Genomic DNA, 230,686 nt, shown 5'->3' with positions numbered 1-230,686 from the left:
AGTACCTTTCATGTCCTCGTAGTCGAGAATAAGGCAATCAAAACCGCGCTCGGTGGCCAGGACTTTGGCCTGCGGGGTGATCGTCTGGGCGGCGAACATACCACGGACCGGAGCGAGCAACGGATCCTTGTTGAGCAGTTTCACATAACGGGTGAGCTGTTCGACACCGTCGATGCCGCCATGACGCTTGATCTCGATGGCGACGTGCTGGCCGGCCCCGTCGATGGCCATGATATCGACCGGGCCGATAGGCGTCGGATACTCACGGCGCACCAGTTTCGCTCCCTTGCCGATCCGCTCGATCTGAGCGGCCAGATAATACTGGAGATGGTCTTCCACACCATCCTTGGTCAGGCCCGGATCCTCTCCCAGATCGTAGGTCTCGTCGGAATAGACGTGCTGCACCGTCACTTCGAGCACGTCGGTCGACTTCTGCGAGGCGACGCGAAAGACCTTTTCGGGCAATGGTTCGGCAGCTACATCAATGTTTATCGCCGCGTCGACGGTGGTTTGCACGGCGCTATCCCCAACAGCGCCTTCATCCGAATCCGCCATCGCTTCGGTTTCAGTCGCTTCTTTTGGTGTAGTCGAAGCATTTCCTTCCTCGCCGTTCTCAGCCTCATTTTCCGGCGTCACCTCACGGATCGTACAGGGCGCTGCCATCCAATTGAGCGGCTTGTAGGAACCGAGTTCGGAGAAAATCAGCAGGCTCTGGTCGGCCTTGATCATGAGCACCCGCTTGGCCATGGGCAACGAGGCGTTGAGCCGCCCGGAGTAGACGGCGGAGCAGTCAGCAACAATAATTCGCACGCTGGCTACCTTACCCGAGCCTCTAGGCGAAAAGGGCTCACAATAAAGTGTCGTGAGTTCCGGTGCGTGTGAGAACTATGGTAATCGTCTCTTTTATTTTCTTGTACACCAAAAGCCAATCGCCTTCGATATGCAATTCACGATACCCTTGCAAAGCCCCGGTAAGTTTATGGTCACGGTAATGCCCCGCCAATAAATCTATGTCATTGCTTGCCAAAGCATCGAGAGCTTTATCTATCTTCGTCAAGTCTCGATGCAGCTTTCACATCTTGTTGATATCACGATCGAATTGTTTCGTGGTACGAAAGCTATACATGGCGTATCCTCGACTTCACTTCCTCGAGACTCATCGGTTCACTCAGCGGCTCATCTTCAGTTGCCAACACAGAACGCTCAAACGAAGTCTGAGCCGAGGGCTGGAATGGTATACGCTGTTCACGCACGGCCTGGGCCACAAACATGTTGACTGCACTGCTGAAATCAAGGCCCATGCTGCGGAAAAGGCGCTCACCTTTTTCTTTGAGTCCTGAATCCATACGCAATTGCACACGAGATACTGGAGATGATGCTGCGTTGCTCATTATTGCCTCACTTTGTTTATTTAGCTCTAAAATTACAGCAAAGAACAATAATAAGCAAATTAAGACAATAAAATCACCAGAGAATATGCAAAAACGGAGGCACCGAACGTATCGATGCCCCCGCTTTATTGACGAAAGTTGCCGACGAACCAGACGAACTACTCTGCCGCTTGCGTCGGATCCTTCTTGGTGTCGACGCCGGTTTCGACGGCGATAGTCAGCTTGTTGGAATCGAAGGACGCGAATCCGTCGGTCACCTCGAAGCTGTGACGGTTGCCGTCAACGTCAATGGCCGAAACCGTGCCCTTGTCGATCACCGTCAGAATCGGCTCGTGGTCGGGCAGAAGGCCCATGCCACCCTCGCTGGCGGGGATGGAAACGGACTTCGCGACGCCGCTCCACAAGGGACGGTCGGAAGCGACGATATTCACTTTCATCTGCGAGCCAGCCATCACGCATATTCCTTCTGCATGTCGTGCCACTTGTGCTCGAGGTCGTCGATACCGCCGATGCCGCTGAACGCCTGTTCGGGCACGTCGTCATACTTGCCGTCGCAGATGCGCTTGAACGCCTCGACCGTTTCGTCGGCCTTGACATAGGAGCCTTCCAAGCCGGTGAATTTTTTCGCGACATAGAAGTTCTGGCCCAGGAACTGCTGGATCTTGCGGGCGCGGTTGACGGTGGTCTTGTCTTCCTCGCCGAGCTCGTCGATGCCGATCAGGGCGATGATGTCCTGGAGCTCCTTGTTGCGCTGCAGAATCGCCTTGACACGGTTCGCGGTGTCGTAGTGCTCCTGGCCCACGTAGCGCGGATCGAGGATTCGCGAGGTGGAGGAGAGCGGGTCGACGGCCGGATAGATGCCCTGGGAGGCGATGTCACGAGAGAGCTCGGTGGTCGCGTCCAAGTGAGCGAAGGTCGTGGCCGGGGCCGGATCGGTGTAATCGTCGGCGGGCACGTAGATGGCCTGCAGCGATGTGATCGAGTGGCCGCGGGTCGAGGTGATGCGCTCCTGCAGGGAGCCCATCTCGTCGGCCAGGTTCGGCTGATAGCCCACAGCGGACGGCATACGGCCGAGCAGCGTGGAGACCTCGGAGCCCGCCTGCGTGAAGCGGAAGATGTTGTCGATGAAGAGCAACACGTCCTGGTTCTCGACGTCGCGGAAGTACTCCGCCATCGTCAGGGCCGTCAGCGGCACGCGAAGACGCGTCCCCGGAGGCTCATCCATCTGGCCGAAGACCAACGCGGTCTTCTCCAAGACGCCTGCGTCGCCCATCTCGCCGATCAGGTCGTTGCCCTCACGGGTACGTTCGCCGACACCGGCGAATACGGAGACACCGCCGTGGTTCTGCGCCACGCGCTGGATCATCTCCTGGATCAGCACGGTCTTGCCGACGCCTGCGCCGCCGAACAGACCGATCTTGCCGCCCTCGACGTACGGGGTCAGCAGATCGATGACCTTGATGCCCGTCTCGAACATCTTGGTGCGACTCTCGAGCTGGTCGAAGGCCGGCGGATTGCGGTGGATGGACCAACGCTGCTTGATTTCGATATGCTCATCGGGCTTCGCGTTCAGAATGTTGCCCGTGACATCGAACACATGTCCCTTGGTCACGTCGCCGACCGGCACCTCGATGGGGCCGCCCGTGTCGGTGACCGTTGCGCCACGCACGAGGCCATCGGTAGGCTTCAAGGCGACGGCGCGCACCGTGGAATCACCGATCTGCTGCTCGACCTCAAGGGTGATCTTCTTGACGGTCTCGCCTTCGGTGTCTCCCTCGTTGCCGATCTTGACTTTCAGGGCATTGTAGATGTCGGGCAGGTGCCCCGCCGGAAACTCGGCGTCGATCACCGAACCCTGGACGCGCGTCACGCGCCCGGCATTCAGATCGTTCGCCTTGTCGGCGGAGGTCGCGCTGGACTGAGCCGTTGACTCGTTTTGTGCCATAAGCGTTCCTACTCTTCCTCTTTGTTCAGCGCGTCTGCGCTGCTGATTATCTCAGTAAGTTCCTGGGTGATCGAAGCCTGGCGAGAAGCGTTGAGCTGGTGCGTCAGGGTATCGATCAGGTTGTTGGCGTTGTCTGTCGCGGTGTGCATGGCGTTCTGCCGGCTCGCCGTCTCGGAGGCGGCCGCGGTCAACAGGCATTCATGGATACGCGACTGCACGTACTTCGGCAGAATCGCATCCAAGACCTTGTCGATGTTCGGCTCGAACGTGTAGAGCGGTGACATCTGATCGCTTTTCGCTACAGCTGTCACATCCCCGCCCGTAGTAGCCGCCGAGGAATCGGACTGCCCGCTTTCGGTTTTGGCGTCGGGCTCGGCAGTGATATTGACATCTGCCTGATTGTCGCCGTTCCTGACCAGTTCGACCGGCAGCATCCGCAGCACACGGACCTTCTGCACCACCATGTTCACAAATTCCGTGAAGACGATATACAGCTCGGAAACACCGCCCTGCGCAGCCGTTTTCATATAGTCGTCCAACAGCCGGTTGGCGATTTCCCTGGCGGTCTCGGCGCCCGGCTGGTCGGTGTTGCCTTCCCATGTCGCCGCGATCTGACGATTGCGGTATTGGTAATAGGAAACTCCACGGCGACCGTAAACGTACAGCAGAGGCTGCTTGCCCGCTTCGTCGAGGCGAGCGAGCAACGATTCCGTCTCGCGGATGATCGACGAGGTATAGGCACCGGCCATACCGCGGTCCGACGTCAAGGCGAGAACGGCGACCCGAGGGTTGTGTTCCGTGGACTTGACGATCGGATGATCAATATCGGTATGTGCGGCCAGCGCCTGGACGGCATCGAAAATCGCGTCGCTGTATGGCTTCGCGTTGAGCGCGACAGAGCGTGCCTTGGCGATATGCGAAGAAGCGATCATCTCCTGCGCGTTGAAGATCTTGCCCAACGAAGTGGTGGAGGTGATGCGTGATTTCAATCCGAGTTGCGAAGCCATGGGTTACTTATCACCCGCCACAATCTTTTCCTGCTCAATCTTGGTGGCAGTGGTGGCAACCGGCGACTTTACGACCAACGGCTTGCCAGCCTTGGTCACATAGTTCTCACGGTATTTCTCGACAGCTTCATCCAAAGCCTTCTCCGTGTCATCGGTGAAGTTCTCGGTGTCGCGGATCGTCTTCAAGATATCGGTGTTGTGCTCAAGATAGCCCAACAGGCCATGCTCGAACGGCAGCACGTCGGCGATCTCGAGATCATCGAGCTTGCCGTGGGTGCCGGCCCACACGGAGACGACCTCCTGCTCCATCGAATACGGCGAGAACTGAGGCTGCTTCAACAGCTCGGTCAGGCGCGCGCCACGCGTCAGCTGCGCCTTGGAAGCCGCATCCAGGTCGGAGGCGAACATCGCGAAGGACTGCAACGAGCGGTACTGCGCCAGCGAGATCTTGAGCGTGCCGGAAACCTTCTTCAACGCCTTGGTCTGGGCCGCGCCACCGACGCGGGAGACCGAGATGCCGACGTCCACTGCGGGGCGCTGGTTGGCATTGAACAGGTCGGACTGCAGGAAGATCTGGCCGTCGGTGATCGAGATGACGTTCGTCGGGATGTAGGCGGACACATCGTTCGCCTTCGTCTCCACAATCGGCAGACCGGTCATCGAACCGCCGCCAAGATCATCGGAGAGCTTGGCGCAACGTTCGAGCAGACGGGAATGCAGATAGAAGACGTCTCCCGGGTAGGCCTCGCGCCCCGGCGGGCGACGCAGCAGCAGGGAAATCGAACGGTAGGCCTCGGCCTGCTTCGACAGGTCGTCGAAGACGATGAGGACGTGCTTGCCGTGATACATCCAGTGCTGGCCGATGGCCGAACCGGTGTAAGGGGCGATGTACTTGAAACCTGCGGAATCGGAAGCCGGGGAAGCCACGATGGTCGTATATTCCATCGCGCCCGCCTCTTCAAGGCTCTGACGCACGGAGGCGATCGTGGAGCCCTTCTGGCCGACGGCCACATAAATGCAGCGCACCTGCTTCTTCGGGTCGCCGCTCTCCCAGTTGCTCTTCTGGTTCAAAATCGCATCGATCGCGATGGCCGTCTTGCCGGTCTGGCGATCGCCGATGATGAGCTGGCGCTGACCACGGCCGATCGGTGTCATCGCGTCAATGGCCTTCAACCCCGTGGAAAGCGGTTCCACAACGGGTTGACGATGCATCACGTCCGGGGCCTGCGCCTCGAGAATTCTGCGGCCTTCGCTTTTGATTTCACCCAAGCCATCGATCGGTTTGCCCAGAGGGTCAACCGTACGCCCGAGGTAGCCGTCGCCGACCGGCACGGACAGCACCTCTCCGGTGCGCCGTACCTCCTGGCCTTCCTCGACACCTGCGAAGTCGCCGAGGATAACCACGCCGATCTCACGGGGATCAAGGTTGAAAGCCAGGCCGAGCGTGCCGTCTTCGAACGTCAGCAGCTCGTTGGCCATGCAACCAGGCAGTCCCGTTACGTGTGCGATGCCATCGCCGGCCGTCGCGACATAGCCCACCTCTTGGGTGGGAGTGTCGCTGGGCTTGTACGAATCGACGAAATCGTCGAGGGCCTTTCGCACATTCGCAGGATCAATGGTAAGTTCTGCCATGATCACTCCTTATTGATTAATTTGTTGACTGATAAGTCTTTGGACAGGCGCTTTATTCAAACGCCCTGTTTTCTTCTGCGATGTGCCATTCACATCTCCGTACTCACTTTTCGTCGCAGCTGCAACAGCTGGGCGGCAACGGTGTTGTCCGTGACGTCCGCCCCGATCTGCACACGCATCCCGCCCAAAACCGAGGGGTCGACCGATGAATTGATATGCACCGGGCGGCCAAGCCTGGACGAGTAGATTGCGGCGAGCCGCTTGATCTGGGTCTGGTTCAACGGCGTGGCCGTGGTGACGGTAACCATCGATTGCCCCATATGACGGGTGAACTTGGCGATAAGCCACTCAAGAGTCACAAGGAAACGACGATGACGCGGATTGGCAACGGCATGTTCGGCCAACCTCATGGTCACCCTGTTGAGCTTCGAGCCCTCGAAAACCGTGTGAAGGAGGTCCAGACGCGCCTTGGCCGGTGCAAATTCGTCGGAAAGTTTGGAACGCAGCACCGACATCTTGAGCAACGCGGAACGCATTTCCGCCAATTCGATGGAGACCGTTAAAGTACAATCGGTCGCATCGGCGTAATACATCATTGCGTCAACGGCAAAATCCTCAACGGCGTTGGCGATATCTCTGACCCGGCTCCAATTACGCGAGACCAGATCGTCGAGAATATCCACCGTCAAAGGATCGGCCTGGTCGGCAAGAATCGCATTGATCAACGCCTTCTTGTCGGCGGTGGGCCGAGAAGGATCGGTAAGTGAACGCTCCACCCGGGCGTCATGGTCGAGCAGATTGGTGACGACGAACAGCTCCTCGCCGATTCTCCACGCGCCCGTCCCCTTGTCCCGCAATTTCGGAGCCAGAGAATCGCGCGAAGTGCGATCAGCGCTGAGTGACGCTTCTCCTCGCATTGTTCACCTCACCTTCTTTGGATGAATACTGCTTCAAATCCATGTGCCGCAACATATTCCGTTGGTTGATGGAACACATCACTTCGTATTGTCTGTTTTCTTGTCGAGATCGTCGATCATACCGTCGAGCATGTTGGTCTGCACGTCGCTGTCCTCGAGCTTGGCACCCAGGATTTTGCCGGCAAGAGCCGTGGCCAATGTACCGACCTCGCTCTTCAACGTCACCATCGCCTGCTGTTGCTGCGAGGCTATCGAACGCTGGGCGTTCGCGGTGATCTGCTCGGCTTCCTTATCCGCACGGGTGTGGGCGTCGGAAATGATCTTCGTCGCCTCGCCACGGGCGTCGTCGGTGATCTTGGAGGCATCGACACGGGCATGGTTGAGTTGGTCCTCATACTTCTTCTTGGCCAAGTCCGCATCTTCCTTGGCCTTTTTGGCCTTGGCGATGTTGCCTTCGATCTTTTCGGCGCGCTCGTCGAAAATGGCGTTGAACTTCGGCATGAAGAATTTGTAGAAGAACACAGCGACTATGGCAAGAATGATCAGGGACCATACGATGTCATAGACCTTCGGAATAAACAGGTTGATGCCCTTCGAGGCAGCAAATGTCATCGTGATCTCCTTTCATCGTTCGTTTTCGTCATTGTTTTCGCTTGCCGCTGGTTGTCTTTTTCAGAGCACCAGAGCGGCGACGAAGCCGAGCAGGCCGAGAACCTCGACCAGTGCCAAGCCGATGAACATGATCATCTGGATCTTGCCGCTGACTTCGGGCTGGCGTGCCGTGGACTCCATGGCCTTGCCGAAGAGAATGCCGAGACCGAGGCCCGGGCCGAGGGTGGCCAGGCCGTAGCCGATAACGCTCAGGTTGCCAGAAACCGCTGCGAGAGTGATGATATCCATTTGTTTTCCTTTCCAGTGCCGTGTCGGCATTAAAAAAAACCGGTACAACTTTGGTTACTGCTTTGTTCAATTGTAAAAATTTATTGTTCGCGTCCTGTGCCGTTCTTTCGGCAAGGCCGCCTTATTGTCGTTGTCTTGATCTGACTGTTTTCGGCTATTCCGCCTCCGGGTAACTCAGGTTGATATAGACCGTCGCAAGAATCGAGAAGACGTAGGCCTGCAGGAACGCAACGAAGACCTCGAAAAGCGTCATTACGATGCCGCCGAGGAACCACGCGGCCCCCACCGGGATGCCGACCATCTTGTTGGCCGACTCGATCATCCAGAACTGGGCGAACGCCAGGCAGGTGGCAACTGTAAGGTGGCCAGAGATCATGTTGGCGAAAAGTCGAATCGTCAGCGATGCCGGGCGGATGATGACCAACTCGAGCAGCTGAATCGGAGCCAGAAGGATGTAGACCGGCCACGGCACCCCAGGTGTGAAGCACTCGTCGCGGATGTAGCCCCAAAGTCCCTTTTCACGGCACGCAGCGACCCAATACTGCACCAATACCCAGATGGCGAAGACCAAAGGCATGGTGATGGTGGCCGTCGCGGCCATATTGGCCCCGGGAATGACACCGAAAAGGTTGAAGAAGAAAATCGTGAAGAACAGGGTGGTGATCATCGGCACGTAACGCTTGCCGCGCAACTCGCCCATGGTCTCGTAGACCACGCTGTTGCGTACGAAATCCATGCCGAATTCGATCAGACCCTGCCAACGGCCGGGAATGAGCTTGGCACGTGCCGCGGTCAGGCCCAAAATGATGAGCAAGAGAATCGTAGCGACGATGCGGATGAGAATGATGCGATTGATAGCAAATGGCGTGCCCTGGAAAAGGATTTCCGGAGGCAGGAAGTCGTTGACACCCGGCAAATCCGCACCGGACGCCGACGCCAACACCATATTCGCGCCAACAGCTTCGATCATGTGCCCTCCCCGATTTATCTTGAGGCTACCAGTCTATTCCATCTAAAGGAAATGAAAATGCATCGTTCCGCGATTCGACGCGAATTGGCGACAATTCCACTTCTTTTGGTTTTCCAGCGACGAGAATCATGCGGGGCTTGACGCATCCGGCACGACCCTCAACTCCGAATGGCCGCTGATGATTGTACGTCGTTTACCCGAAAAATGTAAATATCGTCACAATTAATTTCGATATTAGCATTCATAGATAGGTATCAACACCAATAAACAGCATATGTCGCATATCTCACTTTTCTGTCGTATCCGGGACAACCCCATACCCATCATTTACCAGCGGTTTGAAACAATCGTTGCGCGGCATGCCGGGCTCATGTCGAATGGAACGATCGGTACCCAATTTTTTCTCTGCGCGAAGTTTCGGAACCTCTTTGAGGTCATATGGGGTGGTTTCGTAAACCCAGTTGAGCCAGTTGCGCCAGAGCAGATTCGCATGGGCGCGCCACGAGAACAGCGGCTCCATCGTGGGGTCATCGTGCGGGAAATAATTGGCAGGGAACGGCACGTTCGTAAGGCCTTTGGCTTTGTCACGCTCGTATTCGTCACGCAAGGTGTACTTGCCATACTCCCAATGGCCAAGCACAAAGACCTCGGAAAAATCACGGGCGGCGATAAGCCCGGAACCGGTCTGCGGCCCCCAGGTGAGCACCTGCAAATCCTTGTTCGCCGCGATATCGTCCTCGTTCATGCCGGCGACACGCGAATGAGGCTGCAACGAAATCTCGTCGAACCCGTTGGTGATAAAGCAATACTCATCCTGCAGAAATTGCGGGAACACGCCAAAAAGTTTTTCTTTGAAATTTTGCTTGCGGATTCCGTAACGGTAGTTGAGGCCTGCCATCGCGCCCCAGCACAGGTACATCGTGGAGAAAACGTGGGTCTGTGCCCAGTCGAGGATCTGCGTCAACTCATCCCAATAATCGACCTGTGCGAAATCCAGCTGCTCCACCGGCGCGCCGGTGACCACCAAACCGTCGTAATAATTGTCTTTGAACGCGTCGAAATTCTCATAGAACTTGAGCAGGTGATCGGCGCTGACGTGGGTGGACTCGTGGGTCGAGGTCTTCATGAAATCGATGTCGACCTGCAGCGGGGACTTGGAAATCAAACGCAGCAGCTGCGTCTCCGTCTCGATTTTCTTGGGCATGAGGTTGAGAATGACCAACTTGAGGGGGCGGATTTTCTGCTGTTCCGCCTCGGGCTTTTCGATGGCGAATATCCGTTCGCTCTCGAGTATTTCACGCGCAGGCAGTCCGCTGGCAATCTTGATAGGCATGATTCCATTATGGCCGCAAATCTCCCCTCATAGCAAAAAACTCGCCGAAAATTTGACATTTGCGTCATTATCCGTAATCTAGATTATTGCTGTCTTAAACAGCCGTCGCGGGGTGGAGCAGTTCGGTAGCTCGCTGGGCTCATAACCCAGAGGTCTCAGGTTCAAATCCTGACCCCGCTACCAATAAGCCCGGAATCTCAAGGATTCCGGGCTTTGTCATTTCCGTTTTTTCTTGAGTTCAGAGACTTATCCGAATAGTTGCGGATTCAACAGGCCTGAGGATACGGTATCCGGGACTTCCATTTTTTTCTAGGGAGACCCCGGAAACAGACGATATCGAGGCCATATCACCGATGCCGAGGGCTGTAGCGGTTTCGAGACAAGCTCATGAACACCAGAGCTCCGAAGAGGAACACGCCAGCCAACAGCAGCACCAGCATGACGGATGTGCCGGTAGCCACCAACGGCTTTTCTCTCTTGCCGTTCCAATCGTCGAGGTTGGAAGCGACCGGCTGCATCTTGCTCATGGTCCGCCCTTCGATGTTGACAGTCTCGAGTTGGGCACCGTTACCTGAATCCGGACACGAGGCAACGGGACCGTCAGTCTTTTGCTCCGGAAGCATCCCGGAAGCGCTGGAAGTGCCAGAGTCCGGGCCATCAACCTGACCGTCACCGGTCTGTGCACCATTCTGATTGTCACCAGCCCCGGGAGTCGAAGACGCAGAGCCCCCAACACTATGGCCTGCATCCCCGTTGCCGTTACCATCTGCCCAGGGATTCGTATCTACGCTCTCATAGGCGATAAGAGGAATCCCCGTGACCTTGGCGCGGTCCATGTGACTAGCCGTGACGTCTTTCAGCGTGCCGACCACATCGACATGATCCCCGGGCTTCAGCACCAGTTTCGACCATCCGGCCGGATATTTGAAACCGGTCACCGCGCCATCGCCGGCGAGGGTGGTATCGCTGATTTTCAGGTCGCTGGCCTTGAACAGCGCCCCATGCCCGCCTTCATCGTCGCTGGTGTTGGTGATGGTGAAGACGATTTCGGTGTCACCTTCGATGTTGAGCGCATCATCCGGATCGTCACGGTCGCCCTTCGACCAGCCGCTCGGCTTGTCCCATTTCTCGATATGCAGCGAAGGGATCAGGTCAGGCGTGCGGGTCCAGACAGTGTTCGACTCGTTCGTCCTCCCGTTGAGGGTCTCGACGAACGTGTTGTCGTGATGCTCGGTCGGCTTTATCCTTTCAACCTGAATGTAGGCCCGCCAGCCCTGCTCGTGCGCACCGTCACGAGAGACAAGCCGGCGGTAGAACTCGGTTGCGGCGACGGTGATCCGCATCCCTGAACCGTTGCCTTCGGCACCATCAACGCCGTTTGCGCTATCGATGCCGTCAGCGCCAACGCGCGCAGAGATGCCTCCGTCATCGGCTACGAGAGTAAAGAGATCGTCACCGAATCTGCCGATCGCGTCGAACCCGTTGCCGGCAATTCTGTCGCCTCGATGAGCAATCACCTTGCCATCTGCGCCTCGCAAATCATGCGTGGCATATACGGCCCACTGGCCGGTGTATCGGTCGTAGTTCGGGTCGAGGTCATCGACGATATTCCATTCATCGACTTTCGGATAGGCCCGATTCGCCGGCAGCACGGAACTGTCCAACTGGTAAAGGAACGCGCTGTTCTTATATACGTTGGAGCCGTTCACGGATTCGCCGCCGACCTGAACGACCACGTCTTTGCCCGGGTTGATCGGCTTGAGCGGGTTGCTCACCTCATTGGTCTCCTTGCGTACCGTGTTTTCGATCTGGACGGCTTTGTTTTTCACCACATAACCGTCGCTGACTTTTTGGACCGTGTACGGCAACGCAATATGATAGTGCTGGCCGAGCAAGGTCTGGTCGATCGCGGGATCGGCAAGCGGGTCATGCTCGTCGTTTGCCGCATACGCCTTGAGGTCTTGGGGCTGCGGATCTCCCTTCACTGTCTGTGCAGAAGCGGCTATGAACGTGTCGACCTGACGCGCGAAAGCGTAAAGCACGCCGTCGTGAATGTCGATATTGAATTTCCTGGTATAGTCGCGGCCATCATCGCCCGTCACGGCAATGCCCGTGGGGTCGACCTTGAGGTATTCCTCATCGAAGTCGTCGACGATACCGAGCTTCCATACGTTGTAGGCCTGCCCGACCTGCGTGGCGTCCAGATCGATGACGTAGCTGCCGCTATCACCCAGAAGCAACGTCTTTCCGTCGATGGAGACGGTGGAGTCACCTTGCTTCGAGCTCTGGAAATCATGCTTGGAAGGATTCAGCTCGGGAGGGATATTGAACACCTCATTGCTCGGCGTCAGGGAGTTGTTCAACGTAAGCATCCACTGGTTGCCTACCTTGTGATCACCCGGAGCATCGGCTGAGACAGTACCTTCGAATCGCAACTGCAAACGTGGTGTGCCTCCGGCCTGCCACAGGGAGATAAGTGCCGTATCAGTGATGACAACGGCTACCTCGTGCTCGGCGTCGTTCCACTTGGTCACGTATTTCGACTTGGGAATCATACGTCCGCTGTTGAGATTCATGAGTTCCAGCGTCTGTTTGTCAGGCGTTAAATACTCGTCATAACGATCCGTGAGCACGATGGTCTTCACCGGATAAGCCAAAGAAGGAAGACGCGGCTGGGTGTCCAGATCGTATTCGACCTTCTGGCCCGGATAGACGACCTTGCCATCCACCGACCCCTGGTCCCCGCCTTGCGAGGCCTCGCTGACCACGTCCTTTTTCACGGGTGGAACATAACCGTAGATCTTCGGCAGGTTGGTCTCCTTGCCTTGGCGGTTGACGAGAATCGAACCCTTGTTCAGCAGATCCGTTCCGCCGGGATCGGTTCCAAAAGCAAGCTCCTCACCGGTGCCTTTGCCGAAATCCTCACGGACTTTCGCGGCACCCTTCCCGTTGGCATAGTTGGCGAGGAACGGAACAAACATAGTGATCTGCACAGCGCCGACATGGCGCGAAAGATAGGCAAGCCAATCGGACCTGGCCTTGGCGGTAATCCTCGTCCCTTCTTGCGAAATGTTGAATTCCTTGGTGACATCCGAACCCGCAATGGTATTGATGGCGTCGACGCTCGACTGGCTGCTCGAGGCAGCAGGCGCCATATACACGCGCACCTTGGAAATCGCCTGCGGGTCGACGAGATAGTCGGCTTTTGCGTAGTCGTCGGTCAGCAAAAGCTTGCTGATGCCATATTCCAGCACACTGGGGTCGCTGATCGGAAGATTGACTACCGCCCCCAGCTGGTCGCCATCGAGGAACGTGAGGTTGTCGGCCCCGGTCGCGTCGCTTTTGTTCGGGTCGATCACCAGCTTCCATTTGCCGGTTTCGTCGAGCCGCACCCAGCTTTTGTCGGGATTCGGGCTCCACACATGCACCTGTGGCGTGTTCGTCGCGGCCGTTTTGCCATTCCATTGCTCGCTGCCTTTGTTGACGATCGTGGCCGTGGTATGCGCGTCCACGTCTTTGAGCATCGTTCCGTTCAGCACCAGCTTCATCTTGCGGTCTTTAAGCTGTTTGCCGCTGCCGCTCAGTATCGCCGGTTTGGCCTCGGCCGTGGTGACATGATCGCTGACCCCAATGCTGAAATCGTCGCTGCGATCGACACCATCGACATAGACCTTGGCCTTGCCGGCCGGAAAATCAACGTATTGTGCCGCCTGCGACCAATCATCGCTCAGGACATATCGGTCAAGGTCTCGGGCGAGATTCTTGGGCAAAGTCCCGTTGACGACCACTACTGCATTGTCTCCGGTTACGTAGGTTTTATTGTCGGCAGCCACATTGTTGGCATGCGTCTTATCGGCGGTATTCAACGCCTCCTGCGTGTCCTTGACCCATGCCTTGTCAGGGTTGGGGCTACGCACGAGCACTGGCGGCGTATTCGTATCGACTCCCTGGCCGTTGAATTGCTCTTCACCGGAATTGGTCATCGACACCGCGTCCGTGGCCGTCGTCTCCAACTTGAACGTGCCGTCAAGTACCAGTTTGACCACACGGTCATTGGCTTGGTGAGCGCTACCGGCGAGAATCGAGCGTTTGGCGCTGGCCGTTGTCACAGAACCGGTCGTAGTGATGTCGAAATCTCCGGTACGGTCGACACCGTCCACATAGACCTTGGCTTTTTCGTTGGGGAAGTCGACATAGCGCGATGCACCCGACCAGTCGTCGCTCAACGAATACTGTGAAAGGTCTTCTACCAAGTCTTTGGGCAACGTACCATTGACCACGCTGGAGACCCTGTCGCCCGGTACAAAGGTTCTGCCGTCCGCGCCCACCTGATTGGTATGGCCTGGATCCGATACATCAAGGGATTCATCGGGATTAGTGGTCCATGCCTTGTCAGGATCCGGATCGCGCGTCGGAAACTGAAAATGCGCGGTTTCGACAAAAGGATTCCGGTTCCACGACACCTCAGCGAGGTCTCCGACCACAGTGGTGGTCGGATTGTGCACCGTCACTTTGAAGGTGAATCTGAAAATATGGTTGAGCGGCAGTTCGCCCAAACTAGGGGAACGATCGGCCGTAACGACATTCGCAAGCCGGTCCCAATTCATCGCGAATTGACTTGACACATCCGACCCATCACTGGCATCGGTGACCTTCATATCGGAAACGTCATAATCGACACCGTTGGGCGTAATCGAATCCTTGAAATGCATCTCATAGCCGCCACGCCCGGTATCGGATTCGATTGTGGTCGTATTGGCCATGTCATTGACGCTGGTTCCTTTCTGCACCTTCTTTGTCGGTGCCGGAGGAGCCAGCGAAGAGACGTCCCACTGCTCGGCGGAATCGCCAGACCCCTCGTGCGAAGCGGCTGCGCTCATCTTGCCTTGTTTGCTGACATCCACATCGAACCAGTATCGACCCTCCTGCCAATGCGTCATCGATAGGTCAGAGGGCGAGAACGAAGGCGAGGAGGAATCGCCGTTGTTGTGGATTCCGCCGGTCTTCGTCGATTGGCCAGCTGGAACGTACCCGTCGGGCTGACCCTCGTAATGTAAGGTCACATCCGCATTTACATCCTCTTTAATCGGCGAATTATTGTTGCTGGCGTGAATCGTATCCCGTGCCGCATTCTTGGCGCCGACGGCCATACCGGTCGGTGCCCGTTCCGAGGTAGACAGCGACAGATCATAGGTCGGAATCATCGGCTCGAATCTATTGAGCATGATCACTACAATCGACACGTCATCCGAAGCGTACTTGTCCACTATGGAATCCACCGACGTATCAGGCTGATCGGCAAAAGCAGTTCCAGTGGTGTATGAGACTCCGCTATTACTGTAAGTGCCGCCGGAAACCTGCGCGATCCAATTATCTATCCATATTTGTTTAGGGTTATGGACCTGCCCGCTGAATTCTTTGCTCAGACCGGTCATGGTGCCCACTCCGACTACGCGACAGTCCCCGTCACCCTTCCCGGGATGTGCCTCGTGGAACCGGTTGGTGCAATTGGTATTCGCCTCATCCAACGCCTGCTGGGCCACATTGGTGCCGATGCCCATGGTAACGCCCATTTGTTTGAACGCTGCGGTGATGGATGACATGTCATGCCCGCCGAAACCGCCATCGTTGTTGTCCTTGTAGGCCCATTGTTGGGAGACATTCATGCTTCCCCCGCCGCCGCCACCGGCCGACCCGCCGTCACCGCCCGCATAGGCGGTGCCAGGAAGCAACGTCGCCAAAGCCATGGCACCGGACAATGCACAGGCCAGGAATTTTCCAACCTTGGATTGCTTTCTTTGCATCCTCATATAGCCCTCCGCTATCATTGAGGAAGAGGACGGTTTGCCCTCTTCCAATTATTGGAGCCGTCGCCTTTCGTTCCGATCCGCCAAGAAAGAGACGAAGGGTGACGGTAAAACTTTTAAAATCAGCCGATGGCACAAAACCCTGCAGCATTGCAGCCATTACCCAATGGCTCATGATGAGCCATCCACTCCTTAAAACTGCTATAACCGCCGTTGTGAATCCTCTCCGGCTGCTGATTGCCTTGCGCACTGCCACCAGCCGCTTGCCCCTGCCGGTTTCGCGCTTGTTGCTGCGCCGCCCGAGCCTGAGCCGCCGCAGCAGCCGCAGCAGCCTGCGCATCGGCCTCTGCCTTCGCCTGCACGCTCGCGTTGACCCCATTGACCGCATCGTCCAACGCCTGTGAAGTCTGTTGCAAATCGGCGACCTTGCCCTTGTGACTGCCAAGCAACCCGTTCGCCGCGTCAATCCGCTGCGAAAGCGCCGTGCGCGTCGCATCGTCGGCCACGTTGCCTGCCGACGAATCCAACAGCTGCTTCGCCTGCCCGACTTTCGCGCTCAATAAGTCCTGAGTATCCTTCAAAACTTTTGTGTCTCTGCTGGCCAATACCGCCTTCGCCGACTTTTCAACATTGGCGCGGGCTTTCTCCATCGACTTCAGTGATGCAGCAGCCTTGCTTTTCTGCCCTTGAGCCGCCACGCGTGAAGTTGCGTCGCAAGCGGGCACTCCCTCACGCACCAAACCAGCCAGCTTCTTTTGGCTGGTCTGCAGCGCTTCCCAAGTCTTGGCGTCGGCGACATCCTTCTTGCCCACTTTCCCGGCCTCTATCGCGTCCTTGCCAAGAGACGTACCTGCAAGATGCCGAATCTGCCCCGCTTGTTGCCGACAGCCCGAAAGCGCTTCATCCTTGACATGCCTGCTCCATACCATCCCGCCAACGACAGCGGCGACCACGACAACGGCCACCGCAACCACCACCATCCACACCACACGCCTCTTCCAAAACGGCGATCTGCCCTCAGCCGCAACAACGTCATGCTCGTTGGGGGCCTCACCCGCTCGCGGCGAGCCAGTCTGACAGCCAGGCCCGGCAGGAGGTGGCACATCCTTCTCACCTCGTTCGTCGGCAGTCTGTTCCGATTTCGCTTCGTCATTCATCATTTTCTCACTTTCCCGTTCACAACCTGATATCGCTATGGTTGCATAATTCTTCAGATTTCCGTGCCGATTTCAGGCACTGTGGTCGAATGATCGGGGTCTCGGCGTGTTGTGGATAACTTAGTTTTCACTATCCACATTTCGCCGTTTTCAGGTCGTCCTCGACCAAGTTGCCCACATGGTTATCAACTATTTTGCAATACAAGAAAATAGTTATACACAAATTTTATCATTCCGTCTAAAAACGCCAAAAGCCACCAAACGTGCCTTTACAATGAGACATACAAAACAATTCAGCGACGCGAAAATAAGGCGGGAATAATTATGGCAGCCAACACCACAAACCAGGAATTCAAGGAACCGGCCACACCCAGCATTCCCATTGCCGCACCTCACCAATTCGGACGAATCGTCATCATGTCGGTCACGCCGTGCGAACAGCGCGGAATCTTCCCGGCTCGCATCGAACTGGGCGAGGCGTTCACCGTGACGGCGCAAATCTTCATCGAAGGCCGCAGCCATACCGGAGCCACCGCGGTTCTGCGCGACCCGCACGGCGAGGTCAGGCAACGCGTCGCCATGACCTGCACCAATCCAGGCCTCGATTTATGGAAAGCCGAACTCGCCGCCGGCATTCCCAGCGACCTCAAACCATGGAACAAGGACTTCGGCAAAGTCCGGCAACAGCTTGGCGAGTGGACGGTCGTGCTCGAAGGCTGGGAGGATGTGTATGCCTCCTGGCTGGCCGACGCACGCATCAAAGTCGACGTCGACGATGACGCCGAAAACGCCTTGATTTCAGGCTCCCAGCTCCTCGCACGCTGGTCGGAGAATACTGATTGCAACCTCGACGACGCCCAGCGCAACGCCTTGCAAAAAGCCGCCCAACTGCTTGCCGACGATTCCTTGGATATCAAGGAGCGGCTTGCTGCTGCCGACAACCCGGCCATCTCGGCCCTTCACCACTCGAATCCGTTGCGGGATGGACTCAGCGCGAGCGCCCCGCAACGTTTCAGGGTCGAACGCCCCGGATCGAGCTTCACCGCGTGGTACCAGTTCTTCCCGCGCTCCGAAGGCGCGAACCGCGACCCGCAAACCGGCGAAATCACTCAGGGGACGCTGAAAACCGCATTGTCCGGGCTCGACCGCGCCAAGGCCGAAGGTTTCGATGTGGTCTATCTGCCGCCGATTTTCCCCATCGGCGTCACCAACCGCAAAGGCCGCAACAACGCCTTGGTGGCGGGACCGGACGATCCGGGCTCGCCGTTCGGCATCGGTTCGCCGCTCGGCGGTCATGATACGGTCGACCCGCTGCTCGGCACGATGGACGATTTCAAGACGTTCTGCGCCCACGCGCACAAGCTCGGACTCGAGATCGCGCTGGACTTTGCGCTGCAATGTTCGCCGGACCATCCGTGGGTTCGTGAGCATCCGAACTGGTTCCGCCACAAGCCGGACGGCACCATCGCGTTCGCCGAGAACCCGCCGAAGAAATATCAGGACATCTATCCCATCGATTTCAACATCGACATGCCCGGCATCGAGCGCGAGACCGAGCGCATCATGGACCTGTGGGTCGCCGCGGGCGTCACCATGTTCCGCATCGACAACCCGCACACCAAGCCGGTGCGTTTCTGGCAGGACGTCATCGAGGCGGTGCAGCGCAAGCACCCCGAAATCCTCTTCCTTGCCGAAGCCTTCACCCGCCCGGCGATCATGCGGGCGCTGAGTCTGGCCGGATTCACGCAATCGCACAGTTACTTCCCCTGGCGCAACACCAAGGACGAAGTGAGCGAATACCTGCAGACCACCAACAGCGACGAGGCCTACTACCAGCACAACACGTTCTGGCCCACCACGCCCGACATCCTCACCGACTATCTGCGCGACAACGGACCGGTTGGTCATAAGGTCCGCGCTGTCCTGGCCGCAATGGGCTCGCCGTCCTGGGGCATCTACAACGGCTACGAGCTGGTGGAGAACCGGCAGCAGGAAGGCCGCGAAGAGCAAGCCGACAACGAGAAATACGAAATCAAGGTGCGCGATTGGAGCGAGGCCGATAAATATGGTATCGCTACGCTGCTCACCGACCTCAACCACATCCGCCGCGCGCACCCTGCCTGCCGCAGCTATCACGATGTGACCATGCTCTGGACCAGCGACCCAAACGTCGTCGCCTTCGCCCGCCATATTCCGCCGATGACAACCGGTTTGGCGGATAAGCAGAACAGCGACGAGACCAGCAGCGCAAACGACGGAGCCGAAAACGCAGCCTTTGCAGCCCCTGGCGACACCCTCATCGTCGTGGTCAACCTCGATGGCAAGGCCGCCCACACCTCGGAGGTGAACTTCGATCCGGCACTGCTCGGCCTGCCCCGTGATCATACCTTCGACGTCCACGACGAACTCGGCGGCGGCAGTTTCACCTGGTCGAGCAACAACAAGGTCACCCTCGATCCCGCCGAGCGCCCGGCCTATATTTTCAGCATCGCGGGAAGCAAGCAAGAATAAACAGGAATGAAGACCCAACCGGAATAGGCCAAACCCAGCCCATCCACCGGCAGCCAAAAGCAAAATAAAACCGATAACCGCATCGGCGAGTATCTGCGCTAGACTTGAGTTCGGTAACAAACACTACGTTCAACAGACGTTCAAAAGGAGCAAACATGGCAGAGACATTCAACGTTCTCGTCGAGATCCCGCGTGGATCGAAGAACAAGTACGAAGTGGACCAGGAGACCGGCCGCATCACGCTCGACCGCACCCTCTTCACCTCCTTCGGCTATCCGGACGACTACGGCTACATCGAGGGCACCCTGGGCGAGGACGGCGATCCGCTCGACGCCCTGGTGATGATCCCGAACTCCGTGTTCCCCGGCTGCGTCATCGAGTGCCGCGCCGTGGGTCTCTACCACATGGAGGACGAAGAGGGCGGCGACGACAAGGTGCTGTGCGTGCCCGCCGACGTGCGTTTCGACGACATCAAGGACATCGACGACGTCAACGAGTACCACAAGGCCGAAATCAAGCACTTCTTCGAGCAGTACAAGGCCCTGGAGCCCGGCAAGGAAGTCAAGCCCGGCGATTACTGGACCAACGTGGCCGAGGCCGAAAAGCAGATCAAGGCTTCCCGCGAGCGCCTCGCCGCGTCCAAGAAGTGAGCACTGGTTTAAGCCAGGTACTTAATCCATGGTGATGTTGTTCATCACATGAGAATTAAACGCTGATGGGTGTTGGAATCCATATACTGGTTTCCAACACCCTGTTTTTTAAGCATTGAGCAGCTACCATCCAAGGAAGTGCCGATGATCGTCGAAATCCTGCTTATCGCGGTGTCCGTCTCCATGGACGCCTTCGCCATCGCCATCGGCAAGGGATTAGCCACCAAACACGTCAGGCCGGTCAACGCACTCAAAACCGCACTGTGGTTCGGCGGCTTTCAAGCACTCTTCCCCATTCTTGGCTATTTCTTCGCCTCATTATTCGGCCGTTATGTCGAGGCGGTCGACCACTGGATCATCTTCGGATTGCTCGTGCTAATCGGCGGCAACATGATCCGCGAGGCACTCGGCGAACCTGAGGAGGATGCCAAGGAAACCGCGCAATTCGACTGGCGACACATGGCACCGCTGGCCGTGGCATGCAGCATCGACGCCTTTGCAGTCGGCGTGAGCTTCCAGTTCATGCCACTCAACATCTGGGCTGCCGCCGCCATCATCGGCGTCATCACGGGAGCCTTCTCCATCGCCGGCCTCTACCTCGGCCACACCATCGGCGTGCGCTGGCAGCAGACCGCCCAAATCGTCGGCGGCATCATCCTCATTCTCATCGGGCTGAAGACCCTGCTGGAGCACCTCGGCATCATCGCCTGATCCCGATCGAGACAGCCCAGCCAATCACGTTGTCATGAGAAAACGGCAAAGGCATTCGCAAGATCGGGCTACCACACTAACACGCGCATCCAAACGTATACAAAACGCACATTATTCACAGACTCGGCAAAAATGTGCATTTTACGCCAGCTAAAACGCACTTTATTCACAGATGCGGTAAGAATATGCGTTTTAGACCAGTTAAAACGCACTTTTTACGCAGATAGATAGCAACCTCTCAGCCAACGAAAACGAGCAGCGCGACCAGAGCAAGGAACACGACGAAGCCGCCATACATCACCGGCATCAATCCCAGAGAATACAGCGCATAACTGCGGAAATTACGCACATCCTTCCCATTGCCGGCCTCGAGCTTGAAGCGCGGCAAGGGACTTCCGGAGGCACGATAATCCTTCGCCCACCTGGTCGAGGCCCATGACAACGCAGCCAGCAGAGCCACGGCGATCACCACGACAATCGCGACCACATACGGCTTGCAGGCACCCAACGTGCCGACGCCGAAATAGCGCAGCAGAGCCGGAGCGAACACCCAGCCCGAAGCCCCCGCCATCGCGACGTCGAACATCAGTCCGCGCGAAAGGGAAAGCACCATATTCGTGCGCTCACGACGCAGCATCTGATGCAGGAAACCGAGGATGACGAACGCCGCCAGCACAATCAGCAATGCGCCCGCCCAGAGCGTACACCAATGCAGCAATTCGCTGCCCGACATCGCGTCGAAACGTGCGGATACGTGGCGGCGCAGCCTACGCGGCCCTGTCATACCAGCGGTTTTCGGCAACGCCTCCGTCAATGATGTCTCGGTGCCGTATATCATGCCGAATCCGCCGAAAGCTCCCACCAAAGCGTCAAAAACGCTGGTGTGCAACGGCCAGGAAACCCCTACGAAAATCGCCAGCGCCCCGGCAACCGCCGTAAAGATGGCCACTTCCATCCGGCCTTCGACAAAGCACGCTGCAATCAACAGAACAGCAATGACCACATACGCGCCGACCTCAAGCGCCACCATTCCCCTGGTAGAACCTATCGAAAGAGAATGCCTCTTATCATTGCCGTCGCCATTCGCCGCAGCAGCCATCCGTAACCCCGTTCCGTCTCGTATCGCTCGCTTTTCATGCCATCAGGCACGAAATACCGTCATACAAAAACCTCGCGGCCAAACCGTTGAACGCTGCCAAAACGCGGAACTCCGGCGTAACAATGCCGAAACCAACAAGGTTTTCTATAAGAAATATGGTAGCCGCCAGTGTCCACAACCAACAGGTACAATGGTGACAATCGCATAAACCCCAATGACGTCGTACACTCGATGTCGATTTATGCTTGGGACCGTCCGAGCGAAACGGCAAAGCCGGTAGTCAAGCGGGGATGCGCCTGGGAGGGAGGGCTCGATGACCGATCTGACATTGATGACGATGGCCCCCAATCCCGCGAGCGTTCTGCCAAGTCTCGCCCTGCTTTCCTACCGCGTGCGAGTCCTGCCGATGGATGCCGCGAGCCTGGTGAAGCTTCCCGAAAACACCATTCTATTCCTCGATGCGCGCGACGATCTGGCCAACGCCAAGACGCTGTGCAATCTCATCCACGCATCCGGGCTTTCCATTCCGATTATTCCTATTATTACGGAAGGTGGTTTTACCGCCATCAACATCCAGTGGGGCGTGGCCGACGTCGTGGTGAGCAACGCCTCCCCCGCCGAGGTGGAAGGCCGGCTTCGGCTGGTCTGCGAGCGCGGTCAGGCTGCTCCCGCCACCGCCCGCACGTCCGTGGAACGCGACAATTACAGCGACGACGGGCAGATTCGTTCCGGCGATCTGGTGGTGGACACCAAGGGTTACACGGCGACGCTCAACGGCGAACCGGTGAATCTGGCCTATAAGGAATTCGAACTGCTGAAATATCTCGTCGCGCATCCGCATCGCGTCTTCACCCGCGCCCAGCTGCTGCAGGAAGTGTGGGGCTACGACTATTACGGCGGCACACGCACGGTCGATGTCCACGTCCGCCGCCTGCGCGCCAAACTCGGCGGCGAGTACGAGCATATGATCGGCACCGTGCGCAACGTCGGTTATCGTTTCGATCCGCCGGACGACGATGACAATAACCATGACGTCTCCGATGGCCACGCACCAGCTCCAGGCACTTCAGGCACCGATACCGACAACGACTGACGTAAACGCGCAAGCAGGCACATCCGAAACGTCATTCAGGATTACGGCTTAATTACGGATAAACTCCGTCTAAACCCTGTCCAAATCACGGCTCAACTCCGGCTCGCACCATACGCATCACACACGACATAAATAGGCCTCTGAACCAATCTCAGCGATACAAAATGGCGGAACCTCAACGTTGCGCTAGAATCGAGCCTGACGTTACACCAGATTTGAGCCACCTAACAAACACCGGCAGCGCAAAAATTGCACAATTCACCATCAGCATCACGTGCGGTATCCCAGCCATCTATAATCGCTGCTATGCCAAAGGAAACGAAGAAACAACGCCTCGAGCGCATGCACGGCGAATACGAGATCCTGCGCGAGCTCATCCCCGAACCCGCGTGCGCATTACATTTCAAGACGCCGTTCCAGCTGTTGGTCGCCACCGTCCTAAGCGCCCAGACCACCGACGTGCGCGTCAACAGCGTCACCCCCACGCTGTTCAAGGATTACGGCACGCCGGAGCGGCTCGCGGCGGCCAACCCGGAAGTCATCGAAGACATCATCCACCCGGTCGGTTTCTACCACGCCAAAGCCGACCACATCATCACCCTTTCCGGCCAGCTCATGGAGCGCTACGACGGCGTGGTGCCGCAGAAGATGGAGGAACTGACCAAGCTGGCGGGAGTCGGCCGCAAAACGGCGAACGTCGTGCTGGGCAACGCCTTCGGCATCCCCGGCTTCCCCGTCGACACCCACGTCATGCGCCTGACCGGCCGCCTGCGCTGGCGCACCGACTGGCGCAGCACGCATCCCGACCCGGTGAAGATCGAAAAGGAGATCACCGGTTATTTCGCACCGGAGGAATGGACGAACCTTTCGCATCGTCTCATCCTCTTCGGCCGTTCGACCTGCCACGCGCGCAAGCCGGCGTGCGCCGACTGCCCGCTCAACGACACCTGCCCTTCCGCAGGGCTGTTCGGCTGACGGGCTGTTCGGTTGACGGGCTGTTCGGTTGCGTGTATCGGGCATCGGCGCCCATCCAAAATCCCGGCACTTCAGGCTTCACACCTTTTTCAGGAATCATTCAGCACCGGATAGTAAACTTTGGAGTCATGTCACGTAGTAAGCCGCAAACGAGCGGACCAGTAAGAGGTCTTGCCTTCCTTGGTGCTGCGGTAGTGCTTTTCGCTCTTGCGGGTGTCGGCTGGGCCCATTTCAGCCACGGTTCCGTTGACGCGACGTTGCTCCATTCCGGTTCGGAGGTCACCGTAGGCCTCGACTCGCCCGCGCCGCAATCCCTTGACATCCGCACCGTGCAGGGCAAAGAACTCGATCAGGCGCTGATTGGCAACGTCTACGAAACCCTCGTCGCCCGCGACGAGAACAACAAGCCCGTCCCGTCCATCGCCAAAAGCTGGGACGTCTCCAAAGACGGGCTCAACTATACGTTCACCCTCAATACGGATATGCGTTTTGCCAACGGGGACGCTCTGGATTCCACCGATGTGGTCTATTCCCTGCAGCAGGTCATCAATAAGGACTATGTGGGCTCCGTCGATCTGACCGGACTGAAATCCGTCAAAAATCCCGACACCTCAACGGTGCAGATAAGCCTTTCCTCCCCCAATCCGCGACTTCTGCGCGCGCTTTCCTCGCGGGCCGGAATCGTCTATGATTCGACTTCCAACGTCAACTATGCCAAACAGGCCAGCGGCAGCGGGCCCTTCACCGTACACAGTTTCGACCCCGGCAATTCCATCGTTTTCACGCGTAATCCTCTCTATTGGAAGCAGCAATCGGCCAGCTCGCAGATGACCATGCGTTATTTCGACTCGGCGGGATCATTGAACAAAGCCATGAAAGACGGAACGATCCAGGTTGCCGTGTTGCGCCCGTCGGATTCCCCGAAGCCCTTCCAAAACAGCAAAAAATACAACGTCTCCAAAGGACTGACAACCTCCAAGGTCACGCTTGCTCTCAACAACAACGCCGACTCGATCTTTTCGGACCAACGTGCGCGCGCGGCCGTGCGCTACATCCTCGACAACGAGTCAATCACCAAGGCGCAGCCGAACGCCGCCTCCGTGCTCAACGGGCCCATCAGCCCTCTCGAACCGGGCTACGATGACCTTTCCGTCATGTTCCCGCACAATCTTGACGAGGGCAAGAACGACATCAACTATTTCGGGCCCAACTATATCGGTGACATCACCTTCCTGGTACCTTCCGAATACGCGACACTGGGCCAGCAGATCGTCGAGCAGTTCAAGACGACCCGTTTCAATCTTGTCATGCAGGTGGTCGACGACAGCACGCTTGCGCAACGAGTCGCCAACGGTGATTACAAAATGGCCATCGTCGCCATGCAAGGGCCCGACGACCTCGGCGCGTTCGCCGACGGCAGGTTCGGCTATCAGGGCAGCCAGGCGCAGGAGGATTACCGCAACGCGCTCGCCTCACCCAACGACATCGACTACCAGCAGAACCTGCGCGCCTACGCCAAGGCCGTGAGCTCCGATGCCGGCAGCGCCTGGCTCTACACCGAAAGCAGCATGGTCGTCGCCGATGACAACATCGCCGGTTACCCCAAAAATATGACCGATGAATACCTCCCGTTGCGCGACGTGAGGACGAGATAGCCGGCCTAAAGCTCATATGTCAGCCCACACGGCCCCTATGTCACCATTGCTTTCTAAAATTGGTCGTTATGACTGATCAGGACAATAGCATTATCCACGCAAGCCTTTCGCCGCTGCCCGACCGGGTCGGCGTCGACGGCCTGGAAGACAAATGGCGCGCCGAGTGGGACAACGACGGCACCTACGAATTCGAGATTCCGCGCGATGGAAACGGCGCACCCGACCGCAAGGCCGTCTATTCCATCGACACCCCGCCGCCTACCGTTTCCGGCAGCCTCCACGTGGGCCACGTCTTCTCCTACACCCACACCGACGTCATCGCCCGCTACGAGCGTATGCGCGGCAAGCACGTCTTCTATCCGATGGGCTGGGACGACAACGGCCTGCCCACCGAGCGCCGCGTGCAGAACTACTACGGTGTGCGCGTCGACACGTCGCTCAAATACGACCCTGATTTCAAGCCGCCGTTCGAAGGCACGCAGGGCAAGAAAATCGAGGCCCGCGACCAGGTGCCGATCAGCCGCAAGAACTTCGTGGAACTGTGCGAGCGCCTGACCGCGCAGGACGAGAAGCAGTTCGAGGCGCTGTGGCGTTCCCTTGGCACGTCCATTGACTGGCGTCAGACCTACCACACCATCGGCGAGCACCCGCAGCGCGTGGCGCAGAAGGCGTTCCTGCGCAATCTCGAGCGCGGCGAGGCCTATCAGAAGGACGCACCGAGCCTTTGGGACGTCACCTTCCAGACCGCGGTGGCGCAGGCCGAGCTGGAGAGCCGCGAATACGACGGCTTCTATCACCGCGTCGCGTTCCGCTTCGAGGACGGCACGCCGATCTACATCGAGACCACCCGTCCCGAGCTCCTGGCAGCCTGTGGCGCGCTGATCGCCAACCCTGACGACGAACGCTATCAGAAGTACTTCGGCCAGTACGTCTACTCCCCGCTCTTCAAGGTCAAGGTGCCGATCATGGCGCACCCGGCCGCCGAGATGGACAAGGGCGCCGGCATCGCGATGTGCTGCACCTTCGGCGACCAGACCGATATCGAGTGGTGGCGCGACCTGAACCTTCCGCTTCGCCCGATCATCCAGCGCAACGGCCGCATCATCATGAGCGTGCCGGATTGGATTTCCGATGAGGGCGGCAAGGCCATCTTCGAGGAGACCGAAGGCAAGACCACCTTCACGGCCCGCAAGATCATCGTCGAGCACCTGCGCGAATCCGGCGATCTCGACGGCGAACCGAAGCCCACCAAGCGCATGACGAACTTCTACGAGAAGGGCGACAAGCCGCTCGAAATCGTCACCTCCCGTCAGTGGTACCTGAAGAACGGCGGCACCGATATGAAACTGCGCGCCGAGCTGTTGGAGCGCGGCAAGGAGTTGCAATTCCACCCCGATTTCATGCGCGTGCGCTATGAGAACTGGGTCAATGGCCTGAACGGCGACTGGCTCATTTCGCGCCAGCGCTTCTTCGGCGTCCCGTTCCCGCTGTGGTACCCGGTCAACGCCGACGGCGAGCCGGATTACGATCATCCGATCACCCCGAGCGAGGACCAGCTGCCCATAGACCCGACCAACGACGTGCCTGAAGGCTACACGGAGGACCAGCGCGACGTGCCCGGCGGTTTCACGGCCGAAAAGGACATCATGGACACCTGGGCCACCTCGTCGCTGACCCCGCAGATCGTCACCCACTGGGAGGAACCGGATCAGGAGAGCAAGGACCTGTTCAAGGCCACCTTCCCGATGGATCTGCGCCCGCAGGGTCAGGACATCATCCGCACCTGGCTTTTCACCACGATGGACCGTGCACACCTCGAAAACCATTGCCTGCCGTGGGCGCACACCGCGCTCTCCGGCTGGATCCTCGACCCCGACCACAAGAAGATGTCGAAGTCCAAGGGCAACGTCGTGGTTCCCAAGGAGCCGATCGAGAAGTACGGCGCCGACGCGGTGCGCTATTGGGCCGCTTCCGCCAAGCTGGGTCTCGACGCCACCTATGACGAAGGGCAGATGAAGATCGGCCGCCGTCTGGCCATCAAGCTCCTGAACGCTACGAAGTTCGCGCTGGCCATCGGCCGCGAGGACGACAACCACCACGTTGGCGCCGCCTCTAGTGCCGATTGGGATCCGGCCGACGTCACCGAGCCGCTGGATCGCGCGGTGATGGCTCGCTTGGCCTCCGTGATTCGCGAAGCCACCAAGTCGATGGACGCCTACGAGCACTCCAAGGCCCTCGAACTCATCGAGACCTTCTTCTGGCAGTTCTGCGACGACTACATCGAGTTGGTGAAGAACCGCGCCTACGGCACCGCCGACTCCACCGGCAAGACGCCGACGGCCGCCGCCGTGAAGTCCGCGCACACCACGCTGGGCCTCGGCCTTGAGGCGTTCGCACGTCTGCTCGCGCCGTATATGCCGTTCGCCACGGAAGAGGTCTGGCACTGGATGCATGCAGGCGAGGGCTCCGTGCACACCTCCTCCTGGCCGACCGCCGAGCCTTACGAGGCCGCTGCGGGCGACGCCGACCCGGACATGCTCGTTTGGGCAGGCAAGGCGCTGGCCGAGCTGCGCGGCTTGAAGTCGCAGGCCAAGGTCTCGATGAAGACCCCGATTCTGAAGGCGACGCTTAACGCGGCCAACGAGGCCGGCAAGACCGCCATCGACTTGAGCCTCGTCGACATCGCCGAAGCCGGCAAGGTCACTGGTCCGCTCACGGTTGCGGTCGAAGATTCCGCCGATAGTCCGGACAACGAGATTATCGTCAAGGTCAGCGATTCCGAGCTCGGCGAGCCACCGGCCAAGAAGCCCAAGAAGAAATGACCGAAGCGTTGCGGCTGAAACGCTGAAAGCAAGATACACGAAATGCCAAGAGGGTTGCGCTGCTTAATGACAGTGCAACCCTCTTGGCATATCTTCCCGTTGTTATATCCGTTTTAGCTCTCCTTGCCCAGATCGAGCCGCTTGAGTTCTGGAATATCCGTCAGCGAATCGTCGCCTCGAGCGTGCTTTCCATGGATCTCACGACTTTCAACGCCTTGACTTTCAACATCTTGACTTTCAGCGTCATCACTTTCGGATAATCCCTCCGCCGCCGCGGATTCATTCAACGGTCCGGTTTCACCCAGAACTCCGACGTCCTCGGCGGTCTTGGAATCCAATGGCCCGCCTTCGAAATCGTCAAAGCTGTCGACATCACCGATCCCGTCATCGATATCATCGACGTCATCCAACGCGTCCGGATCGGCGTATTCCTTGGCGTCCTCGAACGCGACGGCCCCGGGAGAATCGGGATCGTCCCTACGGCCGTTCTTTGCCTCGCGCTCTTCCTCGCGCGCGGCGATGCTCTGCAACGTGCGGGCGAAACGCATCACCTGTTCGTCGGTGATGGCTTCAAGCTTCTCCTTGGTCATCACCGAACGCATGACCATGCGGATATGCGCCACGTCAAACGCGGGCCCCTTCTCCCGCTTCGACTTGTTTTTCCTGGCGTAAATCTCCAAACCGTGCTTGCCCTGGCGCGCGTGTACGAACGGCGTCCATTTGTGCCCGCTCTGCGAGGCGTCGAGCAGAGTCGCCAGCCTTGCGATCAAAATCGCACTCTGCATGGTCGAAAGCCCGTACCACGAGCACATCAGATACCACGAAACCGAACGTTCCAACGTTCCGCCCAGATACTCGTCGTATTCGTCCATCGCCATCTGCATGAGGAACAGCCGGTCCTCAAGCCGCTTTTCTGCAGTGTCCAGATTGTCGACGATCTTGAATTTCTTTGCGCTGATGATTTTCTTACTGTGTTTCTTACCGTGTTTCTTGCCCATAGCAGCCTCCTTGCCAGCAAACGTAAAACTTATTATAAAGTAATAATATCATCGATGACCACGCATACAATCAAAGACGAATCGTACCGGCCCACCATAGAGGGCGAATAAACAGCTCATCGAAAGCAAGAAGTATTACAAGCCGTCCAATACGGACGCCCATTCAAGACACCTATTCAATCGGATAGACAACAAAAGAGTGCCACGATCGCCATAATGATGCATTATGGAATCGTGGCACCCGTAATCGGGACGCCAGGCAACAGATATAGCTGCTAACGGCGCGCCTTAGACCTCAATGACCGTTCACTGTTCTCCACGGCGGATGGTGCGAGCGATGATAGTCGTGAATTCTCCCCACAACGCACGCGGAATCTCATGCGCCATTCCCGGGTAAACGTGCAATTCGGAATTCTTCAAATGGTCGGCTATAAACCAAGTGGCGGCGTCGTTGAAGAACGGATCGTTGCGGCCGTGGATCACGACGGACGGAACCGTGCTGGCCTTGAGCTTATCGGCGTCAATGGCGAAATCAGACATCGCCGCCTGCTGCCGGCGCCAGCCGTCAACACGATAACAACGGTCGTAGGTGATGCCACCGAGCTCACGGGCCCACTGCTCGTCGAACCCATAGACGGAACCTTCGTGGCAGGCGCGTTCGCGCGAGATAAAAATCTCAATGGCTTCATCTCTTGAATCCGCCGCTTCAAGGCCTTTGGTCTCGCTGTCGCCGGACGAATTCGATTCGGACATCCACTGGGGCTGGTTGGCCGGAGCCGTAAACAGGATGCTCGCGGATTTGAGGCGGTCAGCGTGGGAGACAAGCAGTTGCTGGGCGATCATACCGCCCATCGACTGACCGAGAACATGGAACTTCTTCAGCCCGCAGGCATCGGCCACGGCCACGACGTCATCGGCCATGTCGGCAACCGAATAGCATTTGCCGGTTTCATCGGGACCCGCAACCTGCGAGGAAAGCCCGACGTCACGGTTGTCCATCAGGATGGTCCGAATACCGGCGGCGTTGAGGTTTTCCACAAAACCACGCTCCCAGCCGACCATCTGTGCGGTATAGCCCTCGATCATGATCAGCGACGGACCGTTTTGCGGACCGTACGATTCGTAATACAGTGATACATCTTTGTTTTTTGCGTATGGCATACATACCCCTTTTATTGAGATTCTGTTATCAGAAATTTTTCAGGCAGCACCTGCGTCTGCCCACAAGCGGATTGCCGGTTAGCGCACCGACTTGATCATGAACGCGAACAGGCCACCCAACAGGGCCGTGACGCATCCGAAGATGAAGATGGAAGCGTAGGTGCCGAAGATATCGAGCAACGTCGAGCCTACAAGCGGGGCGACGGCGGCAGGAACCGAGGTCGCAATCGCGAGGATGCCGAGATCTCGTCCCTCATCCGCCTTGCTGGGGAGCACCAGCGACATCACGGCGATATCGACCGCGAAGTAGACGCCGGAAGCCGCGCCGCTGATGACGGCGTAAATCAACATCCCGATCCACGTCTTGGAAACCAGCGGAACGATGAACGAAACCATGTAGATAATCGAGGAAAGCGCCACGATCATCTTCCTTCTGTCGAGCATATCCGCGAGCTTGCCGAAAACGATGATCGCGATGATCTGGGCTATGGTGGAGAACGTCGACACCGTCGCGACGTTGGCGGCGACATTACCGCTCGGCAGGTTCTTCACGCCGATGTAATCGCTCAAAATATAGAACGTGAAATTGGAGACCGCGAAGTTGGCGAAGAAGAACGAGAAACGAGAGAGGAACGCCATAGTGAAATCACGATGCAGGAACGCGGAGAAGAACGCGGTGTGTTTGCCTTGCGCCTCTTCGGTTTTGTCGGCTTCCCGGATTTCGGCCTTCGCACGAATCGAGGAATCCTCGCGGGCGAAGACGCAGAACAGGATCGTGGTGACCACGATGAAGACGCCCACAACGGCATAGCCGACGAACCGGCTGGTACGGGCTGCGATATTGACGAAAATCAGGATACCGAAGGGGAGCCCCAAGCCTGCGGCGGATGAGGCCATACCACGATAATTCTCGGGAATGCGATCGGGGATGACCGCATAGATGACGCCCTGATACCAATTGGCGAAGAACCATACGAAACCTGCCATGACGACGACAACAGGAATCGATTTTGCGGTAGCCATAATCAGGCAGGTGATCAAAGTACCCACCGCCGAGAAGAGCAACCATGGCGTACGCTTGCCGAGCTTGGTCTGAGTACGGTCGGAAATCGCCGCGCCAACAGGCAGAATGATGGTACCGACCACCGATTCCACCAAGGAGGCGATGGCCATATAATGCACCTTGCCCGACGGCGAGATTTGAGCAAGTTGGGCAGGCAACAGCACCTGATTGATGGCCTGATAGACACCATAGAGCGCGATGATGGTCGGCATCAGCAGACCCAAAATGCGCGTTACACTCATTTTATGTTTCACAACCGGCGACGTTGCTCCAGTTGATTGAATATCTGAACTCAAGTTAGATCTCCTTCGGTCTCACTTACCAGTATGACTGGCAATCTTCAGTAACACGTGTTAGTAATTCGTGTCAGTAACACGTGTTACCAGATACTATAAGCCAAAATTCCCATTTGTCAAAACGTTGTCAATCCTGCATATGCAACTACTGCTTTCCAACGGATTGAATCGCAATTTGCACAGGCGTTCCGGTATACTGACCGGGAGATAACGATGTGAGGGTTGGACGGGAATTGCATATTCATAAGACAACAAGCGCCGACGTGGCCAAGGAAGCCGGCGTGTCACGTACGACCGTAAGCATGGTGATGAACGAAAAGGCGGGTTCGATTCCCGAGCGTACTCGCCAACGCGTTTTGCAGGCTGCGAAAAAACTGGGATTCGTGCCATCCGCCGAGGCGAGGACCCTGCGTAACGGCCATGGCAGCACCGTTCTCTGTCTCGCCCCCGGCTGGATGCCGTCCGGACGAGCCGACAGCATGTGGAATGCGCTGAGCAAGCAACTTACCAACGCGGGACTGTCCTGCGTGTTTTCGCGTTCCGCAGGCACGACAACGCCTTTGCGGCAATTGCTTTCCGACATGACCCCCGGTGTGGTCGTTCCGTTTTTCGAACTTTCGGATGATGATCGCAGGCTTTTGAAGAATCAGGGAATACCAATCGTCGAATTCTGGTCACCTGACATCGATCAGCAACCAATGCCTGTTTTTTCGCGGTTCCAATACAATCTGGGAGCCACCCAAGGCAAATACATTACTTCACTCGGCTGCAAACGAATCGGCTATATCGGGGCCAACGACCCTCTCGGCTTCGGCTTGCGGGCTTTCCGAATCCGTGGTGTCGAGGACGCGCTTGCGCAATCCGGACAAAAGCTGACATGCAATCTCGAAATCGATTTGACCGATTTCGATTCCGTGCATAAGGCGCTCAAAGTTGCAACAGAAAAACGAAGCGACGCCATTTGCTGTTTCAATGACGATTGCGCGGCCGCTGTTTTGGCATGCTGCAAGGAAACAGGCATTGAAGTGCCTAAAGACGTCAAGGTGATCGGCGTCGATAATCTATCGATGGGCCAATATTTCGAGCCGTCATTGACCACAGTCGATTTCGACCACGATATGTCGGAATATGTTGCTGAAATCAAAGATGCGATTGACGCGAGACGACATGACCGCCAGCGCGAAAACAGCGGAACACCGGACGAAGACGATGCGGAACTCGGCCCGCAGAACGTATGGGTCGTCAAACGTCAATCAGCTTGATTCCGGTCAGGTTCCTGAGCTGCTGGTAAGCCGATGGTAAGCCCGCCGATGAACCACCGATGAACCGCTGGTAAGCCGTCGATGAACCGTCGGCTGCCTGCTTGCTGCGACGCCTTGCTGCGACGCTATTAATCACAGTCATCAAATTCACGCGTAGACGTCGAGCACACCGGGGTCTCCGCCGGCTTCGGCGATGCGTTGGTGGCGTTTTTTGGCTTCGGTGACTACGAACTCACGGTAGTTTTCCTCGATGCTCGGATCGAGCCCGGCGTCGAGAGCGACCTTTTTGAGACGCCCGGCCTGCCGACTTTCGCGTTCCCGATCCTCCGGGGCGAACCCGGCCTTGGCCTTCAACACCCCGACTTCGGCGGTGTATTTGAAACGTTCCGCAAGCAGCGAGACGATGGCCGTGTCCACATTGTCGATGGACTGGCGCAGCTGTTTGATGCGTTCGACGGCCTGGGCGGTTTGCGGGTTGGTCCGCTCCTGCGCGTCGTCGATGGTGGTATCGCGCCATTGGCCGGCAGCCTGGGTGCTATCTGCGGTGTCATCTGCGGTGTCGTCTGCGGTATTGAAAGTCATATCCCTTACCATACGACACGAGCTCCACTTCCATCATTGCGTTCGTGCGCAAAACGTGGCCGCAACGTCACCAACGCAACCAAACCATGCAACCATTGCAAATGTGACGCCAGACAGCAAAAGGGGACCTCCAACAGGAAGTCCCCTATAGCACGGTACAAACCGAATCAGTTGTTGCCGCTGTTCTGCTTGATGATGGCCTGCAGGAAGTCACGGTTCGTCGCCGTCTTCTTCAGCCTTGGCACGATGGTCTGGTAGGCCTGCTCCGGCTCGAGGCCGCCAAGCAGACGACGCAGGCGGTAGATGACCGCGAGCTCGTCGTTGGGGGTGATGAGCTCCTCGCGGCGCGTGCCGGAGGCGTTGATGTCAACGGCCGGGAAGAGGCGCTTGTTGGCCAGATCGCGCGAAAGGCGCAGCTCCATGTTGCCGGTGCCCTTGAACTCCTCGAAGATGACCTCGTCCATCTTGGAACCGGTTTCCACCAGTGCCGAAGAGATGATGGTCAAGGAACCGCCGTTTTCGATGTTGCGTGCCGCACCGAAGAACTTCTTGGGCGGATAGAGCGCCTGCGCGTCGACACCGCCGGAAAGCACACGGCCGGAAGCCGGGGCCGCGATGTTGTAGGCACGGGCGAGACGGGTCATGGAATCGAGCAGCACGACCACGTCCTGGCCCAGCTCCACCAAACGCTTGGCACGTTCGATGGCGAGTTCGGCGACGGTGGTGTGGTCGGAGGCCGGGCGGTCGAAGGTCGAGGAAATGACCTCGCCCTGCACGGTGCGCTCCATGTCGGTGACTTCCTCGGGTCGTTCGTCCACGAGCACCATCATCAGGTGCACTTCAGGATTGTTGGTGGCGATCGCGTTGGCGATGTTCTGCAAGGTGATGGTCTTGCCGGCCTTCGGCGGGGAGACGATCAGGCCGCGCTGGCCTTTGCCGATCGGCGCGACGAGATCGATCAGGCGGCCGAGAATCTTGTTTGGCGTGGTCTCCTGCTTGAGGCGTTCCTGCGGATAGAGCGGGGTGAGCTTGGAGAACTGCGCGCGGTTGGCCGCATCTTCGACGCTCATGCCATTGATGGCCTCGATGGACTGCAGCGGCACGAACTTCTGGCGCTGGTTGCGGCGTTCGCCTTCGCGCGGTTCACGGATGAAGCCCTGCACGCCGTCGCCTTTGCGCAGGCCGTACTTGCGGATCTGGCCCATCGAAACGTAGACGTCGTTCGGCCCTGGCAGATAGCCGGAGGTACGGATGAACGCATAGGAATCGAGAACATCGACGATACCGGCGACGGGGACCAGACCCTCCTTGGAGTCGCTGCGATGATCGCGCGTGTCCTCTTCGCTGATGTTTTCATTGTTGTTGTACCGGCCGCCACGATCGTTACGATTGTCACGATCCTTATAGTCATAGTTGTTGCGATCGCGCCCACGCATCCTGCGTTGATGGCGATCATTGCCACGATCTTCGTGATTGTAACGGTCATTATGACGGTTGCGGCGAACGAATTCATGGCGCGGCTCCGCCTCTTTGGCGTCGTCAGCATTCCCTTCGTCATTGCCGACGACCGGCAAGGTGGCAAGAATGTCATCCAAATCGCGGACCTTATTGGATTCGGTATCGTGACGGGACTGTTGCTCCGCGCGGTAGTTCCGACGATGAGTGCGGGTCTCGCCTTCCTCGCCCATCTCGCGTTCGCCGCGATGGCGGGAAACGAATGACCTGCTACGCCGGTGCAACGACTCTTCATCGTCGAACACACTGGGCTGGGATGCCCGGCCCTCACCATGCTTTTCGGAGGACTCTTGCTCCTCGGCTTGCTCATCCCGCGAAATTGATTTCTTCAACCGTGTATTCTCACGAGCAGCCGATTCGTGCGTCACAACGTTGTCGGACGCAGCTTCATCGTGAGCTGCCTTAGCGCCTTTGGCCTTACCATCGGTGTCACTGACGGAAGCCGATTGCTTGGACACCTGATCGTTTGCGGGAGCCTGCTTACGTTTGGTATCAGGCTTTTCGTTCTTTTCCGCAGCCGTTTTCGGCGCGGCTTTGGGAGAACGAACCGTGACTCCCTCGGGCGCTTCTCCGCCCGTTCTTGCAGCTTGAAGGGTGGCGAGCAACTCGGGTTTACGCATCGTTGACGTGCCGCGTAGTCCCATCTGCCTAGCGAGCGCTTTGAGCTCAGGCAGCTTCATATCCTCAATATTCTGGCTAGTTGCCACTATAATGTTGCCTTTCCTCGACTTCCTACGGCATTGCCCGGAAGACTAATGAAAAAGATGCGGCATATATTAAAAACCGCTTATGAAATATTCGATACCATCATGTGGTTTTCGAACTTTTCTTTAGATTACAACCGTGCCCTGACCAACGCCACTCGGCGTGGCGAATCTCCAATCCACGCCAATTCTCACACTACTTTCTGATGACTCTGCTGCTGGAAAACCGCACCTGGCAAACTGCCAAAGTCCGTTCACCAGCACCAAGATAATCTGATGCTGCAAAACAGCATATGAGGGAACGGCAGATGCCGTTCACCAGCACCAACACAATTGAGTGCAGGAAAACCGCACATAAATGAATCCCGGATGCCGTTTACCAGCACCAATGAGCCTGACTTAATCGGAACAACGAAAACGCAAAAGGCGAACGACCCTTGTGGATCGCCCGCCTCAAGCATGAAACCGGGTATTCTGAAAAATCAGAACAGTCAGTGGCTATTTTTCCTCATGATAGGACTTTTCGGTATTGACGCTCCAGACGTTCTTCTTGTCGGCGCGGCCGGACTTGATATTGCTCACGGCTTCCATCGCGCTGGCCATGGAGTGGTCCTGGTTGTTGTAGCGGTGCTGGCCGTTGCGGCCCACGCAGTAGAGGTTACCGAACTTGTCGAGCCAGTCGATCAGCTGCGGCATTTCGTCGTAGGTGTCGAAGTAGGCGGGATAAGCCTTCTTGACATGCTCGCGGTGGGAGTCCAAGACGTCCTCGGGGCCGTTGATCACGCGCATGCGGGTGAGCTCCTTGATGGCGAACTTCGTGGCTTCTTCGTCCGAAAGGTTCCAGAAGTCGTCGCCCTCCTCGCAGAAGTACTCGAGGCCGACCCACACGGTGTTGTCGACATCCTTGACCAGGTACGGACTCCAGTTGTTGAAGATCTGCACACGGCCGACCTTGTAGCCCGGGTCCTGCACGTAGATCCAGCAGTCCGGCACAATCGGCGGGTTGCCGAGCGTCTTCATGTCCGTCGTGTTCTTCAGGCGGAGGTGACCAACCAAGAGGCCGACGGTGACGAAATCACGGTACGGCAGGCCGTTGGCGATACGCTTCATATCTGCAGGCACGTCTTCCGAAGTCGTGACGACTTCCTTGGAAGCGGCGGTATCAGCGGCATCCGCAGCGTTCGAACTATCGCCGGCGTTTGCGGCTTCGTCCTCTTTCGCGGCCCTGTCGATGGCGTTGACCAAGTCCTTGACGGGCATGGACGAGATGAAATCGTCCGCCTTGAGCTCGGTGCGTGCGCCCTTGTCGTCGACGTAGATCACCGAAGCAATCGAACCGTCGGCCTTCTGCTTGAATTCGACCACGTTCGCGTCGGTGATGACCTTGCCGCCATTATCGACGACCTGGCCCTCGACGATCTCCCAGAGCTGGCCCGGGCCGAGCTTCGGATACCAGAACTCCTCGATCAGCGAGGTCTCCACCTGGCTGGAATCGCGCTTTTTCGGCCTCATCTTGGCGATCGCGTTCTTCAGCACCGTAATCACGGACAGGCCGCGCACGCGCTGGGCGCCCCAATCCGCCGAAATCTGCGAAGGCGTGCGACCCCACACCTTGGTGGTATAGCCTTCAAAGAACATCGAGTAAAGCTGACGGCCGAAACGATTGATATAGAAGTTCTCGAGATTGTCTTCCGGCAGCTTGTGAATCATCGACCAAAGATAGCTGAATCCGGCCTTCAGCGTCAGCTTCAGACCCAACGCCTTGAACAGGCCCGGGGAAAGCGAAATCGGATAGTCCAGGAAATGCTGGTTCCAGAAGATACGCGAGACACGGTGACGCTTGAGCATCACGACATCGGTCTTCTCCGGATCCGGGCCGCCGGGCTCGAGGTCGTGGTGACGGCCGAGCTTCTTGTCGTCATACGAAGGCGCACCCTGCAACGGCATGATGTTCTTCCACCAGTCCATCACGCGGTCGTCCTTCGAGAAGAAACGGTGCCCGCCGATATCCATGCGGTTGCCGTTGTGCTTCACCGTGCGCGAAATACCGCCGAACTCGCGCGTCGCTTCCAAAACGGTCACATCAAACTTGTCGGCGCCGCCGTCCTTGAGCAGTTCCCAAGCCGCCGTCAGACCCGCAGGCCCGCCACCGATAATCACCACAGACTTCTTGCCAGCATCCTCAGCCACAACAGCCTCCCAAAAAAATCCTTATTTTGAAGCCAATACGCCTCATACGCAAATCATCACCAGCCTACACGAAAGCACAAACCAGCCCAACCAATGTCTAAAAACATACACGAACCATCTGCATGTTCGCTGAAAACTCGCACCACTGATCAGTGATACAACTCACGGTGGGTGAAAAGATATACCTTATTCGGGACGCTCCTTGGCCGCTCGGCCGTGTCTTACGCCCGAACAAGGCATATCTTTCCGCCCACCTCCAACAATCAGCTATCCACAGCGAGTCAAGTCTATAACAGCTTATTTTTTATCCGCTTAAAAGTGCCTCAGAACTTCGACATCGAAACAATTGCTCTCCGAAAAGATTCTAAGGTTGAGGTCTGGGAGCCGGAGATATGCGTTGCTCGACCGTAAAGACTTGGCCTGAGCAAAATTGGAAATTTTGCCTTCGCGCTCGATACATCGCGCTCACTTCACCTACGAAAAGCCCACAGGGCTTTTCGCTTAACGGTTCAGCCCGGAGCGTCCCAAGGGAAATATGTTTCCCTCCCAGACCGTCATAAGCAACAAACAATCAAGCCAGAGAATCGGGAATATCGATGTCGGACTTCTGCACTTCCTCTACGTTGACATCCTTGAACGTCACAATCCGCACGTTCTTGACGAAGCGCGACGAGCGGTAGACATCCCAGACCCACGCATCCGTAAGCTGCACGTCGAAATAGACATCCTGCCCGGCGGAACGCACGTTGAAATCCACCTTGTTGGCCAAGTAGAAGCGCCGCTCCGTCTCCACGACGTACGTGAACAGCTTGATGACGTCGCGGTACTCCTTGTAAAGTGCCAGCTCGGCGTTCATCTCGTAATCGTCGAGATCTTCAGCGCTCACTGAACGCTACCTCCTGATTTGTCGTTTTTCGAAACGGACGTCTTGTCGACGTCGCCTTTTTTCTGACTGCCGTGACCAAGACTACGCCACCAGGCCTTTTTCGATTTCTTGCTTTGCGTGGCGGAAAACGGCCATGACGTTTCATCGGAATCATCACTCTTACGCTTCTGCTCAGGATACTCCGAGCTTTGCCGTGCCGATGCCGATAAGGAATCATCACCACGAGCAGTTGCCATATCCGCTGCTCCGGATATGGAATCGACAGCTGCAGAGGCCTCGTTAGCCACAGATTGGCTTTCGACGACTCCGGCATCGTCATGTTTACGCTTCGCTTTTTGGCCGTTGCCTTCTCCACCGTTTCCCTGTTCCGCGAGATTTCCGCTGGTCTCCCCGCAACTGGCATCAGGACTTGAAACGACGTCTTTGTTTTTCCGATTCTTGTGCTGCTGGATTTCGATGGAATGCTCGCGGGCGGCCATCGCCTCTTTGACGCCGGGATTGCCTTCGATGACATGCATGCCGAAAGCATCCAACGAATGAATCGGGTCATACTCGTCTACCAGGGTGTCGAGAACGATGAGGTCCTGATATTTGCCAATCGAGGCGTCCCACAGCGAATCGCGGGACGTGCCGGACTTGATGAAGCCCAACGATTGATAGACCGAGAGGGTACGGGTGCTTTTCTCCGGCACCGCCACCCAGATACGGTGCATTCCCAAACCCACCGGGGTGGAGGCAAACCCGTAGGTCATCACGCGCGGCATCGCGTCGCGCGAATAGCCGCGGCCACGGTAATCCTTGCCGAGCATCACCTGGATACGGGCCGAACGTGCCCAGCCATCGATATCGATCAGGAAGATCATGCCTATGACATTGTCGGTCTCCTCAGCATCGATTTTGCCGTCGGCGTCATGATCCGAATCGGTCAGAATGGTCCAGGCCATCGTGCGCCGGGCCTCGGGATCACCGACTCCGGATTCCGATGCGGCAACGCCGTTGACCCATGCCACGGAACGCTTGACCCAGGCCTGAACGACGGCGCGCTCGGACTGCTTGTCTTTGCCGGTATCGCCGGAAGCGTTGAAATAGACCTCAAGCTGATCGAGCCTCGGCAGATCGTCAAGGGTGGCGGGGCGCAGATGCACCATCTCGCCACGAATCTCCGGTATGACAATACGTTCCGGCAGCTGACGCGGCGTTGCATCCTCTGCGGGAATTTCGGAGTTTTCAGACATAGTCACTCACCCTCCAACGAACTCGAGACATACCCTTATAAGGATAGTGTATTCGTCTGACGGATGGAAGAGAATCACAACCCCGACCTTTTCGTCTGACACCCGAATCTTGGCCGATCTTTTATTGCGCTACACCCGCCATATAAAAAATCTGCGTCCAGACAACGATAAAACATCGTCCGAACGCAGATCTTATCGGGTTCAGACCAGCAGAATCTCGCGATTTTGCCTTCGCGCTCGATACATCGCGCTCACCGAGCCTACAAAAGCCCACTGGGCTTGGGCTGCAAGAAGCTCACGCACCAAGCTGGAACTCACACGCAAACCAGAGGTTTGCCTTCGCACTCGATACATCGCGCTCACTGAGCCTACGGGGAACCCACTGGGTTCCCCGCTTAGCGGCTCAGCCTTTCATTTTCTTGATGACCAGAGCGCTGACGGCCTTGGCGTCGGCCTGACCGTGGGTGGCGCGCATGACGGCACCGATGATGGCGCCCATCGGCTTCATGTTGCCGCTCTTGAGCTTCTCGGCCACATCGGGATTGGCGGCAAGCGCCTCGTCGACAGCCTTCTCGAGCGCGCCATCGTCGGAGACGACCTGGTAGTTGTGCTTCTTGACCACCTCATCAGGCGTGCCCTCGCCGGCCAGAACGCCGGTGACGGTCTGCTTGGCGAGCTTGTCGTTGAGCTTACCCGCGGCGACGAGCTTCTCGACCTCGGCCACATCGGCCGGGGTGATCGGCAGCTCTTCAAGCGACAGGCTGCGCTCGTTGGCGACGCGTGAGATCTCGCCGAGCCACCACTTGCGGGCGCCGGCAGCCGAGGCACCGTCCTTGACGGTCTCCTCGACCAGGTCGAGCGCGTCGGCGTTGATCAGGTCGCGCATCTGCAGATCGGTCAGGTTCCATTCCTTCTGCAGGCGGGCACGACGCTCGCGCGGCATCTCCGGCATGGTCTTGGCGATCTCGTCGATGTGCTCCTGCGTGATGTGCAGCATCACGAGGTCGGGATCGGGGAAGTAACGGTAATCGTTGGCATCGGACTTTACCCTGCCGCCAGCGGTGGTCTGCGTGGCCTCGTCCCAGTGGCGGGTCTCCTGCAGAATCTCGCCGCCCTCGTCGAGGATGGCCGCCTGACGGCGAATCTCGTACTGCAAGGTCTTCTTGATGCCACGGAACGTGTTGACGTTCTTGGTCTCCGAACGAGTGCCGAGCTTGGTGGTGCCCTTTTTGCGCAACGAGATGTTGACGTCGGCACGCATATTGCCCTGCTCCATGCGGCCGTGGGAAATGCCCAAGGCACGCACGATGTCGCGGATGGCGCGCATGTAGGCGTCCGCGATCTCCGGAACGCGGTCGCCGCCGCCCTCGACGGGCTTGGTGACGATCTCGATCAGCGGGACGCCGGCGCGGTTGTAGTCGACCAGCGAGTGGTCCGCGCCCTCGATACGGCCGTCGGCGCCGCCCACGTGGGTGTTCTTGCCGGCGTCGTCCTCGATGTGTGCACGCTCGATCGGCACGCGGAACGTGCTGCCGTCGTCCAGCTCGACGTCGAGGTAGCCGTTGCCGTTGGTCGGCTTGTCGAACTGCGAGATCTGGTAGTCGCGCGGCATGTCCGGGTAGAAGTAGTTCTTGCGGGCGAACTGGCTCCACTCGTGGATCTCACAGTGCAGCGCCAGACCCAGCTTGATCGCGAAGTCGACGGCGGTCTTGTTGACCACCGGCAGACTTCCGGGCAGGCCGAGGCTCACCGGGCTCAGCTCCGTGTTCGGCTCCGCGCCGAACTCCTCGTGCGCCGGGCAGAACAGCTTGGTCTGCGTGCACAGCTCGACGTGGGTTTCCAGACCGAATACCGGGTCAAATTCCTTGACGGCATCGGAATACTTCATCAATTTTTCAGCCATGATTTGTTTCTCCTTGCCGTCCGATTACTTTGCGCTCTTAAGCCACGGGGTCTTGAGGCTCTGCCAGACCGGGCCGCCCCACTGCTCCTCGAGAGCCGCCTCGAGCGCGGCCGCGGGCTTGTACATCTGCTCGTCGTGCTTCTGCGGGGCCATGAACTGGAAGCCCACGGGCAGACCGTCGTCGGAAAGGCCAGCGGGAATGCTCATCGCGGGGGTGCCGGCCATGTTCGCCGGAATCGTGGCGATATCGCTCATATACATCGTCAGCGGGTCGTTCATCTTCTCGCCGAACTTGAACGCGGTGGTCGGGCTCGTCGGCGCAACCAGCACGTCGGCCTTCTCGAACGCCTTGTTGAAGTCGTCGATGATCAGGGTGCGCACCTTCTGCGCCGAACCGTACCACGCATCGTAGTAGCCGGCGGAAAGGGCGTAGATGCCAAGGATGATACGACGCTTGACCTCGTCGCCGAATCCGGCCTCACGAGTGTAAGCCATCATGTTGGCGGCCGTCTGCGGCACACCTGCCGGCGGCATCACGCGCAGGCCGTAGCGCATGCCATCGTAGCGGGCCAGGTTGGAGCTGACCTCGGACGGCATGATGATGTAGTAGGCTGCGAGCGCGTAATCGAAGTGCGGGCAATCGACCTCGACCACTTCGGCACCCATGTCTTGCAGAAGCTTGACCGCTTCATTGAAACGGGCCTCGACACCGGGCTGATAACCATCGCCGCCGAGTTGCTTGACAAGTCCGACCTTCATACCCTTGAGGTCGCGCTTGTAGCCTTCGCGAGCAGCCTTGACGATTGGCGGAACGTCCATCGGAATGGACGTGGAATCACGCACGTCGTGGCCGCCGATGATCTCCTGCAACAGCGCGGAATCAAGCACGTTGCGCGAGACCGGGCCAATCTGGTCGAGCGAGCTCGCCATAGCGATCGCACCGAAACGGGAGACGCCGCCGTAGGTGGGCTTGACGCCGACCGTGCCGGTCAGGCTGCCGGGCTGACGAATCGAACCGCCGGTATCGGTGCCGAGCGCAAGCGGGGCCTCGAATGCGGCGACCGCGGAAGCGGAACCACCGCCGGAGCCACCGGGGACGCGGGAGGTGTCCCAAGGATTATGGGTCGGGCCGAACGCGGAATGCTCCGTGGAGGAACCCTGTGCGAACTCATCGAGGTTGGTCTTGCCGAGCAACGGCATGCCCGCGGCCTTGAGCTTGGTGATGACCGTGGCGTCGTACGGCGGGATCCAGCCTTCGAGAATCTTCGAAGCGGCGGTGGTCTCGATGCCCTTGGTGACAATCATGTCCTTGATGGCGATCGGCACACCGGCGAGCTCCGGCAAGCCCTCGGTCTCGCCCGCGGCGTTCTTCTTATCGAAGGCGTCGGCCTGAGCGCGCGCCTCGTCAGCGGAAATATGCAGGAACGCATGAATGTCCGGCTCGGCGACATCGATGACGTTCAGCTCGGCATCGACCAGCTCGCGGCTGGAAACTTCCTTGTTGCGAATCTTCTCCGCCATCTGGGCGGCGGTAAGCTTCACCAATTCGTTTGCTTCGGCCATCAGGCTTCACCTCCGAGAATGCGCGGTGCCACGAACATACCGTTCTCCGTGGCCGGGGCTCCGGCGAGCGCGTCCTCGCGGCTCAACGGCTTTTCGGGAACGTCGGGGCGCAGATACGCCTCGAGCGGAACCGGGTTGGCAGTGGGTTCGACGTCGTCGGACGCGACCTCCTGCACCTTGTTGATGGAATCGGCGATGACGTTCAACTCGCCTTGCATGCGGGTCGCTTCCTCGTCGGTGAGCGCAATTTGGGCCAATTGCCCCAGATGCTCGACTGTATCTCTTGTGAAAGTAGGCATAATCTCAATTGTATGAGTCGTCTGTGACGTTCAGGTGACGTGATGCGGGTGCCAATGCCGCCCACCAAACCTGGCGACGCCTAATATGCTTTTCGTGATTGCCATCAATCAGGCAATCCATCTAGGAACAAAGATGATTCTGCCGGGAAAGCGCACGCAACCCTATGATGTCGCCATAGACGGTCACGCATTACGAGTTCTGGCAATGCATTCAACTGTCTAGTATTGTGGGGCTTCTAGATAGAATTCCATCTTGCCTTGCATATCGGCTTCATCGCCAGCATCATCATCGTCGGAACCATATTCGTCATCCATCAGATTGCCGGATTCCATCTCGACGCCAAAACGTTGCTTGCTCTTGTCATCAGACTTTTTCGTCGACCACACGCCACTGCGCACACCGCTGTTGTAAACGCCATAGCCGCCTTTCCAACCGAACACCAAAGAATGGTCAGCGCCCACTTTCATCGTGAACTCATGGGGGCCAGACGACTTGGCACCAGCATTCCTGACGACTACGCGCCAATCGCCCACAATCCCCTTTCTAGGCATTGTCAAAGTAATGGATGAGGGTTGGACCACCTTTTCGTTGTTATCGGAAAAGAGGTTGGGCTGCTTGGCGTGGGGAAACTTCAGATCGCCAACATGGTAGGTGGCGCTGCCGCCGGCGAAATCAGGCTTGCCCAGCTTGCCGTCGATGATATCGATGGATCCGGTGCCGACCGACGTATGCAACGAGGCTTTGCCGTCCTTGCCGACGGAGACGGCGATAAGCGTGATATCCGCCCCCCTCGTTTTCATATGAAGGGACCATTGCCCGACCGGATATTCGGATTGCGCAGCGCTGTCGTTCACCCCGCTTTTGGCCGTCGGACGGGTCAGGAAGAACGCGCCAAGGGCGATGACCACCACTGCCACCGCAGCAATCGCCACGATGATGAGGTTGCGGTGTTTGCCCTGAACAGACGTCTGGGCAGAAGCTCCCGTAGGAGGAAGGCCCATACCAGGAGCGGCAGATTTGGATTCCGCCGCGCCAAGCGTGTCAGGAGCGAACCCCGCCATGACGGGCTGAGAGGCTGGTGGGGCTTGCGTCGTCGACGGCATGGGAGGCATGGCCGACGGCTGCTGCAGTGGCGCTGTCTGGGGTGCCGGTGCGCCGCAATTGGCACAGAACCGGACACCGTCATCAATCCGCGCCCCGCAATGCTCACAGAATTTCATGGCTTTCCCTTTTCTCTTTTCATTGTCCGTCTATATGTTTTGGTCAGACTCAATTACGTCTCGCCGTTCAAACGGACGACCAGCAAACCGCCGCCACCGCCCGGTAGGCAACGGCTTAATGGTTGCTTGGAACCTCAAACGTGTACTGAATGTCGGATGGATGCTGTCCGGACACTTTATCGAAAAGCCCACCGTCATCCATCGACACCAAGTACGCCTTTTGGCCAGGGGTATCGCTTTTCACCGGTTTCCACGTGCCGGTTCGCGTTTCGTCGAAATCGGGCATCTGGTCTTTTACCTGCTTGACAGAACTCTGCTCAACCGAGCCATCCTCGTCGCCGTCAAGATAAGCGTCGTCTTCTTCGGAATCGTCGTCGTAATCGTCATCGTAATCGTCGTCACTATCTTCGTCGTCGTCCGTATCTGTAGAGTTCCAGCCGTAGCTCCACCCCATGGTGAACTTATGATCGTCCTTCACCGTCATACCAAACTCGCACTGCACGCCATTGGATTCCTGAATCGCCAGATACCAGTCCCCCGTCGTTCCCTTCTTAGGCACATCGATGGTGACATCCGACGCGGCGATTTCCTTGTCGCTCAGATAGCTGTCAAAGGGATCGCCGAGGAAATGCGGCTGTGGACGCGATACGGCGAGATTCTTGACGGTGTATTCGACGCTATCGTTACCACCGTTAGTCGCTGCCTTGCTCAACTTGCCGGAAAATAGCTTCACTCCGGACGCGAGGAGCGCGATATCGCCCTGCTCATCCACATTGACCGACAGCGTCTTCCAGCTCGCGTCTTTGAGTTTCGCGCGCAGAGCCCATTCGCCGGCCGGATATTGCGCTTGGGACAACGGCTTGGTCGGCGTATTTACTGCCGAAGATGCGTCCGATGAATGGGCGGCACCTGAATTCGAGCGCGAGCGAATGAACAGGACCGAGGCAAGCGCCAACACGACCACCACCACGGCAGCGACAATCGCGATAACGATGTTGCGCTTGGAATGGGAAACCTTCGCAACCGGCTGGTTCGGCGACGCCAAACCACCGGCGGCAGGTCCAAACGTTTCGGAAGAACCGGACAAGACAGGAGGATAGCTTGGATTACCCGCCTCCGCATTGGTCAAAGACGTATAAGACGCGCCCGAAGCCTGCGGCGGAACAGAAGCCAGCGACGGCGACGGCGGCACAGCACCGACAGGTTGAGACGAACCGGACGTTGCGGACACAGGCACGGCACCACAGTTGGGACATGCGACGGCGCCATCATCCATCCTCGCACCACACTGGTCGCAGAATCTCATAGTTCTTCCCTATCTCTAACCGATTCTCAACGTCACTCAATATGCTCCATTTTATGTTTGAAAACGACAAAAACACACGGTTTATCTAGGCACAGTAACCGAGTATCAAAATTCGTTTGGTTGAGACAAAAGATAGGAACACATATTCAAGACGGCGGCACGGAACCTCCGGTTACCAAAATCCTAACCGGACATTCCTGCTGGAAACCGGGCATTCCTGCTAGGAAGCGTACGTTTTCGCAGTAAAAAGTATATGTTTTCTCGCAGGATTGTCTTCTTGCTCCCCAAGGTCGTGGTGCCATAAGACTTGGGAGATCTACAAATTGAAAATCCCGCACGCCGCGAATGGCAGCATACAGGACTTCCAATGAATCTGACGGTTCGGACAAAACGATGAGCTTACTTCACATCGCGACGGCTCACGACGAACGCACCGATGAGGTAGAAGACGACGGCCCACGCGATCATGATCAGACCGCTCTGCCACCAGCCGGGAACTGACCAGCCCTTGGGCAACATTCCAGCCTCGACTTCGGCAGGCTGGCCGGACAGGAAACTGTTCACCAAGCTCGACGGCATCAGCTGCGAGCACCAATAGGCCCACTGCATATGCTTCGACAAGCTGAAGATCAGGCCGAACACCGATGTCGCCATCGTGTACACCGCCACCAGCGCCACCACGCCACCGGCGGTCGAACGGATGATGGCACCCAGTCCCAGCGAGAATTCGGAGACCAGCGTGATCATCGCCGCACCGCCAAGAATGACGATAATCGGCAGCCAATGCTCCTTGCTGCCCAGCGGAGTCTGCTTGTTGCCGGCAAGTATCGCCGCAACCACACCCCAGGAAATGAGCAACATCACCAAGGAGAGCACAAACGTATGGATCGCGACTGCCACGGCCTTCGCATTCATGAACATCCAGCGACGCGGATTGACGACCAAGGCCATCTGAATCGAGGAAGTGGCGTATTCACTGGTCACCGCAAGGATGGCGACCACACCGATGAGCACAATCGAGATGGCGAGGCTCTGCGCGATACAGCTGAACACGACGGAACGCGGAATCGGGGCAGGCGTCGCCAGCAGTTTGCCTTTCGCGTCATAACGGGCTTCCTGTTTGACGCTCACAGCCAGTATCGCCGAGATGCCGACCCCAATGATGCAGGCGAGCGCCGAAAGCCACCACGTCGAGGCGACGCTGCGCAGCTTCACCAGCTCTGAACGGACGCTGCCGAGGAAGCTCAGACGGGCGCGCGACATGCTGCGGTTGACGGCGTAGCGTGCTCCACCGGCCTGAGAAGCTGAAGATATGTTCGGATTCATGGTATTGGTCTCGTTCATCGTGCCTGCTCTCCCCCGTTGACCTGCATATTGTTCATCTGCATATTCCCTGCGTTTCCGGCATTTCCGGCATTTCTGGCACCGGCACCGGCCGTGCCCTGCGGCACGTATTCAATCGGCCGCTCGCCAGGCAACTCCTTGGCGGCGTATTGCACCTGCGAATGGGTGAGCGCCATGTAGGCATCTTCGAGCGAGACTTTTTCCTCGACAAGCTCGTAGGTAATCAATTGCGCTTGGGCGAACACCTGCGCGGCGGACTTAAGGTCGGCCCCGTTGATGCGGAAGACCTCGCCTTCGCGCGGGTCGGAAGTCATACGTTGCTCGATGCGGACCTGAACTTCGGGAGCAGAAGCGAAAATGGCCTGCAACTTTTGAGGTTCCGGGGTGACTACGCGAATCGAATGGCCGGAGTGCTCGGTGACGAAATCGTTGACCGTCGTCGTCTCCAGCACCTTGCCTTGCCCGATGATGACCAGATTGTCGGCGGTCAGCGCGACCTCGCTCATCAGGTGGGAACTTAAGAGCACCGCCCTGCCCTCACTCGCGTAGAACTTGCAGAGCTCACGCACCCATTTCACGCCTTCGGGATCGAGGCCGTTGACCGGCTCGTCGAGCACGAGGTTGTGCGGGTCGCCCAGCAGCGCCGCCGCGATGGAAAGCCTCTGGCTCATACCCAGCGAGAAGCCGCCGGCCTTGCGCTTCTTGACGCTTTCCAAGCCGGTCATATCGATGACCTCGTTGACGCGGCGCTTGGAGATGCCGTTGGTAAGCGCCAATGAAAGCAGATGATTGTATGCAGAACGGTTCTTATGGGCGGATTTGGCGTCGAGCACGGCACCGACGCTTGTCATCGGAGCACGAGACTTGCGGAAGTCGCCGCCATCGATCAACACTTTCCCGGAATCGGATGAAATCAGCCCCAGCGCCGCGCGCATCGTCGTTGATTTGCCGGCTCCGTTCGGGCCGAGGAACCCGGTCACCTTGCCGTCCGGGGCGGTGAAGCTCACGCCGTCGAGCGCGGTTTTGGAACCGAATCGTTTGCTCAGATTGGTTATCTCTATCATGATTTCAAAGGTATCATGTACGCGGTGCGGTCAGCATCGACCTCGGGGATGATTCAGGGTATGTTCAGGGACAATTCAGGGTAAACCCAGGCTATTATTCGACTTCTCTTCATTTATAAGTATCTCAGCGATACGCCGCAGCTAATTTACGGCCAGTGTTCGCTTTTGTGGATTTCTCAGCATCCTCACGCTCATATCCAGCCCAAATTTCGTCAATCTTCTTACGCATTTCAGGAGTAATGGGCCGCAACTGCACTACATAATCAAGCGGCCCCTCCCATTCTCCGCTTTCATACTCAGCGGCCATCTCATCTAACTGTTCAGGCGTATAGCCAAATTTCTTCTCGATTTCTTCGCTGTCCATTAATACCTCCTTTTAATAATCCTTAAAATCTTAAGCTCCTACTTCTATCATTGTACGCTTCGAAGGCGGGGTCATGGCATGGAAAATAAGCAACTCACCACTTTTATCCGTCGACACCATTTCCAATAATCTACCCTTGCTGTCAAAACCTATCGAAGCCCATTGCCTCGTCTGCTTTCTTCTGGGGCCAGATAAGAACCGAAAACGCCACGCATGTCTCACATCGTCATCTGTTATGTCAGGATGACGTTGGTGAATTCTCGGGTCTATCACAGGATTCTCGTATGTTCCGTTCATACATCAATTACACGCGCTTTGCCTACCGTAACACAAGCCAAAACGGGTACTGTGGTCGAATGGTAGGGGTTATCCACATTTGAGGCGTGTCAAGGGTTGAGAGGCTAAATCGTCCACAGATTTATGCACAGAAACGAAAAGAGGTTCGTTGGCTATCCACTTTTAAAGGCTATACGGTCTGTTCGTGCGCCGTATCAGACAAACAAACAGACAAAATCAGTCGGAGAAACGAGCCTTGCAACACCCATTAAGGGCACAACAGCGTCTCGGGCCGCAACGGTTCGTCCATAGTCGATAGCGGGTCGGAGCGTTGGCAAATCAGTAGTTGGGCGTCTCGAAATAGAATTCGGCCTCATCAGGGTGATGATCGTCCGTCAACCCCCCAGACTCCATCGTCACGGTAAAGCGCTGCGTGTCCTTGCTCTTTGACTTGACTTTCGACCATACGCCGCTGCGAATGCCGCTGGCATGGATGCCGGTACCATCGTCCCAGCCAAAAGTGAGCGTATGATCCGCGCCCACTTTCATCGTGTATTCATCGGCTTTGCTTGATTTGTCTCCGACCACTTTGACGCTGATACGCCAATTGCCCACCACCCCTTGACGAGGCATGGTCAGAGAAATGGTCGAAGCCTGAATTTCCTTTTTATCGTCGTTCGAGAAGGAGGTACCCGAGTTGCCAACGACTTGCTTATCTTGAGGAACATTTAATTTCGTAATACGATAAGTGACGCTGTTGCCTGCCACACGAGGCTTGCCCAACTTTCCGTCGATGACACCAATGAAATCACCTCCACCAGGCGTACGCAATGATGCTTTGCCGGTCTTGTCGACGGTGACGGAAATGACCGAAGTATCCAGACCGTCCGCTTTCATGTGAAGTGACCATTTGTCCACAGGATAACCGGAAGCAGTCGCAGGAGCATTGCTTTCCGGCGTCACGCCCTTGGAACTCGGCTTGGTGAGGAAGAACGCAGCAAGGGCTATGGCAACCACGGCCACCACAGCCGCCACCACAATGATGATGTTCCGACGCTTATGGCCGTCTGACGCCCTAGCGGGCTGCCCCGGCGCAGGCGTATTGACCGGCGAACCCGGACCCTCAGCTTGCGGTATCTGCCATGCCGATGCAGGAATCTGACTCGTCCGGTTTGTCAGCCCCTGAGCAGCCGTACCCTGATCGCTTTGCGCCAGAAAGTCACCTTGGGAAGTAGCCGATGCAGGCATGGGTGGCATAGGTGGCATAGGCTGCGTCGCCTGAGCTACCGGCGTGCCGCATTGGGCACAAAACTGCGCAACATCATCCACCCGCGCACCACAGTTCTCACAGAATTTCATGGCCTTGCCTCTTTTGCTGTGCTTGATTGTTCGTTTGGCTGTTTATTGATTGGAAGCATCATCAACTGGCCGTTCGCCGTCGTGGCATTCGCATTACAAACTCGGCTTAAGGGTCAATGGTTGCTTGGAATTTCGAAAACGTATTGGGTATCGGATTTGTCATCCGGCCTGTTTGCAAAGAGCCAGCCGTCATCCATGGAAATAGCGTATGCTTTCTGGCCCGGAGTCTCGCTTCTCACCGATTTCAACGTACCGGAACGATTATTCTGGAATTTAGATGACGGTTGATCGTCGACTTCCTCGATAGAATATTTCTCGTTCGACGTTTCGTTATAGACACTCTCGTAGGCAGACTCTTCATCATCGCTGTCTTCGTAGTCGTAATCGTCTTCTGAATCACTGTCGTAGTCGTTTTCATCGGTGATGCTCCAGCCCAAGTTGACCTTGTTGCCGTCTTCCACCTTGATGTCGTATTCACACCACAGATATCCTCTTTTCAGGATGGCGAAGTACCAATCACCATTGATTCCCTTTTGAGGAACATCGATAAGCATGTTCGACGAAGCCAGCTCTTGATCGTTCAAATAGTCGAAAGGACTTCCAAGGAAATAAAATGTCGGACGGAGCGTCTTGACATGGTCAACCTTGTATTCGGTCTCATTGCCCCTGCTCGCGCTCTTGCTCAGCTCGCCGGACAGTACTTTCACTCCGGAAGCAAGGAGCGTGATACCGCCACTTTCATCGACCTTGACGGTCAACGCCTTCCAGCTGGAACCTTTGAGCTTGGCACGAAGCGTCCACTCACCTGCCGGATACTCTTTTTGCGACAGAGGCTTGGTGGGTTGGGGCGCACCTTGCGAAGTCGAAACGGCTTGTTTGGCTCCATGCGAACTCGAACGTCTGCGGATGAACAGGAACGATGCCAGTACAAGCGCGACCACCACAATTGCCACTACCGCCGCGATGATGATGTAGCGTTTGGAATGGGAACTTTTCGGGGGTTTCTGCATCCCAGGCGAAGCACCGGCAACAGCGGCAGGATTATAAGGTGCCGGTGCAACTGAAGAAGGTGCGGCATAAGTTGACTGAGGCGGTGCAGAAGGAGCAGGGACACCAGTATTGCCAGCCACGTACGAGGCCCGAGAGGATACTGCGTTCGGCGAATTCGGAGACGTCACCGACGAACGGGAAGCGAAAGATTGGGGCAAACCAGACGCAGCCGACGACAGCGATGGGTCTGACTGGGCACCACACTGAGGACAGAACGCGACACCATCTTCCATTTTCGCACCACAATGATTGCAGAATTTCATCGTTCTTCTCTTGTCTCTTTGGCGAAGGCCGACAACGCTGCCGGAAACCAATATACTAATCCTACCTCTTGTTAGACAAAAGGGACAAAACACACAAGAACGATGAGATACTTTTTATCTGGATGTATTTGGTCTCACCCAGATTCGCCAAGCCTCATCGGGTGAGATGCTGGGAAATCCAGCAGTGCATCGAGACCGCAGCGGCCGCACCGGCGTTGATCGAGCGCACCGAACCGAATTGAGAGATGTAGACCACGTCATCGGCGAGTTCGAGTGCACGCTGCGAAAGGCCGGGGCCTTCGGCACCGAAGAGCATCAGGCAGCGGTTCGGGAAACGGTAGGTTTCGATGGGCACGGCGCCGGGAATGATGTCGAGCGCGATGATGCGGGAGGCTTTGGCTTCCTCGGCGATGCGGTGGTAGCGGGCCTTGTCCACGCGGAATTCGGCCTTGGCCTCGTCAGCCTCGGCCCGCTCGATCTCCTCGGCGATTTCCTGCTTCCAGCTCGCCACCAGCTCCTCGATCGAAGGATGGTGGTCGACGTGCTGGTAGAGCTCGGTCATCAGCGCGCCTTTGCGGTTCCACTTGTGGGGGCCAACAATATGGACCTTGCGGGCGGCGAAGGCGTTGGCCGTACGCACCATGGAGCCAATGTTGAAATCGTGCGTCCAGTTTTCGACGGCCACATCGAAACCATGCCGCCCCTGTTCGTCGAGGTCGGCCTTGATGGCTTCGACCGACCAGTAGCGGAACCGGTCGAGCACATTGCGGCGGTCGCCGTTGTCGAGCAGCTCCGAATCGTAGCGCGCGTCAAAATTGGGAGACCGCGGATCGTCGGGGCGAGGTTCATTCGGGTGGGTTTCGGCCCATGGACCGACGCCGATCTCACGGAAAACCGGTTCACCGGAAGCCCGGGCCGCCACAGTTACAGGATTGGGCTCACGCATAATCAGTCAATACTCCCTTCGATTGGCGCAGCAACGCCAGCGCCAATCAGAAATGCGTTACCAATTGATTTCAAATACTTGATCTCTCTAAAATGCACATGTTTCAAATCCACATTCCCAGGGAATTCGAGACATTCAACATCATCGGAATGAGGTAGGCCGCTGTCCCCTAAGCGAACCACCGTATTGAGATTCGGTCTGCACATATTCAGCGGGCTTTCGGCGCTGCAGTTGCGTCACCACGCAACTCGTCTTCATCGAAAGCTATGACAAACGGCAGATTGCGTTCCTCACCGGAAATGGGGTTGATGACTTTGATACTGCTTGCAGCGGCATCGCCGCTGACGCCACCGATTAATGAGGCGATGGCGGCCACTTGTGCGCCCTCATGCTCCACGACGCTGAAATCAAGACTCAGCTCATTGCCGTTGCGCAAGGTGACCAGCGAAGAGGTCTGTACATACGATTTTTCAGAGAGCCAGGAGTCCAGCAATACCACACGTTTGCCTAAGATTGACGGCCCCTTAATTGACGGATAGACGAAATCCATGACGAAACCACTGAGTTCGCGCCCACGGGCATGAGCCGCATGCATCACGGCGGTCACCATCGGCACAGCGGCAGCGGTCAACGCACCGACCGCATCGAAATCGTCAAGCGCAAAACCACGGTTCTCGAGCGTATTGAGCAAGGTGTCGCCAATCAGCTCGGCACCACGATGGTCAAGGCTTACATCGAACAGCTCGCTGAACGGCTTCTTCTCGACCGCTACTTGCAAAAGCGACTGCAACTCGCCCTTGCCTTGTGCTTCATCTCCGCCCTTGCTTTCAGCTTTGGCCTCGGCTTGCTCGGCACTCATTGTTGCTCCTCCGACTCCAGATTCAGCTCGGGCGCGGTCAGCTCGCGGACGTCGGTCTTCTCGGAATCGACCATATCGACCGGGTCGATGACCTTGCTCGAATCAATCTTCTGCATTTTACGCGCAGTGACCAACACCCGCGATTCCAACGACGAGGCGAAGGCATTGTATGCCGAAACCGTGCGGGTGATCGAATGGCCGAGCTTGTTGGCTTTGTCGCCAAGAACCGCGAACCGCTCATACAACTCACGCGAAAGATCAAAGAGCATCTTGGCGTCATCGGTCAGGCTCTGCTGCTGCCAAGCGAAGGCGACCGACTTCAAAACGGCCCACAACGTGACCGGCGAGGTCAGTGCGACCTTACGCGCGAAGGCATCGTCCATCAGTGTCGGGTCGACCTTCAACGCCGCCTCAAGCAAGGCATCGTTGGGGATGAAGGCAATCACGAAATCGGGAGTGGTGTCGAAAGCGTTCCAATAGGCCTTGTCTCCCAAGGTCTTGACGTGCTCACGCAACGCCTTGGCATGGGCGGCCAGCAATTCGTCGCGGCGCTTGAGCTCGTCGTCGGAAGCGGTGTCGGGAATCTCGCAGGCACGCTGGTAATCGGAATACGGTGCCTTGGCATCGATGGGAATCGTCTTGCCGCCGGGAAGATACACCACCATATCCGGCCGCTGCACACGGCCTTCGGGATCGGTGACGACCACCTGCGTATCAAAATCGACATGCTCCAAGAGCCCTGCGGACTCCACGATGTTGCGCAGCTGCGCCTCGCCCCACGCGCCGCGTACCTTATTATTACGCAACGCCGCGGAAAGCGAACTGGTCTCCTTGTCCAAACGGGTCTGCTGGTCGTTCAACCCCTTGAGCTGCTGGCCCAAAGCACCCATCTCATGCTTGCGACCTTCCTCGATCTGGGTGACCTTCTGCTGCAAGGCGTCAAGATTCTTCTGCACAGGCGCGAGCGCGGAAAGCACCTTGCTCTGCTCGGCCATCGCCTTGGCCTGCTCCTGCCGCTTGCGCTCGGCCGCCTCACGCTCCTGCTCCTGCTGGCGCTGCACACGAAGCTGCTCGGCCTGCTGGGCTTGTGCCAACTGGGATTTGACGAACGCCAGCTGCTGGTTCAACCCGTCGCACTGAGCGCGATATTGTGCGGCTTGCGTGGTGAGCTCGCCGACCTGATGGCGAAGCTCTTCGTTTTGCGCCTGCGCCTCTTCGGCATCGGTGTTTTTGACGGTTCGCGCGGCTTCCTGCCCCTTCGATTTGCCCAGCACGAAACCGGCCACCAACCCCAGCGCCGCTGCGAGGATGACCATCACGATTGCCACTACAGGATTTTCGAACATATGTTCTATTACACAGGACGCCATGGACGAAATCCAGACACAAGGCTGTGCGTATATCTCGTGTCAATCATGGCGCCGATATGGATATCGATGCCACTTGCTGGAATGATGAAAGGGTAATCAAGGAGGAACCGTGGGATTCGACTTATTCATGGGCGGTTTGGCAGTGGTGCTCGCCGCGCTGGCAACGTGGCTCATCCTCCTCTTTTTCCGCTCGCCGACTTCGGCGCCATCACCGGTGGAGGCCGCACTTCAGGGACTACGCAACCTCGACGTTTCCGACGCCGGCATCAACACTTCTTCCGACGATAACGCCGCCAAGGGGCAGTCCAATGAGACCACGGCTCAGATTTCACACGTCTCACGCCTGCTGATACTCGCGCTGGTCCTTACCGTCATCGTGTTCATCCCCTCACTGTTAAGCCGTTTCAGCGATTCTCTGATTCCCAGCTGGCTCATCAATCCATGGGTACAGGCCATCCTGACCACCCCGGCGATGTTCTATTGCGGCTCTCCGATTCATCGCGAGGGCTGGCACGCGCTGAAACGCCATATGCCCGACGTCAATTCGCTGATTTCTCTTGGAGCCACCGGCGCCTATATCTACAGTCTGGCCATCTGCGTGGCCGGCAATCAGTTCCCCGAAGGTTCACGTCACGCCTATTTTGGTTCGGTCAACGTCATCGTCGCCCTGGCGCTGAGCATCGAGCTGCTTGAGCTTTCCATCCTGCGCGACGCCGAACGTTTCCAAGATTCGGCCACTTCATCAACAACTTCAACTTCCATCCCGGAAACTCCAAGCGATTCCATAGCCGACCGCGCATTTGCCACACTCATCGCCGGAGTGAGGAAAGTCGCCCGTTTCTCCCGCGTCTTCACGATCACCGTCATCATCATCGCGGTCTGGGCCTTCGCGCTTCTGGTGGCGTTCGGCCCGCAGCCACGGCTGGTCGTCGCGTTGTTCGGCGGTGTGGGAGTGCTGGTTGTCGCCGGTTTTATTCTCGCTATTCTCGCGGTTATCCTTATTATCAGTGGCCGCAGAAAGACACGGCATAGCAACGATTGACCCGATTAACCAGAACACGCCAACGACGTGTCGTTACAAGCATCTCCTTATCAGCATCTCGCTAAAAGCATCTCAAATAGACCGCGAACATAAGCAAAGGGCCGGACCGCTGCATTCCTGCAACAATCCGGCCTTTCCTATCAGAAAGCCATCATTCAACGGTTACCGGCGAAAACCGAAACGTCACGCCTGCTTGCTTTCACTTGCGTTGCGTTTCTGGTTTCACCGCGTCGGTTCACTCGCCGTCGTGATCCTCATCCAACGGATCCTCCGGCATCGTGCTCAGCTCGAGGTGATCGCCGCCGGTCTGGTCGACCAAAACGGTATCGCCGTCGTGAACCTTGCCACTCAGCAACATCTTCGCCATCTGGTCGCCGACCTCGGTCTGCACCAAACGACGCAACGGACGAGCGCCGTAAGCCGGGTCGTAACCGGCGTTGGCGAGCCATTCCTTCGCGGCCTTGGTGACGTCGAGCGTAATGCGACGGTCGGTCAAGCGCGAGGCGACCTGACGCACCTGGATGTCGACGATCTCGCCCAGCTCCTCGCGGGTGAGCGGATGGAAGATGACCAGCTCGTCGAGACGGTTGATGAATTCGGGCTTGAAGTGCGCATGCACCGCGTCCATCACCGCGTTCTTCTTCGCCTCATCATCCAGATCAGGCTGCACCAGGAACTGCGATCCAAGGTTCGAGGTCATGATCAGAATCGTGTTCTTGAAGTCCACGGTCCGGCCCTGCCCATCGGTCAAACGGCCGTCGTCAAGCACCTGCAAAAGGATGTCGAAGACCTCGGGATTCGCCTTCTCCACCTCGTCGAACAACACGACGGAGTAAGGGCGACGCCGCACAGCCTCGGTGAGCTGGCCGCCTTCTTCGTAGCCGACGTAGCCGGGGGCCGCACCGATCAGACGGGTCACCGAACCCTTGTCCATGTACTCGCTCATGTCGATGCGCACCATGGCCTTCTCATCGTCGAAGAGGAAGTCCGCCAACGCCTTGGCGAGCTCCGTCTTGCCCACGCCCGTGGGTCCGAGGAAGAGGAACGAACCGGTCGGGCGATTCGGGTCGGAGATGCCGGCACGCGAGCGCCGCACCGCATCTGAAACCGCCTGAATCGCTTCTTTCTGTCCGATGACGCGACGCCCAAGGAACTTCTCCATATTCAGCAGCTTCTCGTTTTCGCCCTGCATCAGACGGCCGACGGGGATGCCGGTCCATTCGGAGACGATGCCCGCCACCGAATCGGCATCCACATGGTCGGGCACCATCGGCTCGGTCTCCTGGCCGTCCGCATTCTCCTCGTCCGCAGCCTGTTCGGCCAGATCGAGCTGCTTCTGGATCGCCGGAATCTCACCGTAAAGAATCTTGCTGGCCTTCTCCAAATCGCCCTCGCGGGTAAACTTGTCGGCCTGCACCTTCTTGGCGTCGAGCTGGGCACGCAGGTCGCCGACCTTGTTGTGGCCGGCCTTCTCGGCGTCCCAACGCGACTTCAGGCCCGAAAGCTTCTCACGGGTATCCGCCAAATCGCTTTGCAGCTTCTTCAAGCGGTCCTTGCTGGCCGGGTCCTCGGCCTTCTTCAGCTGCATTTCCTCCATCTCGAGACGTGTCTCGCGACGCTGCAGCTCGTCAATCTCCTCAGGCTGCGAATCCAACTCCATACGCAGGTGCGCCGCCGCCTCGTCGACCAAGTCGATTGCCTTGTCGGGCAGCTGACGGCCGGAAATGTAGCGGTTCGAAAGCGTCGCCGCGGCTACGAGCGCGTCGTCGCCGATGGTCACCTTGTGGTGCGCCTCGTAACGCTGCTTCAAGCCACGCAGAATCGCAATGGTATCCTCAACGCTCGGCTCACCGACGAAAACCTGCTGGAAACGACGTTCCAACGCCGGGTCCTTCTCGATGTTCTCGCGGTATTCGTCGAGCGTGGTCGCGCCGATCAGGCGCAGCTCGCCGCGCGCCAGCATGGGCTTGAGCATATTGCCCGCGTCCATCGAGCCTTCGGCCGCGCCCGCGCCGACGATGGTGTGAATCTCGTCGATGAAGGTGATGATCTCGCCGTTCGCGCTCTTGATCTCGTTGAGGACTGCCTTGAGGCGTTCCTCAAACTCGCCACGGTACTTCGAACCGGCCACCATCGAGCCCAGATCAAGGCTGATGAGCTTCTTGTTCTGCAAGGTAGTCGGCACATCGCCCGCGACGATACGTTCCGCAAGACCCTCGACGACGGCGGTTTTGCCGACGCCAGGCTCGCCGATAAGCACCGGGTTGTTCTTGGTGCGGCGTGAGAGGATCTGCATGACACGGCGGATCTCCTGGTCACGGCCGATCACCGGATCGAGCTTGCCTTCCTTCGCCTGCGCGGTCAGGTCGGTGGAATACTTCTCGAGCGCCTTATAGCTGCCTTCGGCATCCGGGCTGGTGACTTTTGCGCCACCGCGCACACCGGGCACAGCCTTGCGCAACGCCGCAGCGGTCACACCGTTGTTTTTGAGAATCGTCGCGCCCTCGTTGGGTTCGGCGTCGGCGATGCCGATGAGCAGATGTTCGGTGGAGACATACTCGTCGCCCATCTGCTTCATTTCCTTCTCAGCGTCAGCCAACGCGGTGGTCAACTGACGGCTCGCCTGCGGCTGCGAAGTCGACGATCCGCTCGCGCTCGGCAGCGCGACCAACGCGTTGCGCACCGCGGCACCAATCGTCTTCGTATCGCCACCAGCAGCGCTGATCAGCCCTGTGACCACGCTGTTTTCCTGACGCAGCAACGCATCCATCACATGCAGAGTGTCGACCTGCGGATTGCCCGCAGCCGACGCGCTCTGAATCGCGTCGCCGATCGCTTCCTGCGCCATGGTCGTAAATTGTTGTTCCATGTTTTCCTCCGTTTGTTCGCCCTGTTTCCGTCGCGAAATCGTTGGAATTCCAAGGCATATTTCGTTGTCTGCTTAATACAACCGCAAACCGAGGGGTTCTATTCCCAAAACTTGAGTCTCTTCGACTCAACTTTTAGACTTCATTGTCTAGTTCCCTATACGAGATGACTCATGACGCCAATAACCGACAGATTTATCGGCACGATTCGTGACACCAAACCCATATTGGAACCTGTCTAAACCGGCAGACATGAATACACCAAACACAGAAATGGTCGGACTCGGACTCTACCGGACCAAAGAATAATAGAAACAGGCCGGCCAGCGGAATCAACTCCGCCAACCGGCCTGTCCGATACCTATACCTTCATCTATCTCGCGCATACCTTATATATACGGTACTTGCGAAACCTCGCATTCAGCCCTTGACGACCACGTTGCGCAGCGAACCGATGCCTTCGATGTTGACGATGGCCTCGTCACGCGGCTTCAACGTGCCGGAGGCGTTGGGGGTGCCGGTCATGATGACATCGCCCGGCAAAAGCGTGGCGAAGCTGGAGATTTCGGCGATCTGTTCGGGAATCGAATGAATCAGGTCGGCGGTGGTGCCGGAAGCGGCAGGGACGTCCTCGCCGTTCAAAGTGAAGGAGATCTTCGCGTCCTTCCAGTCGAGGTCGGTCTCCACCCACGGACCGAGCGGGCAGGAGGTGTCGAAACCTTTGGCTCGCGTCCACATCGGGTCGTTGCCCTGCAGATCGCGCAGCGTCACGTCGTTGACGCAGGTGAAGCCGAGCACGTAGTCCATGGCTTTGTCGACCGAAACGTTCTTGGCGATGCGGCCCATAACCACGGCAACCTCGGGTTCGAAGTTCATGTCATTGGAATAGTCGGGAATGACGATCGGATCGTCGGGGCCGATGACGGAGGTGGACGGCTTCATGAAAATGACCATCTCGCTTGGCGCATGTTCGGCGGACGACTGGCCTTTGGCGTGCATATATTGCGCGTGGGCCTCGTAGTTCTTGGCCAGGCCGTATACCTTGGAGGGGATGACCGGAGCAAGCAGGCGAACACCGTCCTCGTCGATTAAATGTCGCTGGCCGGTAGGGCCGACCGGCTGCGAGCCAAAGGGATAGCCGTCGAGCTCGACCAGATAATCCTTCTTGTCGTTCTTGTCGGTCTGCACGAAGGCATAGTGCGGAACATCGTTATAGGAGTAGCGTGCGATTCTCATGCCTCCAGCCTACGCCATCTTCCGGTCTGGGAACAGGCAAAGCAGGAAATATACCGAAAAAAATCGGCGCTGAACCGCCCTGTTCAGCCATGGCTACAGTTTCCTGCGCACAGTTGCGTTCCGGGCATGACCACGAAACGGGCAAAACGGCAATCCAAACGCGTTGTTACCAGCACTAACTATGGCCCTTATGCTGGTAATGACCTATTTTCAACCGCTAAATGCGTTATTTCCAGCACATCAACCGCACTTAGTGCTGGCAACAACGCAATCTCAGCGGGCGTCGCGACGGACGCGGAATTCGAAGCCCTCGTTGTCGGCAAGCGGTATTTCCGTTGTTTCCACGTGGTCGACGCGACCCCATTGCGGGCCGTGGCCAAGCCGTTCGACGAACGCGGCCACCAGGCTCTGATCGCCTTGCGCCTCGGCTTCGACCGAGCCGTCGAGCCGGTTGCGCACCCAGCCGGCGACATCGCAACGCCGAGCCTCGTTGACTGCGAAGTAACGGTAGCCCACGCCTTGCACCAAGCCGGAGACCACCGCGCGAACGCGAATCACACGGCCATTGCTTCTGGCTTTGTTCCTACCTGAAGGCCCTTTTATTTTCGTTTGTTCTCTCATCGTCTTCCCCTTTGACGTTGATTTAACGCTAAATTATCTCTCGTCACCTTTCAAAAACATCAAAGCAAAAATCAATAACCGAAAGCCCGACAAACTTGCACCCAGCGTATTCCACTATTCTCCATGGCTTCAGGAACACTTGCCGTTCTGCCAATTCGCCATCTCAGATAAACGCGCGCTCGCCGAAAAACGCGGTGCCGACGCGCACGATGGTCGAGCCTTCGGCCACCGCGTAGTCCATATCGTGGGTCATGCCCATCGAAAGGTCCTTGCAGCCGGCCGTTCCGGGCTCGCCGGAGTTCAGAATCGTGTCACGGACGCCGCGCAAGTGGGCGAATCCGGAACGTATCGTCTTTTCGTCGTCGACGTGGGCACCGATGGTCATCAAACCTTGCAATTGCAGGCCTTCCATGGCAGCAATCTGATAGGCGAGATCCGCGGCCTCATCGGGCTCGCACCCGGACTTCGAGGCTTCCCCGGATTCGTTGACTTCCAGCAGTACGCCGACGACGATATTGCGGGCCACGGCGCGACGCGCGATTTTCTGCGCTTCGTCGAGAGAACCTACGGATTCGATGGTGTCGACGTACGGCAGGACCTTGCCGATTTTATTGGATTGCAGCTGGCCGATGAGATGGAACGGGATATGGCCGTTCGGCGTGGCTTGGGAAATTTGGGCATCCGCGGAAGCGGCAAGGTTATCGGAACCATTAGCATTCTGCGACTTCATAACGTTACCGGCCGAGCTTGTATTCAACAGGGCGGCAGGACCATTGGAACCGTTGGCATTCTGGGCGTTCGCGGCGGCGCCCAGCGAAAAACCGCGTGCTGCGCACTGGCGAATCAGCCCCTCGGCTTTGGCCGAAATCTCCTGCGGACGGTTCTCGCCGATCATGCGAACGCCGGCGTCGATGGCCGCCATAATCTCACCGACATCACGGGTTTTCGTGGCTGCGAGCAGACGCACCGACCCGGATTCGCGCCCGGAAGCCACCTCGGCCTGCGCGATGTCGTCGAACACACGATGCACGCCGTCCGCGATCTCCTTGGTCCGTGCCTCGTCGATGACCTCGTTGGCGAGATCCTTGTGATCCATATAAGCAGTCATCATTCCCCGCTTCCACTTCGATTGTCCGCCTCCATATTATGCATGCCCATGTCATCGCGCAGCAATAAAAGAGGAATAACAGATCATCATTCTGTCGACAATCCATCGCCGACACATCTTCATGCTGGGAAACGGACTTTACCAGCTGGCCAGATGCAGTTTACCGGCACTACGCGGTTTTACTGCTGGAAAACGGACTTTAGCAACGGGCCGGATGCAGTTTCCCAGCACCAACTTGGGTTTAGTGCTGGGAAACGGACTTTAGCAACGGTCCAGATGCGGTTTACCAGCACCAGAATGCGGGCACAACGTCTGATGACGAATGTGCCCGCGATTTCTTATTAATTATTCCTTATTACTATGGCCGAATCATTATGACCGATTTGCGGAATCCTCAGTTCAGGGCGTGAACGGCATCGGCCATGGAGCGCACGTAGTCGGCGACGTAGGGCACCGCATCCTCGCCGTATTTGCCGACGATGCGCACGATGGCCGAGCCGACAATGGCACCATCCGAGTCGCCGGCCATCTTGGCGGCCTGCTCGGGGGTCGAGATGCCGAAACCGATGGCGGCCGGCACGTCGGTGGCGGCACGCACCTCACGCACCATCCCCGCCACGTCGGTGGTGATCTCCTTGCGCACGCCGGTGACGCCAAGCGAGCTGACGCAATAGATGAAGCCCTTGGCGTCCGAGGCGATGCTGCGGATGCGCTCGTGCGAGGTCGGCGCGATGAGGCTGACCAGTTCAAGCCCTGCGGCAGCCAACGGATCGTCGAACTCGGGCTTCTCCTCATGCGGCACGTCCGGCAGAATCACGCCGTCGAGCCCGACTTCGGCCGCCCGACGCGCGAAACGCTCAAGCCCGTAGGAATAGAGCACGTTGGAGTAGGTCATGAACACCATCGGCGTCTCAATCTTGTGCTCGCCTCGCAGACGCTCAACCAGCGCGAAGGCATCGTCGGTGGTCGTCCCGGCGGAAAGCGCGCGGTTGCTCGCTTCCTGAATGACTGGGCCTTCGGCGGTCGGGTCGGAGAAGGGCACGCCCAGCTCGATCAGGTCGGCGCCGGCATCGACCATGGCCGGCACCAGCTTTTCGGTCAGAGCAATCGATGGGTCGCCGATTGTGACGAACGGGACGAACGCCTTGCGACGGCTGCCGTCAGGGGCCGTGAACGCTTGCGCGATACGGGAACGGTGCGGCACGACGGGTTGCGATTTCGCAGCGTCGCCGGCCGGGCGCAAACCCTGCGCATCGCCGTCATTGTCGGCAAACAGTCTCGCTTCGGCGGCCGCGGCACGCTCGGAGGCGGTATTGGTATTATCAGTCATGAAGATCCTCCCCACGGTAACGGGCGATGGCCGCCACGTCCTTGTCGCCACGCCCGGAAAGGGTGACGATGATACTTTGGTCCTTTGGCAGCGTCGGCGCGAGTTTCATGGCATAGGCCACGGCGTGCGCGCTTTCGATGGCCGGGATGACGCCCTCGGTACGGCTGAGGTATTCGAAGGCGTCGACGGCCTCGTCATCGGTGATGGCGACGTATTGGGCGCGACCGGAATCCTTCAGCGCCGCGTGCTCCGGGCCGACACCCGGGTAGTCGAGGCCGGCGGAAATCGTGTAGACCGGCGCGATCTGGCCGTACTCGTTCTGGCAGAAGTAGCTTTTCATGCCGTGGAAGATGCCGAGCGATCCGGTGTTCATCGTGGCGGCGGTGCGGTCGGTGTCGATGCCGCGACCTGCTGCCTCGCAGCCGATGAGCTTGACACCCTCGTCGCCAATGAAGTTGTAGAAGCTGCCGATGGCATTGGAGCCGCCGCCGACGCACGCGATCACCGCCGCCGGAAGCTTGCCTTCGTCCTCGAGAATCTGCTCGCGGGCCTCCTTGGAAATGACGGCCTGGAAGTCGCGCACCATAGTCGGGAAGGGGTGCGGGCCCATACACGAGCCGAGGCAGTAGTGGGTGTCGGCGATGCGTCGCGTCCATTCACGGAAGGTCTCGGAAACCGCGTCCTTCAACGTGCCGGTGCCGCTGGTCACCCCGCGCACCTCCGCGCCCAAGAGCCTCATACGGTAGACGTTCAGCGCCTGGCGTTCCATATCGACCTGGCCCATATAGACCACGCACTCCATGCCGAAAAGCGCCGCGACGGTGGCCGTGGCCACGCCGTGCTGGCCCGCGCCGGTCTCCGCGATCAGCCGGGTCTTGCCCATGCGCTTGGCCAAGAGCGCCTGGCCGAGCACGTTGTTGATCTTGTGCGCACCGGTATGGTTGAGGTCCTCGCGCTTCAGATAAATCTTGGCACCGCCGAGGTCCTTGGTCATATTCTCTGCGTAATACAACAGCGACGGACGGCCCGCGTACTTCTTCTCGAGGTCGTCGAGCTCGGCGAGGAAGTCCGGATCGGTTTTGTAATGGTTGTAGGCCTCCTCCAGCTCGTTGACGGCGCCCATCAGCGTCTCGGGGATGTACTGGCCCCCGTGGATGCCGAAGCGCCCCTTGGAATTGGGCGAATTGGTCATGATTTGCTCCTTTTATCTAACAGCTATAACCGTTGATTGTATTGCTGGTTGACGGTTTTGTTCGGTTGGATTTCCGATTGCGGATACCCAAATTGGTTTTTGTTGGCGATCGGCAGTGCTGCCAATCATTCTGTTCGGATTCGTTTTGCAGGATTATCAGGCGGGCAGCCGCCATCGACGATATTCGTCACGTTTGCGTCGGTGCCGATGCAACCATGCTCCCGAATTGCTTACGACAAATGCTTTTGGATTATCGACCATACGCACCACCCGCTTTCGCAGTATTCGACAGTTCGCGCACCGCCTTGACCGCGGCGAGCATCTTGGCCGGGTCCTTGAGACGGTCGGTTTCGACGCCGGAACTCATATCGACTCCGAACGGATGGGTCGCGCGGATGGCCGCGGCCACGTTTTCGGCGGACAAGCCACCGGCGAGCACGAACGGACGCTCGACCTCAGCCACCAGCGACCAATCGAAGGTCCTGCCGTCACCCGCACCGGCGTCGAGCAGGATAAGATCGGCCGACGATTCAACGGCACGAACCACATCCAAGACCTCGTGAACCTTGAACGCCTGCATAATCGGCAACGTTACGAGCTCACGCAACTCGGCAAGATAATCCTCGTCCTCGTGCCCGTGCAGCTGAACCGTATCAAGATCGGCGTCACGCGCGACGGCAGCCACGTGCTCGGCCGGTTGGTCGACGAACACTCCTACCGCGGCCGGCGGTTTTACACCGGTTTCGACAGCCCGAGCCTTCATATACCTCACCAGCTCGGCCACACGCTCGGGAGAAATCGAACGATGCGATTTTGGGAAATCGATGATGAATCCGACGGCATCGGGACCGGCCGCCAGAGCGGCGTCCATATCCTGCTCGCGTCTGAGCCCGCAAAGCTTGACTTTGCAACCATTTGCGACATTTGCAACATCCACGTCAACCGTGTTAGCAAGCGAAACCGTATTGTCCGCAATGGCATGAGCAACCATGGCGTCATCTTCAAATGGCACACCGTTATCGGACGATTCCAAAGACGCGGAGCGAAGCGATGCCATCGAATCATTCATCGCACTACCTCTCATTCCCAGTCACGAATAACCCTCGAACGGACAAACTGCCTGGCATGCGACCTGCAGGAACGGTTGCGGCGGATGCCGCCGGATTATTCATCATTTCGTCTCTTACTTACCAGCTACCGTCGCGCTATCGGCGGCGCTGCCACGAAGTTCCGCGAGCGCCGCGGCCTTGTCCGGCGAACGCATCAGCGTCTCACCGATCAGCACCGCGTCCACGTCGGCCGCCTCGAGCCGCGCCACATCGGCACGAGTGTATACGCCGGATTCCGAAACAAACACGCGGTCCGGGCCGACGGTCGGGCGCAGACGCAGGCTGCGTTCGAAATCCACCTCGAAATTGCGCAGGTCGCGGTTGTTGACACCGATAATCCGCGCGCCGGCGTCCATCGCTCGCGGCACCTCGTCGGGTTGGTAGGCCTCCACGAGCGCGCTCATGCCGAGCTCGTGCGCGAGCGCGACGTAATCCGCGATCTGCCGGTCGCTCAAAATCGAGCAGATGAGCAGCACGGCCGAAGCACCGCACGCACGGGCCTGGAAAATCATGTACTCGTCGACGATGAAATCCTTACGCAGCACCGGAATGCTGACCGCCGCCGCGACCTGCCGCAGATGCTCGTCGGAACCCTTGAACCATGTCGGCTCGGTCAGGCAGCTGATGGCCGCCGCCCCGGCCTTTTCATAATCGCGGGCGATGCTGAGGTAGGGATAGTCCGGCGCGATCAGGCCCTTGCTGGGCGAAGCGCGTTTGAGCTCGCAGATGAAGCTCATGCCCGGAGCCTTCAACGCGCGTTCGAACGGAAACGCCGCGTTGCCGGTCTCCCCCGCCGCAACCTTTTGCGCGGCGACCTCACGGGCTTGCGCCTCCACCTCGCTCTGCGGAGTCTGCGTCTTTTCCTCAGCCACACGCTCGCGGGTTTTCGCGGCGATACGCTGGAGAATATTCTCGGAATCAGCCATTACTCTTGCACCTTCTTATCGTTGGTATCGAAGCCGATATCGGATATCGCAATTTCTACTTATCCGCATCGGCCTTGGCGAACTTCTGCGAACCGGCGACGAACGCCTCGAGCGTCTTCATCGCGGCACCGGAGGTGATTTGCTCGCGGGCCAGTTCTACGCCCTCACCGATCGACGAGGCGACGCCCGAAACGTAAAGCGCGCAGGCGGCGTTGAACAGCGCGGCCTCGAGCTTCGGACCAGTCTCCTTGCCACCCAGGATGGCGCGGGTGATCTCGGCGTTCTGCGGTGGGGTGCCGCCCAGCAGATCCTTCTTGGTGCAGCGGGTCAGGCCGAATTCCTCCGGGGTCAGGGTCATCGGATGGTATTCGCCGTCACGCAGCTCGCAAGCCGCGGTTTCGGCGGAAAGCGAGACCTCGTCCATCTTGTCGCGGCCGTAGACGACCAGCGCGCGACGCACGCCAAGGCTTTCGAGCACGTGGGCGATGGGCTCGACGAGGTATTCGTCGTAGACGCCCAGCAGGAAGTACTCGGGACGGGCGGGGTTGGTCAGCGGCCCGAGGATGTTAAAGACGGTGCGGAAGCCGAGCTCCTTGCGGATCGGACCGACGTAGCGCATCGCGGTGTGGTAGCGCTGGGCGAAGAGGAAGGTGAAGTTGTCGGCCTTGAGCAGGTCGAGCGCCTCGTCAGGCGACAGCGAGATGTTCGCGCCGAGGGCTTCGAGACAGTCGGCGGTGCCGCACTGTGAGCTGGCCGCACGGTTGCCGTGTTTGCTCACGTGGGCTCCGGCGGCCGCGGAAATCAGCGCCGCGGTGGTGGAGATGTTGAAGGTGTTGGCGCCGTCGCCGCCGGTGCCGACGATGTCGATGGTCTCGATGCCGGGGTGCGGCACCGGGGTGGCCAGTTCGCGCATGGCCGCCGCGCAGCCCGCGATCTCGTCGATGGTCTCGGCCTCGGCCGACTTGGTGGAAAGCGCCGCGAGGAAGGCCGCGTTCTGGGTCGGCGTCGATTTGCCGCCCATGATCTCCTTCATGGCCTGGTAGGCCTCGTCGTAGGTGAGGTCGTGCTTGTTGACGATTTTGACGATTGCTTCACTGATCATGTTGATTACTCCCTTGTGATTGATTTACTTACTTATTGATTGACTTACTTATTGGTTTATTGATTGATGACTATCGATATCGATGAGCAAACCGTTGACATCCCGCTTGCCGAACCGACCGTCTTGGTTATCGGCTCAACGGCCGCTCACCGGCGCTTGCCGACCCGCCATCGGTCGACCACATCGATGAAATTCCTGAGTATCTGCGAGCCCTGCGGGGTCAGAATGCTTTCGGGATGGAACTGGACGCCGAACGTCGGATCGGCGACGTGGGAGACGGCCATGATTTCGTCGGTTCCGAGCGTGCGGGCCACGACACGCAACGTCTCCGGCAACGTCGCCTTGTCCGCCTCAAGCGAGTGGTAACGCGCGGCCTGAATCTCGGAGGGCATCCCGGCGAACAGCGGACAATCGTTATCGAGCTCGACCGGCGAGGCCTTGCCGTGCATCAGCTCGGCGGCGGGAACGACCTTGCCGCCCAGCGCCTCGCAGATGGCCTGATGGCCGAGGCAGACGCCCAGAATCGGCACCTTCCCGCCCATCTCGCGCACCACGTCTTCGCAGATGCCTGCGTCCGCGGGCTTGCCCGGCCCCGGCGAAAGCACGATGCCGTCGGAGCCCAACGCGGCCAGCCCGGCGACGTCGAGATCGTCGTTGCGCACCACGCGCACATCCGGGTCGATGGAGCCGATGAGCTGGTAGAGGTTGTAGGAGAAGCTATCGTAATTGTCGACGATGGTGATCATTTCAGACCTCCGTTCGCTTGGTTGATGGCGTCCACAACGGCGAGCGCCTTGTTGCGGCATTCCTCAAATTCCTTGTCCGGGTCGGAATCGGCCACAATGCCCGCCCCGGATTGCACCGTCACCTTGCCGTCGTGCTTGAACGCCAGGCGGATGCCGATGCAGGTGTCGAGGTTGCCGGAGAAATCGAGGTAGCCGATGGCGCCGCCGTAGATGTCGCGCGGAGCCTGCTCAAGTTCCGCGATGATCTGGCAAGCGCGGATTTTCGGGGCTCCGGAAAGCGTGCCGGCCGGCAGCACCGCGTCGATGACGTCGAGCGCGTCTTTGCCAGGCGCGAGCTTGCCCGCAACCGTGGAACCGATATGCATGACATGCGAGAACCGCAGGATATCGTGCAGCCGCTCGACTTCGACGCTGCCGAGCTGCGCGACGCGGCCGATGTCGTTGCGCCCGAGGTCGACCAGCATGTTATGCTCGGCCAGTTCCTTCTCGTCGCTCAGCAAATCCTGCTCGATGCGCTTGTCTTCTTCCGGCGTCGCGCCGCGCGGACGCGTTCCGGCGAGCGGATAGGTGAGCAGCTTGCCGTCTTCGAGCCGTACCAGTGTTTCGGGCGAAGCGGCAGCGATTTCGATGTCGTCGCTGGACATGAAGACCATGTAAGGGCTCGGGTTTTCGGCCCGCATAAGACGGTAGGCGTCGAACAGGCTGCCGGAAGCCCGAGCGGTGCTGGGGTTGGAAAGTACGACCTGGAAGATGTCGCCGGCGTAGATGTGTTCCTTCGCCGTCCTGATCATCGAGCCATACTGCTCGCGGTCGAGCGTCAGCGTGAGGTCGCCTTGAAGCTCCAGCGGCTTGAAATTGTAACGTTCGCCGCGCTCGAGAATCTGCTGCATTTGTTCGATTTTGGCGACCGCACGCTCGTAGGAGGCATCCACATCGCTGGTATCGACACCGGCGATGAGCTGGAGGCGCTGACGGTAGGAATCGAAGGAAATGAGCTGGTCGAAGAGCATGAGGTCGACATCGGGCAACGCCTTGGGATCGCGGGTTTCCTGCCGCAATGTCGGCTCGGCGTAGGCGAAATAGCCGAAGGAGAAATAGCCCACCAAGCCGCCGGCAAATGGCGGGAAGCCTTCGAGGCGAGGGCTGGAATACTGGGCAAGCACCTTGCGAATCGCGTCACTTGGGTGGTCGACGTGCGCGTGCTCGACCACGACGTCGCCGTCCGAAGATTCAGCAGGAGCCACACGCTTGATACGCAGGTCACCGGCCTTGCAGGTCAGTTCGAGCGTCGGCGCGAAACCGAGGAAGCTATAGCGCCCCATGCGCTGGTCGGCTTCGGCGCTTTCCAGCAGGAAGCAGTGATTGGAAGCGGCACGCACCCGGCGCATGGCCTCGATGGTGGTCAGGCGGTCGGCGAGCAGTTCGCGCATCACAGGAATCCGGTGATACTTGCCGGTACCAGCCATGTCGCGTACTTCGTCAAGCGTCGGCCGAATGCCAGCGTAACGGCTTTCGTCGCCGGCAGCACCTCGCACGGCCGCATCGCCGTTCGAACCCGCACCAGTTCCCGCACTCACGTTCACCATGGGCACCTCCTGAAGGCTTCCGCCTCGTTCAGGGACTAAAAAAGCCCGTCCCAGCTGTCAATTACAGCCAAGGACGAGCGAATATATGCCCGCGGTGCCACCTTGGTTCACGGTCTCCCGTGCCCTTATCGGAATGCCAACACATCCCCGGCAACTGACGTATGCCTTACGTCGCAGCCTCATCGCCGGAAATCCAGCCAATCGGTGCGCCCTCAGCGGCCCACTCAACGGTTCGCATCTCGTCCCGGCTCTCACCATCCCAGGCTCGCTCATCGCGCGTTTCCGTCTACTTCCCCGCTTCATCGGTTTGTAGTGTTTAGTTATTGGTGCTTACGCTACACTTCCGTTTTTGCCTCTGTCAACTTCATCCGCCCAATTCGGAGCCAAAATTCGATCGGATCTGTCGGCTCGAATATCGTCGAAAGCAAAGCATTCCAAGGCTTCTCGAGCGCTCAACGGAACAGGAGCCGAGGTGTCCGAAATGTGGACAGAGCCCGGCATACGGACACCGAGCAGCCACGCGCAATAACCGATAACCTGCTCCGGTTTCACCCCGTCCGCACGCAGCGCGCCGAGGTCCAGCGAGTGCTTGCGTTTGGCCAGACGGACCCCGCTCGGGTCGTCGATCAGCGGAAGGTGGGCATAGACCGGGCGTTCCGCCGTTGCGTTGGTATAGCAGATTGCGGGATTATTTGGTTTTACAGCATTGCGATCATCAAAACGAAGCGAATTATCCGCTTGTTCGGTGTTACGTTTACTTGCTTTCCGGCTCCTATCCGTTTCCGATATACCGCGACACTCGCTACGCCGATGATTGATTTCGGCTGAATTACCCTCAGCGCCAATCCCGTATTTCGCAGCGAAACCAGAGTCGACCAACGCACGCCGAATCCAGATCTGCAGGGCCGTGGAACGCAGCAGATCACGGCCGCGCACGATGTCGTTGACACCCATCAACAGGTCGTCGACCACCACCGCCAGCTGGTAGGAGAAGATGCCGTCGGAACGGCGAATCACGGTGTCGCCGACCTGAAGCGGCAAGTCGAAGCGCTGCCGGCCGAATACGCGGTCTTCGAACGTGACGACGCTTCCCGGCGCGCCTTCTTCCGGCACGGCGATACGCCACGAATGCCGCTTCCCCGCTTCCAGCCGCGAGCGCACCTCGTCGGGTCGCTCGCCCAGCAGCTTCCGGCACGTTCCGGGATAGATCAGAAACCGGTCGCCCTCCTGCGGCGCCGAGGCCGCGCGCAGGTCGGCACGCGAGCAGAAACACGGGTAGGCCAGCGGAAAATCACCGGAGGCCAACGGACCTTTTGAAATCGCACTTTTGCCGGAATACGGGCGTTCGGCATTATCTTGCACAACCTCGCCTTGCAAGCGATTCCGCCTATTCGACGCGCCGTCGGATCCACCACTATCACCTGCCGAACGATCCCGGCCATCCGACGCATCGGCGGAACCATCAAGGTCACCTGTCGAAAAATTCTGCGAACCCGCATAACCCGCATGAACTCCATCGGCTAAGGCGACATCTTCGATATCCACCGATTTCAGCGCCCGCAACGCTTCTTCGTAAATCTCCGTGCGCTGCGACTGGTAGACCGGCTCGTCGTCCCAGTCGAGCCCGAGCCAGTGCAGATCGTCCATGATCCATTTGTCGGCGTCTCTCACCGCACGCGGTCCGTCGACATCCTCAATGCGCAGCAACACCTTGCCATTGGCGTTGCCCTGCCGGCTTCCTTTATTCGCGACACTAGCAGCATCTGAACGCTCAACTCCAAGACTTCCAGATGCATTACAATTTTGGTCTCTGCCATTCCTATGCACGACGTCACCGACGCCATCACCTTCGTGCGCCGAAAGCCACGCGGCCAGCATCGCGTAGACGTTGCCGATATGCATCCGCCCAGAAGGCGTGGGCGCGAAACGGCCGACCTTGGTTGCCCGCCCGTTCATTGGATCCAGAGCTCGGAATCCAACGGCCATTCGTTGGGCTTGCAGCCGCGCAGGTCCATCGACTGCTCCTGCATGAGCGGAGCCAGAGCTCCTGAAGCCTGGCAGGAAGGTTCGTTGTCGATATGGCCGAGACGATGGCCGACCTCGTGGTTGATGACCATGGTGCGGTAGCGGTCAAGCGACATCCCGGCGTTCAGCATCTGCGGGGTGGCGCCGTTCCAACGGTCCACGTTGATGATGACGTTGTTGCCCACGCGACAGCTGTATTCGTCGGAGCAGTTGCCCGAGAACGTGGTCATCAGCGACGGCTGCGAAAGATAGATGACGAAATCGCAGCTACTGGAATCGGCGCTGTACGTGAAGGTCGCGCCGGCACGCGGCCAGCCACGCGGGTCGTTCAGCGTACGGAAAATCGTGTTTTCGAAGACTTGTCCGACCTTGGCGTCGCCCACGTTGCCCTTCGTGCTCACACAATAGGAATATTGCTGGGCCGGCTTGCCGCTGGCCGCCACCGTCTTTTGCGCAGTGGCGAGAATCGAGGCGCGGCTTTGATCGGTCAGGGGTTTCAACGGGGTCGCCTTGGTCAAATCAGGTTTCGGCGGCTTGCTTTTGCCGCGCTTTTTCACCTGCCTGGCCCGCTGGGAATCGGCCTTTGAGACGGCCGAAGACGAATGTTGCCGCGTCGGAGAATCATCATGGCCGCGGACCGCGGATATCACCGCCCTGCAGCCGAAAACGACGGCGACAACCACTATCAACGCCACCATCAGCACGACGATGCGGCGAAAACGATAAACAGACTTTGGCACAGGCCGCGACGCGGCAGAATCTACCGACGATCGCGCAGAAGCCTTTCGCGCGGAACCTTCATCGGTTTCCTGACCCAGTACCGAGCCGATGAAACCCTGCGATATTTCGGAAATACCAAGTTCACCGTCAAGATCTGGATTGCGGACGCCGCGTGTCGCCTTTCTCCGTGCGCGCGAAGCGTTCTTGCCGGCCGAGCCGTGCAAACCGCCTGCAGTCTTCGGCCTACGCAATCCAAGGAAATCGCGAAACGCCCGAAAGCCGCGTCGCACAGCGTGATTGAATCCACGGATCGCGGCAAGCAAGACCCCGCCGACCCACCGTGCACAAGCCCGAAGAATTCCGATCGGCAATGCCGCTCCCCTGCTTTTCGCACTTTTGCCGGTCTTCGCAGACGTCTTCCGCCCGTTTTCCGTCCCCTTGCCGCGTGGGGTTCCCGTGTTCGTCGGTCGCTCACGTGTCACGTCGTTCCCCCACTCGGATTTCCCTGTTATGGGGACAATAATAGATATTCTTCATGACGAGAAAAATTCATGGGCCAGCATTTTTCATAATCCTCGCAAACCAAGGAAATCGGAAACGGATAGTTCTCGTATCCCAACTTTCGATAACGCATCCTCTGTTAACTACAAGCCGGCAAAGGATATCAAACAATACAACGGCGCGATCTGCAGAATCGCAGGTCGCGCCGCCATTGTCGGTTCACCGTTGGCTTACCGTTGGATTACGGAAAATACACGTTCAGCAATCCGGGACCCTTGGAATCAGCCGAAGCAGACCTTGAAGATCCAAGCACCGATGATGGCGCCGATAATCGGGGCGATCACCGGAATCCAGGCCTCACCCCAGCGAGAACCGCCCTTGTTCGGGATGGGGAGGATCCAGTGCAGGAAGCGCGGCACGAGGTCGCGGGCCGGGTTGAGGCCGGGGCCGGTGGAGCCGCCCATGGAGGTCACCAGGCCCCAGACGATGAGGCCGACGACGATGGCCGCGGCGGCCGGGTCCTTCTTGCCCCAAGGCAGGGAGAGCATGCACAGCGCCCCGAGCACGAGGACGAGGGTGCCGAAGAGCTCGTTGAGGAAATAGACGACCTTGTTGCCGGAGGCCTCAGTGGTGCTGAATGTCGCGAAAATGGCGTCCGGACTGGTCTCCATCTTGTAATACGGAAGATAGGTGATATAGATGATCAACTGGCCCAGAGCCGCGCCCAGAAGCTGCGCGATGATATAGGGCAGCACCTCGCTCCACGGGAAGAGCCCGTTGACCGCCTGGCCGATGGTCATCGCGGGGTTGATATGCGCGCCGGAGACCGAGCCAATCATCATCACCGGGAACATGACGCCGAAACCATAGCCCATCGCTATGTTGAGCCAGCCGGTGCCGTGGCCTTTCGTGCCCTTCAGTTCGGTATTGGCGACCGCGCCGTTGCCGAATATCATCAGGAAAGCCGTGCCGATGAACTCGGCCGCCAGCTTTGCGCTAAGTGAGAATTCCATTGTTCTTCCTCCTCGAGTGCGACGAACGTGCCATCACCACAACCGCGTAATTCAGGCACAGAACATCTATCGTTCTTAGTCATTCTTCGAAGATGCCATGCTCAAAACGTTGAACATATCCATATCCGATCAATAAGAAGTGTAACTCACCGTACGAATAAAACACTTCATTCTCAGTTTTTTCGTTCCGAAAATTTGTTGTCAAACGTTTTCAAGTTCAATGTATAATTGATAGCGACACACCGCCTTGCGCAAATTTCATTGCGTATGTATACTGTTCTCTTGGCTCTTGTAGTTTAGACCAGCGCCCCTATAGCTCAGCTGGTTAGAGCAGCTGACTCTTAATCAGCGTGTCCGGGGTTCGAATCCCCGTGGGGGCACGAGCAAGGTATCGTCGTCTGGCGGTACCTTTTTTCGTACCGTTTGCCAGATACACACAGCCTGCAGCGCCCGTCACCGCCCGTAGGGCTGGCCGGTCAGGTCTTCCAGCGTGACACGAACAGACGGATCGACGCTGCGCGGGTCACCACCGGAAGCGACGCGGGCGGACTCGGCGAGGGCGATGCCGTCCGTGCGCTTGTCAAGGTTGAACCGACGCGCCACGACAATGCAGATGACGACGGAAAGCGCGTACCAGCCGATCATCAACGCTCCCAAGCCATTACCCGCCAACACGCTCTGAACCCGGCGCGAGGAGTCGAAACCGACGAATCCCAAGATAGCACCGACGACAATCGAGGAAAGCCCCGAAGTCAACTGACGCAATCCTGCCTGTATGCCGGTGAATGTCGAGGCGCGATATCTGCCGGACACGACCTGATCGACGTCGGCGATGAACGGGAAGACGGCCCACGGCAGATAACCGGAAGGGGCCTTGGCAATGAAGAAGAACAGGGCGCCGGCGACGGCGAACACCGTCCACCACGGTTCCGCGATCACCCCGACCAAACGCCATGCGGCGAAAATCCAAGCCAGGCCGATGAGGCTCGCGGCGAAACTCGCCTGATACATGCGTTTCGGACCGACCTTGATCATGGTCGCGCCGAACAGCGGGTTCAGCGGCACGGTGATGATGCCGGAACTTAAGAGCAACGAGGCGAACGCGGCGGATTTGTTCCAGTCATAGATGACGAAGAACACGAAAGTCTGGCCGAACACGTCGCCGGCGGTGAGCATCAGCAGGTAGAGCGCCAGGTGGCGACGGAAAATCGCGATGCGCAGCGTGCTGGCGTATTCGCGGAACATGACGGCAAGGCGATGCCGCCACAGCTTGACTTCCGCACGTACCGAAAGATGGCTTTCAACCTTTGCTTTCCCAGCCGCATCATTGACATACCGACCGAATCCCGCCTCCTCGGGCGTCATCTCCCACGTGCTTTTCCAACAGATGAAGACAGCCAGAGCAAAGCAAATCGTGATGGCGATGGTGAACATCATGTATCCAGCCGGCCTGTGCTCGCCGAACACCGAAAGCGTGCCTCCACCGATGAGCAGAATCAGCGTGCCGGAAGCCCCGGAAATCAGCAGACGTACGGTCGAGAGCTTGGTGCGGTCGTCGAAGCCGTACGCCATCTCGCCGGGCAGCGTGTTGTATGCGGAGGCGAACAGCTGGGCGACGGTGACCCACAATACATAGACGAGGAAATAAACCACAAACGGCAGGCCGGGAATCCACAGCAGGATACCGACCAGAATCAGTGGAGGCACCAGCATAAGGAAGAAATGCCGACGGCCAAAATGACGACCAATCGGAAAACGATAGAGATTATCGCCGAGGATACCGAACGAAAGAGCCGCGACGCCGCTGATGATGGCGCTCAGCCCCACCACCGATTGGGCCAACGAGATGGACATGCCACAGAACCGCGTCCAGAACAGCACCAGGTAGGTGCCGATCAGCGTAAGCTGACCTCCGCCGAAAATGTCGCCGATACCGTAACCTATGGCATTGCCCAACGTAATCGGGGCGTTGCGAGAGTGATGATGAAGTCGCGTCTTGTCGTCTTGCCTGTCTTGTCCGCCTCCTCGCCGAGACCGATTCAAAGTCGCACGCTCCTCATGTCGGATATTGTAAAAAACTCAACATTTATGCAGTATCCATAATAGACAAGATGCATGGCAACGTGCGGCAGGGGCCAATATTTGCGCGGTAAAGAACAAAAACGGCCTACGGGTTTTTGAAGAAATCCGTTCCGATATTCGTCTCTTTCACCGTCACAACCATCGGAATCGGCGCTTCACAACCCGTAAGCCGTTTTCTGCGTACCCTCGCTGTCAGAGGATATTCATTCTATTCAGTTATCACGTTTCGTTAGGTGTGCTTTCGTTCTTGCACACAGCCGAACGGGATCGGCGGGACTCAGACGGAACCGAAACGCTTCAACGGCTCGATATGGCCGTCCAGCCCGTGGCGCTCAAGCAACTTGCTGATAGGCACCAGTCCCTGCGTGCGATAGGTGCGGGCGAACTCGTCCACGTCGGCCTGGGTGTGGTGTTCGTCGACGTCGAGCACCAGCTGCTCGACGGGCAGCGGGCGGACGCCGGAGATCTTCACGTCGATGACGCTCGGGCCGTCGTGGTTCGCCACCGCCTGGGCGAACGCGTCGTCCAGCTCGGCGAGCGTGCGGACCTCGAATCCCTTCGCGCCCAACGCCGCGCACGCGTCCGCGTAGTCACCGTCGATCAGGTCGACGCCGGAATGCGGCTGGTTGATATCGTCCTGCTCACCTTCGATAAAGCCCAGCGCCTCGTTGGTCAGCACGATGTTGATGATCGGCTCGTGATACTTCACCTGCGTCATGATGTCCTGTATGTTCATCGCGAACCCGCCGTCGCCGCTGATGGAGAAGACCTGGCGGTCGGGGTAGCTCTCCTGCGCGCCGATGGCCGCCGGCAGCGCATAGCCCATCGTGGCGTACCACGCGGAAGTCGAGATCTTCTGCTTCGGGCTCACCTTGAGCATGCGATAACCGTCGATGGTGACGTTGCCGACGTCGACGGCGAAGATGGCGTCGGGCTCGGCGTTGCGGTTGATGCGCGCAAAGACGGTATCGGGCTCGAGCGGCGTGCCCTCGAGGTCCTCGCGGGCGGCCGACCATTCGTTCCAATTGGCGAGGTCTTCCACTATCACATCGTAATAAGGCCGCGATTCCACGTTCGGAGCCGCCTCAAGCATCGCCTTCAACGTGGCCTTGGCGTCCGCCACGATGCCGAGGTCGACGTGGTGGCGCTTGCCGATGTCCGTGGGTTTGATGGTGACCTGGATGAACTTGGCGTTCGGATGGACGAAGTAGGAGGTAAAGGGCATATTGGTGCCGATGAACAGCACGGCATCGGCACAGAAAGCCGCGTCCACGCCCGGCTTGGTGGCCACACGCCCGGCGCTGCGCACGTACGCCTTCTGCCCTTCCGGCAGCACGCCGACACCCAACGCGGACGACATCATGGGAATCTTCATCTTGTCGGAGAGCGCCACCAGTTCCTCGGCCGCATCCTTGGCGCCGGCTCCGAAGTAGATCAACGGGCGTTCAGCCTCGTTGAGGATCTGAACGGCCTTGGCCACATCCTTTGGATCAGGCTGGGCACACAGCTTTCCACGGCTGAAATCATGCGCGGTGGAGCGGAAGTCATCATCGATCGGCGTCCAGCCCAGGTCCTTGGGAATGATGACCACGGCGACACCGGAATGCTCATAGGCCTGGCGGATGGCCTGATCGACCACGGCCGGCAGTTGCTCGGCGGTCATCACCGTGCGGTTGTAGACGGCGACGTCGTCGAAGATGGGACCTTCGTTGATTTCCTGGAAATAATCGGTGTTCATTTTAGCGGTGGGCACCTGGGCGACCAACGCAAGCACCGGAGCGTGGTCGTGCTTCGCGTCGTACAGGCCGTTCAAGAGGTGGACGGCACCCGGGCCGGCGGAACCGAAGCACACACCGATCTTGCCGGTGAATTTGGCCTCGCCGGCCGCTGCGAGCGCCCCAGCTTCCTCGTGACGCACCTGAATGTACTTCATGGTCTTCCGCCGGTTGTGCAGCGCATTCATGGTCGAGTCGAACGACCCTCCGGGAAGCCCGAAAATATGGTTCACGCCCCAATCCTCAAGTACCTTGATCATCGCGTCGGATGCATTGATTTTGTCAGCCATCGTCGGCCCCTTTCGCTTCATTGCCATTGTTGGTTCACGATGCCAAGCTGCGTTCGCCGTTTCTTTCGCTTTGCCGGAGTCTCGCTTTTCCACTACGACGTTCGACCCCGATACGGCTCCGTCGGCGCAATGCCAACAAACGCTTTCACATCGATTGCCTTAAAGCGTAACGCATCGCGCGTTGATTTTTGCAATACAAAGCCGCTTTCCAGCCGTGGGCGAATGTGATGAAAACTACTCTGTGATGCTCATTGCATTATGCGTTACGTATGCGGAGCCTAGAAACCAATTCGCACGAAACGACGGGTCAGATTTCGACTTTCTGCATTTCGACGGACGGGTTCTTGCGCACCTTGATGGAAACCAGTGTGATCGCCAGCGCCACCAGCGCCAGGATAATCAGCAGGGCGAAGGCATTCGTGGCTCCGGCCGCCGACGCCGCCTTGATATTGTGCGGAATGCGGGCTTCGCTGAAGGAAAGCGACGCGGAAAGCACCGTCGTCCCGAGCGATCCGGCATACTGCTGCAGCACGTTGAACAGCGAGTTGAAATCGGTCTGCTGAGCGCCGGAGACGAACTTGCTGGCGTCCGACATCGTGTTGCCGTAACCGAAATTGAAACCGGCACGCAGGAACATATAAAGCAGGGTCAGGATCACCACACTCGCCTTGCCGGTCATGGCCCACAGCGCAGTGGCCCCTATGATCAGCGAGATGTTGGAGACCAAGAGCACCAGCGTCGGGCCGCGGCGGTCGTAGAGCCGGCCCACGAACGGGGCGATGGCGGCGCCGAGCAGGGAACCCGGCAGGAGCATCAGCCCGGCGGCCAGCGAATCGATGCCGAGGAAGTTCTCGGCGAACACCGGCAGCAGGAAGGAGCTGCCGATATTGATGAACTGCAGGATGGCGTAATTCGCGCCGCGCAGACTCACGATCGGATTCTTGAACAGGCGAAGGTTGAGCAACGGGGACTTGCTGGCCAAGCAACGCCAGATGAACAGCCCGAGCAGGACCGCCGCCACGACGATGGCGATGGCGACTTTGTACGACCAGCCGCCGCCTGCTCCGAACTGGTCGAAGATCTCGGTGAAGCTGACCATGAAGAAGCTCAGCAGCACCAATCCGATGCCGTCGAAGGACTTGCCGGCTCCCTGCGCCTTCAGCCGCAGGTTCGTCTCTCCCAAGACCCACGCGACGATAAGCAGCGGCAGCGTGAATACGAAAATGATGCGCCAGGAGAAGTAGTAATTGATGAGGCCGCCGTAGGTGGGGCCGAGCGCGGGGGCGAACGACGTGACCATGTTAGCCACGCCGACGTAGGTGCCGCGTCGGCTCACCGGCACCAACGCGAGGATGACGTTGATCATCAAGGGAGTGGAGACGCCCGTGGCCGCCGCCTGAAGCAGACGGCCAAGCAGCAGCAGCCAGTAGTTCAAGGGCAGGCAGCACAGCACGGTGCCGACGATGCTGACGATGACGGCGCAGCGGAAGAGCAGACGGGTGTCAAAGCGCTTGAGCAGGAACGACGACGTGCTCATCACGATGGTGACCATCAGCAGGTAGCCGGAGGTCAGCAGCTGGATGGTCGAAAGCGGCAGGCCGAATTCCCGCGTCATCGTCGGGAAGGTGACGTTCAGCGACGTCTCGGTAAGGATGCCCGTAAACGAAAGCAGCGCCGCTGCGGCGATGGATAGTTTTGTCTGTGTAGATACGCGTTCTTCTTGCAAATTCTTTAAACCTCAATATACTTTGCCTGCCAGGCACTTCAGGGGTTTGGCAACAGTTGGCGCGCCCCGACCCCCCGAACGCGCAACCAGCCTATTATACGCCGATGGACGCAGTCGCTTCAAGCCAAAGCGAAACCGACTTTCGCCCGCATAATCAACAGATCTCGCAGAATCACAAAAAGAATAAAAACAACAATACGACACACTGAAAAGACTTGGTTTGCTTTATTTGCAACGAATTGCCGATCACTCCTTTTTGATAACAAATTATTAGAGATAGCCAAGTGTTAGACTGTTTATGTAAGTAATCGAACAATGAGGAGGTTAGATTATGGTAAATCGTCTTGACGGCAAAGTTGCCCTGGTTTCCGGTGGCGCTTCGGGCATCGGCCTGGCAATCGCTAAGAAGTTCGTCGACGAAGGCGCCAAGGTCGCTTTGGCCGATATCAACGCAGAGAACGGCGAGAAGGTCGCAGACGAGCTCGGTGAAAACGCCATGTTCGTCACCCTCGACGTTACCCAAGAGGATCAGTGGGAGCAGGCGTTCAAGGACGTCATCGCCAAGTTCGGCAAGGTCAACGTCGTGGTCAACAACGCCGGCATCGGCGTGGGCAACAACATCGAGACCATCCCGCTCAAGCAGTGGGACCAGACCGTCGCGATCAACGGCACCGGCATGATGCTCGGCACCAAGCACGGCGTGCAGAACCTGAAGAACTTCGGCGGCGGCTCGATTATCAACATGTGCTCCATTGAGGGTCTGATCGGCGAGTCCATCAACCTCGCCTACGACTTCACCAAGGGCGGCGTGCGCCTGATGACCAAGTCCGCGGCTCTCTATTGCGCCGAGAACCATCTGAACATCCGCGTCAACACCATTCACCCCGGATACATCCACACCCCGATGGTCGATCCGCATCCGGAACTGGTCGCGCTCGAAGAGTCCAAGACCCCTATGGGCCACTTGGGCGATCCTGAGGACATCGCCTGGATGGCTGTGTTCCTGGCCAGCGACGAGTCCAAGTTCTCCACGGGCTCCGAGTTCGTGGCCGACGGCGGCTACACCGCTCAGTGATTTCGGCGATTAGCGGCTTGACGGCGTTGACGATAGGACGCCGACGCGAGATGTAAGTCGCTGATCGATTTCAAAGGGCCGAATCCAGCAGAGTTATTCTGATTCTGCTGGATTCGGCCCTTTCGCATTGCCCGCGTATACGAAAACCCGCCGGCACGATGTGCTCGGCGGGTTTTCTTGCTTAAGCTTGCGGTGATAAACCGTTATGAATCCTGAAATTACTCGGCGACGACCTTCACAGTGAAGCTCGCGGAGATTTCCGGGTGCAGGGCCACGGTGGCGGGGAATTCGCCGGTGGTCTTGATGGTCTCGACCTTGATCGCCTTCGGATCGACGGCGGCCTTGGATTCCAGAGCGGAAGCGATGTCCATGGTGGAGATGCCACCGAACAGCTTGCCGGACTCGGAGACCTTGGCGCTCAACTCGACGACGGTGCCGTCGATGGCGGCCTTGGCGGCCACGGCGTCTTCACGGGTGGCCACGGACTTGGCCAGACGTGCGCGCTTCATCGCCTCAATCTGAGAAGCGGCGTTCTTGCTCCACGCGAAGGCGAGGCCCTGCGGGATCAGGTAGTTGCGTGCATAGCCGGGCTTGACCTCGACGACGTCACCGGAGTGACCGAGGTTGGAGACGGACTTGGTGAGAATAACTTTGGTTTCAGCCATTGTTCTTGCCTCCTATCAGCGGCCGTTGGTGGCGTAAGGCAGCAGGGCCATCTCACGCGCGTTCTTGATGGCGCGGGAAATCTCGCGCTGCTCCTGGATGGTCACGCCGGTGATGCGACGCGAGCGAATCTTGCCGCGGTCGGAGATGAACTTGCGCAGCAGCGTGGTGTCCTTGTAATCGATCTCGGTGATCTTCGCAGCCTTCAGCGGGTTCGGCTTTTTCTTAAACGGCTTGACTGGTGGTTTTGGCCTTTTACGTGACATATCAATGTCTCCTTAACACTTGTTTAACGTCTATTGCTTGTCTTCTGGGTTTCTGGCGCCTTTTCGCGTACCTACCGCTAGAACTCCGGTTCGTCGGAATCCCCGCCGAAATCGGAGCTGCCTCCGAAGGTCGAGAACCCGTCGCCGGAATTGGCTGAGCTGCCCCACGGATCGCTGCCGGTCTGAGGCTGGCCTTGCGGCTGGGACTGACCGGCGGAAGCGCCGCCCGAGTAGCCTGCGCCGCCTTGGTATCCGCCGTTGCCGCCACGGTTATAACCGCCTCCGTTGTTGCCGGCGCCGCCGTTATAGCCTCCGTTGTTGCGGGAACCACCCTGGAACCCGCCGTTCGAAGACGACTGACGTTGCACCTGGGCGGTGGCGTAGCGTAGGGACGGGCCGATCTCGTCGACCGTCATCTCCACAACCGTGCGGTTGCTCCCGTCGTTGGCGGTGTACGAACGCTGCTGCAAGCGGCCCTGCGCGATCACGCGCATGCCCTTGGCAAGGCTGGACGCGCAATGGTCGGCCATGTCACGCCAGGCGGAGCAGCGCATGAACAGCGCATTGCCGTCCTCCCACTGCTGGGTCTGGCGGTTGAACGTACGCGGCGTCGAGGCGATCGTGAAACTCGCGACCGACGCACCGCTGCCGATAGTGCGCAGCTCCGGGTCAGCCGTAAGGTTGCCGATAATCGTGATAACCGTATCTCCTGCTGCCATGACGTGCCTTCCTCACCAGCTTTGCCTTGAAACACTTAAAGCAAAAGCAAATAGACTAAAATTCAATATTCCCGCGTTGGGGCTTACTTGACATCCTTGCGAAGAATCTTCGTGCGGATTACGGACTCGTTCAGGTTCAGAACGCGGTCGAGCTCGTCGCTCGTCGCCGGCTCGCAGCTGTAGTTGACCACGACATAGTTGCCTTCGTTCTTGCCATCGATCTCATAGGCAAGCTTGCGGCGTCCCCAGATATCGGGGTCGGAAACGGAACCGCCCTCTTTGGTGACGATTTCCATATACTCTTGGGTCAGCTTCTTCAGGGCTCGTTCGTCAAGCTCCGGATCGGCGATGAACATCAGTTCATACTTGTGTGCAGACATCACCCACCTCCTTCGGACTAAAGTCGGCCGCGGTCTTTCCGCGACAGGAGTGTGTATGCGTGCCATCTCAGGCGCAAAACCGCGTCAGACATAGCTTTTCTATAATAGTGGTTCCGGCCGACTTCAACCGGACAGTTTCAAAGGGCCGACTTCAAAGGACGTATATCGCCGCTCAGTCGTCGGATCCGGTCTTGACGGCCATGCACGAGTCGGCATTGAGGTTGTTGGACTTGCACCAGTTGCTGCCGGCGTCCTTGTCGGAGAAGGGCTCGCCGGAAAGGGTGACGTAATAGCTGGCGTCGGCGCCGTTCTGAGTGTAATGCGCGAAATCCTTGCCCCAAATCAGGATGGCCTTCGGGTATTTGATGCGGTTGGCGAGGAATTCCTGCTCGATGTCGTGGAATTCCCAGGTCTTGCCCCCGGCCTTCATGCCTTCCTTCTTGCTGGAGATCTGAGTGGTGAATACGTCACTGTGGAAGTCCCAACCGCGGCTCTCGTCGTGGTCCGTCTGCCATTTCAGCGCTTCCTTGGAGTAGCGCTCGATGTCGCTGTCGCGCACATCGGCACCTCCCAAGGCCTTTTTCACGTTCTTTGCCGCCGACCCGTTGCCGGCCTCGCCGGGCTGGAAAGTGACCTTGGTTTCCGAGATCTCGATCTCGTCGAACGGGCGCCAGTACTGGGAGAGGCTGTACGCCAGCGTGACCTTGGCGGACCCGCCCTTGAACGCGATCGGCTGCTTGGAGAAATCGTAGACGGCCGAGGCCACCACAGCGTTGCTGTCTTCGATGATGACCTTGACCTTGTCACGCTTGAACGCCTGGTTCTGCTTGTCGCACTTGGTGTCGAGGTCGAAGCTGGCCAGCATCGTGGTGTCGCTGTGGTCGACGCCGCTCAGCGTCGCCTTCGGTGCGAGCTGGCAGCCAGAGACCTTGACCTCTTTGCCGACCTTCTTGGATTTGGAATCCTTGGCCTTGTGCTTGCGGGTCACCGACGTGGTGGCCTTGGACGAACCGGACGCGTCGGAACCGTGCTTGAAGTGCCACCAGAGCCCACCGCCTGCCGCGATCAACGCGATCACCACGATGATGGCCAGGATGGCGATCCACTTCTTCCTGCCCTTTTTGGTCTTTTTGCCGTCACCGTCACCATCGCCGCCGTCGGAGGCCTCCGGCTCTGCAACGCCGTTGGAACCCGCCTGCGAGGACGTGTCGGCATACCCATCGCTCGGCTGGTTCGGCTGCACATAACCCTGCTGGAATTGAGCGGACTGCGTTGGAACCGTTGCCTGCACGGGCTGGAACTGCTGGGTCGGAGCAGGCTGCGCCGGCTGGGAGAGCTGGACAGGTTGGAACTGCTGGGTCGGCTGTGCACCGCCCTGAGGCATCGGAATCGGCGGCATCGCGGGTTGCTGCATAGCAGGGGCAGAGGCAGGAGCCTGCTGCGGCATCGCGGCGTTCGGCGTGCCCGCAGGCGTCAAGGGGGTTCCACAGACCTGGCAGAACCGCATCCCCGAATTGACAGGAGTTCCGCATTTCGGACATGCTGTCTGAGCCGCGGACGCGGACGCACCGCCCTGCGCACTGCCGCAGTTGGAACAGAACTGGGCACCGTCATCAAGATTCGCACCGCACGATACGCAACGCTTCATCGCTCTTTCTCCCTCTTTTCACGCAGATTTCTTCTTCTCTCAGCATACCGGCAGGACTCGCCGCCACACCTCGATTCGAGAAAATTAGGCGAATAATTGTATATTTCTAATTTTTTGCATAATCTACCTCCATATTGTTAGCCCTCACTTATATTCTGTGGTTATCGGCCCTGCCCAACGTCGGGGTTGCCAGAGACTTAGAACGGAGAGACATTATGTATTGTCCCCATTGCGGAACGACGCTCCCGGAAAATTCCAGATTCTGCTCGCACTGCGGCCAAAGCACCCAGCCTGCGTCGGCAGCGACACCGGCAGCGCCGATGGCCCCGGCAGCGCAGTCCCCGTCGATTCCGCTGCCCGGCGCGGCCACATCCCCAGCGGGCCCTGCGGCTCCGGCCGCGGCACCCCAGATGCCGGCCCAGGCCGCGCCGAATGCAGCCGGCATGCCACAATACGCCTCCGCACCTGCCCCCGCAGTAACGCCCGTCGCACAGGCAGCACCCACCGCCACGCAGCAGAAGCTGCAGGGTGCCTACCAAAGCCTCTCCACCCCGGAGAACGTGAAGACCATGGGCGTCTCGCTGGGCATCGGCGTGGGCGCGGCCGCCGTGCTCGCCCTGATCAACACCATCATTCTTGAAATGGCCTCGTCCAGCAGTGCCGTGGGCGATATCGGCAGCCTCCCCTTCGGCGATTTCTCCGAAATGCTCAAGGTCAAAAGCAGCGACTTCCTGCACGTCCTGGTCATGATGATGGTCGCGGGCGTCTCCGGCACGTTCTCCGGCAATGCTTCGGCCTCGTCCGACGCCACCAACGGCACGATGAGCGCCGTCTTCTCGATCTGGCTGCCGATGAGCCTTTCCGGCATCGCGCTGATCCTGGGCGCGGCGTTCGGCGCCTACCTCATCGCGCACAAAGTGGGGGCACACTTCAAATTCAACGGCGTGATCAGCTCCGTCGTCGTCGGTCTCGCCGCCGGTCTGGTCTACGTCCTGCTCGCGGCCATCTTCCCCTTCACCACCGCGGCGTCGATCGGTGACGCCAAGGCAGGTGCCACACTCGGCGGTGCTTCGTTCCGCACGTTCTTCATGGCCTTCCTCATGGCCGGCATCGGCGCGCTGATCGGCTACGCCATGGCCCAGTACGCCTCGGACAGCAACGACGTGTTCCACGCCATCTGGCGCTTCTCGCACCGCATGCGCGGCCCGGCACGCACCTTCGTTGAGGCCTTCGCCCTCTACGCCCTACTCTCCACAATCGTGGCGCTGATCACGCTCATCATCATGGTCGTCGGCGTAAAGACGGCGGCACCGCTGCTGATGATCCCGATCGCCATGCCGTACCTGCAGTTCCTGCTCACCGACATCATGTCCTTCGGCGGCCTGACGGCAAGCGATCCGCAGTCCTCGAGCACGGTGACGTTCGCCGACCTCATGTCGGCCAAGCAGTGGGCACCTGGCACCTCCAAGGCATGGATCTTCATCCTGCTGGCCATCGTCTTCATCATCGTCACCTTCTACATCGCGTTGCGCGCCGCGGTCCGCACCACGCAGGACCCGTTCTACGCCAAGTGGAACCACACATGGAAGGCACCCGTGGCCACGGCCATTTTCTGGTTTATCGCGGTATTCGGCCTGACCGCTTTCGGCGCCCAGCACGCCACGGACAGCATGTCCATCACCATCGCGACGTGGTACCCGCTGCTGGCGGCGGTCTGGGCCTTCGCCATCGAGGCGGTGGCCATCACCTTCGGGCCGACCGTATTGGCCTCAGTACCGGAACTTTGGAAGATCGCCAAAGGCGGAGCCGTGGAACCGACCCCGCAGAACATCAAGGACTATGTCACCGCCTGTGGCGCCAATTTCAAGCGTCTCAGCGAACTCGGAAACGGCGGGGCCAACAGGCCAGCTGGCCCGGCAGCTCCCGCCGCACCTTCCACACCCAGCGCACCAACGGCTCCGCTCGCACCGCAATCCGGAGCACCCGCAATGCCGGCGACACCGACGATGCCCGCAGGTACTACCGGCATGCCGACAACCTGGCAGAATCCGGTCACGCCTCAGCAGGGATTCGCGGGGACCGGCGTACAACCGTCAGTCCCGGGCGCGCCCACGACGGGGAGCCCACAACAGACGTATACCCCAGGCCAACCTGGCGCGTCAGGCCCCACCGCAGGTCCGACGCAGCCACCGGTAATGCGATAACCACCGGACGTCGACCGAAACGATGGGAAGACAGACATCACTAATTGATTAGCCGCTGCCCGCCTTTCCGCCGCTGATTGAGGCCGTCGCCTGCTCACGGGCGACGGCCTCAGCCATTGATCGAAGAGCAAAAACCAAAAGCAGAGTTCAGGGCCGCGAACCGGCCGGAGAAAGAGAGATCCAAAGATGAATTGCACCAACTGCGGCAGCCCACTGCCCCAAGGTTCCCGGTTCTGCGTCGTATGCGGGCAGGCCGTCGGAGCCAATGCCGCCCCTCAACCGGCCAACCCCGTTTCCGTCCCCTCCCCGGCTTCCTCTGCGCCCGGAAGCGTTCCGCCTGTGCCCGGGGTCGCCGGCATACCACAGCCCGGCTCGCCGATTCCCGCCCCGCAACCGGCCGCGATGCCGATGCCGAACACCACGCAAGCGCCCGGCATCCCCGGCCCGCAGCGCTTCAACGCCGCCGCCTCGAGCGTGCCTGGCGTCTCGAGCGTACCGGATATACCGGCAACGCCCGGGGCGGCACCTTCTGCAACAGCAGCGAAACCGATGACCGCCAAGCAAAAGCGTTACGTCATCATCGGCATTGTCGCCGTCGCCGCGTGCATCCTGCTGGCCATCGTCTACAGCACATTGAATTCGACGGTATTCGGCCCTAAAAACACCATCAACTCGTACCTCGATGCCATCGCCGCAGGCAATTTCGACCAGGCCAATTCAATCGCCGACCCGCAGGTGAGCGGAGCCCAGGCGGTGCTGCTGACCAGCGATGCGGCGCAGAGCGATGGGACCATCATCAACCAACGCATCACCAGCACCAAGGAGAATCCCGACGGATCGGTCCAGGCCATCGTCACCTACAGCTTCTCCGGCCGCGACTACACCAAGACGCTCAACGTGGCCACCAGCGGCCGCAAGTTCCTGTTCTTCGACAACTGGGCCATCACCAACCCCATGGTGGGCGAGCTGCAGGTGACCGTGCCAAACGTCGTCTCCTCGGTGAAGGTCAACGACATCCCCGTCTCCTCCAAGAACTCGACCTCGACCAACAACACCGGTTCCGAAAGCACCACGACGACCACCCTGAACCTCAAGGTCTACCCCGGCAGTTACACCGTGACGACCGGTTCCTCTCCTTTCCTCACCGGCTCTGACGTGAAGCTGAACTCCGTAGCCGCCGACGATGTGACCAGCGTGGCATCAAGCGGCACTCTGAAGGTCAAGCCGACGCAGAAGCTCAAGGATGCGCTCAACGGTGAGGTCAAGAAGAAAATCGATAAATGTGCGGCCAAAAAGGAGGCCGACCCCGATGGATGCCCCTTCGGCGAGTACTTCTACGGCGACGATGACGACTACCGGAACTTCGCGTGGACCGTCGTCTCCTATCCGAAGGTCAGCGACAGCTACATCGACATCGAGCAGGGCTCCTTCGGCACGACCAGTTCCTCCGGGAAGATGAAACTCAGCTATGAACGCAAAAGCTACGACGACGAGTGGAAGCCGGACGACACCACTACGACGGCCAACGGCATCCGCGGCACCTTCACCATCTCCGGCAACAAGGTGAAAGTGGCTTTCAACAGCGATAACAACGACTGAAAACCAGAGACTCGAAGTCGCCAAAGGCCCGGAAGAACGACAGTCTTTTTGACCACCGGTCCGAAGCTCACCAGTCCGAGGGCCAAAGGCCCGAAGATACAATCAACGACTAAAACTTCATAACAAAAACTGAAAATCGAAGGAATTGTATATCAAGATGAAGTGCCCTCATTGCGGCAGCGCATTGCCGCAAGACTCAAGATTCTGCACCAACTGCGGGCAGGCCGTAGGCGCGGGGACGCCGAGTGCGGCCATGTCTACGCCGCCGACAGCCGCCGGGCCAACACCTTCAACGACGTCGACACCCGCAGCACCCGGTTCCACGTCTCTGTCCGCGCCGCCGACAGCCGCCAGCCCAACGCCTTCGGCAATGCCTGCACCAGCCGCACCGGGGGCCAAACCAGCAACAGCGTTCCCAACTGCTGCTGCCATGCAGACGATGCCGGCTCACGGGCCCGCACCCCGGCCCACGCTGGCTGCAGCCATTCCCACGCCGCCAACCGCGCCGGCACCTGTGCCCGCAAACGCGCCGACGCCGACAGGAACATGGCCGGCAGACCCGGTACCTCAACTATCCGTACAACGCAACTTCACCACAGGCGGCTTCGGTGCGCCTCCGCAGGCAGCGCCGATGCCGGCAAACGCGAACGCAATGCCTGGAGCAGGCAGCTATTCGCCGCAACAATCAATGAGCGCCACGGTACCCTCTGGCCCGACATTCAAGGCTAGGAAATCAAAAAAGACCTACGTTATAGGCATATCCGTCTTTCTGTGCATCGCCCTGGTCGCCGCCGCCCTGCTGGCAGGCTATCTCGTGCTCTGCCGTCAGACTCCCAAATCCGTTGCCGAAACGTATCTGGACGATATTCTCAACGGTCAGTTCAAAGATGCAAGCAAAATGGAACTCGGCTCATCCAAGACCAAACGGGCGAAAGTCATGACAGAAAACGACGTATACTGCCTTGAACTTTCTGATCCCAATGCGACCACTGTCCCGTCAAGATGCAAAAAGGCAGACAAGAAAGGTGAGATTCTCAATCCTTCTTTCAACGCCGATAAAATCAACAGCATCACCAAGATGCCCGACGGGTCACAGAAAGTATCTTTCGAATATTGGGCTGCATCGGGCGACCCTCATAAGCACTACCATGACAGTTTCACCATGAGTTGCCACGGGTCTCCCATCCAATCAGATAGCTGGAAAATCGACAATCCTCCGATCAAACCTGTCCGGTTCACGATTTACGATCCTCTCGTCACCACACTGGAAATCAATGGTTTCAATATGGATCTCACCAACCTGCAAACCGGTGGCAACAGTAACCTCTATACCATTGACCTGTATATCGGTTCGTATGACAACAGCCTCGAAGGAAATCCGCACTACAAAAGATATATAACAAACCCCAATCAAATCGCGGGAAGCGCCGGCTACTTCAACGTGGATGGCGACACAACGGACAAAACCATGTACAAAGTGCTCGGCGACACCAAAGGCAACTGAAAACTCTCATCAACGACGACCGCGAGTTCCACATCGCAGGCAATGATCAAGTGGCCATTGACCTCAGCATGCACTGACACGGATCCGCTTCAGACAACCCCGCGCAACCCGGCTTCGGGCAATTGCACGGGGTTGCCTGTATATTGGAGTTGGTTTCTTTTGATCAACCTTGGCTCGGGCGACCGTCCGATGCCTGCCGGCCTACCTTGTACGACCGGCGGCGCACTGCTCGTTCGCACAGAGCAAGGCCAAATGCACACCTACAGCGGAAGGTGAGATATGTCGGCGATTCTCGAGGGTAAGTCCAAAAAGCGACTGGCATTGGTGACAGGCCGGGCGTACCCGGAGCAGGCGGCGGCCACGGCGGAATGCCTCGGCACCGTGCCGTTGGAGACCACGGCCTACGACTTTGCCAACGGCGAGATGTACGTGCGCTATACCGAACCGGTACGCGGCGCGGACGTCTTCGTGCTGCAGGCGCACACCGACCCGATCAACAAGTGGATCATGGAGCAGCTGCTGATGATCGACGCGCTGAAGCGCGCATCCGCCCGTTCCATCACCGTTGTCGCGCCGTTCCTCGGCTATTCACGCCAGGACAAGAAGGGCCTCGGGCGCGAGCCCATCACCGCCAGGCTGATGTTCGACCTTTTCCAGACCGCCGGCGCCGACCGCATCATGACCGTCGATCTGCACGCCTCGCAGGAGCAGGGTTTCTTCGACGGGCCTGTCGACCATCTGACCGCGATGCCAGTGCTGCTCGACTACGTCAAGAACTCCATGCCGCTTGAAAACGCGACCATCGTCTCTCCTGACGCCGGACGTATCAAGGTCTCCGAGCGCTGGGCCGCCAAGCTCGGTGGGCTGCCGCTGGCCTTCATCCACAAGACCCGCGACGTCACGCGTCCGAACCACGCCGTGGCCCATGGCATCATCGGCGAGGTGCGCGAGCGCGACTGCGTGGTGGTCGACGACATGATCGACACCGCCGGCACCATCTGCGAGGCCGTGCGCACGCTGCGCGAGGCCGGCGCGAAATCCGTGACGCTGGTGGCCACCCACGGCCTGCTGTCCGGCCCGGCTATCGAGCGGCTCAAGACCTGCGGCGCACGCGAAATCGTGTTGATGGACACCGTGCCGATTCCCGAGGAGAAGCGCCTGCCCAACATGACCGTGCTCTCCATCGCCCCGCTGCTGGCCGCCGGCATCCGCTCCGTCTTCGAATCCGGCTCGGTCTCGGGCCTGATGGACGGCCTGCCCGAAGACATGCACCCGCGCAACATGTACGCGTAAGCATCGTATATACCCAAAATTCCGTAACGGCGCCGGATGAATGAAGCAGACGTTCATCCGGCGCCGTCGTATGTTCAAATGGCCGTTCAATCGGATTCGGTCCTTCTTTAGCTCTTCTTTTCGCGCCTTCTTTATGGGCTGATAATTTGACTTCTTTGATAAAGCGTTTTACCATATACATACATCTATATGCCAATAGCACAGACGCACGTGAATCGAGTATGAAATGAATGCAAAGACGCTTTCCTTACTGGACGACATTTCCGGTTCAATCAGCATCGTCGGCTCAATGAACGCCGACTACACGGTCACCACCAAACGTCTGCCCCAGCCCGGCGAGACCATCACCGGGGGCCCGCTGCGCATCCTGCCCGGCGGCAAGTCCGGAAACCAGGCCGCGGCGGCCGCGCGGATCGGCGCGAAAGTCAATATGTTCGGAGCCGTGGGCAGCGACAGCAATGCGGATTTCCTGCTGGCCAAGCTCAATGACGCAGGCGTCGACACCTCCCATATCCGGCACGCCGACGGCGCCAGCGGCACCACAGTGATCACCGTGGATGCCAACGGAGAGAACACCATCGTCTACTCCGCCGGGTCCAACGCCACCGTCGACATGGCCTATATCGACAGCCAGAAAGACGTGCTGCTCAAGTCGTCGGTGCTCGGCCTGTGCTTGGAAAGCCCGATCGAAACCGTCACCGCCACCGCGAAGATGTGCCACGACGCCGGCATCAAAGTGCTCTTGAACGACTCCCCCTTCACCGACACGTTGCCGCAGGCGCTCATCGAGTACGCTGATATCCTGCTGGTCAACGAGCACGAGATGGCGCAGTTGCTCAACATCGCCGAGCCCAAGAACGGCGACTGGCTGGGCATGGACTGGAACTACATCGCCCGCTCCATGCACGATTTCGGCTTCAAGGAAGCGGTGGTCACTCTGGGCGGCGACGGCGCCGTGGTTCTTACGGGCGAGAGCACCTATCATGTCGACGCGGCCAAGATCGACGCCGTGGACACCACCGGCTGCGGCGACTCCTTCATGGGCACGCTGCTGGCCGGCCTCGCCTCGGGCTTTACGCTGAGTGATTCCGCTTCGCTGGCCTCCTACGTGGCCGCCTACGCCGCCACAGGATATGGCGCGCAAGCCTCCTACGGCACCAGCGCCCAGATCAAGACGTTCTTTGCTGGTAGTATCGATAACAGTTGATGCGGCGCATTTCATCGCCGAAACCGACACCGGTACGGACAGCAGAGAAAGACAGAGAACGCACAGATGAGCAAACGAGCAACACTGCGTGACATCGCCAAGGCATCCGGGGTCTCTGTAACCACGGTCTCGCTGGTGCTGAACAACCATCCGCTACGGGTGTCGCCGCAGAAACGCGAACTCATCACGCGCAAGGCTCAGGAATTGCATTACGTTCCTAACCAGATGGCCAGAAGTCTGGTGACCAACCAATCGATGCTGCTGGCGCTGCTCGTGCCCGATATCGAAAACCCGTTCTTCGCCTCGTTCGCCAAAAAGATCGAGGACGTGTGTGCAGCCGATGGCTATTCCCTGATCATCGCCAATTCCAACGATTCCAAGCAGACGGAGCTCAACCTTTTGAGCCAGCTCGAATCCCGCGGTATCGACGGCCTCTTTCTCATTCCTTCAATGCAATCCGTCGAATCGCCGAAAACCCTGCGCCGGCGCATCGAACACCTCAACTTTCCCGTCATCCTCACCGACCGCCTGCAAGAGGTCAACTGGTGTGACACCGTCGGCTCGAACGGCTACATGGGCGGCGAGCTCGCCGCGAAAGCCCTGATCGACAACGGACACACGCGCCTGGCCTGCATTTCGGGGGACAGCACGGCCGTGAGCGCCAACGCCCGAAAGAACGGGTTTATGGACAGTCTCAAAAAGGCCGGCGTCAAGAAGGCCTCCGTGCTCAGCTGCGAAGGCGACTATCGGCTCGACAGCGGCTACCAGGCCGCCGACTCCATCGTCGACTGGAAAGCCACCGGGGTCTTCTGTTGCAACGATTTCATGGCTCTCGGCCTTCTGAAACGTCTGGAGGAACTCGACGTGCGCGTGCCCAAAGACTGCTCGGTGATCGGCTACGACAACATCGCCGGAAGGATCGGGCTCAATTCCGATCTGGCCACCATCGACCAGAACATTCCCGCCCTGGCCGACACCTGCTGGCGGCTTATGGGCCAACGCATCGCGTCCTACAAGGACGACCAGCACCGCACATGGCTCGATTCGCCAGTCCACGAACTCATCGACCCCACGCTTGCGATGAGAAAGACCGTGGCCGATATCCGCTAGCCAAGCCGACCGCCAGACAACGTTCCGACATAGAAAAGTCCCGCAACCATATCGAAAACGGTTGCGGGACTTTTGCATTCAGCCTTCTGACGGCGGAACTCACACCGCCGTCAGACGTTTACGCGATCACCACACGAACAGGCCGGCCATACCCGCGGAAAGCAGGCTGACCAGGATGCCGGAGAGCATGATGCGTCCGACGCTGTGGCCGATCAGGTAGTTCTTCTCTTTGTCGACGATGCCTTGGTAAAGGCCGGTGATCATGCCGAGCGTGCCGAAGTTGGCGAACGAGGTGAGGAACACGGCGAGCACGGCCTGATAGTGAGGCGCGAAGGTCGCGATGGTCTTGGTCACCTCGCCCATCGCCACGAATTCGTTGGTGACGAGCTTCAGGCCCATAATCTGCGACATGCTCCAGGCGGTGGCCGGGTCGAGGCCGAGCAACAGCGACGGGATGTACATGATCACGCCGAGGATGCTCTCGAGCGAAAGCTTGGCCCAAATGAGGCCGAGCAGCTTGTCGATCAGGCCGGTCATGGCCACGAAGGTGATGACGGTGGCGGTGATGATCAGCACCAGCTTGCCGGCGCCGAGCAGGGAATCGCTGAGGAAGGAGAAATACGGTTCCTTCTGCGGCTTGTTCGGGTCGCGATGGAAGAACTTGGCGACGCGAGCCTTGAAGGTGGGCTTGGCATCGGTGGTATCGGAGGTTTCGACGACCTTCGCGGTTTCAGAGGCCTTGGCGGCGTCGGAGGTTTCCGTCACGACACCGGCCTCGGCGTCCGCGGTCTCCTGAATGGCATCGTTGACGTCTTCGCTGTTGTCGATCTTGTAGATGACATCCTCTTCGGGCTTGACTTCCACCGGGTGCAGCATGCCCACGACGATCAGCGCGTTGATGCAGTTCAGCGGGATGGCGGTCAACACGAACTGGCCCGGTATCATCTGGATATACGAGCCGATGATCGAGGCGGACACGCAGCTCATGGACATCATCGCCAGCGACAGGTTGCGCTCCTTGCTGGTCTTCTGCAGCTGCACCTTCGAGACGGCCAGGGCCTCAGTGCATCCCAAGAACATCATTTCGATGGCGTAGAAGGACTCGAACTTGGGCTGGCGGGTGATGAAGCTCAGGCCGCGGCCGATCCACTTGATGACCCACGGCAGGAAGCCGATGTAGCTCAAAGTATCGAACAGCGGCACGATGAGCAGGATGGGCAGCAGCGAGCTGACGATGAAGTTCACGGGCGCGGGGTTGACGCCGTTGGGGCCGACCCAGTTGCCGATGGCGAAATTGATGCCCTTATAGGAGATCTTGATGACTTCCGCGAAGCCTTGCGCCGCGACCTGCACGGCCGCGCGGCCCCAGGAGAAACTGGTCAGCAACCAAGCGATGACGATGTTCAGCACCGTCATAATGCCTACCGACATCCAATTGATGGCTCTCCGGTTATCGGACAGCGCCCATCCCAGCAACAGGAACACGGCGATTCCCAATATATCTAGCGCGAGATACATACCTAATTCTTTCTCTCATTTTCATAATTCCGCCGGCGAGAACACCTACCGAATTCGAATATGAAACACCACAACAAAAATATTTAGACACCCTCATGTAGCGGAAAGCCAACGTCGCCTTCCCTGTGAGGTCAATACAGATTTTGGCCCGCCCGTCGGAGGAGCCCCAAGAACCAGACGCGCTCTGACGGGCAAGCAGGAAATGACTAGAAAATCAGTCGCACTTGCTGACGCGGTCAAGCAGCCAGCTGCGGAAACGCTCGGCGTCGATGTCGACGGCGACCTTGGCGTTCGGCTCCCGGCCCAGGACGTTGTCGAGGTCGACGACGGTGCAGCCCGTGGTCAGCTCGCCGCAGGTCTCGACGTCGACGAAGGTGTCGACCAGCGTGAACAGATCGGGGTCGAGCAGGCAGGCCATGGCGGTCGGGTCGAACATCGGCTGGCCGGTCTCCATGGTGCCGCTGCGATAATGCTTGAACAGGCCGTAAGCCATCTTGCCGACCTTGCCCATCGTCGGCAGCTGGGCGCTGTCCTGCGCCAGCAGCTTGGCCTTCAGCCCGATATTGAGGCCGACCATGGTGATCGGCACGCCGGAGCGGAAGACAATCTTGGCGGCGGTCGGGTCGACGTTGATGTTGAATTCGGACATCACGTCCTGGTTGCCGCGGTCGATCGAGCCGCCCATCATCACGATGCCGGCGATATGGCCCTTGACCTCGGGATAGGTCTTGAGCAGCAGGGCGATATTGGTCAGCGGGCCGATCGGCACCAAGGTGATGGGCTCGTCGGAGGCAAGCAGGACGTGGCGCATCTCGTCGACGGCGTTGCGCTCGCACAGCAGCGAGGTGTCCGGTTCAGGGAATTCGAAGCCTTCCATACCGCTCTTGCCGTGTACGTCGCTGGCGTCACGGAACGCACGCAGCAACGGTTCGCTGGCGCCGCGGGCCACGGGGATGCGCTTGTTGAGGTAGGTCAGGATGCGCAGGGCGTTGGTCGTCGTATAGTCGAGCTTCACATTGCCCGCCACGGTGGTGATCAACTTGATGTCCACTTCCGGGGCGAACAGGGCAATCGAAATGGCCAGCGCATCGTCAATGCCCGGGTCAGTATCAATAATGATAGGTTTTGCAGTCATCGTCTACTCCTTTGTAATCGCCAATATTGCATCATACGATAAAACGTACGTACTCCACTTTGATTTAACGCTTTATCGCACAACTGCTAACATGATAAAGCGTTAAACCAAATTTGTCAAAACCATTCGGCCTTATCAAGAAGTTATTATATTATAGTTATTATTATTGCTTTTAAGTAGAAATAATCGGTTCCGAGTCCTTGCCTCCGCGAAATATGAAGTAAAGTAGTGGATATGATTGAGACAAAAGAACGTAAGAACGTCGCAAAACTCTGGCTGCCGGACCAGCCCGGAGCGTGGGTCATGGCGCTCTTCCCCGCGCTCGGCGGCATCTTCATCGGCGGAGTCTCGTGGCGCAATGTCTGGTTGCTGGCGGCATGGACGCTGTGCTATTGCTTCCAGTTCTCCGCGGCCCGCTGGCTCGCCGTCCGCTCGCACGAGGTCAAGGACGCTCGGAAGCACCGAGAAGAAGCCAAGAGGCTCAACAACGCCAATATCGCAAATTCGACGGCAACCGGCTCGTCAAGAAATAATCCGGATCAAGCCTCCGTTTCAGACCGCACCGCCCAACGCTCAAGTTGCACCATCCAACGCTCAGACCACACCGCCCAACGCTCAGACCACACCATCCAACGCTCAGACCGCACCATCCAATGCTCACGCCACACCAAGGCGCGCCGCTCAGCTACTGCCGTCACCGGCTCCGCCACCAATCCTGCCCTCGCTTCACGCAAACCTCACCGCTCAAATATCTACCTCACTCCCACGCTCGCTTACCTCATTGCAACGGCCGTCGTCGGCATCCCCGTTTTGGTTTCAGCTCCGAAATTGCTGTGGTGGATTCCTGTCTACGCCGTTCTCGCTTTGCTTTCCTTCCTCGCTGCCTGGCGCCGCAGTGAACGTACGCTCTGGGGCAACGCGGTCTCCGTCGCCGCCGCCGGAGGGATGGCTTTGCTCGCCACTTCGCTCGGTTCGAACTTCTTCGTACTGACGAACCCAGGCGAAACCCTTGCGTCAAGATTGTCGCCATCCGGCCTTCACCTTGCTATGGCGGCCCCGCATTCGTTTCAGTATTTTTCGCCGTATTTCCTAGACTCACCACTGCTGCCGAAAGCCGGCGTCGTGGCCGCAGTTGCTTTCATCCTCACCGAATACGCTTCGGTCGTGTTCGTCAAAACCATGTTCCGCAAGTACGGCCATTCCGGTTATTACGTGCTTTCGGTCGCCTATCATGCCGTACTTGCCGCGCTGAGTTTCGCCGCACCTGCGCTGTTGCAGGATTTCGCCGGATTGCCGTTGCCGCACGGCGTTATGCTCACCGGTCTGCTTTGGGGTATCGCCGCCGCCGTACTGCTGCTGATTGCCATCATCTTTCCGCGTCACAAGCGTATGAAAGCCATGCAGGTCGGCGGCATCGAGGCCGCCACCAGCGTGATGAACCTCGTCGTCATCGTGGTCGCGCTGATGTAGCAGACGACAGCCGACGTCTCAGCGCGAAAGATACAGGTTGCCTGCGATGACGAAACGACGCGGGCGATCCTTGGCTTTGGTGATGCCGACGCGCTGGGTGGCCTCGACGCGTTCGCCGGGGCGCAGCGAGCCCGTTTCCAGCTTCAGCGGCGGCTTGCGCAGGTCGTGGCCGTAGAGATCCATGGTGATGCCAAGCGACTTGCAAATCTTGCCCGGGCCGTTGAGGCAATCCTTGATACGTTTGCCGCCACGACGCTTTTCGACGATTTCGACAGTCCGAGTATCCACCGGTTCGGCGGCGCGAATCAGCGCACCTGCGCCGAATCCTTCCTCGAATGCGGTGACGTTCATACACAGGTTCGTGCCGTAGACCAGATAGATATAAGCGTGCCCGGACGGGCCGAACATCGCGCGGTTGCGTTCGCTTTTGCCATGGAAGGTGTGGCTTGCGGGGTCAAGTTGGTCGTATGCCTCGGTTTCCACGATGCGCACAGCCAACGTCTCGCCGTCGATTTGGCGCACCAACGTGCAGCCGAGCAACCCTTTCGCCACGGTTTCGGCGTCTTCGTTCAAAAATGCAGGAAACATGCTTCTATTGAAGCCCACCCACCAGAATTCAGCAATTCGTGATTTTGCGGCCTCTTGGTGCACCAAGTACCCACAAAAATCACAAATTCCCCCTCATTCCTCAAAAAATAGCCCACTTGGTGCACCAAGTACCCGGAAATTCGGCAAATAACCCATGAATCCTTCAAAAAAGGCCATCTTGGTGCACCAAGAGGCCTCAAAATCACGAAATGCACCGAAAACGGGATGGCCTGGAGCCGGTTTCGTATATATTTACATTTTGGCAAACAACGGAGCGGCATAATGACCATCGATTCGTGCCGCGCCGGCACCGGCACATCGGCCGGCTGCTCAAAGGCGACACGCGAGCGCCGACAGGTCTACGCCTAACAACCGTGCTTCTTCGGCCGTTTTGCCGGTGACCAACAAATCCGTGCGCCGCAAATCGGCGACGGTTTTCGCGCCCAGCAGCGCCATCAGCGAGCGCACCTGGCTCTTCCAGCTGTTGATTTCAGCAACCAGGCCATCGGCCCCACTAGCGTTCAGCACCTGCAGGAAATGGCCGGAAACACCGACGGCTCGAGCTCCCAGCGCGAGCGCCTTCACCACGTCGAGCGGGTTGCGCACACCGCCGGAAGCGAGCACGGCAACACCTTCAGCACCATGATAATCTGTATCATTTTTGGCGCCGTCAACCCTCTCAATGCCGCCAACGCTACCAGCACCATCAACACGCAAGTCGGCACTGGCCGCATGAGAGCATCCGTCATCATTCGCGTCATCAGCCCGAGAACTCGTAACATTCGTACCGCGTCTCGCCTTATTATTTGCCGTATCGCCGAAATCCGATTCGGCCGCACAAATGCCGTTATCATTATTTGTTGTATTACATATGTCGGGCAATAATCCCAACAGACACAATGCCGTGGACTGGCCCCAACCGGCCATATAGCCGTATTCGTGGCCCTGCCGCCTGGCATTCTCAATGCGCGCGAAATCGGTACCGCCTTTTCCGCTGACATCGACGGTACGCACCCCCAACTGCGCAAGCTGCCGAACGGTTCGCACGCTCATGCCGAAGCCGACTTCCTTGACCATCACCGGCACGGGCGAGGCCTTGACGATGGCGGCGATACGCGCCGGCCACGTCTCGAAATCGCGCGCGCCTTCGGGCATCACCAGCTCCTGCGCGGCGTTGACGTGAATCTGCAGAGCGTCGGCGCCGATCATCTCGACGGCGTGCAGGGCCTGCTCAACGCTGACGGAAAGCCCGACGTTGGCAAAGACGAAACCGGACGGATCGTGCTTACGAATCGTGGTGAACGTCGGCTCGAGCCCCGGGTCGCGGATGGCGGCGTGCTGGGAACCGGAAGCCATGGCCATGCCCGTTTCGGCGGCGACACGGGCAAACGCGGCGTTGATAGCACCGGTTTTGGCCGATCCGCCGGTCATCGCGTTGATATAGAAGGGCATATCCCAGCGTGTCCCGCAGACTTTCGTAGACATATCGACGTCGTTGACATCGACACTGCCCAAGCTGTGGTGCATGAAAGCCAAATCATCAAAGGCGTTGCGCTGCGCGTCGCCATGCTCGGCGAGCGCGAGACGCACGTGGTCGTCCTTGCGATTCGAACTCGCCCCCGCAATCCGCGAATTCATACCGAACATGCGCCTGCCGACATCACCAGAGAACGAATCAGCAGTCAACGAATCGACGATACCGGTGGTTTCACCTGCCGGTGCCTCCATGCCGACATTTCCGGCGGCGCGGCTGGTCCCGACTTCCCTGCCGACATTTCCGGCGGCGCGGCTGGTCCCGGCTTTCTGACAAAAATTTCCGGCAAACCTCGCGGCCATGAAATCCGAGGTCTCACCCATCCACTCGGCCAGTTCGACCTGCGGAGCGTGCACCGACAAATCCAGCGGGACGATGCTTTTCTCCTGCCAACCGCGCGTAACCGCCGCTTTGTCGGCGTTCGGCCCGGCAATCGCAATGCCGCAATCGCCGCCGCCGGCGCCGGAGCTTTTCGCCGCGGCACCATGGCTTTCGGCCACCTCGACCAGAGCACGCAAGGCCGGGGTCTCGATGATGACTCCGGTGAACGAAGAAAGGGTCTGCAAGAGCTTGCGGGCCTCGCGCACGTGCGCGATGACGCCCTGCTCGTCATCGGCGACCAGCGCCTGGGCCAATGCGTCGACACAGGCATCGCTGCCGCTCAAAAAGGCCTGATACAGCCGCTCGTGTTCGGCGGCGCTTTGCTGCTGGACATGGCCGACCAACGAAGGCGTGGACGCTGGGTTGCCGGTCCATCCCACCATCAGGCGCAAGCTGCTGGAAGGCCCGAATGCCCGGAGCCGCGCGATGCTCAACCCCGGCCAAGGCATCGTGATCAAATCGCTCAGCGCCGTGTCCTGCAAGCGGTTGGTGACCCACTGCCGGTCGACAGCAGTAAACCGGATGCAACCGCCGAAAAGGCTCGCCGCCAAGTCTCCGCCTGAGCCGACCTTCTGGGCGCGGCTGGCCGAAACGAACGCCAGTTTGTATTGCTGCATCGGGTCGAGCTCGAGGCCGTAGAACGCGGTCAGCGCCTTCATCATGGCCACCGTCACCGCGGCGGACGAGCCCAAGCCATATTTGCGCCCGGAGGCGTCGTCCAGTTCGCTTTCGATATTGACGTCGTAGATCTTGAGATCACGGCCCTGCTGCTGGGCCAGTTCCTCGACCGCATGGATGACGGAAAGCACGAATGCCGCGCCCGGCTGCTCCACGTCAGGCACCGCACGTCCCGCGCGACGCCGCCAGGTCACCGACGCCTCGGGGTGACCTGCGGAATGGATGCGGCCGACGGGGTCGACGCCGAAGGTTTGCGGTTGAGCTGCAGCGGAAGAAGTGTCGTGTTCGGTGATGCGGGCGGTCAACAGACGGTTCACGGCGATGAGGATGGCCGGATGGCCATGCTCGACCACCGCATATTCGCCGGCGATATACAGTTTTCCCGGGGCCGTCGCTACGCTGCTGCTTGGTTCCTGGCCTCGCCTACCGCTCATCGTTTGCCGTTCCTTCCCTTCACGATTCGTCGATTACGTCCGCGCGCTGGAATAGGCCTGCTCAAATATCATCAAGCGATATTTTTCAATACAGCACGATATATCAATCCGTATCAACATTCCAAATGTACGCACAACCGGAGCAAAGTAGGGCGCCACGGGCATACCTGCACCAAATACCCCGATAATCTGCGCACCACCGCCACATTATTGCCGCCTGTTTGCCGCAAATGCAACTACGGGATCGCAAACGTGACACCAGCAAACGCCTCAGCGTCACACATGCAATGGGACCGCAATGGTCGATCGCAAACGTGACGCTCATCAGCGTAGAAGCGTCACAAACGCAACAATGCGCACGTGACAGAAATGGAATCAGAGCGGCGCCAGACGCAACGTACGCCGTAAGATGTCAGTGGCAATAAACAAGGATTTGTAAGCACAACGAAGGAGCCATTATGCCCGTCATTCATACCCACGTTTCCGTTTCCACCACTCCCGAGCAGCGCGAGGCCCTGAAGGCCGCGTACGGCAAGGCCATCACCGCCGTCCCCGGAAAGACCGAGAGCTGGCTGATGTGCCCGTTCGAGGACAACATGCCGATCTATTTCGGCGGGACTTGCGACTTGCCGGCGGCCTACGTCGAGGTCAACGTCATGGGTGAGCCCGGCAGCGTCGACCGCTCGGTTTGGGAATCAATGTCGAAGCAGATCATGACCGCGCTGCACGACGAGCTCGGCGTGCCCGAAGACCGCACGTATATCCGCTATACGGCCACCGGCGACTGGGGCTGGAACGGCGGCAACTTCTGATTTTTCTTATCCGTCGGCGCCGAAACCGCACTAATACGAATTGTGTAAAAGGCGATAAGCCGGCCGAAGTCTCCCTTCGCGCCACGGCTTATCGCCTTTTACGTTACCTCCGACTGTTGCCTGCCGCAGGTTATTGCTGCGGGCGGTCGGAGAGGGCGAAAGCGTTGTGCATGTGCTCGCTGGAAATGTAGAGCACCTTGTCGAGCAACTGCTTGTTGCGTGCCTCGAGATAGTCGGCCATGCGCTGGTTCGCGGCTTCCATAATCGGACGCACCGCATCCGTCTGCCGTTCGTCCAGTACCGATTGCGCCTGCTCAGCGGTTTGCGCTTCTTGGCCATCAACCGGCGCGGCCGCGGCTTTCCGCACCGCCTGCAAAAGCCGCGCATCGGCCTCGGCGACGAAACGATGGCCGTGCGAGAAGATGTCCTCGCGGAACGCCTCGACGGCGCTGCCGGTCAGGTCGAAGTGCGCATCGGCGAGCGCCGCGATGAGACGGTTGGTCCAGTAGAGCGCGGAGGTGGAGACTTCGCCGGTGGTGTCACGCAGATACGCGGGCGTGCACGAAACGTTGGTATAGAAGGGCGCGTTGGCGGTTGTGGGCTGCGAGCCGAACGCCAGCCACATCACGGATTGGTAGCTCGCCGCCGCCTCCGGCAAATAACCGCGAATCTGCATGATCGCCAGATGGCCGGTGCGGCTGATGCCGATCGGACGGAAGCTGTGGCGCGTCGCCGGCGTGCCCGCGTGACCATACGGATCGTACGGGGTGTCCTGATAATGCGAGCTCAGCACGACGCTCACGTCCTCGATGCTGACCTTGCTTTCCGGCCTGCGCGCCCACGGGATGTCGTCGGAAATCGGCGTATAGCGGGCGGATGGCGAATCCCAGTCCTCGCTAGGGTTGAGGCAACGCTGCATGTACCAGGCGCGCGGGGTGTTGTAGATATGGTCGCGGAACGTGGAGGTGCCGAAGAGCTTGCGCGGGTTGAGATGGCGCCAATGCTCCTCGGAGCTGTCCATGCTGCGGTCGAGGTGGTTGGCCTCGATGAACTCACGCAGATCGGCCGAGCAGAGATAGTCGCGGGTATCCGCCTCGCCCGGCTTCGGTTCGGCGAGCGCTTCCACGAGGTCGAAATGGTCAAGACCGAGCTGGTTGGGGATGGCGGCATAGCAATCGTCGGGCACGCGACGGGCAATCCAATGGTGGCCGCCGATGGATTCGAGGTACCACACCTCGTCGCCGTCGGAAATACTCACGCCGTTGGCCTCGTAGGTGCCGTAACGTTCGAGCAACCCGCCCAGACGGATGACACCTTCGCGTGCGGAGTGCACGTAGGGCAGCACCAAAGTAATAATGTCTTCCTCGCCGATACCGCCGGGAATCTCACGGCGGTTGGGGTCGGCCGAAATCGCGCTTTCGGCAGGATTTTCGCCAGCGGCTTTACCACCCACAAATCCGCCGGGCCGCAGCCGGCTCTCGCCACCATGGGCAAGGTACACGTCCAGCCCTTGATTGGCGATGTCATCGGCGCAACCCGCGTCGTAGGGTTCAGGCTCGCCGATCGACGCCCACAGCGCATCGACGGACGGTGCAGGCTCAGCGCCATTGACGCCGTTACGACCTGCGCCAGAAGCAGATTTGCTATCTCCCCCAGCGGGCACGGTATGCAACTCGACCATCGGATCGGCGCCAAGCACGCGTTCGTTGACGGCGATGGTCTCGGTGGCGCTCATCGCCACGTTGCGCTCGCTCACACCTGCTTCGGCGAGGATGCCTCGGTTACGCAAGGCGTTGGGTGCCATGACGTAAGCGCACGGATCGTCGGGCAGGTCGATTTCGACGTGGCTCAGCACGCTGCGATAATGCCGCGGCTGGTCGGCCGGGCTCACTGCGACAAACCGCTTCGGGTCGTAACGCCCGCCGCCGCTGTCGTCATTGCGCGCAATGAGCGTGGATCCGTCGTAGCTGGCATTTTTTCCTACAAGTAATGTTGTGCAAGGCATGGCCTCAGTTTACTTCTTGGTTGCTATGAGCCCTATTGATTGTCATACATAACGTGAAGGAGCAACAGTATAGCCCCCCATCTGCACAAAACGCATTTGTCACTTCACCGCGCCAACTTCCGGAATCCCTATCTGCCAGTTCACCGAGCTACATACGTATCATACGCACTCAGAGCATAGCTGGCATAGCCGTATTGAGGGGCGCCACCGAAAACGATGGTCATGTTGAGCCCTTCGATGAGTTCATCACGAGTCACGCCCGCATCGGCTGCGGCACGTACGTGCGTCATGATGCATCGTTCGCTGCCGCGCGATACGCCCATCAGTACGGCGATCAGCGCCTTGGTCTTGCCGTCAAGCGCGCCCGGCTTCAACGCGTCGCGCTTCATGGCGAGAAAGTCGCCGACCACCTGCGGGCTCGCTTCCTTATACGCGTCGCGTGCGGCGAGAAAACGATCCGTTTCCTGGTTGATGGTTTGATCAATCATTGCTGGCCTCTTTAATCTGCACAACATTCATCATTCATTTAGTTCAACGTTTATTGAACCAATATGATTATCGTATCATGGAAACCATGAAAGACCAGCTGCATACCGACCCGAAAGACGTCACCCTACCGCAAGCAATGTTCGCCCTGAGCGACCCGCTTCGGCTGCGCATCGTCGCGCTGCTCGACACCAACGGCGAGATGCATTGCGGCGATATCTACCGCGCGCTGGGCATCACCAAAACCGCAGCCTCCCACCATTTCAAAGTGCTCCGCGAATCCGGCCTGGTCTGGCGCGACCATCACGGCGTCCAACAGAGCGCCCGTCTCCGTCGCCCGGAATTCGACACGGCCTTCCCCGGACTGCTCGACGCCGTGCTCGGCAATTTCAACAAACACAGCGCTTGACCACTCCGGAAAGCGAGTCAGCGGCTAAAATCTCGCAACCCTTAAAACAAAAAAGGCACCGCCTTTACGACGATACCTTGCTCGTGCCCCCCGTGGGACTCGAACCCACAACCCACGACTTAAAAGGACGCTGCTCTAACCATTGAGCCAGAGGGGCAACAAAACTTCATTATACAGTCACTTCTCGATTTGCGTATCATATTTTGCGTGTCGCAAATACGGGCTAGCCGATTGCGCCATAAATCGGCAACAGCTAGCGACGTGACGGCTTACCGGTGCCGCGATGCTTGCCACGCGCGAGCCACAGGCCAAGCACGAATACCAGCACGCCGAATACCAGCGGCATCCACAGCGTCTGCAGCGGCGCAGCGCCACGGAGCCGATGCGCGAAAGCGACCTCGCACATCCCGATGAGCCCAATCGCCGCAACGATTTTGACGATCGTCGCCGGCCAATTGGCTCGCCACGCGTGGAGGACGGTCGGCACGGCACTCACCATAAGCACGACGTAACAGACCCGTGCCACCGTCGCCCAACCCTCGACCATGCCGACCGGCCCAAGCACACCTACCACCAGCGCGAGCAGCACCAATACGCCAGCGACAATATGCATCCAACGCCAAACAACCATAACAGCCCCGATTCGTTCTCTCATCCTGCTCACATTGTCGAATCGAATCAGATACCGCAATAATGCAATCAGCAACGATCGGTCGGCAATGTCTTCTAAAGAAAAGATATACGAAAAACAGTCTCCGTTACCGATTTTTAGATACATTTTCACCAAATCCGTCGCAAAAATCAGGTAAACAACCAAACAGACAATCAGATGGACGGACTGGCAGACAAACAAAAACGAGGCTCCAACTTAATGAAACCTCGTTCAATCAGCGTTCCGGCCCTTATACGCCTCCATACAGCCGCATTCGCAGCCGCACCAGCATCAAGCAAGGCGCACAGCCGGAACCGCCGCATCTTTTACAGCATGACGAGCGGGAAACCATGGGAGACGATGAGGCCGACCACCATGACCACAACGACCAGCGCAATCGGCACCCAGATGGCCACAGCCGATGCCGTATCCTTGCTTTTCTTCGCAAACCCGATTTCCGCGAGCGCGATCAGCGCGACCGCAAGAATGATCTTGACCACCAGCAGCACGGTGATATGCGGCCAGGCGTGCACAATCAGAAAGACTCCGCTCAGAATAATGAGGATATAGCAGACGCGAGCGATCATCGCCCAGATCTTCGTCATCCTCGCCGGCCCCAGCAGCCCCACGGCCACCGCGACGATCAGCACAACGCCCACAACCAAATGCATCCAAGACCAAAGCATGTCTGCCCCCAACTTTTAAGAAAAATTATCAGTACCGCTACACCCAATATATAAGCTATCGTCCGCACTATCAACACCGCTCGCCACCGGCGCATTCCGCTTAACAAATGAATCTATGCCAGACTTTGGTATCACACTTCAGGTGCTTTGAGCTTAAAAGGAAGGCTTCGGGTATTAACAATCTGCTTAAGCAACATATTGACGGCTGTAGCCAAATCAAGTCCCATGGATTCCAGAATTTCCGAAGCCTCATCCCTGAGCTACCGGTCAGTCTCAACCTGTATTTCGGTGTTCATTTCCATAGTGGCCCCTTTACCGGATATTAACAGTTCTGTAAAAGCACATCTCGCTTTACGATTAATCATTTTTTACGTTTCGCGCATACACTACGAAAACGGGTGGCGATACATCCGTACAAACGCATCGTCACCCGCTCAATCAAATCCAGTCAGGACCGATTAACTCACTATTTTCGCTTTTTTCGCTGTCGCTCACTCACCCATGTGAGGCACCACGACGGCGCGCTTGGAGAGCTTGCCGTCGACCAGCTTGTGGTAGGCGTCGAGCGCGTTGTCCATCGAATAGGTCTCGACCTCGGGGGTGATCAGGCCTTCGCGATAGAGCGCGGCGACCTCGTGCAGCTCGGGCATGGAGCCCCAGTAGACGCTGGTGAGCTCCTGCTGCCACGGGTTGCTGTACCAGTCGTAGGAAGCCTTGCCGCCGGCGATGCCCACGATGGTCACGCGCGAATCGATGGCGGAAGCGGCCTGCGCAGCAGCGATGGTCGGAGCGATGCCAACGAAATCGAAGGCGGCGTCAACGCCACGGCCTCCGGTGATCTTGCGGATGTTCTCGACCTCGTTCTCATCACCCTTGACGGTGATGGCACCCTTTTCCTCGGCCTTGGCCATGGCTTCCGGCTTCATGTCGGTGGCGATGATGGTGGCGCCGGTGATGGCTTTCAAAATCTGGATGGCGATCTGGCCCAGGCCGCCCAGGCCGATGACCAGCGCGTACTTGCCGCCGCCCTGCAGGTGAGGCAGCGCAGCCTTGATGGCGTGGTACGGAGTCAGCGCGGCGTCAGCGAGCGGAGCCGCGGCGATCGGGTCGGCGTCGCCCAGCGGCACGAGGTTGCGCGCGGGAACGACCATGTATTCGGCCATGCCGCCGTCACGTCCGAGACCGATGGCCAGCGACTTGTTGGTGGCCATGTTCTCGCAGTAGTTCTCTTCGCCGGCGACGCAGCGCTTGCAGTGGCCGCAGCCGGTGGGGCCGTAGACCAGGTAGGCATCGCCCTTGTTGAAGCCGGTGACGCCGGTGCCGACCTCTTCGACCCAGCCGGAGGTCTCATGGCCGAGGATGAACGACGGCTTGGTCTGCGCGCCGGTGACCTCGTCATAATCGCGGAAGACGGAAACGTCGGAATGGCAGCAGCCAGCGCCGGCGACCTTCAGCAGCACCTCGCCCGGCCCTGGGGTCGGCTTTTCGACTTCCTCGAGCGACGGGAATGTCTTATACGCTTTAAACACAACGGCTTTCATAGCTGTTCCTTTCATATCGGTGAGATGACGCAAGAATAAACGACCAGCGGTTTTGCAAAAGCATTGAACCGGAATCGTTTAAACATCGCTATCATATCGTTCCTGCCCCTTCATCGGAGCTGAATCGATGTATAGAATTATACATTCCCGACATACGTTTAGCAAACGTCAAATCGTTGGAATATCAACGTTTGTCAAGATGTATACAATCTCACATCACGCCGAAAACCGCACTATCCATACAAAAGCATAGTAATTGTATTAATAATCACGGTAAAACCTTTGACGCCGCAGCGGCACGCGCAAACGGACCGCTGTCAGTCGGCACCGTCTGCGTCGGACAGGTGGCAAGCACGCGCTGCATCGCGGCCTTTTCGGCCTTGGTGACCCACAGGCCATACTTGTGCTTCACGCCGATCTGCCGCGAAACGTACGAGCAACGGTACGACTTTTTCTTCGGCAGCCAAGTCGCCGCGTCGCCGTCGCTTTTGCGCTGGTTGCTCGGCCCGTCGACGGCCAGCAGGTTGTACGGGTCGTTGGCCATCTGCCTGCGCTGCCCGGCGCCGATCTTCTGCGCCCCGGTCTGCCAGGCGTTGGAAAGCGCGACGACGTGGTCGATCTGCACCCTGGCCGAGGTCTTCCTGCCCTGCTTGAAATAGATGGTCTTGCCGGTGTACGGGTCGGCGAGCGTGCCCGACATCACCTTGCAATCGCGGGTCCCTGCCTTGAATTTCTTGCCGGTAAGGTCGCGCCCCAGAATGTCGTTGCGGGTGTCGCAGCCGTTGCGGTCCACGTCGGCCCAGGCACGCCCGAATTGCGTACGCTTGTATCCGGTTTTCGGCGCGCGCCCCTTGACCGGCAACGTATCGAGCACCGCCGTGGCCTGCTGGCCACCTGTAGCGGTGGTATCGGCGAGCGCCGAGCCGGGAGCGACGCTCACCGCGAGCGCGAGCGTCACCATCACCGCAAGCAAATCGCCCCAAACGGCCTTCGCTGATTTATTCGTTTTATATACCTGATTTACTTTCTTCATTTCCCGCCGATTCATTTCCGTCATTCTATATCTATTTAATATTCACCACGAATATACAGAACTGTGCACAACCGTTCCGGCATCATGGGCGACCGTTATTATACAAATCATGACCACGATCAAAGAGGTAGCCAAAGAGGCCGGAGCATCGGTGACCGCCGTCTCGATGGCACTGAACCACCGCGAAAACGGACACGTCAAGAAGGAGCTTGCCGAACATATCCGCAAAACGGCGAAGAAAATGGGCTATCGTCCCAACCCCCTCGCCCGCTCCCTGCGCACCAGCCGCACCCATACCGTCGGTTTCATCAGCGAGGAAATCGCCACCACCCCGTACGCCGGCGAAATGATCCTGGGAGCGCAGGACGCCGCAAGCGAGCTGGGATACATGATGCTTTTGGTCAATACGGACGGCGAGGCCAGCGAAACCAGTGAAATAGCCGCGCTCAAACGCTACGGTGTGGACGGCTATCTGTATGCCAAAATGTATGACAGAGTGTCAGCCGTTCCCAAATCGCTTTCACGCGAACACACCGTCCTCATCGACGCGACGTCATCGGACGGAAGCGTACCGTACATCGTTCCCGACGAAGTCGCCATGGGCTACGACGCCACCACATACCTCATCAAATCCGGCGCCAAACGCATAGCCTATATAGGTTGCAACGAAAATCTCCTCGCCGAACCGCTGCGCCTGAAAGGCTACAGAAAAGCCCTCAGAGAAGCCGGGTTGCCCATTGACCCCAAACTCAGCATCAGCGTAGGCAATAACGGCGTTGCGCTCAAGGCCGTCTCCGAGCTGTTCGAGCGCGAACGCCCAGATGCCTTCTTCTGCTTCAACGACGCCCGCACCTGGTACGTATACCAGTGCGCCGCTGAGCACGGACTCGAAGTCGGCCACGACATTTCCGTGGTCGGCATCGACAACAACCGCATCATCAAGGAGACCTTCGAGCCGCAGCCGACCACCATCGCATTGCCGCATTACGAAATGGGCTATTGGGGCGCCCGCAAACTGATCTCGATGATCGAAGGCCGTGATTTGGATCCGACCAGCAACAGGAAAACCGTCGCCGCGATCCCGGCGCTCGACGCACCGAACCCGGTACGCATCCGCTGCACGCTGCTCGAACGTGGTTCGGTGATCAATCGCGGGACCGCCCGGCCGTAACTGCCGAATCGCCCATCGGCGCAACAATTTAGACAGATATCTATAAATAATCCATATATACGGTTTCTATTTAGTTGAAAACGCCGGAAACGATTTACAATTTGACGTAAATCGTTTCTCGTCGTATATTTTTACCAGTTTCTTGCCTAAGGCAATGCCGCAGAATTCGGCAAGGACGGAAGTAAACAAGACATCACGCGGCAGCGATGTCGAAAAGAAAGGTGACGAAATGGCAATCAAAGGCGCCAAAACGTACCGGAACCCCTCGTATCTCGAGAGTTCCACCGGTATCTTCATGTTCTTCTGCTCGTGGGGCATCTGGTGGTCCTTCTTCTCCCGGTGGCTTACCGACCCGACCAAGGGCCTCGGGATGACCGCCCAGCAACAGGGCACCATCTACTCCATCAACTCCGCGGTGACGCTCGTGATCATGTTCGTCTACGGCGTTCTGCAAGACAACCTCGGCATCAAGCGCCGCCTGGTCGTCGTGGTCTCCTGCATCGCGGCCTGCGTCGGCCCGTTCGCCCAGTTCGTCTACACCCCGATGCTCAAAGCCGGCGGCACCACCCGCTACATCGGCGTGCTCCTCGGTTCCATCGTCCTCTCCGCTGGCTTCATGGCCGGTTGCTCGCTTTTCGAGGCACTCACCGAACGCTACAGCCGTCACTTCGGCTTCGAATACGGCCAGTCGCGTGCCTGGGGTTCCTTCGGCTACGCGGTCGTCGCGCTGATCGCCGGCCCGCTGTTCAACGTCGACATGCGTCTGAACTTCTGGCTCGGCTCGCTCTTCGGCCTCGGCATGATCTGCGTCTACGCCTTCTGGCGCCCGGCGGAACAGAAAGAGGAACTGCGGAAGGAAGCCGACCCGAACGCACCGCGCACCAACCCGACCGTCAAGGAAATGGTTTCCGTGCTCGGCATGGGCTCGCTCTGGGCGCTGATCATCTTCATGTTCTTCACCAACACCTTCTACACGGTCTTCGACCAGCAGATGTTCCCGAACTACTACACCAGCCTCTTCGCCACCACGGCCCAGGGCAACAATTGGTACTCCGTGCTCAACGCGGCCGAGGTGTTCTGCGAGTCCGCGATGATGGGCATCGTCCCGGTGATCATGGACCATATCGGCGTGCGCAACTCCCTGTTGCTCGGCGCTGTGGTGATGTGCCTGCGTATCGGCCTGTGCGGCGTCTTCCACGACCCCGTGATGATCTCCGTGGTCAAGATGTTCCACGCCATCGAAACCCCGCTCTTCAGCCTCCCCGCCTTCCGTTACTTCACCTTGCATTACGATACGAAGCTTTCCGCGACGCTTTACATGGTCGGCTTCCAGATCGCCTCTCAGCTGGGCCAGGTCATCATGTCCAACCCGCTCGGCCTGCTGCGCGACCGCGTTGGCGCCCGCCCGACCTTCTTCATCATCTCCGGCATCGTCCTTCTCGCTTTGATCTACGGATACTTCGTGATCAAGAAGGATGATCAGCAGGTGGGCGGCGATCCGTTCATCCGCATTAAGGACCGTAAGGCAGCCGAGGCGCAAGGCGAGGCCATCCAGGCCGAGGCCGCCAGCGACCAGCTCCCGGCCTGACGTTTCGTCACCATCCTCTGTCTATTGCAGATGTGACGCAACCAGCACGATTAGCGTCACATTTGCAATAGAACCCGATATGGCATTACGTTTGCGACGCAAACCAGTTGGCCAGCGTCATGTTTGCAATATGGAACAATATGATATTGCATTCGTGGCGTTCCACGGGCAGCCGACATCGCGAATCTCTCTATTACGTTTTACTTATATCAACCGAACAATGAGAAAGGCATCAATGATGACTACCGAATATCCTGTTTACACCCCAATCCGCGACCACGACGAGGAACTCGCCAAGGCCGAGGCCGGCGTCGAGACGCTCGACCTCGAGCGCGAGGACCGCTGGTACCCCAAGTACCACATCGCCTCGAACGGCGGCTGGATCAACGACCCGAACGGCCTGTGCTACTACAAGGGCCGCTGGCATGTCTATTACCAGCTGCATCCCTACGGCACCCAGTGGGGCCCGATGCACTGGGGCCACGTCTCCAGCGCCGACATGGCTGCCTGGCGGCGCGAGCCCATCGCCATGGCCCCCAGCCTCGAGCAGGAGAAGGACGGCGTCTTCTCCGGCTCAGCCGTGATCGACGACAACGGCAAACTCAAGTTCTATTACACCGGCCACCGCTGGACCAACGGGCGCGACGACGCCGACGGCCAGTGGCAGGTCCAGATGCTCGCCGAGGCCGAGGACGACGAGGCCACCAAACTCAACAAGCTCGGCATGGTCATCGACTGCCCGCGCGAACGCGTCGATTCCCACTTCCGCGACCCGAAAGTCTGGAAGCAGGACGGCGTCTGGCACCTGATCCACGGCGTCTCCACCGCCGACCACCGCGGCCAGATCTGGGCCTATACCAGCGATGACATGATCAACTGGACCTTCCAGAACGTGCTCTACGATGACCCGGACCCGGACGTCTTCATGCTCGAGTGCCCCGACTTCTTCCCCCTGAAGGACAAGGACGGCAACACCAAGTGGGTCATCGTCTTCTCCGCCATGGGCTCGAAGGCGCGCGGCTACATGAATCGCAATGAGAACAACGCCGGCTACATGATTGGCACCTGGACGCCCGGCGAGGCGTTCAAGCCCGAGACCGAGTTCCGCCTGCTCGACGCCGGTGCGAATTACTATGCGCCACAGTCGTTCGAGGCGAACGGCCGCCGCATCATGTACGGCTGGATGAGCCCGTTCAGCGAAAGCGCGCCGATGCAGTCCGACGGCTGGTGCGGCCAGATGACCCTGCCCCGCGAATGCTATCTCGGCGCCGACGGCGACCTGCACACCGTACCGGTGCCCGAGATCGACAAGCTGCGCATCAACACCTTCGAGCACGTCGCCCGCCCCATCGAGGCCAACGAGGAGGCCCTGGTCGACGAGGACGCCGAAGCCGTGGAGATCGAACTGGACATCAACCTCAACGACACCACCGCCGAGCGCGCGGGCCTCAAGGTCCACGCCACCCCCGACGGCTCCTACACCTACGTCGCCTACGACGCGCAGGCCGGCACCGTGGTCGTCGACCGCCAGGCCGCGGCCCGCGGCGACCGCGGCTACCGCGCCGCCAAGCTCACCGACGCCGAGCTCAACGCCGACGAGCTGAAGCTGCGGGTCTACGTCGACCGCGGCTCCGTCGAGGTCTACGTCAACGACGGCCTGCACGTCCTCAGCTCCTACAGCTACCCGTCCGAAGGCAAGCGGGGGGTCTTGCTCTCCGCCGAATCCGGCGTCCTCGCCGTCGACCGGCTCACCGTCCACGACCTCAAAAGCATCGGCCTCGAGTAATCGGCACCGATAGCCAAAATCCCATATAATATTGAGCCTGTCATCAACACTCACGCTGATGACAGGCTCAATGTATCGGTTCAGACGGATTTTACGACTCCATTTAACGACTATAAAAAGCGTTATCAAACGACTTTTCAAAATCCTACCTTACGATTTTCACCAACTCTACTGCAGGATTTTCGCCGGCCCTTATTATTGGATCGACATTGAACCGGCATAAAACCGACAACCGACGCTCGTCTCTGTTAGCTACATCACAGCTTTGGCCCGCGTGCCGTAGGGCGAAGCCACGGGCGACCGATTACTATATATAGAGGTATCGCATTGCCCAACCACTAGATGTAGTGTTGCACTGTCGGGAACCGACCGCTCAATGTCAACGGAATACGGGAGAATGAACCCTCCCAGACGTATTCGCGAGCGGCTGCCCCAAACGCAAGGCGAATACCGCGAAACTTTAAAAAAACAGAACGGCACGAAAAGAAGGAACACTCATGACATACGAGGTCAAACTCGCCGATGACAAGATGATGGCCGATTCGCTGACGCCTCCGCAGTGGTCGACGGCCTTCGCCAAGGGTGCGGACCCCAAGTCCATGCGCATCCGCCCGGTCAACTGGAACAACATCCAGGACGACAAGGACCTCGAGGTGTGGAACCGCCTCATCGCGAACTTCTGGCTGCCCGAGAAGGTGCCGCTGTCGAACGACATCCCGACCTGGCGCTCCATGACCGAGCACGAGCGCACCACCACGGTCCGCGTCTTCGCCGGGCTGACCACGCTCGACACCGAGCAGGCCACCGTCGGCGAGCTTGTCCAGATCCCGGACGCGCTCACGGAGCACGAGCAGGCCATCTACACCAACATCGCCTTCATGCAGTCGGTGCACGCCCGCTCCTACTCCTCCATCTTCTCCACCCTCTGCTCCTCCGAGCAGATCGACGAAGCCTACCGCTGGGCCGTGGGCAACGACCTCGTGCAGGAGCGCGTGCGCATCGTCATGGAGCAGTACCAGTCCGATGACCCGCTCAAGCGCAAGGTCGCGGCGGTCATGCTCTCCTCGCTGCTGCTGTACGCGGGCTTCTACCTGCCGCTCTACTTCTCCAGCCGTGCCAAGCTGATGAACACCGCGGACATGATCCGCCTGATCCTGCGCGACAAGGCTATCCACGGCTACTACTCCGGCTACAAGTACCAGCGCCACCTCGAGCACCGCACCGCGGCCGACCAGGAAATGCTCAAGAAGTACACTGACGATCTCTTGAACCAGCTTTACGAGCTCGAGGTCAAGTACTCCGACCAGGTCTACGCCGGCTTCGACTTCATCGACGACGTGCAGGCATTCGTGCGCTACAACGCCAACAAGACCCTGATGAACCTGGGCTACGAGGCCAAGTTCAGCGCCGCCGAAACCAAGGTGAGCCCCGAGATCATCGCCGCGCTCTCGCCTTCCGCCGACGAGAACCACGACTTCTTCTCCGGCTCAGGCTCCTCCTACGTCATCGGCAACGCCGAGGCCACCGACGACGAGGACTGGGACTTTTAGTCTTCACAGCACGCATAGCGCACAAAGGTCGACAGACACAAATCAGGAATTGGCGGAAATCCGCCATTCTTGATTTCGTATCTGCCGACCTTTGCGCTATCTGCCCGTCCATATCAGGATCGCCAGGCCTCCTATATCAGGATCGCCAGAAACTCTATGTCACGATTATCGAAAATCCTACGTCATAATCTCCCGAAATCCCATATCAGGATTGCCAGAAACTCTATGTCAGGATTATCCGATAGCCTAGGTCATGATTATCGGAAATCCTACGTCAGAATTAGCCGATAATTCGCAGCAACCTTTAACGCGAAACGGGACGGAACAACACAGAACGGACGGCGGCGAATATGATCGAGCGAACCTTGAGCACATACGTCAAGAAACTCGCGACGTGGTTCCCGGTGGTGTCGATCACCGGGCCCCGCCAAAGCGGCAAGTCCACGCTCATCCAGAGCGTGTTCGGCGACTACGAGTACATCAACCTGGAGAGGCCGAACGTACGTGCCAACGCGCTGAACGATCCGGTCAGCTTCATCGAGAACCGCCCGGACAGGCTCATCATCGACGAGGCGCAATATGCGCCCGACCTGTTTTCGATGATCCAGACGGAGTCGGACCGGCGCGGCACCACCGGCCAATACATCCTCTCCGGCTCCCAGAATTTCCTGATGCTGAAGAACGTCAAGCAATCGCTCGCCGGGAGAGCCGGCATCGCACGCCTGCTGCCGCTTTCCTATATGGAAGCGCAAGGCTCCGCGCAAAAACCTTCCGCGGACGAATTCATGCTGCGCGGTGGCTACCCGCGCCCGTACGACGTCGGCATCGATCTCGACGCCTATTTCGACGCCTACATCAGCAGCTACATCGAGCGCGACGTCAAAGACTATCTGGACGTCCGCAACATCGACGACTTCCGCCGTTTCCTGAGGCTTTGCGCCCTGAACACTGGCAACCTGACCAACTACACGAACCTCGCGAACGACCTGGGGGTGAGCTTCCGGACGGTGAAATCATGGCTGTCGATCCTCGAATCGAGCTACATCCTGTTCACTCTGCCCCCGTACTTCAAAAGCGCCGGCAAACGCGTTGTCAAGACACCGAAACTCTACTTCTACGACACCGGCCTGCTGTGCAACCTCTTGGGCATTCATAGCATGGAACAGCTGCTCAACCACGAAATGTTCGGCGCGGTATTCGAGAACCTTATCGTTGCGGAGACGGCGAAACACTATTACAACGAAGGCAAAAAGCCGGAACTGTATTTCTACCGCGACGCCGACAAGCAGGAAGTGGACTTGATCGACAAGTACGAATCCGCGGCGCCGAAACTGCTGGAGATCAAATCATCGAAAACCTACCACGACAGGCAGGGCAGGACACTCGCCAAGCTCGGCGGGCTGCTGGGTGTGCCTCGCGAACGGTGCGCCATCGTCTACCGCGGGACCGGGCCGATGCAGCTCGATCAGTACGCCGTCATCAACGCCACCGACTACCTCAGGTTCGACTACCCCGACGCAACCCTGCCCGGCACCCGGCCCACAACCAAGTAGCGATGCACTAGGCCGAACCAATACCCCTGTACGGAATCGCCCGGAAAACGCGGAAGCCGGGTCCCGTGGAACACGGGGACATCCGGCATCCGCACTCACACCGAAGCCCGGACACGCCTCCAAGCCGAAGCGGCCTTATCCTCTCACGGCCTTTCGCCCGCCTCCGGCTCAATATCGTTTGACGGCATCTCGGCTTGCGGAAACGAACCAAGGCCGGGCTCCGTTTCGCTTTCCCGCGCTTCACCCGCCATATCAAACGTTTCACCCGCTGTATTCGGCCTGCTACGCTTTATCCGCATCTGTCCCGTTCCGCGACGGCTACAGTGGAATTCATTGGATGAATCGCGGCCACAACCCGCATCCATCGTTGCGATACTGGCGTCGACACGGAAAGAGAAGCAGCATGACGAGCGGCAAACACACCCAAAAGAACCCACGGGCCCACCGGTTCGCCGCCGCATCAATCGCGGCCCTGGCAGGACTGGCCATGCTCATCCCGACCGCCGGCGCCATGGCCAGCCCGGAACCCGCCGACAATGCGAACGTTCCAGCACAGAGCGCGTCGGCCGACGGCCAGACGAAAGCAGGCCAAGAAGCAAAGAACGCAGAAGGCCAGACGGTTCCCGGAGCCGCGAAAGCGTCGAACACGGGCACACAAAAGCGGACTTCCATGCCCAAGCGCCAAAACCTGCAGCAACAGCCCACGCGGCAATTGGTACCCGCCACGCAAGGTCTCTCGAAGCCGGCCCCAAGCCCGCAAAGCGGTTGCACCGTCGGCACCAGCACCATCGCCCAGTGCTTCCCCGACCATAATCTTGCGCAAGCCGTGGCCTACGTCAACGGTGTGAATATTGAAGCGACATTCACACAAGCGCAAATCAATGCCACAACACAGGTCGGCGTGGGTGGCCAAAAACCGGAAGAATATCAAGTCACTGATCTCACTGGAATCGAATACCTCACCAACCTCACATCGCTGGACATCTCTTGCAACCAAATCACCGATGTCACGCTGCTGAAAGGACTCACCAACCTCACATCGCTAATCATCTCCGGCAACCAAATCACCGATGTCACGCCGCTGAAAGAACTCACCAACCTCACCAACCTCAAGGCTTTAGAAAACAACATCAGCGACATCACGCCGCTGAAAAACCTCACCAACCTCACCAACCTCGTCCTCGAAGTGAACGCAATCAGCGACATCACACCACTGGGAGGACTCACCAACCTCACCGACCTCGACATTGCTCGCAACGAGATCAGCGACATCACACCACTGGGAGGACTCACCAACCTCACCGACCTCGACATTTCCCTTAATGATGTCACAGACGTCACACCGCTAAAGGGACTGGTCAACCTCACCACTCTTATGCTGGCAGATAATTTGTGGCTCAAAGACATCGCGCCACTTAGCTATCTCACCTCCCTCACCCACCTTAATATAGCTTGCACCAAAATCGACGACGTCACACCGCTCAGGAACCTCATCCACCTCACCGACCTCGATTTGTCCATCAACCCCATCAGCGACGTCACACCGCTGAAAAACCTCACCAATCTCACCGACCTTGACATCAGCCACGACAGAATCAGCGACATCAGTCCGCTCAAAGACCTTCCAAACGCTACACTAAAAGCCTGGGATCAATACATAACACTTCCAGCTACCAGCTCCCTGCCGTTAAACATCACCACGGCCAAAGACCTCAACGGTTCCTACATCACACCCACGTTGGATCCCACGACGGGTTCGTACAATCCCACGACGGGGACCACCACCTGGAACAAGGGCACATTGCAATACAACAAATATGCCACCCTTACTTTCAGCACCCCGGCAAGCTCGACCCGTTCCCTCACTCTCGTTCAGTTCAGCGGCACCATCGAGCGCAGGCTAGTACCTCCCTCACCAACGCCCGATCCAACGCCCACGCCCACACCCACACCCACGCCGATACCAACGCCCACACCGACGCCCACTCCGACGCCACAGCAGCCGGCCCCGAAGGCTCCGTCCAAGCCCAAGCCCGAACAGAAGCCGCAGGCCGCCCCCAAGCAGCAGCTCGTGACCACCGGCAGCGCTGTGATTCCCGTCATCGCGGCAGCGGCAGTCCTCCTGGCGGCAGGAGCTGCGATCACCATCGTCGCATACGCCAGGAAGCACAAGGAATAAAGGGACCACAAGCCTGCGCGACATCGCGTTCGAATGCGCCGGCGCGCAGGCCACGTTCGACACGCGTTGAGCGTCAGCGTACCGGCAAGCTCCAGCTCGTCGCGCTTTCCAAGCCGGTCATCGCCAAGCGCGTCAGCCTGGACGACGGCATCGACGGCATCAAGGCGCTGGCCGAAGACAAGGAGCAGGTCAAGATCATGATCGAGCCGGAACTCTAAGACTCGAAAATACGTACTTCGCCCTTTGAACGACAGTGTTTATTCGCAAAGTATCTATACGACATTGGCCGGTGACGGCTTCGGTCTGATCCGATCCGTCACCGGCCAATGCTTATTAGGACTATCGAACATTCCCGACATAGTCTTTGCCTCGCTGGTGTCAAAACCACTCACATCAAGGTGAGTCACCCATTGAGCGAAGCTGGCATCAACTCCATGCCTTGGACATGACCAGTGTTATGAACAGCGGGATGCAAACCTTTGACAACGTTGACGGACTGATGTAGGAATTAAGAAATGCTTAGCCCCACCAAACGAACCGGAATGTTCCTCAAAGACGTCAAAAACTCAAGCGAAAGCATTTTGATCTCAATAAACTCAATTATGCTATCGACTTGCTGATGCGGCAAGACAGCGCTGCTTTAATTCATCAATACGACGTCCATGCCCTTACAAGGAACGTTCACACTTTTCGCGAGGCGCACATCGAGTCTGATTGGCTCCTGCTCTATCAAATCGAGCACAATACATTGACTCCGGTTCTCGTAGAGACGGGTAACCACAAGCAGCTATTGGGCAGACAATCCGTCTACTGCCGGCCCTGCCTGCGGTTGAAACGCTCGGCAACGCTGCGGTTGATTTCCCAGGCAACGAACTTGTAATACACTATCAGACCCAGCCAGACCAACGCGTAGATCACGACGAAGGAAAGAATGAAATATACAAGCTGCTCGCGGAACACAATCGTCCACCCGTTGACGAACACCCACGCGCTGAAGGCGGCGAACGTGCACACGCAGTGAACCGGAATGGCGATGGACAGCGAGACTTCCACGTGGAACAGCAGATAGTCGAGCAGACCGACCACGATCTCCGGGCCAAGCAACGTTATTATGCTCATTCTATTGATGGGAATCCAGTTCGGGACGATGAGCTCGAAAACAACCAACATCACCGTGCCTACGGCAATGGCGGCGAAAAGATGATAAAGAATCTGCGAAAGCGGATCGTGCAAAATACCTTGCTGCCCATGATGGGACACCCGAAGGTTGCTCTTCCCCGGCGTGTGTGAACGACCATTGCGCATATTGCCATCCTTCGCTTCGCGACGTTCCGTTTCTCCCGATTGCAACGAACGTTCACTGCGATCCCCAGACACAGAATTACCGACCTTGTCATTTTCCTCTAACACGATTCATGCTCCTATCGCTCTGCGTAGAGCGTCAACGTAACGACGGCTCACCGTCTCATCTATCCCACCGGTAAGATGGGCGGTCATATTGCCGGAATAACTTCCTTCCAACGACTGCAGTTGATTGATGTTGATGGCAGCTTGCTTGGAAACCCTGATGCAAGTCGCAGGCAACAGGCTCAACACATGCACCAATGTATCTGCGGTCGCAACGACCTGCACACCCTCATCTTCGGCGGCGCCAACGGCCCCGGCCGGAGCGAGGATGCGGATCAGCACCAAGCTGCCCTGCACCTCCAAAGCGACGATATCTGACTCGCGCACCAACTGCAGTCCAGTTTGCGTGGTGACAGGAATGGCGGAAACCCGCCGATTACCCAAAGCCTGGATACTCTTCAGTGCTTGCTCCGCGTTGTTGCTGAACTCCGATGCCTCAACGATGACGTTCACCTGCCCTTGCGGCAAGGCCGAATTAGCCTGAAACGTAACATCCATACCCGTTCACACCACTTCTCTTTTTCGTAAACGCAGCACGAGCAACCGGCTGCAATACCGCTGACGACTCACTTTCGCGCCTCAACTTACCGGTGCTTTCAGCTACGTAAATCTCCCTCCTTTATAATACAGTCAATCTCTGAAAATCAACTATGCTGCTATGACACATACTGCGGCAATAGAGAGACTGGGCTTACCGCCTTTCCACCGTAACGCCATCAGTTTCCTTCCCTCTCTACACCGCCTCTACCGAAACCAGACAATAGATGCGTCCGTACCTGCATTAATTATTTACCGTTTATTGTTGTATCGCACGACTTCGCGACACACGCAGGTATCGGCCAAGCGGCAGAAAATGCGCTCCAAGAGGTGTCACAACGCAGCCGTATTGCATCAGCGACTCCGCCACGAAACGACCAGCACAGCACGAATCGCCACGACCAACAAGGAAGGCGCTCAAGCACGCTCCTTGACTGTCGGCTCGGCACACATCGTTCGCACCATCTTTCCAAACCGCGCCTTGTCCGTTCCTTCCCCGACGAAAGGCTGACGCCGTAAGTGTGAAACCCGCTACACCTCGGTTCATTACACGCATTCCCCGTGCGCAAACATGCCAGTACGACTACGATTGCTATCTATGAGTGAACAACAAACTTGGGTGAACCCTCTGCGCGATCCGCGAGACCTGCGGCTGCCACGCATTGCCGGACCCTGCAGCCTGGTGATTTTCGGCGTCACCGGCGACCTGGCGAAAAAGAAACTGCTGCCGGCCATCTACGATCTGGCCAACCGCGGGCTGCTGCCGCCGAGCTTCGGGCTGATCGGATTCGGCCGCCGCGAATGGAGCAACGAGGAGTTCGCCAACTTCGTGGAAGAATGCGTGAAGGCTCGCTGCCGCACGCCGTTCCGCGAATCGACCTGGACGAACCTCGCCAAGGGCATGCGCTTCGTCACCGGCACGTTCGACGACAAGGCGGCCTTCGAGCGCCTGAGCCAGACGGTCAAGGAACTCGACCGCGACCGCGGCACGCGCGGCAACCACGCCTTCTACATGTCCGTGCCGCCGAGCGCCTTCCCCATCGTCTCCCAGCAACTGGCCGATTCCGGGCTCGCGCGCTCCAACGACGACGCATGGCGCAGGGTCATCATCGAGAAACCGTTCGGCCACGACCTGAAAAGCGCGAAGGAGCTCGACCGCGTGGTCTCCGAGGTCTTCGACCCGAGCTCGGTCTTCCGTATCGACCACTATCTGGGCAAGGAGACCGTGCAGAACATGCTGGCGCTGCGCTTTGCCAACTCCATGTTCGAGCCGATCTGGAACTCCAACTACGTCGACCACGTGCAGATCACCATGGCCGAGGACATCGGCATCGGCGGCCGCGCCGGCTACTATGACGGCATCGGCGCCGCGCGAGACGTAATACAAAATCATCTCTTGCAGCTGATGGCGCTGACCGCGATGGAGGAGCCGGTGAGCTTCGCCGCCAGTGACCTCACGGCCGAAAAGACGAAGGTGCTTTCCGCCGTCCGTCTGCCGCACGACCTCGGCGCCTACACCGCCCGCGGCCAGTATTCCGCGGGATGGCAGGGTTCGCAGGAAGTCTGCGGCTACCTCGACGAAAAAGGCATCGACAAGTCCAGCACCACCGAGACCTACGCCGCCATCACGCTCGGCGTCGACACGCGCCGTTGGGCCGGGGTGCCGTTCTACCTGCGTACCGGCAAGCGCCTGGGCAAGCGCGTCACCGAGATCGCCGTGGTCTTCAAACGCGCCCCGCATCTGCCCTTCGAGCAGACCGCCGTACGCGAGCTCGGCAACAACGCCATCGTCATCCGCGTGCAGCCCAACGAAGGCGTCACCATGCGTTTCGGCGCGAAGGTGCCCGGCGCCACCGCCATGGAGGTGCGCGACGTGTCGATGGACTTCAGCTACGGTCGTTCGTTCACCGAGAACTCGCCCGAGGCCTACGAGCGCCTGATTTTGGACGTCTTGCTCGGCGATCCGCCGCTCTTCCCGACCACGGCCGAGGTCGACCTGAGCTGGAAGATCCTCGACCCGATCGAAGAATATTGGTCCACACTCGGCCAGCCGCAGCCGTACCGCGCCGGCACTTGGGGACCCAAGGTTGCCGACGAAATGCTCGCACGCGATGGACGCCATTGGAGGATGCCATGATCATCAAAATGCCGAATACCCAGACCGACGCCGTTGCGCGCAAAATCGAGGAACTCCATCAAAAGCGCGGCGAGGCCGGCAACGACCGCGTTTTGACGCTCATCATCTCGACCGTTGAGAGCGAGCTCGAAAACGCGCTGAAAATCGCCAATTTCGCAGGCCGCGAGCACCCCTGCCGCGTCATCGCCATCGTGCCGAACAGCAAGGAAGTGCCGTTCTGCGACGTCGACAAGGAACCGGACTGCTATGTCACCGATTCCGGCGACGTCGAGACCGACCTCGACGCGCAGGTTCGCTTCGGTGCCGACGCCGGTGCGGGCGAGGTCATCATCCTGCGTCCGCGCGGCGGGCTGTGCCAGCATACCGATACCTTGGTTATGCCGCTGCTGGTGCCCGATACACCGGTCGTCACCTGGTGGCCGACCAATCCGCCGGCGAACCCTTCTAAGGACCCGCTGGGAGCGATGGCCGGAAGCCGCATCACCGACGCCTTGCGTTCGGACGACCCCGACAAGACCTTTGACACGCTTCGTGCCAACTGGGAGCCCAAGGACGTCGACTTCTCCTGGACGCGTCTGACCATCTGGCGCGCGATGCTGGCCACCACCATCGACCAGCCGCCGCACCTGCCGATCGAGTCCGTCAAGGTGATCGGACAGCCCGATTATCTGCCGCTAAAACTGCTCGCCGCATGGCTCGCGCTGAAACTCAACGTGCCGGTCGAGCTCGGCTACGTCACCGGCGCCGAAGCCATCACCGGCGTCTATCTGAACCGCTCCGACGGCACGATTGCGCTGGAGCGCCCGGATTCGCGCGAAGCCGTCATCAGCCAGCCGGGGCAGACGCCGCAACGTGTCGCCATGCCGCTGCGCACGCTCGAGGACTGCCTGAGCGAGGAACTGCGCCGCATCGATCCGGACGAGGTCTACGCCGACGTCATCGCCAAGGGCTGGGGCATGGTTCAGGGCTGAGCCCGGGCATTGTTGATGCCTCTGCCAAGAGAGTGCCGTGCGAAAAGTGCGTTTTAGCTATGTTAAAGCGCACTTTTTACACAGCACAGTGCGAAAAGTGCGTTTTAGCGATACTAAATGGCACTTTTTGCACTTCAAGCCTGGCCCGTCGCTCGAAACACAATGCGCACACGCTAGAAATACCGACGCCAGTGGCGCAAACCGGCAGTCATCTACACTTGTGGTATTCAATCAAATGTCCGGATGAAGTAAATGGACAAGGAGCATATTGCATATGGCTGATCGAAAACTGGAAGTATATAAGGACGCGGAAACCGTGGCTTTGGCGGCGGCGCAACGCACCTTGCTCGCCATTCTGGACGGGCTGAGCGAATGTGACAAGTCCGGCAAGGGCGACGCTGGCGCGAAACCGATTCGCAGCCGCTACGACGTGGCGCTGACCGGCGGATCCGACATCCTGCGCGCGCTGACCTACATGGCTTCGAACCCGCTGGTCGACGCCATCGACTGGACGCGCGTTCACTTCTGGTGGGGCGACGACCGCTTCGTGGCCGCAACCGATGAGGACCGCAGCTCGTGGCAGGCCCGGCAACGCTTCCTCGACAAGCTGGTCGCCGACGGACGCCTGCCCGAGGCCAACATCCACGAGATGGCCACCGACACCCGCACGCCCGAACAGGTCGCAGCCGCCAGCGACGAGGAGAACAAGGCTCTGGTCGTCAAAGCCGCGGCCGATTACGACTCCGCCCTCAAGCGCGAGCTCGGCGACGAACCGGCAATGGACCTGCTGATCCTCGGCATGGGGCCGGACGGCCATTTCGCCTCGCTCTTCCCCGGCCACGACGAAATCAGGATCGGCGCCTCTGCGCCTCACACAGCCAACGTCAACGGTTCCAATGAAACCAGCACCGGAACAGCTGCTTGCGTCAGCAGTAACCTTAACCCTTCCGCCGGCGCAAATACCGAAGCCAGGGTTTCCGCCGAAATCGACACGAGAACAGATACCTCCGCCGAGGTCACAGGAACAGACTCATCAACATATCCACTAGCCGCCGGCGTGACCCACTCCCCCAAGATGCCGCCGCTGCGCGTCTCGATGACCGCGCCGATGCTGGCCCGCAGCCGCCGCACCTGGATGCTCACGTGCGGAGCCGGCAAGGCCGATGCCACCGCCGCCGTTTTCGCGAGCGCCAACAATCCCGCGTATCCTGCCAGCTTTGCCGCCGGCACCGAAGAATTCGCGTGGTTCACCACGCCCGACGCGGTGGCCAAACTGTAGTATTCACCAACGTGGTCGGTTTCAAAATAATCTCTGAAACCGACCACATCATCGTTGTTGACGAACGATATTTCAACAATTTCAGAGTTTTCGTCGGTTTTATCAAGGTTCTCACGATTTTGGTGCTGGCAAACCGCACGCTACGAATCACCAAAGTCCGTTTACCAGCACGACCAAGATTTCCATTACTTTCAATGCTGATAAACTGCACATAACCATTCGCCAAAGCCCGTTTACCTGCATTAACCGCTGTATTTGCACTGTTGCGCCCGTAAACAAAGCAGGCATAACCCTTCAGCTACAAAACCGTCCTCCGCCAGATACCGAAACTATCGGTATCCGACAAAGGACGGAATAATTCAGATTCTCGCCACCGACCAAATACTTACTCGGCTGCGAAAATCAGGCGATTAAGCGTCGGCAATCGACCAATCAGTTCAACCGATCAATCGCTCATCTTTTCTTCCGGACGGTCCTTCTCGGCCCACAGGGTGTGGAAGGCGCCGGGCTCGTCGACGCGGCCGTAGGTGTGCGCGCCGAAGAGATCGCGCTGGGCCTGGATGATGGTGGCCGGCAGACGCTTGGAACGCAGGCCGTCGTAGTAGGAAAGCGAGGTCGAGAAGACCGGTGCGGGGATGCCGCAGCTCGCAGCCTTGCCGACCACACGGCGCCAGGAAGCCTGAGCCTTGTCGATGGCGCTCTTGAAGTAGGGCGCGAAGAGCAGCGAGATGTCGGCCTCGCCGGACTCGAACGCGTCGGAGACGACGTTGAGGAACTGGGCACGGATGATGCAGCCGCCGCGCCAGATCCGCGCCACAGCGGCCAGATCGATCTTCCAGTCGTACTGCTTGGCCCCGTCGTTGATCTCGTTGAAGCCCTGCGCGTAGGCGACGATCTTGGAGGCGTAGAGCGCTTGACGAATGTCTTCGATGAAAGCCCTGCGCTCGTCGTCGCCGGCGAACTCGAGCTTGCCATCAGGGCCGGCGAGATTCTGCTTGGCGGCGCCTTCACGCAGCTCGACCTGGTCGGAAAGGCCGCGCGCGAACACGCCTTCGGCGATGGCGGTGACGGGAGTGCCGAGCTCGAGGGCGGTCTGGACCGTCCAGGTGCCGGTGCCCTTCATGCCAGCCTGATCGACGATGACGTCAACCAGCGGCTTGCCGGTCTTCTTGTCCTTCTGATGCAGCAAGTCGGCGGTGATCTCGATCAGATACGAATTGAGCTCGGTCTTGTCCCATGCCTCGAACACGTCGCCGATCTCGTCGGGGGTCATACCCATTCCACGGCGCATCAGATCGTAGCTTTCGGCGATGAGCTGCATGTCGGCATATTCGATGCCGTTGTGGACCATCTTGACGAAGTGGCCGGCACCGTTCTCGCCGATGTGGGTGACGCAGGGCTCGCCCTCCGCCTTCGCGGCGATGGACTTCAGGATCGGGCCGAGGGTCTTCCAGGACTCATCGGTGCCACCGGGCATCATGGACGGGCCGTTCAGCGCGCCCTCTTCGCCGCCGGAAACACCGCAACCGACGAAGTGCAGGCCGCGAGCGCGGATTTCCTTCTCGCGACGAATGGTGTCTTTGAAGTAGGAATTGCCGCCGTCGACGATGATATCGCCGGGATCCATGGCATCGGCGAGCGCCTCGATCATTGCGTCGGTCGGCGCCCCGGCCTTGACCATGATGATGGCCGTGCGCGGCTTGGTGAGGGAGGCGACGAACTCGTCGATGGTTTTGGCAGGCACGAACTTGCCCTCGGTGCCGTGATCGGCCATGAGCTTTTCGGTGCGCTCGTAATGGCGGTTGTAAAGCGCCACGGTGTTGCCGTGATGCGCGAGGTTACGCGCGAGGTTCGAACCCATTGCCGCCAGACCGACGACTCCAATATTTGCTACAGCTTCCGTCATTGTTAGCCTTTCAATTTGACATTTCTTCGACGGCGCGGACGACCGGAACCGTTTCCCGGCTTGCCCTGCAACCTGCCTAAGTTTTTAATGTTTCCGGACTTTGCCGAACCCGAAACATACTCCCCTAGTCTATCGCCATCCAAGCCTATACGCGTTCCCGGAAAGTGGAATATACCACATTGCAATATGTCATAGGCAGCAAACCGTGGCAACATGACGTTGCGCGGGCTCTTTCAAAACTTGGCCCCGCCGTCACCAACGCAACGACAGGGCCAAGAAACGTTTTGCCACGGGGACTTACTCGACGAACAGCGCGCGCAAGCCGGCAACCTCATCCGCACTCATACCGTTTTGCAGGCAATACTGCTCGGCACTTCCGTATTCGCTCTTGATGCCGGCGAGCACGCCACGCATCAGTTCCGGCGGCGAGGCGAGCATCGCGGTCTGGGCCGCGGTGATCTGGCCGACGCCCTTTTCATCGCTGTTCAGGCCTTTCAGCACGGCTTTCTTGAAGGCGTCGCCGAGGTTCGCGCCGGACTGGGCATAGCAGGAGACCACCATGTCGTCGCTCACGCCGAGCAGGCTCATCAGGATGCCCGAGGTGATGCCGGTGCGGTCCTTGCCGGCGGTGCAATGGATAAGCATCGGATGGCCGTCGTCTTTCAGCAGCTTGCGCAGGATGAGCACGATCTGTTCGGCCGAGCCAAAGACGATATCGTGATACATTTCGGCCATGTCGATGCCTTTGGACATCTCCTTCATGCCGCCCTGCTCGGTCATGGTGGTCTTTAAGAGCGGAACGCGATCGACATGGATATCGTCGGGAAGGGTGTACGGCCATTGCTCCACTTCGAGCGGGTCGCGCAGGTCCACCACCTCCTTGACATTGAGACGGTGCAGGTCGTCGAGGCCATGCTCGCCCAGGAAATTCAGGCCTGCCGTGCGGAAGAAGAGGCCGTCGCGCAATTTGTGGCCGTCCTGCGTCGGGTAGCCGCCGATTCCGCGGGAGTTCGGGACGCCGTCGATAACGACCCCGGCCCCGTCGCCGTTCGGACGATAGTCAAGGTAGGCCGTGTCGCCTGCAGCACCGTTGGAAACGACGCCGGCAATGTCGCCTTTGATATCGCCGGTAATGTCGCCGGTATCGTCCGCGTTGAGATTTGTCATACTGCTCCTGCTTTCATCAGTCGGAAATGAATCGATCTGTCATTATTACGATGAAACAAGTCTATCCGCAAACCTCAGCGTTACCTGAATATCGCCATAATACGAAGTGTCGGCGGCGCGATTGACGGACAGCCGATTAACCGCATCATCAACGTTCCTAAAACCCTACAGCCAAGCCATATCACCGGTTCCCTTCCTGTATTACTTATCACAATTCAATTTGCGGTACTCGAACTTTGCGTTTCTTCGGCAATCTGAAACAGACGTATAGCATTAGTTGCCGGCCGGCCGAATTTCCCATTTACTACGAAATCCCCGACAACGGCAGAACGGTCGGGCGATAGAGCCATAATCATCAATGAGAAGACGCTCCCGCTCCGACGCGGATTTGCGACGAACGAGCCGATTTGAGTAACGCGACACGACAGAAGGTTGAGAACAATGCAGTACATCAACACGACCATCGACGGTATTGACGGCACCAAAGCTGATTTCAGCGTCTATTCCATCGACAACAGCAAGGAAATCGACCCACAGCGCCGGCGGCCCACCGTGCTCGTCATTCCCGGCGGAGGCTATGTCTTCACCAGCGACCGCGAGGCCGAACCCATCGCGCTCAAAATTCTGGGGGCGGGTTACAACGCGGCCATACTGCGATATTCCTGCGCTCCGTCCGTTTACCCCACCGCTTTGCTCGAAGCCGCGGAAGCCATGAAACTGCTGCGAGAAAACGCCGAGGCCTGGCACATCAAGCCGGATGCCATCGTTGCCGCGGGATTCTCAGCGGGCGGGCATCTTGCCGGCAACCTCGCCACCACCGCAGGCGACGAGACCATGCGAGCCCACGGCTACGACCCGGACGCCGTGCGGCCGAACGGACTGATGCTCGGCTACGCCGTCACCACCTCCGGCAGATACGCCCATCGCGACAGCTTCGACAAGCTGCTCGGGCCAAAGGGCAAGAACGACGAGAAATTGCTCGAGGAGGTCTCAATCGAAAGGCACATCGACGCCAAGACCCCGCCGACTTTCATCTGGCACACCGTCACCGACGAGACGGTACCCGTTGAGGGCGCGGAGATGACATTCGACGCGTGCGTGTGCGCCAAGGTCCCGGTCGAGGCCCACTTCTTCCCCACCGGCCATCACGGCCTCTCGCTGGCCAACGCCGATGTGGCAGGGGCCGATGACCCACACGGCGTCGACGAAGGCGTGCAGCAGTGGATGCCGCTGTTCATCGCCTGGCTCGACCGCAATTTCGGCGACGCACGCTGAACCGAACAGCCGACGGCGCGTTCCTCGATCCCGTAAAAAAACGCGTCCCGTAGCATCATCCCGATACGAATAATGGAATGCTGCGGAAACCTGACACTGCCTGTCCAGGTTTCCGCAGCATTCCATTTGTGGTAAGAAAGCCGCCATCGGTTGGCAGAAAAGCCCCGCCAGCCTACAGCCCTACTTTATTTTGATTGATGGGCGATCTTGTACTCACTCGCCCACTCGTCGACGAACACCTTGCTCACCTTGTCCCAACCATTAGTGCCTTGAGCATATCCCAGCAGGGCATTCGTGAGGTCGGACTTCCACTGTTCGGAAGGAATGTAGAGGAAGTCCCACGGCACATCCTTCTTGCCTTCCTTCTTGTACTCGTTGGCAGCCTGCATGATCGGGTTCTTGGTGGCATACTTGCCGGTGAAGGTCTTGAACGGCGTGCTGAAGCCCATGGTGTTCGCCCATTCGTCACGCCCGGTGTCAGAGGTGACCAACCACTTCAGGAAGTCCTTGGTGGCCTTGATGGCCTTGGGCGACGCCTTCTTGTTCACCATCCAGTACGTTTCTGAACCGGTGGCCATGCCGTAGTTGCTCTCTCCCGGAGCTCCGATGTAAATCGGGATGGCCCCGACGTTGCTGGCGCTCACCTTGCCGTCGCGGATGTTAGGCCAAGCCCATGAACCGTTGTGGAAGAAGACCGCCTTGCCGGTGTTGAATTCGGCGAGCGAATCGTTCAGGGTCTTGCTGCCCAGGGTGTTCTTCGGCACCGTCGAATCGTTCATGTAAAGATCGGTGATGTTCTTGAACTGAGGAAGGAACGTTCCCTTAATCGTTGCAGGCTGCTTGGTGATATGGTCCTTTTCGAACTCATAGGCAATCGGCATGTTGGAAAGGTGCACGTACCACCTGAAGTAGGACGAGGCGTCGAAGCCCATCGAGGAGAACGCTCCTTCGAGGCCGAGCTTGTCCTTGTTCGCCTGAATCTCATCCGCTACGGTCTTCAGGCTCTTGAAGTCTTTGATGTCCTTGACGTTCTTGATGCTGGCTCCGGGCATATCGAAGTACTTCTGCAGCAGATCCTTGCGATAGATCAACCCATAGGTCTCGTTGACCATCGGCACGGCCAAGACGTGCTTGCCGTCGTCGGAACGCAGCGCTACGGACTTATCCTCAAGCTGCTTGTAAGCCTCGGTATCTTCAATCGGAGCGGCGTAATCCTTGTATTGGTCGAGGCCGACCTGACCGAGAACGCGGAAAACGGTGGGAGGCTTGCTCTTGGCCAGTTCAGACTTCAGCGTCTGCACATAGGTGCCGGATGTCGCGCTTCGCGCATTGAAAGGCACTCCGGTCTCTTTCGTGAACTTCTTGCCCAAGACCTGAATGGAATCCACGATCTCGCTTTTGTTGTTCAGATAGTACACACCGTCTGACGACGCACCCTTGCTGCCAGAAGACCCGCAGCCGGCCAGGCTGGCGCAAATCGTCACCGCCACCCCTGCCGCTATCAATGAATTAATACGTTTCATAATTGTTCCTCTCTGAATCAAACCCGGCAATAAAAAAGCAGCCGATTACGTTCCCACAATCGCAGAACTTTGTCGTTCTTATGAAAACGCTTGTATGAGTATATCTACGTTATTTTTATTTGTCAAATACTCTCTTCAAACGAAAACGATATCACAATAAAGTCACTACAGAATCAAAAACGAGCGACAGATTGGCGCAATGAAAGCCGCGCAATGCAAGAACCCCTTAGCGTTGACAGACAGAAGATGCCTAGCCGTATCATATAATCATATTGGATGTAAGGAAACACACCATCATCGGAGGAACCATGCAAGAAGCAACCATCGAGGACGTGGCCAAGCTATCTGGCGTATCTATTGCAACCGTTTCCAGAACATTTAAGCATCCGGAACTCGTCGCCGAAAAAACACGCAAGAAAATCAAGTCCGTGGCAAAAGACCTCGATTTTTCAATCTCACGCTCGGCAATGATCCTTCAGGCAGGCAAAACCTACCGCATCGCGCTCCTATTCAACGAGCGACCTTCGACATGGTTCAATGCCCATATCTACGAAGGTCTGAATGCGGTCCTCCAGCCGGCAGGATACGACATCACGCTCCAACGAATCGTCTCGAGTGACGACAGGCATAAATTCTTCGAAACCTTGCCCATTCGCCGCAATGTCGACGCAGTGATCGTAGCCTCAATCAACATCAGCGAGAACGACTCCGCCCGACTTCACAGCATGAAAGTTCCCATTGTCGGCATCAACGCCGTGCCGGAGGACGCTTTTAACCTTTCGATCCGCATTGACGACAGACAGTCGATGCGTCTGGCCACACAGCACCTGATCTCCATAGGGCACAGGAACATCGCTTTTATTGCGTACCAGTACGGGCAAGAGGACATCGGAACGTTGAACTTTACCACCAACTTCCGTATCCAGGGTTTCAAGGACGCCTGCGAAGAAGCCGGAATCAAACCGACCATCATCAATGTGCGCCGAGGGGAAAACGTCATCGACAACGTTTTGACGAGCCTTTTCCAGCTACAACCGACGCCTACGGCCATCTGCTGCCAACAGGATTCGCTGGTCGTGCCTTTGGTGCCCAGGCTCGAACAGTTCGGCTACCGCGTACCGGACGACATCTCAATCATCAGCGTCGACGATTCTGACTTCGCCCGGGAAATGGGGCTTACCGAAATCCGCCAGGATCCGACCGAAATGGCGCAGACCATAGCCACACGCCTCCTTGCCATGCTCGAGGGGCAGGAAGTCGATGTCAAGCACCAGATCCTGCCCACACAGATAGTATTTCGAAATTCAACAAGACCTTACCGTGCCGCCGCACCGGCCATGCAACAGCGGTAAAACGGCACGGCACACCGTTGCTGAATCATTGTTGCTGAATCATTGTTGCTGAATCATTCAGCAGCGCAGCACAGCAAAGCTCTGCGCCCCAAGACTCAACGCGTTGCCCTCTTCACCGGATTCAGGCCGCACCTGTCCTATTGCAGCCAGGCAATCCTCAGATTCGGCGGGATTCAGCCCGTCAGGCAATGCCACGCGTTCATCCTCCAGACCGGGATTGAGAGCAATCAGCAGACGCTCACCGTCATCGCCCGACCGAAGATAAGCGAATGACCGGCCGTTCTCGGGGGCCGCCACAACCTCAAAGCCGCCATCGGCGCGCAGGGCCCGGTGCCCCGGGCGCAACCCAAGCAGCAACTTTGTCCAATGCAGCATCGAGTCCGGATCCTTCTCCTGCTTTTCGACCGTCGGAGCATCCTGGCTCGGGTCGACAGGAAGATACAGATCCTCTTTCGCGCCTTGCGAGAAGCCAAGGTTGGCGCCAGCACCCCACTGCATCGGTGTTCGACTTCCCGTACGGAAGTAGCCACCCTCCTTGGTCGGAAGGGCATAATATCGCATTGCGATTTCGTCGCCATAGTAGACGAACGGCACACCCGGCATCGTCAACAGCATACCGTAGGCAATCTTGATCTCCAGATCCGAAAGTCGGGGGGCCAGACGCACGGTATCGTGATTGCACGTCAGGAAGCAGAAGTATCCCCTGTCTTTCGTCGCCTCGTATTCCGGCAGGTAGTCCGCCAGGAATGCCTTGATACTTGTGCCGCTATCCGCGGTGAAATAACTCAGGTCTTTTTCCTGCTCTCCATCTTTCACAAAACGGCGGGCCAGCAGATTGTAGCCGTTCGCCTCTCGCACCGCTGTCTTCTCGTGGTTGAGGTAAAAGTCCATGTCAAAGCCGGCGCTCAGCGCATCCTGAGGCGCTGCCCATTCGGAGACAAACGCGGATTCCGGGAACTCCTGTTTCACCGGGGAAAGCATTTCCTTCCACGCCTCGATGGTCGCGTGATGATGAGCATCGTCATTCTTGACGAGGGACCGTGCCATATCGACGCGGAAGCCATCGCAACCTCGCGAAAGCCAATAACGCATTACATCTACCATTGCCTGTTTCGTCGCACGGGCTGCGGGAGAGTCCGTGCTCATCTGCCACGGCCTGTCGATCTTGGCAAAACCATAGTTCAGCGCAGGCTGGCACTTGAAGAAGTTGAGGATATAGGCGGCATCGCGCTTGCTCTCTCCGCCGATGAACGGCAAGGTGTAGCCGCTGAACGCGCCATCGGTCCAGATGAAACGGTCGGAATACTCATTGCGTTCGACTTTCGTGCTCTGCCGGAACCATTCGTGCTCTTCGCTGGTATGGCCGGGCACCAAATCAAGCAGCACGCGCATCCCTTTTGCGTGCGCTTGACGGAAGAGACGAATCATGTCGTCATTCGTGCCATAGCGTGGAGCGATCTTGCAGTAGTCGCTGACATCATAACCGGCATCCTTGAACGGTGATTCAAAGCAAGGATTGATCCACAGGGCGTTGCACCCCAGGCCCTTGATATAGTCAAGTTTTTCGATGATACCGTTGAGGTCCCCGATGCCGTCTGCGTTTGAATCACGGAAACTTTGCGGGTAGATTTCGTAGAACACGGCTGACTTCAGCCATTCCGGTGATGGGAAAACCCCCATTATACTGTCCTTTCTTAAGCTGCCTGACATGACAGAACGCCGTATCCGAGGCAAAGCGCCGACGCAAGCCGCTGATGCATCGACTCGCATCAGACCAATTCACGCTGACTTGTCCGCGCATCCTCTCCATGAATGCTGGCAATCATGGCTCACGGAACCGCTCACGATACGGTGCTTCCGCCTCATCGCCCTTCTATTAAAACACAAAATGTATACGTTTTCAATATAACATCGCGTTTTCCCTTCAAAATCAATAAAGAAATCCCCGTTTCCACCTCTAAGATTGACTTATTTGCTTTTTCCTGCTATTGTAAGCGTTTGCTAGATGGCACATTTTTGAACGAGGTATAGAGAGGTACCGATCAATGATGTTGACCTCAAACATGGCAGGTCTCGCCAATACAATCATTGACGAGCTGCTCAAGAGCAGAAAGCGAGCATGACCATGATATCTATGGCAGGCAAAGCAATTCGCAAATGGTGGGCACTCTTTTCCTTACCCACTTTTGTTGCGTTTATAATAGGGTTTTTAGTACCATTCATAACGGGCATCTATCTGAGCTTCTGTCGGTTCACCACCGTCACAGATTCCAAGTTCATAGGTTTGGCCAACTACGTAGAGGCGTTGAAGGATCCTGATTTCTGGCACGCGCTGCGCTTCAGCACGGCGTTCACCGTCATCATCGTGATCTTCGTCAACATCGTCTCTTTCGCAATCGCTTACATGCTGACCAAAACGTTCCGAGGCGTGACCATCTTCCGGTCCGTCTTCTTCATGCCCAACCTGATCGGCGGCATCGTCCTGGGCTATATCTGGATGCTGCTGCTCAACGGCATCCTCGCACACTGGGGCAGATCGCTTTCGTTCTCGGGCGTATACGGTTTCTGGGGACTGGTCGCCCTGTATTCATGGCAGCAAATAGGCTACATGATGATCATCTACATCGCCGGCATGCAGTCATTGCCGAGCGACGTCATGGAAGCGGCGGCCGTCGACGGCGCCAATAGCCGCCAGGTGCTGTTCCACGTCACGATCCCGCTGATGATGCCGTCAATCACGGTATGCACCTTCCTGACCATGACCAACGGATTCAAGATGTTCGACCAGAACCTTGCGCTGACCAACGGCGCCCCGGCAAATACTTCTGAAGGAATGGCGCTGAACATCTATCGAACATTTTACGGACGTGCAGGTTTCGAAGGCGTCGGGCAGGCAAAAGCGGTGATATTCTTCATCATCGTGGCCGTGCTCGCGCTCATCCAGAACAGGCTCACTACCAGCAGAGAGGTTGAAGCATGAGCGACAAAGTCAAACACCCGGGCCTATGGACGACCTTCTTTACCGTTGTATGCCTGATTTGGGTCTTCCCCATCGTGCTGGTCTTCATCAACGCGTTCAAAGACCAGACGTACATCGCGCTCAACACATTCTCGATACCACGCGGAGACGCGTTTGTCGGATTCAAGAATTTCGAAGTCGGCATCGAACGCACGGACTTCATCGCCAGTATCGGCTGGACCGTCGTGACCACAGTCGGCTCCGTGCTGCTCATTCTGGTCTGCACCTCGATGTGCGCATGGTGGATCGTACGCGTCAATAACTGGGCGGCGAAGGCGCTCTACTCTCTCTTCCTGTTCAACATGATCGTACCGTTCCAGATGGTGATGTTCACGCTTTCGAAGTTCACCGATATGCTCGGCTTCAACACGCCTTGGGGTCTGTGGCTCATCTACCTGGGCTTCGGCGCAGGCCTCGCGGTATTCATTTTCACCGGTGTCGTCAAAGGCATCCCGCAGGAGCTGGAGGAATCCGCGATGATCGACGGGGCTTCCGTGCCCGGCATCTTCTTCAGGATCGTCGTGCCGATTATGCGCCCCTCGATCATATCGGTGGCGATTCTGGAGACCATGTGGATCTGGAACGACTTCCTGCTCCCTTACCTGACCTTGGATCTGTCGAACTTCAAAACCATGCCGATCGCCGTGCAATACCTCAAAAGCGGATATGGGGCGGTTGATATGGGAGCACTGATGGCCTGCCTCGTGCTGGCAATCATTCCCGTCATCCTCTTCTATCTGCTTTGCCAGAAATACATCATCAAAGGTGTGTTGACAGGAGCGGTGAAAGGCTGAGCACAGCCTCTCGAAGCCGTTAACGTAAAGCGGGCGGAGCCACCAAGGTAAGTGGCTCCGCCCGCTTGCGTTACGAGGCGAGACCATTATTGACCCGCTCCGGCCAGATTTATACGTTGTTGATATATTGTCCAAAAACGTGCTCGAGGATCGGTATGTGCACCAGAAGAATCGACCCGTACCCAAGCACTATCAAAAGAAACTCCCCTTGCGGCAGATAGAACCAGGAAGCTGCTATAAGGCCCAGAAACAACAAGTCCGCAAAAGCGAGAGCCAATGTCGAACCTATGTAGGAGACACCGAATATAAAAGCATTCTTCAATGTCGACCAAACGGTATTTTCAAACCTCGCCTGAAGCGCCCACACCCACTCGAAACCGATGATCCAGACAATGGTGAGAGCGAATTTTGGTATAAGCAATGGCGTGATCTGGAGGACGATCCAACTGTACGCAAGCGCCAAACCCGTCAGCCCGAACACCAGCCAGAGCAACGTCGCCTGCCGGAAATTCGAGACAAAAGAATGAAAGAAATTTTTGGTGACATGCCCTTCACCGCTTAACGTGCGGCGAAGGGCATCATGACCCGCCGTGAGCGCCGCACCGATTGTGATGAATGGAATGGAAATAAGCAGCATCAGGATATTGACCCAGATCGCATCCGTCAGATCCGACAACCCTCGCATGAATTTAGAATCAGGTGAAAGCCAACCCATCCCCACTCCATTCCCGACAAGCACGCATTGCTCACTGTAATACGAAAGACAAACTAATCCACTTCAATCTGAATCTTGACGTCTTCCGGATGAGCTTCGGCGACCCGGTCAAAAGCCTGCTTCGCGTCGTCCATGTCAAAGACCTTGGAAATGAAAGAGCCGATTTTAATCTTACCGGACGAAACGAGATCGATGGCCTTCTGATAGACGTTGGCATACCGGAAGACGTTCTCGATTCTCGTCTCACGCGCCTGTACTTCGGTGATATCCATAGGGACATCGCCGGACGGTGGGATGCCGATAATGACAGTGGTGTTACCCGGGGCGCCCAATTTCCAGAGATTGTCGTAGGACTTCAGATTGCCTGATGCCTCGAAGACCCTGTCAGCGCCCCAGCCGTCTGTTTCCTCATTGACACGCGCGATGAGATCCTCCTTGGTGATATCGACCGGGACCACACCATCAATCGTCCGGGCGATATCAAGCTTCTCTTTCGACGTGTCTGAAATGAGCACCTTGGAGCAACCGCCCGCCAAAGCGGAGGCCGCGGTCATCAAACCAACCGTTCCCGCTCCCGTCACCACCCCGATATCTCCGGGTTTGATCGCGGCTTTCGTCGCTGCCCACATGCCGACAGAAAGCGGCTCAAGCAGGGCACCTTCGCCAAAGCTCATATTGTCCGGCAGCTTATAGGTAAACGCCGCAGGGTGAATGACCTCTTCGGAAAGGCAACCGTCGACAGGCGGGGTGGCAAAGAAACGCACGCTGGGATCAATGTTGTAAAGCCCGAGTTTGGCGGCTCTCGAATACATGTCGGGGATGCCGGGCTCCAACGCGACGCGATCGCCTACCTTGAACCCCGTCACCCCCGGCCCTACTTCAAGAACGGTGCCCGAGGCCTCGTGCCCGAGTATCATCGGACTTTCGACTACATATTTTCCAACGCGTCCATGCGTGTAATAATGCAGATCCGACCCGCATATGCCGACTGTATGGGGAGCGATTCGCAATTCACCGGGCCCGGGAGACTCAACATCAGGCACCTGACGAACATTGATCACGCCTTTTTTCTCGAGAACAACCGCTTTCATACTTCCTCCTTGAATTACGGTAAAAACTATTATTTAACCTTTAAAACACTGGAATCACGCAAATGTAAACGCTTACCATATTTTAGTATATTACTTATTACACATTTTTCAACCACCGGCGTTCTGCCATTCAATGGCGGCTGGATGCCGGCATTGTTTGAATCTCTGTCATTAGATGCCTGACCGAGTCTGAACTCGATAATTATACTCAGCCTTGATATATGGGATCGCCTTGCATATCGATTTTCTACAGCTGAGGCAATCGGGGCACATGACCTTGGCCGGGCACAACAATTCGCTCGCGAATGCAGGGTGCCATCGCCACGCTGACACCCTGCGGGTCATCGAGCTCATGGACCGCATCCGTGCCGGTTGGGGTTTGCAAGTATCCGTTCGAATAATCTTCAAAACAAAACAATCACGCCTCTGAGTATTATAGGGAGCATAAGCGATTAGGAGCGGCACCAAATGAAAAAGAAGGCGACCATAGCCGACGTTGCCAAGCTGGCGAACGTATCCACTTTTACCGCATCGCGGGCACTCCAGAACAAGCCGAATGTGGCAGCCACAACCCAGCAACGTGTCATCGAAGCAGCCAAAAGCCTCAACTACACGGCGTCGAAGGCGGCCGCCGCTCTTGCAAGCGGGAAAACAGACCGTATCGCCCTTCTTCTCGGCGATCAGCTGACAGGCTGGTCCAACGGGAATCTGCAAGACGGCGTTTACGACGTACTAAGCCCTAAAGGTTATGATTTGCTGGTCTATCGTGCGGGAAACGATGATGAACGGAAAAAATACTTCGCAAACCTCCCTGCAAACCGTAACGCCGACGGGCTCATCGCATCCTTCACATTGAACAGCGAAGAAAGCAACGCGCTCACCACCATGGGGATGCCGATTATTTCAGTCAATTCGGATAGTGACACCTGTTGCCAAGGCTCTGTAAAAATAGACGACCGTCAGGCGTTGAAAGATGTGGTAGGTTATCTTGCCGGATTAGGCCATAAACGCTTCTGTTTCATTGATCAAGAGAATTTACTGCCCGATTATGAATGGAGTTCCGATAAGCGAATCCTGGGCTATCAAGATGCCATCGCCGAAAGGCATCTCACCGATTGCGGAATCTTCGTAATGCCCAAAAACGGCGAGCGCCCTGCCCGTCAAATTATCGCAAGGCTTCTGTCAATGGAGAATCCTCCGACTGCAATATGCACCCTATCCGACGATTGCGCATTGGCGACCTGTACCGAACTGATACACAACGGGATCAGCATACCTCAACAGGTTTCAGTCATCGGCTTCGATTCTTCAAATGTCTCCGAACTGACCGGCATCTCTTCTGTGTCGCAGCCCTTAAGGAAAATCGGCCAAATCGCCGCCCAAAAGCTGCTGACGCTTCTCAATGGACAAGATTTGAGCGAACCGCATACCCTGATTCCGGCTCCAATAGTTCCGCGAAACACTACCGGCCGCGCACCTTTGGCCTAGCCCACATTCAGTCCGAAAACCGAGGAGGGTTCGCCCGTAAATCCTACCTATAGTTTTGCTGCCTACCTTGGCCTGCGTTCATCGGCGGATACCATAGGCGGAAAGACCGTATGCGGCTCACACTGGTACCAATAGGCTACGCTTGAAATGTCATCCTGCCGTTCAAAATTACCGCCTTCCCTGCTGCCGATCTGCTGCAGCGTCACACGCAGGTTTTTGCGGAACACAATCGGGTCGGGGATGTGCCAACGATACATACCGCGCTCCGGGTTCATGTCATCATTATGGTAAAGGCTGGGTTCCAACGGGTCATGACGGGAATAGTATGGGTAACCGATGAATGGAGCGGTGTAATTGCGTTCAAACGTCTCCTTTCTGTCCTGGTCCATGAAGCTCCAGGCACCTCCAAAATAGTCTTCGGTACCGGTGCCGCAAATCGTCGGGTACTCGCCGTCATCGTCGATATAGAACTTCATCTCGCCTTCTCCCCACCATCCTCGTTCCAACGATGCCAGCGCAAGATAAGTGCCGACATAATGCCCGGAGCCGTTCACATTGTCTAGAATGACATAGTCCGACTGTTTCTCGGTAATCGCCTGACGGCGCCATTGCGCGTGGAAATAAACGGTGTCGGCCGGCAACGGATCGTCGTAAAGCACATAGTCCACCTGATAGAAGAAATCAGGAATCGGATTTTCGTGTTGGTTGACAAGTTCGATACGCGCGTGCCTGGCAAAAGGCATACGCCAGTAGCAGTTCAGCCCGCGGTTAGGGGCAACGACGACGGGGAATGAAGAAAACGCACACGTAGCGCCAAAACCGTTGCAGAAGAAATCCCCCAATGGACACTCTACCGACGGGGTGGCTTCATCATCCCAATAGAAACGCAACAACAGATCTCTTAAAACAAAATGATGAGCCGAATCGGTTTTGCTGTTGACAGTGAACCAGAGATGGGTGATGCAGCCGGGCCCGGAAATATCGGCCAAGTTCACCGAAGCGCCGCTCGCTATATTCTTCAGGCATGGGGCTCCTTTTCTTGAAGGCCCCAATTCACTGCTGGCCCTTCCCCCTTTGCCCTTTGCTCCATCGGGGTTCTCAGCCGTGATCGACCTGCTCACAAACGGCATAGTCCGAGTCAGTGATTCCATCTTTGATTAGTTCTTTCTCTAAAAAAAAATTTATTACTATTCAACATTACAGAGTTTGAGGGCTTAAACCTTGTTGACTCCACTGGTTTAAACCCTCAACCGCATTGCAACCCCAGCGGCTTCAACCATAAAACCCGCCGAGCGCTGCAAACACTGCATTCTGTTTTTATTACTTGATGCCGGTCATGGCAACACCCTGGATGAAGTACTTCTGCAAGAAGATGAACAGCAGAAGGATAGGAGTGATGACCAGTACCGCACCTGCCAGCAAAACACTGTAGTCCGTGGCGTTCTGACCTGTCGAATATAGCGACAACGCCACAGGCAACGTATACATCTTGTTGGACTGAGCCGCGACAAGCGGCCAGAGGAAGTTGTTCCAGCTCGAGAGGAATGTAAGGACGGCAAGCGTCGCCAGAGGAGGCTTGCATTCAGGCAGAACAATCTGGAAGAAAATCCTCAGCTCCCCGGCTCCGTCGATGCGTCCGGCTTCAAGAAGGGCATCAGGTATGCCTGCCATGAACTGACGCATCAGGAAGACGCCGATTGGCTGAGCCAGGAACGGCAGAATCAGCGAAGCATAGGAATTCAACAGATGCAGATTCGTGATTTCGACGAAAAGGGGAACGAACGTGGCTACTCCGGGAACCATCAAGGTGACCATGACCATACCGAACAAGACATTCTTTCCTGCAAAGTCGATTTTCGCCAAAGCATAGCCCACCATGGAGCAGAACACCATATTACCCAGCATCACAATGATCGCGACAACCATGCTGTTGATGAAATAATTGCCGAAATCAAGCTGGGTGAACCACTTCATGAAATTCGACAGCGTTGCGTGTTTCGGCCACAACGTCGGAGGAATGGCCATGATTTCGCGTTGCGTCTTCAACGACCCCAGAATCATCCAGAAGAAGGGGAAAATCCAGACAAACGCGATAAAAGCCAAAATCACATAGGTGATCCCGTGCGCTTTTCTAAATCTTGTCCACAGAGATTGCTTGTTCTCGTGTGGGATAGAAGTAGGAGACATTGTTACAGTACTCATTTTCTCCCCTAATCCTTAGTCCTCATAAGCCTGAATTGCAGGACACTGACAACCGCGATGATGAAGAACAGGACATAGCTTGCCGCCGAGGATACGCCATATTGTCCGAATCCGAACTTTTCGTAAATGTAGTAGGAAGCGGACAACGTCGAATCCAAAGGCCCGCCTTGGGTCATGACGAACGATTCTTCGAAGAACTGCAGATATGTCACCGACTGCAGCACCATGCCGAGCAGAAGCGTCGGTTTCATCAGAGGCAGAGTAATCGATCGGAATTTTCTCCATTCCGATGCCCCGTCGATGGCGGCCGCCTCCATCACATCCTCCGGAATCGACTGAAGCCCGGCCAGGAAGATGATCATCAAAGTGCCCATATTGCGCCAAATGGTCATCACCATCAAAGCGAACAGAGCAGTGTGAGTGTCATGCAACCAGTTAGGCCCCTGAATGCCGAACACCGCCAAAACGGTATTCAGCAAACCGTCCTTTTGCAGAATATAGCGCCATACCACGGAGACGGCGACCGTACTCGCCACCACTGGCGCATAGAACAATGCACGGAAAAACGTATTGACGTGCTGCAGACCCTTATTCAGAGAAACCGCGAACGCCAAAGCGATAATCATGGTCAGAGGAAGGCCGATAACCACGAAAATGCCCGTTGTGACAAGGGACTTTGTGTAACGTGGATCCTGGAACAGCTTAACGTAATTCTGCAAGCCGATGAAATTTACGTTGAACGGCGTTCTGACGTCCTGCACAGTGATATCGGTAAACGACATCGCCAGGGATGACAACAACGGAATCAGCATAAAAGCCGCAAACACAATAACAAAGGGCAGCGCAAAACCCCACGCAATTGCCGTGCGACGGCGCCGCAGAACACCCATGTTTCCACGACGCCGTCCGGCGCGCCTAGTAAGACGCTTATCCTTCAATTTCACATTCCTGTTCCGATGGAATCCGCCTGCTGCTGCATTTGCTTCAAACCATCATCAACACTGACTTGACCCTTGCAGATCTTCTCATAAACCTTGTCGGCCGCCGAGCCCATCTGGCCCCAGGTAGTGGTGACAGGCATGGAATGCGTGCTGCTCAACTGCTTGTGGAACGCGGTGAGTTTGGTATCGGTCGCGAGGGTCTGGTCTTGCCAGGCCTTCGAGGACGCGGGCAAATCCGTGGTGGCCTTGTACCAAGCCACTTCGGTCTTCGGGGAAGTGAACCACTTGATGAACTTCCAAGCAGACTGCTTGTTCTTCGAGGTCTTGAACACGCTGAAGTTGCAGCCGCCTACATAAGAAGTCGACTTTCCTCCCTTGCTCTTCGCGGGCAACACGGCCGTAGCGAACTTGTCGCCAAAGCCGGAACCACCCAAATCGCTGACCTGACCGATCGTGGTCGGGCCTCCGATCATCATCGGAGCCTTGCCCGACGCGAACTGGGCCATATCATAGCCAGGCGTTACTTCCGGGCTGGGATCGGCCAAACCATCTTTGAAGTAACCGGCCACATAATTCATGGCCCCCTTGAGTTCAGGGGTATCAAACGTGTATTTCTTATTATCTTTGGATACCAAATCGGCACCATTGGTGAAACCGAACGGCATCATGGCCTGGAAGCTGTCGAAACCTCCGACGGGGATGAAAATGCCATAGTCGACCCCGGGCACCTTCTTCATGGCCGTAGCCATTTCCTTCAGTTCGTCCCAAGTGGTCGGGGCATGATCCCATCCGGCCTGCTTTGCGATATCCGTACGATAAAACACGACACGAGTATCCACATACCAAGGCACGCCGATCTGCTTGTTCTTGACAAAAGCACTCTTTTTCAGGCCTTTATCCAAATCGCTTAGGTTAAAGTTCTTTGGAACCTCAGACAACGCGCTACCATACGTTGCCATATCTGTATTACCAATCATAACCAGATCGGGACCGGTACCGGCCGCGATTGCAGTCTGGAATTTCTCCTTGTAGCTGGTCCATGGAATCGAGGTTACCGTAACCTTTGCATCGGGGTTTTCCTTTTCAAAACCCTTGACAAAGTTGCGCATTTTCTCGCCTTCGTTCCCCATCGCCCAAACGGAAATGTTTCCTTTGGCCTTTGAGGAATCCATCTCGGATACAGCTGAACTGTCTTTGTTCGCCGTACTGTCAGAGCGCCCGCAACCGGCAACTGACACAAGAGCAGCGATGCTGGTTACGACAGCAAGAACCGTCTTCAGTGACTTTCTCATCTATCCTCCTTGAATTTACCTAATCGCTTAGGTATTTTGAATACTAGCTGATAACTGTAAAGCTGTCAATTTGAAAAAACCGCGATTCCGGAAGTATATTCATCCTGAACTTACCGGTACTATCAATAGGTAGGACTTTCTAATTTCTTCACGAAGGCGAGAAATGACAACAGACATCAAACAGGTCGCCAAGACCGCGGGAGTTTCAATCTCGACAGTCTCCCGCACATTCACCAAACCAGATCTGGTCTCGTCACAAACCCGCGAGAAAGTCCTCAAAGTAGCCGAAAAACTTGATTTCCATATTTCGCGCTCTGCGGCGGCCCTCAAAAGCGGACAGACTATGCGCGTCGCGTTGCTCACCAGCGACGGGGTGTCGACCTGGTTCGACGCACACGTTTTCTCCGGGCTTGATTCGGTCCTTCACCCGGCCGGATATGACATCTCGGTGTACCAGATGACAACAACGACCGAACGCCGCGATTTCTTCATGAATCTTCCGGTGCGCCGCAATGTGGACGCAGTCATCGTCGATTCTTTCGACATCGACCCGCAGGAAGTCACACGTCTGAAAAGCATGCACGTCCCGGTTATAGGCATCAATGTGCCGTCTTCCGCCGGTTTTGACGCGACGGTTGGCATCGACGACAAAGGCGCCATGCACACGGCGGTCGACCATCTGGCCGCACTTGGCCATCGCGATATCGGGTATATCGGGCAGACCAATCACCGTCAGCTCCGTTACAGCGCGGAATCACGCCTGGAAGGGTTTCGCGAAGCGTGCGCGACCCACCCCGGCATCCGCCCGCAGGAATTGTTATTTGATGACGACGCTCATTTCGCCGACCACACGATCAACGCCATTTTGACCGCAAAACCGCAACTTACCGCCGTCTGTATTATCAAAGACGAAGTCGCATTGCCCATTGCTTACCGGCTGCGGCAATTCGGACGCGAAGTACCACGCGACCTGTCGATCATCGGTTTCGACGACATCGAGCTGTCCGGGGAAATCGGCCTGACCACCATGCATCAGGATCCCTACAAGCTCGGCGCCGTTGCGGCCCGCAAAACCCTGGAAGCCATGAGCGGCAAGGCCAGCGATACCGAAGACATAGCAGACGGCAGTGAAATCGGCAAAGACGGAACCGCTGACAAGAGCGACGATCAGTACGTCGTTTTCGAAGTGCCATTGATGCTGCGGAACACCACGGCCCCACCCACGCCGGCAGACACGTCAGCAACGGAACAACCCGAAATGCGCGACATGCAATACAAGCCGTTGCATCCTGTTTCACGCGATATGACGAAAACCTCCTCTTATGCCTACATGCCCACCGCAGCATATCGCGGCAAATCGTGAGGAGATGCAGATTCCGATACAATCACAATCATCGAAACGAAATTATGCACTTTAGATACTGGAAACGTAATCAATGATATAATTATTTTAGTCTCTTGGCTTTTTGATTACACTAATCATCAATATGATAACGTTGTCAAAATAAAGGCCAGGTAAGGGCACGGCGAGAACCCGCCTATTGCCAACAGCCGTAACGAAAGGAAACCAATGACCGCCAACAACACACGCGACGACTGGTGGAAGCAGGCCGTCGTCTATCAGGTCTATCCACGCAGCTTCAAGGACGTCAACGGCGACGGATTGGGCGACATCGCCGGCATCACCGAGAAGATGGACTATCTGAAGACGCTGGGCGTGGACGCGATCTGGCTTTCGCCGTTCTATCCTTCCGAGCTCGCCGACGGCGGCTATGACGTCATCGACTACCGAAACGTCGACCCGCGGCTCGGCACGATGGACGATTTCGACAAGATGGTCACCACGGCGCACGGTTCCGGGATCAAGGTGATCGTCGACATCGTGCCGAACCACACCTCCGACAAGCATCGGTTCTTTAAAGAAGCGCTCAAGGCCGGACGCGGCAGTGCTGCGCGCGACCGCTACATCTTCCGTGAAGGACGCGGCAAGAACGGTGAACTGCCGCCGAACGACTGGCAGTCGCTTTTCGGCGGCCCGGCCTGGAAGCAGGTCGACGACGGCCAGTGGTACTTCCACATCTTCGCCGCCGAACAGCCCGACGTCAACTGGAAGAACCCCGACATCCACGAGGAATTCAAAGAGACTTTCCGCTTCTGGAGTGACCACGGCGTCGACGGGTTCCGCATCGACGTGGCCCATGGACTGGCCAAGGACTTCGACAGCAAATCGCTGGAAGAACTCGGCCGCGAATACAGCGTGGAAAACAACGTCAGCCACGATGGCAAGAACCCGATGTGGGACCGCCCTGAAGTCCATGAGATCTACAAGGAGTGGCGTCAGGTCTTCAACGAGTACAACCCGCCGCGTTTCGCCGTCGGCGAGGCCTGGGTCGTCCCCGAGCACCAGCATCTCTACGCCTCCCCCGACGAGCTCGGCCAGGTCTTCAACTTCGAGTTCGCCAAGGCCAACTGGGACGTCGACGAGATGCGCACCGCCATCACCGAGGGCCTCGAATCCGCGGCACAGAGCGGCGGCTCCACCTCGACATGGGTGATGAGCAACCACGACATCCCGCGCAACGCCTCCCGCTACGGTCTGCCGCAGGTCAAAGCCAACGGCCAGCACCAGATCCCCACCGATTGGCTGCTACGCGACGGCAAGACCTACATCGAGGACCGCGAGCTCGGCACACGCCGCGCACGCGCCGCAGCGATGATGGAGTTCGGCCTGCCCGGATCCGTCTACATCTACCAGGGCGAGGAACTCGGCCTCTTCGAGGTGCCGAACATTCCGTGGGACCGCCTGGAGGACCCGACGCCGTTCCGCACCGCGCGCAACTTCAGCGACAAGGGCCGCGACGGTTGCCGCGTGCCGCTGCCCTGGGTTGCCGGCGACGAGCCGAAATCCGCCAGCTGGAGCGAGGACGGGGCTTTCGGCGAAGGTGCCTCATTCGGCTTCTCCCCGGCCACCAAGGCCGACGGCAGTCCGAGCGCTGAGCCGCATCTTCCGCAGCCGTTGTGGTATAAGGATTTCGCAGCCGACAAGGAAGCGGCCGACCCGCAGAGTATGTTGAGCTTCTACCGCGAGATTCTGGAGCTGCGTGCGCAACTGCTCACCGCCACCGGCGACCACGATTCCATCAAGATGCTGGACATGGGCCATGACGTCATCGCCTACACGCGCCCGGCCAAGACCGCGGACGGCCAGCGTTTCGTGAGCGTCACCAACTTCGGCGCCGCCCCGGTTGCGCTGCCCGGCGGCAAGACCCTGCTGACCTCGGCACCGCTCAACGCCGACGGCAAGCTCTCGCAGGACGCGAGCGCCTGGCTGCTGCTCGACGAGTAGATCCGACAAATCACACCAACAAGAAGTGGCTGAACCCAAAATCCATAAAGGTTCAACCACTTTTGTTTTCTGAAGGCATATTGGCTCAGTGCCGCATTGATTCACACGTTCCAGCGGACGATGACGGGGTCGTTTTTGTAGTAGCCGAGCTGCGAGTAGTGGGCGGTGTCGAAACGCAGAAGTCGGCCAGCGCTCGGGTCGACACGCAACCACTGGGTGGTGATGATACGCAGGATATGGGCGTGCGCGACGAGCAGGACGTTGTGGCCGGCAAGGATCAGCGGCGTCACCCGTTCAATCACCCGCCGGGCGCGGGCCGCGCCCTCATCCACTGTCTCGCCGGCTCCGCTGTGGACATCGATCTTCTCGCCGTCAGGCAGCGTGCAGACCCAATCACCCTGCAATTGTGCAGGCAATGTCTCAGGCCCCTCGTCCCACACGCACCAATCGTGTCCGATCGCCGAGCTGACTTCCTCACGCCGACGCCCCTCGGCGGGGCCGTAATCCCACTCTTCGAGATCGTCAAGCGTCTCGAAATCCGAATAACCCGCCAATTGCGCGGTCTCGCGGGCGCGATGCAACGGGCTCGAAAAAATATGTCCACGTCCGAAACCGTCCGGAAACGCCTCACGCAATCGTTTTCCGCCGGCCATCGCCTGCCGCCGCCCCTCTGCGTTCAACGGCACGTCCGTGCGCCCTGTATATTGCCCGCTGACACTCCACGCGGTCTGACCGTGACGCAACAACACCAAGTAACCAGGTTCCGAAGCGCCTTCGCCCGAAGTAAGATAATCACTCATAGTGCCACTTTAACGCGGGCCGGGCACGTCGCCACGGAAAATGCGGCGAGCGGCATTTTGCTGATGGCACCGCAGACAGCCGAGGACAGTGCGCCGTCTATCATGGAATCATGCATGCACGTCACAGCAAAACCGCGGTGAAAGAAGCCGATCGAAAACCCGCCGGTCAGGAACTCGCCGCCGCTTCCGTGCAGGACCAATCGCCTGCATGGAATTCCTTCATGCCTTCCGCATCTGCGGGCGCCGGTTCTTCAGACCATTCGGCGGAACCCGGCGGCTCAGGCGAAACTGCGGTTCAGACAGACGACGACAATAGTGCATTACATAGTGGCAAAGACTCTTTCCCCTCGACTTCAGCTCCAGCTCCAAAATCGTCATCAGCTTCGTCGGCAACTCCATCCTCATTCACTTCAACCACATCTTCATCCGCCGACCGCATCGTCGAAAGCCTTCACCGCGTCGACCAGAAAGTAGAAACCATGCGCCAGAACCGTTTGCAAGATCCAGACACATTGGGCGACAAAATCGTCAAAATCGTCCTGCCCACCGTTCTGGGAGCGTTGGCGGGCAAGGCGTTCAAAACCGTTTGGGACAGCCAAATCACGCGCAGGCGCCGGTCAGCAGGCGCAGGCGGCACCGCCGAAGACGCCCAGCAGCAAGGCTTTATCGCCAGCGTCATCTTCGCCGCAGCCTCGGCAGCATTCGGTTCCGTCATCTCATCGCTCGGCACGCGCGGTTCGAACGCGCTGGTCACCCGTCGCCAGAACCGTCGCGGTAGAAAATAGATACCGATATCACATCTGTCGTCTTACTCAGAGCGAAAAATCACTGGCGTATTCCACCTTGATTCTGCGAGAATATGACTATGACTGAATCTCTAAATAATCTACGTACCAACGAAACCATCGAGACGTTGCTCAACCGCCGCTCGATCCGCAAGTTCAAGTCGGATGCCATCGACGAGCAAACCGTTGCGACGCTGGAAATCGTGGCGCAGCACGCGGCATCAAGCCAGTATCTGCAGGATTGGTCGGCCATCCGCGTTGAGGATCAGGCCGTCAAAGGCGCCATCGCCGAAATCGCCCACCAGACCTACGTGGCCGAAGCCCCGTTGCTCTACATTTTCGTGGCCGACGAGCACCGCAACGCCGCCATCGCCACACGCAAAGGCGTCGACGTCCACTCCGACGAATTCACGCTGAACTCCAGCTATCGCTTCACCCAGGCGCAGAACGACGCGGTTCTTGCGCTGCACGCCATGGAGACCGCCGCCTATTCGCTGGATCTGGGCTGTGTGATTCTCGGTTCCGTGTTGAACAATCCGCGCAAGCTCATCGAGCTGCTGCACCTGCCGGAATTCACCTACCCGGTGCTCGGCCTCGCCATCGGCAAGCCCGACCAGTCGCCGGCGCTGAAGCCGCGCATGGAGCGCGACGACCAGTTCTTCGTCGACCGCTACCCGGCCGATGACGCGCAATTGCTGCACGGGCTCGACGCTTTCGACAACACCGTCCATAAGTATTACGATCTGCGCAACACCGAACGCCCCGTCGACGCCTTCAGCGACCAAATCGCGAACAACTCGGTCGACCGCGGCGTCTTCAGCCGCTCGGTCACGCCTGTCGCCGAGGACCAGCACTTCCGCTTCGACCGCTGAGCCGTATCGGCACCAGACGAATGCCTCCGAGACGTCGAAATTCCAGCACCTCGGAGGCATTAGCGTATATAAGGCCACTTCCTCGCGTGGACGTATCCCCTTCCCGACTTCCAGCACGTCGAATCGCCCGATGACAGTGGGCCTCGCCAACATCATCGTCCGCAATCGCGGATTAACGCCGCCGCGGCTTGAACCCGCGCTTGCGCGAATGAGGCTTCGCACGTCGCGCGGCGGCCTGTGCGCTGATACCGCGCAGGAACTGTTCCTCTTTCGGATCGTGGTGGGTCAGATGCCAGCCACCGCAATATTCGCACCGGTACACCCACAGCTCGGCATCGCGCTCGATGAAGGCCTGCCGGGCGGCGCGCTCGGCTTGGGCCTTGTCGTGGTAGATGATCTTGCGCGAGCTGGCGCAACGTTTCGGGGTGAAGTAGTGCACGCCCCTACCCTAGCAACGCCGGATTACAGCAACCTGAAAGCACCCAGGCCAGTCACCGCAGAATCATATCGTTCGAGCTTACGAATCCGCATAAGTCCTTTGCTGCTGGAAACCTGCATATAACCAATCGCCCAATGCCGTTTACCAGCAGCAACATAACAGAATCCCTTATTCACACTCACTCGTGCTGGGAAACTCGTGCTGGGAAACTGCACCTAGCAGCGAGACAAAGTCCGTCTACCAGCATCCTCGACGCGCATAGATACAAAATGCGGGTAAACTGCACCTGAGCCGAAACCAGATGCAGTTTACCCGCATGAATATGTTGAATCAGCGATTTACGGCAGATCGTTGCCGGCGGCGAAGTAGAGGTCGTACCACTCCTGAGCACTCAGCTCGACGTCGGTTCCGGCCATCATCTCGCGCAGACGGCTCGGCGTCATCGAGCCGAGCAACACCTGCATGTGCGCGGGATGGCGCAGGATCCACGCCACGGCGATCGCGTTCTTGGTGACGCCGTGCGCATCGGCCACGCGCTGCATGGTCTCGTTGAGCTCGGGGAACTTCGGGTTGTCGATGAACACGCCCTCGAAGAAGCCGAACTGGAAGGGGCTCCACGCCTGGATCGTCATGTGGCGCAGACGCGAGTAGCTGATGAGCCCGCCGTCGTGGTCGACGCTCGGCGCATCGGTCATGTTGACGTGCATCTCCTGGCGCACCATGCCGGTGTGCCCGAGCCCGAACTGCAGCTGGTTGACCTCGAGCTTCTGGTCGAGACCGCTCTGCAGCAGCTCGACCTGCATCGGGCTGAAATTGCTGACGCCGAAATGGCGGACCTTGCCGCTGCTCTGCAGCTCGTTGAACGCCTCGGCGACCTCTTCAAGCTCCATCAGCTGATCAGGGCGGTGCAGCAGCACGAAATCGACATAATCGGTTTGCAGGTTCGTCAGTTCCTTGTCGAGTTCGCCGACCAGATAATCCTTGGTGAAATCATAACGGTTGCTGCCATCGTGGTCGTGTTCCCTGTGAATGCCGAATTTGGTCTGCACATAGATCTTGCTGCGGTCGGCCTTCACATCCTGCAGCGCCTGACCGAGCTCCCTGCTGCTGGCGCCATCGCCATAGCAATCCGCGGTATCGAAGAAATTGATGCCGCCGTCCAGCGCGGTACGCACGATTTCCTGAGCCTCGTCCCTGCTTTTGCTGCGAATACGCATCGCTCCGAGAGCCACGCGCGAAGCTTTTACGCCCGACGTGCCTAATTCGCTATATTTCATAAAAGACCTTCCTTGGTTAGATACATCCGCATCCAGTCTAAGGCAAGAGCGCGAAGTATCCGAAGCACCGGACGCTCGCTTGCCGCTGGGCGCAACGCACAACACGGCGACGCACAACCTTGTGACCCAATACAGCAACACCGCAACACGACGATGCCGCAATCCGCCCCAGCCCGGACACCCGGCCGACCCCATGAACCGCAAGCCCGCAGAAGACAAGTCCCACGATAAGATATGAGCATATAGCAATGGAGGCAAGATGAGCGAGAACCAGACCACAGACGATGAAGCGGCAGAACCCGGCACTTCCACCGCACAGGTGGCGATGAGCGTCGACGACGTGCGCCAATACCACGAAGCGTACAATACGCAACCCGCAGCCCGCGCCAACCACGTCGCCGCGAACGCCGCGGTCAGCAACGGCGTGCTCAGGGCCGCGACCAGCTACGCCGGCACCCGCGAGCTTGCGCACGATTTCTCGATCGAGCTGAAGCAGGGCACCATCACCAACCAGCGCCAAAGCGGACGCTGCTGGATGTTCGCCGCGCTCAACACCCTGCGCTACGAGCTGATGCACCGCTTCAAGCTTGAGAACTTCGAGTTCTCTGAGACCTATCTGTTCTTCTGGGACAAGTTCGAGAAGTCGAACACCTATCTGGAAAACGTGCTGGCCACACTCGACGAGCCGACCGACAGCCGTACTTTCGAGGCGATCAACAGCTATCCGGCCGACGACGGCGGCTGGTGGCAGATGTTCGTCAATCTGGTCGACAAGTACGGGCTGGTGCCGAAATCCGCCTACCCGGAATCCGCGAATTCCAAGAATTCCGACGCGTTCACGCAGTATCTGACCACCAAGCTGCGCCAGTTCGCCATCGCGCTGCGCGAGCATCACGAGCAGGGTGCCGGCACCGACGAGCTGCGTGCGTTCAAGAAGAAATACATGGAGGACATCTACCGCATCTGCGCCATCGCCTTGGGCGAGCCGCCTGCCACGTTCGATTGGCGAGCGCGCGTCAAGGACGGCGACGACGATAAGGATTCGGACAGCGGCAAGAAGAAGGCCGACGACACAAACACCAAGGTGGCCAAAGTGGATGGCGGTACATCCGCAGCTACAGCTACAGCCGACGCCAAAACCAAGAGCGCCCAGGGCGAATCCGGCATCGACGAACGCAAGCAGATCGTGGAAATCGGCATCACGCCCTTGCAGTTCTACCGCAAGTACGTCCCGGTTGACGTGGACGATTTCGTGACGGTATGCAACAACCCGATGCCGAGCCGACCGTACTACACGCATTTCCAGCTCAAGTACTCCACCAACGTTGCCGAAACCGGCAATCTCGACTTCATCAACGTTCCCATCGACGTGCTGCGCAAGGCGGCCGTCGACCAGGTGAAGGCAGGGCACCCGATCTGGTTCGCTTGCGATTGCATGCAATACAGTCTGCGCGACAGCGGCTATTTCAGCAAAGACGCGGTACGGGTCGACGAGCTGTTCGGAATGGATTTCAGCATCGACAAGGCGCACGGCCTTGAATACGGCGATTACCCGAGCAACCACGCTATGACCATCACCGGTGTCAATCTCGATAAAGACGGACAGCCCGATCGCTGGAAGATCGAGAACAGCTGGGGCAAAGACAACGGCGATGACGGCTACTATGTGGCCGACGGCGAATGGTTCGACCAGTTCGTCACCGAGGTCATCATCCGCAAGGAGTTCCTGGACGAGAAAACGCTCAAGGCCACTGCCGCCGAACCGACGATTCTCGAACCGTGGGAGGCGCTCAGCGCCCGTTGCGACTGAGGCGAGAGGTTCGGGAAATCTAGAACGAGGCTCACGCTTCCACTTTCGGAATGTGCGGGCCTCGTTTTGTTGGTCTTAATCGTTGAAGAGCATCAAATCAGAACCTGCAGAAAAAGAGATGCCCGGCGGAGAGAAAGCCGCCGGGCGAGAGAAGAGAGAAGAAGGTTCAATTATGGGATTCAAAGAAGAATCTCGCCAGCGGTTTAACTGCTGACATCTCTAATATAACAGCATTCTCCTTGGAAAAAGTATGCGCTGAACTCAAAGAAGTCTGTGAAAAGTGTAACGATTTTGTAATAATAAGTCTCAATATGTGACCGCCGACACTTTTATCTGTCTTTCGCTAGACATATTCCCCATCCATAAACAGTAAATGAGAGCCGAGCGTTGGCTCACAAGCGAAATCCCTAGCCACAAAAGCTCAGCTCAAAGCACAAACCCCGCCGACGACACACGTCACGGCGGGGTTTGAAATCTCATACATTCGGGGTCACCAAGGCGAAGGCCGTCTACTCAGATTTCTTGTTCTCGGCGAGCTCTTCCTTGGCTTCCGCCAGACGTTTCGCCTCGGCCTCCTTGCGGGCCTCCAAGTCGGCCTCGAAGCGTTCCAGCTCTTCGGTGATGGCCTCTTTCGGAATCTTCTGGAAGATAGGCGAGGGCTTCGGCACCGTCGTACCCGCGATCAACGGCTCACTGCGCCAAGGATGCACCGTGCGGCCAAGCTCGTAGTCTCCGGTGATGATCGGATAGGTGAAACCGGGCTTGTCGAGATCCTCGACTTCCTCGATATGTGGCAACGGCGAGAACGTACCGACGCCGCCGAGCGCCTCCCAGACCTTCTGCGCGGCCTGCGGCAGGAACGGGGCGAGCAGATGGTTCGCATCCGAAACGGCCTGTGCACACGTGTGCAGCACGGTGCCGAGACGCTTGGGGTCGTCCTTGATCTTCCAAGGCTCGACCGCGGAGATGTACTTGTTGATGTCGCCGACGACTTTCATCGCCTCGTTCAGGGCGTTCTTCTGGTGGTGATGCTCGATGAGCCCGCCGACCGTGTCGAAAGCGGTGGCCGTCTCTTCCAAGAGCGCGCGGTCTTCGGCGGTCATGGAATCCTCGTCAAGTTCCGGAATCTCGCCGAAGTTCTTGTACATGAGGTTGGCAACGCGATTGACCAGGTTGCCCCAACTTGCGGCAAGTTCCTCGTTGTTGTGACGCACGAACTCCGACCAGGTGAAATCGGCGTCAGAGGTCTCCGGCCCAGCTATCGAAATGTAATACCTAACGGCATCGACGGGGTAACGCGCCAGAATGTCCTTGACATAGATGACGATGCCGCGCGAGGAGCTGAACTTCTTGCCCTCCATGGTCATGAACTCGCTGGCAACGACCTGCTCGGGCATATTGAGCCTGCCGTATTCGCCCGGCTCGCCGCCCTTGGAGCCTTCGCCGTTGTAGGCGAGCATTTCGGAAGGCCAGATCTGGGAATGGAAGGTGATGTTGTCTTTGCCCATGAAGTAATAGGCCGGGGACTGCGGATCGTTCCACCATTTCTTCCACGCGTCAGGCTCGCCTTTGCGCCGCGCCCACTCGATCGAGGCCGAAAGGTAGCCGATGACCGCGTCGAACCAGACGTAGAGCTTCTTGTTGGGGTTGTCGATCCAGCCGTCGACCGGCACGGGGATGCCCCAGTCGATGTCGCGGGTGATGGCACGCGGCTTGACCTCCTTGAAGAGGCCCAGCGAGAAGTTGATGACGTTGGTACGCCAGCCCTTGCGGGTCTTGAGCCATGCAAGATTGGCCTCGGCGAGCGCCGGCAGGTCGAGGAAGAAGTGCTCGGTCTCCTTGAATTCCGGCTTCTCGCCGTTGATCTTGGAGACGGGGTTGATCAGCTCGTCCGGGTCGAGTTCGTTGCCGCAGTTGTCGCACTGGTCGCCGCGAGCGCCGTCGGCCCCGCAGATCGGGCAGGTGCCCTCGATGTAGCGGTCGGGCAAGGTGCGGCCGGTGGAAGGCGAAATCGCAACCTTCTGCGTACCTTTATATATGTACCCGTTCTTCAGGCACTGCTTGAACAGCTCCTGGACGACGTGCTCGTGGTTGCCCGTCGTGGTGCGGGTGAAGAGGTCGTAGCTCAAGCCCAGATTGCAGAGGTCCTTGGCGATGACGCGATTGTAGCGGTTGGCCAGCTCCTGCGGGCTCACCCCTTCCTTGTCCGCCTCGACCAGAATCGGGGTGCCGTGTTCGTCGGTGCCGGAAACCATCAGGACATCGTTGCCCTTCATACGTTCGTAGCGCGCGTACACGTCGGAAGGCACGCCGAAACCGGCTACGTGGCCGATATGGCGGGGGCCGTTCGCATACGGCCATGCAACGTTCACCAAAATATGAGTCATAACTACCGATTATTGGGCCCAGCGGGGACAGCGGAGGGCTTTCACGCGAAGCAGGCCAGACAAATGCAAGACAATGAGCGGAACTTGACTACTTATCGACCGTGTCGTCCACAATTTCGTCGATGCAGCCACCAGTTGTGCACATATCCACTTTTTGTATTTTCGGATTTGCCAATCACACGATGACATAGCTATATTGCACGCATGAACACTACAACAATGGACACACAGCACACAGTAAACCTGTACTCTCGCAAACCCGCCGGTCCGCGCGAATACGCAGGGACCGGGCGTCCACCGCCGAACGCAACGCCGCCGGCGAACCAGAACCAAAACTACGGGCATACTGACGGGCATACCAATGGACATATCACCGGACACGCTGGCGCGCATACTGACGGCCACGCCAAGGGGCACGACAGCGATCACACCAGCAGCCACAGCAGCAGCCACGCAAACGGCCATACCGGCAGGCGCGGCATTCTCGGCAGGAAACAACGCAACCGCAAAGCCGGAAGCCCCAAAAGCGAAAACGGTCTGAACGTACGCTTCGAGTCCAACGCACCGACGCTTGGCCTCGGCAACACCCCGACACTCGGACACGGCGACGCCCCGATGGCTCCCGGCAACTTCAGCACCAATACCGCACCACCACCCATCAACCGCACCACGCCCATGCTCATGAGCAACCGCGATCTGCCTGGACCCTTAAGCATGAACCGGCTCGATGGTTTCGGCGCCCTGCACCGTCTAGATGACATCAGCGCCTATCTCGCCGAATACTCGGACACGCTTTTCGGCAGGGGCACCATCATGACCAAAGTCGTGCCGAGCCGATCGATCGCCTGCGGCCGCAGCGCCCTATGGGTATGGATGGGCGGCAATTTCCCCGATGTCATCGACATCATCTCGGGCTCGCATTTCCGCTCGATGGCATACGGCCGACCGATCAAAACATACGACCGTTGCGTCCCGGAAGGCCAAATGAGCACTATCGCGGGATTGAAAGTGACCTCGCCGACCAGAACGGCCTGCGACATCGCGCTGATGAGCGGCACCGCCGTACCCGACAAGCGCCGTGTGGAACTGGTCTGCGCGCTCATGCAGGAATATCACATCGATCCGTCCGTTTGCCTCGAAATACTGCAAAAGAACCACTTTTGGCCGAATATGCCCCAAGCCCGTAAGTTTTTCAAAGCCGTCCAATACTGCTTTTAGAACGCGCTTATCGGCAGCGGACAAATCAGCGATTAAGCCCAACAAGAGAATCAAAAGGACGGAGAGTTATCATGGAGTAATTGGCGTTAGCGCTCATCAGGCGAGATGAAACGCATATCGAGAGGACGGACCTGCATGTCACCATCGGGAAATCAGAACCAGAACCGCGGTGCGGAGAGCGCGGGACATGCCCCGCGCGGAGTCCATCCGATTCAAAGCGTCAAGCATGTAATGCATATAGGCACGGGCCCGCAACGAGGCAAAACCGGCGAACCGAAAATGCAGAAAATCCATATCCGCCGTCAGTTTTTGCGCACCAAAGACATCACCGTCGTCGAGGAAAAGACGCTGAAACAGGCCATCGCCGGCACCGTGGTCGGCAACTTCATGGAATGGTACGATTTCGGCATCTACGGCTATCTCGCGGTGACGATGGCGAGCGTTTTCACCAGCGGGCTGCCGAAGAGCATGAGCCTGATCGTGATGCTGCTGGGCTTCGCGGTGAGCTTCCTCGTCCGGCCGCTCGGAGGCATCGTCCTGGGACCGCTCGGCGACCGCGTGGGCCGGCAGAAAGTGCTGTTCCTGACGATGGGCATGATGGTGGTCTCCACCGCGCTGATCGGCATTCTGCCCACCAGCCATCAGATCGGGGCCTGGGCCATCATGCCGCTTTATGCGCTGCAGATGGTGCAGGGCTTCTCGACCGGCGGCGAATATTCCGGGGCAACCACCTATATCTCCGAATTCTCGCCCGATCGCAAGCGCGGTTTCTACAGCGCCTGGCTCGACATGGGTTCCTATATCGGCTCGGCGTTCGGCGCGGGTATGGTGGCCATCACCACCGTCGTGGCCGAACACGGCTGGGGCGCGGACGCCATGGTCAACGGCGGCTGGCGCGTGCCCTATCTGCTCACCATCCCGCTGGGCATCATCGCGATGGCTCTGCGTACCCACATCCCCGAAACCCCGCAGTTCGCGGCGCACCAGGAACGCCAGGAAGCGGAACAGGCCCAGCTTTCGCACGAAGCCCGAGAAGCCGCTTGGAGGCAGGAATCGCGCTGGGACCGCCCGGGCACGATGCTGTACGTCATCAAGCGCCACTGGCGCCGTCTACTCATTGCCGTGGCCATCGTCGCGGCCACCAACACCGCCGGCTACGTGCTCACCAGCTACATGCCGACCTATCTGCGCGAGGAAGTCGGCACCACGCCGACCATGGCCGCCGCCGCGACCGTGCCGGTGCTCGTCATCATGGCGCTGTGCCTGCCGCTGATCGGCCATCTTTCCGATATCATCGGCCGCAAGCCCATCTACGCCATCGCCGTGATCTCCACGTTCGTGCTGGTCTACCCGGCCTTCCAGCTGCTGCACCACGGCACGTTCTGGGCCATCCAGGGCGCGCTGGCGATGATCGCCATCCCCGTGGCCTTCTACGCCGGCGTCTCCGCGAGCACGCTGCCGGCGCTGTTCCCCACCGAATCGCGCTTCTCCGGCATGGGACTTTCCTACAATTTCGCGGTCTCCCTGTTCGGCGGCACCACGCCGTTGGTCTCACAGGCGCTGATTACGCTCACCGGCAACCACGATATGCCCGGTTTCTATATCATGTTCTTCGCGATTTTCAGCGGCATCGCCTGCATCGTAATGCGCGAGACGTCGGCTTCGCCGCTGCCCGGTTCCATGCCGACGGTTGGCAGCGAGGAAGAGGCGCGCGAACTCGTCCTCACTCAGGAACAGAACCCGAAGATCGACACCTCGACCATGCCGATGCCGATGATCACCGTCGAAATCCCGGTCGGCCAGACGCTCCCCCAGCGCCCGGAAAACATCAAGCCGGTCGTTCACACAGAATCCGAAGCAGATTCAAAGCAATCCGACGATAAGCCCGACGGCGACGGCGACGGCGACGGCCAAAGCTGAATCCATATGTATAAAAACGCATAAAACCTGCAAAACGTATAAAACATACCAAAACAGACAAACGCTAGGCCATATATGTAGTTCATACATAGTCCATATATATAAAGGTGCCCGAGAAGCCGATAAAGCCTCTCGGGCACACACAGAATTCGCGGCCTTCAACCGGCGATCACGGCCGGCCGTCAATCCCCTTTTGCAAAAGGCGACGACCTACCGCGACGCCGGCCGGCGACCTACCGCGACGCCGACCAATGGCCAACGCGCGAGCCGCGCTCACTCGCTCAACTTGCGGCGGGTCACGATCAGCAGGCTGGTCGCACCGGCCAGCGCCACGACCACGAGCAGCGCCAGCACCACGCCAGCACCGCCGGTCAACGGCAGTTGCGAGACCGAGTTCACGTTCTTGACCAGAATCGCGCCGCCCGTGGTATTCATCGCCACGTCGGTCAACGTCTCGTGCGCGTCGATCAGGCCGAACACGGCGTCCTTGGTGTTGGTGTAGGCGTCCGTGGCCGGCGTGGTGTCGTTGCCCTTCAGCGTCACATCCGTGGACGGCAGGAACGTGCCCGAGAAACCGGGGGCCGCAGCCGTCTCGGTGACGGTGTAGTCGCCCTCCTTCAGACCGTCGACGCGCAGCTGGCCATCACTTGCCGGCTCGTCGCCGGAGTGGGTGACCGGAGCGGCGGCATCGAAGACCTCAAGCTCGGAGACCGCGTTCGTAGAGCTTTGGTCGGCGGCCTTCTTATAAGAGCCGTTGCCCACCTTGTTGAACTTCACGACGTTGCCGGTGGACTTGTCGGTCACCTTGAACTTCGCGCCCGCCAGGCCGGTGCTGTCGGCCTTCTTCAGGTTGATCAAATCGAAGTGGCGGAAGTAGATGGTGGCGCTGGTGTCGTCGGTGTCGCCGCCTTCGTTGGTGATGGAGCCGTTGGTGCAGGGAGTAACGCTGGAAGTGGAGCAGTCGGTGACCTCGCCCTTGCCGTCGCCGTTTTCCCCGGTCGTCGCGCCGTCGCCGGAAGGCTGCTTGTTGACGTTGTTGGAATAGCCGAGCGTCACGCCGTTCTTCAGAGCGCCGCCGTTCGCATGGTCGTTGACCTTCATCGTATAGGTGATGACGATAGCGTCCTTATACGTCTGGTTGAGAATGGACTTGGAAAGATCGAAGACCACATACTTGGTGCTGCCGTCGGGGTACGTTTTCGTGGCGTCAACCGTGTAGTCCGTATCCTTGATCAGAGATGTGCCGCCGACGGTGACCGTGGCGTCGTTCTGATAGGTCAGACCGGTTTGCGCCGGCTGATCGATCATGGTGAAGATATAGTGGTCGAAACCGGTGGTCAGCGGCACCGAGCTGGTGAGCTGGTAGTGCAGAATACCACCGATTGACGGATCGTTGTCGTTGCCGACAAGCTCCTTCTTGACCGTCGGTGTATCGCTCTTCATGTTGACTCCGTTCAGAGGCTTTGAACCCAGCTTGTTGTAAACGGTCGTATCATTGCCGCTCTTGGTGGTGATCCCGGTGCTCACCAGCATCGGGATGGAAGCCTTGCGCGACTTGCCGACGGCTGCCGACGAGAAGTCGGAAGTCACGTCCTCGACGATGTACATGCCCGGGGCGTCGACGGGAACCGTGGCGCTCTTGGAATCCGAAGCGACGGTGGAGTTGGAGGCACCGATCTTGCTCTGGAAGTCGGCGCTGCCGCTGAGCTTGGTGACGAAGGTACGCAGGTTGCCGTCGTAGCCGTGCTTGCTCGGGCTCACCGCCGTAGGGGTGTTCGACGTGATATCCGCACCGGACGTTCCATAGCCGAGCCACTTCGAAGCGACTTCGCCCACGGGGTTGTCCACATACGCCGTATCCTCGGCGGCCGAGATATGGGCGACGTTCTTCGCGTCGACCAAAGCCTGCTTCGCGGCGGTCTTCAGGGTCGACACGGTGCCGACGGACACGCTGGAAAGCGTGTGGGTCGAGGCGTCGCCATTCGCGTTCTGGTAATCACCGATCTTCACCGCGGCGAACTTGTGGCCCTTGAGGTTGCCCTCTGCGGAATTGATGGTGATGGTCTCGCCCTGGGCCGTGCTCAGGTCGATGGTCGGACCGGCCGCGTTGGCCACGCCCAGCGGCGCCAGCGCCAGCAGCGTAGCCGCTGATACGGCTGCGCCCGCAAGCGTACGGATATTGAATTTTGTCATGAGAGTATCCCCCTCTTCTCCTGTATTACTGAATAATGGCAAATCTTTGATATGTTGATATGTCGTTTTTTGATATTTCGACATGCTTCCCGGACGCGCGTTCGCCGCCTAACGAACGGCGAACGCCTCCGGAAGACGGATCACTCCGCTTCGTGCCGAGTGCCGTGTCTGGCCTTCGAGCTTCGCGCGACGGCGTGCATGGGCCGGCCTTCGGCCAAGCCGACACGATAACGCTTCATCAGCTCGTACCCGCCGATCGCAACCACGCTCACGACCAACGCCAGAAGCCATATGACCCAAGGACGGTTGCCGGTGAATGGCAGCTGCGCAAGCGGCGGGGCGGGAATCAACGTCATGTGCTCCACCGCCGACTGGTTGGTCGGCTTGCCGTCGGCGTCCACTTCCTGCGCCTGCACGGTGACCGTGCCCTTAGGCGTGCCGGGTTTCAGCGCAACGTGCCAGCTGCCGTCAGCACCGGCCGTGGCTGACGTGGGTGCGCCCGACGGCGTACCCGCGGGCCAGGTTATGGTGATCTTCGCCCCTGCCGCCGCGGATTGCAGAGCCGGACCGGTCGGTGTGACCCGGCCGGAAAGCCCGGTGTGGTCGGCGGTTTTGAGCCCGGCTTTCGGGGCATAGAAATCGACCGGCAAGGTCTTGCTGGCGTTGACTTCGTCCCCTTCGCTGTTGGTGGTGACGGCAGTGAAGTTGAAGTCACAGCCGCTGCCCGCATCCGGGGCTTTCGAAGCGAACCACGACGTCGCAACCTGACACGACCACTCGGTGCCCGTCACCTTGCCGGTGGCGGCATCCGTCGTGTCTTGAGCCACGTTGGTCTGCGCACACTCCTGCAGCTCATCGCCCGCAGTCGGCGCACCGCGTTGGCCCGCACGGCTCGATTGTTGGGTTGTACTACCAGAGGACCGCGCTGACCTCGAGGCCTTCGCCTTGCTTTTCTTCGTGGCTTTGGCCGCTCTCGTCGCCCTCGCATCGACATGCTGGGCGTAAAGCTTCATCGACGAGCCGCCGACGGCCGAATAGACGGTGCCGGAAATGGCGACCTTCGGATCGCTGCCCTCAAGCGCGCCGTTGACCGTATGCGGCACCACGACCTTGTCGACGCTCGCCGCCGGATCCGGCGGCATCTTGAACTGCACCACGGAGACCGGCGAGAAGTAGGAAGACAGATCCATCTTCATGCCGTTGATCTGGGTGGTGAGATCCGTCTGATAGGCGTGGTAGCGCCGCAGTCTCTCGGCCGCCTTCGTGGAGTCGACTGTGTCGTCCGCGTCGTCGGCCTGTATCGACCACTTGCCGTCGGCGCCGACCGTGGCCTTGCCGACCAGGTGACCCATGTTCTCATAGTCGTCGACAGTGCCCTTGACGATGACGTTTTTCTTGCTGCCGTCCGAATAGTTGTCGGTCGCGTTGGGAACGTCCTCATACAGGGAGACTTCCTGGCCGGGCGTGCCGGTGCCCTTGATGGTGGGCTTGCTCGCCGTGGAGAGGGAGACGGCCTTGTTGTCGCCGAGGGCGAACTGGCTGTCGGTGCTCGTCATGTCGGCGAAAGCGATGTCGGAACTGTCCGCGTCATCGGCGGAGACGCCGGTGATCACCGGCACCGTAGGACGGGAGACGTCGTACTTGTAGAACGCGGTGTCGTCGACCCAGGCCTTGTCGAACCGGGCCTTCGCCACGTCAGGATGGTTCTTGACCATGTCGAGGGTGATGCCTGGGTTATGGGCATCGTCCGTTGCACTCGCCGCGCATCCGTCGGCTTCGACGTTCGGCCACGTGAGCAGCTTGAAGTAGCCGTCGCCGGGGTCTTCGGCCTTCGCCTTTTTGAAGTCGATGGAGCCGTCCGCGTTCTGCGCCGGCTGCATGGGGCCGCCGGCCTGGTTCTTGCCTTCGGTCGGGCGGTAGTAGAGGTTGTTGGACTTGGAGGTATTGTTCTCGTTGTAGGCAAACGTATCGTTGCCCAACCCTACGCCATTGTTCTCGTTGGCCGTCTCATACGATGGCGGCTGGCCGGTGACCGGCCGTGCGCCGTCGCCGGTCAACGAGGTGACCGGCACCCACGTGGAGTTGTTTTTGAGCTCCATCCACTCGTACCAATAGGACTTGTACTGATGGCACGAATTGTTCTTAACCTGACCGCTACTCGTATTGTTGTCGTACCAGTTGATGAGGAATGAGTTCGGCGGCGCCACCCCCTCGTCGGTCCCGTTGAGGTGACCCGCAGGAGCGTAGGTCGACGTGCCTGCGTCGCCGCTCATATTTGTATTATGATTACCCTTGCTGTGCTGAAGCACGGAATAGAAAGTGCCGCCAAGCCCATAATCGGACACCAAGCCCCAATTCGCCTGATTGGCGGTCCACAGCCACTGGGGGTGGGCATCGAAGTTCATGAACAGATTCGGTTGGTTGCAGCCCGCTTTATTGGCACCGTTGGTCGTATCCGTACAATCGCTCGGGAACAGCTGTACGTGACGGCCCGCCATGATGTTGGTCGCCAGGCCGTACTGGTCCTGGTAATAATCCAAGTCTCCACGACCATTGATCTTATAGTTGGCGGAATCAAGCGCGGCCCTCCCGACCAGCACCCAGATCTGGGCGGCATCAGTCGTGCGGCCGTCCTTTGTCGTGCCCTGCCACCAACTGCCTTTACCGCTGTCGGGATAATCGACATCTGCGACAAATGAGATGGTGACATAGTCGTAAAGACCCGAATGGATGATTTTGTGGATCGTATAGACCTCATCCTGGTTGGCGGCCCACTGGTTTGCGCCGGCCTTCCCGCCTGCGGTGTTCGCGTACTTGACAATGTGAGACCCGTCATCATAGTCCTCATTCAGCCCGTTGCCATTGGTGCCGCCACCGATAAAGTTGTAGACAAAACGCAGACCCGTATCACCGGACCATGAGCCCGACGCAATCTCGCTGTTGTTGTTTTCCCTTTTGGTCGACACCTCGCCGTGGGCCACACGTATCACCGCGTCAACGCGAATCTCGTCGATATTGGTGTTGATTTTGTCGTTGTACGAAAGCATCTGGAAGAGGACCGGCTTGCGATCGGCGCCGTTGGGAGCCGTACGTTTGGTACCTTTGCGCCACGAAAGATCGCGGGTATTGGCGTCGCGGGTATCGGCAGTGTCGGTTTCGGCAGTGACGTCCGTCTGGCCGCCAGCGGCGGTGGCCGACGAAATGGCACTCCCCGCGCCAAGGATCGCTGCAACCGCAACGATCACCACCAACACCAACCTCACGGCACTACGATTCCGCAAAACAACCACACTCCACATCAACGCGCCAAACCGCCAAAAGGCGTGAGACGGCACGCACACATCGCCTTACATCAAACGATGTAAACTACAAACTCCCAATCGCGCGCGGCCCAAAGGCCAGCGCACAATCTCAGAGTGACGAATATAACATTTTTTTGGAATTAGACAAAATCCAGAAAATGCTTAGACAAATAATGATTCAATGCGACACACCGATGACACAAATTCGTCTATAAGTGATGCAAGTCACAACAAAACGCAATAATCGCAATCGTTTCCACAAAAAACATCAAAAGTTTTAATCTGCAAGACAAAATAGAGAAAGAAAAACTTTTTTCTTCTATACGCGTAATTACATGCGGAGCGTGTCGCAAATCCTGCGTTTGACGTGCGGGGGACGCGGCCCCGCGGCCGCATGACGGATCTTCCACGGCTTACGGCGTGAGAACCTCACGGCGGGCAGCCCCAGCAGCAGGCCGGCCAACGCGACGAGAACGCCATAGAGCACGCCATCGCCCTTGGCGTCGTCCGGATCCGGAATCGGCTCCGGGATCGGCTGGCGGGTGCCGGTGATGACCAGCCGCTCGGTGTTGACCCCATAGGGCGTGCAGGTCATCAGCGTCACCAGGTCGCGGCCCGGCACCACCTTGTAGAGATGGGTGTCGCTCGGCTTGATCACATGGATGCCGACCACGCGGTAACCCATGGTGCGGTTGAGGGTCTGCACATAGAAAACGTCGCCGCGCTTCAGCTCGTCCAGGCGTGTGAAAAGCAACGCGCTCGACAGGCCGGTGTGGCCACTCAGCACGGCGTTGGTCGAGGGGCCGCCCACCGGCAGGCTGGTGCCGTAGAGATGGCCCGCGCCATGGAGCAGCACCTCGTCGGAAGTGCCGTGGTAGATCGGCATCTTCACCGAAATCTTGGGGATGCGGATGGTGCCCATCACCCCGGTGCCGTCGTTCAGGAGCGACTGGTATTCGGCGTCCTTCTGGCTGAGCGTCTTCGCTTTGGGGCCGTCTTTGTCGAAGGGATCGGTATATTCCCCCAGCTGCTCCTGGCCGGATTCGAAGATACGACGGTTATAGGTCTGGGCGCGATGGTATTCGCTGGCTATCTTGCCCTGCGGCCAGCGCGAAACGCGGTTGACCGAGTCCTCAACGGCGGCGCTTTCGCGGTACATGTCGATGGTCCAGCGCGCGGGGAACCAGCAGACCGATACGATGAAAGCCGTCAGAAAAACCGCGATGAGCACGTCGACAACACGGATGGCCATCTGCCGGCGAGCGCTGATACGCCCGCCGCGATCGTTGATGATGGTCTCGAACGAAGGGGCATCACACTTCACGCCGTTTCTCCATAATTCCTAGCCGTCGTCAGACACCATACACGGTGCCAGCACGACAACGAAGATACCACCACAGGTACCGGAAACGCTTCGGCGTTGCTTAAGTGACGCCGAAACCGGGGCGGGCGCGAATGAACTTGCCACTTAACTTACCAATCTGGCATGTTAAGTGGCAAGTTAGTCGGTAAGTTCATTATCAAGTCGAACACGAGGGCGAATCCGCCAATGAACCAGACAAACAAAATGGTGGGGACATGCCCTATCCATTACAGACAAGGGCATGTCCCCACCATGAGGTCGACATCGCAAACCTCAGGCCGTCAGGCTTCTATCGCAAGCCTCAGGCCATCAGACTGACGTCACAAGCCTTACGCGTTGTTGAGGCGACGGCGCACGAACACCAGCACGCCCGCACCCGCGCCGAACGCGACCAGGACCAGCAGGCCCAGGATCACGCCCGCACCACCGGTCAACGGCAGCTGCGAGATGGAGGTGACATTGTTGACGACCACGGCATGATCGTTGTCCATCTTCACCTCAAGCAGGTTGCCCGCACTGCCCTTGGCCTCGATGAGACCAAGCGTATCGGCGGTGTTCATGAAGGCGGACTTCTTCGCGTTGCCCTCACCGCTCAGCGGACCGACGGTCACCTCGGTGGAAGGCAGGAAGCTCGAAGAGAACCCAGGAGCGGCAACGGTTTCCTTGACGGTATAGGTGCCGTCCTTCAAACCGTCCACGCGCAGCTGGCCGTCAGTGGCGGGAGCGTCGCTGTCGGCGCTACCGGCCGGTTCCGTCTTGAAAACCTCGAGCTGGGCGCCGGGAGTGGTCGTTCCGTCAGGTTCCTTGGCGGCATCCGTATTGGTCTGCTCGACGGCCTTCTTGTAGGAACCGTTGGCGGTCTTATAGAAGTTGACGAGCTTGTTGGTGGCATTGTCGGTCACCGTGAACTTGGCGCCAGCCAGGCCGGTGCCGCTGACCTTCTTGAGGTTGATCAGATCGAAGTGGCGGAAGTAGGCGTCGGCGTCGGGGCTGCCGCCGTTGTCGCCGCTGCCATCGTCGAAGATCGAACCGTTCTTGCAGTTCATATCGGTGGTGCCGGCGGGGCAGTTGACGATGTTGCCGGTGCCGGGGTCGTGACCCGGGTCATCGGTTCCGGGCTGAACGCCGGGATCGTTGGAGTAGGCGAGGCGGATGCCGTTGCGCAGCGGCTGCTCGCTTTGGGCGTTGTTGTTGACCGACATGGCATAGGTGACGAAGATGTAGTTCTCGTAGGTCTGGCTGCGAATCGACTTGGTCAGATCGAAGATGACATACTTGGTGTCACCCTTGGTCGCGGAGCCTTCCGTGGTGTCGTTGAGCTTGGTGACCGTGTAGTCCGTACCTTCGGCCAGGGTCGTGCAACCAGCGCCATTGATGCTATCGGTGGGGCAGACCTTCACGGTCTGCGAACCGTCCGTGTAGGTCAGACCGGTGCCGGGATGGTCGGTCATGGCGAAGACGTAGTGGGCAAAGCCGGTGGTCAGCGGCACTTGGCTCTTGAGCTGGTAATGCAGCGTTCCTCCGACGGAGGGGTCGAAGCCGGCGTCCTTGTCCAGCGTCTTGGCGACGGAGGGGGCATCGCTTTTCATATTGACCTCACCGAGCGTCAGGGAACCGAAGGTCGTGTACTTGGTGCCGTCGTTCATCTCGATGCCGGTGCTCACCAGCATGGGGATGGAGTTCTTGTGGCCGGTGCCTTCGCCGCCGAAGTCGGAGGTGGTGTCTTCAACCAGATAGATGCCAGGATCGAGGCCCGAGATCTTGGCGCTCTCGTTGGCTGCGTCAACGGTGCAGTCGGTGCTGGAGCCGCCGCAGTTGGCGGTCGAAGCGGAGGCCGACACCGCGTCGGGAATGCCGTTGGCCTTGGCAAACGCGGTGACGAACGTACGCAGATGGCCGTTATAGCCGTGCTTGCTCGGGCTGACGGCAGTCGCGGTGTTCGAAGTCGTATCGTCTCCCGAAGCACCATAGCCGAGCCAGTTCGTGGCGACCTCGCCGACGGGGTTGCCGACGAAGGCGGAGCCGGGCGTGCTCGGAGAAATGCCGTCGGCGACTTTGGCCGCGGCCAAAGCGCCCGTGGCCGCGGACTTGATGCCGTCAACGGTGCCGACAGTGATCGACTTCAACGTCGGGCCATCATGCGTGGCCTTTTCGTAGGTGCCGATGCGCAGAGCCGCGAACTTGTGGTTCTTCATCATGGCCGCGGTGCCATTGATGGTAATCGACGTCTTGGCGAACTTCGTGACGTCCATGTTCTCTTCGGCAGCGTTGGCCGTGCCCGCGAACGGGGCGAACGCCAACAATGTGGCTGCTGCTACCGCCAAGCCCGTGAGGCTTTTGGCGCTGAACTTTCTACTCATGGGAGTATCTCCTCTTTGTTTTGGTTGGGATTTTGGATAATCGGATATTTGGGATTTTGGATATTGTGCACGCTACGTCGGCAACTCACCTCGCCGGCCGCACCCACATTCAGTCGGGCTTGGCCCGTTTGAGCGAGACGTATATGAAAACGCTCATTTCACATGCCTCCCTTTGCTCAGCAAACCGCCCTTGTATTTCTGAAGGACTTTGTAGCCGACAATCGCCATGACGATGACGGTCAACACCATGAGGATCGCCAACCACGGGAAGTGGCCTGTGAAAGGCAACGCCGTAACGGGCGGCGTGGGATTGAAGTCCTTATACACCGTTTTCTTGGACGCGTTGGTCTCTTTATCCACGACGTAAGCCTTGATGTCACCCGGCTTGGCTCCGGAGACCACTTCGGCCTTCCAATTGCCCTCGGAATCCACCGTTGCGGTAGTCGGAGCGCCTGAAGGCGTGCCGTCCGGCCAGGAAAGATGGACCGTTGCACCGGGCAGTATCGTGTTCACAATGACCGGAGTGTCGGGGTCGGCCGTTACCTTGCCTTTCACATAGCTGTTGTCGGCACTGGTGATGGAAACCACCGGAGCATAGAAGTCGACGCTCTTGGTGACGGGTTCGGACTGAGCCGTCACACCGTCCTTGTTGGTGGTGACCGCCACGAACTTGAAGTAGCAGCCGGTACCAGCCACCGGCGATGGAGTGTTGTCGATGAACCATTGCACCGGCACGCTGCAGCTCCAGTCCTTATCGCTGCCCACACCGATGGACTGCTCGCATTTGGCGCTGTCGACCCCGACAATCTCGTTGCCGAGATCAGAGTCGCCGTCACGAGCCGCCACGGGCGAAGAAGCGGATTTACCCGACATTTTCGACAGATCGCTCGGAGGTGCCACATGCTTGGCATAGAGCTTCATCGTGGACCCGCCCTCGGTGGAACTCATTGTGCCGCCGATGCTCACCGTCGTGTTGTTGCCGTCGGTAAGCGCGCCGTCCAGCGACGCCGTCTGCTTGGTATGCGGCACGACGATCTTGTCCGGATCCACCGTCGGCGCCTTGTCCGCCGGCGCGCTGAAGTTGACCAACGCGATCGGCGAGAAATGGGAACCGACCTTCATCTCATCGGTGGGATCATATTGGTAGGCGTGGTAACGCCGGACCCTCTCGTTGATCTGGGTGCTGTCGACCGCGGTATTGTCCGTGATGTGCCAGGTGCCGTCCTTGCCGACGGCGGCTGCCCCCACAACGTTGGTGTTCGGCCCTGAGCCGGGCGGATTCTCGCTGTTGACCACCGTACCGACGCTTTCATAATCGTCGCCATTGTCGTAAGTCCCGGGTGCATTCTTCTTAATGACGCGATCGGCATACGACGTGCCTGCGCTGTTGCGACGGTTGGGGACATCCTCATAGAGCACCACCCAATCCCCGATGGTCGCGTTGCCGGAGATGACCGGCTTCGTAGCGTTGGACTTGGCCTTGCTGTCGGCGAGGGCATATTGGGGATCCGAGGAATTCGTGATCGCGGTCATCTCGTTCGTGGTCGCAGCGCTGTCATCCGTCGAAACACCGGTGATGGTAGGGACTTTGGGACGATTGATGTCGAAATGATCGAAGGCAGTACCGACCGTCCAGCCCGCATCGATCTGCTTCTGCACGCTCGCCTGATCATTCTCCGCCATCTCTTGGGTGATCCCTTCGGAATTCTTGTCGGGATTACGCAGCGGATCGTTGAGCGTGCAGGAGGAATCAACCACCGGCCAGGTGACCAGCTTGAAGTAGCCGTCAAGGCCGCTGTATCCGGCGCTGCCCACGGTGCCTTCGGCGTCATCGTTGGGCTGAAGCCGCTTGGCCTTGTCGAAATCGATGCTGCCGTCGGCGTTCTGCGCGCTCGTCGCGCTGCCGGCGCCTTGGACCATGAGGTTGTATGGCTTGGTATTGCCTTCGTAATTAGACACGCTGTTGAATGCCGTGTAATCGGTGAATTTCGCCTCGTTGTCAAGCTTGGAAAAACTGCCATCCCCGTTATCGGCCCAGATCGGGAAATCGGTACCGGCCGTATAGTCATATCCCGTTACGGGAACATTGCTCACTTCAACAGGCTCGGGCGTCAACGAGGTGACCGGAACCCAATTCTTACGATTCTGAAGGCCAAGCCACTGATATTTGAATCCCGTGACCCTTGTGCAGGGATCGGGGGTTCTTTGCCCTCCTCCTCTGGCCGCGTCCTTGCTCGAGTTGGCAGGGTTGTACCAACGGATGAAGAACGAATTCGGCGGAGCGGTGCCTGCCGGATAGCTCTTCGACCCGGAATTCGTCTTTCCGTTGCGGGCGACGCGGATGTTGTTGAAACCGGCGTCCACCGTCAAACCCCAGTTGGTCTGGCCGGTGCCATCGCCCCCATCGTTGCTCCACAACCTGGGCCAACGGTCGAAACCGACCCAAGACTGCGGGATATCGCAACCATGTGAATAGGTCTTGCCCCACGCCTGATGGCAGATGCCCGGATACGAGGTCTCGTCCTTACCCTCAGCCAAGTTGGTGGCGAACTGGGAGGCAGGAGCGCTGTTGAGATAATCGGTGACCCTTTGCGCGTTGACACCGCTCCAGGCGGCGTTTCCGTTGGAAGTGATGTAGCCGTCCAACCAGTTGCTGCTGCTCCTGGCCAAAGGCCCGACCATCGCCCAGATATGCTGCTTCCAGGTCTGGCCGTTATCGCTGGCGCTGGACCAATAGGCGTTGTTCTCATCGGGGATGTTCATATCACCCTGCAGGGAAACCGTCACATAATCGTACGGACCGGAATTCTGCATAGAGACAATCGTGTAATACTCATCGATGTTTTGGGCCCAGGTGTCGGCACCGGAAGCCACATCGGAGCCGAAAATGGTCCGCTTGTAGCTCACGGTATGGCCATAATTCGGATTCACGGTGTTGCCGCTGACGCCGCCGTCGCCGTAGTCATAGACGATCCGCAAGCCGGTGTTGCCGCCGTTGCTGACGGTGGGATCGACCTCGCCATGCGCCACACGGACCACAAAGTCCAAACGCATCTCATCGCGCAAGGTATCGATTTTGTTGTTGAAACTGAGCAGCTGATACAGCTCGGGCTTGCGGATGGCGTTATTGTGCACCGAATCCGTCGAATTCACCCTCCAGGAATTGTCTGAAGCCCTTTCCAACGACTGCTCATATGACGCCGAACCAGTGACGGGCAACACCGCGGTAATAACGAGAACAATGGCGGCGATAATGCTCGTCGCCACTGCCGTCAGTCCTTTTTGCTTCACAACAATCACCCCTGTAGAAAATCTCTTCTCGGTCATCATGCACAGCAAGCGAGCGCACGGTTATCCTTTTGCACTTTTTACGCAACGGCATTCCATCAAACGTAAAACGTACTTCAAAAGCGTTAATTTTTATTGCACAAGATTAATACTACTCAGTATATTGTGATAAATAAATCATTAAATTCTTATAAAAGAATAATTTCGTGAGCTTTTATTGTTATATTTACGATTCAATAATTGGTCTTCGCATTAATCTTTGCACATCCGCAAAATAGGAAAATCAACAAGGAGAACGTTTGACGAAATGTAGCTCCCGAAGAGAACTTAACACCTTTGTTTCATTGGAAACGGCATTTATTCGTCATTGAATAACGCGTTATCTATATTGTTTTTTCTTCAGTTTTCTTATTTTTCTCTCTGAGTGATTTTTTAAGAGAGATATTGGCAACCACGCTGGCAACAAACCGCAACGAGCCGACGCATAGTCCCCCATCGGCTTTCTTTTTCCTTCTTGATTTTCCGATGATTCGTTGTGATTACTTGGTTGTTTGGTTGCCTGCTTATTTAGAGCAGGCCCGCAGAAAACCGGATACGCGTATCCGTCACGATTCTCATAGCGCATGCGCCCCCTTGCGCGGCCGGTTATTGCCGGCAAGGCCGGCACGCCAGCGAACAGCCAGCAGATAGACCACCGCGAAAGTCACCAGCCCAGCTACCAGCCCGGCAATCGTCCACCACGGCCGGTTGCCCGTGAACGGCAGCGCCTCCGTCGCCGGACCGCCCTTGAGCTCACCGGTGGCCGTGACACCCTCATTGCCGCCGTCACTCGCGGACTCTTCGTTGCCGATATTGACGCCATGCTCTTTGATGCAAGCCCTGTCGGTGGTGTTGACGGTCAGATTGCCCGGAGTCATGCCAGCCGGTATGTCGACCTGCCAATGCCCGCTGCTGTCGGTCTTGGCGGATGAGGTGCTGCCGTCGGGCCACTCGATGCTCACGGGGACGCCCGCCATCGTCTCGCCGGTCTTGGCCTTGGTCACCTTGCCTTTGGCGACACCCTCGGTGCGGTCGATCGAATCGATCGTGACGTCTGGCGGCCACATATCGATGACCTGATCGGTGACCTGACTGATGATCTTGGCCTTGCCGGGATCGGTGGCCTTGCTGTCGGTCAGCACGCCGTAAAGCGTATACCATATATACGTATTCCCCGAGCTATCCGTATGATCGGCATCTTCGAACATCGACGGGTCGATATCACACGTCCACGTACCGGTGACATGCAGAGCCGGCTTGTCGGCATCGACCTGGCCTTTGTCGCAGACCACCCATTTCGCATCCGGCTCGCTCACCTCCTCGCCATCGTGCAACGTCGCCCGATCGCTCTGCGTCACCCGAGTCCCCCGCGCAAGACCGCGCTTGGTATCCGAAGAAGGGCCGTCGGGCTGCGGCACCGCATAGATCTTCAAGGTGTTGTCGCCACGAGCCGAGTCAAATTCGCCGGTGATTTTCACCTTGGAGCCGCTCGGCAGCGACGAGGTCGTGCCGTCTTCGCTTCGTACGGTATGAGGCACCGTGAGCTTGGTGATTTTCGGGTTGTGGTTATACGAAAGCACGAAGTCGCCTTTGGCGATGTTGGAGAACAGAGAGCTGATATGGTAGGGGCTTTGGTCGGTTTGCCAAGCATGGTAGCGCACATACCTGGTGCGTGCCGGGTTGTACTGCTTCGTGTCCGTGATCTCCCAGTTGCCGTTTTCGTCAGCGGTCGTGCTGCCGATTCTCACGCCTCGAGTGCTCGAAGCGTCCGGGTGCGTCGAAATGATCGGATTGTCCGGATCCTCGCGGTACAGCGTCACCGTATTGCCCGGCGTCGCCGTGCCGGTGATGGTGCGTTCGTCGGGGCTGACGTAATCGCCGTCCGTCTTGCTGTCCACATCGGTGATGACCGGCTTATCGGGGCGGTTGAGGCTGAACTTGGCAAACGCCGTATCAATGGTCCAGCCTTTGGCGATGGCATCGTTGATCTCGTCCTGCGAGGACGAGGCGGTGATGCTGATCGGCTTGCTGGAATCCGCTTCGTTGTAGAGCGGGTTGTAGGCGTCACGGACGCTCATCGACGAGGTGCCGGTGGGCGCGTCCGTCGCAATGCAGCCTTCGTAGGACTGAGCGCCGTTGACATCCGTGGTAATCGGCGTCGTGGTGATCGGCCAGGTCACGAGCTTGAAGTAGCCGTCGAAACCCTGCGCCTTCTTGGCTTTGCCGAAGTCGATGCTGCCGTCGGCGTTCTGCGCCACCGAGCTCAAGGTGCCCGCGCCGGGAACCATGAGGTTCGGCCCGGAACCGGCGACGTTCTTGGCCAGACTGTCGTCCGACTTATAGTCGTTGAGCAGAGTCATGCCGGAGACCTTCTGCACATCCGGCGTGAGCGTGGTCACGGGCAACCACTGATGACCGTTCTTCAGGCCGAACCATTGGTAATAGAACGAGGTGTTGTTGGAACACGGCCGTGGCATGGTGACGTTTTTGCCGTTGGCGTCCTTGTAGGTGTAGGTCTGGTTGGCGGCCTTGTTGTACCACTGCACGAAGAACGAGTTCGCCGGAGCGACCATTTGGCCGGTGCCTTGGGACTTGAACCCGTAATCGGTGACCATGCCCCAGTTCGCTTGCCTTCCGCTCCACAGCTTGCCGCCAGAATTCCAGCCCATATACGAGATCGGACCGTTGTTGCGCAAGGGGAGGTTGGCAATGGCGGCGGCCACCGAGGTGATGTCGCCGGCACCGTCGACCCCATTGGTATACATGTACGCGGGACGTTCGTTGGCGATATTGGTCACGTATTTGTCGTCAGAGAAATCCGAGTACTTGATAGTGCTGTCATTTTTGGGCGTCCGACCGGGGCTTGCGACGACATAGACATACTGCGGCTCGAATTTCGCGCCGCCGACGCTGGTGTTGCTCTTATCGACCTTGTTTTTGTCATTACCGTAGGCGATGTTGCCCTCAAGCGAAATCGTCAGGAAGTCGTAATCGCCGGAGACCATCACGTTGTGGATGGTGTAGAACTGGTCTTGATTATGCGCCCACTTTTCGGCCGCATCCGAACCATTTGAGGTGTCCTCGCCCTCGTCGGCATCCCCGCCGTACGTGTTGAGGTAATTCGCCGGTTTCAGGTTCTCGGTCGCGGAATTGTTGCGCGAGAACGCGATCTGCATGCCGCAATCCACATTGCCGCTGCCTATACCGCGATAATTGCCGCTGCTGCCCAACCCGACACAGTTCGGGTTGACCATACCGTGGGGCATGCGCACCACGAAATCCATACGGATCTCATCGGCATGATCCCAGCCCTGCATCTTGTTGTTTTCGCCGAGGAACTGGTAGAGCATGGGCTTGCAGTCGACTTTTTCGCCCTCTGGAACCGAAGATCCCTCTTTCTGCGTGCACCTGTCGGGATAGTCGGCAAGCGTCAGGTCGCCGCCTCCCCGCGCGGATGCCCCCGTGTCCGATGACACGTCTTCATAGGCGGGCGACGCCATCGCCGCAGGCACCACAACGGAGCAAATCATCGCCACCGATGCACAAGCGCACGCCAACTTTGCCGCAAGCCTACTTTGTCTCACCAAATCACTTCCTTCACGGAGCGGACTCCATACGTCGTCGCCTCATCCCTCGAGGCGTCTGCGCTCTTTCCGACTTCTGCAAGAATGAGCTATCGATGAACCACCAAGCGTCAATCACAATCGATTTACTTTTATGATTCTCATCACATTTGCACGTCCTTCTACATTGTCGGAAGGTCTTGACAGGAAAAAATAAAATATGTTCTTTTTTGTCTAATTATTCAGAAACTATTGTGAAAATACAAAAATAATAGGTATATTTATAACATCAACGTATATTTATACAGTATGGCGATATTCGCATTACAACAACGTTTAAAACGATTTTAAAATTGTTGGTCAGCGGTTTACAACACAACGGACACCGAAATATGCACTACTTTCGTGACGGCCAAAATCAATTTATTCTTCACGCTTTCTTTGCATTCAAGCCGTACATTTCTGCGTACTTTCAGCTCAGAGCATTACGCGGACTGGCCGTGCCTACCTGAAACAGGTAATCAAACAGACTCGTTTATCGCTTTACGAACCAAGCCGCTGGTATAGATATCCACCGACGTGGCGGGCGGGGGCCGGCAGCCGATGCGTGGCGGATCTCCCATGGCTTGCGATGGCTCAGACGCACCGCCGGCAGACCGAGAATAAGACCCAGGAAAGCCAGCGAGACGCCGTAAAGCAGGCCGTCGCCGCGCGCATCGTCCGGATCCGGGATCGGGTCGGGAATCGCCTGCCGTGTACCGGTAATAATCAAGCGCTCGGTGTTGACGCCGTAAGGCGTGCAGGTCATCAACGTCACGAGGTCCTTGCCGGGCACGACCTTATATAAATGCGTGTCGGTCGGCTTGATCACATGGATGCCGACCACACGGTAGCCCATCGTACGGCCCAGCGTCTGGATATAGAAGATATCGCCCTTGTCCAGCTCGTCAAGACGAGTGAACAGCAGCGCACTCGTCAGGCCGTTGTGCCCGCTTAAGACCGCGTTCGTCGAGGCGCCGCCCACCGGCAGGCTCGTGCCGTACAAATGCCCCACGCCGTGCTCCAGCACCTTGTCGGAAGTGCCATGCCGGATCGGCAGCTTCACCGAAATCTTGGGGATGCGAATCGTGCCCATGATCCCGTCACCCGTGTTGAGTAGGGACTGGTACTCGCTGTCCTTCTCCGACTCGGTCTTCGCGCCCGGCTTGCCGGCCTGGAACGGATCGACGAACTCCCCCAGCGCAGGCTGGCCGGAAGCGGCCACACGCTGGTTATAGGCCTGGGCCCGATGGTATTCTTCGGCCACCTTGCCCTGCGGCCAGTGCGAGATGCGGTCGACCGATGCCTCGATCTCGTCGTTCTCCAGATACATGCTGTAGGCCCAACGCACCGGAAACCACGCCAGGGCGGTGAGAAAACCGACGATGCAAACCACAATCAGCACGTCGACGACACGGATGACGATACGTTTGACCCGGCTTTTGGGCTCGAAGCCACCGCGAAGGGCCTGGGCAAAGGAAAGGGCGAGCGGGTCGCTCGGCGCTACACCGCGACCATTGACGTCGGCGTCTTTGCCGGCGGCGGAAGCATGGTTGCGTAATGACATGGCGACCGGCGCTCCTTCCTTGATAATTGTTCAATCCTTCAATCCTAGCGGATTTACCGGCAAGGTTCGTAAGACACAACGATGGGGACATGCCCTATTACTCAAGGGCATGTCCCCGGATCACATCAGACTGCTATCGCGAGTCTCACGCGTTGAGACGACGACGTACGACAATCAGTACGCCGGCAGTCGCACCGAACGCGACCAGGACCAGCAGGCCCAGGACCACGCCCGCGCCACCGGTCAACGGCAGCTGGGAGACGGAGGTGACGTTGTCGACGATCACCGCACCGGCATCGCCGGCACCTGCAGCACTATCTTTGGTCATCTTGACTTCGTTCAACACCTTGGGGTCCACGCTGGCATCGCCGTGCTTGGCGATGAGGCCAAGGGTATCGGCGGTGTTGGCGAAGGCGGACTTCTTCGTGTCACTGCTCAAAGCGCCGACATACACATCGGTGGAGGGCAGGAAGGTCGAAGAGAATCCAGGGGCCGCAACGGTTTCCTTGACGGTATAGGTGCCGTCCTTCAGGCCGTCGACGCGCAGCTGACCGTCATCAGAAGGGTCATCGCTGTTCGCGTTAGTAGAGGGCGCCGTCTTGTAGACCTCGAGCTGAGCGCCGGCAACAGTAGTGCTCGGTTCCTTGGTCGTATCCGTGTTGGTCTGATCAGTGGACTTCTTGTAGGAGCCGTTGTCGACCTTCTTGAAGTTGACGAGCTTGCCGTCGGAATCGGTGACGGTGAACTTGGCGCCAGCCAGGCCCGCGCCGTCGACCTTCTTCAGGTTGATCAGATCGAAGTGACGGAAGTAGGTGTCGGCATTTGCAGCACCGTTGCCGTCGCCGCTGCCGTCATCGTAGATCGAGCCGTCCTTGCAAGTGTTGGTATCCGAACCGGCGGGGCAATCCTTGATGGTGCCATCATCGGTGGGGGTGGGTACGTCAGTCGAAGGCGGGTTGTTGGAATCGTTGGAATACTCAAGACGGATGCCGTTGCGCAACGGCTGCTCGCTCACTGCGTTCTCGTTGACCGTCATCTTGTAGGTGATGAAGATGTAGTCCTTGTACTTCTGATCGCGAATCGACTTGGTCAGATCGAAGAGGATATAGTGGGTGTCGCCAACGCGACCAGTGCTACCAGTCTCACCAGCGGCGAACTCCTTGTGCGTCACCACGTAATCGTCGTTGTCAGTCAGCGTCTCGCAGCCGGAATCATTGATGCTGTCGGACGGGCAGACCTTCACGACGGGATCCGAGTCAGTCTTGTAGGTCAGGCCGGTGCCAGGATGATCGGTCATAGCATAGACATAGTGGTCGAAGCCGGTGGTCAGCGGAACCTGGCTCTTGAGCTGGTAGCTCAGCGTGCCACCGATGGAAGGATCGTAGTCCGTGGCGTCCTTGTTCAACGTCTTGGTGACGGTGGGCGTATCGTTCTTCATGTCGATCTGGCCGAGCTTGTTACCGTTGAGCGTCATGTACTTCTCCGTGGTGCTCATCTCGATGCCGGTGCTGACCAGCATGGGGATGGAGTTCTTGTGGCCGGTTCCTTCGCCGGTGAAGACAGAGGTGATGTCCTCGACCACATAGACACCCGGTTCGAGGTTCTTGATCGTGGCGGTCTCGTTGTCACCGTCAACGACGCAATAACTGCTCGACGCGTTGCAGTTAGCAGTCGGGGCGCTTGGAGCGGTGAACTTTGCGGGGATGCCATCCTGCTTGGCGAACTGGGTGACGAACGAACGCAGCTTACCGTTGTAGCCGTGCTTGTCGGTGCCGGCAGCCTCTGGGTTGTTCGACGTTGTATCCTCATTGTTAGTGGCGTTAGTATCGGTGTAGCCGAGCCACTTCGAAGCGACTTCGCCGACAGGGTTGCCCGCATAAGCGGAATCCGCCGTAGCCGAGCCCCTGACATTATCCAAAGCCGTTTTAGCAGCATCCTTGATGCCATCAACTGTGGAAACGGTGACCGACTTCAGGTCATCACCATCATGCGTGGCCTGGTCATATTGGCCAATTTTCAGAGCCGCGAACTTGTGGTTCGTCATCGAGGCCTTCGTGCTCTTGATGGTGATCGACGTCTTTTTAGCCTTGGACATATCGATGCTCACCGGATCGGCCGCGTTGGCCGTGCCGAGCGGCGCGAGTGCCAACAGCGTGGCTGCAGCAAGCGTGAGGCCAACAACGCCTCTGACGTTGAACTTTCTACTCATGGAAATAACTCCTCTTGTTTAATTTGTAAATCTTACAAAAATCAATAATTCTTAGGTTGCTCTGGCTGCCGTACGCTAGGCGGCGACAGCCCGTGATCCTTCAGTCCGGTTTGTCACGTTCGCGGGCCACGACTTTGAATCCGTTCATCGCACATGCCTCCCGACCTTGTTCAGACCGGCTTTGTAGCGCTTGAACCCGAAGTAGCCCAAGATGAACGCTGCAAGCACCGCCAGGCACAACCCGATGGCGAGCCACGGCTTGTTGCCGGTAAACGGCAGATGGCTGAGAGGCGGAATCGGGTTGATCTCGCGGGTGACTTTCGCGGACTCGTTCGAGTTGTTCGCTGCACTCTCCGTGGCCATCGCGCTGATGGAGCCCTTCTTCGTGCCGGTCGGCAAGTCGATGGTCCACGTGCCGTCATCCTTCACCGTTGCTTCCGAAGACGCGGTAGCCGAGCCTGTCGGCCATGTGATGGTGACCTTGGCTCCCTTCACCGCCGCCGCGAGGGCGGGCCCTGTCGGCTCGACCTTGCCGGAGACGGAGCTGCTGTCCGAACCGGTTATCGTCACCTTCGGTGCATAGAAATTGACATCGAAGGTCTTGGCGAACTCGGAGGTCACACCGTCCGCGTTGGTGGTGACGGCCGTGAAGTGGAACTGACAGCCCTTCTTGCCCTCAGTGGTGTGTTGCTTGAACCAGCTCACCTTCGGCTTGCAGGTCCAATCCTGATTGGCGCCTTCGCTGACGTCCTTCTCGCATTCGGTGATCTCATCGTCAGCGGTGTAGCTGTTGTCTTGCGTCGACACCGTGTTGCCGCCCGACCTGGCCTTGGCCGACCTGGCTTCGGACAGGGACGACACCTCGACGTCAACATGCGTGGCGTAGACCTTGAGCTTGGAGCCACCCTCGGTGGAGCTGACCTTGCCCTTGATCTCGACCGGCGTATTGTCGCCACTGGCCAGTGCACCTTCCGTCGTATGCGGCGCAGCCACCGAGGAAATCGACGGTGCCGCATCCGCTGGCTGGCGGACGTTGACCAGCGCAATCGGCGAGAAGTGGGAGCCAACCTGCATCTCGTCAGCCGGATTGTACTGATAGGCGTGATATCGACGAACCCTGTTCTGCGGATCCGTGGCGTCAATGGAATGGTTGGTGTCCTTGATCGTCCATGTGCCATTCAGTCCGACTTCCGCGGTACCCACAATGCTGACGCCGCTTTCATCGGTCACCGGGGTGCCACGCAGATCAAAGTCATCGCCGTTGTCGTAGCTGCCGGCCGCGTTCTTCACCATCACCCGGTCGGTGTAGTCCCCGATTGCGTTCTTCTTGTTCGGATTGTCCTCGTAGAGCACAACCTTGTAGCCTTTAGTACCCTTGCCCTTGATGGTGAGCGTGCTGGCCGACGAACTCGCCTTGGTATCGGCGAGGCTCGACTGATCGTCTGTAGAAGCGATGTTGGCGAATGTGTTGTCTTTGGTGTCATTGTCGTCATCAGAGACGCTGTCGATGGTCGGGGTCAGAGGACGCGCGACATCGAACTTGTAGAAGGCCGTGCCCACAGTTGCGGCGCTGTCGACCATCGCCTGCGCCTGCTCGGCATTCATGTTGTCGGTGACACCCGGATTCTTTGGATTATGAGCGGCATCGGCCGTACAGGAGTTGTCAAGCACCGGCCAGCTGATCAGCTTGAAGTACCCATCAAGCCCTTGATAGTTGTCCGACCCAACGGTACCGGTTGCCTCGGGGTTGTACTGAGACTTCTTGGCCAGTTTGAAGTCGATGCTGCCGTCGGCATTCTGCGCGGGCATAAGAGTACCGTCATCTTTACGGGCGATCATTTCCTGACCGTCAATCCTGCCGGCCGCCTTGTCCTTGTCGGTGAAGTGGTCCTTGTTCTGGCTCGAAGTGTTGTCATAGAGCAGCTCTTCTGCAGCGCTCTTGGTGCTGTTGAATACGTTGGCGGCAGAATTGTGGTCGTACACGCGCGACTTTTCGCTGCCGTTCGGATTATAGTCAAGAGGCGTAGGCGGGTTGCCGTCGGTCGCCGCCAACTGCTTGGCCACCTGCGGCGTAGGCGTCAGCGCGTCGACCGGCACCCATTTGTTACCGTTCTGCAGGGCCACCCATTGATACTTGAACGAGGTCACGTTGTAGCATGGATTGTTGTGGTCGCGCTTGCGAGCCGGATCGTACCAGAAAACCGAGAACGAGTTGCGCGGGGCCGTACCCGGGTCGGTTGTATTGTCAAGCCCACGCCAATGATTGTCGTACCAATAGTGCTCACTCGCACCAGCCGAACCATAAAGCTGCCCGCCTTGATTGCCGGTATTACCACTGTTGAACGCATTGCCCCATAAGCGACCCCAATGACCACCGAGGCCATAATCGGTCACCAAGCCCCAGTTGGCCTGACCGCCGGACCAATAATACGGATGCTGGTCATAGGGCATCTGCGCTACAGGCATGTCGCAGCCGTGCTCGATTTTGTTATCCTGGCACGATCCGGGAAACACCGTCCAAGGGTAATCCTTCACCACATTTGTAGCGAAATAGGAATTGTCCATGCAGTTGGTGGCCTTGACGCTCTTGTCGTCGCCGGTCCAATTGGGCTTCGAGCCCATGCAGCTGCTGTCAAGGTTGTTCTGGCTGCCGTCGGGCTTCGTGCCGTTGTTTGCGTCGGGTCCCACGATCGCGTAGATGTGGCTGAACCACTTCGCACCGTCCTTGGAGTCCTTGGTTTCCGTGGTCTCTTCGTTGTACTTGCCGGAGCCGTGATTCCAGAATTGCTGCTTGGGATCGTTGCCGCCGTCGTCGTTGATGATGTCCAAATCGCATGTCAGCGAGATCACCAGATAGTCGTAAGGGCCAGAGTGCATGAGGCTGTGGATGGTGAAACGCTCCATATCGTTTTGCGCCCACGCGTCGGCGGCCCACACCGCGGGCGTGGTGCCGCCACCGTACGTGTTGAGGTATTGCGCCTCTTTGTACTGCGGCGCCAAGTACATGTCGCCCTTTTCACCTTCCGCAAGACCCGTACCGTGGGTGGCGCCGCCTCCAAAGCCATAGTCATAGACGATGCGTAGGCCGGGGTTCCCGCCACCGGGCACCGTGGGGTCGACCTCGTTGTGCGCCACACGCAGCACGAAGTCGAGGCGAAGCTCGTCGATCTGGGTGTCGACGCGGTTGTTCTGGCCAAGTACCTTGTAGAGCTTCGGCTGGCGGTCGGCGCCGTTGACCGTATGTTCAGTGGTATAACGCCAGCTCAGATCCTTGCGAGTGGCATCCTGAGTCGTAATTGCGGAAATCGGCGAGGCCTTGGACAACACCGACACCGATGCAGGAATTGCCGCGGCGCAAATCATCGCCAACACAGCAACAGCGCACGCCAACCTCGTCGCGAGCTTAGTACTTCTCAAAAAATCACGTCCTTCACAGAACAAACTCCGTAACGCCTCAACCCCTCGAGACATCAGTTCACTTCTTACTTCTGCATGAATGAACACCAATGAATCATCAAACGCAACGTCCAATCGTTTTACGCTTATGATTCTCATCACATCTGCACTACGTTTTATCTTGCTCAGAGGCATGACAGAAAAATGCAATTACCCAATTTTTTTGTCTAGTTATTCAGCTAATTTCACCAAAAAACGTATATTCCATGTATATTTCTATTCTTTTTTGTATATTTTTCCGGCATGACAATTTCCGCATCACAAAGGGGTTTAAAAACGTTTTTAATTTTTTACCAGCTGATTTACCACGTTGCAAAAGCCGAAAATATGCAGTGTTCAAATTCACTTTATTCTTCGCATTATCTTCACATTAAATTTCAATCCATCTAAGAAGTTACGCTCTCAGCATTATTGCAAAATTAGGCAACCTTGGAGAAGTTGCACAAAAACATCCCATCGCATGTGAAATTGCCTACTTTAAGCCATTTTCGAACATTGTTGCATTATGGGACGCATTACAAAATAAACGATCGTGCGACTTCATTGTATTACAGATAAGGAACCTAGGTATTACCTTGTTGTCTACGTGAACAGATTTTGCAATACATTTTCGCGTAAATTAGATAGATAACAGATTTTTGTATAATAATCATGCTGTATTTGTCCAGCCCTATCATTTCAATTTTGACACTCTGTCAACGATAAAAATCCGCATGTTCTAGCGGCTATCGCACGGCCGAACAGGCTACTCAAGCAGCCAATCCATGGCGTTGACGATCTCGATGCCCTCGACTTGGCCCAGGCCGACCGTGTCGCAGGTGACGCCCATGCGCCGAATCCCCTGTTCGGCCGAAAGCCGCGCCAACGCGCGCAACGGGGCCAGTCTATCGTTTTTGACAGAAGATATATAATTTTTGATAAAAGTTATAAAATATACTATGAAAAGTCTGATTTAATTCGCACTTTTCTCATTATGACGAGAAAAGTTTACCTGTTGCCGTCAGCATCCAACCCAACGACCGGCGCCCCACCACACTTCGACAAAACGGCCAACTCAGGAAACAGAAAGTGGCCAACTCGGTAAACAGAATTAAGCCAACTCGGTAAATAAAAAACGGCCAACTGAGAAAACAGCAGATATAAATACTTACTGCCACAAGGAATCAGGAACCATGCACAGTTATCTTCCACGAATCTACGACAAGCTCCTCAAAGAACGTCTCGAAGCGAGCGGAGCGGTCTTGGTGGAAGGTACAAAATGGTGCGGTAAGACCACCACATGCACGCAAGCCGCCAAAAGCGTGCTCTACATGGCCGATCCCGAATCACGCGAGCAGAACCTCATCCTCGCCGACGCACAGCCAAGCGCTCTCCTTGACGGCAAAACACCGCGCCTGATTGATGAATGGCAGACAGCGCCGAAGCTGTGGGACGCGGTGCGCTTCACTGTCGACCAGCGCGACGACTTTGGCCAGTTCATTCTTACCGGCTCCAGCGTGCCGCCCGACAACAGCGAGATGTTCCACACCGGCACCGGACGCATCTCAAGGCTGCGCATGCGGCCCATGAGCCTCTACGAATCGGGCGATTCCAGCGGAGCAGTATCATTAGGCGACCTATTCGACGGCGCTAAACTGCCCGTCGCCAAAAGCGGAACAACCCTCGAACGGCTGGCGTTCCTGCTCTGCCGAGGCGGCTGGCCCAAGGCGGTCGGACAACCGGAACGCATCGCGCTGAGGCAGGCACGCGATTATGTGGACGCCGTCACCGATTCCGACATCTCACGCGCCGACAATACTCAACGCGATCCGCACCTTGCCAGACGACTCCTGCGCTCTTACGCGCGTATGGAGTCCTCGCAGTCGCCCACCGCGCATATCGCCGCCGACCTCCGCGGCAACGGAACCACGCCGAGCGACAAAACCGTGCAGTCGTATATCACCGCGTTGCAACGCATTTTCGTGGTCGAGGACATGCCCGCCTGGAACCCGAACCTTCGCAGCAAAACGGCGATTCGCACCGCCGACACACGTCATTTCGTCGACCCTTCAATCGCCGCCGCGGCCATGGGCGTCGGGCCTGAAGGAGCGCTGAAGGATCTGGAGACTTTCGGGCTGTGGTTCGAAAGCATGTGCGTGCGCGACCTGCGCGTCTACGCCGACGCGCTGGACGGCGAGGTCTTCCATTATCGCGACAAGTCCGGGCTGAAATGCGACGCCGTCGTCCACTTGCGCGACGGACGCTACGGACTCGTAGAAGTCAAGCTCGGCGGCGACCGGCTCGTGGGCGTTGGCGCGGAAAGTCTGCTCGCGCTTGCCAAGAAAATCGACACGACCCGCATGCCGGCACCGAGCTTCACGATGGTACTCACCGGCACCGGCGCACTGAGCTACACACGTCCCGACGGCGTGATGGTGGTGCCGCTGGCCACGCTCAAGGACTGAATGCGCCGTGCGCGGAAAGCGCGGTTTGATTGCTTCAAGGTGCATCTTTCACGCATCACCGTCAAAAAAGTGCACTTTGATTGTGCTATAACGCACTTTTCGCACACTGCTGTGAAAAAAGTGCACTTTGATCGTGCTATAACGCACTTTCCGCACACCACCGTGAAAAAAGTGCGTTTTACCCATGCCATAACGCACTTTCCGCACACTGCTGTGAAAAAAGTGCGTTTTACCCATGCCATAACGCACTTTCCGCACACCACCGTGAAAAAGTGCACTTTACCCATGCCATAACGCACTTTCCGCACACTGCTGTGAAAAAAGTGCACTTTACCCATGCCATAACGCACTTTCCGCACACTGCTGTGAAAAAAGTGCACTTTACCCATGCCATAACGCACTTTTCGCACACTGCTGTGAAAAAAGTGCACTCTAGCTGAGCTAGAATGCGCTTTTTGACCATATTGACGGCAGCGGCCATCTATTACCTAGTCGAACACCGTCTAGCCGATCCTTAGCCAGACCCTAGCCAGCCACTAGCCAGCCCTCAGTCGACCAGCTCGGAGAACTGGCTGTTGTAGAGGTCGGCGTAGAAGCCGCCCTTGGCCAGCAGCTCGTCGTGGGTGCCGCGCTCGACGATGTCGCCGTGGTTCATCACCAGGATCATGTCCGCGTCCTTGATCGTCGAGAGGCGATGCGCGATCACGAAGCTCGTGCGGCCCACCGTCAGCGCGTCCATCGCCTTCTGGATCAGCTCCTCGGTGCGGGTGTCGACCGACGAGGTGGCCTCGTCCAGGATCAGGATCGGCGCATCCTGCACCATCGCGCGGGCGATCGTCAGCAACTGGCGCTGGCCGGCCGAAAGCGAGGAATTGTCGTCGAGCACGGTGTCGTAACCCTGCGGCAGCGAGCGCACGTAATGGTCGAGCCCGACGGCCTTGCACGCGTCCTCGATCTGCTTATCGGTGACGCCCTTCTTGGCGTAGGCGACGTTCTCGCGTACCGTGCCGCGGAAGACCCACGTGTCCTGCAGCACCATCGAGAACTGCTCGTGCACGTTGGAGCGCGGGACGGTCGAGGTGTCGATACCATCGATGGTCATCTTGCCGCCGTCGATGTCGTAGAAGCGCATCAGCAGGTTGACCATGGTGGACTTGCCGGCACCGGTCGGCCCGACGATGGCGACCTTCTGCCCGGCCTTGACGGACGCAGAGAAGTCGTGGATGATCGTCTTGCCGGGCTCGTAGCCGAAGTTGACGTCCTTGAACTCGACGTCGCCGCGCACGCGGGTGGGCTTGCCGGTCTTCGGGTCGCGGCCAAGCAGCGCCGGCTTCTTGCTCTCGTCGCTCATCTCGGGCTCCTCGAGGAAGCCGAAGACGCGCTCGGAGGCGGCGGCGCAGCGCTGCAGGTTCTGGAAAGCCTGCGCGAACTGCGAAAGCGGCTGGGTGAAGAGACGCACGTACATCATGAACGCCACGATGACGCCGAACTCGATCTTGCCGTCGATGGCGAGCGCCCCGCCCACGATGCAGACGGCGACGAAGCTCAGGTTGCCGATCATGTTCATCATCGGGCCCATCAGGCCGGAGAGGAACTGGCTCTTCCACGCGGAATCGTAGAGGTCGTTGTTGTACTTCTCGAACTTGCGGATGGAGTCGGCCTCGCCGTTGTAGGCCTTGACGACGGTGTGGCCGGCATACATCTCCTCGACGTGGCCGTTGACGTCGCCGAGCGCGATCTGCTGGCGGGCGAAGTACTTCTGCGAATACTTCATGATCAGCATCATCACCACGATGCCGAGCAGCGAGACCACGATGGCGCAGAGTGTCATGATGACGTTGTTGTAGAACATCATGATCAGCGAGCCGAAGAACAGCGTGATCGAGGTGATCAGCATGCCCAGCGACTGGCCCAGTGTCTGGCCGATGGCGTCGACGTCATTTGTAATACGAGAGAGCACGTCGCCGTAGCTGGTCTTGTCGAAATACTTGAGCGGCAGTTTGTTGATTTTGTCGGAAATCGAGCGGCGCAGGCTCTGGCCGACGCGCTGGGTGACGGTGGCCATCATCCAGTGCTGGATATAGTTCAGCACCGCGTAACCGACGTACAGGCCGACGAGCAGCCACGCGATGCGCGTGACCTCGCCCATGTCGACCGCGCCCATCACCGGCTTGCCGTGCACCATGGCGGGCAGGCCTTTGGCGATGGCGTTGGTCATGTTCTTCAGCTGGTCCGGCCCGATGATCTGGCAGATGGTGCCGGCCGCGCCCAACACGAGCGCGACGACGATGGCGGGCAGGTATTTGCGGCAGTAACGCACCAGTTTGAGCATCACTCCGCCGAAATCGGCCGGCTTCTCGACCGGCCCCCTCATTCTTGGCATTTGTTGTCCTTTTTTAAAAGATTGATATTCGGATGGACATACGAGTGGAGAGTCAACGCTCGTTCCGTCAGCATTGCTGCCGGCATCTGTCACTTTTTACACGCTTGCTTTCGATCTCTACGTAAAAGGTGACAGATAGGGCCTCTATTTGTCACTTTGTGCATGGACCACTCCAGCAAGCAAGTCAAAGGTGACAGATAGAGCGGAATCCGGCGTCCTCTCATGGCATGTCCTTGTTTACGCGGCGAGCTCGTCGGGGCTCAGCTGCGATTCGGCGATCTCCTTGTAGACCTCGCAATTGGCGAGCAGCTCCTTGTGCGTGCCCTTGCCCACCACCTTGCCGTCGTCGAGCACGACGATCTGGTCGGCGTCCATGATGGTGCCGACGCGCTGGGCGACGATGAGCTTGGTGGCGTCGGCGGCGTGCGTTTTCAAGGCGTCGCGCACCGCGCGGTCCGTCTTGAAGTCGAGCGCACTGAACGAGTCGTCGAAGACCATGATCTCCGGGTGACGGTAGACGGCGCGGGCGATGGAAAGCCGCTGCTTCTGGCCGCCGGAGACGTTGGATCCGCTCTGCGCGATCGGCGCTTCGTAGCCGCCGTCCATACGGTCGACGAACTCGCTGGCCTGCGCCACCTCGCTAGCGGCGCGAACGTTCGCCTTCTGTTCTGCGCTCAGCTCATCGCGCTCACTTTCGCCCTCAATCAGCGCCAGTTCGCGCTTACGGCCCTTGGCGGTGGAGGTATCGGCCACCTCGACGGTCTCGGCGTCGCCGGGCCGGTCGCCGTAGCTGACGTTGGATGCCACGGTGCCCTTGAACATCACCGACTGCTGCGGCACGTAGCCGATCTTGTCGCGCAGCGCCTTGATGTCATAGTCGCGAACGTTGACGCCGTCAATCAGCACCTCGCCCTCGGTAGCGTCGTAGAAGCGCGGCACGAGGTTGACCAGCGTCGATTTGCCGGAACCGGTGGAGCCGATGAAGGCGATGGTCTGGCCGCGACGGGCGGTGAAGCTGACGCCGCGCAGCATCTCCTCGCGGGTGTCGGGGTACGCGAAACCAACGTTGCGGAACTCGACGGTGCCGGTCTCTCCCGGCTTGCCCTCGCGAGCCGTGCCGGACTTGACGGACGGCTCGGTGTCGAGCACCTCCATGACGCGCTGTGCGGAGACGTCGGCACGAGGCCAGAGCACGAAGACCATGCTCAGGAGCAGAAAGGCCATGATGACCTGCATCGCGTAGCTGGAGAAGACGACCATATTCGAGAAGTCGGTGAGTTTGTCGGCCGGCAGCGCCGCGTCCTTGATGAGGTAGGCGCCGATCCAGTAGATGGCGAGGCCCAGGCCGTTCATCACGCTCGACATGACGGGGTTCATCGCGGCCATCGTGCGGGTGGTGAAGAGTTGGGTGTCGGTCAGGTCGTCGTTGACGCGCGCGAATTTGGCTTCCTGATAGTCCTCGGCGTTGTAGGCGCGGACGACGCGCAGGCCGGTCAGGTTCTCGCGGGCGACGGCGTTGATATTATCGGTCAGGCGCTGCATCGAGCGGAACTTCGGCATGACCATAGTCATGATGGCGATGACGAAAACCAGCATGATCGCTGTGGCAGCGGCCGTGGCCACCGTCCATTCAAAGCCTTTGCCCGCGATCTTGAAAATGGCCCAGACGGCCATGATCGGCGCGCGGAAGACCAGCAGGACGCCCATGGTGATGAACATCTGAATCTGTGTGATGTCGTTGGTGGAGCGGGTGATCAGCGAGGCCGTGGAGAACTTGTTCATCTCGGCCGGCCCGAAGGATTCGACCTTGCGGAACTCGAGCGAGCGCAGACGCTGGCTGAACGAGGCGCCGACGCGGGCCATGAAGTAGCCGACGGCGATGGCGCAGACCACGGAGCCCAGCGAGACGAGCAGCATCTTGCCGCCCTCTTTCCAGATATCGGCCATTTGGCTGCCCGGCGTCTCGACCAGCGCCGTCACCTTGGACATATAGTCCGGCAGCTTCAGGTCGAAAAAGACCTGTCCGGCGATGAACGCCAGGCTCAGCAGCATCTGCCCGATCTCCGTTTTGGAGAGGTATTTGCTGATACGAAGCATGGATCCCCTTTCATACTTCCTTGGGATTGACGGCATAATTACCGACTACCCATACATTACTTACAGTGTTAGCTATTTTATTGGCGAAAGTTATGATACTCGCCAACGCTGAACGGCGTCCGCTTTTCACCCACCGCGTAGGAGCCTGCAAACCGAATGGCCGGTTCCTAGCGTCCACGCTACGTTATGCAAGAAAACGGACACAGGCTACTCGTAAACGGCCAGTTTCTAGCATCCACTCATCTCCGTGCAAGAAAACAGCCACTGGTGAGTGCCCAACGACCTATTTCTTGCACCCATACTCAACGATGCAAGAAAACGGTCATTACCCTTTGGCTTGCTCCGACTCGTCCGCATGGGGGCCGCGCACCTCTTCGCGCCCCGCTTCGAGCCACTCCTCGTGCCGTTGCTCCCAGTCCTTAAAGGCCTGCGAGACTTCGGCGGCATCGGGACGGCCCTCACCAGGCTTGCACACCGTGAGGTAGACGATGAATTCCTCGGCCAGGTTCACAAACTCGCGGGTGCGCCGCTCCCCCATCTGCGAGAAAATCCAGCAGACGGCCGAGTCGATCTTCCCCTGATCGTTCGTGGCCTGTTTTCGTCCGGCATCGGTCAGCGAGACCAATATGTTGCGTCGGTCCTTCTCGTCGATCTCGCGCGAGACGAGTCCCTTCGCCTCCAACGCCTTCAGCAGCGCGGAAACACGGCCCGAACTGGCATGCAGCGCGACGGCGAGCTGGGTAGGCGTGGCGGTGCCATGCCGCAGCAACTGGCGCAGCACGAATGGCTCACCGCGGTTCGAGCGGTCCAGCTCGTTCCATAGCACAGACTTGCTATTTGCCGCGCTCCAGTTGAGATCGCGCAACGCCTCCTGCTCAAAACCCATCATCCGCTCCGTTCTTCATTTGCAATGGATTTAATACTAACACCCATGAATAGTTTGCGGTAGAAGCTTTCGCGGACACAGAAACATCTAACAGAAAACAACCCTCGTATTTTGGCCCCATTGGCACATGTTTACCACACTTACTACAAAGAATTGAAACAGTCGAGATAACCTTACGCAATACTGCCACGGTCGGCGAAAACCGAGTCGCAACTCCTTATTTACCTTTTTATCTCCACAAGTCACAAGTCACATATCGAAATAAGAGATTTTGGATAGCGTAGAGATTTTCGAGAGGAAGTGCCCGACGCGGGTCGCCCCGCGCCGGGCCGGCCCTAGCTAACGCCTGCTCCACCTCCAGACGACGGCCAGCTCGCAACCGACAACGATTGCGAGCAGCACGTCAACCACGCATTATCCGCGTTGGCCGCCAGAACGACGGTCAACGCCACGATGGTCTGGATGATCTCAGGGCAGTTAGAACCCTTCCTGTTTGGGGACATAATGAAATGTCCTTTCAATGTATGCCGCGCCACGACGGACGCGGCGAGGTCGATACAGCCGGCTGGCTGCACGGTCGCACAAACCTTGGTGAGGGGCCCGGCGGCAGTTCCGTCCTACCGTGAAATAGGTATTACCCATGGTGGATAGTATACTGATAATGTTGGTTGCGGAGGTGACTCACCGGAATCTAGCCGGCCTATAAAGCTTTTATCCGTTGAGGCCACAACCGACGCTGGGATGTATGTCCCTCTCAATGTATGCCGCTGGCCCCGATGCTTGACAACGAGTACCGGGGCCGAGGTGTATCTGGGGTTATAGGCCAAATCACCTACAAAAACGTCTTCCCGCCTCAAGGGATGAACCCAAGAGACGGGAAGACGAAAAACTAAAAGTCTAAATTTCTAAATTCCGGCTGGAACCTGATCAAGCCTTTGCAACCGGACGGAGATCGGCGTGATGACGCTTGAGATACTCGCCAACCGCTTCACGAATGAGTACAGACGGACGAACCTCTTCATCCGCAGCTCCCGAGAGAACCCAATCCGCGAGCTCCGAAGTCGCGCGAACGCACCAAGTGCGTTCCTGAAGCTGACGAACACCGTGCTGTGCCTTAACTGCCTTAGCCATTTCCTACCTCCGTTTTATACATGAATATCCGTGTTACAGATAGTTTATTGTATCACCTTCCGGGTAACCGGAACAGCTTTTGGCCCAATTGTGAACCAGCTATCATTGCACAAACTACATTGATGTAAGTTTCCTTGACATCAATACTATTAAAGGTAATACAGAATTTGGGTTTGTCAATTCCAATTTCGCGTTTCTTAGCGATTTTCACAATTAGTTTCTGATAATAAATACCGAAAACCCAATATTTGCAATACTTTAGAGACGCCGAAGGCCTGTTAAAACCTTTTAAATATTTTTCATGCTTATAGCATAATCCAGTCAAAACAAGCAAAATCGACGACATCAAACGTTCCAATAGAAACGTATCAGAGGCATCCGTTTCCGTTCAGTTTAAGAGCTCGGCTTCTTTCCCGCGATAGCGAATCAGGCTGTAACCGCCGAAAAGCACCAGCCAGACCAGCCCGGCGACGGCCGAACCGCGGGTGTCGGGAGCCAAGAACAACGTGGCGTAGATGAACACGAAGAAGAGGATCGTCAGCGTATTCGTGAGCCTGTAGGCCGGCATCACGAAGCCGTCGGCCTCGAAATCGGAGGAACGGCGGTAGCACTGGTGCGCCACCATCGTCAGGATGTAGATGAAGATGATCGCGGCGCTGGAGGCCGAGGCGAAGAGCACGAACGCGCTGGAAATCTGCGGAATCGCGTTGATAACCGGCGAAAGCAGGATGAAGCAGGCGGAGACCACGATGGCCCGCGCCGGCACCTTGTTTTTCGACACGACGCCGAGTTTCTTGAGCGTGGGCGACTTCGAGACCTCGGCCAGCTGGAAGAGGTGCCGGCCGGCGGAGTAGAGCAGCGAATTGAGCGCCGAGGACGCGGCGGTGATGACCACGAAAAAGACCAGCGCCGAGGCCCACTTGAGGCCCGCGTACTGGAAGACCATGATGAACGGGGAGGCGAAGGAGCCGTCCTTGTTGGGCTTGAACGACTGCCACGGCACGATGAGCATGATGGCGATCAACGCGCCGACATAGAAGATGAGGATGCGCATGATGATCTCGTTGATCGCCTTCGGCAGCACCTTGCGCGGGTTCTTCGTCTCAGAGACGGTGACGCCCACGAACTCGATCATCTCGTAGGAGAAGAAGACCATCTGGAAGCTCATCAGGAAGGCGAGCCAGCCGTTCGGCGCCATGGTCAGGCCGTTGAAGATGTTGTCAAGACCGGCGTGGCCTGCCGGGCTGATGTGGTCGACGCCGTGGACCTGGACGGCCGGATAGTGGAAGTTGACGACGACCATGACCACGGCGGTGACGATCAGGCCGACGATCAGCGTGATCTTGATCATCGAGAACCAGAATTCCGTCTCGCCGAACGCCTTCACAGCGATCAGGTTGATCACCGCCAGCGCCGCGAGGAAGCAGACCTCGATCAGCGGCTGCCAGGCGCGCAGATTGAAGCCGAACGTGTCGAAGAAAGTGACGAAATACGTGCCGACCGCGGTGATTTCGCTCAGGCCCATAAGGATAAGGACGATCCAGTAGGTCCAGCCCGCAAAATGGCCCCAGCCGGAGCCGAGGTAGCGGCCGATGAAATTGATGAACGTGTGCTGGTCCGGGTCGTGATACATCAGCTCACCGATGGCCCGCATCAACAGGAACATGACCAAGCCGACGAGGATGTAGACCAGAATGATGCTGGGGCCGGTGAAGGCGATCGACTTGCCGGAGCCCAGGAACAGGCCGGTGCCGATGGTGCCGCCGATGGCGATGAACTGGACGTGACGGTTGCTCAGGCCGCGCTCGAGCTGGTTGCTCTCCTCGCCCGCGCTGCCGTTGCCACTGCCGCTGCCGGGCCGGGAAGCGTTCGCCGTAGCGCCCTTTGCCGCAGTGCTCTTTGCCGACGAATCGTTTGCAGCTTTGGCGTTGGTTTCGGCATTGGTCGCAGTATTCCCGCTTTCCATTAGTGTCATCTAAACTTCCCTTCGCTTTTTGCTGCTTCAAGCGCGCAATAGTGAATAGAGTACGCCGCAAGAGATGACATCGGGGTTTCCGTGGGCGATTTGAGTAGGATTTTTGTCGGTAAAATGACAATATACGATGAAAAATGACAATAATTATTGGATATTTCCCTGCGCACAACAAGACATTTCAGCGTTTATCGCAAGCCTTCAGCCCAAATGCAAAAGTTTCGGGCAATATCTCATAAAGTGGACTATTCCACAAGGCAAACGGAAGCCGGCCTCGCAAATCAGCCGAAATCCGCTTGAACCGGACGGGCCGAGCAAGCCCAAAGGCACACATTCGGACACCTTTACCCCCGAAACACGCGAAGCCCTTGCCGAATCATGAACCCATCGACGCAAATATCGCCTCACAGCCTTAGACTTTCGAAATGTTGGGGAAGTTTTCAGACGAGCCGCAAATTCCAGCCGCCAATCACGGCGCACGACCCGCGTGTTTTATTTCCGCCGAAACTTTCGCGTCCAAATACGCGATACGTAATACACGAGCAGGGAATCCCGTGAAAGAGGAGCGCCACATGACTGGTCAGTCGGGCACAATAACAGACAACAACACAAGCAGCGGGAACGGCGCAAGCCGTGCGAACGGCGGCACAGCAGCCGGCAACCTATCTGGCGGCGGCAGCGATACCGGCAATTTCGGAAACGGCACCGGAAAATCCGCAAAACCCAAAAAACAAGGCGGCAACCACGTGTTGCGCAAGCTCAAAACCCGACAGATCTCGATGATCGCCCTCGGCGGGTGCATCGGCACCGGCCTCTTCATGACCTCCGGCGGCACCATCGCCGAAGCCGGGCCTGGCGGCGGACTTGTGGCCTACGCGGCCATGGGCGTGATGATCTACTTTTTGATGACCAGCCTCGGCGAGCTCGCCACCAACATGCCGGTCTCCGGCTCGTTCGCGGTCTACAGCTCCAAATACGTCGACCCGGCGCTGGGATTCGCGATGGGCTGGGACTACTGGCTCAACTGGGCCATCGCCGGCGCCACCGACATCTCCACCGCCGCGCTTTTGATGCAGTACTGGTTCCCGAAGTCGCCAGGCTGGGTGTGGAGCCTGACGATGCTCGTCATCATCTTCTGCCTCAACGCCTTCGTAGTCTCGGCGTTCGGCGAGACGGAGTTCTGGCTGGCGCTGATCAAGGTCGTCACCATCATCATCTTCATCGTCGTGGGGCTCTTAATGATCTTCGGCATCATGTTCCAGCCGGCCGTCGGTTTCCAGAACTTCACCTATAAAGGAGGGCCGTTCATCGGCGGCCTGCCCGCAATCATGGGCGTCTTCCTCATCGCCGGCTACTCGTTCCAAGGCACCGAGGTCGTGGGCGTGACCGCGGGCGAATCCGAGAACCCGACGCAGGCGGTGCCGAAGGCCATCAACAACGTTTTCTGGCGCATCATTCTCTTCTATCTGCTTTCGATCTTCGTGATCGCGGCCATCATCCCCTACACCGACCCGAACCTCTTGGGCGCTTCCGACAGCAATATCGCGATGTCGCCGTTCACCATCGTCTTCGAGAAGGCCGGGCTGGCGGGCGCTGCGAGCATTATGAACGCCGTCGTGCTCACCTCGATTTTGTCCGCCGTCAATACCGGTGCCTACGCCTCCAGCCGTATGCTCTACGGCATGGCCAAGGACGGCTACGCACCCAAGTTCCTAGGGACCACCACCAAGCGCGGGGTGCCGCTGGCGGCGCTGATCACCACGCTCTGCATCGAGGCGCTGGCGTTCTCGTCGAGCATTTTCGGACCGAAATTCTATATGTGGCTGGTCACCGCGACCGGCCTGACCGGCTTCATCTCCTGGATCGGCATCGCGTTGAGCCACTTCCGCTTCCGTCGCGCGTTCAAGCTGCAGGGCCACCAGCTCTCCGAGCTCAAGTACCGCGCCAAACTCTTCCCGTTCGGGCCAATTCTGGCCATCGTGCTCTGCTTGCTGGTGATCTGCGGGCAGGACCTGCCGGGCTTCGCCTCCGGCAACTGGGGCGAGCTGCTGGCCACCTACTTCAGCGTCATTCTCGTCGCCATCCTCTACTTCGGCTTCAAGTTCACGCACCACACCCACATCGTGCGTTTGAAGGATATGGACGTGAGCTCTGCCCGCCCCGAGGTGCTGAAGAAGAAGGCCGAGACGATTCAGCAGGAGACGACGACCGCGGCTGGCGCAGAGCAGCAATAAGACACGGCACGGAAATAGGCACTGTTAGTCAATCTGTCGTAATAATTCTGTCAGTCTGTTGACACCTTTCATCAGATATCGTAAACGTTGTCAGCAGACTGACGCTTTCATACCCAACCAACAAAAGTTGTCACCAGACTGACACCTTTTCATTTTTTATGCTAGAATTGTCAGCAGACTGACACCTTTATTGTTTATTCGTCAAAAGTATCAACAGACTGACAAGTTTGGAGCATGAAGATGATAGACCGTCCTTATTATCTGGACTGGCTGGAACGCTGGCGAGCCAAGGACCCCATCAAAGTGGTGACGGGGATGCGCCGCAGCGGAAAGTCCAAGATACTCGAGATCTTTCGGGACCGGCTTGCCCAATCCGGCGTCAGCCCCAAGAACATCATCGCCATCAACTTCGAGAGTCTGGACGAGGACTACCCCACGCAGGCCAAGCCGCTCTACGACTACATCGTCAAGCGTCTGCAGCCGGGGCTCAACTATGTCTTCTTCGACGAAATCCAGCATGTCGAGCACTTCGAGAAGGCCGTCGACGCGCTATACATCCGCAAAGACACCGACCTCTATATCACCGGTTCGAACGCAAAGCTGCTTTCCAGCGAACTGGCGACGCTGCTCACCGGCCGATATGTCGAGCTCAATATGTTCCCGCTTTCGTTCGCGGAATACCGCAGCACGCGCCCAGAGTCCGAGACCGACGATCAGTCGTTCGAACGCTACCTCACCTACGGCGGCCTGCCTTACACCGCCTACCTCGACGACGAACAGAGCATCGCCGACTACCTCGGCGGAGTCTTCAACACCATCCTTGTGAAGGATATCGCCGTACGCCGGCCCAAGCTCGACATGCCGGCGTTCAACGCGGTCGCCGCATTTCTGGCGGACAACGTCGGCAACCTGACCTCCGTCAACGGCATCGCCAATACGATGAAACAGGAGCATACCGCGGTTTCGCGCAACACCGTCCAGGAATACATCGTGGCGATGTGCGAGAACTACCTGCTGTTTCGCGCCGATCGATATGACCTTAAGGGCAAGTTCTATTTGCGTACGACCGAAAAGTACTATCTCGGAGACCCGGGATTCAGGTTCTGGTTCCTTGGCAAGTCCGGCGGCGACACCGGCCACCGCATCGAAAACGTCGTCTACCTCGAGCTTTTACGCCGTTATCGCAACGTATCGATCGGTAAAACCGGCAACAAGGAGATTGACTTCTGCGCCACCGACGAGTCCGGCATCCATTACTTCCAGGTCTCGCAGACCGTGCTCGATCCTTCGACCCTCGCCCGCGAGCTCGCGCCGCTGCAGGCCGTCGACGACAACCACCCCAAGACCCTGCTGACGCTAGACCGTATCGGCAACGGCGACCACGCCGGCATCAAACAGCTCAACCTCCTCGACTGGCTGCTCGACGAATAAAGCAATCGATGCAACAATCATGAGCAGGCGGCGGCAACGGTAGTGGACTGATCACACGAAAAGACCACCAACGATGCCGCCGCCTGCTTGTTATCGGCTACTGGACTACCTCCGCTACCGGAAAGCGCCGCTCACCGGGGGAAGGACCACTCGGCCGCATGACGCACCGGCAGCAGGTCCTGTTTGCGCCTGAGCGCCATCGCCAGGAGGATAAACAGGAACGGCAGCAGAACGGCCAGCAATGCTCCTATCGGCGAACGCATATGCGTGGGCGACACGACGGCGGTGGTGTTCTCGGACGGGCATGGCGCCCCGGACGCCACCCACGCCACCTGGCACGCTTTGTAGCGCCTTGGAGCCTTGTTCAGCAGGTCAGGAACAGCGTCAGACCCTCCAGCCAAAGGCGCAGGAGCCGCGGCCACAGGCGCACGGCGCAGAACATTCGGAACCGATGGCAGAGCCGTCACCGGCGTGGTACCTGCTGCACGAGCAGACGGCGCGGAAGGCTTGGAGCCATTGGAAGTGTCGGATGGCACGCTCGTGCCCGGCTTATCCTTATCGGACTTGCCTTTATCCGCGCCCGGCTTCTTCGGCTGGTCAGGCCTTACTGCAGGATTGGCACCTGGCTTCTTGCCCGGTTTCGTTCCCGGATTCTTGCCCGGCTTCGTTCCCGAGTCAGACCCGGAACCATTGCCCGGCTTCGTGTCAGAACCAGTTCCCGGCTTCGTGTCGGTTCCACTACCTGGCTTTGTACCTGGATCGGTCCCGGGATTTGTACCCGCGCCCGGGTTTGTACCGGGATTAGTTCCCGGATTAGGCTGCGGCGCCACTTTCTCCCACTGGGCGTACAACGTGGATTGCCCGGAATGGAAATGAATCTTGCCGGTGCCATCCGCCGCCACCGACTTGCCGGTGCCGTCAGCCTTCGTGTTCCAACTGGCCACACGCCAGCCATCAGTGGTATAGGCGCCCTTCGGGTTGACGGTGACGTTCGGCTTCAGGCTGGTATCCGCGTCCCCTACAGGCTGAATCTGCTGGGGCATGAGTTTGCCGGGCGTCCCGTCGAACGAAACCGTGGTGCCTTGCGGGCCGTTCGGTGCGTAATTGACGATCACCCTGCTTTCCTGCCACTCATACACGCCCGCGCCAATGCCGCTGGCCGGGTCGACATTGGAGTTAGTGACGCGCTGGTTGAGTTCGTCTTCCGCATCTTGACCGTAGTTGGTGTCACCGTCCTTCTTCCCGATCCATAGTGGCAGACCGGTGCCGTCGTCGTCCAATGGGAATTGCGCCCAACGCCCGGTGTAATCAGGGTCGAGACCTTCGTCGTTATAGTCGAGATTATCGTCGCTCTCATATATGCTGTATTTTCTGCCAGGACGGACATGAAAATTGAAACCATAGGTGCATACGGTCATGCCGTTGGCGTCTTTGTCCTTATCCCAGTCACCATTCCTGCACAGCACGGTGTCGGGACCGACGGTGAACCTCTTCACGCCCATGGGGAACTGCCCCTCCATACCGCCCCAGAAGGGGCCGCCGCGGAAGCCGCTCAGATCCAGCGAAGTGATTTTCGTGCCTTCGAACATGTGATCGGAGTCGGGGCCATCGTCCCATGGATAATTATGGGTCGGCTCCCAACCGGAGATATCGATGTCGGTCAACGAATGGTCTTGACCGAACATAAACCTGAACCTCCGGACCTTGGTTACCTTCAACTGGCCCACGCCCTTGATTTCAGTGAGGAGAGGCCTGTAAGCAAACATCATCTCCATGTCTTCGACGTTGCTGGTGTCCCATCCGGTAATGTCGATGGTCTTCAGACGTTCATGCTTATCAGGATGCCTCCAAGTGTCGTAGAGTCCATCAAACATCTCCATCATGCTCGTCACGCCGGAAACATCCCACTCACCGTTCGGCCCCGTATGCAAATCCAGCGAAGTCAAAGAGGGGGTGCCTTCGAACATATATTGCATACCGGCGCAGGTGTTGCCCCTCACGTTGCCGGTCTTCCATGAGTGGATATCAAGAGAAGTCAGTGAGATATCGTCGTGGAACAGAAAGTCCATATTGGTCGCACGGCTCGTGTCGATATCATTGATGCCGTCAAAAGATACGACGCTCGTCAAGTCCTCGAACTCATTGCTGACATCGCCGACCAAAGCGGTATGGGCGGGGTCATCGAACACGACGCGCGTCACTTTATGGGACAAACTGTTCGCATCATCGCTTGGGTAGTAACTATGACTGTGATCCTGCGCCCTTTCGTCGTCAAGAACGTCGGACAAGGAATTGTAGAGCGAATGATAGATATCATTGATTTCATACGATTCATCGGTGATAATGCCCGGGCACACATGCGCGACCAACGGGTCCTTGGCATCCATGTAGATCGATGCGGGATCCGTCGCAGGATTGGAGGAAGCAGGGCAGGAATCCACCTTCTTGATCTCCAACTTCCTGACATCCAGATCATTGCCGTTTTCGCTCTTGGCATTCACAGCGTTGCTCGCAGGCTCACTCTTCTGCTGCGGCGCGGAGGCGCTTGTCTCGCTGCTGCCGGTTTGCGTTTCCGCCGTTTCCGCGGTCCCGGCGGCGTCGGCGGCTACCGAGACTCCGAGCAACGTCGCCGCGCAAGCCAGCAACCCGATAGCGCGATACAAAAATCGTTTCATTCTTTCCCCAATCCGCCTTTATGACACAATAAACGACACATAATGCCACATTCTGTACGCATTGTGACTTATATTACGTTTTTGTTTGGACTTTCCGTGCAATACACAACAACCCACAATGAATGCGCAAACCTTTTGAAAACAAAGGATTACTGGTGGCGTCACCTTCGACACACCACGCACGACGCTTGCTTATGACCGATGCACGGAAAAGAAAACCGCAAAAGCGACGCGACTGGCATCACTAAATCCATTGACCTTCTTGCCGCGTCGCCCAAACGGCCAACGAACCGCTACCTTATTGACACCCTATTGTCCGTCGCTTCGTTGCCTCATCGCCTCGTCGCTTTGCTGCTTCATTGCTTCGTTGCTTCGCTGCCCCTCGCCCCGTCGCCTATAAAAAAGTTGCCTCCCATCCGTTAGTTCACGAATCGGGAGGCAACTTAACAATCAACTAAAAATCAAATCACTTTTGTTACCGACGTTATAGACCCGGCGCCAAGCGCAACCATGCAGGCGGCCGGGTAACCGCAGCGTCAGGCAACGAGATATGTCGTCGTCACCGTCTCGGCTTCGGCAACGCTGGCCGCATAAGCGGCGGATTGAACCTTGGAGTCGGCGGTGTCGCCGGCCTTATTGCCTTGCTCGGGCTTGGTGGCGGGGTTGACGTGGATGGTGGCGTCCGGGCCTTCCTGAGCCTCGGAGCCGGTCTGCATGTAAATCGCGGAAACCGGATGCGGCGCCTCGACGACCGTATAGGTGTGCATGTCCTTGAGGATCGCGAACACGGCCACAGCGACAAGCACAAAGATGGCAACCTTGTAAACGATGCCCTTGATACGGGAGACGACAATCATGGCACGGGACTTCTTGTGGGCCGGCCTCGCTACGAATCGGTTGCTTCTTCTCATGATTGTCATCCTTCTCTTTATTTGGTTGCCCCTTGCCTGGGTGGCCCGTCGCGCAGGCCGCTTGCGTAAGAAGTGATTGATAGATATTCAACAAGTGATTGCTGAATGTGTAAAAAGAGTACCGCTTCTCACGGTGTACCAAAGACCAGAATTTGCGTTTCGTGATACTTTGTTGCGCGACCATCGTTTGACATAATTTTGTCTAATTATGCAAAAACCGTTGATTTTATTCAGTTTTCAGCCACTTAAAACCATATAACCCCGGTTAAGAGCAAATATTGAAATGTCGCCTCCGTCACAATTCAAAAACGCCATACAACGAAATGAAAGATTCACCTAGCGAAATAGACGCCAAATCACGAAATGCCACATGCGTGAAATGAGCGAGCGACCTGTCCATATCCCCATGATTCCAGTGCCTAAGACGGTGTTCACTGCGCGTAATGATGTGTCGTATTGCGCATTACAAGCCGCAATCCGTCGCGATCCAGAAAACCGGCTTGAAGCCGCTTTCGTTTCATGCCGCATTGCACAAAACGAACCCCGAAACAGACGAGCCGCATCCATCTACTTCAGTTTCGAACGGCATCTATCATCTTTGACGAAGAATATTATGCATTTTTCTACGATTATTCACGAGATTATGCATTTGGTGGCTATTACGCGACAACAACCTAAGGAACAACAAAAGTGCCACCGGGCCGAAACCCGATGGCAACCTTTACTCTCTATCTCTCGCCGGCAGACCCGACGGGCGGTGCAAGACCGTCTAAATCAACAAACCGAATTACTCCTGTACCTGCGTACGGGCGATGTCGCCGTTGAAGGACTCGTTCTCGTCGGCGTCCGCGGCCTTGCCCTTGAGCCAGGAGAACATCGAACGAAGCTTCGGGCCAACGGTCTCGATGCGTTCGTGGCTGTACTTCTGCTGCAGCTCCTTGAAGCGCGGGGCGCCGGCGGCCTGGTCGTCCATGAATTCCTTCGCGAACGAGCCGTCCTGAATGCGCTGGAGCTGATGCTCCATGTTGTGGCGGGTATGCTCGTCGATGACGGTCGAGGTGAAGTCGCCGTACTGAGCGGTGTCGGAGCAGGACCAACGGGCCTTGTTCAGGCCGCCCTCGTTCATCAGGTCGACGAGCATCTTCAGCTCGTGGCAGACCTCGAAGTAGGCGATCTCCGGCTGGTAGCCGGCGTCGGTGAGGACCTCGAAGCCGGTCTCGACCAAGTGGTTGACGCCGCCCATGAGCACGTCCTGCTCGCCGAAGAGGTCGGTCTCGGTCTCTTCCTTGAACGTGGTCTTGATGGCGCCGGCGCGCAGGGCGCCAAGAGCCTTGGCATAGGCGAGGGTGATGGCCCAGCCGTCGCCCTTGTCGTCGTTCTCGCAGGCGACGACCACCGGCACGCCGCGGCCGGCAACGTACTCACGGCGAACGATGTGGCCCGGGCCCTTCGGAGCGACCATGAAGGTCATGTGGCCCTTGCCCGGCTTGATGTAACCGTAACGGATGTTGAAGCCGTGCGCGAACGCGAGCGCCGCATCGGGCTTCATGTTGGGCTCGACCTCTTCCTTATAGATCGTGCCCTGATACTGATCAGGAGCCAGGAACATAATGATGTCCGCTACCTTCGCCATATCAGCAACGGACATGACCTCGAGTCCCTGCTCCTTGGCGTACTCAACGGACTTGGAGGTAGGCCGCAGACCGACGACGACGTCCACACCGGAGTCGCGCAGGTTCAGCGCGTGAGCGTGACCTTGCGAGCCGTAACCGATGATGCCGACCTTCTTGCCATCGAGAACGGAAAGATCAGCGTCGTCTTCGTACCAGATTTGTGCTGCCATAATATGCACTCCTTGCATAATTTATTATTATTTGCCCCGAAATCAGGCACTTTGCCTGCCGAGGCCTAGAAACTGGCTCTTGATCAAAAAGGGATTTTGTCCCGTTAACTGTTCATTGTAACGCCGGTCACAGTGCTAACCACGCCGCCGTCCAATTATCGAACAATTATTTGCAACAATTACCCCGGATCTTGAGCCGGCTTCACATCCTTATATTGTTATTGTTCTTGCTATTCAGTTATCGGTATTCGGTTATGAATAATGTTGAGCATTCACCACGGTCACGCGGTGAAGTCGGTGTCCTTGGTCTCCTTGCAGGTGAGCAGGGCGACCAGGCAGCACAGCGCCATCACGGCCATGTAAAGGCCGACGGAACGCACGCCCCAGTGCGAGGAAAGCCAGGTGGCGACGGTCGGAACGAAGGCGGCGCCGACGATGGCGGCGAGGTTATAGCCCAGGCCGGAGCCGGAGTAGCGGACGTTGGCGCTGAACAGCTCGGGCAGGATCGCGCCGACCGGGCCGAACGCGATGCCCATCAGAGCGAAGCCGACGCACAGGAAGACCATGATCTCGGCGAAGTTGCGGTGGCCCATCAGCAGGTAGGGGAAGACGAACGAGAAGACGACCAGCGCGACCGCGGAGAACATCAGCACGCGGCGACGGCCCAGCTTGTCGGCGTAGACGCACGAGAGCACGATGAACGCGGCGAACACGCAGATGGCGACCATGAGCATCAGCAGGTACTCGCGGTTGGTGAAGCCGAGGCCGCCGCCGCCCTCCGCCTTGGTCTTGGTGCCCCACGCCAGCGACCAGGTGGCCAGCGTATAGAAGAGCGTGTAGGTGACCGCGACGATGAACGTGGCCTGCAAAACCTGACGCCAGCTGGTGCGGAAAACTTCCTTGAGCGGGGACTTGACGGTCTTCTTCTGTTCCTGCGCGAGGCGGAAGATCGGGGTCTCCTCCATGTGAACGCGGACGACCAGGCCGATCACGACCAGCACAATGGAAAGCAGGAACGGCACGCGCCAGCCCCAGGCGAGCATCTGCTGCTCGTTGCAGAACGATTCGAGCAGGAAGTAGGTGCCGTTGGAAAGGAAGAAGCCGATCGGCGCGCCGAGCTCGGGGAACGAGCCGTAGAGCGCGCGCTTGTTGGCCGGGGCGTTTTCGGTGGCGACTAGCGCCGCGCCCGACCATTCGCCCCCGAGGCCGATGCCCTGGATGAAGCGGCAGAGGCAGAGCACGAAGACCGCGAGCAGGCCCCATTGGCTGTATGTCGGCAGGCAGCCGATGAGGAACGTGGCGATGCCCATGGTCATCAGGCTGACCACCAGCGTGGTCTTGCGGCCCATACGGTCGCCGAAGTGGCCGAAGATCAGCGAGCCGAGCGGGCGGGCGACGAAGGCGATGCCGAAGGTCAGGAGGCTGACCAGAAGCGCCACGGTCGGGTTGGTCTTGTCGGAGAAGAAGATCTTCGGGAAATAGTTCGCCGAAGCGGTGCCGTACGCGTAGAAATCGTAGAATTCAATGGCCGTGCCGACCATCGAGGCGGCGATGACGGTGCCCACCGAATCGTGCGCCATCGCCTGAAGTTTCGCCTTGCGTTCGGCCGCCGCGGTGCTGGACCCGCCGTTGCCGTTGCCACCGGTGGCGCTTGTACTGCCGTTCCCAGCCGCTGTGTCGACTGTTGTCATAATGCTCTCCTCTGGTGCTTCCTGCACCGATAACTGCTTCATTCGTTCTCTCGTCGCTCTTCCGCCGCTCTCCCGCCCACGGCCTGCGTTCTCTCAGCGTTGCGTTCGGCGCCTCGCGGGCGGACGATCTGGAATCTTTGCCGTTAAAACTGGCTGGATTCTGGTCGCGTAACCGGTTTTGAGCGTTGCTTGGTTTGAGTTATCGAGTATTGAGTTGTATTCGTTGTATTTGTTGTATTTGTTCGTATACGTTCTTGCGGCACTACCGCGGTGACCTTTTGGGGCGCGATAACAAAAGAACCCTGCGCTTGATTGCAGGGCTCAGAAAGCTATACGTTTCGATATTGTTGATATCGCTATTCGTTCGACCGAACGATTCGCTTGCTTGCCCTGCCTTCATTGGCGGGGCTCAAGCTGAATGTGGAAAATCAGGCCGCCAACGAAGACGGGCTAATAATTCGTGCCGATTGTGCAGCTACGTTCATCATTCCGTTCCTCATGGCGTCCTCCTTTCGCATTTACCGAGTTCTTTCGGGTTCGTGACCCGTTTAGTCAGTTACCATAGACCCGGCAACGCGAATCCGTCACCGGGCTGTCCATTATTCGGACACGTTATCTAGTCACCACACGTAAAAGCGCCTATTACGACACTGCCACTGCGGCTCTGCCATCGCGACGCGGATTCGCTTATCAGCCTAGACTTCTGCCACGTCATTATCGGCATTGTCATCGCCGTCATCGGCAGCGGAATCAGCGGCAACAGTGCCAGTACTATCAGCAACGCCAGCGGTTTCGACGGCATCAACGGCATCGGCAGACGAATCCGAGACACCGGTTCCGGTTCCGCCGTCTTCCGGAGATGCAGCCAGACCGGAACCACCCGCAGCCGGCTCAGCGGTATCTGCCGCGTCGGCCCCGCCGTTCACCGACATCGAGCGATGACGCAGATAGACAATCACGCCGCCGACCGCGAGCAGAACGATTATCAGCACGACAACGCCCGCGATGGCTGCACCAGTCGACGCCAAAACATACTCACCACTCATAGAAACCTCCTCGCTCAATGGTTCCACACTAGCAGCAACGCCGGTTAGCTTTCGTCGGCTGCGTTGCCCTTCCCCAATAGGAAGCGGCGCACTTTGCCGGTGCTTGTCTTGGGCAGGGAATCGACGCGATAGAAGCGCTTCGGAACTTTGTAATGCGCCAGACGCGCGCGGCCGAACTCGCGGAAGGCCTCGGCGGCGGAGGCCGGTAAAACCGTACGCGCAATGGCTTTATCGGACTCGGCCCCAAACGCAGACTCCGACTCCACCGCGGCGGCATCGACAGCACCGGCTTCTTTCGGCACAGACCCGTCCTGTCGTTTGCCGCTTTTGCACACCACGTACGCCACCGGCACTTCGCCCCACGTTTCGTCGGGCTCAGAGGTGACGGCAATCTCGCTTATGCCGGGGCAATCCGCGTAAACCCGCTCGACCTCCTCGGGGAAAACATGCTCACCGCCGGAAATCATCATGTTGTCGAGCCTGCCGTCGACGTAGAGGTAACCGTCGGCGTCGAAATGGCCGACGTCGCCGGTCTTGTACCAGCCGTCCGCGGTCTTCTTGGCCTCCAGTGCCCCCGGCCGGTTGAGGTAGCCCGGGGTCAGCGCGTCGGTTTTGATGAGGATTTCATCGGTCCGTTCGGCCAGTTTCAGCGAGGTGGTGAAGTACGGTTTGCCGCTGGAAAGCAGCTTGCGCGCGCCGTCGGCCGTGCCGGTGCCAACGATTTGCGAACAGGTTTCGGTCATGCCGTACGAACGCACGACCACCATGCCCAGCTTGTGGCATCGCTTCAGCAGCGCGAGGTCGGATTTTTCACCGCCCAGAATGAAGCCCTTGAATGCCGGCGAATAGCCGAAATTGGCAGGCAACAACCTTGTTGGAGCCATCTCTTTCAATGCGCCCGCTGCCTGTTTTTTCGCCATCGGCGCAGATGCCGTATCTGACATGGCATTCCGCGTCGCGCCCGACATCATATCTGACGATAAGCCGGAAACCGTGTCCGTCACCCCGCCAGATATAGTTTCCGCAACCGAGCTTGACTCCATGCCCGCCACCCCAACCGATGTCGAATCCGGCGTCGCGACCGACACCGCACCTGGCACGCTGCTAAAGCCATCGTCGACCGACATGCGCCGCTCATGGACGGGCACCAGCTGCTTGAGCATCGTGGGCACCACCGAGACCCATGTCACCGGCTCGTCGGTCAGGATCCGCTCCATCTCACCAGCGTCGAAATGGCTCATCAACCGCACCGTGACGCCAAAAATCAGGCCGCGCAGAATGATGGAATAACCGCTGATATGGAAAATCGGCACGGCGCACAGCCACTCGTCACACGGTTCGGTGCCGAGGTTGAGCGCCACGCTCGTCGCCGAGGTGAAGTGGTTGCGCACGGTCTGCTGAATGCCTTTCGGCGCACCCGTCGACCCGGAGGTGAACATGACGCTGACCACCTGATCGTCGGCGAATTCCCTCGGAATCGCCGAAGCCGCAGCATCCAAACCTTCGACATCAGATTCGCCGATGCCCACGCCGACAACGCTGGCAACATCAACAACGCCGGTCGCGCCGCGAACATCCACGCCATTATTGTCCACGATTCCGGCTTCGGCCACGCCCCCATCAGGGTCACCGGGTACCACGCCACCGGCGCCAGCCTCAAAATTGAACGTTGCATCGGCACCAACTGAGCTGGAATGGAGGCCATCGGCCTTCAATCTGCCGGCTTCGGCGAACACCTGATCAAAACTCAGCACACGGACGCCGGTCTCGCCAGATGCCTTGTCGCTCAACAGGTCAACAGGCAAACTGTCATCCTTAAGACAGCAGGCGACTTCGGCGTCGCTCATTTGCCGGGCAAGCTCGTCATTGGTCAGACGCTTGTTGAGCCAGACCACCGTCTTGCCATACAGCAGTAGGGTGACGGCCATCAGGTAACCACGGAGGTCGTTGTCGGAAACCAGCGCGACATTCCGCGTCTTGAACGCCCCGAACCGACCAAGCACCGCGCCCAGGGCCCTGGCCCGTTCGAACACCTCCCGGAAGGTGCAGCGCGTCTCGCCGTCATCCACCGCCAGCCGGTCCGGTGTCAACTCTGCCCGTTTCAGCACCCAGTTATCCATCAGCAGCCCTCGCAACTATCACTTTTTTCACATCAAAGTGCGAAAAGTGCGAACTGACATCGCTAAAACGCACTTTTTACACCTGACAGGTCAAAAAGTGCGAATTAGCAGTGCTAAAACGCACTTTTTGCACACGACATGGGCCGCAGAGCGTCTACAATCACAAGCCGCAGCCCGCCCTCGATCACGGGAACTTCGGGAACTGGTCGAAATTCGGCGTGCGCTTCTCGTTGAAGGCGTCGCGGCCCTCCTTGGCCTCGTCGGTGGTGTAGAAGAGCATGGTCGCGTCGCCGCCGAACTGCTGCAGGCCGGCGAGCCCGTCGGTCGCGGCGTTCATGGAGGCCTTGATGAAGCGCAGAGCCATCGGCGACTTGGTCAGCAGCTCGCGGCACCACTTGATGGTCTCGTCCTCGATGTCGGCCAGGGGGACGACCTTGTTGATCCAGCCCATCTGCAGCGCCTCCTCGGCGGTGTAGAAGTGGCCGAGGAACCAGACTTCCTTCGCACGCTTCTGGCCGATGACATCGGCGAGCAGGCCGGAACCGTAGCCTGCGTCGAAGCTGCCGACCTTGGGACCGGTCTGGCCGAATTTGGCGTTGTCGGCCGCGATGGTCAGGTCGCAGACCAGTTGCAGCACATTGCCGCCGCCCACGGACCAGCCACGCACCATCGCGATGACGGGCTTGGGGATGATACGGATGAGGTGCTGCAGGTCGAGCACGTTCAAGCGCGCGACGTGGTCGGAACCGACGTAACCGCCGTTGCCGCGCACGCCCTGGTCGCCGCCCGACGAGAACGCGAGGTCGCCCGCGCCGGTGAAGATGATGACACCGACCGTCGCGTCGTCGCGGCAGATGGTGAAGGCGTCAATCAACTCCTCGATGGTCTTCGGTGTGAAAGCGTTGCGCTTCTCCGGCCGGTTGATGGTGATTTTGGCTATATGATCGAGCCGTTCGAAGAGTATTTCGTCATACTCCTTGACGGTCTCAAAGGTTTGGTCGCTTGTCATTGCCTCTCCTTCATGGTTCATTTCACCCTACCGCATCCAAGCCGCTGTATGCTATGAATGTGCTGCGCTTCACCTTACGGTTTCGGTTCCGTTTTGGTCAATCGTTGGACTGCCGGTTTCGCTTTCCGCCCAACCAAGCCACGCACGGTTCATACGCCACGCACGGTTTCCTTGCCGCGCAGAAACGAGGTCCAGCCTGATGTCACTTGCCAATTATCTGGGAATACGCCAACAGGAAATTTCCGGCTCGAAGGTCATTCTGACCCTGCCGGTCACCGAAAACCTGCTCCAGCCTTTCGGCATACTTCATGGCGGGGTGAACGCCGTGCTCGCCGAAGAAGCCGCGAGTTTAGGCGCTTTGGCGCGTCTCGACAAGGCTCACGTCGCCGTCGGCGTCGACATCTCGACCCACCATTTCCGCCCGGTTTCCTCGGGCACGCTCACAGCCACCGCCACCCCGGATTTCGTCGGCCGGACCACGCAGACCTGGCGCGTGGAGGTGCGGATGGGCAGCAAGCTCACCAGCGTTTCGACAGTGACGCTGGCCGTGCGCGAGCGCCGCTGAACCGCGCTCCCGACACCGACGCCTTACTACAAACCTTTAACGTATTACCTTTGAGCTCTGGCCATAACACGCTTATTGCCGTATGGTGTTAGTTGCTATTCGATAGCGACCTCGCCCTGCGAAGCCGTGCGCGAAATCGGCTATACGCAGGATATGGCTTCCCTGAAAGGATTGTGGTTTCCGTCATGGCCTCAGCTTCGACCAAAAAGAAAATCCCGCTTATTGTTTTTCTGCTCTGCTGCGTAGGACTGGTGGCGATGTGGTTCACGCCCGCGCCGGCGCATGTGCAGACCGCCGGCTGGCATAGCTTCGCCATCGTGCTCTTCTTCCTGGCCGGCTGCGTGCTCAACGTCGCGCCGCTGTCGATCCTCTCACTGACGATGATGTCGCTGCTGGGCCTGACCTTCACCATGCCGGCTGGTACGCTCATCTCGTTCTTCGGGTCCGGGCCGGTGTGGCTCGTGCTTTTCGCGTTCTTCATGGCCATCGGCTTCCGCAAGACCAATCTCGGCGCGCGCATGGCCTACTGGCTCATCGCGCATTTCGGCCGCAGCCCGCTGGCGCTGGCATACGTCATGGCCATCTGCGACCTCATTCTGGCGCCGGTCATCCCCAACACCAACGCGCGCGGAGCCGGTATCCTCTTCCCCATCAACCAGTCGCTGGTCGAAGCGCTTGACGAGCCGAAGGACCCGGGCAAGCGCTCGGTGAGCTCGTTTCTCACACTGGCCACTTTCCATCTGAACCTGATCATCGGCGGGCTTTTCCTCACCTCGATGGCCACGAATCCGCTGGTAGCGAGCATGGCCGCCAGCACCTTCCATATCACGATCTCATGGTTCCAATGGTTCGCCTACGCCAGTGTGCCCACGCTGCTCGCGGCCGTGGTGGTGCCGATTGTCATCCTCGCCATTCATCACCTGGAAAGCCAGAGCGCCGACCTCTCCGTCGTTCACAAAACCGCCCAGGACGCGCTGAAAAAGATGCCGAAAATGGCCATCAACGAGTACCTGATGATCACCGCGTTCGTTTTGGTCGTCATCCTCTGGGGCACCTCGTCGGTCACCAAGCTCGACAACACGCTCATCGCCCTGTTCGGCCTGACCGTCCTGCTCATCCTGCGCGTCATCGACCTTGACGACGTCTTCGCCGAAAAGCAGGGCTGGAACATCCTGCTGTGGCTCGCGCCGCTCATCGGCGTCACCGGTTATCTCAACGAGACCGGCGTGGTCGGCTGGATCAAGAAGGTCCTCACCTCAAGCGTGGCGGGCATCCCGGCGTGGCTGGCCATCGTGGTCATCGTGCTGCTCTACCTTTACGTGCACTACCTGCTCACCAGCGTGCTCGTCCACGTACAGACGTTCTTTATTCCGTTCGCGCTCATCCTGGTCTCGCTTGGGGTGCCGCCGATCGTGGCGACCATGCTGCTCGGCCTGTTGACCTGCGTCTCCCCCGGCACGACCCATTACGGCACCGGCACCGCGTCGATCTACTTCTCGACCAGCTACGTCAGCCAGAAGGAATGGTGGAAGACCGGCTTCATCGTCAGCCTCGTCAACCTCGTCATCTACGCCGGCGTCGGCACCCTTTGGCGGAAACTGCTCGGTTTGTGGTAAAGATTGCAGAAACGGCCGTATAGTGCAAACCGGCCGATGGGTTGTGACAGATCGGTTTCAACCATCCGTAAAACCCATCGGGCCATAACGCATACAAAATTCCCGGGACCGATCAGATGGACATCGATTCCCGGGAATTCTGTATGTATCAATCGCCGACCGCAATATCAACGGCCGGCGGCTATCGCCTCATACAGTCACGCAATCATGCGCGACGGCGGCGAGCCAGCGAGACACCGGCGGCCAGCGTCAACGACGCGGCGGCAGCGAGCGCAACGTAGGCCACCGAAGCGCCCGTATTCGCGAGCTTCTTGCCGTTATCGGCCTTGTTGCCGGTCTTGCCTGCGGCCGGATCAGTCGGATGGCTGCCGGACGGAGGGGTGGGCGGCGTGGCAATGTTCACCGTCGTCCAGCCAGCGAGCGCACCGTTCTCGTCGAGCAACGCGATCTTGTGCACGCCGGTCTTGTCGCTCGGCAGCAGCGGTTCGACGTAGTAGCCCTTGTCGTCGCTCTTCACCGTAAGGTACGGAGCGCCGGACGGATCGGTCAGCTGGGTCGGGTCGGAATAGATGTAACCAGCCCAGAAGCAGGAAGGCTTGGAATCGGCGGTATCGTCGGCACCGGCCTTGCACGCCTCGGAAAGGTTGTGGATATAGATACGCGACGGCGAACCGGCCACGGGGTTGCTCGGCGCGGACACATCGCCTTTGTTGCCATCGTTGAGGTCGCCGGACGCAGGCGCTGTCGGCGCAGCCTTGGTGGTGAAGGCGGGAATCTGGACGAAATTGCCGGACGGAACGCCTTCCGTGTACGACACGCCGTTGCCTTGATCGTAGAAGTCCATATACTCGACGCCGACAAGCAGCTGCATGATGTGGGTGTTGACGGTCTGATCCTTCTTGCCCTGGGCCACGAGCTCCTTGGCGTGCTCATCGAGCATGACGTAAGGATCGGCATAGGTGAGGTCCTGGCCGTTGGCGTTCACGTTCTGATTCTCATAGTGAGTGCCCGGCTCAAGGCCGATCAACGACATGTCGAAATGACCGGTCTTCTTGGAGGCGTCGTAAGGATAGCCGAACTTGTAATCGGCATTGGAGAAACCGTAACGGGTGAACTGCTGCCCCTGTCCGTCGAAAACCGAGTCAGCGTTGGAATAGTCGCCCACATAGTGCGAACCGTAGTCCTGCGCATACGTCTGAGCGGTCATATTATCGTCAATGTGCGCATCATTGTGATCGATATCCAGTTTGCCCGGATTGTATCCGCTGAAAGCACGGCAGTTCGTAGTGGTCTGATGCGTCGTCGGATCCTTGTATTGCGTGCACCCGCCCTTGGCCGAACGCGCGGTCATGCTGGTGACGTTGGTGAAGGAAATGATCGGAGCGATACGATCGGTCTCGCCGTTAATCGGATGATTGGCGGGATGGCCATTAGGCCACGTAATCTGATAATCGAAGCTGAGGTTCGCGGTGTGGGCACCGACGTCGGTGACCTTCACATCGGTGATCTTGATGCCGCTGACACCCACGCCATCGCTGCTGCTGGACGGGGTCTCGCGCGGCTGCACGGCCGGCTGGGGCTGTGCGGACGGCTTCTGCTCGGACTGGGCCTGAGCCTTGGGCTGAGCCTGCGTTTGCGGCTTGGCCTGCGCCGTGGCATCGCTCTTATTGGACGAATCGGCAGTCGTCGCGTTCGCATCGACTTTGGCATCGCTGCTCTGCGCCGCGTCTTTGCTGACGGACTGCGTCTGCTGCGTGGCAGCAGGTGCATCCTTGGCCGTCGGCGTCTCAGCCGCGCTTGCCGAGCCGACGCCGATACCGGCCATCATCATGCACGCCGCCGCGAACGATGCGACAATGGCATATCTCTTCTTTGCCATATTGTTCCCTTCTTCTCATCCAGACTCACTGGATTGGGATAAATTACGCGATACAGATTACACCTGTCTGCCGATATATTCATACAAATATTTGATAAATGACTAAATAGTAATATGACAGACTCAAGTAGCCGCGTTCAGTCCAGAATCGTCGAAATGACGTTTTTGGGCAGTTGCTCCGGATGGCCGGCTATATAGCGGTCGAGGAGGGCGTCGTAGATCGGTTTGGTGCCGGCCAGGTCTGAGACCAGCAGGGCGATGAAGCTGCACGCGGCGACCGGGAGCATGTGCATCAGGGTACCGCTCATCTCGACGGTCAGCAGGATCGAGGTCATCGGCGCCTTGACGGACGCCGTGAGCGCCCCGGCCATCGCGCAGACGGCGAACAGCGGGATGACGCTGGCGGGCACCAGCGGACTGCCGTTGATTTCGATGGCGTGAAGCGCGACGCCGCAAATGGAACCGGTGAGCGTGCCGACCGCGAGAATCGGCATGAAAATGCCGCCAGGTACACCGCTGCCGAAGCTTGTCGAAGTGAACAGCATTTTGACGGCCAATAGGATTGCTAGGAACGCGATGCCGTCGGTCGCACGCTCGGCGAAGCCGATCAGGCTTTCGCCGCCGCCCAGAACCTGCGGCAGGAAGATGCCGACCGGCAACGCGACGGCCAGCGAAATCATCGGACGCGACCACCACGGCAGTTTGTTATATAGCGTCTGGAAGCCGAGCAGCAGCTTGTTCATCGCTACGCCGACGAGGCCGGCAACAAGGCCGAGCGGCAGCATCCACCAATACTGCGGCAGGCTCAGCTGCGTCAGGCGCGCGAAGTCGAGCACCGGCTTCAGGCCGAACCAGTATTTCGAGACGAAATCGGCGGAAAGCGAGGCGGCCGCGGCCGAAAGCAGGATGGCCGGCGAGAAGTTGTGATGTACTTCTTCCAGCGCGAACATCATGCCGGAAAGCGGGGCGTTGAACGCTGAGGAAAGGCCGGCGGCGGCACCGGCGGTGATGAGAATGTTCGTTTCAGCGGTTTTGGAGCCGCCCGCGCCGTCATGGCCGTTTGCGCGACGGCGGGGTTTCAGCGAAAAATCGCTATCGGATGGTTGACGACCGGCACTATCGACATGAATACCACTATTATTGACGCTCGTTTTATTGCGCACGTCCATATTCACGGAATCCAAACCGTCTGCATCAGCTGAATCCGCGACGGCTCCGCCTTTATACCAGAACCTTCTCATTATTTGCGTCGTGCCTTGGCTGGCGGCGGCGCCGATCTGAATCGAGGGGCCTTCGCGGCCGAGCGAGAGGCCGAACATGCCGCAGAGCAGACCGCCGGCGAACCGGACGATCAGTACGATGCCCGCCCGCATTTTCAAGCCGAGCCGCACCACGCCCTCGACCTGCGGGATGCCGCTGCCGGACGCCATCGGCTCGAGCCGGACCAGCCAGGCGACGAAGAGACCGACGAGCACGGCCGCGAGCGCCCACGGTGCGATAAACCACGGATTACTGCGGATTTGCGGGTACATCCAGCGCGCGAACTGCGTGCCCCATTCGATGCCCTGGCGGTAGCAGGTGACGAGCACCCCGGCAATCAGGCCGCAGACCACCGCGCGCGCCGCCACAATCCACTGGCTGCGCCGCGATATGCCCACCGTTGCCATTTGTTGCCAATCCTCTCCCGAGCAAACAGAGCCACTCATTCCAGTCTCAGTGCAAAAAGTGCGAATTAGCAAACCCAAAACGCACTTTTCGCACACCACAACGTAAAAAGTGCACTTTAGCAATCCTAAAATGCACTTTTTTCGTCAGCGTCACTGCCTCAGTCGACGAGCGAGCGCACCTCGATGATGTGGTCGCGCTGTGGACCGGTGCCGATAGCGGAGATGCGGCAGTTGGAAATCTCCTCGAGGCGCTTGACGTAGGCCTGGGTGTTGGCCGGCAGGTCCTCGAACTTGTGCACCTTCGAGATGTCCTCAGTCCAACCGGGCATGGTCTCGTAGACGGGCTTGGCGTTGGCGAACGCCTCCTGGTCGATAGGCATATCGTCGTAACGAGTATGGGTGCCATCGCCGTTGTCGACATCGTAGGCGACGCAGATCGGAATCTCGTTGAGGCCGGTGAGCACGTCGAGCTTGGTGAGCACGATGTCGGTCAGGCCGTTGACCTGCGTGGCGTAACGGGTGACGACGGCATCGAACCAGCCGCAACGACGCGGACGGCCGGTGGTCACGCCGAACTCGTGGCCCTGTGCGCGCAGCCATTCGCCGGAATCATCCAACAGCTCGGTCGGGAACGGGCCCTCGCCCACGCGGGTGACGTACGCCTTGGCCACGCCGATGACGCGGTCGATCTTGGTGGGCCCGACGCCCGTGCCGGTGCAGGCGCCGCCGGCGGTCGGGTTGGAAGAGGTGACAAACGGATACGTGCCGTGGTCAACGTCGAGCATCGTGGCCTGGCCGCCCTCGAAGAGCACGGTCTTGCCGTCGGCAATCGCCTTGTTCAGCAGCAGCGAGGTGTTGGTGGCGTAGGGTTTCAGGCGTTCGCCGAGCTTCAGCAGCTCGTCGGTGGTCTCGTCGACGTCAATCGGACGGCGGTTGTAAAGCTTGACGAGCATCTGGTTCTTCTGGTGCAGGCTCGCCTCCACCTTGTCGCGCAGGCGGTCGGCGTCGAAGAGGTCGTGCACGCGGATGCCCACACGGTTGATCTTGTCGGCGTAGGCCGGGCCGATGCCGCGGCCGGTGGTGCCGATCTTGTGCTTGCCGAGGAAGCGCTCGGTCACCTTGTCGATGACTCGGTGATACGGCGCGATGACCTGCGCGGATTCGCTGACACGCAACTTCGAGCAGTCCACACCACGAGCCTCAAGCCCGTCGATCTCCTCGAAGAGCACCTCTGGGTCAACCACGACGCCGTTGCCGATGACCGGCGTGACGTGTGGGTTCACCACACCGCTGGGCAGCAGGTGCAGCGCATAGGTCTCATCGCCGACGACGACGGTGTGGCCCGCGTTGTTGCCGCCGTTGAAACGTGCGACATAGTCGACTTTCGTGCCGATGAGGTCGGTCGCCTTGCCTTTGCCTTCATCTCCCCATTGAGCACCAATCAGAACAATTCCAGGCATACTAACCTCCCGAGATTCGCGTTATTTCGCCGTTACAAGCCTACCGTCACGCCTATACCAGCAGCCGCTGTCCCCTAATCAAATTGTGAATTCTGCGTTATTGAGCCATCTTGGTGCACCAAGATGCCGTTTTTACGGTAATTCCCCCATCAAAGTTACGAAAACACCTATTCTTGGTGCACCAAGATGCCGTTTTTATGGCAATTCCGCAGCCAAACTACGAAAATATGGGAACTTGGTGCACCAAGATGCCAATAAAATGCGGATTTTGCAGGTCTTTCACATTTTAACGGCATATATTTAGCGCCTTCAGTTCAAGCACACGAACATATCAACACGCAAAAGCAGATATTCTTCTTATACATCCCGTTCGCGCAGGGCAGTCAGGGCCCAGAGAATTGAGACGACGTCGATGGCCTCCTGGGTGAACGCACCGACGACGACGGGAATGAGGTCGAACGCGGCGGCGACCATACAGACCAGCGCCAGGCCGAGGCCAGTGACCACGGCCTGCAGCATGGTGCGCTTGGTCTGGCGGGCGATGGCGACGGCGCGCGGCACGTCGGCGATGTCGTCGTTCATGATGACCACTTGCGCGGTTTGCGAGGCGGCAGTAGAAGTGCCGTCCGTCATGGCAATGCCGATATCGGCCGCGGCCAACACCGGGGCGTCGTTGACGCCGTCGCCGACCATCACCGAAATCGGGCGAGGCTTGGGCTGCCCGGAAAGCCGGTCGAGGAACGTCTCGACCTTCGCCGGCCGCCGCAACGCTTCATGTGAAACAGCCTTGACCGCCGAGACCTTATCCTGCGGCAACAGGTCGGCGCGAACGTCGTCAATGCCCACTTCCGCAGCGATCACATCGGCGGACGCACGGGAATCCCCGGTCAGCATGGTCACCGCATCCACACCCAAGGAGCGCAGACGCTGCAACGATTCACGGGCATTACTGCGCGGCACGTCACGCAGCACGATACACGCGGCGAGGATTCCGTCAATCGAAACGTACGCCGCCATTTCGTCGGCCGCGCGCGCTTTGAATTGCGAGGCTGGAAACTCCTGGCCTCTATACGGTTCCTTACACGGACTCCCGCTCACATCAGACGTTGAATCTTTCTTATCTCGGCTATCCGCTGAAATGGCTTCATTCCCGCCCCTATGGCCGCAAGGATCGTTTCCGGCTTGGTCGCCCGAAACGAAATCACGGGCACCGGCCGTTCGCGAGATAAAAGAACTTCCGTTATCGGCCAACGCGTTTTCGGTGTCCTTTCTATTATCTCGGCTACCTTGCGAACCGATACCAGCATGGTCTACCTGTTCGGGATTATCTGTACCGGAGGTTTTGGCAGCAACGTTGACTCTGCCGGCAGTACTTGCCGTATCGTCAGCACGATTCAGCAACGTCGACTTGGCAAACGAACCTTCGCTGTTCCGACTCGCCCCCGTCACGAAACCGAGCCGCCCGACGCGAACCGTATGGCCCTCGACCTTGCCCTCAACGCCATTGCCGGCATCCTCGTGCACGCCTTTGACCACCGGGAAAGCGGTGCGGCCGTTGTGCAGCTTTTTGGACGCGGCGGCCCCGGCGGCGACGATGCCCTGCGCGAGGATGTGCACCGAATACGTCTCCACCACCGCGGCGAGTTCCACGATGATGTCCTTTATATAGGTGTCCTTATTATATAGGTCCCGTTGCGAGCGCGAGTCCGGGTGCGAGCGCCCTGAGTCCGATTTGGATTTACGCGCGGATTTCGGTTCGACTTCCGATTTTGATTCAGCTTCCGATTCCGGTTTAAGTCCGACTCCGGCTTCAGCCCCATCCAGCCCGAGCAAATCCGGCAACCGCCTGCGCGCCTCGTCCGGCACGTCGACCCGCACGACCTGCGGCCTGGTGACCGTAAGCGTGCCGGTTTTATCGAAGAAAATATGCGAGACCTTGCCGAGATTTTCCAGGACTTCCTGCGTTTTCGTCAGAATCCCGGCCTTCGCAAGCCGTCCGGTTCCGGCCATATACGCCACCGGCGCGGCGATGAGCAGCGGGCAGGGCGTGGCCAGCACGAGCACCTGCGCAAAACGTTCCGGGGTGCCGGAAGCAATCCATGCAGCGATGCCGATGACAAGCGAAATAATGGTAAACGGCACTGCGAGCACGTCGGCGGTTTTGACCACGGGCGCGCGCGAAGACCGCGCGGAATCGACCAGCTGCATGGTCTGCTGGTACTGCGAATCTTTAGCCAGCTGCGTGGCACGGATGACAATCATCGTCGAACCGTTGATGGCTCCGCTCATTACGCGAGCGCCCGCGAATACGGTGCGCGGCAGAGGTTCGCCGTTAATCGCGCTCAGGTCAAGCGTCGCCGTGCCGCTCAACAGCTTGCCATCCACCGGAATCGTTTCGCCGGGCAGGACCACTAGCACGTCGCCCAGCTTCACCTGATCGACAGGAACCGTATGGAAATGAGCATCCTGCGAGGCTTGGGATTCCAGCGTTTTCGAGGCCTGCGAAGTGCGGGCCAGCGACCCGCCGATAAATGTATGACGCGCCAGAGAACCTGCCTGCTGCGCACGCCTGCCTTGCGAACCTCGCGAACCGCGCGAACGGTTCCGGGAGCTTGCAGCGTTATCCTTCGCCACAGAAGAAAGCTCGCAGTTGCAATCATCGGTATCAATCACACACAGGTTATTTTCCCGTTCGCGTGCATTCCCTCGCGGCAACGCAGCAGCCAGCGTCGCCCGGAATCCGTCGGCCAAACGCTTGTCGCTATTGGCAAACAGTGCATCGAGGCGTGCATTCCCCGCGTTCTCGTTAGAGTCCAAAGAGTCGGCAGAAGTTACAACTCCTCTGCCGATTTCACTTGCCTGAGAATGTCGGTTGGCAGCTCTATCGGTATCTCCAGCATCCCGAATATCCCCGGTATTCCTAGCATTGCCGGCGTTGCCGATATTTTCTGTATTGCAGAGACTGTCAGTATCGCTGTCGCTCCTAGGAACTCCGACATCTTGCGACCGTGTTTTATCGGCGGAATGGTCAGCGGCCGAATTTCCCGTTGCCCCAACACCCGGCAAATCCGAGACATGCGCCATCTGCGGGGCGGCGGCGACCAGCGCGCTCAGGTTACTTTCGGCTTTGGCCTGCGCGAACGATTCGATGGCCTCGCCGGACCAAATCATCAGCACCACGGCCCAAGCCGCCCAGTATTCCTGCACGCCGAGCGTCGAAAGCAACGCGAGAATCGCGAGCACGTCGATGCCCACGTGCCCGGCCTTCAGCGAGGCGACCATGCCGCGCACGGAATCGAAAACGGAATAGGCAACGAGCAAGACCACGATGAACTGACCGACGGAAGGGTTGAACGCGAACGGACCGATATGCCATGCCCCCACGCTCGGCGGAGCGGCCACGAAATTGCCGATTTTCAGCGCACCGAAGCCGCCCATCCACGGCCGATAATTCCAGAACAAAGCCACGAAAACCGCAGCCACGATGGTGGTGGGAAGCATTGGTACCTGCCGGCAGATGTCGGCAACTTTGCGAATGACCCGCATGATTCTCCTTGCGCGTGTGCTGCTTTGCCACGAGTCACACAAGCACGCGGCCAAGCAAGTTGGTCACGCCTTGTTAACCCACCGGCGGCGCGAGGCCACCGATACACGGCGTAAAGATTATGAATTAAGTATAACGGCACCGCGTTGACAACGTGCCGGAAAACTCGTGCGGGCCGCCAGCCCAAGCCGACGACCCGCACGAATACCCATATATCAGAGGACGGATAACAAAAAAGAACGCCCTACCGGCGGAGACCGACGAGGCAAAAGCTCCAGAAACCCGAAAACGCCCCGAAGTGAACCGCTCCAAACCGACACCACGAACATAGCACATCAGGCGCCACAATCGCAACCCATATCAAGAAACCTTGATTTTTCTTGAAAATCAAGGTTTTCATTTGCACTTTCATACGTCTGTGTTGTAGCGTCGGTCTTGCCGCGTGCATGCGGCAGCAATCCTTGAACCGATTGCGAAACGTGCGCGCGACCGGCAGGGTCATAAGGCCGGCCGACATGTATCAGAAGGAGGCCAGAAAATGGCATCCCATCATAACAAAAAGCCCGGGAACGCCGGGCTCTGCTGGCTCGCGGGCGTCGTACTGCTCGCGATCGCGCCAAAGGTAAGCCCGCCTCTGGCCGCGGCAATCCTAGCGGTCTGCGTCCTCTACGCGATCCGCAGGATCGAATAGCGCCAGCACCGTGCCGCCCGCGGCAATATCAGTCGCGAGCGGCACGGCAGGCAATCCGACAAACCACCGTGGATGCATCGAGCGGCAGCCACTATACGAGGCCGAAGAAATATGCGACGTGGGCGTCGAACCACGCGTAGCCGAGGTTGAAGACGGGCAGGAAACCGGTGCGCATCATCAGGCCGAACGAAGCCCACGCACAAATCAAGGCGACGAAAGCCAGCAACCAGATCAACGCCGTGAGCAAGGCGATTTTCGCTCGCAGACGGCCGGCCGAACCGTGGCGGCGGCCGAGACGACTGGAGTCCGAGAATTCCTCGTCTTGCGCCTCGAACCGGTCAAGGGCGTCGGCGAGGATACGGCTCAGCCGCGCGCGACGGCGACGGGCGAGCGCCATGCCCACCGCAGCCAGCATGACCAGCACCAGAAACAGCCACATCGTCCACAGAGGCGCGCCGCTCGGCTGGGTTGCGGGCACCCCCTCCCCCACAAAATGGCCGCGCACGAGCAGTCGATGGTCGTTGACGCCGTAGGGCGTGCAGGTGAGCAGCGTGACGTAGTTGCCGCCGGAGATGGGCTGCAGCCGGCTCACGTCGTCGGGCAGCACCACGGAAATCCGGTCGACCCGGTAGCTCAGCCGGTGGTTCAGCACGCGAATCTGGAACACGTCGCCGCGCCTGAGCTGCGTGAGGTTGTCGAAAAGAATATGGCCGACGAGACCGGTGTGGCCGGTGACGACGGGCTGGATGCCGGTGTCGTCGGTCGGTAGCGGGGTCGTGGCGAGATGGCCGGTGGCATTCGCCAGCGCCTTGTCGGAAGTACCGTGCTCGATAGGCAGCTTCACATGAATCTTGGGGATATCGACATAGCCCATCATGCCTTTGCCGTCCACGTTGAGGGTTTTGTAATACCTATTGAACGGCGCTTTGATATCGCCGCTGCGGAACGGATCGCGCACCGGCAGACGCCCGATTTCGGCGTTGTAGGACTTGGCATCGTTCCACATCTTCCGCTGGGCAGACGGCGAGAGCTTGGAAACGATGGCGTCGTAGGCGTCGATGGCGGCCTGCGGCTGGCGATAGTTCACATAGTCCGCCACCAGCGGATAGAGGAAAATCGCCAGCCCGACCACGAAAATGGCCACATCGATGAGGCTGCGGGGCTTGCGCGCCTTGGCATGGCGGGCAGCCGAACCCTCCGCAACAGAGGCGGAAGGTTCCGCGGACCCGACACTCCCGTCCGATTCAACGGCCACGGCGCTCACGTCGGCCACATCAGCGACGTCGGCCGCGTCAGCCACGTCACCCCCAGCCAACCCCATCGACTTCGCCGGCCTCACCGTGCGGTCGTCTGTTCCGCTTTCAAAGCCGCACGATGGCGACGCCACGCGGCGAGCGCCATCACCAGCGCGCCGAGCACCAGGAAGATCACGATGCCCATGCCACCGGTGAGCGGCAGTCCCATGGGCCGGCCGAGAATGTCGGTGGCCTTCCAGTTCTTCATGCCGACGGTGATGGGCTTGCCGAAGACGTCCTTGGCGTCTTTCGGCGTGACCCCGTACGCGCCGAACAAGGTGCTCGGCTTGGTGTTGGACGGCTCATAGCCGGCAGGGAAGATGCCTTCGGGGTTGGAGGTGACAATGTCTTCCTCGCTCTTGCCCTCAATCGCGCTGAAGTCAAGCTGTTTGAAGACCTCACGCGCACGCGCGTAACCCACCGGTGCCGAGTATTCCTCGATATTGACCTTGAGGCCCACGCCCTTCCAGGTCGTCGGATCGGCGGGATTGGTTTTCTGCATCACCGGCAGGTCGACGAAGCTGACGATACCGGCGTTGTTGGAAGCCGCCTGGATGAAATCGACACCGCTGGGCCGCTGGTCGCCGTCGGCATAGAACTTGCCGTCGCTGGCCAGGAAACGCGCGTCGCTGTCCGGATCCGAAAGGCGGAAGACCGCGCCAGGAAGCCCGTTGCCGTCGATGTCGGTTTTGACGAACTGGAAGCCTGCGGTCGGGGTGTGGGAGGCGCCAGCCAGCGGCTTCGGGGTGTAGCCATGATCCGCGAAGGCGATGTTGCCCATATGCCCGGCATCGACGCTGATGGAGTCGCCGTTCGCGGTCACCTGGGTTTTCAGATCGATGCGCAGCAGGATGCGGTGGTCCTTCTGGGCGCCCGCGATCAGCGTCTTGAACGTGGCGACATCCTTGAAGAAGTCGAAGGTCAGGTAGGTGGTGTTCGCGTCGTCGGTGCCGACCTCACGGCCATCCTGGGTGGTCATCGATTGACCCGCATACGTCGGATTGATGCGCTTGGGAGCGCTGTGTCCCGTGGAATACGAATACACTGCCGCCGGCACGTCATGAGTGACCTGCCGACCGTTGTCGCCGGTGAACGTCACGCTCACCGTTGGGTCGGCGACGGTCTTCAGCGAAGCAGGCAGGCGGTCGACGACGCGCAGCTGCACGCCGGTTCCGTCTTCGGCGATGTTCGTGTCTGCGATATTGGAAAGCTGCAGGAGGCTGCTGTCCTTGCTGGTCTGCGGATTGCTGTCGTTGGCAATGACCTGGGTGATCTCGTAATCCTGCTTGTCGCCGACCTGCGCGATGGCGGAGCCGGAAGTGTGGGTCATGACCTTGGAAAGCTGGTTCGTGGTCTGGTTCTTGGGGAACAGATGGAGGTTATAGATATAACCGACGCTGGTCACGCCGTTCGTGTCGGTCTGCGTGGTGCGGTACGGCAGGCCGAAAATGGAATCCTCGACGAAGGCGCGGCTGCTGTAGCGGCTGCCGGTCTGGTGGAGCAGATAGTGGTGCTCGCCCTTGGGGAAACCGGCGCTCGGGGTCTTGTGGTCGTTATCCATGAACCACTGATCCGGGTTGATGGATCCGTCGGCACCGGTCGAGCCGTAATAGATATGTCCTTCGCCCACCTTCACGAACGTGTTCACGTCGCTCACCGAGACCTGCGACCACTGCAATCCCGCGGCAGGCTGCACTTCGCTGAGCTCGAAATCGGCTCCGGAATTGGCCTGGCGCCCTTCGGCTGCCTCGTTCTGGTCGTTGGCGGAACCGGTGGAGGCGAAACCTTCGTCGCTGGACAGATACGAGGTCACCGTCAATGTCGGCGTCTTGTTCGGGTTGATGGCACCGGCGACGAAATCGTCTTTATCACCGTACGTCGGCAGTTTCGACGCGGACGTAGGGCCGTCTGCGGCTTCGGCGCGGGCGACGGGACCCGCCAACGCCAGCAGCGTCGTCAACGCCAGCAACAGCGCTACGAAACGTTTTCCCTTCAATCGGCTTTGCAATAATCTGCTCAATGGAGTACTTCCCCTCGTTTGGAAATCATTGTCATCGACAGCCGTCAAGCGGCGTGGTGGACGACAAAACAGGTACAAGCGTGAGCCTCAAACCCGGTATACAGCGCCTTACATCGCGGATCATGCTTGCTGTTGCGGCAGTGGCTGCGGAAAACCGACGCCCTGACCAACTTTGCCTATGAGAATATAGCGGAACCATCTGGGCAGACGACGGTGCACTCGCCGATAGCAGATATGAGATATTTCACAAAAACTACTGATGAGTCTAAGTTTTTAGTTATTTACTTTATTATTGTCTAAATATCCATGAGAAACGGGCATTCAGAACATACAGAACATTCCTTGCTAGATACCAACGTCGACGGAGACAACGCAACAAAGCGGGACGACGAGATTTATCGCCTCAAACCCGATCCGGTGGTTATCACATAATCCGCAACCACGCAAATCCATCGCACACAGCGAACCGTTCATTTCGCCCGAAGCCCAGCGCGGCGGTGTACCCTCTGTACGTCACCGCATTCCGGCTGCCACAGCATAACGCGTCAAACCGGCATGCGACAGCCGTTGCCTGACGTTGCCTGACGTGTCGCGCCCACGATGGCACTCGGGAACCGCTACCAGACCCATCACGGCCGCAGCGGGATAACAAACAAGCGATTCGGAGATTCAAGAGCCACAAGACACAACAGGTAAGGAGGCAGCAACGTGCGGATATTTTGCGGAAAACCGCGCTGGAACGCATGCGCCCGCGGGCTGCTTGCCTTCTCGCTGGCCATCCTTACGCTGCTCGCGACTCTGGGCGCCATCCAGCCCTACGCCACCGCACAGAGCACAATCGGCAGCTCCGATGCCAACACGATGCCGACGCCCCAGCCTTCTCCTTCCCGCGCCGTCACGCAGGCAGCCGACACTATCGGCACGCAGGATGCGAGCGCTGCCGTCACCCAGAAAACCGGCACCGCCACCGCCGATTTCGGCGTCGACCACAAACCCCGCCTCTACCGGATGCTCAATTACAACTCACGCATCGACGCGAACATGGACGAGCTGCGCATGGACTTCGTGCTGCGGGTGGCGCACGGCGACGTCAACCCACAGAACAGCAGCCCGGGGCTGAGCATCGTCTACTCCTACGACGGCACGACCACCAACACGCGCACGGCCTCCTATTTTGGAGCGCAGAGCGACGCCGACAAGATCAGAAACTGGACGAACAACGAGGGCGATATCTTCGTGATCCAATCGAGCCAGACGGTCGGCGATTACGACTATCTCGCGATTTCGATACGCGGCGATTTCGACTACCCCAATAGCCCCGACCCGAACGTCGTCGGCGGTACGCAGGTGCCGCTGTATGTCTACGCGGTGCTCGGCAACGTCGGCGCGCTCTCGGTGCCACAGATGGAGAGTATGCCGTCGATTGCCACCAATATGGCCGTCGACCCCGCCACCGGCAAGGCGCTGCCGTTGCACACCTACGCAACCGACCGCTGCACCAGTCCGGCACCGGTGAACGGCAAAATCACCTGCACCGGCAACGGGCCGATTCTGGGCATCGGCTACGACTCCACCCCGCAGATGTTCAACAGCGAGGCCGGCACCGGCTGGGGGCTCAACGTGGCGCACGGCTTTTCGCAGGCGGGCACCGGCCCAGGCATCGCGCCGGCGCACTCGTTCTTCACCTACTTCAACGACTACGACCTCGTCTCGCGCGACAACGGCACTTCCGACGGCGAGGGGCTGGCCAACCCGCACCCCTACTCCGTGGTGAGCTCGTTCTATTTCCAATGGCTGGCCTTAAGCGCGGCCGGGCAATGGGTGCCGGCGGACGCGCTGACCCCGATCGCGCAGATCGGCACACAAAAACCCGGCAATACGGCCAATTTCAACAAATGGAACAACTATTCCGCGCTCAACGCCCCGGCTTCGGGCAACAACACGGCCATGCTGGCCTCAGGCGACGCGCAACGGCCGGACGGTTCCATCGATTTCGCCCGCGCGATGGCCGAACAAAAAACAGGCGGCAGGCCGAGCGGCTATTTCAAACTGGTGGTCTGGCCGATCACCCGCAGCTCCGCGGGCAGCGACGACCGATACGTCACCGCGCAGGACCAAGACGTCTTCAACCCGCTCACCTCCGTGGCAAGCGGCGCCAGCAACGGCGGCAAGGGCATTACGGCGGGCATGGGCGCGGCCGAAGCACAGCGGATCGCCGACCTCGGATGGTCGAACGCCTCCGTCTTCGACGGTTTCGCGCTTGCCAAGCCCACACCTCCCACCATCGACGCGCCGAAAGTCGGGCCCAGCGGCCTGCTCTACGCCTCCACGCAAAACGTCGGCGGCACCGGAACGCCGGGGATGGACGTCGACCTGTTCGTCTCCACGCCGGACCCCGCCAGCGGCGAAGTGGCCGCTACGACCACCAAACGGGTGGAATCGTACGTCGGCACGGCCACCGTGGGCGCGGACGGGCGCTGGAAGCTGCCGGACAGCGTCGACGAGTCCAATCCCTACGCCCGAATTCGCTCCTACCGCGCCTGGCAATACCCGCCACCGGGTTCGGGGGTCAAAAGCGCGACATCGGCTCCGGGAACACCGATCACGGCAACAACCGTGACCACAACGGCTCCGGCGACATCGGCTCCCGGCAACTCCGTCGATCCGCTCGACCTGTCCGGCTACTCGAATGTCTACACGGTGACCTTCGTGCCCGCGCCGGCCAAGACGCCCGTCATCAGCGCCGTCAGCATTCCGCACACCTTGGCCTCGGCCGGCGGCAAACTGGCCGCGGGGGCGGCAGTCAAGGTCTCCGGCACCGACGTCTGGCCGATCGGCGAGGCAGCCACCACCCTGAGTCTCTGCGTGCAACCCGCTGATGCCGATTACCATCCGCTCTCCGGCAGCGCGGCCGTCTGCACCGACGTCACCGTCGAGCCTGGCCAGACGGCTTGGTCGGTGGCCATACCCGCTCTCCGGCTGCTTCCGCCTGCGATGCCGAAAGGCACGAACCACGCCGTCTTCTCCGCCACGCTGCGCAACGCGCGAGGCGCATCCTCGAAGGCCGCACAACTCAATGAAGTGCTGGACATGGTTGCACCTGTATTACAAATTGACAGCGCCGATACCTCTGCCATCACCGGGAATACCAAGGACGATACCGGCCGGCCTGAAGCCGGCGACACCGTCACGATCCGCTGGCCCGGCGGGAAACGTTCCATTACGACCACCGACCGCGATGGTCATTGGCAGATCACGGTCCCGGAATCGTCCGCCTCACCGAACGCCAAAGGGCATTACACCGTTTCCGTCACGGACGACCAGCACAACGAGGGCGCTGACCAGACCCTCGGCCTGCCACTGCTCCCACCGGTCTCGCCCCTGCCCAAAGCCGGCAGCGCGTCGGTCTGGGTATGGCTGGCGGCGTTGGGCGCGAGTGCGGTAACGGCGGTGGCGCGTTATGCATATAAACATGCGTATAGTCGCGCCAAGCCGTAGCCATCGCCGCAGACGAAACCGCGACTGTGTAACGCACGGACTAACGCAAACCGCAACTACGAATCCCGGCCGCGTAATCACCAACCCCATGCGTGGACCCGCAAGGGTATATCCCCCCAATCGCGTACCTCATACATGAATCCATGCGCAAACCGCAACCGCAACCGCAAATCCGCAATAACATACTGCATACGCGAGTCTCAGCCGCATATCTCATCTGCGAATCCCGCGCGCAAACGCAACTGCAAATCCACCCCCCATAAACGCGTGTGGGCCGTCAGCCGAAGCCGACAGCCCACACGAACCTATAGAGGCGCGTTCACAAAGCGACGCCCCTACATGGCACAGACCGCTTTACCAGAGACCGAACGGGTCGAAGAGGCCGCCGCCGTCTCCGTCACTGTTGCCATTGCCGTTCTGCTGGCCCTGGCCGTTCTGACCTTGGCCATTGCCGTTCTGGCCGTTGGTGCCCTGCTTCTGGGTTTCGGAACGGTTGCTGCCCTTGACGTCGCTTTCCTTCTGATCAAGGGTGACTTCGACATCCATGGTCTTGCCGCCGCGGACGATGGTGAGCTTCACCTTGTCGCCGAGCGCCGAGGCGCGGACGTAGCCGAGCAACGCGGAGCTCGAGCCAACCGCCTGGCCGTTGAAGGCCACCACGGTATCGTCGGCCTTGAGGCCGGCCTTGTCCGCCGGGCTGCCCTTGACGACCGCCGAGCCGCCGGTGGAAGGCGTGGTGATCTGAGCGCCGCCGCGGGTGACGCCGTCGGATTCGACGTTTGCGGACTTGATGGTCACGCCGAGCATCGCGTGCTGGACGGAACCCTTGGAGACGATTTCATCGGCCACGCGCTTGACGAGGTTCGAGGGAATCGCGAAGCCGATGCCGATCGAGCCGGACTGGCCGGAAGACGAGGACGCAGAGGCGATCGAGGAATTGATGCCGATGACCTGGCCGGCAGCGTTGAAGGTGGGGCCACCCGAGTTGCCCGGGTTGATGGCCGCGTCGATCTGCACCGCGTTGGTCACGATTTCGGAATTGTTGTCGTCCATCACCGAAACCGGGCGGTTCAGCGCGGAAACGATGCCGGTGGTGGCGGTGTCGTCGTAGCCCAAGGGGTTGCCGACGGCCATGACGTTCTCGCCGACCGCGAGCTTGCTGGAATCCGCGAACTCGACCGGCTTGAGGTCGCTCGGCGCGTTCTGCAGCTGCAGTACCGCGAGATCGGTGGTGTTGTCGGCACCGACGATGGTCGCCTTGTACATCTGGCCGTTGGAAAGCGTGACCTGGATGTTCTGCCCGCCGCTCACCACGTGGTTGTTGGTGACGACATGGCCCTTGGTGTCGAGAATCGCGCCGGAGCCCTTGGCGATGCCCTGGCTGACCTGCGTGGTGATCGAGACCACGGAATTGGACACCTGCGAGGAGACGCCGGCCCAGTCCGGAGCCTGCCCGCCTTTGACGTTAGCGGTGCCGGAACCGGATTTGTTGGACGTGATGCCAGACATCGAGCTGGAAGTCGGAACGGTCACCCAACCTTTGGAAATGCCAAGAAAACCGAGCCCCAAGCACAGTGCCGCGGTGACCACGGCCGCGACGATGGCCGTGACGACGTTGCTGCTGGATTTGGGCTTCGCGTAGCCGTTGCCGTAGCCGTAACCGCCGTTAGGCGTATTCGGGCCGCCGAAATTGCCGCCGTTCGGCCCTTCTCCCTGGCCGGGACCGGGGTTGTAGGAATTGTAGGAATTGCCAAAACCGTTATTGTTCTCGCCGCCCGCGTTGCCGTTCTGTCCGGCGTTCGGGTTCCGGCCGGCGTTGCCGAAGATACCGTTCCACGGCATGCTTGGGGTGTTGGCCGCACCGTTGTTGCCCGGTGTGTTCGGCTGCGGGGCATTGCCGGAACCGAACGGCGCATTGGCATTGCCGTAGTTGCTGCCGGCATCGCCGTTGTTGCCGATGTGATCGGGCAACGGGCCATAGGCCCCATATTCCGGAGCCGGACGGTATGGGCCCGAGCCGCCGACGGAGCCGTTGCCGGAATCATCGGAAGCGGAAGTCTGATAGGGATTGTCCGAAGAAGTATTCGTTGAATTCGCGCCGTCTGGACGGTAGCCCGTGGTGAACACTTCCGTCGGAGTGGTGTTGATATTTCGGGTCTCCTGCGTCGCAGCAGATTGCGTATCGCCCGGCTCGGAATCGGCCGTGTTGGCGGCTTGCGAACCAGAGTAACCGACGTTGCCGCTTTCCGTATTTCCGTCATTGCCGACGTAACCACTATTGGTAGTAAAGCTTGACGAAGCGTTCGTATCATTATCCGGATGTGCAGGCTGACCGCTGCCCCACTCATCTTTATTGTCTTCAGCCATTGCTGCTCCTTACATTTTCCCGGATGGCCGCGGCGTTGAGCAAGTCCTGTCGTACCACCACTCGTGAACCGCTAATAATGAGTAAAGACAAGCGGTCTGAACGTTTCCTGAACGTTCATTGAAAGATTAATCCCAACGGTTCCCAACTCGTCTTTTCGCTCTCGCAAGTCCCTATACATAGCAATGATACTCAATGCCTCATCATCCATTCATTACCAACAAGCGGAGAAAGATTCGGCCGTCACACGATTAAGCTGACAGAAGAACAAATAGGCGAATCGCCATATTTCTCAACTATTCTCGCCGATTTTCGCAACAATAAATCCTTTGCCGAGCTCGATAATTTGTGTTTCAACCCAACGATTCCAAGCATTACAGTTCGAACGAACGCGTTTCCCCAAAAAGGACAATCATCTACTCAACAAAAGGCCCGTAGTTGTATACCGATAATTTGTACTACACGTGATATGATATATATCATACAAGTTTACGTTATATTTGGATAATCGTAAGAGAGCAAGAGCAATGCGAATTCGGAACAATTCCAAGCGACTTCTGCTGCATCTCACCGCTGCCGCAACAGCAATTTCTTTGGCATTGGCACCGGGGATGGCAATGGCCAGCACTGCGGATTCCTCAGCACCAAACGCGCCGCAGACGACACAGCAGACGCCCGATAACGACAATAGCCAGGTCAACAGCACCAATAAAACGGCCGGTGACGGCGAAGGCGACAAGGCCAAGACACAGCAGTCTGCCAAACCGGAGCAAACGCCGAAGACAGGTGCGCAACCACGCACCGAGGCCGGGGGCAGCGGATGTGATCTGGACGAGAGCACGCTCGCGCAATGCTTCCCCGACCCCGTCTTCCGCGAGTATCTGGCCAAGAAATACCCGCTTGACACCTCCGTGCAAGGCGGCGACCCGGCCACCAAGTTCGACAACACCGTGGTCACGACGGCCTGGGCCGGCAGCGTCGACACCATCGACGGCGACGGCTTCGGGCCGTTTGCGATGGGCGGCAAAACCGTCAGCAATATCCAAGGCATCCAGATCCTCTCCGGCCTCAAACGTTTCACGGTCGGCTCCGGCTTCTCCCCGGTCGCCGACTACTCCCCCATGGCACATCTGGCAAGTCTGATGACGGTCAATTTCAGCGGAGTCACCAACAAAGGCATCAACCAGGCCAACCTGCAATCCTGGACCTCGGAGGGCATGCCGAACCTGCGCACCCTCGATTTTTCCTACACGCCATTCTGGGACGTCTCGCAGCTCAAGGGACTTTCGGGGCTTACCGACCTTGATTTTTCGTATAGCGACTTCGGCAAAGGCGCATCCGACGACACCGACAACCGCGCGGTCTTCAGCGATTTC

At 58.4% G+C, this 230,686-nt stretch carries 161 protein-coding genes, 3 tRNA genes and 4 pseudogenes (2 of these 168 only partly in view); 52 read left to right on the top strand and 116 right to left on the bottom strand.

The features are described 5' to 3' along the window. The 12 genes from nucS to OZX75_RS08250 form a co-directional block, all read right to left on the bottom strand. Positions 1-810 carry the 5' portion of an endonuclease NucS gene (gene nucS, locus OZX75_RS08305; RefSeq protein WP_277146167.1) on the bottom strand. It extends 27 nt beyond the left edge of the window, so the window shows 810 of its 837 coding nt (coding positions 1-810); the start codon lies at positions 808-810; its stop codon lies off the left edge, out of view. Between the two features lie 37 nt (positions 811-847). Continuing rightward, entirely contained in the window at positions 848-1,057 is a 210-nt protein-coding gene (locus OZX75_RS08300; RefSeq protein ID WP_277146166.1) for a type II toxin-antitoxin system RelE/ParE family toxin, read from the bottom strand. A gap of 61 nt (positions 1,058-1,118) precedes the next feature. Next, the gene (locus OZX75_RS08295) at positions 1,119-1,391 is read right to left on the bottom strand and encodes a type II toxin-antitoxin system RelB/DinJ family antitoxin (RefSeq protein WP_277146165.1); all 273 of its coding nucleotides are present in this window, start codon (positions 1,389-1,391) and stop codon (positions 1,119-1,121) included. A 158-nt stretch (positions 1,392-1,549) separates the two neighbouring features. Further along, positions 1,550-1,843, bottom strand: a complete 294-nt coding sequence (locus tag OZX75_RS08290) for a F0F1 ATP synthase subunit epsilon (RefSeq protein WP_277146164.1) — start codon at positions 1,841-1,843, stop codon at positions 1,550-1,552. Then, the gene (atpD, locus tag OZX75_RS08285) at positions 1,843-3,336 is read right to left on the bottom strand and encodes a F0F1 ATP synthase subunit beta (RefSeq protein ID WP_277146163.1); all 1,494 of its coding nucleotides are present in this window, start codon (positions 3,334-3,336) and stop codon (positions 1,843-1,845) included. Before atpD ends, OZX75_RS08290 begins: the two co-directional genes overlap by 1 nt. A gap of 8 nt (positions 3,337-3,344) precedes the next feature. Further along, positions 3,345-4,343, bottom strand: coding sequence for a F0F1 ATP synthase subunit gamma (locus OZX75_RS08280; protein WP_277146162.1), 999 nt, complete (start codon positions 4,341-4,343; stop codon positions 3,345-3,347). 3 nt (positions 4,344-4,346) lie between these two features. Further along, entirely contained in the window at positions 4,347-5,975 is a 1,629-nt protein-coding gene (gene atpA, locus OZX75_RS08275) for a F0F1 ATP synthase subunit alpha (RefSeq protein ID WP_277146161.1), read from the bottom strand. 89 nt (positions 5,976-6,064) lie between these two features. After that, the gene (locus OZX75_RS08270) at positions 6,065-6,892 is read right to left on the bottom strand and encodes a F0F1 ATP synthase subunit delta (protein WP_277146160.1); all 828 of its coding nucleotides are present in this window, start codon (positions 6,890-6,892) and stop codon (positions 6,065-6,067) included. Positions 6,893-6,970: 78 nt separating this feature from the next. After that, complete coding sequence (locus OZX75_RS08265) at positions 6,971-7,504, bottom strand: F0F1 ATP synthase subunit B (RefSeq protein WP_277146159.1); 534 nt, start codon at positions 7,502-7,504, stop codon at positions 6,971-6,973. A gap of 60 nt (positions 7,505-7,564) precedes the next feature. After that, positions 7,565-7,792, bottom strand: a complete 228-nt coding sequence (atpE, locus tag OZX75_RS08260) for an ATP synthase F0 subunit C (protein WP_277146158.1) — start codon at positions 7,790-7,792, stop codon at positions 7,565-7,567. A gap of 154 nt (positions 7,793-7,946) precedes the next feature. After that, on the bottom strand, positions 7,947-8,762 hold the full coding sequence (atpB, locus tag OZX75_RS08255) for a F0F1 ATP synthase subunit A (protein WP_277146157.1): 816 nt from the start codon (positions 8,760-8,762) through the stop codon (positions 7,947-7,949). Positions 8,763-9,048: 286 nt separating this feature from the next. Next, a complete protein-coding gene (locus OZX75_RS08250) occupies positions 9,049-10,095 on the bottom strand; it encodes a homoserine O-succinyltransferase (protein ID WP_277146156.1) in 1,047 nt (348 codons plus the stop codon). 106 nt (positions 10,096-10,201) lie between these two features. Here OZX75_RS08250 and OZX75_RS08245 point away from each other — a divergent pair. Beyond that, positions 10,202-10,278: transfer RNA gene (locus tag OZX75_RS08245), tRNA-Met, on the top strand. A gap of 164 nt (positions 10,279-10,442) precedes the next feature. Here OZX75_RS08245 and OZX75_RS08240 read toward each other — a convergent pair. Together OZX75_RS08240 and OZX75_RS08235 are read right to left on the bottom strand one after the other, a co-directional pair. Then, positions 10,443-15,905 carry an LPXTG cell wall anchor domain-containing protein gene (locus OZX75_RS08240; protein WP_277146155.1) on the bottom strand — a complete coding sequence of 1,821 codons (5,463 nt, stop codon included), beginning with the start codon at positions 15,903-15,905 and terminating at the stop codon, positions 10,443-10,445. Between the two features lie 119 nt (positions 15,906-16,024). Then, on the bottom strand, positions 16,025-17,062 hold the full coding sequence (locus OZX75_RS08235; RefSeq protein WP_277146154.1) for an FIVAR domain-containing protein: 1,038 nt from the start codon (positions 17,060-17,062) through the stop codon (positions 16,025-16,027). Between the two features lie 225 nt (positions 17,063-17,287). Between OZX75_RS08235 and OZX75_RS08230 the strand changes: the two genes are divergently transcribed. From OZX75_RS08230 to OZX75_RS08220, 3 genes are all read left to right on the top strand, one after another. After that, positions 17,288-19,570 carry a maltotransferase domain-containing protein gene (locus OZX75_RS08230; RefSeq protein WP_525930295.1) on the top strand — a complete coding sequence of 761 codons (2,283 nt, stop codon included), beginning with the start codon at positions 17,288-17,290 and terminating at the stop codon, positions 19,568-19,570. Between the two features lie 155 nt (positions 19,571-19,725). Next, complete coding sequence (locus tag OZX75_RS08225; RefSeq protein WP_277146152.1) at positions 19,726-20,220, top strand: inorganic diphosphatase; 495 nt, start codon at positions 19,726-19,728, stop codon at positions 20,218-20,220. A 144-nt stretch (positions 20,221-20,364) separates the two neighbouring features. Further along, complete coding sequence (locus OZX75_RS08220) at positions 20,365-20,931, top strand: manganese efflux pump MntP (protein ID WP_277146151.1); 567 nt, start codon at positions 20,365-20,367, stop codon at positions 20,929-20,931. Between the two features lie 238 nt (positions 20,932-21,169). On the opposite strand, the gene OZX75_RS08215 is transcribed toward OZX75_RS08220, so the two are convergent. Beyond that, the gene (locus tag OZX75_RS08215; protein WP_277146150.1) at positions 21,170-22,030 is read right to left on the bottom strand and encodes a hypothetical protein; all 861 of its coding nucleotides are present in this window, start codon (positions 22,028-22,030) and stop codon (positions 21,170-21,172) included. Positions 22,031-22,343: 313 nt separating this feature from the next. On the opposite strand from OZX75_RS08215, the gene OZX75_RS08210 reads away from it, so the two are divergent. From OZX75_RS08210 to valS, 4 genes are all read left to right on the top strand, one after another. After that, entirely contained in the window at positions 22,344-23,123 is a 780-nt protein-coding gene (locus tag OZX75_RS08210; protein ID WP_277146149.1) for a winged helix-turn-helix transcriptional regulator, read from the top strand. Between the two features lie 306 nt (positions 23,124-23,429). Beyond that, the gene (nth, locus tag OZX75_RS08205; RefSeq protein WP_277146148.1) at positions 23,430-24,098 is read left to right on the top strand and encodes an endonuclease III; all 669 of its coding nucleotides are present in this window, start codon (positions 23,430-23,432) and stop codon (positions 24,096-24,098) included. 128 nt (positions 24,099-24,226) lie between these two features. Continuing rightward, positions 24,227-25,753: an ABC transporter substrate-binding protein gene (locus tag OZX75_RS08200; RefSeq protein ID WP_277146147.1), complete on the top strand. Its 1,527-nt coding sequence runs from the start codon at positions 24,227-24,229 to the stop codon at positions 25,751-25,753. 68 nt (positions 25,754-25,821) lie between these two features. Further along, positions 25,822-28,575, top strand: a complete 2,754-nt coding sequence (valS, locus tag OZX75_RS08195) for a valine--tRNA ligase (protein ID WP_277146146.1) — start codon at positions 25,822-25,824, stop codon at positions 28,573-28,575. Between the two features lie 113 nt (positions 28,576-28,688). Here the strand turns inward: valS and OZX75_RS08190 are convergent, their stop codons facing one another. The 3 genes from OZX75_RS08190 to OZX75_RS08180 form a co-directional block, all read right to left on the bottom strand. Further along, positions 28,689-29,573, bottom strand: coding sequence for a hypothetical protein (locus tag OZX75_RS08190; protein ID WP_277146145.1), 885 nt, complete (start codon positions 29,571-29,573; stop codon positions 28,689-28,691). A 306-nt stretch (positions 29,574-29,879) separates the two neighbouring features. Beyond that, entirely contained in the window at positions 29,880-30,734 is an 855-nt protein-coding gene (locus tag OZX75_RS08185) for an alpha/beta fold hydrolase (protein WP_277146144.1), read from the bottom strand. Positions 30,735-30,812: 78 nt separating this feature from the next. Then, positions 30,813-32,039, bottom strand: coding sequence for an MFS transporter (locus OZX75_RS08180; RefSeq protein ID WP_277146143.1), 1,227 nt, complete (start codon positions 32,037-32,039; stop codon positions 30,813-30,815). 269 nt (positions 32,040-32,308) lie between these two features. On the opposite strand from OZX75_RS08180, the gene OZX75_RS08175 reads away from it, so the two are divergent. Continuing rightward, the gene (locus OZX75_RS08175) at positions 32,309-33,355 is read left to right on the top strand and encodes a LacI family DNA-binding transcriptional regulator (protein WP_525930240.1); all 1,047 of its coding nucleotides are present in this window, start codon (positions 32,309-32,311) and stop codon (positions 33,353-33,355) included. A gap of 147 nt (positions 33,356-33,502) precedes the next feature. Here the strand turns inward: OZX75_RS08175 and OZX75_RS08170 are convergent, their stop codons facing one another. The 19 genes and pseudogenes from OZX75_RS08170 to OZX75_RS08085 all read right to left on the bottom strand — a co-directional run bounded on the left by OZX75_RS08170 (position 33,503) and on the right by OZX75_RS08085 (position 55,630). Further along, positions 33,503-33,937: a chorismate mutase gene (locus OZX75_RS08170; RefSeq protein WP_277146141.1), complete on the bottom strand. Its 435-nt coding sequence runs from the start codon at positions 33,935-33,937 to the stop codon at positions 33,503-33,505. A gap of 167 nt (positions 33,938-34,104) precedes the next feature. Then, positions 34,105-36,159 (bottom strand): transcription termination factor Rho, encoded by a 2,055-nt coding sequence (gene rho / locus OZX75_RS08165; RefSeq protein ID WP_277146140.1) that lies wholly within the window; start codon positions 36,157-36,159, stop codon positions 34,105-34,107. Between the two features lie 495 nt (positions 36,160-36,654). Further along, the gene (locus OZX75_RS08160; RefSeq protein WP_277146139.1) at positions 36,655-38,346 is read right to left on the bottom strand and encodes an NAD(P)/FAD-dependent oxidoreductase; all 1,692 of its coding nucleotides are present in this window, start codon (positions 38,344-38,346) and stop codon (positions 36,655-36,657) included. A 571-nt stretch (positions 38,347-38,917) separates the two neighbouring features. Continuing rightward, positions 38,918-39,232 (bottom strand): DUF2469 domain-containing protein, encoded by a 315-nt coding sequence (locus tag OZX75_RS08155; protein WP_277143495.1) that lies wholly within the window; start codon positions 39,230-39,232, stop codon positions 38,918-38,920. Then, positions 39,229-40,467, bottom strand: coding sequence for a GNAT family N-acetyltransferase (locus OZX75_RS08150; RefSeq protein WP_277146138.1), 1,239 nt, complete (start codon positions 40,465-40,467; stop codon positions 39,229-39,231). The genes OZX75_RS08155 and OZX75_RS08150 overlap by 4 nt, the downstream gene beginning before the upstream one ends. A 403-nt stretch (positions 40,468-40,870) precedes the next feature. After that, on the bottom strand, positions 40,871-42,370 hold the full coding sequence (gene gatB / locus OZX75_RS08145; protein ID WP_277146137.1) for an Asp-tRNA(Asn)/Glu-tRNA(Gln) amidotransferase subunit GatB: 1,500 nt from the start codon (positions 42,368-42,370) through the stop codon (positions 40,871-40,873). Between the two features lie 24 nt (positions 42,371-42,394). After that, complete coding sequence (gatA, locus tag OZX75_RS08140) at positions 42,395-43,933, bottom strand: Asp-tRNA(Asn)/Glu-tRNA(Gln) amidotransferase subunit GatA (RefSeq protein WP_277146136.1); 1,539 nt, start codon at positions 43,931-43,933, stop codon at positions 42,395-42,397. After that, on the bottom strand, positions 43,933-44,232 hold the full coding sequence (gene gatC / locus OZX75_RS08135; RefSeq protein ID WP_277146135.1) for an Asp-tRNA(Asn)/Glu-tRNA(Gln) amidotransferase subunit GatC: 300 nt from the start codon (positions 44,230-44,232) through the stop codon (positions 43,933-43,935). The genes gatA and gatC overlap by 1 nt, the downstream gene beginning before the upstream one ends. 219 nt (positions 44,233-44,451) lie before the next feature. Then, complete coding sequence (locus tag OZX75_RS08130) at positions 44,452-45,453, bottom strand: zinc ribbon domain-containing protein (RefSeq protein WP_277146134.1); 1,002 nt, start codon at positions 45,451-45,453, stop codon at positions 44,452-44,454. Between the two features lie 115 nt (positions 45,454-45,568). Further along, complete coding sequence (locus tag OZX75_RS08125; protein ID WP_277146133.1) at positions 45,569-46,759, bottom strand: zinc ribbon domain-containing protein; 1,191 nt, start codon at positions 46,757-46,759, stop codon at positions 45,569-45,571. A 399-nt stretch (positions 46,760-47,158) separates the two neighbouring features. Beyond that, the gene (locus OZX75_RS08120) at positions 47,159-48,103 is read right to left on the bottom strand and encodes an ABC-2 transporter permease (RefSeq protein ID WP_277146132.1); all 945 of its coding nucleotides are present in this window, start codon (positions 48,101-48,103) and stop codon (positions 47,159-47,161) included. Beyond that, positions 48,100-49,167, bottom strand: a complete 1,068-nt coding sequence (locus tag OZX75_RS08115; protein ID WP_277146131.1) for an ATP-binding cassette domain-containing protein — start codon at positions 49,165-49,167, stop codon at positions 48,100-48,102. The genes OZX75_RS08120 and OZX75_RS08115 overlap by 4 nt, the downstream gene beginning before the upstream one ends. A 124-nt stretch (positions 49,168-49,291) precedes the next feature. Further along, positions 49,292-49,531, bottom strand: a complete 240-nt coding sequence (locus tag OZX75_RS08110; protein ID WP_277146130.1) for a hypothetical protein — start codon at positions 49,529-49,531, stop codon at positions 49,292-49,294. A gap of 615 nt (positions 49,532-50,146) precedes the next feature. After that, the gene (locus OZX75_RS08105) at positions 50,147-51,166 is read right to left on the bottom strand and encodes a zinc ribbon domain-containing protein (RefSeq protein WP_277146129.1); all 1,020 of its coding nucleotides are present in this window, start codon (positions 51,164-51,166) and stop codon (positions 50,147-50,149) included. A 113-nt stretch (positions 51,167-51,279) separates the two neighbouring features. Further along, a complete protein-coding gene (locus OZX75_RS08100) occupies positions 51,280-52,479 on the bottom strand; it encodes a zinc ribbon domain-containing protein (protein WP_277146128.1) in 1,200 nt (399 codons plus the stop codon). Between the two features lie 154 nt (positions 52,480-52,633). After that, positions 52,634-52,957 carry a TrmH family RNA methyltransferase gene (locus OZX75_RS08715; protein WP_525930294.1) on the bottom strand — a complete coding sequence of 108 codons (324 nt, stop codon included), beginning with the start codon at positions 52,955-52,957 and terminating at the stop codon, positions 52,634-52,636. Further along, positions 52,946-53,425, bottom strand: a pseudogene (locus OZX75_RS08710) (RNA methyltransferase); the annotation flags it as partial. The gene OZX75_RS08715 and the pseudogene OZX75_RS08710, both read right to left, overlap by 12 nt. Before the next feature lie 208 nt (positions 53,426-53,633). Then, positions 53,634-54,284 (bottom strand): type I phosphoribosyltransferase, encoded by a 651-nt coding sequence (locus OZX75_RS08090; RefSeq protein ID WP_277146126.1) that lies wholly within the window; start codon positions 54,282-54,284, stop codon positions 53,634-53,636. Next, a complete protein-coding gene (locus OZX75_RS08085) occupies positions 54,281-55,630 on the bottom strand; it encodes a DNA recombination protein RmuC (protein WP_277146125.1) in 1,350 nt (449 codons plus the stop codon). The genes OZX75_RS08090 and OZX75_RS08085 overlap by 4 nt, the downstream gene beginning before the upstream one ends. Positions 55,631-55,763: 133 nt before the next feature. On the opposite strand from OZX75_RS08085, the gene OZX75_RS08080 reads away from it, so the two are divergent. Further along, positions 55,764-56,696, top strand: a complete 933-nt coding sequence (locus OZX75_RS08080; RefSeq protein WP_277146124.1) for a hypothetical protein — start codon at positions 55,764-55,766, stop codon at positions 56,694-56,696. Positions 56,697-56,931: 235 nt separating this feature from the next. Here the strand turns inward: OZX75_RS08080 and clpB are convergent, their stop codons facing one another. The 14 genes from clpB to OZX75_RS08005 form a co-directional block, all read right to left on the bottom strand. Continuing rightward, a complete protein-coding gene (clpB, locus tag OZX75_RS08075) occupies positions 56,932-59,565 on the bottom strand; it encodes an ATP-dependent chaperone ClpB (RefSeq protein WP_277146123.1) in 2,634 nt (877 codons plus the stop codon). A gap of 418 nt (positions 59,566-59,983) precedes the next feature. Continuing rightward, on the bottom strand, positions 59,984-60,799 hold the full coding sequence (locus OZX75_RS08070) for a fumarylacetoacetate hydrolase family protein (protein ID WP_277146122.1): 816 nt from the start codon (positions 60,797-60,799) through the stop codon (positions 59,984-59,986). Between the two features lie 273 nt (positions 60,800-61,072). Continuing rightward, complete coding sequence (locus OZX75_RS08065; RefSeq protein WP_277146121.1) at positions 61,073-61,420, bottom strand: acylphosphatase; 348 nt, start codon at positions 61,418-61,420, stop codon at positions 61,073-61,075. A gap of 163 nt (positions 61,421-61,583) precedes the next feature. After that, positions 61,584-62,528, bottom strand: a complete 945-nt coding sequence (locus tag OZX75_RS08060; protein WP_277147519.1) for a YggS family pyridoxal phosphate-dependent enzyme — start codon at positions 62,526-62,528, stop codon at positions 61,584-61,586. Between the two features lie 394 nt (positions 62,529-62,922). Further along, positions 62,923-63,858 (bottom strand): tryptophan synthase subunit alpha, encoded by a 936-nt coding sequence (gene trpA / locus OZX75_RS08055; RefSeq protein WP_277146120.1) that lies wholly within the window; start codon positions 63,856-63,858, stop codon positions 62,923-62,925. Further along, positions 63,851-65,050, bottom strand: coding sequence for a tryptophan synthase subunit beta (gene trpB / locus OZX75_RS08050; RefSeq protein WP_277146119.1), 1,200 nt, complete (start codon positions 65,048-65,050; stop codon positions 63,851-63,853). Before trpB ends, trpA begins: the two co-directional genes overlap by 8 nt. Before the next feature lie 250 nt (positions 65,051-65,300). Further along, entirely contained in the window at positions 65,301-66,107 is an 807-nt protein-coding gene (locus OZX75_RS08045; RefSeq protein WP_277146118.1) for a phosphoribosylanthranilate isomerase, read from the bottom strand. 126 nt (positions 66,108-66,233) lie between these two features. Further along, positions 66,234-67,085, bottom strand: a complete 852-nt coding sequence (gene trpC / locus OZX75_RS08040; protein ID WP_277146117.1) for an indole-3-glycerol phosphate synthase TrpC — start codon at positions 67,083-67,085, stop codon at positions 66,234-66,236. A gap of 55 nt (positions 67,086-67,140) precedes the next feature. Beyond that, on the bottom strand, positions 67,141-68,187 hold the full coding sequence (gene trpD / locus OZX75_RS08035) for an anthranilate phosphoribosyltransferase (RefSeq protein ID WP_277146116.1): 1,047 nt from the start codon (positions 68,185-68,187) through the stop codon (positions 67,141-67,143). 146 nt (positions 68,188-68,333) lie between these two features. Continuing rightward, complete coding sequence (locus tag OZX75_RS08030) at positions 68,334-68,933, bottom strand: anthranilate synthase component II (RefSeq protein ID WP_277146115.1); 600 nt, start codon at positions 68,931-68,933, stop codon at positions 68,334-68,336. Further along, on the bottom strand, positions 68,930-70,519 hold the full coding sequence (locus OZX75_RS08025) for an anthranilate synthase component I family protein (protein WP_277146114.1): 1,590 nt from the start codon (positions 70,517-70,519) through the stop codon (positions 68,930-68,932). Before OZX75_RS08025 ends, OZX75_RS08030 begins: the two co-directional genes overlap by 4 nt. A gap of 330 nt (positions 70,520-70,849) precedes the next feature. Beyond that, positions 70,850-72,229 (bottom strand): glutamate--tRNA ligase family protein, encoded by a 1,380-nt coding sequence (locus OZX75_RS08705; RefSeq protein ID WP_525930293.1) that lies wholly within the window; start codon positions 72,227-72,229, stop codon positions 70,850-70,852. Positions 72,230-72,471: 242 nt separating this feature from the next. Then, positions 72,472-73,242, bottom strand: a complete 771-nt coding sequence (locus tag OZX75_RS08010; RefSeq protein WP_277146113.1) for a DUF3152 domain-containing protein — start codon at positions 73,240-73,242, stop codon at positions 72,472-72,474. Positions 73,243-74,046: 804 nt separating this feature from the next. After that, complete coding sequence (locus OZX75_RS08005; RefSeq protein ID WP_277146112.1) at positions 74,047-74,778, bottom strand: MIP/aquaporin family protein; 732 nt, start codon at positions 74,776-74,778, stop codon at positions 74,047-74,049. Between the two features lie 306 nt (positions 74,779-75,084). Here OZX75_RS08005 and OZX75_RS08000 point away from each other — a divergent pair. Beyond that, positions 75,085-75,158, top strand: a tRNA-Lys gene (locus OZX75_RS08000). Positions 75,159-75,231: 73 nt separating this feature from the next. Here OZX75_RS08000 and OZX75_RS07995 read toward each other — a convergent pair. The 3 genes from OZX75_RS07995 to OZX75_RS07985 form a co-directional block, all read right to left on the bottom strand. After that, complete coding sequence (locus OZX75_RS07995; protein WP_277146111.1) at positions 75,232-76,821, bottom strand: MFS transporter; 1,590 nt, start codon at positions 76,819-76,821, stop codon at positions 75,232-75,234. Positions 76,822-77,137: 316 nt separating this feature from the next. Further along, positions 77,138-78,925 (bottom strand): pyruvate oxidase, encoded by a 1,788-nt coding sequence (spxB, locus tag OZX75_RS07990; protein ID WP_277146110.1) that lies wholly within the window; start codon positions 78,923-78,925, stop codon positions 77,138-77,140. A gap of 307 nt (positions 78,926-79,232) precedes the next feature. Continuing rightward, entirely contained in the window at positions 79,233-80,651 is a 1,419-nt protein-coding gene (locus OZX75_RS07985; RefSeq protein WP_277146109.1) for an MFS transporter, read from the bottom strand. Between the two features lie 331 nt (positions 80,652-80,982). On the opposite strand from OZX75_RS07985, the gene OZX75_RS07980 reads away from it, so the two are divergent. After that, a complete protein-coding gene (locus OZX75_RS07980; protein WP_277146108.1) occupies positions 80,983-81,726 on the top strand; it encodes an SDR family oxidoreductase in 744 nt (247 codons plus the stop codon). 218 nt (positions 81,727-81,944) lie between these two features. Here the strand turns inward: OZX75_RS07980 and rplI are convergent, their stop codons facing one another. From rplI to OZX75_RS07955, 5 genes are all read right to left on the bottom strand, one after another. Further along, positions 81,945-82,391 carry a 50S ribosomal protein L9 gene (rplI, locus tag OZX75_RS07975; protein ID WP_277146107.1) on the bottom strand — a complete coding sequence of 149 codons (447 nt, stop codon included), beginning with the start codon at positions 82,389-82,391 and terminating at the stop codon, positions 81,945-81,947. A 15-nt stretch (positions 82,392-82,406) separates the two neighbouring features. Further along, entirely contained in the window at positions 82,407-82,655 is a 249-nt protein-coding gene (rpsR, locus tag OZX75_RS07970; RefSeq protein WP_277146106.1) for a 30S ribosomal protein S18, read from the bottom strand. A gap of 77 nt (positions 82,656-82,732) precedes the next feature. Next, entirely contained in the window at positions 82,733-83,374 is a 642-nt protein-coding gene (locus OZX75_RS07965) for a single-stranded DNA-binding protein (protein WP_277146105.1), read from the bottom strand. Between the two features lie 83 nt (positions 83,375-83,457). Then, entirely contained in the window at positions 83,458-83,754 is a 297-nt protein-coding gene (rpsF, locus tag OZX75_RS07960; protein ID WP_277146104.1) for a 30S ribosomal protein S6, read from the bottom strand. A gap of 172 nt (positions 83,755-83,926) precedes the next feature. After that, positions 83,927-85,402 (bottom strand): zinc ribbon domain-containing protein, encoded by a 1,476-nt coding sequence (locus OZX75_RS07955; protein ID WP_277146103.1) that lies wholly within the window; start codon positions 85,400-85,402, stop codon positions 83,927-83,929. 215 nt (positions 85,403-85,617) lie between these two features. Here OZX75_RS07955 and OZX75_RS07950 point away from each other — a divergent pair, with 215 nt between their 5' ends. The 6 genes from OZX75_RS07950 (at position 85,618) to OZX75_RS07920 (ending at position 94,319) form a co-directional block, all read left to right on the top strand. Continuing rightward, positions 85,618-87,606: a zinc-ribbon domain-containing protein gene (locus OZX75_RS07950; RefSeq protein ID WP_277146102.1), complete on the top strand. Its 1,989-nt coding sequence runs from the start codon at positions 85,618-85,620 to the stop codon at positions 87,604-87,606. Positions 87,607-87,792: 186 nt separating this feature from the next. Next, positions 87,793-89,205 carry a zinc-ribbon domain-containing protein gene (locus tag OZX75_RS07945; RefSeq protein WP_277146101.1) on the top strand — a complete coding sequence of 471 codons (1,413 nt, stop codon included), beginning with the start codon at positions 87,793-87,795 and terminating at the stop codon, positions 89,203-89,205. A gap of 430 nt (positions 89,206-89,635) precedes the next feature. After that, positions 89,636-90,709: a hypothetical protein gene (locus OZX75_RS07935; RefSeq protein WP_277146099.1), complete on the top strand. Its 1,074-nt coding sequence runs from the start codon at positions 89,636-89,638 to the stop codon at positions 90,707-90,709. Positions 90,710-90,988: 279 nt separating this feature from the next. Continuing rightward, entirely contained in the window at positions 90,989-92,002 is a 1,014-nt protein-coding gene (locus tag OZX75_RS07930) for a ribose-phosphate diphosphokinase (RefSeq protein ID WP_277146098.1), read from the top strand. A 226-nt stretch (positions 92,003-92,228) separates the two neighbouring features. Further along, on the top strand, positions 92,229-93,209 hold the full coding sequence (locus OZX75_RS07925; protein WP_277146097.1) for a ribokinase: 981 nt from the start codon (positions 92,229-92,231) through the stop codon (positions 93,207-93,209). A gap of 66 nt (positions 93,210-93,275) precedes the next feature. Beyond that, complete coding sequence (locus OZX75_RS07920) at positions 93,276-94,319, top strand: LacI family DNA-binding transcriptional regulator (protein WP_277146096.1); 1,044 nt, start codon at positions 93,276-93,278, stop codon at positions 94,317-94,319. Between the two features lie 126 nt (positions 94,320-94,445). Here OZX75_RS07920 and OZX75_RS07915 read toward each other — a convergent pair whose 3' ends face one another. Both OZX75_RS07915 and rihC read right to left on the bottom strand, forming a co-directional pair. Then, positions 94,446-95,837 (bottom strand): nucleoside transporter C-terminal domain-containing protein, encoded by a 1,392-nt coding sequence (locus tag OZX75_RS07915; RefSeq protein WP_277146095.1) that lies wholly within the window; start codon positions 95,835-95,837, stop codon positions 94,446-94,448. A gap of 214 nt (positions 95,838-96,051) precedes the next feature. Then, positions 96,052-96,972 carry a ribonucleoside hydrolase RihC gene (rihC, locus tag OZX75_RS07910; protein WP_277146094.1) on the bottom strand — a complete coding sequence of 307 codons (921 nt, stop codon included), beginning with the start codon at positions 96,970-96,972 and terminating at the stop codon, positions 96,052-96,054. Between the two features lie 234 nt (positions 96,973-97,206). On the opposite strand from rihC, the gene OZX75_RS07905 reads away from it, so the two are divergent. Beyond that, positions 97,207-98,442 (top strand): YwiC-like family protein, encoded by a 1,236-nt coding sequence (locus tag OZX75_RS07905; protein ID WP_277146093.1) that lies wholly within the window; start codon positions 97,207-97,209, stop codon positions 98,440-98,442. A gap of 18 nt (positions 98,443-98,460) precedes the next feature. Here the strand turns inward: OZX75_RS07905 and OZX75_RS07900 are convergent, their stop codons facing one another. Beyond that, positions 98,461-99,030, bottom strand: a complete 570-nt coding sequence (locus OZX75_RS07900; RefSeq protein ID WP_277146092.1) for a DNA-3-methyladenine glycosylase — start codon at positions 99,028-99,030, stop codon at positions 98,461-98,463. 330 nt (positions 99,031-99,360) lie between these two features. Next, complete coding sequence (locus OZX75_RS07895) at positions 99,361-102,057, bottom strand: phosphomevalonate kinase (protein WP_277146091.1); 2,697 nt, start codon at positions 102,055-102,057, stop codon at positions 99,361-99,363. A 458-nt stretch (positions 102,058-102,515) separates the two neighbouring features. On the opposite strand from OZX75_RS07895, the gene OZX75_RS07890 reads away from it, so the two are divergent. Next, positions 102,516-102,869 carry a phenylpyruvate tautomerase MIF-related protein gene (locus tag OZX75_RS07890; RefSeq protein ID WP_277146090.1) on the top strand — a complete coding sequence of 118 codons (354 nt, stop codon included), beginning with the start codon at positions 102,516-102,518 and terminating at the stop codon, positions 102,867-102,869. Positions 102,870-102,999: 130 nt separating this feature from the next. On the opposite strand, the gene OZX75_RS07885 is transcribed toward OZX75_RS07890, so the two are convergent. Beyond that, complete coding sequence (locus OZX75_RS07885; protein WP_277146089.1) at positions 103,000-104,874, bottom strand: C69 family dipeptidase; 1,875 nt, start codon at positions 104,872-104,874, stop codon at positions 103,000-103,002. A 140-nt stretch (positions 104,875-105,014) separates the two neighbouring features. After that, on the bottom strand, positions 105,015-105,362 hold the full coding sequence (locus OZX75_RS07880; RefSeq protein ID WP_277146088.1) for a carboxymuconolactone decarboxylase family protein: 348 nt from the start codon (positions 105,360-105,362) through the stop codon (positions 105,015-105,017). A 77-nt stretch (positions 105,363-105,439) separates the two neighbouring features. Between OZX75_RS07880 and OZX75_RS07875 the strand changes: the two genes are divergently transcribed. Then, entirely contained in the window at positions 105,440-105,769 is a 330-nt protein-coding gene (locus OZX75_RS07875) for an ArsR/SmtB family transcription factor (protein ID WP_277146087.1), read from the top strand. Positions 105,770-105,853: 84 nt separating this feature from the next. Here the strand turns inward: OZX75_RS07875 and OZX75_RS07870 are convergent. From OZX75_RS07870 to OZX75_RS07845, 6 genes and pseudogenes are all read right to left on the bottom strand, one after another. Beyond that, a tRNA-Lys gene (locus OZX75_RS07870) sits at positions 105,854-105,926 on the bottom strand. A 96-nt stretch (positions 105,927-106,022) separates the two neighbouring features. Then, positions 106,023-106,382, bottom strand: a complete 360-nt coding sequence (locus OZX75_RS07865) for a DUF1516 family protein (RefSeq protein ID WP_277146086.1) — start codon at positions 106,380-106,382, stop codon at positions 106,023-106,025. Between the two features lie 365 nt (positions 106,383-106,747). Continuing rightward, the gene (locus OZX75_RS07860) at positions 106,748-107,092 is read right to left on the bottom strand and encodes a DUF1516 family protein (RefSeq protein ID WP_277146085.1); all 345 of its coding nucleotides are present in this window, start codon (positions 107,090-107,092) and stop codon (positions 106,748-106,750) included. 146 nt (positions 107,093-107,238) lie between these two features. Then, positions 107,239-107,352, bottom strand: a pseudogene (locus OZX75_RS07855) (type II toxin-antitoxin system RelB/DinJ family antitoxin); the annotation flags it as partial. 246 nt (positions 107,353-107,598) lie between these two features. Further along, positions 107,599-108,648: an NAD(P)-dependent alcohol dehydrogenase gene (locus tag OZX75_RS07850; protein WP_277146083.1), complete on the bottom strand. Its 1,050-nt coding sequence runs from the start codon at positions 108,646-108,648 to the stop codon at positions 107,599-107,601. 310 nt (positions 108,649-108,958) lie between these two features. Continuing rightward, a pseudogene (locus OZX75_RS07845) lies at positions 108,959-109,609 on the bottom strand (GmrSD restriction endonuclease domain-containing protein); the annotation flags it as partial. A 181-nt stretch (positions 109,610-109,790) separates the two neighbouring features. Between OZX75_RS07845 and OZX75_RS07840 the strand changes: the two are divergent. From OZX75_RS07840 to OZX75_RS08700, 7 genes and pseudogenes are all read left to right on the top strand, one after another. Further along, positions 109,791-110,852 carry a LacI family DNA-binding transcriptional regulator gene (locus tag OZX75_RS07840; RefSeq protein WP_277146082.1) on the top strand — a complete coding sequence of 354 codons (1,062 nt, stop codon included), beginning with the start codon at positions 109,791-109,793 and terminating at the stop codon, positions 110,850-110,852. Positions 110,853-111,081: 229 nt separating this feature from the next. Next, positions 111,082-112,440: an MFS transporter gene (locus tag OZX75_RS07835; RefSeq protein ID WP_277146081.1), complete on the top strand. Its 1,359-nt coding sequence runs from the start codon at positions 111,082-111,084 to the stop codon at positions 112,438-112,440. 235 nt (positions 112,441-112,675) lie between these two features. Next, positions 112,676-114,226: a glycoside hydrolase family 32 protein gene (locus OZX75_RS07830; protein WP_277146080.1), complete on the top strand. Its 1,551-nt coding sequence runs from the start codon at positions 112,676-112,678 to the stop codon at positions 114,224-114,226. Positions 114,227-114,723: 497 nt separating this feature from the next. Further along, positions 114,724-115,776, top strand: coding sequence for a class 1b ribonucleoside-diphosphate reductase subunit beta (nrdF, locus tag OZX75_RS07825; protein ID WP_525930239.1), 1,053 nt, complete (start codon positions 114,724-114,726; stop codon positions 115,774-115,776). A 350-nt stretch (positions 115,777-116,126) separates the two neighbouring features. Continuing rightward, positions 116,127-117,329, top strand: coding sequence for an ATP-binding protein (locus OZX75_RS07820; protein WP_277146079.1), 1,203 nt, complete (start codon positions 116,127-116,129; stop codon positions 117,327-117,329). Positions 117,330-117,732: 403 nt separating this feature from the next. Beyond that, a complete protein-coding gene (locus OZX75_RS07815) occupies positions 117,733-119,508 on the top strand; it encodes a leucine-rich repeat domain-containing protein (RefSeq protein ID WP_277146078.1) in 1,776 nt (591 codons plus the stop codon). A gap of 568 nt (positions 119,509-120,076) precedes the next feature. Continuing rightward, a pseudogene (locus tag OZX75_RS08700) lies at positions 120,077-120,388 on the top strand (type II toxin-antitoxin system RelE/ParE family toxin); the annotation flags it as partial. Here the strand turns inward: OZX75_RS08700 and OZX75_RS07810 are convergent. Next, positions 120,316-120,918, bottom strand: coding sequence for a DUF3021 domain-containing protein (locus OZX75_RS07810; RefSeq protein WP_277146077.1), 603 nt, complete (start codon positions 120,916-120,918; stop codon positions 120,316-120,318). The pseudogene OZX75_RS08700 and the gene OZX75_RS07810 overlap by 73 nt on opposite strands. Positions 120,919-120,921: 3 nt before the next feature. After that, complete coding sequence (locus OZX75_RS07805; RefSeq protein WP_277146076.1) at positions 120,922-121,413, bottom strand: LytTR family DNA-binding domain-containing protein; 492 nt, start codon at positions 121,411-121,413, stop codon at positions 120,922-120,924. Positions 121,414-122,050: 637 nt separating this feature from the next. On the opposite strand from OZX75_RS07805, the gene zwf reads away from it, so the two are divergent. The 3 genes from zwf to OZX75_RS07790 all read left to right on the top strand — a co-directional run bounded on the left by zwf (position 122,051) and on the right by OZX75_RS07790 (position 125,839). Beyond that, complete coding sequence (gene zwf, locus OZX75_RS07800; RefSeq protein WP_277146075.1) at positions 122,051-123,589, top strand: glucose-6-phosphate dehydrogenase; 1,539 nt, start codon at positions 122,051-122,053, stop codon at positions 123,587-123,589. After that, complete coding sequence (locus OZX75_RS07795) at positions 123,586-124,560, top strand: glucose-6-phosphate dehydrogenase assembly protein OpcA (RefSeq protein WP_277146074.1); 975 nt, start codon at positions 123,586-123,588, stop codon at positions 124,558-124,560. The genes zwf and OZX75_RS07795 overlap by 4 nt, the downstream gene beginning before the upstream one ends. A gap of 274 nt (positions 124,561-124,834) precedes the next feature. Further along, positions 124,835-125,839: a 6-phosphogluconolactonase gene (locus tag OZX75_RS07790; protein ID WP_277146073.1), complete on the top strand. Its 1,005-nt coding sequence runs from the start codon at positions 124,835-124,837 to the stop codon at positions 125,837-125,839. A 445-nt stretch (positions 125,840-126,284) separates the two neighbouring features. On the opposite strand, the gene gnd is transcribed toward OZX75_RS07790, so the two are convergent. Together gnd and OZX75_RS07780 are read right to left on the bottom strand one after the other, a co-directional pair. Beyond that, the gene (gene gnd, locus OZX75_RS07785) at positions 126,285-127,745 is read right to left on the bottom strand and encodes an NADP-dependent phosphogluconate dehydrogenase (RefSeq protein ID WP_277146072.1); all 1,461 of its coding nucleotides are present in this window, start codon (positions 127,743-127,745) and stop codon (positions 126,285-126,287) included. Between the two features lie 297 nt (positions 127,746-128,042). Then, positions 128,043-128,912: a tyrosine-protein phosphatase gene (locus tag OZX75_RS07780; protein WP_277146071.1), complete on the bottom strand. Its 870-nt coding sequence runs from the start codon at positions 128,910-128,912 to the stop codon at positions 128,043-128,045. 441 nt (positions 128,913-129,353) lie between these two features. Between OZX75_RS07780 and OZX75_RS07775 the strand changes: the two genes are divergently transcribed. Beyond that, complete coding sequence (locus OZX75_RS07775) at positions 129,354-130,187, top strand: alpha/beta hydrolase (protein WP_277146070.1); 834 nt, start codon at positions 129,354-129,356, stop codon at positions 130,185-130,187. Between the two features lie 185 nt (positions 130,188-130,372). Here OZX75_RS07775 and OZX75_RS07770 read toward each other — a convergent pair whose 3' ends face one another. Continuing rightward, positions 130,373-131,710, bottom strand: coding sequence for an ABC transporter substrate-binding protein (locus tag OZX75_RS07770; protein WP_277146069.1), 1,338 nt, complete (start codon positions 131,708-131,710; stop codon positions 130,373-130,375). 308 nt (positions 131,711-132,018) lie between these two features. On the opposite strand from OZX75_RS07770, the gene OZX75_RS07765 reads away from it, so the two are divergent. Beyond that, a complete protein-coding gene (locus OZX75_RS07765; RefSeq protein ID WP_277146068.1) occupies positions 132,019-133,062 on the top strand; it encodes a LacI family DNA-binding transcriptional regulator in 1,044 nt (347 codons plus the stop codon). A 57-nt stretch (positions 133,063-133,119) separates the two neighbouring features. On the opposite strand, the gene OZX75_RS07760 is transcribed toward OZX75_RS07765, so the two are convergent. Then, positions 133,120-134,742, bottom strand: coding sequence for an alpha-amylase family glycosyl hydrolase (locus tag OZX75_RS07760; RefSeq protein ID WP_277146067.1), 1,623 nt, complete (start codon positions 134,740-134,742; stop codon positions 133,120-133,122). A gap of 445 nt (positions 134,743-135,187) precedes the next feature. Between OZX75_RS07760 and OZX75_RS07755 the strand changes: the two genes are divergently transcribed. Next, positions 135,188-136,042, top strand: coding sequence for a carbohydrate ABC transporter permease (locus OZX75_RS07755; RefSeq protein ID WP_277147515.1), 855 nt, complete (start codon positions 135,188-135,190; stop codon positions 136,040-136,042). Further along, positions 136,039-136,875 carry a carbohydrate ABC transporter permease gene (locus OZX75_RS07750; protein ID WP_277146066.1) on the top strand — a complete coding sequence of 279 codons (837 nt, stop codon included), beginning with the start codon at positions 136,039-136,041 and terminating at the stop codon, positions 136,873-136,875. The genes OZX75_RS07755 and OZX75_RS07750 overlap by 4 nt, the downstream gene beginning before the upstream one ends. Before the next feature lie 109 nt (positions 136,876-136,984). Here the strand turns inward: OZX75_RS07750 and OZX75_RS07745 are convergent, their stop codons facing one another. Both OZX75_RS07745 and OZX75_RS07740 read right to left on the bottom strand, forming a co-directional pair. Next, on the bottom strand, positions 136,985-137,590 hold the full coding sequence (locus OZX75_RS07745; RefSeq protein ID WP_277146065.1) for a DUF624 domain-containing protein: 606 nt from the start codon (positions 137,588-137,590) through the stop codon (positions 136,985-136,987). Between the two features lie 53 nt (positions 137,591-137,643). After that, on the bottom strand, positions 137,644-138,681 hold the full coding sequence (locus OZX75_RS07740; protein ID WP_277146064.1) for an NAD(P)-dependent alcohol dehydrogenase: 1,038 nt from the start codon (positions 138,679-138,681) through the stop codon (positions 137,644-137,646). Positions 138,682-139,149: 468 nt separating this feature from the next. On the opposite strand from OZX75_RS07740, the gene OZX75_RS07735 reads away from it, so the two are divergent. After that, on the top strand, positions 139,150-140,169 hold the full coding sequence (locus OZX75_RS07735; protein WP_277146063.1) for a LacI family DNA-binding transcriptional regulator: 1,020 nt from the start codon (positions 139,150-139,152) through the stop codon (positions 140,167-140,169). Between the two features lie 62 nt (positions 140,170-140,231). Here the strand turns inward: OZX75_RS07735 and OZX75_RS07730 are convergent, their stop codons facing one another. From OZX75_RS07730 to OZX75_RS07715, 4 genes are all read right to left on the bottom strand, one after another. Beyond that, positions 140,232-141,320, bottom strand: a complete 1,089-nt coding sequence (locus OZX75_RS07730) for a glycoside hydrolase family 172 protein (RefSeq protein ID WP_277159971.1) — start codon at positions 141,318-141,320, stop codon at positions 140,232-140,234. A gap of 169 nt (positions 141,321-141,489) precedes the next feature. Continuing rightward, positions 141,490-142,278 (bottom strand): carbohydrate ABC transporter permease, encoded by a 789-nt coding sequence (locus tag OZX75_RS07725; RefSeq protein ID WP_277146061.1) that lies wholly within the window; start codon positions 142,276-142,278, stop codon positions 141,490-141,492. A gap of 101 nt (positions 142,279-142,379) precedes the next feature. Beyond that, positions 142,380-143,261: a carbohydrate ABC transporter permease gene (locus OZX75_RS07720; protein ID WP_277146060.1), complete on the bottom strand. Its 882-nt coding sequence runs from the start codon at positions 143,259-143,261 to the stop codon at positions 142,380-142,382. A gap of 50 nt (positions 143,262-143,311) precedes the next feature. Continuing rightward, the gene (locus OZX75_RS07715) at positions 143,312-144,604 is read right to left on the bottom strand and encodes an extracellular solute-binding protein (protein ID WP_277146059.1); all 1,293 of its coding nucleotides are present in this window, start codon (positions 144,602-144,604) and stop codon (positions 143,312-143,314) included. 163 nt (positions 144,605-144,767) lie between these two features. On the opposite strand from OZX75_RS07715, the gene OZX75_RS07710 reads away from it, so the two are divergent. Together OZX75_RS07710 and OZX75_RS07705 are read left to right on the top strand one after the other, a co-directional pair. Beyond that, positions 144,768-145,967, top strand: a complete 1,200-nt coding sequence (locus OZX75_RS07710; protein ID WP_277146058.1) for a LacI family DNA-binding transcriptional regulator — start codon at positions 144,768-144,770, stop codon at positions 145,965-145,967. 207 nt (positions 145,968-146,174) lie between these two features. After that, entirely contained in the window at positions 146,175-147,950 is a 1,776-nt protein-coding gene (locus OZX75_RS07705) for a glycoside hydrolase family 13 protein (protein ID WP_277146057.1), read from the top strand. 101 nt (positions 147,951-148,051) lie between these two features. Here OZX75_RS07705 and OZX75_RS07700 read toward each other — a convergent pair whose 3' ends face one another. Next, a complete protein-coding gene (locus OZX75_RS07700; protein WP_277146056.1) occupies positions 148,052-148,750 on the bottom strand; it encodes a histidine phosphatase family protein in 699 nt (232 codons plus the stop codon). A 110-nt stretch (positions 148,751-148,860) separates the two neighbouring features. Between OZX75_RS07700 and OZX75_RS07695 the strand changes: the two genes are divergently transcribed. Further along, a complete protein-coding gene (locus OZX75_RS07695; protein ID WP_277146055.1) occupies positions 148,861-149,535 on the top strand; it encodes a DUF4235 domain-containing protein in 675 nt (224 codons plus the stop codon). Positions 149,536-149,615: 80 nt separating this feature from the next. Next, positions 149,616-150,407, top strand: a complete 792-nt coding sequence (locus tag OZX75_RS07690; protein ID WP_277146054.1) for a nitroreductase family protein — start codon at positions 149,616-149,618, stop codon at positions 150,405-150,407. A gap of 172 nt (positions 150,408-150,579) precedes the next feature. Here OZX75_RS07690 and OZX75_RS07685 read toward each other — a convergent pair whose 3' ends face one another. Further along, entirely contained in the window at positions 150,580-150,846 is a 267-nt protein-coding gene (locus tag OZX75_RS07685; protein ID WP_277146053.1) for a hypothetical protein, read from the bottom strand. Between the two features lie 338 nt (positions 150,847-151,184). Further along, complete coding sequence (locus OZX75_RS07680) at positions 151,185-152,123, bottom strand: aldo/keto reductase (RefSeq protein ID WP_277146052.1); 939 nt, start codon at positions 152,121-152,123, stop codon at positions 151,185-151,187. 325 nt (positions 152,124-152,448) lie between these two features. On the opposite strand from OZX75_RS07680, the gene OZX75_RS07675 reads away from it, so the two are divergent. After that, positions 152,449-153,933: a C1 family peptidase gene (locus OZX75_RS07675; protein ID WP_277147513.1), complete on the top strand. Its 1,485-nt coding sequence runs from the start codon at positions 152,449-152,451 to the stop codon at positions 153,931-153,933. A 509-nt stretch (positions 153,934-154,442) separates the two neighbouring features. On the opposite strand, the gene metG is transcribed toward OZX75_RS07675, so the two are convergent. After that, entirely contained in the window at positions 154,443-156,320 is a 1,878-nt protein-coding gene (gene metG / locus OZX75_RS07670; RefSeq protein WP_277146051.1) for a methionine--tRNA ligase, read from the bottom strand. Positions 156,321-156,524: 204 nt separating this feature from the next. On the opposite strand from metG, the gene OZX75_RS07665 reads away from it, so the two are divergent. Further along, on the top strand, positions 156,525-157,538 hold the full coding sequence (locus tag OZX75_RS07665; protein ID WP_277146050.1) for a hypothetical protein: 1,014 nt from the start codon (positions 156,525-156,527) through the stop codon (positions 157,536-157,538). A gap of 135 nt (positions 157,539-157,673) precedes the next feature. After that, positions 157,674-159,458, top strand: coding sequence for an MFS transporter (locus OZX75_RS07660; RefSeq protein WP_277146049.1), 1,785 nt, complete (start codon positions 157,674-157,676; stop codon positions 159,456-159,458). Between the two features lie 273 nt (positions 159,459-159,731). Here OZX75_RS07660 and OZX75_RS07655 read toward each other — a convergent pair whose 3' ends face one another. From OZX75_RS07655 to OZX75_RS07610, 10 genes are all read right to left on the bottom strand, one after another. Beyond that, complete coding sequence (locus OZX75_RS07655; protein ID WP_277146048.1) at positions 159,732-161,651, bottom strand: isopeptide-forming domain-containing fimbrial protein; 1,920 nt, start codon at positions 161,649-161,651, stop codon at positions 159,732-159,734. A 140-nt stretch (positions 161,652-161,791) separates the two neighbouring features. Next, complete coding sequence (locus OZX75_RS07650) at positions 161,792-164,914, bottom strand: hypothetical protein (RefSeq protein ID WP_277146047.1); 3,123 nt, start codon at positions 164,912-164,914, stop codon at positions 161,792-161,794. A 370-nt stretch (positions 164,915-165,284) separates the two neighbouring features. After that, entirely contained in the window at positions 165,285-166,277 is a 993-nt protein-coding gene (locus tag OZX75_RS07645) for a class C sortase (protein ID WP_277146046.1), read from the bottom strand. A gap of 368 nt (positions 166,278-166,645) precedes the next feature. Next, on the bottom strand, positions 166,646-168,676 hold the full coding sequence (locus OZX75_RS07640) for an isopeptide-forming domain-containing fimbrial protein (protein WP_277146045.1): 2,031 nt from the start codon (positions 168,674-168,676) through the stop codon (positions 166,646-166,648). Positions 168,677-168,829: 153 nt separating this feature from the next. Beyond that, positions 168,830-171,943, bottom strand: coding sequence for a hypothetical protein (locus tag OZX75_RS07635; RefSeq protein ID WP_277146044.1), 3,114 nt, complete (start codon positions 171,941-171,943; stop codon positions 168,830-168,832). 635 nt (positions 171,944-172,578) lie between these two features. Beyond that, on the bottom strand, positions 172,579-175,533 hold the full coding sequence (locus OZX75_RS07630) for an Ig-like domain-containing protein (RefSeq protein WP_277146043.1): 2,955 nt from the start codon (positions 175,531-175,533) through the stop codon (positions 172,579-172,581). A 568-nt stretch (positions 175,534-176,101) separates the two neighbouring features. Next, positions 176,102-177,172, bottom strand: coding sequence for a class C sortase (locus OZX75_RS07625; protein WP_277146042.1), 1,071 nt, complete (start codon positions 177,170-177,172; stop codon positions 176,102-176,104). A gap of 145 nt (positions 177,173-177,317) precedes the next feature. Continuing rightward, a complete protein-coding gene (locus OZX75_RS07620; protein WP_277146041.1) occupies positions 177,318-179,381 on the bottom strand; it encodes an isopeptide-forming domain-containing fimbrial protein in 2,064 nt (687 codons plus the stop codon). Positions 179,382-179,525: 144 nt separating this feature from the next. Continuing rightward, entirely contained in the window at positions 179,526-182,798 is a 3,273-nt protein-coding gene (locus OZX75_RS07615; RefSeq protein WP_277146040.1) for an Ig-like domain-containing protein, read from the bottom strand. A 784-nt stretch (positions 182,799-183,582) separates the two neighbouring features. After that, on the bottom strand, positions 183,583-183,711 hold the full coding sequence (locus tag OZX75_RS07610; RefSeq protein WP_277146039.1) for a hypothetical protein: 129 nt from the start codon (positions 183,709-183,711) through the stop codon (positions 183,583-183,585). A gap of 298 nt (positions 183,712-184,009) precedes the next feature. On the opposite strand from OZX75_RS07610, the gene OZX75_RS07605 reads away from it, so the two are divergent. After that, on the top strand, positions 184,010-185,281 hold the full coding sequence (locus tag OZX75_RS07605) for an ATP-binding protein (RefSeq protein ID WP_277146038.1): 1,272 nt from the start codon (positions 184,010-184,012) through the stop codon (positions 185,279-185,281). 547 nt (positions 185,282-185,828) lie between these two features. On the opposite strand, the gene OZX75_RS07600 is transcribed toward OZX75_RS07605, so the two are convergent. The 5 genes from OZX75_RS07600 to OZX75_RS07580 form a co-directional block, all read right to left on the bottom strand. Further along, entirely contained in the window at positions 185,829-187,664 is a 1,836-nt protein-coding gene (locus OZX75_RS07600) for an ABC transporter ATP-binding protein (protein ID WP_277146037.1), read from the bottom strand. A gap of 237 nt (positions 187,665-187,901) precedes the next feature. Further along, positions 187,902-189,761, bottom strand: a complete 1,860-nt coding sequence (locus tag OZX75_RS07595) for an ABC transporter ATP-binding protein (RefSeq protein WP_277146036.1) — start codon at positions 189,759-189,761, stop codon at positions 187,902-187,904. 325 nt (positions 189,762-190,086) lie between these two features. After that, entirely contained in the window at positions 190,087-190,647 is a 561-nt protein-coding gene (locus OZX75_RS07590; protein ID WP_277147511.1) for a MarR family winged helix-turn-helix transcriptional regulator, read from the bottom strand. 927 nt (positions 190,648-191,574) lie between these two features. After that, positions 191,575-191,778, bottom strand: a complete 204-nt coding sequence (locus OZX75_RS07585; protein ID WP_277146035.1) for a hypothetical protein — start codon at positions 191,776-191,778, stop codon at positions 191,575-191,577. 388 nt (positions 191,779-192,166) lie between these two features. Next, positions 192,167-193,744, bottom strand: coding sequence for an amino acid permease (locus OZX75_RS07580; protein ID WP_277147509.1), 1,578 nt, complete (start codon positions 193,742-193,744; stop codon positions 192,167-192,169). A 136-nt stretch (positions 193,745-193,880) separates the two neighbouring features. Here OZX75_RS07580 and OZX75_RS07575 point away from each other — a divergent pair, with 136 nt between their 5' ends. The 3 genes from OZX75_RS07575 to OZX75_RS07565 all read left to right on the top strand — a co-directional run bounded on the left by OZX75_RS07575 (position 193,881) and on the right by OZX75_RS07565 (position 197,415). Then, positions 193,881-194,132, top strand: a complete 252-nt coding sequence (locus OZX75_RS07575) for a hypothetical protein (RefSeq protein ID WP_277146034.1) — start codon at positions 193,881-193,883, stop codon at positions 194,130-194,132. A 190-nt stretch (positions 194,133-194,322) separates the two neighbouring features. Continuing rightward, entirely contained in the window at positions 194,323-195,984 is a 1,662-nt protein-coding gene (locus tag OZX75_RS07570; protein WP_277146033.1) for an amino acid permease, read from the top strand. A 240-nt stretch (positions 195,985-196,224) separates the two neighbouring features. After that, positions 196,225-197,415 (top strand): ATP-binding protein, encoded by a 1,191-nt coding sequence (locus OZX75_RS07565; RefSeq protein ID WP_277146032.1) that lies wholly within the window; start codon positions 196,225-196,227, stop codon positions 197,413-197,415. A gap of 131 nt (positions 197,416-197,546) precedes the next feature. Here the strand turns inward: OZX75_RS07565 and OZX75_RS07560 are convergent, their stop codons facing one another. From OZX75_RS07560 to menB, 7 genes are all read right to left on the bottom strand, one after another. After that, positions 197,547-200,090, bottom strand: a complete 2,544-nt coding sequence (locus OZX75_RS07560) for a BspA family leucine-rich repeat surface protein (RefSeq protein WP_277146031.1) — start codon at positions 200,088-200,090, stop codon at positions 197,547-197,549. Between the two features lie 536 nt (positions 200,091-200,626). Continuing rightward, on the bottom strand, positions 200,627-201,001 hold the full coding sequence (locus tag OZX75_RS07555; protein WP_277146030.1) for a hypothetical protein: 375 nt from the start codon (positions 200,999-201,001) through the stop codon (positions 200,627-200,629). Between the two features lie 787 nt (positions 201,002-201,788). Further along, a complete protein-coding gene (ilvC, locus tag OZX75_RS07550) occupies positions 201,789-202,844 on the bottom strand; it encodes a ketol-acid reductoisomerase (RefSeq protein ID WP_277146029.1) in 1,056 nt (351 codons plus the stop codon). Positions 202,845-203,125: 281 nt separating this feature from the next. Continuing rightward, positions 203,126-204,424 carry an MFS transporter gene (locus OZX75_RS07545; RefSeq protein WP_277147507.1) on the bottom strand — a complete coding sequence of 433 codons (1,299 nt, stop codon included), beginning with the start codon at positions 204,422-204,424 and terminating at the stop codon, positions 203,126-203,128. Positions 204,425-205,230: 806 nt separating this feature from the next. Further along, complete coding sequence (locus OZX75_RS07540) at positions 205,231-205,581, bottom strand: hypothetical protein (protein WP_277146028.1); 351 nt, start codon at positions 205,579-205,581, stop codon at positions 205,231-205,233. Positions 205,582-205,625: 44 nt separating this feature from the next. Next, on the bottom strand, positions 205,626-207,701 hold the full coding sequence (locus OZX75_RS07535) for an AMP-binding protein (RefSeq protein ID WP_277146027.1): 2,076 nt from the start codon (positions 207,699-207,701) through the stop codon (positions 205,626-205,628). A gap of 184 nt (positions 207,702-207,885) precedes the next feature. Further along, positions 207,886-208,710: a 1,4-dihydroxy-2-naphthoyl-CoA synthase gene (menB, locus tag OZX75_RS07530; RefSeq protein WP_277146026.1), complete on the bottom strand. Its 825-nt coding sequence runs from the start codon at positions 208,708-208,710 to the stop codon at positions 207,886-207,888. Positions 208,711-208,909: 199 nt separating this feature from the next. Here menB and OZX75_RS07525 point away from each other — a divergent pair, with 199 nt between their 5' ends. Together OZX75_RS07525 and OZX75_RS07520 are read left to right on the top strand one after the other, a co-directional pair. Continuing rightward, complete coding sequence (locus tag OZX75_RS07525; protein WP_277146025.1) at positions 208,910-209,275, top strand: PaaI family thioesterase; 366 nt, start codon at positions 208,910-208,912, stop codon at positions 209,273-209,275. A 185-nt stretch (positions 209,276-209,460) separates the two neighbouring features. Next, positions 209,461-210,891: a DASS family sodium-coupled anion symporter gene (locus OZX75_RS07520; protein WP_277146024.1), complete on the top strand. Its 1,431-nt coding sequence runs from the start codon at positions 209,461-209,463 to the stop codon at positions 210,889-210,891. Between the two features lie 205 nt (positions 210,892-211,096). Here OZX75_RS07520 and OZX75_RS07515 read toward each other — a convergent pair whose 3' ends face one another. The 4 genes from OZX75_RS07515 to OZX75_RS07500 all read right to left on the bottom strand — a co-directional run bounded on the left by OZX75_RS07515 (position 211,097) and on the right by OZX75_RS07500 (position 219,443). Continuing rightward, positions 211,097-212,770 carry a hypothetical protein gene (locus OZX75_RS07515; RefSeq protein ID WP_277146023.1) on the bottom strand — a complete coding sequence of 558 codons (1,674 nt, stop codon included), beginning with the start codon at positions 212,768-212,770 and terminating at the stop codon, positions 211,097-211,099. Between the two features lie 137 nt (positions 212,771-212,907). Then, on the bottom strand, positions 212,908-214,302 hold the full coding sequence (locus tag OZX75_RS07510) for a H(+)/Cl(-) exchange transporter ClcA (RefSeq protein ID WP_525930292.1): 1,395 nt from the start codon (positions 214,300-214,302) through the stop codon (positions 212,908-212,910). A 293-nt stretch (positions 214,303-214,595) separates the two neighbouring features. Continuing rightward, positions 214,596-215,897: an adenylosuccinate synthase gene (locus OZX75_RS07505; RefSeq protein ID WP_277146021.1), complete on the bottom strand. Its 1,302-nt coding sequence runs from the start codon at positions 215,895-215,897 to the stop codon at positions 214,596-214,598. A 357-nt stretch (positions 215,898-216,254) separates the two neighbouring features. Then, positions 216,255-219,443 carry an HAD-IC family P-type ATPase gene (locus tag OZX75_RS07500; RefSeq protein WP_277146020.1) on the bottom strand — a complete coding sequence of 1,063 codons (3,189 nt, stop codon included), beginning with the start codon at positions 219,441-219,443 and terminating at the stop codon, positions 216,255-216,257. Between the two features lie 536 nt (positions 219,444-219,979). Between OZX75_RS07500 and OZX75_RS07495 the strand changes: the two genes are divergently transcribed. Continuing rightward, entirely contained in the window at positions 219,980-220,132 is a 153-nt protein-coding gene (locus OZX75_RS07495) for a hypothetical protein (protein ID WP_277146019.1), read from the top strand. A 91-nt stretch (positions 220,133-220,223) separates the two neighbouring features. On the opposite strand, the gene OZX75_RS07490 is transcribed toward OZX75_RS07495, so the two are convergent. Both OZX75_RS07490 and OZX75_RS07485 read right to left on the bottom strand, forming a co-directional pair. Then, positions 220,224-221,453 carry a class C sortase gene (locus OZX75_RS07490; protein ID WP_277146018.1) on the bottom strand — a complete coding sequence of 410 codons (1,230 nt, stop codon included), beginning with the start codon at positions 221,451-221,453 and terminating at the stop codon, positions 220,224-220,226. A 14-nt stretch (positions 221,454-221,467) separates the two neighbouring features. Further along, complete coding sequence (locus OZX75_RS07485) at positions 221,468-223,447, bottom strand: isopeptide-forming domain-containing protein (RefSeq protein WP_277146017.1); 1,980 nt, start codon at positions 223,445-223,447, stop codon at positions 221,468-221,470. 708 nt (positions 223,448-224,155) lie between these two features. Here OZX75_RS07485 and OZX75_RS07480 point away from each other — a divergent pair. Beyond that, positions 224,156-226,945 (top strand): hypothetical protein, encoded by a 2,790-nt coding sequence (locus tag OZX75_RS07480; protein ID WP_277146016.1) that lies wholly within the window; start codon positions 224,156-224,158, stop codon positions 226,943-226,945. Positions 226,946-227,299: 354 nt separating this feature from the next. Here the strand turns inward: OZX75_RS07480 and OZX75_RS07475 are convergent, their stop codons facing one another. Beyond that, complete coding sequence (locus OZX75_RS07475; protein WP_277146015.1) at positions 227,300-229,312, bottom strand: S1C family serine protease; 2,013 nt, start codon at positions 229,310-229,312, stop codon at positions 227,300-227,302. Between the two features lie 525 nt (positions 229,313-229,837). Between OZX75_RS07475 and OZX75_RS07470 the strand changes: the two genes are divergently transcribed. Next, positions 229,838-230,686, top strand: the 5' end (the start) of a protein-coding gene (locus OZX75_RS07470) for an InlB B-repeat-containing protein (protein WP_277146014.1). The gene runs 1,920 nt beyond the window's last position; 849 of the gene's 2,769 nt are visible here — the first part of the coding sequence; its start codon is at positions 229,838-229,840; its stop codon lies beyond the right edge, outside the window.

Source organism: Bifidobacterium sp. ESL0800 (assembly GCF_029395355.1).
Classification (GTDB): Bacteria; Actinomycetota; Actinomycetes; order Actinomycetales; family Bifidobacteriaceae; genus Bifidobacterium.
The sequence above is the reverse complement of the archived record's forward strand: the minus strand, read 5'-3'. Positions and strand labels throughout refer to the sequence as shown.

Excerpts from the sequence above, each read along its gene's own strand:
- OZX75_RS08070 (WP_277146122.1), bottom strand. The coding sequence starts at position 60,799 with ATGAGAATCGCACGCTACTCCTATAACGATGTTCCGCACTATGCCTTC.
- OZX75_RS07745 (WP_277146065.1), bottom strand. The coding sequence starts at position 137,590 with ATGGGTTGGCTTTCACCTGATTCTAAATTCATGCGAGGGTTGTCGGAT.
- OZX75_RS07900 (WP_277146092.1), bottom strand. The coding sequence starts at position 99,030 with ATGTTTCCTGCATTTTTGAACGAAGACGCCGAAACCGTGGCGAAAGGG.
- OZX75_RS07705 (WP_277146057.1), top strand. The coding sequence starts at position 146,175 with ATGACCGCCAACAACACACGCGACGACTGGTGGAAGCAGGCCGTCGTC.
- OZX75_RS07925 (WP_277146097.1), top strand. The coding sequence starts at position 92,229 with ATGAATGCAAAGACGCTTTCCTTACTGGACGACATTTCCGGTTCAATC.
- OZX75_RS08130 (WP_277146134.1), bottom strand. The coding sequence starts at position 45,453 with ATGAAATTCTGTGAGCATTGCGGGGCGCGGATTGATGACGGTGTCCGG.
- OZX75_RS07625 (WP_277146042.1), bottom strand. The coding sequence starts at position 177,172 with ATGTCATTACGCAACCATGCTTCCGCCGCCGGCAAAGACGCCGACGTC.
- OZX75_RS08265 (WP_277146159.1), bottom strand. The coding sequence starts at position 7,504 with ATGACATTTGCTGCCTCGAAGGGCATCAACCTGTTTATTCCGAAGGTC.
- OZX75_RS08065 (WP_277146121.1), bottom strand. The coding sequence starts at position 61,420 with ATGAGAGAACAAACGAAAATAAAAGGGCCTTCAGGTAGGAACAAAGCC.
- trpB (WP_277146119.1), bottom strand. The coding sequence starts at position 65,050 with ATGACCAATTCGCCCAATTCCAAGGGGCGCTTCGGCATCCACGGGGGC.
- OZX75_RS07695 (WP_277146055.1), top strand. The coding sequence starts at position 148,861 with ATGCATGCACGTCACAGCAAAACCGCGGTGAAAGAAGCCGATCGAAAA.
- OZX75_RS07755 (WP_277147515.1), top strand. The coding sequence starts at position 135,188 with ATGATATCTATGGCAGGCAAAGCAATTCGCAAATGGTGGGCACTCTTT.
- OZX75_RS07950 (WP_277146102.1), top strand. The coding sequence starts at position 85,618 with ATGTATTGTCCCCATTGCGGAACGACGCTCCCGGAAAATTCCAGATTC.
- OZX75_RS08200 (WP_277146147.1), top strand. The coding sequence starts at position 24,227 with ATGTCACGTAGTAAGCCGCAAACGAGCGGACCAGTAAGAGGTCTTGCC.
- OZX75_RS08190 (WP_277146145.1), bottom strand. The coding sequence starts at position 29,573 with ATGGGCAAGAAACACGGTAAGAAACACAGTAAGAAAATCATCAGCGCA.
- OZX75_RS07965 (WP_277146105.1), bottom strand. The coding sequence starts at position 83,374 with ATGGCAGCAGGAGATACGGTTATCACGATTATCGGCAACCTTACGGCT.
- OZX75_RS07830 (WP_277146080.1), top strand. The coding sequence starts at position 112,676 with ATGATGACTACCGAATATCCTGTTTACACCCCAATCCGCGACCACGAC.
- OZX75_RS08090 (WP_277146126.1), bottom strand. The coding sequence starts at position 54,284 with ATGAGTGCCGAGCAAGCCGAGGCCAAAGCTGAAAGCAAGGGCGGAGAT.
- OZX75_RS08100 (WP_277146128.1), bottom strand. The coding sequence starts at position 52,479 with ATGAAATTCTGCAATCATTGTGGTGCGAAAATGGAAGATGGTGTCGCG.
- OZX75_RS08210 (WP_277146149.1), top strand. The coding sequence starts at position 22,344 with ATGACCGATCTGACATTGATGACGATGGCCCCCAATCCCGCGAGCGTT.
- OZX75_RS07770 (WP_277146069.1), bottom strand. The coding sequence starts at position 131,710 with ATGAAACGTATTAATTCATTGATAGCGGCAGGGGTGGCGGTGACGATT.
- OZX75_RS07765 (WP_277146068.1), top strand. The coding sequence starts at position 132,019 with ATGCAAGAAGCAACCATCGAGGACGTGGCCAAGCTATCTGGCGTATCT.
- gatC (WP_277146135.1), bottom strand. The coding sequence starts at position 44,232 with ATGCCTACTTTCACAAGAGATACAGTCGAGCATCTGGGGCAATTGGCC.
- zwf (WP_277146075.1), top strand. The coding sequence starts at position 122,051 with ATGAGTGAACAACAAACTTGGGTGAACCCTCTGCGCGATCCGCGAGAC.
- OZX75_RS08010 (WP_277146113.1), bottom strand. The coding sequence starts at position 73,242 with ATGGTGGCGTTGATAGTGGTTGTCGCCGTCGTTTTCGGCTGCAGGGCG.
- OZX75_RS07775 (WP_277146070.1), top strand. The coding sequence starts at position 129,354 with ATGCAGTACATCAACACGACCATCGACGGTATTGACGGCACCAAAGCT.
- OZX75_RS07660 (WP_277146049.1), top strand. The coding sequence starts at position 157,674 with ATGTCACCATCGGGAAATCAGAACCAGAACCGCGGTGCGGAGAGCGCG.
- OZX75_RS08290 (WP_277146164.1), bottom strand. The coding sequence starts at position 1,843 with ATGGCTGGCTCGCAGATGAAAGTGAATATCGTCGCTTCCGACCGTCCC.
- OZX75_RS07680 (WP_277146052.1), bottom strand. The coding sequence starts at position 152,123 with ATGAAATATAGCGAATTAGGCACGTCGGGCGTAAAAGCTTCGCGCGTG.
- OZX75_RS07565 (WP_277146032.1), top strand. The coding sequence starts at position 196,225 with ATGATAGACCGTCCTTATTATCTGGACTGGCTGGAACGCTGGCGAGCC.
- metG (WP_277146051.1), bottom strand. The coding sequence starts at position 156,320 with ATGACTCATATTTTGGTGAACGTTGCATGGCCGTATGCGAACGGCCCC.
- rplI (WP_277146107.1), bottom strand. The coding sequence starts at position 82,391 with ATGGCTGAAACCAAAGTTATTCTCACCAAGTCCGTCTCCAACCTCGGT.
- OZX75_RS07585 (WP_277146035.1), bottom strand. The coding sequence starts at position 191,778 with ATGGCTAAGGCAGTTAAGGCACAGCACGGTGTTCGTCAGCTTCAGGAA.
- OZX75_RS07540 (WP_277146028.1), bottom strand. The coding sequence starts at position 205,581 with ATGAGTGGTGAGTATGTTTTGGCGTCGACTGGTGCAGCCATCGCGGGC.
- OZX75_RS07700 (WP_277146056.1), bottom strand. The coding sequence starts at position 148,750 with ATGAGTGATTATCTTACTTCGGGCGAAGGCGCTTCGGAACCTGGTTAC.
- atpD (WP_277146163.1), bottom strand. The coding sequence starts at position 3,336 with ATGGCACAAAACGAGTCAACGGCTCAGTCCAGCGCGACCTCCGCCGAC.
- OZX75_RS07790 (WP_277146073.1), top strand. The coding sequence starts at position 124,835 with ATGGCTGATCGAAAACTGGAAGTATATAAGGACGCGGAAACCGTGGCT.
- atpE (WP_277146158.1), bottom strand. The coding sequence starts at position 7,792 with ATGGATATCATCACTCTCGCAGCGGTTTCTGGCAACCTGAGCGTTATC.
- OZX75_RS08270 (WP_277146160.1), bottom strand. The coding sequence starts at position 6,892 with ATGCGAGGAGAAGCGTCACTCAGCGCTGATCGCACTTCGCGCGATTCT.
- OZX75_RS07760 (WP_277146067.1), bottom strand. The coding sequence starts at position 134,742 with ATGGGGGTTTTCCCATCACCGGAATGGCTGAAGTCAGCCGTGTTCTAC.
- OZX75_RS07490 (WP_277146018.1), bottom strand. The coding sequence starts at position 221,453 with ATGGGGTTGGCTGGGGGTGACGTGGCTGACGCGGCCGACGTCGCTGAT.
- OZX75_RS07835 (WP_277146081.1), top strand. The coding sequence starts at position 111,082 with ATGGCAATCAAAGGCGCCAAAACGTACCGGAACCCCTCGTATCTCGAG.
- OZX75_RS07780 (WP_277146071.1), bottom strand. The coding sequence starts at position 128,912 with ATGACAAATCTCAACGCGGACGATACCGGCGACATTACCGGCGATATC.
- rpsR (WP_277146106.1), bottom strand. The coding sequence starts at position 82,655 with ATGTCACGTAAAAGGCCAAAACCACCAGTCAAGCCGTTTAAGAAAAAG.
- OZX75_RS07595 (WP_277146036.1), bottom strand. The coding sequence starts at position 189,761 with ATGCTTCGTATCAGCAAATACCTCTCCAAAACGGAGATCGGGCAGATG.
- OZX75_RS07605 (WP_277146038.1), top strand. The coding sequence starts at position 184,010 with ATGCACAGTTATCTTCCACGAATCTACGACAAGCTCCTCAAAGAACGT.
- OZX75_RS07920 (WP_277146096.1), top strand. The coding sequence starts at position 93,276 with ATGAGCAAACGAGCAACACTGCGTGACATCGCCAAGGCATCCGGGGTC.
- atpA (WP_277146161.1), bottom strand. The coding sequence starts at position 5,975 with ATGGCAGAACTTACCATTGATCCTGCGAATGTGCGAAAGGCCCTCGAC.
- nth (WP_277146148.1), top strand. The coding sequence starts at position 23,430 with ATGCCAAAGGAAACGAAGAAACAACGCCTCGAGCGCATGCACGGCGAA.
- rpsF (WP_277146104.1), bottom strand. The coding sequence starts at position 83,754 with ATGTCTGCACACAAGTATGAACTGATGTTCATCGCCGATCCGGAGCTT.
- OZX75_RS07600 (WP_277146037.1), bottom strand. The coding sequence starts at position 187,664 with ATGCCAAGAATGAGGGGGCCGGTCGAGAAGCCGGCCGATTTCGGCGGA.
- OZX75_RS08125 (WP_277146133.1), bottom strand. The coding sequence starts at position 46,759 with ATGAGATTCTGCGACCAGTGTGGTGCGAGGATGGATGATGGCGCCGTC.
- OZX75_RS07620 (WP_277146041.1), bottom strand. The coding sequence starts at position 179,381 with ATGAGTAGAAAGTTCAACGTCAGAGGCGTTGTTGGCCTCACGCTTGCT.
- OZX75_RS08085 (WP_277146125.1), bottom strand. The coding sequence starts at position 55,630 with ATGTTCGAAAATCCTGTAGTGGCAATCGTGATGGTCATCCTCGCAGCG.
- trpC (WP_277146117.1), bottom strand. The coding sequence starts at position 67,085 with ATGGCTGATTCCGAGAATATTCTCCAGCGTATCGCCGCGAAAACCCGC.
- OZX75_RS07525 (WP_277146025.1), top strand. The coding sequence starts at position 208,910 with ATGTCACTTGCCAATTATCTGGGAATACGCCAACAGGAAATTTCCGGC.
- OZX75_RS08045 (WP_277146118.1), bottom strand. The coding sequence starts at position 66,107 with ATGGCATCGCTTCGCTCCGCGTCTTTGGAATCGTCCGATAACGGTGTG.
- ilvC (WP_277146029.1), bottom strand. The coding sequence starts at position 202,844 with ATGGCAGCACAAATCTGGTACGAAGACGACGCTGATCTTTCCGTTCTC.
- OZX75_RS07935 (WP_277146099.1), top strand. The coding sequence starts at position 89,636 with ATGCAGACGATGCCGGCTCACGGGCCCGCACCCCGGCCCACGCTGGCT.
- OZX75_RS08180 (WP_277146143.1), bottom strand. The coding sequence starts at position 32,039 with ATGAGTGTAACGCGCATTTTGGGTCTGCTGATGCCGACCATCATCGCG.
- OZX75_RS07875 (WP_277146087.1), top strand. The coding sequence starts at position 105,440 with ATGGAAACCATGAAAGACCAGCTGCATACCGACCCGAAAGACGTCACC.
- OZX75_RS07820 (WP_277146079.1), top strand. The coding sequence starts at position 116,127 with ATGATCGAGCGAACCTTGAGCACATACGTCAAGAAACTCGCGACGTGG.
- OZX75_RS08225 (WP_277146152.1), top strand. The coding sequence starts at position 19,726 with ATGGCAGAGACATTCAACGTTCTCGTCGAGATCCCGCGTGGATCGAAG.
- OZX75_RS07580 (WP_277147509.1), bottom strand. The coding sequence starts at position 193,744 with ATGGAAAGCGGGAATACTGCGACCAATGCCGAAACCAACGCCAAAGCT.
- OZX75_RS08215 (WP_277146150.1), bottom strand. The coding sequence starts at position 22,030 with ATGGCTGCTGCGGCGAATGGCGACGGCAATGATAAGAGGCATTCTCTT.
- atpB (WP_277146157.1), bottom strand. The coding sequence starts at position 8,762 with ATGATCGAAGCTGTTGGCGCGAATATGGTGTTGGCGTCGGCGTCCGGT.
- OZX75_RS07505 (WP_277146021.1), bottom strand. The coding sequence starts at position 215,897 with ATGCCTGGAATTGTTCTGATTGGTGCTCAATGGGGAGATGAAGGCAAA.
- nrdF (WP_525930239.1), top strand. The coding sequence starts at position 114,724 with ATGACATACGAGGTCAAACTCGCCGATGACAAGATGATGGCCGATTCG.
- rihC (WP_277146094.1), bottom strand. The coding sequence starts at position 96,972 with ATGACTGCAAAACCTATCATTATTGATACTGACCCGGGCATTGACGAT.
- OZX75_RS07665 (WP_277146050.1), top strand. The coding sequence starts at position 156,525 with ATGAACACTACAACAATGGACACACAGCACACAGTAAACCTGTACTCT.
- OZX75_RS07495 (WP_277146019.1), top strand. The coding sequence starts at position 219,980 with ATGGCATCCCATCATAACAAAAAGCCCGGGAACGCCGGGCTCTGCTGG.
- OZX75_RS07640 (WP_277146045.1), bottom strand. The coding sequence starts at position 168,676 with ATGAGTAGAAAGTTCAGCGCCAAAAGCCTCACGGGCTTGGCGGTAGCA.
- OZX75_RS08005 (WP_277146112.1), bottom strand. The coding sequence starts at position 74,778 with ATGGAATTCTCACTTAGCGCAAAGCTGGCGGCCGAGTTCATCGGCACG.
- OZX75_RS07590 (WP_277147511.1), bottom strand. The coding sequence starts at position 190,647 with ATGGGTTTTGAGCAGGAGGCGTTGCGCGATCTCAACTGGAGCGCGGCA.
- OZX75_RS08060 (WP_277147519.1), bottom strand. The coding sequence starts at position 62,528 with ATGACTGCTTATATGGATCACAAGGATCTCGCCAACGAGGTCATCGAC.
- OZX75_RS07630 (WP_277146043.1), bottom strand. The coding sequence starts at position 175,533 with ATGATTTGCTCCGTTGTGGTGCCTGCGGCGATGGCGTCGCCCGCCTAT.
- OZX75_RS07730 (WP_277159971.1), bottom strand. The coding sequence starts at position 141,320 with ATGGAATCACTGACTCGGACTATGCCGTTTGTGAGCAGGTCGATCACG.
- OZX75_RS08120 (WP_277146132.1), bottom strand. The coding sequence starts at position 48,103 with ATGAACGAGACCAATACCATGAATCCGAACATATCTTCAGCTTCTCAG.
- OZX75_RS07915 (WP_277146095.1), bottom strand. The coding sequence starts at position 95,837 with ATGTATCTCGCGCTAGATATATTGGGAATCGCCGTGTTCCTGTTGCTG.
- OZX75_RS08280 (WP_277146162.1), bottom strand. The coding sequence starts at position 4,343 with ATGGCTTCGCAACTCGGATTGAAATCACGCATCACCTCCACCACTTCG.
- OZX75_RS07510 (WP_525930292.1), bottom strand. The coding sequence starts at position 214,302 with ATGTACCCGCAAATCCGCAGTAATCCGTGGTTTATCGCACCGTGGGCG.
- OZX75_RS07740 (WP_277146064.1), bottom strand. The coding sequence starts at position 138,681 with ATGAAAGCGGTTGTTCTCGAGAAAAAAGGCGTGATCAATGTTCGTCAG.
- OZX75_RS07865 (WP_277146086.1), bottom strand. The coding sequence starts at position 106,382 with ATGCATATTGTCGCTGGCGTATTGGTGCTGCTCGCGCTGGTGGTAGGT.
- OZX75_RS07850 (WP_277146083.1), bottom strand. The coding sequence starts at position 108,648 with ATGAAAGCCGTTGTGTTTAAAGCGTATAAGACATTCCCGTCGCTCGAG.
- OZX75_RS07555 (WP_277146030.1), bottom strand. The coding sequence starts at position 201,001 with ATGAGAAGAAGCAACCGATTCGTAGCGAGGCCGGCCCACAAGAAGTCC.
- OZX75_RS08150 (WP_277146138.1), bottom strand. The coding sequence starts at position 40,467 with ATGTCTGAAAACTCCGAAATTCCCGCAGAGGATGCAACGCCGCGTCAG.
- OZX75_RS08025 (WP_277146114.1), bottom strand. The coding sequence starts at position 70,519 with ATGGTGAACGTGAGTGCGGGAACTGGTGCGGGTTCGAACGGCGATGCG.
- OZX75_RS07710 (WP_277146058.1), top strand. The coding sequence starts at position 144,768 with ATGACAACAGACATCAAACAGGTCGCCAAGACCGCGGGAGTTTCAATC.
- OZX75_RS07735 (WP_277146063.1), top strand. The coding sequence starts at position 139,150 with ATGAAAAAGAAGGCGACCATAGCCGACGTTGCCAAGCTGGCGAACGTA.
- OZX75_RS07560 (WP_277146031.1), bottom strand. The coding sequence starts at position 200,090 with ATGAAACGATTTTTGTATCGCGCTATCGGGTTGCTGGCTTGCGCGGCG.
- OZX75_RS08295 (WP_277146165.1), bottom strand. The coding sequence starts at position 1,391 with ATGAGCAACGCAGCATCATCTCCAGTATCTCGTGTGCAATTGCGTATG.
- OZX75_RS07575 (WP_277146034.1), top strand. The coding sequence starts at position 193,881 with ATGAAAAATGACAATAATTATTGGATATTTCCCTGCGCACAACAAGAC.
- valS (WP_277146146.1), top strand. The coding sequence starts at position 25,822 with ATGACTGATCAGGACAATAGCATTATCCACGCAAGCCTTTCGCCGCTG.
- OZX75_RS07880 (WP_277146088.1), bottom strand. The coding sequence starts at position 105,362 with ATGATTGATCAAACCATCAACCAGGAAACGGATCGTTTTCTCGCCGCA.
- OZX75_RS07545 (WP_277147507.1), bottom strand. The coding sequence starts at position 204,424 with ATGGCGCACGATTCGGTGGGCACCGTCATCGCCGCCTCGATGGTCGGC.
- OZX75_RS07655 (WP_277146048.1), bottom strand. The coding sequence starts at position 161,651 with ATGACAAAATTCAATATCCGTACGCTTGCGGGCGCAGCCGTATCAGCG.
- OZX75_RS07945 (WP_277146101.1), top strand. The coding sequence starts at position 87,793 with ATGAATTGCACCAACTGCGGCAGCCCACTGCCCCAAGGTTCCCGGTTC.
- OZX75_RS08235 (WP_277146154.1), bottom strand. The coding sequence starts at position 17,062 with ATGATGAATGACGAAGCGAAATCGGAACAGACTGCCGACGAACGAGGT.
- OZX75_RS07515 (WP_277146023.1), bottom strand. The coding sequence starts at position 212,770 with ATGGCAAAGAAGAGATATGCCATTGTCGCATCGTTCGCGGCGGCGTGC.
- OZX75_RS07905 (WP_277146093.1), top strand. The coding sequence starts at position 97,207 with ATGATTGAGACAAAAGAACGTAAGAACGTCGCAAAACTCTGGCTGCCG.
- OZX75_RS07895 (WP_277146091.1), bottom strand. The coding sequence starts at position 102,057 with ATGAGCGGTAGGCGAGGCCAGGAACCAAGCAGCAGCGTAGCGACGGCC.
- OZX75_RS08030 (WP_277146115.1), bottom strand. The coding sequence starts at position 68,933 with ATGATCACCATCGTCGACAATTACGATAGCTTCTCCTACAACCTCTAC.
- gnd (WP_277146072.1), bottom strand. The coding sequence starts at position 127,745 with ATGACGGAAGCTGTAGCAAATATTGGAGTCGTCGGTCTGGCGGCAATG.
- OZX75_RS07840 (WP_277146082.1), top strand. The coding sequence starts at position 109,791 with ATGACCACGATCAAAGAGGTAGCCAAAGAGGCCGGAGCATCGGTGACC.
- OZX75_RS08110 (WP_277146130.1), bottom strand. The coding sequence starts at position 49,531 with ATGGACAGCGAAGAAATCGAGAAGAAATTTGGCTATACGCCTGAACAG.
- OZX75_RS08115 (WP_277146131.1), bottom strand. The coding sequence starts at position 49,167 with ATGATAGAGATAACCAATCTGAGCAAACGATTCGGTTCCAAAACCGCG.
- gatA (WP_277146136.1), bottom strand. The coding sequence starts at position 43,933 with ATGGCCGAAGCAAACGAATTGGTGAAGCTTACCGCCGCCCAGATGGCG.
- gatB (WP_277146137.1), bottom strand. The coding sequence starts at position 42,370 with ATGGCTGAAAAATTGATGAAGTATTCCGATGCCGTCAAGGAATTTGAC.
- OZX75_RS07860 (WP_277146085.1), bottom strand. The coding sequence starts at position 107,092 with ATGCATTTGGTTGTGGGCGTTGTGCTGATCGTCGCGGTGGCCGTGGGG.
- OZX75_RS07535 (WP_277146027.1), bottom strand. The coding sequence starts at position 207,701 with ATGGATAACTGGGTGCTGAAACGGGCAGAGTTGACACCGGACCGGCTG.
- clpB (WP_277146123.1), bottom strand. The coding sequence starts at position 59,565 with ATGGAACAACAATTTACGACCATGGCGCAGGAAGCGATCGGCGACGCG.
- OZX75_RS07675 (WP_277147513.1), top strand. The coding sequence starts at position 152,449 with ATGAGCGTCGACGACGTGCGCCAATACCACGAAGCGTACAATACGCAA.
- OZX75_RS07805 (WP_277146076.1), bottom strand. The coding sequence starts at position 121,413 with ATGGATGTTACGTTTCAGGCTAATTCGGCCTTGCCGCAAGGGCAGGTG.
- OZX75_RS07475 (WP_277146015.1), bottom strand. The coding sequence starts at position 229,312 with ATGGCTGAAGACAATAAAGATGAGTGGGGCAGCGGTCAGCCTGCACAT.
- OZX75_RS07955 (WP_277146103.1), bottom strand. The coding sequence starts at position 85,402 with ATGAAGCGTTGCGTATCGTGCGGTGCGAATCTTGATGACGGTGCCCAG.
- OZX75_RS08105 (WP_277146129.1), bottom strand. The coding sequence starts at position 51,166 with ATGAAATTCTGTGAGAACTGTGGTGCGCGGGTGGATGATGTTGCGCAG.
- OZX75_RS07750 (WP_277146066.1), top strand. The coding sequence starts at position 136,039 with ATGAGCGACAAAGTCAAACACCCGGGCCTATGGACGACCTTCTTTACC.
- OZX75_RS07500 (WP_277146020.1), bottom strand. The coding sequence starts at position 219,443 with ATGCGGGTCATTCGCAAAGTTGCCGACATCTGCCGGCAGGTACCAATG.
- OZX75_RS07795 (WP_277146074.1), top strand. The coding sequence starts at position 123,586 with ATGATCATCAAAATGCCGAATACCCAGACCGACGCCGTTGCGCGCAAA.
- OZX75_RS08185 (WP_277146144.1), bottom strand. The coding sequence starts at position 30,734 with ATGCCATACGCAAAAAACAAAGATGTATCACTGTATTACGAATCGTAC.
- OZX75_RS07520 (WP_277146024.1), top strand. The coding sequence starts at position 209,461 with ATGGCCTCAGCTTCGACCAAAAAGAAAATCCCGCTTATTGTTTTTCTG.
- OZX75_RS07690 (WP_277146054.1), top strand. The coding sequence starts at position 149,616 with ATGACTGAATCTCTAAATAATCTACGTACCAACGAAACCATCGAGACG.
- OZX75_RS07980 (WP_277146108.1), top strand. The coding sequence starts at position 80,983 with ATGGTAAATCGTCTTGACGGCAAAGTTGCCCTGGTTTCCGGTGGCGCT.
- OZX75_RS08220 (WP_277146151.1), top strand. The coding sequence starts at position 20,365 with ATGATCGTCGAAATCCTGCTTATCGCGGTGTCCGTCTCCATGGACGCC.
- OZX75_RS07715 (WP_277146059.1), bottom strand. The coding sequence starts at position 144,604 with ATGAGAAAGTCACTGAAGACGGTTCTTGCTGTCGTAACCAGCATCGCT.
- menB (WP_277146026.1), bottom strand. The coding sequence starts at position 208,710 with ATGACAAGCGACCAAACCTTTGAGACCGTCAAGGAGTATGACGAAATA.
- OZX75_RS08170 (WP_277146141.1), bottom strand. The coding sequence starts at position 33,937 with ATGACTTTCAATACCGCAGACGACACCGCAGATGACACCGCAGATAGC.
- OZX75_RS07570 (WP_277146033.1), top strand. The coding sequence starts at position 194,323 with ATGACTGGTCAGTCGGGCACAATAACAGACAACAACACAAGCAGCGGG.
- OZX75_RS07720 (WP_277146060.1), bottom strand. The coding sequence starts at position 143,261 with ATGGGTGTTCTGCGGCGCCGTCGCACGGCAATTGCGTGGGGTTTTGCG.
- spxB (WP_277146110.1), bottom strand. The coding sequence starts at position 78,925 with ATGGCTGACAAAATCAATGCATCCGACGCGATGATCAAGGTACTTGAG.
- OZX75_RS07890 (WP_277146090.1), top strand. The coding sequence starts at position 102,516 with ATGCCCGTCATTCATACCCACGTTTCCGTTTCCACCACTCCCGAGCAG.
- trpD (WP_277146116.1), bottom strand. The coding sequence starts at position 68,187 with ATGATCAGTGAAGCAATCGTCAAAATCGTCAACAAGCACGACCTCACC.
- OZX75_RS08240 (WP_277146155.1), bottom strand. The coding sequence starts at position 15,905 with ATGAGGATGCAAAGAAAGCAATCCAAGGTTGGAAAATTCCTGGCCTGT.
- OZX75_RS07885 (WP_277146089.1), bottom strand. The coding sequence starts at position 104,874 with ATGCCTTGCACAACATTACTTGTAGGAAAAAATGCCAGCTACGACGGA.
- OZX75_RS07930 (WP_277146098.1), top strand. The coding sequence starts at position 90,989 with ATGTCGGCGATTCTCGAGGGTAAGTCCAAAAAGCGACTGGCATTGGTG.
- OZX75_RS07815 (WP_277146078.1), top strand. The coding sequence starts at position 117,733 with ATGACGAGCGGCAAACACACCCAAAAGAACCCACGGGCCCACCGGTTC.
- trpA (WP_277146120.1), bottom strand. The coding sequence starts at position 63,858 with ATGACTGATAATACCAATACCGCCTCCGAGCGTGCCGCGGCCGCCGAA.
- OZX75_RS08250 (WP_277146156.1), bottom strand. The coding sequence starts at position 10,095 with ATGCCTATCAAGATTGCCAGCGGACTGCCTGCGCGTGAAATACTCGAG.